This window comes from Pseudohalioglobus lutimaris (assembly GCF_002866825.1).
Classification (GTDB): Bacteria; Pseudomonadota; Gammaproteobacteria; order Pseudomonadales; family Halieaceae; genus Halioglobus; species Halioglobus lutimaris.
Genome location: NZ_PKUS01000007.1, coordinates 1 through 230686 on the forward strand (window position 1 = coordinate 1; position 230686 = coordinate 230686).

Here is a 230686-nt window from a genome sequence, read left to right on the forward strand (position 1 = left end):
GACTGAGGGGAACCCGGAGGGTCGAGGTGATCAAACGCTGAATTCAGGTGCTCTCCCGGCGACCTGGAACGTCACAGGGAGTATAGGTAGTGGATAGTGATATCGAAATGGAAGGAGGAGGCCACGAATGGGGTAAGCCTTCCGAGGGCGTGGAAGTTTGTTTTCAACCGAGGAAGGCTTACCCCATTCGTGGTGTCCGCTTTGTTTGAATGCCTCATCGTTTGAATGCCTCATTTCCCGCTAATGTGCGATGAACCAAAAAAAAGGGCCGCAATGTTCGGCCCAAGAGCAGTGTAGAAGTAGTCAGCTCGCTTGTAGCTTAAGGAACGGGTTGATCGGGCGGTACTTCCAATCGGTGAACTTGATGGGAGCGTCGAGTACGCCTATACAGATGCAGTCCCGGTCCCGAGTGGCAGTGGGCGAGTGTTGCTGCTGCGCATCACGCATTATGAAATCACCCACTTCGTAGTGACCCTCCTCATCGGAGAAGCCACCCTCCAGCACCAGTGTCAACTCTGTGCCCCTGTGGGTGTGCCGGGGGATGCTGGCGCCCGCATCAATTCGATACAGCGCAAACTCGTTGTCAACGTCGCCCGTTCGCAACCTGCTGATATGCACTTTCTTGCTGATACTCTTCCACTCAAGGTCCTCGTAGTCGCCTTGCATCAGGCGCTGTATGAGGGGTGGACAGTCGTCCTCGTTGGCAGCGGTTTTCTGGTATTGCAGAGGCTCCGGTTCCTCATCCAGGCGCGCCATCACGGTGCGCAGCAGTGAATCATCCACTTGCTGCGGTGACAGGTCCTCAAACAGAGCAGAGCCAAGTTGCTGCAGGCGCTGGTGGCTGCGGCGACACTGGTCGCAGTAGTTCAGGTGGAGTGACAGGCAGACCGATTGTGCCAGCGGCAGAGTGCCGGAGGAGTATTCATTCAGTAACCGTGTGTCGGGGTGATAATTAATCATAATATCGCTATCTTTCTACTGTTAACTGTAACTTCTTCATCGCCAGACGCACCCGGGATTTGACTGTCCCCAGAGGCAGGTCAAGCGCCTCGGCAACTTCGCTGTGCGATTTGCCTTCCATGTACACTTTCACCAGGATCTGTGCCTGCTCGTGTGGCAGTGTTTCCAGCATATCCTTGATGCGGGCCGCATCTCGTTTCTGTTGTACGGCAGCAAACAGCTCATCGGATTCCACATCAGGCCAAATATCTTCCGCGTTGATCGGCGTGTCGAACTTTTGCAGGCGTCGATACATGTCGGTCCTGCAGTTACGGGCAATCGTATAAATCCAGGTGCTCGCTGCGGCTTTCTGCGGGTTGTAGCCGCTGGCCTTCTGCCAGACCTTGATCATGACTTCCTGCACCAGTTCTTCTGCGTGTGCCGCCGCCATGGCTGAGCCGTTGAGGGCAAAAGCCTTGATAAGTGGAGCGAAGTGCTTGAATAGCCTGGCAAAAGCAGCCCGGTCGCTCTGCGCTACCTGCTGCAAGCACAAGCTCCATTCGTCGTCACGCCTGCCAGTGGCGTCGGTCCCCGCGTTACTAGCCATGGACACTCTGGCTCCTTTATAGGTCACGTTTTATTATCCAAAGTCTATCATTGTTGTCAGGGTATACGAGAAGTGAGGCCGGTCGGATCACTCTTGTGCACAATTGATCCGTGTTGGGTGCTGCAGCGTAGAAAGGGCATCATCACCCCAAAACAACGAGGTTTCGCTGTCTCATGAAAATCGCGATTATTGGTTCCGGGATTTCCGGTCTCGCTTGCGCCCATTACCTGCACAGGGATCATGATGTGCATGTGCTGGAGCGCGAGGGCCGGGTAGGGGGCCACACAGCGACCGTCGACGTGGCCATGGGCGGGAGACGATTCGCGATCGATACGGGCTTCATTGTCTTTAATGACTGGACCTATCCTAACTTCATCGCTTTGATGGACGAAATCGGTGTCCCCAGCAAAGCGACGGAAATGAGCTTCAGCCTGTCGGATCTGGAGTCAGGTCTCGAGTACGCCGGTTCCAACCTCAACACGCTGTTCAGTCAACGCTCCAACTTGCTGTCGCCGCGGTTTCTGCGGATGTTGCGGGATATTGTTCGATTTAACCGCCAGTCGGTGGAAGACCTGGAGCAGGGTTTGCTTCCGGAAGGGATGACACTGGGGGAGTATCTCCAGCGGGGCAAGTACAGTCCGGCGTTTGTGGACTATTACATTGTGCCCATGGGTTCGGCAATCTGGTCAGCCGATACGCCGGTGATGCTCGATTTCCCGCTGCAGTTTTTCCTGCGCTTTTTTCGCAACCACGGCCTGCTCAGCATACGCAACCGGCCCCAGTGGCGGGTAATAGAGGGTGGCTCCAGAGAGTATATCAAGCCCCTGTGTGCCGGCTTTGCCGATAACATTCGCACCGGAGTGAAAATCAGTGGCGTGCAGCGTCTGGAGCAGGGCGCAGTGGTGCGCTTCGATGACGGCAGTATAGAAGATTTCGACGCCGTGGTTTTCGCCTGCCACAGCGACCAGGCCCTGAACCTGCTCGACGATGCGAAGCCGTTGGAGCAAGAGATCCTGGGGGCAATCCCCTATCAGAATAATGACGTGGTGCTGCATACCGATACCCGGTTACTACCGCAAAACAGGCGGGCCTGGTCCAGCTGGAACTACCAGCGGCGCGCCGACACCCAGCGGCCCACACTCACTTACAATATGAATATCCTGCAAGGCCTGACCGCCTCGCAGACATTCTGCGTCACGCTCAACGACAGGGAACGCATCAACCCGCACAAGATCCTGGGTCAGTTTGAGTACGCACACCCGGTGTTTACGGTGCAGGGAATTGCCGCCCAGCAACGTTGGCAGGAGATCAACGGGGCCGCAACCTGGTTCTGCGGTGCCTACTGGCGAAACGGTTTCCATGAAGATGGAGTGCATTCCGCCCTGCAGGTGGCAAAGGCACTGGGGCAGGGCCAAGCCGGCGCGCGTGCAGCGCCCCGCAGTATGGGCAGTGCTGCGTGACCAGCGCCATATACAGTGGCTGGGTGCAGCATCGTCGCATGCAACCCCGCGAGCACAGCTTTCGCTATCGTGTGTTCATGCCTCTCCTGGACCTGGACGAAATGCCCGAGTTTCTCGACCGCGCCGCGGGCTGGTCAGCAAAGCGCTGGGCACTCGCCCGATTCCGCCGCGAGGACTTCTTCGGTGATCCCGCTGTGCCCCTGAAGCGGGCCATACTGGATGAGGTTGAGCGCCAGAGCGGCTTGCGTCCAGATGGCGCGGTGCGCATGCTGGCCAACCTACGCTATTTCGGTTTCCAGATTAACCCCATCAGCTGCTTCTACTGTTTCTCCAGCGACGACGTCCTGGAGTGTGTTGTGGCCCAGGTCACCAGCACCCCCTGGAACGAAAGCTGCCTTTACGTCTTGCCTGCCCAGGGGCGCAGCGGATGGCTGGAGACGGAGTTCGAAAAGGCCATGCATGTCTCGCCCTTTATGCCCATGGAGATGCACTACCGCTGGCGCAGCAATACACCCGACGAGAAGTTGGTGGTGCATCTGGCGAACCTGCGCGCCGGGGAAAAAGAGTTTGATGCCACGCTGCACCTGCAAAGAAGGGGAGATACGCCAGCCTGTTTCAGTCGTTATCTTGCCCTGTATCCCCTGATGACCCTGCGCGTTGCTGCCGGGATTTACTGGCAGGCGCTGCGCCTGTGGCTGAAGCGCATTCCTTTCATACCCCATCCAAAAAAAATACACAGCGAGATCTAGTTATGAATGATGCAAGTGTAAGTGTGATCACAGTACCCGGGTTGCTGGGTAACTGGCGCGGCGAGGGATTTGCCCGGAGCATGGTCAAGCGCTTGTTGTCGAGGCTTACCGGCGGTTCCCTGACCCTGCAGGACGGCGAGCACACCGAGCGCTACGGTGACTCGGCTACCGATGGCATTCACGCGGTCGTTAACGTCCATGACCACCAGGTATTCCAGCACGTGCTCACCGGCGGCGTGATCGGTGCCGGGGAGTCCTACATGCTGGGCCACTGGTCCTCACCGTGCCTGGTGGACGTCATCCGCTTGTTCTCGGCCAACATGGACACCATGCGTTCAATGGATGCGCGCTCCTCGCGATTACGCCAGTGGTTCCTCAAGGCGTTGCACTCGTTTAATAACAACAGTCTTACCGGGTCCAGACGCAACATCGGTGCGCATTACGATTTGGGCAACGAATTCTTCAAGCTGTTCCTTGATCCGACAATGATGTACTCGTCCGCTGTCTATCCGTCGGCAGAGGCCAGTCTCGAGGAGGCTTCCCTACACAAGCTGGATCTGCTCTGCCAGCAGCTGGAGTTGTGCGCCGAGGACCACTTGCTGGAAATTGGCACTGGTTGGGGTGGGATGGCTATCTATGCGGCACAGCATTACGGTTGCAGGGTGACAACGACGACCATTTCCCGGGAACAGTACAGTTATGCCAAACAGCGAGTCGCCGAGTTGGGCCTGGAGAACCAGGTTACTGTTCTGTGCGAGGACTACCGCAAGCTCACCGGGCAGTACGACAAGATTGTCTCTATCGAGATGCTCGAAGCAGTGGGTCACGAGTATTACGGCGAGTACTTCCGCCGCGGTAGTGAGCTGTTACGGCCCGGTGGCAAGTTCGCCATCCAGGTGATCACCGTGCAGGACCAGCGCTATGCCCAGGCCCGCGATTCGGTGGACTTTATCAAACGGTATATCTTCCCGGGTGGCTGTTTGCCATCGGTAGAGGTGATCTCGCGTCACGTGTCCCGTGACTCGGATATGCAGCTGGTCAACCTGCGGGACATCACCAGTGACTATGCGCGCACGCTGGAGGAGTGGCGCCTGCGCTTCCTGGCTGCCCTCGACACGGTACGTGAGCAGGGCTTCGATGAGCGCTTTGAGCGCATGTGGGAGTTCTACCTGTGTTACTGCGAGGGTGGTTTCCGCGAGCGCATCATCAGTACGGTGCAACTGACCCTGGCCAAGCCGGGCTATCGTTTTCCGGTGACAGCACAGTGAAACGCGCGCTCACTGCCCTGTTGCTGTGCGGCTGTGGCTGGTTCGCGCCGCCGGCGCTGGCGGCCCAGGTGATCGGTGAGGCACGCTCCACTGCCAGCGGGGAACTACGCTATACCGAGCACTACCAGTGCTCCAACGCCGGCGCCCGGTGCGAGGTGGAGTACCGGGACGCCGACGGTGAGGTATTTGCGCGCAAGCGCCTGGATTATTCGCGCTCGTGGCATGCCCCTTCACTGGTATTCGAGCATCTGCGCGACGGCAGTTCGGTGACGGTGCAGCGCGAGCTGGGCGAAGAGCTGGTGGTCGACGCCGGCTTCGACAACTATATTCGCACGCACTGGGAGACGCTGGATAAGGGCGAACGGGTGGAGTTTGAATTTCTTCCTGCAGGCAGGGACTCGCCGCTGAATATGCGCGCTGAACGGGACGCGGAAACGCTGTGCCCGGTGGAGCGGTTGTGCCTCAACGTGGCGCTGGACAATTGGCTGCTCGGGGCGCTGGTGCCGCCGATACTTTTGCAATACGACCGCCAGAACAAGCGTCTGCTGCGTTACCTTGGTATCAGTAATTTACGCGATGGCGAGGGCAAGCAACAGGAAGTGCAGATCGATTACCGTTACGTCGGTGGTGCCTGAGGGGCCGAAGAGCGATCATGGTATGCCTCAAGGGCCTGCGCTCTGGCCGTCGCATGATCGACCAGCGGATGGGGATAAGTTTCGCCCAACACCACGTCGGCTTCGGCCAGCAGCAGTGGCGCTAGCTCCCACGGGGCGTGCAGGGAACGATCGGGCAGGGCCGCGAGTTCCGGAACCCAGTGGCGCACGTAGGCACCCTCGGGATCAAACTTCTTGCCCTGCAGGACAGGATTGAAAATGCGAAACCAGGGTGAGGCGTCGGCGCCGCAGCCGGCTACCCATTGCCAGCCTCCGCTATTGTTCGCCAGGTCGGCATCCACCAGCGTCTCCCAGAACCAGCGTGCGCCCCATTGCCACGGCACCAGCAAGTGCTTGGTGAGGAAGGAGGCGCAAATCATCCTGACACGATTGTGCATGAAGCCCGTGGCCCTGAGTTCCCGCATTCCCGCGTCGACAATTGGATAACCCGTCAGTCCCGCTTTCCAGGCCTCGAAGGCGTCTGCGTCAGGCCGCCAGGGCATTGACTTGAAGTCGTCTTTGAAGGGTTGTTCGTCGATGTGCGGAAAGTGGAACAGCAGGTGCTGGTTGAATTCCCGCCAGCCCAGCTCTGCAAGAAACTTCTCCTGGTCGTCCTCTGTATCCCCGGGGGCATCTGTACGCAGGACCTGCGCTACGTGCCTGGGTGATATCTCCCCCCAGTGCAGGTGCGGCGACAGTCGTGATGTGCCGGCCACGGCGGGAATGTCGCGATCCTCCCGGTAGCCAGACAACGCCTCGTTCAGAAAGCGGTCCAGCGCTGACAATGCGCCATCGGCGCCAGGTGTCCAGCGCTCTCCCCAGTCCTCAACAGGCTGTAATGAAGAACTGGCCAGGGGCCAGGCCTCTGGGTCCTGTCCGGTGGGAACCTGCGCGGCGAATGCGCCAACCCCCGGGGCCGGCAACAAACGGCTCTCGGGCAGTTGAGAACGGCAGTGCCGCCAGAACGGGGTGAATACCTTGAACGGCAACCCAGCGCGGTTGAGCACGTCGCCGGGGGTGAAGATCAGGGAGCCGGGGAGGCAGTGCAAGGCAACGCCCAGGCGGCCCAGACGCGCGCCCAGTCGCTCTTCGAGCTCGCGATTCCAGGGTTCATAAGCCTGGCTGCAGTAAACGGCGTAGGCGCCGGTTTCCTCAATCAGTTCGCTGAGCACGTCCTCGCTGCACCCGCTGCGCACCAGCAGCGTTCCCTGGCGCTTCTCGATGGCTTTTGCCAGTGCGCCCAGGCTGCCGCGCAACCACCACCGACTGGCGTTGCCGGGTGCCCATTTTTGGGGCGCATCCTCATCAATAATAAAGCAGGGAATGACCGGTGCTCCGCTTTCCACTGCGGCATGCAGGGCGGGCAGGTCGTCCAGGCGCAGGTCTTGTCTGAACCAGTAGATTACCGGGGTTGGTTCTTCGCTCATCGGGATCAACTCGCCGCCGCCGTGGGAATCTCCACTGGCTCCGGCGCATAGTCTTGCAGGTAACGGAAAAGCTCGCGGCGGTCCTGGTCACTCTCGCGCGTGGACTTCATCAGGTATAGCGGCTGCGGCTGGCGGTCAAGAAACAGCTCGCCACTCACCTTGCCGGCCTCAGTGGCAGCGGCGAGCCAGACTATAGTGTCCGCACCCTCCGCCGGGCTGCGCAGGGCGAACCGGGTCAGCGAGTGAAATCGGGGCAGGGAGGTTTCCACACCGGGCGTGTCGGCCCAACCCGGGTGCATGGCATTGACGACAATGCCCTCGCGTTTCCAGTCCCCGGCCCAGCGCCGGGTGACGATCATCAGCGCACGCTTGGCCCTGGCGTAGGCAGCGCTACCAGAGAATCCCTCCGCGGAGGTCGCAACCAGGTTTTTCATCGACAGCTTTTGCGAATACATGCCGCCCGAGACGACGTTGATAACCCTGGCACCTCGTTTCGCGGCGACGAGTAGTGGCTTCAGGGCCAGCGTGAGGCGGTAGGGGCTTATTAGCAACAGGGCCACGGAGCGCTCTATCCCCTCTCCGGTTTTCTCCAGCGAGTTGAACAGCGCGCCGGCGTTGTTAATGAGTATATCGACTGCCTTGCCGGAGGCCAGCAGGCGATGTGCCAGTGCATCCACCTCTGCGAGCAGGCTCAGGTCGGCTATCTCAACCGTGATCTTACGATTACCGGTTTGCTCAATCAGTTCCTTGCGCACTTCGCGGGCTCGCGTGGGGTTGCGCATCACCAGAGTGAGTTCAGCACCGCGTCTTGCCAGGTCATGGGCGCAGGCATAGCCCAGGCCGGAAGATGTTCCCGTGATAACGGCATGCTTACCGCGCAGGTCTGCAGAGATGGGATTCCAGGATTTACTCGCGCGCCAGTATCCGTAGCGGGTGAAGTGGGCAAGGCGGGTCAGCCCCGGACCACCACTGCGACGGTCCTTCTCGTCGGGCGCAGGGAAATTATCATCCAGGGCCGCCTGCAGCCCGGCGACTGACTTGCGACCCATGCGTTCCAGGCCCGGCTTGATCAATCCCGTCAGCGGGTTCACCGCCGACGGGAAGGTGAATTCGGCCTGGTAGTCGATTTGTGTCTGGTCACCCTGCTCGGTGAAGGTAATGGTGTCTTCCACGTCAAAGAAGCGCCCCCTGCCTCTGAGCACGATGTGGCTGGGCGGTTGGAAGCGGGTGATGGTATAGCGAAGGTCGACAGATCCAATCGGCAGAGCGCAGCTCACGAGGAACCCGGTGCCCTTACCCGGCTTGCCGGGCGTCGTTTGCACGGCTTCCACGGCTGTGGAGTCCCACTCCGCTGTGGTAGTGAAATCGGCGACATAGGCAAACGCCTCATCAATGGGGCGCTTAACGCAGATCGTTTCCCTGAGGGTGGTCATAACGTGGTCTATACTCCTTCCTGGGCCTGGATAACAGACTGAACATACGCCTTAGGTACGCACGGTTGAGCGGTTTGGCTCAATGCGGCGGCCGATGGCCGGATGATACCGCTGGGAGTTCGTAAAATGTCAAGTCTGGTGGCTTTTTCCGGCGTACACTACGTGTTTGATTCACTCACTAATAATAGACGAGGCCGAACATGACTGCCGCACAAGAGACTATGCCCACTGAAGATGCTGCCATGCTGCGCACGCACTTTGACCTGCAGCGAGAAGCCTACCTTGCCGCGCCCGTCCCGGATTTTCAGCAACGCAAGCAGGACCTGCTCGCCCTGAAGCGCATGCTCACCGAGAACGCAGACGCCATCATGGAGGCGATCAGCGCCGACTACGGTAACCGGTCCCGTCACGAAAGCCAGTTTGCGGAGATAATCTCCGGCGCCGATGCGGTCAACGATACCCTCAAGCATTTGAAAAAGTGGATGAAGGTGCAGAAGCGCCGCGTCGACCAGACCCTGTTTCCGGGCGGTAAAAACCGGGTGATTCCGCAGCCGCTGGGCGTAGTGGGCATGATTGTTCCGTGGAATTTTCCGGTCAACCTGAGCTTTGTCCCGCTGGCTGCGGCTTTTGCTGCCGGTAACCGCGCCATGGTCAAGATGTCAGAAAATTCGATTAACCTGACACGCCTGCTGATGGAGCTTTCACCGAAGTATTTTCCTGAGGACAAACTGCGTTTCTTCGAAGAGACTGGTGGCGTGGGCATTGAGTTTTCCAAGATTCCCTTCGACCTGATCATCTTCACCGGCTCTGGCCAGACCGGCAGGGCCGTTATGGCCGCTGCCGCGCAAAACCTGACGCCTGTGGTGCTGGAACTGGGCGGCAAGGCGCCCGCGGTGATCGACCCCAACTACAACCTGAAGAAGGCGGTAGGCCGGATCATGTTTGTGAAGCAGTTCAACGCCGGGCAGATCTGTACCAACGTTGACTATGTTTTTGTGCACAAGTCACAGCGCGAGGAGTTCATCAAACTGGCACAGGAATACGTGGCGAAGCACTGTCCCGACATCGAGCACAAGGATTATACGTCGGTTATCGACGATCGTTCGGTCAAGCGGCTGGTAGACACCCTGGACGATGCCCGCGAGAAGGGCGCCACCATCGTCAATCTCAGTGGCGATCAACAGATCAACTACGAGACCCGCAAGTTTCCCCTGCACCTGGTTCTGGATACCACGGACGATATGATCATTCGTCATCGCGAAACCTTCGGGCCGCTGCTCAAGGTGATGATGTACGAGGATCATGAGGAGGTCGTAGCGCACATCAACAAGTACGACCGACCGCTGGCGCTGTATCCGTTTACCAATGACCGCAAGTTGCAGGATATGTATATCAATCGGGTTATGTCCGGCGGTGTCACGGTCAACGATGCGCTGTTCCATGTGGCCCAGCACGATATCCCGTTCGGTGGAGTGGGCCCCAGCGGCATGGGGCACTATCACGGCAAGGAAGGTTTCGATACCTTCAGTAAATTGCGCCCGGTCTATTACCAGCCCGGGTTCTCGCCCATGCAGTTCCTGCGCCCGCCCTACGGCAAATTCGCCACCCGCGTGTTCAACCTGCTGGTCAAGCAGAAGTCCTGAACCTGACTGTACATTGCGCCGGCCCGCTCGGGCCGGCGTCCCGTTAACTGCCAATGGGACCAGTGGGTTACCACCATGGTCGAATTGCCAGTACGGCGGGAAACAGGATAGGTTCATCTGGATAAGTGCAAAAGGGGGAAGGCACATGAGTAATACCGAACTCTGGCAGCAGGCGGCCGGGAATATCCATTGGTACGAGGCGCCGCAGACGGTGCTGGACAGCAGCAATCCGCCTTTCTATCGCTGGTTTCCCGACGGCACCACCAACGCCTGCTACAACGCCCTGGACCTGCATGTTGAAGCGGGCAGGGGAGACCAGGCGGCGCTGATTTTTGATAGCCCGGTCACGGATACCCGACGCCAGTACAGTTACGCGCAACTGCTTGATGAGGTGGCCCGTTTTGCCGGTGTGCTGGCTGGGCTGGGTGTTGAGAAGGGCGACCGGGTGATTGTGTATATGCCCATGGTGCCGGAGGCCCTGATCGCCATGCTGTCCTGTGCCCGGCTCGGAGCAGTGCACTCTGTGGTATTCGGTGGTTTTGCCAGTAACGAACTCGCAGTGCGTATAGACGACGCATCACCCAAAGTTATCGTATCTGCCAGCTGCGGCGTTGAACCCTCACGCATTGTGCCGTACAAGCCGCTACTGGATGCGGCCATCGATCTGGCCCAACACAAACCTTCGGGTTGCGTCATATTGCATCGCCCCATGCAGGATGCGACGCTGGTCGCCGGGCGCGACCTTGATTGGGAGGAGGCCATGGCCACCGCCCAGCCGGCGCCCTGCGTGCCGGTAGCAGCCAACGACCCGCTGTATATCCTCTATACATCAGGCACTACCGGCCAGCCCAAGGGTGTGGTGCGTGATACCGGTGGCAGCATAGTTGCCCTGAAGTGGACCATGAAAAATATATATAACGTCGACCCGGGAGATGTCTACTGGGCCGCTTCTGATGTGGGCTGGGTAGTAGGTCATTCCTATATCGTTTACGGACCGCTGTTTAATGGCAGTACTACCCTGATGTACGAGGGTAAACCGGTAGGGACGCCCGACCCCGGCGCCTTCTGGAGGGTGATTTCAGAATACAATGTGAAAGTGCTGTTCACTGCCCCCACCGCTTTTCGTGCGATTAAAAAGGAAGACCCAACGGGCAGCTATTTGCAGCAGTACGATCTCTCCTGCCTGGATTCCTTGTTTCTGGCCGGTGAGCGCTGCGACCCCAACACCCTGGAGTGGGCCCAGGACAAGCTCGGCGTCCCGGTGATTGATCACTGGTGGCAGACGGAAACCGGTTGGCCTATCTGCTCCAATTGTCTGGGCATTGAGTTGTTGCCAATTGTGCCTGGTTCTCCAGCTCGCGCCGTGCCCGGTTACGATGTGCAGGTGCTCGATGAAAATGGCGAGCAGGTGGCGGCGGGCGAGATAGGCGCGCTGGTGGTGAAACAGCCACTGCCCCCGGGGACGTTCACCACCCTGTGGAATGCCGAGGATCGATTCGTCAGCGCCTACTTCAGTCGTTACCCCGGCTACTATGAAACCGGCGACGCCGGTTATATTGATGAGAACGGCTATATCTTCGTGATGGCGCGCACTGATGATGTGATCAACGTCGCGGGCCACAGGCTGTCCACCGGGGCGATGGAAGAGGTGCTCGCAGAGCATCCGGACGTAGCGGAGTGCGCGGTGGTGGGCGTCGCGGACCAGATGAAAGGGCAGTTACCCCTGGGTTTGCTGGTGCTCAACGCAGGAGTAGACCGTCCCGCGGAGGACATCGTGGCCGAGAGTATTCAGCACATGCGTGACAAGATCGGCCCGGTGGCAGCGTTCAAACTCTGTGTGGTGGTGGAGCGGTTGCCGAAGACGCGCTCAGGCAAGATCCTGCGGGGAACCATGCGCAGCATCGCTGACGGCGAGCCCTGGAAAATGCCGGCCACCATCGATGACCCGGTCATTCTTGAAGAGATTACCGGGGCGCTCAAGACACTCGGGTATGCCGGTCAGGCCGATTAGTCTTACGATGCGGGCAACCCGCCTGTGTCCGCTACTGCTGTTGTGGGCGCTGTCGCTGCTCGCCGGTTGTGCCAGCCCCGTGCAACGGGCCGATACCGGCAGTGAGCCGGCCATGGCCAGGTCCTCCGACCTGTTCTGGCGTCACCTAGAAGAGGACCGGGAACGCGACTGGTTTTACCTGCTCAATGACGGTGGGGAGGCGATGCAGTGGCGGCTGCGCATGATTGACAGCGCCCACCAGGCGATCGACCTGGAAACCTTTCTGTGGAGCGGAGATGAGGGCGGCTTGCGGGTATTCAACCACCTGCTGGCAGCGGCAGACCGCGGAGTGAAGGTACGTCTGCTGATCGATGATTCCTTCACACCGCATGAAGATCTTGCCCTGTTGGGCATTGACGCCCACCCCAATATCGAACTGCGCGTATACAACCCCTATCGCCACCGGGCCGGAGGTATGACGGCCCGAACCCTGTTCAACCTGGAGGACTTCCAGCGCGTAAATCATCGTATGCATAACAAGACCCTGATCGTCGATGGCTGGGCAGTAGCCGTTGGTGGCCGCAATATGGCGGACGAATATTTTGGCTTTCATGAGGCATATAACTTCCGCGATATGGAGGTCCTGGCGATGGGCGACAGTGTAGCCACCGCCAGTGAACATTTTGCCAGCTTCTGGAATAGCGGCTGGTCGTTCCCGGCAGGCGATGTGTTCACCGGTCAACATGAGCTGCCGGACCTCCCTGCGCTGCGTGCCGATATCGCAGCGCGAGTGGGTGAAGCGAACGTTCACCCGGAGGCGGAACTGGCACAAAGCTGGCGCCAGCTGGCCGACGACGCGGTCGTTGGTCACGCCCGCTTCGTGGCTGACGCGCCCGCACACCAGGACCCGGCCCTGGCCGCTGAGCAGCCCACGCAGTTCGCAGATTACGTTTTCCAGAGCGTTGCCTCGGCCAGCGAGGAGGTGGTGCTGGTGAGCGCCTACCTGGTGCCAACCGAAAGGCTGACTACTGCCATCCGCGATGCTCTGCAGCGAGATGTCAAAGTACGTATCCTGACCAACTCTATGCGTTCCAATAACCATTTGCCTGCACATGCCGCATACCAGGGCTATGTGAGAGAACTGGTCGTTGCTGGCGTTGAACTCTATGAATTGCGTACTGACGCAAGGGATCGCAACCTGTACATGCGCGCGCCCACCGACGATAAAAAGCTGGGGCTGCACGCGAAATTTATGTTGCTCGACGGCGACAGGGTCATGATAGGGAGTAGCAACCTCGATCCGCGTTCGCTCAAACTCAATACGGAAGTCGGGCTGATGGTAACCAGTCCGCAGCTTAATCAACGGCTGCGTGAAGCGATTGCGGTCGATTTTCTGCCGCGCAATGCATGGGCCGTGCAGTTGGACGAAAACCAGGAACTGGTCTGGACCAGCGATAGCGAACGCCTCACCCATCCACCAGCGGACTCGCTATTCCAACAGCTGGAGGACTGGTTTATCGGGCTATTGCCGATCGATGCGGAGATGTAGCTCTGATGTCCCGGGGCCGGTGTTGAACTGGCATCATCCGGTCAGCCTCCTTCAATCGCTGCCAGCGCTAGCTCGCGCTATTCGCTGCTATCCACCTTGATCATCCCTATCCAGTCCTGCAGCGCACCCCGTCGCGTTCACGCGGCTGTGCAGGTATAAGCTCTTCAATTGCGGGACTGGCGAGGACGATGGAAGCCTGGCTGATATGCTGTTCACGTGAGTAGTGTAGACTTACTTGAAAAAGGCTTTGCTGGAACGGCAGGCGCTGTTCCTGGAATCAGGGAGACCAAAGAATGAGTATCAAGTTGCTGGTGATGACTGTAGCCGGTGTCGCGCATTTCCCCAGTGACGGGAGGTAGGCGTAAGTGAAGCAAACGTTTCATCCAGGCGCGGTGCCAGAGCCACCCCATCCCACGGACAGAAAGGAGCGCCTTCCCGGCGAGGTACCGGACCTCGATGCCAGCGACGATGCGCGCAATACCGCCAGAATCCTGCGCTCCAGTGCCTACGTGCCGGCAACCGAAGACGTAGAGTTCCTGCAGGGCAGCGATGCCCGTGGAGTAAGGCTGCAGCTCGATTACCTCAAACCGGAACTGGCCATGCGGGCACATGGTATAGAAAACACGATAGTGGTATTTGGTGGCACCAGAATTACCGAGCAGAAAGAGTCGCAGCACCGGGTCGACCGCTTGCAGCGCGAACTCGATGCCGACCCGGGCAATGCGGAACTGCTTAAAAAACTCGCGGTGGCGAGGCGTTTACTGCAAAAGTGCGAATACTACGAAGTGGCCAGGGAGTTTTCCAGGCTGGTCGCTGAATCCGGCGGGGGGCCAGAGGACCTGCGCCTGCTGGTGATGACAGGGGGTGGCCCGGGTATCATGGAAGCGGCCAATCGCGGTGCGAGCGAAGCCGGCGCCAAGACCATTGGTCTCAATATCACCCTCCCGCGCGAGCAATACCCCAATCCTTACCTGACGCCGGAGTTGTGTTTCCAGTTTAACTATTTCGCACTGCGTAAGTTACATTTTATGCTGCGTGCCAGGGCGCTGCTGGCCTTTCCCGGCGGCTATGGCACGCTGGATGAACTCTTTGAAACCCTGACCCTGATCCAGACGCGGAAAATCGAGCCATTGCCGGTGGTGCTGGTGGGAGAAACTTTCTGGCGCAAGGCAATCAATATCGACTTCCTGGTTGATGAGGGCGTTATTGACGAGGAGGACAGGAACTTGTTCTGGTACGCCGACACGGCAGAACAGATATGGAATGGCCTGCAGGAATGGTACCGGAAAGCCGGACGAGAGCTGGTGCCCGGTGGCAGCTGAGCACTGCGGACTGATCATGAGATGAAGCGTTAATGGAAAATTTGTCTGTACTGTTTGCCGGGATTACTGCCGTTGTCCTGTTTATTTTTGGTCTGGAGAACTTTTCCAAAGAGATAGAGAAGATTTCGGGCGAACAGTTCAGGCGCTCCCTGTCCCGTGCGACCAATATCCCGTTGGTGGGGGCGCTGATAGGCGCTGCTGTCACGGCGGTAATTCAATCAAGCTCCGCCACGTCTGTGATTACTATCAGCCTGGTAAATGCGGGTGTACTTTCGTTCAAGAATTCCGTCGGAATTGTTTTTGGCGCCAATGTAGGTACGACCGTCACGGCGCAGCTGGTGGCATTCAAATTGACCGCGTTTGCCCCTCTGCTGATTGTCGTAGGGTTTGCTATCAGTCTCTCCCGTTCGCGGGCGTCGATTTTTGGCAAATCGATATTTTACTTCGGCTTCGTGTTTTTCAGTCTGAACCTGATTTCGTCTGCCCTCCAGCCACTGCAGAACGATCCGGACATTGTCCGCTATCTCGCCAATCCGCAGAATCCACTTATCGCAATATTTATAGGCTTCGCGTTTACCGCGCTGGTGCAGTCCAGCTCTGTTACTACTGGCCTTGCGATCGTACTCACGCAGCAGGGATTGATCGGTCTTGAAAATGCCGTGCCCATCATCATGGGCGCCAATATCGGTACCACCACTACCGCGATGCTGGCCATGTTCAACATGGACCTCGCCGCTAAAAAGACCGCGTTTAGTCACTTCCTGTTCAACCTGGGTGGTGTGCTGTTGTTTCTGCCTGCATTCCTGCTCTATGGCCAGCGGCTGAATGAGATCAACATGGAACCCGCGGTTGCGCTGGCCACTATACACCTTATTTTCAACCTTACTGTCTGCCTCGTGTTTCTGCTCTTTATCAACCCCTTCACCCGCTTCGTGGACAAGGTAATCGGCGAGGGAAGAATGGATTTTGAGCGAATTGGCTTGCCAAAGTTCAGCGCCGATAAGACCTTTGACGAAGTGGAAGCCGAATTGCAGCGGGACATGGTGGCGCTGTGTAGTTTTCTGCAGGAGAACTACAACCTCGTTACGCTGAGCGTTGAGAGTAATTACAAGAGCGTTCATGAGGCAGCGGAGAAGCGCATTGCCTATATCGACTTTCTTGAACGGGAGTATATTCACTATTTCTCCCAGGTTGTTGCCAGTGTCACTGACCAGAACCAGTCAAAGCAGTTACTGGCGACGATTACTCGCTTCGACTACTTGTTTCAGATCCACGATTCGATAGAAGACCTGTTCAACGTGAAACGGGTATTGAGTAAACAATACATAGAGCTGCGTAGCGACGTGCTGCTGATGGTGCGTGAGTTGTCGAGTGCGACGCTGGGGATCTTTGACGAAATAAGCAGTGGTTCGGGACCCGCCAACAAGTCGGCAGTTGCTGAAAGAGCTCATGCGCTGCGCCAGTTGATGGAGAACGTTAACAGGCAACTGCTGGTGTTACTTGCCAGGCCGGATCGTAAGGATGTCGGCTCTATGATTAATTTTGTTACCTATTCAAGGCGCCTGGCGGACAAATTGCTGAACTTCGCCCATCTGAACGACAGTAAGGCAGGCCTGGACAGGGAGGAAAACGCATGAGTAGAGAAGGTGTAGGTCCGCTAGTTGAAAGCGTGCAGGAACTGAATCCTGTAGACGCCGCTTCACTGCTGGGTACACAGCCGCACGAGGCGATCAGAGAGGTGCTCTCCGCGCTTCCGGATGCGCAGGCGCTGTCGATTGCCTCGCACCTGCCCGGCAGTATATCGCCTGAAGGTGCGGATACGGTGGCACTGGTCAGTGAGCTAGACGTGCATGTCGGCGAGATAATGTCCCCGCCTATCGGCACAGTGTCGCCTGATACCACCGTGGCCGGTGCCATCGATAACCTTGTTCATCGGAAGTCGGTCACTGAAGTCACCTATTTTTACGTCGTCACGCAAAGCGGTGTGCTGCAGGGAACAGTGACGCTGCGTGACCTGTTGCTCAGCAAGCCGGGGCAAGTGCTGTCCGAAATTATGACAGTGGACCCGTTCTCTTTTTCACCTGAGACCCCTTTGTCCGAGGCCGTGCAAGCGGCGCTTGGTAAGCGCTATCGGCTCTACCCGGTAACTGACGAGGAGGGTGTTCTCCAGGGCATTGTCTACGGTTGGCAGTTGTTCGAGAGCGTGGCCGGTGAGATCAACGCCCAGACCGGTACCCTGGTGGGCCTTGATAAAGAAGAGCGCATCAGCACACCATTCCTGCAATCGTTCAGGATGCGGCACCCCTGGTTACAGGTGAACCTGCTCACGGCGTTCGCCGCTGCGTTCGTGGTCGGCGCATTCGAAAATACGATTGCGCAGATCGTGGCCCTCGCGGTCTTCCTGCCAGTGCTTGCCGGGCAGAGCGGCAACACCGGCTGCCAGGCGCTGGCCATTACCCTCAGGGGAATCACCCTTGGCGAACTCGGGGACTATCCAGTGCGGAAGCTGGTGTTCAAGGAACTGGCGCTGGGCGCGATGAACGGTTTTATCGTGGGGCTGGTTGCCGCCGCGGCCATGTGGATTTATGCGGCGAGTGACGGCACCGAAGCACCCGCATTGCTGGCTCTTGTGATTCTGGTTGCCATGACCGGGGCCTGCATGTGCAGTGGCCTCTTCGGTGTCATGGTTCCACTGACATTGCAGCGATGGGGCGCGGACCCGGCCATGGCCAGCAGTATTTTTCTGACCACCATGACGGATATCGTCGGTATGGGTTTAATGCTGGCCCTCGCAACCGCCATCGTGCTCTGAGGCGCGCTACGCCGTCACAGCCACTTGATCCGCCGAAACAGAATGAGCAGGGCAACAGCAAGGGTGGCCATAAACCCGACGACGCCAAAGTAGGCGTATTTGAAACCCAGTTCTGGCATGTATTCAAAGTTCATGCCGTAGATGCCGGCAATGAAAGTAAGCGGCACGAACAGGGCTGAGATGATAGTCAGTACCTTCATGGTCTGGTTCAGCTTATGTGAAGCCAGGGATATATGCCCTTCGACGAGGTCGGCGCAGATCTCATAATACATCTGGCAAAGGCTGTGCAAACGCTCACAGCGGTCGTAGACGTCACGGCGCACGTGTTGGTGTTGCTCGCCCAGAAAAGGAAAGTACTGATCGGGGAGTTTATACAGCAGCTCGGCGATATTGTTGTGGTAACTGAAAACTCGCCTCAGCTTGCGTAATTTTGACCGGTAGCTGACCAGTTCCTTCATCTCTTCTTCCGAGTGGTCGCTCACCAGTCCGTCCTCCAGGTCGGCCAGTCGCTGCTCAAAGTCGAGCATGGTCTCAAGGTAACGGCTACAGGCGTAGTGCAGTATTTTCATGGCCAGTACACCGGGGGAGTGCAGTTGCCCGCTGCTGGCCTCGTTCTCCCACATATGGGAGACGCTGATGGAGTTCTCACGATGATAGGTGATCAGGTAACGCTGTCCCGCCCACATGCCGATTTGCTGGTGGGCGATATCGAGTGTCCCGTCGACACTTGATAGCCCGCGGTACAGCAGGAAGGTGTTGTTGTCGAAGGCCTCAATCTTGGGCGGGTGGCGCAGCCTGAGGGCATCATTGATCGCCAGTGGATTGCAGTCCATCTCCTGCAGCAGGGAGCGGATGTCCTCCGAGGGTGCTGCTTCGATATCCAGCCAGATGCAGGCTTTTTCGCTGGCGCGCCAGCTCTCCACTTGCTCGACACCGCCGCAGGTATAGTTGCCATCACTGGCCAGTAACATGGTTCTGATCATATGCTGCCCCGGGTATGCTTTAATCGCGATAATGCATCAGTACGGTTGGCTCAAGAGTAACTCTTTTTTGATAAAAAGTGCCGAAAATCAGCTATTCTCATAAGCTGCGGGTTGTCACACACTCGCGCGCCCCGGGAACAGGTCGCTAGCGCGGTTTGTCCGGCACAATTTGAATAACAAGCAGGCTTTGGTCGTGGACAGAATCGAACAGATCTTGAATATCACACTGCTCAGCGTAGGGGAGAGTAGCCTCACCCTGGGTCAGTTGTTGTCGGTGGCGCTTTTTGTGGTGATAGGCACCTTTCTGGTTATTTGGACCAGTCGGCTGATTCGCAGGAAAATGACCGAAAACCGCGTCAACGCAGACGTCGTCCAGATGGTATCCAGGGCCTACCTGATCCTGGGCATGATTGTGCTGGTGGTGATGGCGCTGGAAATTCTGGGTATTCCCCTGGCGGCCTTCGCTTTCATTTCTGGCGCTATTGCTATTGGTGTGGGTTTCGGTGCCCAGAATATCATTAACAATTTCATCAGTGGCTGGATCCTCATGTGGGAACGCCCTATCCGTATAGGCGATTTCCTGGAAATGGGTGAGGTGCGGGGCACGGTGGAGTCGATCAATACCCGCTCCACCTATATTCGGCGTGTTGATGGCGTCCACCTGTTGGTGCCCAACAGCTACCTGCTGGAGAATACGGTGACCAACTGGACCCTGTTTGATCGACTGGTGCGCACCACCGTGAGACTGGGCGTTGCCTATGGCTCAGACGTGAAGCTGGTGACGGAGCTACTCAAGCAGGCTGCAGAAGAGCAGGAAGCGGTGCTGAAGGAGCCGGGATACGCAGTGTTGTTTGACGACTTTGGTGACAGCTCGTTGGTATTCGAATTGAGCGTCTGGGTCCACGCCACAGCCGAGCGCAGTCTGCGTGTGCTGAGAAGTGACCTGCGTTACCGTATTGATGAACTGCTCCGCGCCAATAACGTGGTGATCGCCTTTCCCCAGCGTGATATACACGTTGATGGTAAGCTGGTGGTGGAACAGGGAAAACGCTCCTGAATTCGCGTTTTTGCCAGGAGGCACTGACGGCGGAACACTTTCGGAACCGGTCTCAAGACCATATTTATCAGCACAGGGAATGACTCATGAAACTCGCTATTTTGTCCTGCAGCCCCAACGCATACAGCACGCGCCGCCTGAAAGAGGCCGCCGAGCAGCGCGGCCACCAGGCCAAAGTGCTCAATACGCTGAAGTTCGCCATCGACCTTGATCGTGGCAATCCGGATTTGTATTTTCGCCAGAAGCCCCTCAGCGTTTACGATGCTGTGCTGCCACGCATTGGTGCGTCTATCACTTATTTTGGCACGGCGGTAGTACGCCAGTTTCAGGAAATGGACGTATTCTGCGCCAATACTGCCCACGGTATTATCAATTCCCGCGACAAGTTGCGTAGCCTGCAAATTCTCAGTCGCCATCATATAGGCATTCCTCGAACGACCTTTGTTCGCGACAAGAAGGATGTGCTGCCCGCCATCGCACGAGTGGGCGGCGCTCCGGTGATCATCAAGCTTATCGAGGGTACGCAGGGTATAGGTGTGCTGCTGGCTGAGTCGGTCAAGCAGGCGGAGTCAATCATTGAACTGTTGCAGAGCCAGAAACAGAACGTGCTGATCCAGAAGTTTGTTGCCGAGAGCAAGGGCAAGGACGTTCGTGCCTTCGTCGTTGGCGATCGGGTTGTGGCGGCGATGCGACGGGTGGCACAGGGCCAGGAGTTTCGCAGTAATGTTCACCGTGGCGGCATTGCCGAGCCGATAGAACTGGACGAGCAGTATCGTGAGACTGCGGTTCGGTGCGCACAGATACTGGGCCTGCGTGTGGCCGGCGTGGACATGCTGGAGGGCAAGAACGGTCCTCAGGTGATGGAGGTGAACTCCTCGCCGGGCCTGGAAGGAATTGAAACCTGCACGGAGCTGGATATCGCCGGCGCGGTGATCGACTATATCGCCGCCCAGGTTGATTTCCCCGAAATTGACCTGCGTCAGCGACTCACGGTAAGCAAGGGCTATGGAGTGACGGAAATCTATATTCCGGAGGGCTCCGGTTTCAGCGGCCAGACTATTACACAGACCAAACTGGCAGAAAGCGATATCAACGTTCTTACGCTGTACCGGGGGGCCAAGGTGATACCCAATCCGCGGGGTGATCGTGTTCTGGAACCTGGCGACAAGCTGCTTTGCTTCGGCAAGCTGGAGTCCATGCGCGGCATGGTGCCTGCGCGTACGCGCCGCAAGCGCCAGCCTGTTGTGCAGGAACTGGACACGCAATTGCTCGATGAGCATTCTTCAGGAAGCAACGCATGAGTGAAAACAAGCTGGTGCTCGGCTGGAGAGAGTGGCTGGCTTTCCCGGAGTTGGGCATTGTGCAGATAAAGGCAAAAGTGGACACGGGTGCGCGCACCAGTTGCCTGCACGCCTATTTTGTAGAGCCTTTTGAACGCAGTGGCGAAGCGTGGGTGCGTTTCGGTATTCACCCACGCCAGGGCAATACCAAGGAGGAGATACACTGCGAGGCGCGGGTGAAGGACCGCCGATCGGTGCGGGACTCAGGCGGTCACGAGGAACTTCGCTACGTGATTGAAACCCCGGTGTCGATCGGCGACCAGCACACGCCGGTTGAGGTCACGCTGACTGACCGTGACACCATGAAGTTTCGTGTTTTATTGGGTCGTTCTGGTATCGGTGAGCAGTACGTTGTCGATCCGGCTCGCTCTTATGTCCAGGGCAAACGTAAGCGTCGATCCGCCCGTAAGGGGGCTCGATAATGCGCTACTGCCAGACCCGGTTGCCCGCAGGAGAACATCATGTCTGAATTAGTGATTGGCGGCGTTGCCGTTGTTCCCGGGCAGCAACTGACCATAGACGTGCCCGTTGCCCCCATGTATACCCACGACGACCTGTCGATCTCGGTCCAGGTGGTCAGGGGCAGGCGAGCAGGGCCGGTACTGTTCATAAGCGCGGCGATTCATGGAGATGAAATCAACGGTGTGGAAATTATACGGCGGGTGTTGCAGCATCGAGCGCTGAAAAACATCAGGGGTACTCTCATTGCGATCCCCATCGTTAATGTTTACGGGTTTCTCAACCATACGCGTTACCTGCCTGACGGGCGCGACCTGAATCGTTCTTTCCCGGGCTCTGCGAAGGGGTCGCTGACCGGCCGCGTGGCGCACACTTTCGTCAACGAGATTGTCAGCAAGTGCACCCACGGAGTCGACCTGCATACCGGTGCCCGTCACCGCAGTAACTTTCCACAGATTCGGGCAGACCTTGACGACGCCGAGGCTTTTTCCATGACCGAGGCCTTTGGTGTTCCGCTGGCAATTGACGCCAAAATACGTGACGGTTCCCTCAGGGCGTGTGCCGGGGATGCGGGTATCCCGGTGATACTTTACGAGGCGGGCGAGGCCCTGCGCTTTGAAGAGGTTTATATTCGAGCCGGCGTGAAAGGTATTATCAATGTGATGCGCAGTATTGGCATGTTACCCCCCTCGCGAAGTAAAAAGCCTCGCCCGGCACCGATAGTGAGCGACCAGACCAGTTGGTTGCGGGCGCCGGAAAGCGGGATCTTGCGCACCTTTGTTCCACTCGGGGCCAAAATAGAAAAAGGCCAGGTGATCGCCATGGTGGCCGACCCCCTGGGCACTTCTGAGACACCGATTGTGGCGCCTGGTAATGGTGTTGTGATAGGGCGTACCAATCTGCCACTGGTATACGAGGGCGATGCCACGTTTCATATTGCCCAGTACGGGCGCAAGGTCGGCAGAGTGGAAAAGCAGGTTGAGCAGTTCCATGAGGAGCATCAGCCTACTGATATCGCTGTCGAATCAACCGCCGACACCGAGTCACCTATCGCCTGACCCGGTGCGTGTCGCCTGACCTACTTTTTGGCAAGCGTCCTTAGAACATAGTGCAAGATGCCTCCATTGGCGTAGTAGCTGAATTCATTGGGTGTGTCGATACGCACTACTGTGGTGAAGCTTATCTCTTTGCCGTCAGCACGCAGGGCCTTGACCTCAACCTCTCCCTGACCGGCTGATATCGCGGGAATGCTGAAGTGCTCGGTGCCGTCGAGTGCCAGCTCATCTGCGCTGGCACCGGGCAAGTATTGCAGCGGCAATATGCCCATGCCAATAAGGTTTGAGCGGTGAATACGCTCATAGCTCTCGGCGATCACCGCGCGCACGCCCAGTAGAGCAGGTCCCTTGGCCGCCCAGTCGCGCGACGACCCGGTGCCGTATTCCTTGCCCGCTAATACCACCAATGGTATATCCGCGCTGCGATAGGTCTCGGCAGCAGAGTAGATGGAAACGACTTCATCCGAGGTAAAGCAGGTTGTCCAACTGCCTTCTGTGCCGGGTGCCAGTTCGTTGCGCAGGCGCACATTGGCGAAGGTGCCGCGCATCATCACCTCGTGATTACCACGCCGCGACCCGTATGAATTAAAGTCCTTGACCTCGACGCCGTTGGCCTGCAGGTATTCACCCGCTGGGCTGTCTATCGCGATAGCGCCGGCGGGGGAGATGTGGTCGGTGGTAACGCTATCACTCACCTTGACCAGACAGCGCGCCTGCTCGATGCTCCTGGTCGGCGCGGCCTCGGCGGGCATACCGTCAAAAAAGGTGGGTTTGCGAACGTAGGTAGAGTCAGGCCAGTCGAAACGTTCATTTTTGGAAACGGGTAATTCGTTCCATACCGCGTTACCAGTGTATACGTCGGCGTAGCGCTCCTTGAACATCGCAGGCTTGATATGGTCACTCACCAGTTTATTGATTTCGGCGCTGCTGGGCCAGACGTCTGCGAGGTATACCGTTTTGCCATCGGCCGTTTTCCCCAGGCCGTCTTTATACAGGTCGATATCCATGTTGCCGGCCAGTGCATAGGCTACCACCAGTGGCGGTGACGCCAGGTAGTTGGCGCGCACGTCCTGGTGGATACGGCCCTCGAAGTTGCGGTTGCCGGACAGCACCGAGGTGACTAGCAGGTCACCGGTGTGAATGGCATCGGTGATGTCATCGGCCAGGGGGCCTGAGTTGCCGATACATGTAGTGCAGCCATAGCCTACAAGGTAGAAACCAAGCGCTTCAAGGTCTTCCAGCAAACCCGTTTGTTGCAGGTACTCGGTAACAACCTTGGACCCCGGGGCAAGACTGGTTTTAACCCAGGGCCGGGTTGTCAGGCCGAGTTGGCGTGCCTTGCGGGCGAGTAAACCGGCGGCCACCAGTACCGCTGGATTTGAGGTATTGGTGCAACTGGTGATGGCGGCAATCACCACGGCGCCGTGCTCCAGGCGGAAGCTGTCCACTCCGCGAGTCACCGGTACTCCCGCCTCGGCCTCGGTGCCTGTCACCACCGGACCACCTTCTTCCACCCAGTCACTCTCCTGGGCGCTGACCAGGTGCAGGTCGCGGTAGTCCTGGAGCACCTTCGCAAACCCCTGTTTCGCCGCGGTTAGTGCGACGCGGTCCTGCGGTCGCTTGGGGCCGGCGATAGATGGCACTACGTCCTTGAGTTCCAGGGTCAATTCAGCGCTGTAGCGTGCCTCTGGCGTGTTTTCGTCATGCCACATGCCCATGGCCTTCATGTACTGCTCAACCAGGGCGAGTTGGCTCTCGTCCCTTCCGGTCAGGCGCAGGTAGTTGATGGTCTCATCATCCACCGGGAAGATGCCGCAGGTCGCGCCATACTCGGGTGCCATGTTAGCGATGGTAGCCCTGTCTGCGAGGCTGAGACTGGCCAGCCCTGGCCCGAAAAACTCCACGAACTTGCCGACCACGCCATGATTGCGCAGCGCCTCGGTGACTGTGAGTACCAGATCGGTAGCCGTTGCGCCCTCTGCCAGTGTGCCGGTAAGCCGGAAGCCCACCACCTGGGGTATCAGCATAGTGACGGGCTGGCCGAGCATGGCGGCTTCCGCCTCAATGCCACCCACGCCCCAGCCGAGCACACCCAGGCCATTGATCATGGTGGTGTGGGAGTCTGTCCCTACCAGCGTGTCGGGATAGGCCAGGCGCCTTCCGTCCTGCTCGCGGGTGAAGACACCGCGAGCCAGGTACTCCAGGTTGACCTGGTGAACAATGCCCGTGCCCGGCGGTACCACCTTGAAATTATCGAAGGCTTCCTGCCCCCAGCGCAGGAAACGATAGCGCTCAAGGTTGCGTTGAATTTCCACTTCCGTGTTGCGCTGCAGCGAGTCGGCGCTGCCGAAGTGATCTACCATGACCGAATGGTCAATCACCAGCTCTACCGGTGACAGGGGGTTGATGCGCCCTGGATCGCTGCCCAGGTCGACCATGGCGTCGCGCATGGCGGCCAGGTCGACGATGGCAGGCACGCCGGTAAAATCCTGCAGTAATACGCGGGCTGGCACAAAAGCAATCTCCTGTGCGGGTTCAGCGCCCGGGTCCCAGTTGGTCAGTGCGTCAACGTCGTCGTCGGTAACAAAGGGCTCCGTCCCGTGCCGCAAGAGGTTCTCCAGCAGGATTTTCAGGGAGAAGGGCAGTGTCGCGGCGGTTCCCAACTCATCGAATGGATAGATAGTGTATTCGCCCTGGTCTGTATTCAGGGTTTTCTCGCGGCTGTAACGCGTGCTCATTTGTGAAATCTCCAATTAGTCCTGCCGGGTCACAACAGGCTATGCTGACATTGAGTTATGTTCTAACCAGTTTTCACTCGGAAGCAAGTTTTTCCGTCATTCCCGTTCAGGTGGGAATGACAGCCGGTTAAACTATGAAGGTTACGGATCCTGATTAACTATAGCAGCGGGAGGCCAAAAGTGGGCTATCGAATCGAGCGAGACAGTATGGGCGACGTGAGGGTGCCGGAAACCGCGATATACGGCGCCCAGACCCAGCGCGCCGTAGACAATTTCGGCTTGCTGGAGCGCACCATGCCCCAGGCGTTTATTCATAGCCTGGCGATGATCAAGTCCGCCGCCGCCGCGGCTAACCTGGAATGCGGGGTGCTTGACGCAAGCATCGCTGTGGCCCTGCAGCACGCAGCGCGGCGGGTTGTAGAAGGGCACTTTGACGACCAGTTCCCGGTCTCGGTCTTCCAGACCGGCTCCGGGACCAGCACCAATATGAATATGAACGAGGTTCTGGCGCGACTTGCCAGCAGGGATGCCGGGCAGAAGGTGCATCCGAATGACGACGCCAACTGCAGCCAGAGCAGTAACGATGTAATTCCCGCGTGCATACAGGTGACCGCGATGCGCGCCCTGTGCAACACCCTCTTGCCCGCCCTGGATACGCTCATCGACAGCGTCGCCAGCCGCAGTGAACAACTGGGCAGCGTCACCAAGACTGGCAGAACCCACCTGATGGATGCCATGCCCCTGACGTTTGGACAGGAGCTGGGTGCCTGGGAGGCGCAGTTGAAGGAATGCAGGCAGCGCTTTGACGCACTGCAACAACGCCTGCGGCAGCTGCCGGTTGGTGGTTCGGCGGTGGGCACTGGTGTCAATGTGCCTGAGGGTTTTGCCGAGTTGCTGGTAAAGGACCTGGGCGCTTCAACCGGTCTGTTATTCGAGGTCGCGCCAAATCCTTTCTCTCGCATCGCGAGCCAGGATGTGGCGTTGGAGTGTTCTGCCTGCTTGCGCGCACTGGCAGTGAGCCTGACCAAGATCAACAATGACCTGCGCTGGATGTCGTCCGGACCGCTTTCGGGGCTGGGGGAGATCGAGCTAGAGGCGCTGCAGCCAGGGTCCTCGATCATGCCGGGCAAGGTCAACCCGGTGCTGCCGGAGGCGGTACTTATGGTCGCGGCAGAAGTTGTTGGTGACGACAGTACCATCAGCGTGGCAGCGCAATCGGGCAATTTCCAGCTCAACGTGATGTTACCGCTGATTGCCGACAAGCTCTGTAACGCTTTTGAATCGTTGTCCTGGGCCTGTGAGGCGACGGCTCGCACCGTGTCGAAGTTCGAGGTGAACCACCAGCGTATTGAACATTCCCTGGCCAGCAACCCGATATTGGTGACGGCACTTAACGCCGCGATTGGTTACGAGGCCGCAGCCGTTATTGCCAAGCGCAGCTACGCGGAGCAGCGTCCTGTGCTCGATGTGGCCGTGGAAGAAACCACGCTCTCTCGCGAGGCGCTGGAGCAGCTGCTGGATCCATTCCGATTGACCAATGCCCAGGGCGGTCGCGACTAAAGCGGCGATGTCTATACGGGTTGCTCCGTCGGTTTAATGCATCAGGGAAGTTGCTATACTCGGCGGAATCGTTGTTTCGTGTCAGTGCCGGACTTCAGTGGCACTCACGTACAACTAAACCCGGCCCCAAAAGGAGAGTTACATGTCTAACGAAGGCTATCATGAGCCGATTGGAGAGTTGTCAGATGAAACCCGCGATATGCACAGGGCAATTGTATCGCTGATGGAAGAGCTGGAGGCCGTGGATTGGTACAACCAGCGCATGGATGCCTGTAAGGATGACGAATTGCGCGCGATACTCAAGCATAACCGCGACGAGGAAAAGGAACACGCGGCTATGGTGCTGGAGTGGATCCGTCGGCGCGACCCGACCTTCGATAAGGAAATGAAGGACTATCTCTTCACCGAAAAGCCGATCGCACACAGCTGATGGCCTGCCAGCCGCCCATCAATGCCGGCGGTGAGTTTCGATCAACGCAATCCTGAACGCACCGCTTAATTGCGGTGCGGCCATTGTCAGAGCAAGCCCTGTGCGCCCAGGTCAGAAACCAGCGCGCTGATCACGTTATCGCGCACCTTTTTGGTGCTGCCGGACTGTATGGTGTCTGACACCGCCTGCCACAGATGCCCTTTGGTTTCAGTGATATACAAGTCTGAAACCAGGGTATGGGTGGTGTTGGTGGTCCACACAGGCTGCTCATAGGCGACTTCATAGGCCCGGCCGTAGTATCCCGGGAAACCTCCGTAGTAACCCGCTCCATAGGCTGGCGCCACACCATAGTAAATCGTACCCGGGTGATAGATCTCCTCGGAGGACGCGCCGATGTAGCGGGTGACCATAATGGTGTCCATACCCTGGCTTTGCGCCGCGGCGATGACTTCCTCTGCAGTGGGCTGCGCCTTGTCGAGAACGGTGTAGGCGGGCACCGCATTAACACCGTGTCGTGAGAGTGCGTCAGCGAAGGCCCGCTCAAAATCTTTTCGCGCACTGGCTTTCTGTGCCACAGCAACGACCAGCACGCCCTGGTAATCCAGTTTCTTCAACTCGGGGTCCACGTAGGAACGGCTGATGCTGGTGTTGTTACTGCAGGCTGCGACCATTGCTGCCAAGAGTGCTGTGATGATTATCCTGCCGGTATTTCCCAGATAGGGCATTCGCCTTGCTCCTGCGTAGTGGGTCTTGTTGTATCCCGCTCTGTTCTTTGCGCTGCTCCTTTCGGGAGTGCTGCGCAACACGGGACGTTGAGGTGTGGGCGAGTCTACCTGCTAAAGCAGGTGTAAATGAAGCAATAATTGCCAGCAGGTTCGGCGGGCGAAGGCGCTAAGGTTGCTTACTGCGGATGACGCTGTCCCAGATCTCGGCCGCATCCGGCAGAGTGGGGTCACACACCGTGTGCATGACGTCGTCCGGCACTTCATCTGCCATACCCAATTCCTGGTACAACTGGTCCAGATCGGTAATGGTCTCACAGGCGGCGTACAACTCATAACCGGTATCGGCGATGAGCACTCCGATACCAATAAAGGGTATGGCTTCAGCGGGGATCGCGGCGATACTCTTTGCTGCCACGCGTCGCGTTCTTGTGGCTAGTCTGCTGCCGAATCGACGTGTAGCGGCTTTGCGCCTGGTCTGCACGGCCGCCTGTTTCCTGATAGCCCTGTCCTGATTGGCGAGCTGCGTTTGCATCACACCGGAAACGGTACGGATGCCCAGTGCGGTGCCCAACAGGCCAGAGACAGCAGTGTTGAAGGCGGCACTGGTGAGGGTGAGGATGTTCGCCGTGATCAGCGCCAGGAAGCTGACCGTGAGCAGTAGTCTTTTTGTCCAGGTGAACATGCTGGTGGCACCGGTTTTTTCAGTAGCGCTATTGTACGCCCCGTCGAGTTGACTGCCAGTACATCAAAATATGAGTTCTGGTAGAGTGGTATCACCCGCATCGGTCAAGGTGAGTACCGTCCCAAACATGATAGTCCAGCGCATAGTGTATGGCGTTGCCCTGCTGGGGCTGACGCTCTCGGCCGTCCTGGTGCAGGCAGAAGCTGAGAGGACGCATCTCTCGCGTCAACCGGGTTGGTCGCTTTACTTTCCGGTGCACATGCCAGGGCTTGAGTTGTCTCAGGCGCTGGAGGGCGGCGGTGACATCAGTGTCGATGCTGACATGCTCGACCTGGCGAAGCACGCCAACAGTTTTTTTGCGCTGGGCGCCAGCTATCGATTTACCGCTTTAGAGCAGCCCATGTGGCTGGACATTAATGGCTGGTATGGCGGTTACGATATGGGAATGGATGATCTCACTGCCCATAGTGGTCTGGCGCCACCGCCTGTGCTCAGAGAGTTCCTCGATGTCAACGTCGATATGCGGCAGCGAATCATACAGGGTGAGCTGGGCATGTGGGTGGTGCAGGACTGGCACCAGATTGACCTGGGACTGCTCGCGGGAGTGCGGCAATATGACCAGACCATCAAGATCTTCGGTACGATACCGGTGTTCAATAGCGGCTGTGGCTTGATCGGCTGTTTTGAGGCGCAGCCGTTCAGGGAAAAAGAGGAAACCAGCTGGGCCGAGGCCATTTTCGGCCTCACCGCCAACTATCGTTGGCAGGATAGTAACGCGCTGCTCGCCTCGATTTCATGGGGACACGAGGAGTCCATTCGCTGGCAGATACATAACACATTGTTTTTCGGTGAAAGCTGGTTCGGCTCACTGGGCTGGAGGCGGGACGAGTTCGTCAACGACGGTGTGGAGATCGTCGAGAGTGGGCTGTACGTTGATGTGGGCAAGCAGTTTTAGATGAGGCCCCGCATGCTTGCCTGACTCAGCCTTGGCATGCGTTGTGCCTCCGCTGCCCTGCCAGCCCTGCATTGCTCTGCTGCGGATGAGGCATTTTTTCACAGGATCTTTCGGTAGACACGCTTGAAAAGCCGGCTCGCTTTCTGCAGGCTAAAGTCAGTGCAGGAAAAGCGCGCTGTGCAGGCCGCTCCTTTCTGCGCGATGAAAAGACATTAAGCCATAATATTTATAAAAACACTTGAGAGTCGCCTTATGAAAGCAAGAGTAAACCACACTACAAGTCCGTTTCGCACGCTGACCATGTCAGCGGCGGTTGCACTGGCCCTGGGCCTGGCAATCCCCGCGGCAAAGGTAGAAGCGCAGGAGCCCAGAGCCCGTGGCAGTGCCACCCTGCTGGAAGAGGTCATGGTGACCGCGCGTAAGCGCGAGGAGGGCGCGCAGGACGTGCCCATGTCTATCAGCGCGTTCAACGCCAACCAGATCGACGCCCTGAAGGTACGCGACCTTACCAACCTGGCGGTGGGAATGCCCAACGTTGCCCTGGACGATGTGGGCACCACGCGCGGTACAGCGAACTTTTCTATACGCGGCCTGGGTATCAATAGCTCCATCCCCTCCATTGATCCTACCGTAGGCGTATTCGTTAACGGTGTTTACCTCGGCGTGAACAACGGCATTATTTTTGACGTGTTTGACCTGGAGAGCATTGAGGTGCTGCGCGGGCCGCAGGGCATCCTGTTCGGCCGCAACGTGACCGGCGGCGCTATTCTGATGAACACCAGGAAGCCGGGCGAAGAACTGGACGCGACAGTGCGCGCGGCGGTGGATGGCGGCGGTGACGGCGGCATCAACAAATACCTGATGGGCGCCATTGGCGGCCCTGTCACGGATACCCTGGGTCTGCGACTGACCGGTTACTGGAACGATGATGATGGCTGGCATGAAAACCAGTTTGACGGTAGCGATGTGCAGGCGATAGAGCAGAAGATGGTGCGCGGTACTCTGGCCTGGACGCCTACCGATCGCGCTGAGCTGGTATTGCGCTATGAATACGTCGATATTGAGGGAGACGGCCCGGTTGCACAGTCCCATACCAACGGCTTGGGCATTCCCGGCGCTCCCTTCAACGCCAAGCGTGACAGCTTTGACGCGAATTACGACCTGGTCGGCGAACAGTCCAGTGAAACTGACTTCTTCAGCGCAGAATTCAACTACGACGTCGACTTTGGTGACGGCACCATCACCGCCCTTTACGGGTGGCGCGAAAGCGAAGGTAATACGGTTTCGGATATCGATGCCCAGCCCGCTGCCCTGTTCCATGCACCCGCGGACCTGATAGCCGAGCAGAACAGTTTTGAGTTGCGCTATAACGGCCAGTTTGGCAATGCCAATGTGACGACGGGTGTCTACTGGTTTGAAAATGACCTTGAGTACCACGAGCGCCGGGACTTGCTGGGCGCGGCGCTGCCGCCTTCTTTTGGCGGGCTTTCCTTCCAGATCCAGGACGGGGGTGGCCTCTACGACGTTGAAACGATGGCGTTCTTCGCGGCCGTCGACTATGACCTTACCGACAAGCTCTCGCTGACCGTTGGCGCGCGCTGGTCATCTGAGGACAAGAGTGCGGAAATTGCCACGCTGGCGCTCAATACCAACGTGTTGGATACAACCGCTACCGTGGTGACCGGACAACCGGTTTACGCTAACCCGCTCACCGGCACGGATACGCGTTGCAATATCGTTTATGGTCCCAGCTGTACCCTGGACTTCAAGGACGATGACTCCTGGGATACCTTTGCCCCCAAAATCGGTTTAGGTTACGACCTGAACGATTCGACCCAGTTGTATGCAAGCTGGAGTCGTGGTTTCCGCTCCGGCGGCTACAACCTGCGTAACACCAGCCCCACGGCAGCCCCGGGACCCTTTGACGAGGAGCAGGTGGACAACTATGAGATCGGTTACAAGTCGCTCAATGACTGGGGCCGCCTGAATGCAGCCGTTTTCTATACCGATATCGGCGATATGCAGCGGGAAGTGAACCTGGCCGATGCGACATCCGGTGTGGTGCAGATCATTGACAACACAGCCGATGCGACTATCTGGGGCCTGGAAGTGGATGGCACCTTCCGCCTCGGTGATAACCTGCTGTTGTTGGCCTCTGTGGGTTATATCGATGCCAGCTACGACACGGTCAGGTTTGACCTCAATGGCGACGGTGTGGTCGACAGCAAGGACAAGGACCTGGATGTGCCGCGTGCACCCGAGTGGACCTACAGTGTGGGCATGACCTACGACATGGATATCGGCTCCTGGGGTTATGCCACGGCGCGAATCAACTACGCTTACCGCGACGAGACGGCCTTCACCGATAACAATCGTGGATTTATCCTCGAGCAGGACATTCTTGATGCCGGCCTGGACTTCTACTCCAACAGTGGCCACTGGGTGTTCTCACTCTACGGCCGCAACCTGTTGGATGAGGTCAAGCACGGCGGCGACACTCAGCTGCCTTCTGCCCTCGGCCCTGTGCCGCTCGGTGGTACTTTCTCACCGTTGGCCAAGGGTCGAGTATATGGTGCGGAAGTTACCTATAACTTTTTCTAAAGCCTGATAGAAAAAGCACAGGAACCGGCGTCGCGCAAGCGCGCCGGTTTTTTTTTATTCCTGCGCGCGGTCACGACTTACAACTCCGCGGCTGGCAGCGGCATATCCGGGACCGGCTTCAGTTGGCGCTGGCCTGCGGTTGCCAGGCCTGTGAGTTGGCGTCCAGCTTGACGAAGCGCAGGTTCAAGGTGTCAATCAGGTTACCGGGCAGGCCCTCAAGTGAGGGCTGCGCCAGGCGTTTGCTTTTGTAGTTGTAAATCGGGATCAACTGGACTTCTTCGAGCAACAGGCGTTCTGCCTCCCGGTAAAGTGCCATCAGTCGTTTCGGGTCTGTGGTGGCGCGGGTGTCATGTAAAATGATCTCGTCGTAGCGGACGTTCGAGAACCCGGTGCGATTGGTGCCCCCCTCGGTGACCAGTGGGTCAAGAAAGGAACCCGGGTAGACATCCGCCACCCAGCCCATCCTGCCTATGTCATAGTCACCGGTATCCAGGGTGTCCAGGTAAACCTTCCACTCCTGGTTGGCCAGGGTGACCTCAATATTGAGTTCGTCTTTCCACATCTGCTGCACCGCGGATGTCACCGTGCGGTGGTTCTCACTGGTGTTGAAGACCAGCTCTATGTCCGGAAAGCCTCGCCCCCGGGGATAGCCGGCCTCGGCGAGTAACTGCCTCGCCCGCTCAGGCTGGTAGTCCAGCCCCTGCGGGTGATCGTAGCCCGGCATGCCCTGGGGAATGTAGTTGCTGGACGCAATCACCGTATCTTCCAGTACCGAATGGGCCAGCGTTTCCCGGTCAATGGACAGTGCCAGTGCGCGGCGCACGCGTACGTCGTCCAGTGGTGGACGCCGGGTATTGAGCATCAGGTAATACGTTCCCATAAAGGGGCTGTTGATCAAGGGTGAGTCTGCCGCATTGCGGTAGGCGGGTACCTTTGAGTTGGGAACGGTGCTTGTAGCGTGCAGTTGCCCGCTGCGAAACATTTTCTCTTCCGTTGATGCGCTTTCGACAGGGCGGAAGACGACGCCTTCCAACTGAACGTTCTCCGCATTCCAGTAATGAGGATTGCGTTTAACACGGAGATAGCGATGCATTTTCCATTCATCAAGTTCGAATGGACCACTGGAAACAAGGTTTCCGGGCTGAGTCCAGCGGGAAAAGCGCGAGGTCATGTCGCCATGAGCCAGAATGGCCTCTCGAGGCACGATAGCATTATAGATGTAAGTGAATTTGCGTAGGGCGTTGGCGTCGGGGTACTCAAGCTCTACCTCCACTGTCTGTGGGTCAATGGCGCGCACGCCTACCTGTGCCGGGTCATCAATGTGACCCCGGTGGTAGGCCTCGGCGTTGCGCACCGAGAACAGGAAGTCAGCCACCACATTGCCGGTTTTCGGGTTGAGGGCCCGGTGCCAGGACCAGACAACGTCGTCCGCGGTGATTTGCCTGCCATTGGAAAAGCGCGCCTGTGGATTGAGGTAGAAGGTAATCAGGTGACCGTCGTCACTGTATTCCCAGCGCTGGGCCACCCCGGGCAAAATTTCAAGCGTGTAGGGATTAACGGTCACCAGGCCCTCGAACAGGGCGTTTGCGATGCGTGCCTCCGGCGTTCCGGAAAGGATATGCGGGTCAATGGTTTGCGGCTCCGTGCCATTGCCCAGATAGAGTATGCCGTTGCGGTTGCCCTGGTTGACCAGTGAATCGCCTGCGCAGGCCCCAAGCAGAAGTACTACAATCAATACTGCGATACAGATAGGGCTACGTGTATTGAGCTGAGGGATAGCGATGCAGATCTCCCTGGTGCTTTTGTGCGTACCCTGAGTATAGATCCTATTTACTGGACGAGGTAAGACGTGTTTGGACTGTTAAAGAAATCCCCCGCCAAAAAACTGCAGGCTGAGTTCGAAAAGCTCTCCACACAGGCTTTTGAAGCGCAACGCAACGGCAATATCAGACTCTATTCCAGCCTTACGGCCGAGGCGGAGGAGGTACGCGAAAAGATCAGGGAACTGGAGGCGGCCGGCGGCGCTTAGGGCATTGGTCCTGGTCGTGTGCCTGCTATGGTTACGCAGGCACGTCTCCACCGAAGCGCGCTAGCGCACCGCGTCCAGGGCTTCCTCTATCAGCGGTATCATCTCTGTAATTACCCCGTTTGAACCCTGTGAGGCATTTACCGCGGTGTACTCCTCGAAGAGGACGATGCCGCCGTAGCCCCTGTCGACATCGATCCACGAGACAGAACCATACAGTCCCGGATCAACGTAGAGATAGATGCTGCCACCGTCGGCGGGCGGAATAATCCACCAACCCATTCCATAGCCCCATTCATCTTCTTCTGCGAGCGTGCGCTCCTCGCGCATAAATGCCAGTGCATCCGGCGTGAGCACGGCATTGTCGCCGCAGCTGCCGCCGTCGAGGTGAATCGCCACGAGTTGGGCATAGTCCTCGAGGTTGGTGATCAAGCCACCTTCGATCGAGGGGTTATCTATGCCCAGAAGTGAGTCCGGGTCGCCGGACCAGTCCGTGGGCGATGCCAACATGTTGCCATAGGTTGCCACGTTCAATCCGCAGGGCTGGGCTATGTACTGGTCCCAGAGCTGATTCCAGGTACCACCACCGACTATTTCTGCTACGCCGCCCGAGAGCTGCCACTGCGAGCCACCATAGTCAAACGCAGTGTCAGGAGGTGTGGTGGGCAGGTTGGGCAGGGGAGTGGTGTAAAGTGTTTCCACGCAGTCCAGCAGGTTGCCAACCGGGAAGAACTGGCAGCCGTGGACCAGGTAGTCCGCCTGCTGGGTGAACACGTATCCCAGGCCCGGCAGGCCTGAACGGTTTGAAACCAGGTTTTCCGTGGTAATGGCGGCGTCCCATACACCCTGCCATGGCAGATAGTTGGCGATGGGTGCCTGAATATCGAAGTCGACGTTGGCGTCGTCTTCATCCAGTGCCATCAATAGCATGACCGAGGGGACTTTGCTGGTTGACGCCAACAGTACCGCTGTATCCTCTGTATGGTCGCCAAAGGTGTTGCGGTGAATGACGCCGCTGCCCGCTTCGACTATGGCCACAGACGCGCCGTTGAACAGCGGCTGCTGGTCGACAAATTCCTGTAGCCAGGCGTCCGCAGCGCTAAAGTCCGGCGGCACCTCAGGTTTGTTACGGTTATCACTGCTGTCGCTACAGGCCGCCAGGGCCAGTGCGAGCAAAATCATGATAATTGAGCGGCTCATTCGTGGATCCTCGTTCTTATGGTGATGCCCTGGCCGTGCTGGCCTGTGGGATCGGGGGGGGCATGGCAGTAAGCGTTACCTGGTTGACCCCTCTATTGTTTTGCTGGCCGTTATACTGGAACGGGATCGTCAAAAGCGCAAGTGCTGCGTTGGGTCAGATGGCGTCGACGCTTACCGGATCGAGTTCTTCAATGATCCGGTCTGCTTCATCCTGGTCGCCCGCCTCGCTGGCCAGGGCGCCGGTACCCTCGCCTCTGTTTTGGCTGAGTACCAGTTCAGCGACCAGTGCAAAGTGGTCTGAACCAAAGGGCTCTGATCGTGCCAGTGAGACCAGCGAAAAGTGCTCAGTGCAAAATACATGGTCTAGAGGCCAGCGACACAGTGGAATAAGGGCATGAAAAGTAGAGAATAGTCCACGCCCGACGCGCGGGTCGGCCAACCCGCTGAGTTTGCGAAAGAGTCGAGTCGGTCGCGACCAGGGTACGTCGTTAAAGTCACCTATCACCAGGGTTGGTTGCTCCCGGCCACCGATGTCGCTGGCGACTTTGACCAGTTCAGCGTCGCGCTCGATGGATTGCTCGTTCTCTGTTGGACTGGGTGGTGCCGGGTGCACGCAGTGCAGCAGTACATTGTCGCCCGTCGGCCACTTCAGGTCAGCGATGATGGAGGGCACACCCGGCTGCACCCGGTAGCGAGTTTCCGCGTGGAACAAAGGCAGGCGGCTGTAGAGATGCATGCCGTACAGGTTGTCCTTTGCACAACGCACCACATGCGGATAGTCCTGCAAGCCGGTTTCCAGGGCTGCTTCCCACTCGCTGTCGCCCTCCAGAAACAGCACCAGGTCCGGGTCATTGATCTTTACCTGTCCCAACAATCTCGCATATTGGCGATTGGTCATCAGCACATTGGCGATCATGATGCGCACTGAAGGCCGCTCACTGTCGCGCGGTATAGACTCGACTTCCGGGCGCCCCAGGGGGCTGTAAGGGATGAGCCTCAGCCCGTGGTCCAGCGCACAGCCGATGCTGACCGCCAGTGCGGCGAATATCGGGGCGGCAGGTCCTCTGCCACCACTGAGGTAGAAAAGGTAGAGCGCGGCCAGGATTAGGGCCAGCAGCAGCAACTGTAGCCGCGGAAAATCCAGGCCGCGAATCCACCATTGGGGCCGCCGCGACAGGGAGGCAACGGTGAGCAGCAACAGCAGCAGGGTGAGGCAGTGCAGAAGAATCAGCATGGAATGCCAGTCCTGGGGAAACGGGGGGATTTACCTGGCATCATCTGGTGCTCGACAAACCCCGGGCCTGCTTTGTCCACACCAACATAGCGGTAACGGATCATCCGCTGAACCAAGCCGTTCTATCAGCGTTTCTTCACAGGCTCGAGCGGCTGCGGTGAACCATCGCTACCCACATTGACGAAGGTGATCTTGGTGCCAAACAGCGGCTCGTCTGTGCCGGCCAGTTTCTCACCCAGCACCTCGATTTCATAGGTGACCGACGTGTTTCCCTTGCGTATCAGTTGCACGTCGAAGCACAACAATTCACCCGGCTGGATGGGATGCTTGAAGTTCACCTCACTCAGCGACACGGTCACCAGCCGGTTGCCGGGAAACTCCAGGCTGGCGGTAATGTAGGCTGACTCATCCACCCACTTCAACAGGTTGCCGCCGAACAGGAAGCCCTGGTCGTTGAGAAATTCGGGAAGCACAAGTTTACGATGCTGCACTATTAATGCCTTCTGGTGATTTGTCTCGGTGGGTGAGTGTAACAGTAAAGTTTTTAGCTGTTACCTCGTCGTTAGCACTGGCTCACCCAGACCCCCACATCCAGTTCAGCGCCAGCGTTGCCAACGAAGGTGCCTTCAACGGGAGGCACTGACTCGGCAACCCGGGCGACGGCCACCGGAATATGGTCAGTTCCCACAATTGCCCCGATCGTGGGGTCGAAACCTTTCCATCCTGCGCCCGGAAGGTAGATTTCTGCCCAGGCATGCGTTGCCCCGGCATCGGTGGAGAGTGGCGCGTGTAGATACCCGGTAACAAACCGGGCCGCCAGCCCCAGCTGCCGTGCAGCGGCCATCAGCAGCATGGCGAAGTCGCGACAGGAGCCACTGGCGCGGGAGAGCGTGTCGTTAGCCGTCTGCACCCCGGGCTCTTCCCGCACCTTGTACGTCATTCGCTGATGTATGGCGTCGGTGATGCGTTGCAACAAGCCGTAGGTCTCTATTGCTTCCCCCTTATGCCAGATTGCCTCAATCCATTGTGCTAATTGCGGGTCGGCCGGGGTGCTTGACCCGGACAGGTAAGGCGCAAGTAGAACCAGGTCATCCTGCTGATACCTGAAAGGGTAGTTGACGGCGTAATCCGCCACCAGGAAGTCCAATGGTTTCTCCAGGTATTGCTGGATGATGACCTCGCTCTCTATGGCCAACTGCTGGGTAGGCTGGCTAAAGGATGCGATAGCAATCGAGTTGCTTTCCACATCTCTGTGCCACAGTACATTTGCCTCGGGGGATATCTTCAGGTCGAAAGCTTCAATGCGCAGTTCGTGGTCTTCACGTGGACGCAGCCGGAGTATGTGCGGCCCCAGGGTGACGGGATTGGAGAAATTGTAATAGGTACGGTGAAGTATTTTGTAGCGTTGCATCGTTTAACTCTTGTCTGCCAGAGCATGTGCATGGCCAGGGCGCTCTGTACCAGTATATCTGAGGTATACACCATCATGACACGCAAATATCCATGGTCAGGCCTGTTCCCGGCCTGGCCGCGCTTAAGCTTCGCGCAGCGCAGGCTGGCCAAACTGGTTAAACAGATTCACGATTGAGCAGCAACGCTATAGATGCCCTGGTATTCATCAGTTTGATGGTACGGGCGTCCAGCTGTTTTTCATCGGTTCCCTCCAGTATCAACCCGATCAGCTCTTTCACGGATAATTCCGGGGCCAGCGCCAGCAGTTTGGATGCCAGGTTCAAGACCTGGGGCGAGGACATGGAGGTTCCGCTAAACCTGAGGCGATCTCCCCCGGGCACATAGCTCTCGACCTCATGTCCGTTGGCGTATATGTCGACCTTTCCCAGGCTGGTAAAGCTGGTTTCGTCGCCAGCGATATCCACGGCGCCCACCGAAAGCAAATTGGAGTATTCATAGCTACTGGGGTAGAACTCATCGAATTTAACGTCATTGTCAGAGTTGCCAGCGCTGGTGATAAAGAGAATCTCCGGAGAACCGGCTATGACTTCCCGTAGTGCAGCATCACCTATAGCGTAGATCTTTCTTGCCAGGGCCTTGCGCTCTTCCGCAGTGCCACCGGCATTGTGCGCTTCCAGTGCGGACTCGATACTGCGCAGACTGCCGCCCCAGCTCATGTTCACTGCCCTGACCCCTTGTTCGCGAAAATAGCGGGCCGCGGCATGGAACATCTGCGCATCTTTCTGCGCGCGCTCGACGGTTGGTTTAATCGGCATGTGCTTGTGATTGTAGGTCATGCGCGCAACCAGCAGCCGGGCGAAAGGGTTGCCCTCCAGCGCGATGCCCGCCACGTGGGTACCGTGGGCATAGCCACTGTAGAGACTGATGGACTCCAGAAAACCCTCAACTTCCTCTTGTGGCAGCCCGGCGATTAACTGCCTTAGATTTGCTGCCTCAGGGCTGTCGATATTGGCATAGATATCGTCCATCCCCTTGGCGTGTACCTGCAGTTTTTTCGGATCCGCGTCGTAGTCCTGCTCTATCGGCTGCAGCAGTTCAGGAACGATGTTTGAGTTCACATCGTAGGCGAATCCGTGCAGGTCATCGACGAAACCGTTACCGTCGTCGTCGATGGCGTTGTCGGCTATCTCGTCGCGGTTAGTCCAGAGCTGGCCACTGGTCTTGAACAGGGAAACATCGACCCCACTGTCCCATACCGCCACGACCACGTCGCTGGCCTGCGTATCTGCAGCGAGGTCATACTTGCGCGCTTCCCAGATATCTTCTTTCTCAACTTCATTGGCCGCGATGTAACTGCTATAAACTTCCGCGGCAATGGGGGCGTTGGGAATATAGTGATCAACGGTAAAGGCCGAGCCCACCAGGGCCGACGCGATGTCGTGGCTGATCTTGCCCTGGGTATTGTCGATGGCGGTTTGATAGCGTGACTCCAGGCTCCCCAGGACCAGGGCAAGTGTCATTATTTCCGCACTGCCTTTGGCTCCCTTAACATTGTCCTGAACCGTTTTATACGGCAGCGACTGCACGCTACGGGTGAGCTCCGCTTTCAGGGCCGCTGCTTCGTCTTCAGCCCCGGAAAGTTTGACCCTGGCCACGGCTTCGCCGATCAGGCCCATGGTCAGGCGGTTGGCCTCCTTGCTCTCCAATTCACGGCGCTGCGCCAGGAAGTCCAGGTAGTCCTGCCAGCGTGACTCCAGCATGGCCACAGTGCCCAGAATGGCGTAATAATCCTGTACCGTGTTGTCATCGCGGATATCGTACTTCGCCAGGTCTGCTTCCGTATCAATTGCCAGCGCTCTTGCCAGCGTCAGCAGGGCCTTCCTGTTCCCGGGCGCATACAGCGCCACCACGGGAACGTCGAGTTGGTAGTGGTGCCTGGGTAAATCGTCCTTCCGTTCGATTATCGGCCTGGCGTCGGTGTTCGCGGGGGGCGTTGAGGCGTTGGCCAATGGTAATGAGAACAAGAGTGCCGCCATCAGGCAGCCGGGCAAAGGAAACAGGTTCACGGTGAGTCTCCGGATTCAGAAGCGGTCAGTATAGAGAACGCCGTCAGCCGGTCCAGTCTTTCTGCGCGAAGGCTCAAATGCCGCCCTGCGCCATGTCGGGCAGAGTAATGCGGCATTGAGGGTGTGCGAATGTACAGCTGGATCGCGACCGCCAGCCAAGAGGGGAGCATAGGTCCTGGATTGTCGTTTACGCTATCATAGGCTGCGCTCCTGTTTGGCGGGGGCGCGCACCCACCCACACATTTACAACGCAATACACGGTTGATCTGATTACAATGATTGATGCACTGAAAGCCCTGTTTGAAATGCCCCGGCAGGAGAGCGCGACAGAGCGCGAACACCGCTTGCACATGGCGGTGGCGGCCATGTTGATCGAAACCAGCAGAGCTGACTGCACGCAGAGTGCCGAGGAAGAACAGGCCATGGCAGAGTTGTTGCACGGCAGTCTCGGCCTGTCAGAAAATGAAGTTTACTCCCTGATAAAAACCGCCAGTGAGCGGGTAGATGTGGCAACCTCGCTGTACGAATTTACGCGCACAATCAACGATTACTACACGGCGGAACAGAAGGTAGAGATGATTGGCGCGATGTGGAAGGTCGCCTACGCTGACGGCGATCTCGACAAGTATGAGGAAGCACTGATCCGCCAGGTGGCAGACTTGACCTATGTGCCACATTCGGATTACATCCGCTGCAAGTTGGTAGCCCGGGATAGTGCCGGGAAGTGAGTGCGATTGCCGGCCTGGAATGCGGCGAAAGAGTAGCCGTGGGCAGCTGCATGTGCCGTATAGCTACGGATGTGGCTATCAATAGATAGTGCTCAAGGGGCGTGCTGCAGCAACTCATAGTTGAACCTTGGATAGTTGCCAGGCTGGTAGCTCACTTTTACGTGCTCGCCGCCAGTCAACGGTGCCAGATCGTGACACTTCATGGGCAGGGTAATCTCTGATTCATAGTCATCCAGGCAATAACCTTCGAAGACGACGATGTGCGTGAACAGGGCCGGGTCCAGTTGGGTGATGCCCTCCATGTGTGGAATCACCAGGGTGGTTGACCCCAGTTCCCACGTTTCTGTCACGGGGCGGTAGCTGGCGTTTTGCAGTTGATGGGCCGCAGTTTCAGGCGACAAACTGAGAACGGTAGCAATGTGGTAACGCCTCTGCAGGTTTTTCATATCATTTCTTCCGGCCTGTTGTGCCATCTTCCTTGCGTATTGCAGGTCGGCCAGGCCAAAAGTGATGTCTATCTTCTGTGGAATAAACACACCGCCGGGCAACAGTTGCGGTGCGAGGTTGGCGGTAACTGCAAATTGTGGCTCCTGCTCCAGAGACTTCTGCATGGTCTCGGCGATAACGAGGTGCAACTCGCGGGGGTGTTGATAGTCACAGGCGTCGGCCTGGATTCTGTGAACCGAGTGATCAGAAAAGTCCAGTTGCGCCAGTAGCCTTTCGACGCTGTCCAGAGAGCGCTGGTGAACGTCCAGCAGATGAATATTGAGTTCGCCTGCGCTGAATTTTACCAGCAGCGGCAGTAGCAGGGTGGCATAGGGGCCACACCCGGCGTAAAGAATTTCCAGGGGAGCATCACAGAAGCGTTGTTGCAGTTTGCCTATCGCTGCGTAGACGCCGCGTAGATAAGTGACACTGCGCTGGTAGTCCAGCACGCAATGCGCCGCAGCCTGTGGATTGATAGCGACTCCGCTTGCCAGCAGTGCGTCGTCGGCCCAGGCGTCAAAGCTGGGGTCAGGTCGCACACCGCCTATATCAGCGCAGAGCGAGGCAAAGCCATTCAGGGCCTTGCGCAATGCGTCGGGGGTACTTCCTTCATCCAGGATACAATCGCAAATAGCATCGATGTTCATGGCAGTGACGAGCTTGTTCCCAGACTTGGGTGTGGTGTTCACACTGGGTGCAACACCACAGGCAGCGACGTATAGCCCATCACGAAATTGGAGTGAACGCGCTCGGGTTCCCCAACGACCTCGATGCGTGCAAAGCGCTGCAGGATTTCCTCCCACAGAATACGAAGTTGCATTTCTGCCAGGCGATTGCCCATGCAGCGGTGGATGCCAAAGCCAAACGAAATGTGGTGGCGGGGATTGGCGCGGTCGATAATAAAGTCATCGGGATTGTCGATGGCCTTCTCATCCCGGTTGCCGGAGATGTACCACATCACCACCCGGTCTCCCTTTTTAATCAACTTTCCGCCCAGTTCCACATCTTGCGTGGCCTTGCGTCGCATATGACCCAGAGGCGTTTGCCAGCGAATCACCTCCGACACCATGCTGGTGATAAGAGAGGTGTCGGCCCTGAGTTTGGCAAATTGAGCCGGGTTCTCATGCAATGCCAGCACCGAGCCAGTGATTGAATTGCGGGTAGTATCGTTGCCGCCGACAATGAGTAGAATCAGGTTGCCCAGAAACTCAATAGGCTCCATGTCCCGGGTGGCGGGGTCGTGAGCCAGCATGGAGATAAAATCGAACTTTGGCGGCGCCTCTGCGCGTTCTTTCCACAGTCTGGAAAAGTACTCCAGGCACTCCATCAGAATCGCTTCTCGCTCCTGTTCAGAGATCATTCCGCCCACGTTGGGGCCAGACGTGGACACGTCAGACCAGTAGGTGAGCCTGGCGCGGTCTTCAAAGGGAAAGTCGAACAGGGTGGCCAGCATGCGCGTCGTCAGCTCTATCGACACTCTTTCAACCCAGTTGAACGGTTCACCTACCGGCAGGGAGTCCAGAATCTCCACCACCCGCGAGCGAATCAGCGATTCCATTTCCGCCAGCCGCTGCGGTGCGACAACAGGCTGGACTGCCTTGCGTTGCTCATCGTGTCGTGGCGGGTCCATGGCGATGAACATGGGGGGCTCGAAGTCTGTTTCCGGCACGCCTATGCCAATGGACGGATAGGAAGAAAACAGATCATGGTGGGTATCGACAAACACGATGTCATCGAAGCGGGTTACGCTCCAGTAGGGGCCAAACTCCCCACCCTCAACAAAGTGTACCGGGTCCTCTTCGCGCAGGCGTTTGAAGTATTCCCAGTGATACTGCTTGCGGAAAAGTTCGGGGATGGCGGGGTCTATATCCGCAAGTTGGAGGCTATAAGGGTCGGCTGGAACCTGTTGCTCATTGTCCACGATGCGTTGCTCTCCGTGATTGAAGCAGTGCCCTAATCATAGGCGGTTTTGCGTATACGTCCAGACGTGTGCTGCCAATCGCCGGGCTGGATCAGGCGACTCCTGATGCCTTGATACCCTTCAATAGTTTCCCGAGCACATCTGCACCGGTAATGATCCTGGGCTGGTCACCCCAGATCAAAACCGCGTCGTAATCGATGGCGCCGTCCTCTATCTCCGAACTGCTGGGAATCGATTTAAGGTAGCTGATAACTTCACCGATGGACTTGTCGGCGTCGCGGATGACCAGGGGGCGCCGGCAGTAGCTATAGATATCGTAAGGTTTGTCGAGATCGAGCAGGGCTGCTCGTAATGCAGCGTCCGCGTCCAGAAGTAGCTGCGGGTTACCCAGTTCGTCTGCGAGCACCACCCAGTGGTGTCCGCTGGCGTTTACCATTTGCAGGAACGGGTCTTCCACGTTGCGGTCAACCTCGGGAATCAGCGGCAGGTCCACCTTGGTTGGCAGGCGGATAATTGATTTGGCATCTACCAGCTCACCCTCTTCGGTAACCTTGATGTCATCGATGTTGAGAAAGTTAAGGGCACCCCTTCCTTCGATCTCGTCCAACTCCGACTCGTCGGCTTCCATATGCGCATGGATCATTGAGATCAGCTCTTTCTCATGCAGGTAGTCGATGCCTTCTTTTCCCAGCCATTTATCGAGGAACCATGCACAGGGCTTCGCCACCGGCGACAGAATGAACTGGTAGAAGCGCAAAACCGGGGCGAGTAGCGATGCCATGCGCAGCGCGTTACGTGAAAAATATGCCTGCGGGAGAATCTCGCCAAAAATCGTGATGAATACGGTCGAGAATATGAATGCCATGATGCCGGCGAGCGCGGAATCAGACAAAAGCGTCAACAGGACGTTGATACCCACATTGCCCCAGAGGATTGTGGTCAGCAGAAAGTTGGAATCATGGCGGACTTCAAGCACCTTGCCCGCGGCCTCGTTGCCTTGCTGCATTTCGACTTCGAGTTGCAGTCGGCTCAGTGAGAAGAAGGCGAGATTCAGCCCGGAAAACATCGCAGACTGGGAAATACAGAATACGATGCCGATCCACAGTAATGTGTTGGTATCAAGGCCGAAAAGGCTCATCAATGGATATCCTCAGAAAAATACTGGTGTGCAACACGCCAGGCAAAGTGCCGGGGCGTGTCGCGCTCACATCAGCAGAGTAGTCGCCAGGGCGAGCATAAGCCCCATGCCCAGGATGTCAGTGAAAGTGGTCAGGAAAATACTGCTGGCCATCGCGGGGTCGGCGCCAAATCGTCGCAGTGTGAGGGGAACAAGCACACCGAAGATGCCGCTGCCTATGCAAGCACCGATCATGGCGATAAGAATCACGGCGGCTAAAATGATCGGGTCGCCGGCGTCGCTCATACTCGCATAAAGGTACATGGCCAGCGCTGCAATCAGCCCAACAAAGAAACCGTTCAGGGCCCCGAGAATAATCTCCTTTCTCAGTAGTTTACCCACGGATATGTTTGCCAGTTCACCCAGTGTCATGCTTCTCAAGGTAATGGCCAGTGCCTGGCAGCCAGTGTTGCCACTCTGCCCGGCCAGAACAGGTAAAAAAGCGGCCAGCGCCACTATGCGTGTAATCGTATCTTCAAACATACCCACAACGAAGGCAGCCGCGAAGGCTGTCAACAGGTTCACCTGTAGCCAGGGGTGTCGCATAAGGAATGCCTTGAATATAGGCGTGGAGACACGTTCCTCGCGATCTACACCGACCATCGAACCAGCCTGTCCGCTGAGTTCAGTGGCAACATACTCAAAGAGCCTCCAGCCGTAGACCAGGCCGACCAGAATTCCGGCGTCATCTACCACCGGATACAGGCGGTGTCGCTTCGCCAGTGCCGCGGCAATGGCCTCTGGCATTTTGACAGCCGGCGTAAAGACAAAGGCCTCCCGCTCCATGATCTCTTCCATCGTCTGTCCGGGACGGGCTAGCAAAAGATCTCGCATGGCGACAACGCCCAGAAGTTTTCCTGACTCACCCGTAACGTAGATATACGTTACTGTGGTAACGGGGTGCATTTTTACAACGTAGTCCAGCGCCATGGCTACCGTGGTGTCCGCTGACAAGACAGCAAACGGTTCGATCATCAAATCGGCAACGGTTCCGCCTACGCTTTGTATAGCGTCAGCTGAATCGGGGGTTGCGAGTGAGTCAGGGGGGGCATCTTGAGAGTTGGTGTCAGAGGCCAGGTGAGAGGCGATTTTCAGGGCCGTAGCAGCGGGAAGCTGGCTTAGCATGTCCTCGATCTCTGCGGGCGTACCCCGCGCCAGCAGTGAGGCCGCAATCACCGGGTCCATTTTTGTATAAGCCTGAGCGTCACTGCTGATGGCGTTTTCTTCAGTATTCATATGATAAATACCCTCATCGTGTTGCGGATCTGAAGTGGCAGTATTTGAATGCCTACCAAGCGAGGGCAGAATGACTTGTTGCGCCCAGACAGCCGGGTGAGACGAGTACTGCCCACAGCTCGCGAGACGGCCAATATGGCTAGCTGCATATCGGTCTTTTTCATTGCTTACAATGGCCTTGCACACTATCAGTGAATGTAGTTGGTGCGCAATCTTTCTTACGCAGCCGGCCTGCGGGGTGAGCCCATGCCCGCACGCAGGTGCGCTGTAAATAGCCCCAGTGAGCCAATCTTCCAGAAGAACCCGGGGTTGTGAGGTCGCATATCTCCCCGTGGCAGGTTTGCGGGATCGGAGACTTCGACCGAGCAGGCATGCCGAATATCACGAGCAGGGAGGCGGTTTCCCTTTAGCAGAAATAAAACTTTCTTCAGGGTAGAATGCTTGCCGTTAACCCGTCTTGTCAGTCATCCAGTAGGTGTTTCTGTGTTCAAACTTGTTGTTATCCTGATCCTCATTGGCCTGTTTTTTGTCTTCTACCAATATACATCCGGCAATAAGAAGGCAGCGCTAGAGAACAAGCAAAAAGGAGTGGAATTTCTGGCCGCCAACAGGGGTTTGGACGGCGTGGAAACAACCGATTCCGGTTTGCAGTACAAAGTACTGCAGCAGGGTACTGGCCATCAGCACCCGAAAGCGAATGATACGGTCAAAGTGCATTACCACGGGACCTTGCTTGACGGCTCTGTCTTCGATAGCTCGGTGGAACGTGGCGAACCTATTGAGTTCAGCCTTCACCAGGTGATTCGAGGATGGACAGAAGGTTTACAGTTGATGGTAGTAGGGGAAAAGACCCGTTTGTTTATCCCCAGCGAGTTGGCCTATGGCGACCGTGCGGCAGGGTCTATCGGGCCGGGATCAACCTTGATCTTCGATGTGGAACTGCTGGAGATCAACCCGTAGGTGTTGTCTCCGCGTGACAACTTGTTGCGAACTAATCCGACAGGAATTTGATAAACGGGGAGAGGGTAAGAAACAGAACGGTCACCGCCAGTACGCTGTAAAAGATTACATTCAGTGGTGACTGCCTGAAGCGCTCACTAAACGTTTCAGGCGGGGCCTCGATCTTCAGCTCTTCAAAATAGCGCTGACGCTCAAGTTGGTAAGCGTCGATCAACTCGCGGGCACGGGCCTTGTCGTTCTCATTCACCAACCACAAGCCTGCGACTGAAACACCCCAGCGGCCTGCGGAGGTTTCATAGCTGTCCAGCGCATTGTCTGTTAACAAATTGCGAATATCCTGCGCCTCCTCGTCGGACACGCCATTCAAACGGAAGATCAGTACCGCCATTTTCTTGCTCCAGCTCCCCGGTAGTCGTCGCTCGGTGCGTTAGCTTAACCCAGGCGCAGTCGCATTGCCTCGATCAGCATCGGCATACCGATGTCCACCAGCGGCGTCTGCGCAGACATCATCAGCTCCTCCGCCATGTCGCGGTCGGCTGCACTTTCGCTGTTTACCAGTTGCTGGATGTAACTACCCATGAGTCCCACGCGAGTCTCGCCGTCCAGCGCCACGCTGGCGCGAATGGAGGCGGCACCGACCACCAGTTGGGTCATGGCCATGTAGGCCTGCAGGGTATCCCTGGGGGTGAATCCGGCATTGATCAGCTTGGTTTTGAAGGAGTCGGTGACGCGCAGCGCCTGCTCACCGTAGCGAATGCCGCCCAGTGCCGAAATCCAGTTCACTTCACCGGCCAGCGCCCGGTACATGCCCCTGGCGAGGCACTGTACCCACTCATCCCAGGGAAGCTCGTCCGCTGGGTAGACGTCTGAGCGAGCGATAAATGCATCCAGCGTGGCGGCCATGAGTTCGTCTTTGTTGGCAAAGTGCTTGTATACCGCCATGGGGCTCACCCCCATATGGGTCGCTACCTTGCGCATGGACAGTCTGGCGGGGCCCTCGCTGTGAATAAGTGCCAGGGCCGCGTCCAGGTATGCCTGTCGCGTCTTGTATTTCGGTTTGCTGGTCACGGCCTTGTTCATGGGCAGTGGGCTGCTGTCTTTCGGCAACTGTCAGGCACGAATGGTGAGTGCGGCGTAACCTCGCGCCCAGTGTGACAAACGCCATCGCGATTCGATGACCTCGTACTCGGGGTATTTTTGCAGCAGACGCGGAAAGAATGCTCGCGACTCCGCCCGGGCGATATGCTGCCCGATGCACTTGTGCAGGCCGAATCCCAGGGCGAGGTGATCCTTGTTGGCCCGTTCGATATCGAATGTTTCGGGGTCGGGATAATGATCCGGGTCGTGGTTGGCCGCTGCAAACACCAGGCTGATTTCCTCTCCCGCAGGGATTGTCGTGCCATGTAACTCGAGGTCCGCCGTAAGGCGTCGCGGCAGGCCCTGCGCGGGGGGTTCCATACGCAGCATCTCTTCGATGGCGCCGTCGATAAGCTGTGGATTCTCGATGAGCTTGCGCCGCTGTTCAGGGAACCGCGCCAGCAGGCCAGTGCCGTTGCCGAGCAGGTTGATGGTGGTATCCACCCCGGCAAAGCCCAGGCAGTTAGCGAAAATCGATACCTCTTCTGCGGTCAACACGCCTGCCTGTTCCCTCGCCACCAGCCAGCTTAAGTGATCGTTGCCTGGATGATTCCGTTTTTCCTCCAGCACGTGCTGGACCATGGCCGCGAAGTCATCCAGTACCTGCAGGGCTACCGTCGCGCTGGGCTGTGCGTCAGATGCCGGGTCGGCTCCCATCAGTATCTCGCCCAGCGCGTGCCAATGCCCCGCCTCGGACTCGGGGAAGCCGAGAAAACGGGTCATAAACAGCTGCGGCAGGCGCAATATCACATTGGAATACAGGTCGATATCGCCTGCTGCGGGCAGCTCATTGAACAGGTCGTCGGCGATTGATTGGATCATCGGCGTCAATTGCTCGGCCACGCCACGGTTGAACTCGCCGATAACCGCCTTGCGCACGGTGGCGTGGCGCTCACCGTCACTGGTCGCCAGGCTGGGGATATAGCTGTGCCCGGTCTCGCCGTTCAGGGTGCCCTCGGGATGACGCAACAGCCGGCGTACATCGTCGTAGCGCGTGATCATCCAGATATTGCGGCTGGCATCGAAATACACCGGGTGATCACGCCTCAGTACCTCATAACGGCTATAGAGATCGTTGTGATACTCGGGGGAAAGTACATCTACGATGGCACTCATTCGCTGGCCTCTCCTGTCCTGCGCTGGAAAGCTGTCAGCAGACTATAATTTCCATGGTGTACGCTGTAAACCTTTGTCTGCGGGTATAGGGGTAGGCAGACGGTTAATAGAGCGTGGGTTTACCTGCAGGTTCTGTTGTCTGGCCTTGCTGCGCCATCACCGTTTTCGAAGCTACTGCCTGGTGAACCGCCGCGGCGTCGGCTGCTTCCAGAATCCGTTTATCGATGCCTATACCGATGCCGTGGGGCAGTTCAGCCCTGGCACGCCGCAAGTGTTGAAGAGATTATGGCTGCGTTACAGTCGCGTTGTAGGGATCTACCTTAAGCTAGGGTGACGACGGCCCAGGCTGGTTGATTTTCTGCTAACATCATCAACCATGTCGCTGGGGTAGGCTCTGGTGCACGGCGTTGGTTTTAATTCTGGTTTGCATGCATCATGCTCCGATAATCGGGGAGGCCCCCTGGGTATCCACCAATGGACTATAAGTGGTAGATGAATCAACAGCTCGGCGATACTAAAGATAAACCCGGTTCAGCCCAACCTCCGCACTATGCCTTCGGCCACTGGCACTTCAATGCTGACTCCGGTGATGTAACGGATGGGGAAAAAACGACCCGCCTTGAGCCGCGGGTATCGAGGTTGTTGGCTTACTTCCTCTCGCATCAAGACAGGCTTATCACGCGCGATGAGTTGATGGCCGCTGTCTGGGAGAATCGCATCGTTTCGGACGATGCGATTAATCGTAGCGTTTCCATTTTAAGGCAGACGCTCTCGCCAGATGACAAGAGTGCCTATATAGAAACGGTGATTCGCAAAGGCTACGTCGCCCACTTTCCCGCGGCAACTGCCGCTGAGCCCGACTTGGAATCCAAACCCGGTCGCCGGGGGTTCCCCCTGCTGGCCGCTATCGCGGTGTTGGCTGGACTCCTGGCGATCGCCGTCTATGTGGCCACGGGCACCGACGATGACTCAAGTCCCGTCGTCGCGCAGACCAGCATAGCGGAGCCGCCCATGGTTGCGGTACTGCCGTTTACGACGGCCAGTCCAACGCGCGACAGTGCTTTCTTTGCTGACGGTGTGCACGATGACCTGCTCACCCAGTTGAGTAAACTGGATTCTGTGCGAGTGATCTCCAGCACGTCAATGAGAGCGTATCGGGACGTCAGCAGGAACCTGCGCGAGATAGGCGAAGAACTGGGGGCAGACATCATTCTGGAGGGCAGTGTACAAGCCGCAGCGGGACAGATTCGCATCAATGCGCAGCTGATTGACGCGCGCACGGACGAACACCTGTGGGCCGAAACCTACGATCGCCCGTTGACCACTGAAAGTCTCTTTGCTGTCCAGAGCGAGATCGCGCTCGCCATTACAGATGCGCTTGATACTACCTTGAGCCGCGAAAACAGCAGACAGCTGGCGATTCTACCAACTGATAATATGGCCGCTTACCGGGCCTACCATGAGGCGGTGCAGTTAAGGCATGCCTCTGGTGCAAACCTTTCGCGCCCGGTGTATTTGCAGGCGCTGGAGAGAGCTGTTGAGCTTGATCCGAACTTCAGTCGCGCCTGGGCTGAATTGGTGAGCACACTCGCCTATCTGAACTTCTCCGGTAACAATCCACAAATGACGCTGCGGGCGGAGCAGGCGCTGCAGCACCTGCAGGCTATAGCGCCGGGGTCGTCTGACCACCTGATCGGTCAGGCAGCTTATGTCTACTATGCCCTCAGGGACTATGACCAGGCCCATACACTTATTTACCAGGCGCTGGAGCTGGCGCCCAGTGACGTCAATGCTATCCAGCTGAAGTCCTGGATTGAGCGACGTCAGGGGGACTTCAGTGCGTCTGTCGATTCGCAGTACCAGGCACGCAGACTGGATCCCAGAAACCCGGCCTTGAATGATGCGCTGTTGATGCGCCTGTTTTTCAGTCACCGCTACGATGAGGCCTGGGCAGAGGCGCAAAATTCACCCGGGGAGACGTATACAAGCGGTTATCTTCTGGCGCTACAGCGCTTTAGGGAGAACAGGGATTTCGTACAATTGCTGGAATCGACCCGGCAACTGTGTCGATTCAGTGAAGAACCCGATTGCGGGTGGGGTGTCTACATCGCCAACCGGGATTACCCCCTGGCACTGGCCGCTCTGGAACCTGCCAACAACAGGGCAGGGACCCGGACCGACACTCAGCGGTTGTCCCAGGCCGGCCGGCGTCGCATATTTACGCTTTGGTTGATGCAGGATGACACATTACTCAGCGAGAGACTGCCGCAAAGGCAGAGTCAACTGGCGCTGCAGGAAGTGCTCAGTCAGTACCGCAGCGAAGATGACCTGATCAATGCGGCGCTACTCGCTGGTGTCGCCGGGAATACCGCTGACGCTGAAGCTCTGATCGAGCGCTGGGAACGGCAGACGCCAGCAGATTGGGCCGAACGCATGGCCTATCGGCATGAGGTTTGCCGCATGTTGGGGATGATGGCGGCAACTGAATCGGCTGTCAGCTGTCTCAGGAAAGGCTTCGCGGAGCCGAGTTGGGTCATGCCTTTTTGGGAGCCTTACCTGCCCTTTTACGACGCCATTCGAGAGCAACAGGCTTTTATCGATATGTTGCAGGAGATCGACTGAATCGGCTCGCCTGCGCCCGGGCGCAGTCTGACCTGCCCTCTTTACCGGAGACCCCCACGCACTTCAAGACGCGCGGTTTCGCACCCTCCTGGCCGCGTCCGGCCGGATTGCACCAGGACAGTGCATCCGTGGGCGTAAAACCACCTGAAGCACCAGGGTCGGCGAGACATCAGTAAGACATCAGCGCTTCGTAAGGCGCTCCCGACGGCTGCGCCGCATACTTTAAGCCGATAACCCGAGTTTGTCGGGCTATCGCCGCCAGGGTGCACTAGACCAGATAATAACGTACACCCTGGCGGCAGCACAGTCATCGAAACGACTATCGAGGTGAATCATGTACAAGAAACTAGCAGTGATAATGGCGGCCGCAGCAGCCTGGGCACTACCCTTCCAGGCCGCCCAGGCAGACAATCAGTCCATCCCTGAGGGCGCAGCCTTTGGCAAGCGCGTGCCTGCGCTCAATGGTGCACCCCCGGAAGGGTTTACCATCGGCGTGGGCAAGGCGGCATACAATGGCTCTGTCGACGGATCGATTTACAAGGTCAACCTGGCCAGCGGCGAAGGAGAGGTACTGGTACCCGCCGAGCCCGGCTTCGATTTGTTTGCCGGAGACTGTTTCAAACTGGGCATGCGGGTGGACCCGCGCACCAATTACCTTTTTGTAGCCGGTTGTCAGGTCGGCAATGCTTATGTCTATGATGCTCAAACCGGTGAAGAAATCACCCAGTATGAGCTGGCACCCTTTGGCACGGTCATCAACGACCTCGTCATCACCCGGCGCGCGGTGTATTTCACCGATTTCACCGGCCCTTTCCTGTACCAGTTGCCGCTGTCAGCCAATGGAGAGATACCCGGGCCCGGGGCATCCATGCCGATTCCACTGACCGGCAGCGACCCCGACGACCCCCTGGGAACGCCCCAGACCGCCAATGGCATTGTCGTGCTGGGTGACGGCAAGACACTGATCATAGGGGACTCCTCCAGCGCACAGATCTACCGGGTAGACCCAGGGACCGGGGTTTCGGACCGGATTATTCTGGATACACCGCTGCAGGGCTTCATCGACGGTATCGTGCGCGACAACGCACGCTTGTACATTCTGTCACCGGCCAATCCGGAAGACCCCGAGGATGTGGACCGGATCTACGTGGTGCGCCTCGATAAAGGCATGGCGACTGGAAAACTGATGGGCGTTATCACCGATGATGACCTGGATGGCGTTGCCAGCGGCGCAATCCTCGGCAACTCGCTGTACGTCAACAACGCGCGCTATACCACCTTCCCGGAAGCGGACACCGAGTACTGGCTGACCCGACTGAAAATCAAATCTACCCGTTGGCATCCGTAGCCGCATAGTGAAAGACGGCGCGCGTTGCAGCGCGCCATTCGGCAACCACGTTAGCGAAGTCTCAGCGTCTACAAGGTGTTCTTGTAGATCGTCCCATCCTTCATGATCAGCTTGAAATTGTTTTCCGGGTCGCCAACCAGGTCGAGATTTTCCAGCGGGTTGCCGTCCACCAGGATCATATCGGCATAGGCGCCTTCATCGATCACCCCCAGCGGGCCGTCGGGGTAGGGCGTCAGTTTACCCGAGAGCTTCAGCAGGTCGGCATTGTCGCAGGTTGCCATTTTCAGTGCTTCGAAGGGTGTGAACCATTTTTGCAGCTTCGTCAGTTGCGCGCCCTGGCGCTTGGCCAGGTCAGCGCTGAACAGCGTATCCGTGCCGAAGGCGATTTTGACCCCCAGTTTCTTGGCGTTGGTATAGACGAAATCCGTGCCGTTAATAACAGACATGTATTTCTCTTTCTGGAACTCGTTCAGTGCGGGTGCGTCCTCATCGTCCATAAAGGGCTGCATGCTGAGCCACACGCCTTCCTTTTTCATGCGTTTGAGGCTGTCCAATGTGGCCATATGGCCGTGTTCTATGCTTTTTACGCCGGCGTCGATGGAGTGGGCCACGGCCTCGTTATTGATCGCGTGGGTGAGTACGTAGGTCCCCCAATTGTCCGCCGCTTCGACAGCTGCCTTGAGTTCTTCCTGAGTGAACTGCTTGGTGTGAATCGGGTCGTAGGCAGAGGTCACGCCGCCTCCTGCCATCAGCTTGATTTGTGTTGCGCCTTGCATCAGGTTCTCGCGCACCCGCTTTAATACCTCGGGTACGCCGTCTGCGATATAGAACTGGTCAGCGGTCTCAAAGGGGTGAAGTTTGTCCGGCGTGGCAGGTACATCGCGTGTCATACGAAAATCCATATGGCCGGCGGTCTGGGAAATCGCGGGGCCAGAGGGGAACACCCTGGGGCCTACAATCATGCCCTGATCAGTAGCGGTGGCGATGTCAAACATGGGGCCGGCGGTATCGCGCACGGTGGTGAATCCGCGATAGAGCGTATCGCGCTGCGCCACCGACGTCTTCAGGTTCCAGTAGCCTTCATTGGTGGTCATCATCTCGCCGATTGTGGCGGTGGCGTACATGCCGTGCCAGTGCGCGTCGATCAGGCCCGGAATCAGCGTGTGCCCCTTGCCGTTGATCTCCACGGCACCCTCCGGGGCTTCCACGTCGGGCGCTATGCGCGCAATCATGTTCCCCGAGACCAGCACATCCGCATCCGCCAGCTGCTCTGAGCAGCCGCTGAAGACTTTTGCGTCGCGTATGACGACATGCGCATGCTTGACACCGTAACCGAAGGCGCCTTCCTGTGCATTCGCGCGACCCCCGGTCACAGCAACCAGAATGGCGGAGAAAATCGCCGTTGTTACAAACACCTGTTTCATAGTCTTTCCCTGGGTTGTGTGATTTCAGTGTGACGCCAGTGATTACCTGGCGGGCCCCGATAGCGCCGCCAGCAGTGCCACCAGCGGTGCCTTCAGCTTCCGTGACCGGGGCCTGTGAGCTAACCGCCGAATTGAACGCGAAAGCTCGATAGCCTAGAAAGCACGTAAAGTTTTAACACACTGCCATCTTTTTCACTTGTTCTAGGTGGACAAAAATATCTCATCAGTTTGTAGCAGCCTTGCTGCAATATCGGTCAGCTGCGGATAAGTTGCGAGGGCTGTGAGCGGAGATGTCGACCTGTTTCGAAGAAGAGACTTTCACCTTCTGCCTTTGGCCAACAAAACTCGCCTGGTTCAGGTGTTTCGCTCGCGATTCGATCATTGCTTAGTCTTCGTTACCCGTTCAGGTTTAATGGTGCGCTACTTTCACCGGTAGCGGCGCGCGTGCTGACTAAGAAGTAGTTCGCAGCGCCCCGTGGCTTTGCGAATGCGTTCGCGGATCGATGCTCCGCGGTTGGTTTCGGCCAGGAGCGGGCTGGAATGTGCTGCACAGAGATTTTCAGCATCGCCCCAGGCCTCAGCGATTTCCGCCGCCCACTCCCTGAACTCTGCTGCTGCCCCGTCGCGCTTTTCCAGCGCCATCGCAAGGGTAGGGTGAAAGCTGACCCGGTCGCGCAGGCCCACCAGGCTCAGCAGCCGAGGGAGGCGAATACACATCAGGGTGTCGTCTACGTGGATGGTGCCTGATGCGCGGTGATAGGCCAGTACAGATGCAAAGTGAACGTTTTCATTGGCGGAAATAAAGTCAACGCCGCGCGGGATAGAAAAATCGAGATCGTCGGAGTACCAGTCATGGAGTTCCTGGTCTTCGCTGCGCACTTCTTCCCAGGGCAGATCGGGGAATAGGTCCAGGTGCCGCTGGGTCCCATGAAGACGTGCCTCGGGGAACAATTCGTGCATGCGCTCCACGTGTATCGTGTGGAAGGGGTGCAAATTCAATATGGCTTCTATCTCGCCACCGTCCAGGATAGCGTCGATTTCGCTTGCGAGGGATTCACCGATTGCATAGGAATCCAGAAGCACGAAACTGCCGTTGTCCAGCCGGACGAGTGAGGCCTGAGTGCCAATGTCCACCACCCCACCGATGCGGAAGGAGCCCCGGATGTTCCAGAAGTTCTCCGCTACCTGAATAATTTTGTCGGCCATCTTTCACCTTCTATACGCTTGGAATCGGCACTGCGCCCCTGAGCAGCGAGCTATCTCCCTCAGTGTAGCGCACACCAGGCCAACAGGGGACAGACCACGGTTATGATAACGCGGTTGTCGATTTAACTAATGCTACAACGGTGGCGGTTCAAGCGGAGGGCTAGTGTGTGCCAGGCCGGCTCTGTCTGTAACGCTGCGGTGACAGTCCGGTCAGGCGGCGAAAAGCGCGAGTAAAATTCGAGGGATCACTGTATCCCAGCGATGCGGCGATCTCGGCAACGGGTGCATCGGAATCGATTAGCCAGTCTTTAGCGAGACCCGTTCTGGTTTCAGCCAATAACCCTGTAAAGGTATAGCCGGACCCGGCGAGGCGACGTTGCAGGGTGCGCGGACTCATACCTGCTATTTCCGCAGCGAGCTCTATGGTTGGGTTTTGGTCGCCCACCAGCGTGATGAGAAGCTGTTCGACGGAGGCCTTGAAACCAACAGGTATCGGTTCACCCGGAACAGGCGATGCGCGCCCGGTGTCTGCCACGTTGGTGCGGGTCTCAGGCTTTGAGCGTTGCAGGAGTGAACGGGGAAAGGTAAAGGAGGAGTAGGGCGCGCCTGTGACAATTTGTGCATTACCAAACATTCGTCGATCTCCGAACAGATCTTCGTTACCCGCCAGCAGGCGGACTTCGCCGGGGTTCCATGCTGCGTCGATAAACTGACGCAGCATGGATATGGTGATCACCAATGTGTAAACGTCAGCGAGACAGCGACCGAGACCCGGAGGACCCGGTAAATGCTGGTTGAGACGTACATTGTCGGCTTCTTCACTGATCCAGAACCGTTCGCCGCTGCTCAAGGCCCCAATCAGACGAATACCGGTGCGCAGATACTCACTTACTGTTGATGCGTTCTGCAGTGTTGCTCCGAAAGCACCCAGGTCAAATGCAGAGGTCTGCTCTCCGACAAGTGCACTGATATCCCGGATTTTTTCCTGCCGGGAGGCCAACTCGATAAATCGATAGATCGACAGCACCGGCAGCAGCGCCTCCGGGTCATCAAGTTGGCTACTGGAAATCTGCGCCTTGTTCAGCAAACGGGTCATTGGCGTGCCGATGCTTTGAAGAAAGTCGACAAAGGGTGCTACAGCGCTGGCACGTGCAAAGGGCACAAACGCTACAGGTTTCGTCCTGCAGCGAGTATAGAAAACCTGATCTTTATCAAGCATCTTCGTCATTCAGGGCCTTTGGCAATATAAGAGTCCGCTGTCGTGGCGTAAAATGACTATTCACAGCCTACTGACTGATATTGTTAATCAGTAGCCAGGCATAAACAAGCACGCGACTGGACTACGGAAGGGCTCGCCGAATGCTTTGCGCGGGTTCTGCGAAACGACGATCGTAGACGTTAGTTGGCGATAGCGCTTGGTCTATCACACCGATTAAAGGAAGGTGCAAATGTTTGCCCACATCAAAAATACCCTCTTGGATTATCGCGTAAAGGTGCTCGCTGCTTCTTTCCTTGCGCTGTTGGTACTACCGGTAAAGGGAGCAGAGCTTGAGACTCGAATTGGCCCACTGGCCTATGAGGCGGGCTACCCGGCGGCGGAGACCGTTGAAAAACTCTATGATGAGCTGGATTACCAGCGCGCCGTTCAGGCCTATCTGTGGGCGCTGCCTATGGCTTCTTACGGGGCCATGGCAGATGCGCATAAAGCCCTGGGTGCTAACAGTCACACGGTAGTTGTAGCGGACAAACTGGCGCAGCCAAAGCAGTTGGCGCTCACCGCGAACCAGGACACAGTCTACATGTCGGGTGTGCTGGACCTGCGCGAAGGCCCGATGGTAATGGAGCTTCCTCCTGGCCTGCTCGGCACGATGAACAATGTTTGGCAGCAACCGCTGGTCGATCTTGGTGGCCCGTTCTCCCCCGAGCAGAACCGCGGCGGAAAATTTCTGATTCTGCCGCCCGGGTACGATGGACCGCTGCCGCAGACCCATCACCACATCGCGCGCTCTGATACCAATATCGTAGTGTTTTACCTGAGGGCGGTGCCGAAAACGCGAGACGATATCCCCGAACTGGTTGAACTGATCCACACCTATCGCCAGTACAAGCTGGAGGACGCAGCCAACCCGCCTGAAACCAGGTTTGTATCTTTGTCAGGCAAGGAAGTCGATTTGCTGACCAACGAGGGTCTCGCCTATTTTGAGACCCTGGCACGCTACATCAACGAGAACCCGCCACGCGAGCAGGACATGGCGATGCTCGGTGTGCTGCAGACCCTGGGCATTGTTCACGGGGGCGAGTTCGAGCCGGACGAACGCATGAAGGCCATTCTCACCGAGGCAGCCACCGTCGGGCGGGCCATGGCAGAGGCGCTTGCCTTCGCGCCGAGAGTGCCCGCGGACATCGTGTATGCGTACCCGGGAGAGCGCCGCTGGAAGAAGATTTTCTTCGCTGACCCCACATTCCACGAATCGGAATACATGGCTATCGATCTTCGCAGCAAATATGCCTTCGAAGCGATTGGCACGGCGAAATCCATGGTGGTGTCTGTGCCCGGCCAGGGCTCCCAGTACATCGGCGCCTATCAGGATGCCAACGGCGATTGGTTGACTGGCGACCACACCTATCGGATTCGCCTGCCCCGGGATGTGCCGGCAAACATGTTCTGGTCGCTGACCGTCTATGACAACGACACCCGTTCCATGATCCAGAACGAACACGGACGGCCGCTCGTCGGCTCAGTGCATGGCGCTACTGCCAACGAAGACGGCACCTTCGATCTGTACTTTGGGCCAACACAGCCAGCAGGTGCCCGCGAAGAAAATTGGGTACAGACTAAGCCGGGGAAAGGGTGGTTTGTTTATCTGCGCCTGTACGGACCGGAAACCTCCTACTTTGAGAAAACCTGGATCCCCGGCGATGCGGAAAAGCTCCAATAGGCAATACGCGATACGTTCAACAGGAGAACACACATGAATCGATCATTCACCGTTGGCAAGACCTTGCTGGCAATGATGGGATTAATTGCTGCCTGTTCTGGCGCCGTCGCGCAGACGGTTGCAGTGACGCCGGAGGAGGCCGCGAGAGTCGCCCGTGATGGCTATATCTACGGTTTTCCAATGGTGATGAATTACAAGACCATGTGGAACTACGTCGTTGACGAGGATAGCCCGGAATACAAAGGGCCATTCAACCAGGTGTCATGTGACGCGAGGCTGTTCACCCCCCAGGACAAGGCAGTGGTAACGCCCAACGCCGACACGCCCTACTGCATGTTCTGGATCGACCTGCGAGCGGAGCCGATGATCCTGTCCGTGCCCGGGATAGAAGCCAGGCGGTATTACAGCTTTCAACTCATTGATCTTTACACCCATAATTTCGGCTATGTTGGAACGCTCAGTGCCGGCAACGAGGCGGGCCGCTATTTGATCTCCGGCCCGGGCTGGGATGGCAAAAAACCGGCGGGCGTTACTGATGTCCTTCGCAGCGAGACCAGCTTCATCTTCACGGTCGCGCGCACGCAACTGTTCGGCCCCGATGACCTGAACAGCGTCAAGGACATTCAGGGGCAGTACCAACTGCAGCCGCTGAGTGCTTTCTCAGGGCAGGCACCGCCCGCCGCGCCAGCCCGACCCGATTTCCCGACCTGGGACGAGGGCTCCCAGCTTGACCAGCGATTCTTCATTTACCTGGACTTCATGATGGATCTGCTCGGGCAACCGGGGCCGGGGGAGGAGGCGCTATGGCAGGATCTCGCACGCCTGGGTGTTGGCCCCGGCCAGAACTTCAAACTGGATGCGCTTTCCGCCGGGCAGCTAGAGGCGTTAAACGCGGGCGTCAAACAGGGGTTCACTGAGATGGAGGCCTTCATTGCCGAGCATTCGAACGACCCGCTGGCCAGCGGGAAATGGTTTGGCACGCGGGCATTCCTGGACGAAAGCGCCCGGTCCAATTACGGCCTCGATCAGCCCGACATGCTTCGCTCGGTTGCCGCCCATATGGGGCTCTACGGCAATTCGGCGGCCGAAGCGGTTTACCCAACGTACCTGACCGATGCCGAGGGTGCACCGCTGGACGGCTCTTCTCGCCGCTACACGATCAGTTTCGCAAGCGGGGCGCTGCCGCCGGTAAAAGCGTTCTGGTCCTTGACCATGTATGACGGAAAGACTCAGCTGTTTATCGAAAATCCGCTCGACCGATACCTGCTGAGCTCAGAGATGCTGGAGCAAATGAAACGTGAGGAGGACGGCTCTCTGGTGCTTTATGTGCAGAAAGATTCACCGGGGCCTGAACTGGAGTCCAACTGGCTTCCCGCGCCCGACGGGCCGTTCTACATGGTCTTACGGCTCTACGGCCCTGAAGAGACCGCCCTCCAGGGGCGCTGGACGCCCCCGGATGCAATAGGGGACAGACCACGTTAAAAACAGGGGTCTGTCCCCGTTAATACGCCGATTGAAAGAGCGAGATACCTCGTTTCAGGCCATCCGCGGCCGCCTTTATGCGCAAACTGCCGCCGGATTCTCTCGGCTGAAACCAACCGAGAAACGCCAGAGAATCCAACAACGGTCAGCCACTTGACCTTCCTCTTGGAGGAAGGTTTATCTTTTACCTGACTACACGGTTTGTGTGGGAAAAACCTGAGGCGACAACGTACCTGATTAGATACAAGGGGTTGTTGCCAGCGACGTACAACCAACCTGTAAGAAAATGGTATGCACGATCACCGACATGATCATATGAATTCCTCCTCCGATAGGATTGGTCGGGTATTCTTTCTCAACGTCGCCTTTACCGTCATCGAGTTTGTCGGCGGCTGGCTAACTAACAGCACAGCGATTATGGCGGACGCAGTGCATGATCTAGGGGATAGCCTGTCTATCGGACTCGCCTGGCTTCTTAGTAAGCTCAGCGGCAAGAGAGCCGATAGTATGTTCTCGTACGGATACCATCGGTTCTCTTTGTTGGGAGCGTTGATAAACGGATTCGTCCTGATTGCAGGCTCGCTCTGGGTCCTCAGCGAGGCAGTTCCCCGTTTGTCCGACCCTCAGAGCCCCAACGCACTCGGAATGCTCGGGCTGGCCATCCTGGGTGTAGGGGTCAATGGCTACGCCGCTTATAAGCTAAGCCGGGGGAAGACACTCAACGAACGCGTACTAAACTGGCATTTGCTGGAGGATGTGCTGGGGTGGCTGGCGGTCCTCGTCGTTTCTGTGACGCTGCTATTTGTGGATTGGCCCATACTGGACCCACTGTTGTCTATTGTGTTCACGCTCTTCATATTGGTGAATGTCATTCGCGTTATCGTAACGACTGGTTCGTTGCTCATGCAGGCCACGCCGGATAAGGCATTGTATGCAGACGTTATCGGCGTCTTTCTGGAGACGGAGCACGTGGCGCAGGCACATCATGTCCACCTTTGGTCGCTCGATGGAGAGCGTCACGTAATGACTGCGCATCTTCAGCTGGATGAATGCATTGGCTATGTCGAGCAGAGGAGCATTAAGGCTGATCTTAATAATCGCCTGAGCAAGTTCAACTTTATTCACACGACTATCGAACTTGAATTCCCGGATGAAGAGTGCAGGGATGAGAGCCAGGATTAGTATGCAAAGGCTTTGGCAATATGACTGAATCGATACTGATAATCGTCGTCCATCAGTTAGTGTTTCAGGGAATGTTCTTTGTGAAGAACTTTTCCTTGCGGCGCCGCCTGGGAAAACCAATCCGTGGAAGTAACATAGAGGCCAGTGTATTTATCGGTTTCTCTGTTATCTTTCTTGGTCTTACATTTGTTGAGGCTTTCCGGGGTGCCGGGGAAATGGGGCCGCTCTCAACATGGGATAGCGCCGCATTTTTGCTGGGCATAATCCTTATGTCTGCCAGCGTTGTTGTTGCCTGGGCTTCCCTGAGGGATCTGGGAGATTCATGGCGGGTAGGAGTAATCGAGGAGCAACAGACGACGTTGATCGAAACCGGTATTTATCGATTCACGCGAAACCCATACTTTGTCGCTTACCTTATTCTGTTCGCCGCCTACACTGTGTTCCTACAGAGCCTGCTGTTGCTGATTCTCTCAGCTGTTGGTTTTGGACTCATTCACATGCTGGTTCGTAAGGAAGAGACCTATCTGGCTACACAACACGGCGAAACGTACCTGAGATACAAAAACAATGTGCCTCGTTACTTATGACAGAAAAGGGGGACAGACCACAGTTTTCTGTGGCAATGTGGGACAGGCCACAGTTTTCTGCAGCCAGGTTGTGACCGGCCGGATCTGAATATTGAGTGAACTCGAATCCGCCGCCAGATTCAGTCGACCGCAGGAACTGTTCCGGTATTCTGCCAATTCTGATACTGATGTCATCATTCCCAGAAGAGCTCGAATGCCTGTTGCAGGTGTCCCCTGGCATATTGGCCAGCGTGTTGGCAATCGAAGTGCCTATTTATATCCGCGGATGATTACAGTCTTTACCTTAACCTGCTGAAGGAACAAGCTCGAAGATACGCTTGTTCCAGGCATGTCCATCCTCTGACGACAAATCATGTGCATATCCCGCTGACGCCGGAAACTGTAAACGGGGCCTCACTGACGATGAAGAACCTGGGGCGGCGCTATGTGTAATACGTTATCCGGGATTGCCAGCGCAGTGGTACATTGCGGGAGGGGGCGGTAGCCCACCTAGCACTCAGATGGAACAAATACCCGGGCGTCGTGTAGAGCCAGGCCGCCGGGGAGTCAAGGACTCAAAGAAGGCCGGTCGTAAGTGTTTAATCGTGGTCTGTCCCCGGTTTTTTCGCAGGCTTATGCGCTGCATGTTCTGTCGGTGCCGCTCTCTTCGCGCACATCCTCAAGATCTCCAATTACTTCCACCAACAGGACTCTTGCCTGGCCTACCGATGTCAGTTTGCTATCACGCTCCACCAGTTCGGGCAGCATCGCTTCCGCTGCGCTTTCACCGTCGGTCTCTGCAACGCTCATTACTTCTAACCAGTACCCGGAAAGAGCGTAGTCATAGTTTTTGTTCGTTTGGGCGGCCTCTGCATAGGCAACTGCAACCGAATGTTTGCACCGGGCCAGGGCTTCCAGGCCGCGATAGGCATCGTCTCCAATCTTGCTGCGCAACTTTTCCATCTCGGCGGCGACTCTACGGCTCTCAGCTTCGCGCGCACTCTCTCCTTTTTTGGCCCCGTGAATTCCGCCGGTTACCGCTCCTGTACTGCCGCCCCAAACTGCCCCACGGGCAGCTGCATCGCTTACGCTTCCGCCAAATACCAGCGCTGACACCATGCCGCCGATAGCCCCCACTGCTGCACCCCCGGCAGCGCCCTGCGCTGCACCGCGGGTCGATTCAGTAGAGCAGGCAGTGATGCCTACAGCCAGCGTCGCCGTCAAAAGCAGTCGTTGTAGGACCAGGTACATATGTGTTTCCCATTATTTTCTGGATGAATAGATATGCGTCAGTATAGACAACTGCTCAGGTTTCACATTACGGGCGCAGGAAACAGGCGTTCTGCAGCAGCTCATCTGATTCGCCAACAATAGCAGGCTGAAATTTCAGGGCAATACAATTGTTGTACTACGTTAGCCTGGTGCGAGGAGGGCCAGCGGAGAGGCTATACTAAGTGGCTTGGGGAGTGGCGGTACCTTCCGGTTAGTCCAGGGCCGCTCGCCATCCCTGTGTTTCGAAGTCCTTTCTGCTGCAGTGTCCTACCCTTGGAAGAAAGGGCTGCAGTTCTGGGTCATCGGTTTCTCCTAGGGCCAAAGCCTTCAGTCGCAGCAGTAGGGGGTTGGTACGCAGCAGCAAGCGGTAGGTGAGCTGGCCGTCCAGATAGGGACCCCAGTCCATCCAGTTCACATGCTGCTGCCGTGTTGCGTTACCGGGGCGATTCTGCTCGGTTGATACCACCACCGTGTAATACCCATCCGGGTCCAGTGTAAGATCCCTGTCGACCAATGCGTCGTTGCATATGCCCGCCCAAAAATTGTAATTGGTGATGGTGAAACCACGTATTTGCGCAGCAGCTGAGAACACAGGTTCGTTGGGGAAATCAGGTGTTCTAAATGGTTTTGCCCTGACGACCAGCAATTCGCCCAGGCGACTGCTGTATGGAGTACCCAGGTACAGAATGTCATCGCTCGCGAGTATGTCGTAGGGCAGACCCCAGTTGGACCGCGTGCTGAACTTTCCGGCCGCTACCTGGGCACGGTAATCCGGTATTGGGAGCGCCGCGAACCGGGTGGTTTCAATCGGATACTCATCTTTGGCGTAGGGGAGGCAACTCTCGTGATGCTCTACTATCGTGCCCTGCGCATCCATCAATGTCACAGAGGGTAGGGGTACGCCTGTGCTGTTGGGCGGGTTAGCTCCCAGTACAGAGTCGGTCGTGCGCAGCAGAAGGAATAGCGCGGGGTTGGGTCCGCCATTGCGCTTTTCCCCTGCATAGATGGTGTTCGCGGTCGGGCTCTCAGGCAGCGGCTCGAACAGGATCGTGATCGTAAAAAATTGCTCGTCCAGGGCAGTACATTCCTCGCGAAAAGGATTGCGACTGCCCGGGTCCGGATCGATATCCTTGTCCACCAGGGTTGGCAGCGTGTTGGTATCGAAGTCATTGGGGTGAAAGCCGAAGTAGCGGCAGCGCAGGTACTGGCCGCGAATTACAACGCTTCCCCCCTGTGGTACAGCGAAGAATCCTTCGGGTGCCCCGTCGCCATGCCAGAAGCGGTTACTGAAGTAATTGGACGCGGACGTATCCAAAAGGTAGGGAAAGCGGTTATTCGTCAGGGGGCTGCCAGCGCCTGGCCAGCCGGTTGATAGCGGTGCACCGGTGAGTTCGCCGGCCAAGTACTTGCCATCATCCAACCGCATGGCGCAATGCTCAGCGATAAAATCGGATATGCGCCCTTCTATAAGCGCGAGCTCAGGATCACACAGCCTGGGAAATACACCCAGCACCGCCATTCCCCGGGCATCGCGTGCCTCGGCCAGCAGATCGTACAGCGCCTGAAAATCTGCCTTGATGGGCTCCGGCGCGACATCCAGCAACTGCCTGACGGTATCGGCATGACCGATAAACTCGTTGTGGCCATGTTCAATATGTAGTTCGCCAGCTAGCAGGCTGCGCCAGGTATCCCTGAATGCTTCAATACTCAATTTGCAATCTCCTCCTGGGCAACCGGCGGTGAGCGCGGGTGCTCTGTATCCGGCGTGAACGTGGTCATTTTTTCATAGCCGAAAGCTTCAAAGGCAAAGCCCCAGTGCTTGTTAACCGTATTGATTAACTCATCGGGAAATTCGAACGCGTTTTTGCGGTAACTGCCCAGACTATCCAGATAGGATTGTAGCTGCGGGGCTACCTTTTCAAAGTCGCCCAGCTGCAACTGGCTATAGATTCTTCTCATGACGAGCATGGGTTCTCTGTCGAGTTCTTCGAAGCGTATTTCTACGAGATCTTCCGGCGGTATGAGCGAGCGCTGTTCCAGATACTTGTTCAACAGTTTGTCGTAGGCGTGCAGTATCCAATTGTCGATCATGTTCCATTCGAAATCCTGGAAGTTCTGCCCGGGCAGGATCATCCGGTACATGTTGCGCATCGACTGATACACCTGGTATGGGTTGCGCACGATAAATACATACTTGGCGCCCGGAAACATCGTGGTCAACAGGCCAACTCTGCCGGTATGGGCCGGTGTTTTCAGCACCAGCTGTTTACCCTCGTTTAGCAAAGTGGCCTTTTTCAGTACATCCATGTATGCAGACTGCCACTTTGCCAGTTCCTCGGGGTTTTGACCCAGTTCTGTGACGTAACGGTCGTATATATCGGGCAGCGAACGAGGGAAGCTGGCAAAGTGAAAGGCCGCATGTTCGGTGATGCTCACTAGCGCAAGTTCTTCCTCCTGTGGGGCATCCAGCGTAATGGCCACATTGTCCATTGGGCGTGTATCGGGCATGGATGCGGCGATACGTTTTTTTAACCAGCCGCGTCCTATCATGGCAACGGGATGCAAATTCGCCTGGTAATTGGTAACAAAGCCGAACTGTGGATCCTGCCAGAACAGGTAATGAAGATGCGTGGTGCCACTGCGGCCCATGCCCAGCAGGAAAACAGGAGGTGCGGCCAGTTCTGTTGCGTCTACCCGGCTGCCCCAGCGCAACTTCTCATACAGGCGAAATGGTTCCACAAACAAGCTGAACAGGAGGCGTTGGGCAACGTACCCCCAGTAACGGAAGTCCACTTTCCCTCGACGTAATAACCGAAGCAGTGCCGGCAGTTGGATAAACTGTGACATCGCCGAATTGCGTTCTTGGTCGCTCACAATTTAGTCGGGAAGGTCTGCAGACCACGGCACGCCATTGATATGACCTCCCCCGTCTGCGTGGATGGTGTTGCCGTTGACATAGCGTGCACCTTCGGAAGCGAGAAATACGGCCAATGGTCCGATGTCGCGTTCGCTGTCGCCAAGCCGCCCCATGGGGTTCAGGTTGAGAATGGCTTGCGCAGATTCCGGCTCCCATTCCATATACGCTTCCCAGGGCGCCGTAACGGCAGCGGGGCAGATGATATTACAGGTGATGCCGTGGCGACCCCACTCGGCGGCTGCTGTGCGTGTCAGTGCCCGCAGGGCTTCTTTGGAGCTGTTGTAGCCCACAGAGAAACGATGGGCGTTGATGCCGTTCAGAGAGCACATGCTGATTATCCTTCCCCAGCCGTTGGCCTTCATGCTGGGAAAGAGCTTCTGCATGGCCCATAGAGGAGCGTGATAGTTCACCTCAGCGAGCGCCCTGATGGCCCGCTCGTTGGTATATTCCATGCGAGTGGGCTGGCCATCCCCTGCGGTCGCATTGTTGACCAGTATATTGATGTCGCCGATGTCGGTGGCAACCTGGTCAATCTTCTCTTCAAGTTGTTTTCTATCGGTAATGTCAGTTTCCAGGAACAACGCTCGGCCCTGTGGGAAATCCCGATTGATGTTGTCTTGTGCCAGCGTGCCCACTTCAACATCGCGCGCCGCCAGAATCACGTTCGCGCCCTGTTCAGCGTAGGCCCTGGCGACTCCCAAACCGATACCCCGACTACCACCCGTGATGAATGCTGTTTTATTTTGTAGTTGCATCAGGGTCGGGCCCTCTTATCGCTGCAAAATTTAGTTAAGCATCGGTATCAAAGAAAGGCAAGGAGCTGCGGGAAAACGGGGGGAAAACGGGGACAGACCACGTTTTCGGCAGCCAGGTTCTAACAGATGGTTTCGTTTAACCGTGGTCTGTCCCCGGTTTTTGTGGCCCGCGAACCAGACGACCGGGCAGTGCACCCGTTGCGCGCCCGTTGCGCTGCACCACTTCTCCGTTGACCAGGGTGGCGGTATAACCGGTAGCGCTCTGGTGGACTCTGCGCCCATTGGCCGGCAGGTCATATTCAACCCGCGGGGGAAGCAGCGTAAGCGCGTCAAAATCGATGATGTTGATATCGGCGCGATAACCGGCACGCAGCAAGCCCCGGTCCTCCAGGCCAACCGCGACTGCGGTGTCGTGGGTCAGACCCTTGATGACCTCGGGGATCGTAAGCCGCTCACCTTTATCGCGGTCGCGAGCCCAGTAGGTCAATAAATGGGTGGGCAGGCTGGCGTCGCAAAGAAACCCAAGATGCGCACCGCCGTCTCCGAGCCCATAGAGGCTGTGAGGATGGCGCAGCATCGATAGTGCCGCATTCAGGGTGCCGTCGGCGATATTCACTACTGGCAGCATCAGTACCGCCTGGCCGTCCTGCTCCAGCATCAGGTCGTAGGCACAGGTTGCCGGGCTGACCCCCTGGCGAGCCGCAATTGCGCTGACCTTCTGCGTGGCGTCGGGCTCGTAATCGGGTTGCTCGCCCAGCGGATACATGAGGTCCCAGCTGCGCAGCAGCATGTCGCCGGGGAAGTCGGATGGCTCAGGGGTCTCCTCAATAATCTTTGCGCGCACGGCAGGATCTCGCAGTGCCTGGCGCCGCTCTGCGGGCGGCAGCGTGAGCAGTGATTTAAAGGTGGATGTGTAGCTGAAGGGATTGAAGCTCGTCTCAAAGCCCATCAGGATGCCAACGGGCCTGCCGCTGACCTGCGCCTTTACCTGCAGGCCGTCCCGCTGACAGTTCTCAATCCAGTCGAGCACCGTTCTCCACTTGTCCGGTGCGTCGTGCCACTGCATGACTGTCACAGACAGAGGGCGCTCTGTTTGCTCTGCAACACGACGCAGCATGGCGAGCTCTGAATCAATATCGGAAAAGTCTGACACCAGTTGCAGCACGCCACGCCCGCTGTCTCGCAATGCCCGCCCAATGGCGACAAGCTCCTCCTCGGCAGCATCCAGAGTGAAAATGGGTGTGCCATCACTCGCTCGATGGTTGATGGTGCGCGACGTAGCGAAGCCCAGGGCGCCAGCGTCAATGGCTTGCTTTGCCAGCTGCTCCATGCAGGCACGGTCCTCTGCAGTGGCCGGTTCGCGTGTTACGGCGCGCTCGCCCATGGCAAACACACGCAGCGCCGCATGAGGTATCTGGGTGGCGATGTCGGCATCGTACTCGCGCTGATCCAGCTGGTCCAGATACTCAGGGAAGCTCTCCCATGTCCAGGGCAGGCCGGTGGTCAGCACGATCTCGGGTAAATCCTCCACGCCTTCCATCAGAGACACCAGGCGCTGTCGGTCTGCGGGTTTGCACGGTGCGAAACCGACGCCACAATTGCCCATCAGAACGGTGGTAACACCGTGCTGGGAAGATGGTGTGACGCTGTTGCTCCAGGTAACCTGTCCGTCATAGTGGGTATGGATATCTACAAACCCGGGGGTGACCAGCTGCCCGGTGGCGTCCATTTCCTCGCGGCCCTGAAACGCGAGACCGGTGCCCAGCGCGATAATTCGACCGTCCTGAATTGCGATGTCAGCCTGAAACGCGGGTTTCCCACTGCCATCTACCACCTGTCCGTTGCGAATCACCAAGTCTGCTTGCTGTGTCACCGTAAACATCCCTCATCGTATTTGTGCTTTCGCGCATTGTAGCAGCCCCCGCACAGATCACGAGAGAAAAGGGAGAAAAGGGGACAGACCACGGTTTTCAGTATCCAGCTTGTGAGCGACCACATTTGATCATTGGGTACTCCCCAATCCACGACTACAATCAGTCGAAGGCAGAAGCTGTGCCGGCAGTCTGCCATGTCTGATATGGATGTCATCATGCCCAGGAGAGCTCGAATCGCGGTTGCAGGTATTCCCTGGCATATTATCCAGCGTGGTAATAATCGATCTGCCTGCTTCTACTCACCAGGCGATTACTCCCTGTACCTTCATCTGCTGGAAGAACAAGCCCGGAAATACGCTTGCGCTATACATGCCTACTGTCTGATGACGAATCATGTGCATATCCTGCTGACACCGGAAACCGCAAGCGGTCCCTCACTGATGATGAAGAACCTCGGGCAGCGCTACGTGCAATACATCAACCGGAAGTATCAGCGCAGCGGTACATTGTGGGAAGGGCGGTTCAGGTCGTGTCTCGCACAAAGTGAAAACTACCTGCTAGTTTGCTCTCGTTATATTGAACTGAATCCGGTGCGCGCTGCGATGGTGGATAGGCCCGGGCAGTATCACTGGTCCAGTTTTGCATGCAATGGAGAAGGGAGGTCTGACAAGTTGATCTCTCATCATCCACACTACATGTCTCTTGGCAACTCGGCGCAGGATAGATGTCGTGCATACAGAGACCTGCTCCGTGTGCACGATGACGGCAAGACAACCGAAGAAATCCGGCGTGCCACGCAAGGAAACTATGTTCTGGGCGACAGTCGGTTTAGCGCTGATATAGAACAGATACTTGGGCGCCGTGTAGTGCCGGGGAACTCGGGAAGGCCGGTAGGAAGTTGTTAACCGTGGTCTGTCCCCGGTTTTGTAGTTTTTTCATTCACAGCGTTTCCAGAAACCCAAGCACTGCTTCAGTGAAAATATCATTCCGGTCACCGGCCACCATGTGTCTGGCTTTCTCCACATCAACATAGCTCGCATGAGGAATGAGTTCCAAGAACTCCTGTACTTCGGCTTCGGTAACGACGTCTGAGGCGCGGCCACGAATCAGCAGCACCGGCAGAGTGATAGCGCGTGCAGCGGCGATCACTCTTGTGGGTTTCTCCGGGCTGTCCTCGCTTTGCGCAAAAAACTTGGGGTCCCAGTGCCAATAAAAGCGCCCATCTTTCTCACGCAGGTTTTTACGCATTCCGCTGGCGTCATCGCGTCGCGGACGGCCGGTGTATAGCGCTACAGCATCGGCGGCTTCTTCCAGGCTGCCAAATCCGCGTTCAATGTGCTCATTCATGAAGTCGAATATACGCTGCACACCGTCAAGGTTGAGACTGGGTGTCACATCCACCAATACGATCGCTTTGAACATTTCCTGATGGATTTCACCGGCGCCAAGCATCGCGGCAATGCCCCCTAATGATGCACCAACGATAACCGGTGGTTCATCAAAAGAGCGAGCCAGGCACGCCATATCCAGGGAAAAGTGTGCGAGGTCATACAGTCCCTCTTCGGACCATTCGCTCTCTCCGTGCCCTCGGTGATCATACGCAACTGCATACCAGCCGCGCGATGCGAGCTCGCTGGCGGTGCCGCCCCATGAATGGCGGGTTTGGCCTCCGCCATGCGAAAGAATGACAGGTGGGTTATTACGGTCACCGTAGGCGTCGGCTTTTAACGTAATGCCGTCTTCGCCGGTGAATTCAAAGCAGGTTGGTTGCATAGTCTTGGGCTGCTGTAGTTATTAAGCGATCCCATCCTAACTGTTTGCGACTATTTCGTGTAGGGATGGGCGGTGGACCGGCATCCTGGAGTCCCAGTCAGTTGGGCAAGCACCGCAGTTTTGGGTGGTAAAGCGTTACTCTACCATTCTACCGCCTTCAAGGATAAAACCCGGATCCTGTGTCGTTTGAAATTGAGCTACACTGACCGATTACGGAAAACGCAGATGTTGGCCGACGAAATGGCCACCACCAAACGTAGCAGGGAGACGCTGACCATGAGCGACAACAACGATAAAAATTCAGACGATAGCCAGGCAAACAAGGGCGGCAAAAAGACGTTTACTTTCACTAGTGGGTCTACAGAATTGGTCACTGAGGTAGTCGCCGACTGGATGCCACTGCATATCGACGAGAAACCGGCCGCTGATATGTTCTATACCGCCTATCTGGTGAAAGACGATAGCGAGCAGAGACCGATCACATTTTGTATTAACGGCGGTCCGGGCGGCAGTTCGGTTTTTCTGCAGTTTGGATGTGCCGGGCCGCGCATCGTAGCCTATGACGAAGAAGGCCACGAGGCAGCAGGAGCCAAAAGCCTGGTTGACAACCCATCCCACTGGCTGGGATTTACCGATCTCGTCTTTATCGATGCCATCGGCACCGGATATAGCCGGCTTCGAACCGAAAAAACAGCCGACCCTGATAAACCAGCAGAGAAAAAGGACAATCCCTACTGGGCGGTGAAGAAGGACCTTGCCAGCATTGCAGAGTTCATGCGCAAGTTTCTCACCGCGCATAACCGCTGGCAAAGCCCCCTGTTTTTCGCGGGCGAAAGCTACGGTGGATACCGGGCCGCGAGGCTGGTTAAACTCTTTTCCAAGGAGTTCCAACTGGTCGTCAATGGCCTGGTTGTTATCTCGCCAATCTGGCAGTTCCGCGATGCTTCTGACTCAGACTACAGCACCAGTCAGTGGGTCAATCAGCTGCCAGTATATGTAGGCATAGCGCATAAGCATGCTCTGTGCCGACATACAGAAGCCGGCACGCCGATGTCTGACGTTCTCGAAGCGGCGGAAAAATTCGCCATCTCCGATTATGCCCGTGCACTGGTCGCCGGGACGATGATGGACGATGGCGAGCGACACGCAATCTTCACCCGGGTGGCCGATATGATTGGGCTGGAGGCCTCGTTTGTTATCGAATCCGAAGGCCGCATCACCTTCGTCGACTTTGCCCGTCTGTTAAAGAAACAGGACCACCGGATTACCGATCTTTACGACGGTAGCCTCACCTCAGGCGACGCATTTCCCAATCGTACCAATAATGAAGCGGCGATAAATGAAGCCTTGTTCAATACGATGAACCTTTATGCCGCCGCCATTTACCAGTGGCAGCGCAGTGAGCTGGGCGTGTCGACGGACTTGGAATATACAGTGCTTAACCATGAAGCTCACAAGGCCTGGAAAAACGATGAAAAGGAGTTTGACCTGTTCCAATTGGCCGAGTCCATGGACGATTTTCGTGCCGGTGTGACCACTAATACGGCGATGAAAGTGCTGGTCGTTCACGGCCAGTACGATACCGTGACACCTTACTTTGCCAGCAAACGCCTGATGCACCAGAGCCGCATGACAGCCGAGGCCAGAGGGCGAGTCACGGAAAAGCTTTATGAGGGCGGCCACATGTTCTATTCATGGCACGAACAACGCAGGTTGTTCAGCGAAGATGTGAGGGAGCTGATTGAGTCCTTCGACTGATTGCCCTGCTTGTGTGTCTGAAGTTTCCCTGGCTTTCTAATGCGCGTTTTCATCTATGCCGACGCGACGGATTATGCGTCTTTAAGTTGTCGGAACGGTTCGTTTGACTCACATCAGCGCCGACCCATGGAGACCGGGGTATGGTGTAGGAATGTGGCAGCGTCGTACGTATTCGAACCGGAGGAGACTCACATGTCCAGGATGATGAAAGCGGCAATATTCGTTGAACCCAATCGGATCGTACTCGAGGATAAACCGATCCCCGATGTGGGTCCGCTTGATGCGCTGATCCGCATCACAACCACGACCATCTGCGGTACTGATGTTCATATCCTGAAGGGCGAGTACCCTGTCGAGCGTGGCCTGACCATAGGGCACGAGCCAGTGGGTGTGATCGAGAAGCTGGGTTCGGCTGTTCGCGGTTACGAAGAGGGCCAGCGCGTTATCGCCGGTGCGATCTGCCCCAGCGGCCACAGTAACGCGTCGCTTTGTGGCTGCCATTCCCAGGACGGTCCAGACAACCAACACGGCTTTGAGCCGCTGGGCGGCTGGCGTTTTGGCAACACCATCGACGGGGCACAGGCGGAGTATCTGCTGGTGCCCGATGCAATGGCAAACCTCGCTCCCATTCCTGAAGCCTTATCGGACGAGCAGGTACTGATGTGCCCCGACATCATGTCGACGGGCTTTTCCGGGGCGGAAAGCGGAAACATCCGCATCGGCGACACGGTTGCGGTCTTTGCTCAGGGGCCGATCGGCTTGTGCGCCCTGGCGGGTGCCCGCCTGATGGGTGCATCGACGATAATTGGCGTTGAAGCCGTGCCTGAGCGGATGAAAATCGCTCAGGTGATGGGCGCCGATTATGTCGTCGATTTCACCAAGACCGATCCGGTCGACGAAATTATGCGGCTGACGGGCGGTCGCGGGGTCGATGTGGCAATCGAAGCGCTGGGTCGGCAAGACACCTTTGAAGCTGCGCTGCGCGTGGTTCGCCCAGGTGGCACACTCTCTTCCCTCGGGGTTTATTCAAGCGATCTGAAAATTCCTCTCGACGCTTTCCTGGCGGGCCTCGGTGACCACAAGATCACCACGCTGTGTCCAGGCGGCAAGGAGCGTATGCGCCGGCTGATGGATACTATCGCCAGCGGCCGTCTCGATACCAGGCCGCTTGTCACCCACCGCTATAATCTCGCACAAATTGAGCAAGCCTACGACTTGTTTGCGAACCAGCGCGATGGGGTACTTAAGATCGCGATCACGACTTGAGGCGGAAGAAGCGTTACCTCCGTATAGGCTTGTGAATGTGTGGGTAGCAAGGCGGCCCTGGCGACGTTGTGTTCGGTTGCGCACCGTGCGGTTATACCGCTGGGTCCATTCACGGGCGCCCTGCTTGTAGGCATGGCTTCCAGTATCGTCTATATTCATTGCGATGAATTGCCGCAGCAATTCTTCGAGACAGGCAGGTCATCCTGCCGGGCAAGAGAGGCAAGCCGCTCATGAGTCAGTTCAGACAGCTCAACGCCACTGATACCATCTTTATCGCCAGTGAGAATGTCAGCACCTACAATCATACGGCGGGGTTGATGGTTCTTGATCCTGGGGATACAAAGCCCCTCAGCTTTGTTAAATTCCGCAAGCGTATGGCCGAAAGGGTAAAGCTCGTTCCCCAGTTTTTCTGGAAAATGCACGAGGTGCCCGTGGGTCTGGACCTGCCCTATTGGGTAGAGGATGAGGCATTCAGCATTGACCGCCATATCCGCCGCATTGCCCTTCCCGAGCCTGGAAATCGTGCCGCCCTCGGCGAACTGGCAGGGCTGCTCTACAGTCGTCACCTTGATCGTCGTCACCCGCTGTGGGAGATGTGGTACATCGAGGGGCTTGCCGACGGCAGAGTGGCAGTGATGATGATATTCCACCACTGCCTTATGGACGGCCAGAGTGCCATTCGTCTGCTCGATCTTCTCTCCGACGCAAAACCCAATGCGCGAGCGCGCAAGGCCGGCATCCAGCCCCCTGACATTCAGGCTGGCCGCGCCCCGTCACCTTACGAGCTGTCATTGCGTACAACGCTGCACCTGTTGCGTTCGTCGGGCAAGATGACCGAGAGTATCGCCACGATCCTGCTGCCGAAGCTGCTAGAGGGGGTGAGTTGGCGGCGTGCTGAAAGAAATGCCGCGCCGCCTTTTGTTCCCCATCCACTGTTGAACGCAGACATCGGTAATGCCCGCGGCTTTGTTTTCGGTTCCCTGCCAATGGCAGACATTCTGCGTATCAAGCAGCATTTCGCGGTTACCTTCAACGACGTTGTACTCGCACTGGTAGGTGGCGCCCTGCGCCAGTATCTCTCCGCTCGTGACGCACTGCCCAAACACCCGCTCCGTGCTGGCATGGCGATATCGTTGCGAGCGGAGGGTGACGAGGACATGTCGAACAAGGTGACGAATGCGCACGTCACACTGGCTACCGATGAGGCAGACCCTGTCCGCCGATTGCAGGCTATACACGCGGCATCGATGCAGGCCAAGACGGCCGCCCGCGGTGACGCCAAAGGCGCTATGGAGTTCGTGCAAAGCCTGCCGCCGCTGTTTCTCACAGCGATCATAGGGTCGGTGAATGCTGAACAAAGTGCCAATCTTATCGGCGCGCATCTTGCCGTCTCCACAATGCGCAATGATGGTGCCCCTCGCTATCTCGCCGGCGCAAAAATAGAAAGCACCTTTCCAATGTCCGTGATCGCGGCAGGCATCGCACTGAATGTGACCTGCATCAGTAGTGGTGACACCCTGGACATCGGGTTGACTGTGAACCTGGATTCATTGGACCAACCCTGGGCACTGGTAAAGCACCTGAAAGAAGAACTGCTGTTGTTGAAGAAGCTTGCTCGCAATTCCAAGCGTTCAGCTTAGATACGATATATATGAGCAACTGCCGGGATCAGTAGCCGCCACTGAACAGGGTTGCTATGCTCTGGCCGGACGTTTTATAGAATTTAAGGTAGTCGGAACTTGTTGAAACAGCTGTTGATCTTTCTCGGGGGAGTGGTACTGACCACTCTTTTTTTTGTGGGCCGCAGCTTTCTGGACAGTCCCCCTGATTCTACATTTGCAAGTGCTGAGGCAAGTAAGGCCGCAAATGAGATGCGCAGGCAGATGGCGCCGCACGTCGTCAAACTGGTGACCGGAGATATTGAAGACAGGCGCAAGCTACTTAATGATGTTTTCTTCACTCCGCGTATCGCCGAAGCACGAGAACTCTACCCGGTGCGTGAGACAGTCATGCCGATAGACTCTGTCTATACCGAAGTATTTGAGCCCGTTGATGGCGTGCTGAAAGACAATGCCAACCGGGTGCTGATCAATTTGCATGGTGGCGCCTTTATGTTCGGAGCCCGCACAGAAGGGCAGTTGGAGTCCATTCCGGTTGCCAATGTGGCTGGCATGAAGGTGGTAAGCGTAGATTATCGCCAGGGCCCGGAACACCGTTTTCCTGCTGCCAGTGAGGATGTAGCTACGGTCTATCGTCACCTGCTGAAGGATCACCAACCTGGACAAATCGGGATTTTCGGCTGCTCCGCAGGAGGAATCCTTACCGCGCAGTCCGTGGCCTGGTTCGACGCGCACAATCTGCCGCAGCCGGGCGCAGTCGGGATTTTCTGTGCTGGCGGAGGCGCCGTCTTTGGTGGCGATTCAGCGGTGATTTCAGCAGCGTTTGGTACCAACTTTGCCAGTGATAATGAGATGCCCTATTTTGAGGGTACCAGTCTGGATGACCCCCTGGTCAGCCCGTTTGAGCACCCCCGGGTCATGGCCCAGTTTCCGCCTACACTGGTCATTACCAGCACGCGCGACCTTACCATGAGTGCAGGTCTGGCCACACATCAGCGACTCCTGGAGGAGGGCGTACCGTCCGAGCTGCATGTATACGAGGGATTAAATCACTACTGGTATGCGGATACCGGGCTCCCGGAGTCCAGGCATGCCTTCAAGGTCATGGCGGATTTTTTCGACCGGCACCTGGCCCGCTGAGCTGCCGACTTAATAGGGACTTAATAGGGGACAGACCACGGTTACGGCGGTGAGATAGTGTTTCGCAGGGGTTGATCCCTGGGTACTCTGGAACTTGCTCTCGTTACGTTAAGCTCGACCCGGCTCTGGCTTCGAGGGAGGAAGTGCAGGGAAGGCTGCTCGAATGCGGTTAATCGTGGTCTGTCCCCATTTCCTCCCGTGCTTATGACGCCAGTTGCTATACACATCTTTACCGGACGTTGAGCTATTCGCCAGCTTGTAGCCGCGGTTCATTAGCTTGTCCTCGGCTTCGCCACCGCGCTGGCCGATCAAGTCTTTCAGGTCGTGTGGGGTGTTGCCGTCGTTGTGATGTGACGAATGATGACCGTCTCCCGAGTGTGAGCCCTTGAAGTGGACATGAATCGAGCGTTCCTCCCATTTGTAGACCTGGGTATCACCTTCGTTCTTGCGCTTAACCTTATGACCATCCTGGTCACGGAAGTGGTTTGCCTCGCCATGAGGCGAAAGGTTCCACTGCTTACCATTGGTAAGGCGGATATCCACATAGCCTTGACGCTGCGAGAATTGGCACGGGCCGCTGGCCCCTTTCTTCTTGTCGCCATGGTGATAGAACTCACAGGTAGCCTGAGTGGTATCAGCCATCACCTGGCTGGTGACTGCCGCGATCGATAAACAGCTCACCTGCAAGACTCTTAAGCACGTACTTTTCATGTGTCTTTCCCTCGTCTGGTGTTTGTTGCTACGAACTCTTACTTATTCTATACGGGGGCATTAAGCTAAAAGTTATGCTGGTGTAATGCAAGTTTCCAGTAAAGCAGACCAGCCGCAAAGCGGCACGTCTCAGGTGCTTCCAGAGCGTCAAATGCGGGGCCACCCGGGCTACCGCCTAATCCCTGGCTAATGTGAGGAAAACGCTGTCACCCGCCAACGACAAACGCGTCGGCTATCACGTAGGTTTCCGGCCCGAAGCGGATAACGCTGGTGTCTCCATCACGCGTGACCTTGAAGTCCCAGCCGGCGGAACCGTCTGCCTCCGCGCTGTCTGCGCCAATTGCCCGGTTTCCTTGAAAGAACAGCGCGCGCCTCATCCCATCCGGTTTGGAGACTTCGACCAGCGTTGTGCCGTCTTCAGACCAGTTGCGAATCACGCCGGCGGGGCAGCGCTGGCCTGCTATCTCGCCATCGATACTACAGGGCAGTTGAGCCGTTGCATGGTAGCGGGTGCCCGGCACAAGCGCATCCACCGGTTCAGGATTTGCTGGCGCCAGGCTGCTGGGCATACCCGTATTAGCGTCGCCCGTTGATATGGAAACCAGAGTTATGCCGGATAGCGTATCGACCTGTATGCCACCCAGAGTGCGGGCGAATGCCTCGTCGCTGCAACCCACCAGTATCGCGCTATCGTCAAGGTAATCGCGGGTCAGCGGGCTCTCTCCCAGGCGTCGGCAGGGCGTTCCTGCCCTGGGGTAGCCGTCACCAAATGGCGCGAGACTTGTTGGAATTCCCGCGGCGTCAGCCCCGATTACATCGGGGTCGACTGAGGGAACAGCTTGTGCCGTCTTGATGGAGACGCCCAGCGCAAGGCCGAGCGAAACAGCGACAGAAAGTGAAAGAAAATAGTGACGTCGATCCATGGTTTACCATCCGTTCTGTTGAGGCTGTGCGCTGAGTGAGACGAGTACTGTTTCGGACCTGTATCAGCGTGACTCCGCAGGTGTGCATCACCGGGGTTGCCATGCTGGCCTGTCGCCATTTTCGGCGATATGAACTGGTCTCGATCAGGCGACTACAGCCAGTGCCCGTTATGCCAATAGGCGGGCTGATACTTACCGCACTTGGGTTGGTATTTCTGAGCCGCAAATTATCGAGCTCGCGAACACCCTAGTGCGCAAGACGTTGCAATTCGGGCAGCAGGTAGTCATTTTCAAGCACCGCGGCTTCCGGTTCATAGAGCCGCATCACCAATATAAAGTTACCCGCTGGTACGGGTAGCCAGTTCGTATTGGGGTCGTCGGGCCTTTCATGTTGCAGCGTCAGTGTAAGCGAGCCGTCAGGGTTGTAGCGGAGGCCTTTGGTGCGGTCGCCAATGCTGTAGCGCTGGAGCTCATTTTCTTCCAACTGCTGGTCTGTAAGCCTGTACGCCGCCAATGACCAGAACCCATCCACCGGTGGCATTTCGTCGGCCGCAAAGTGAAGCTGATAAACCTGCCCCCCTTCCATAAGCTCACCGTCCGGGTCAAAAATCATCGCCGGGTATAGCGATTCTTCAGGTAGGTTGCCGTAGCCACCCAGTGCTACCGAGGCACGGTGCATATAGTCGAAGCCGTAACGGCCAATCTTCTTCGAGATCATCCATCCGTTATAGTCGGGAATGGTGCGTTGCGCGGCAGCTTTCACTATCTCTTCACCGTCCTCCACTGCCCTTGCCAGACCGCGGCGCGCTGCTTCACTCAGCGTCGCCGGGTCAAAGGGTTTGGAACGCGCCAACCCGATCGCCTCGAACTGTGCCATCAACGCGGCTTCAGCAGCGCGTGGAGGCAGCTTTTCAAGCTGTGCATGAAAAATACTGAAGAATTCAAGATTATTGATGACCTCCCTGGCTGACGCCTCTTCCTCTGGCGGCATCTTCGGCCGCTGGCCGGGTGTAAATTCCGACAACGAGGCCAGCCAGATATCGTTCACCAGTGCCATAGCAGCTTCGTAATCCTCTGGCCCCTCAACCAGCATGCGGCCCAGCAGCCAGCCTTGTTCGCTCTCTACAGGTACTTGTCTGACACCATCAGGCAGGGTTCCTGTCCAGTTGGGGCCCGTGAGTCCGAAGTACCCCTGCTCTGTGCCCGTCGTACGCCGACCTATGTGCTCCACCTCGCTGTAGAGATTAGTGACGGCAATGGTGTAGTAACGCCGCTGAGTATCAGGAGTATGGATAATCAGAGGCTCTTCGCTGACGTCGAACCAGCCACTGTAGTAGAGCGTGTCGTTATTGGGCGCTCGCAGGTTACCCCCGGTATCCGGACCCACGATTTCGGGGAATCGATACAAGCGGTTGACCGGCGCATACACTTGCTGATCGTCAGACACACGATGGGTTTCATTGTGCATTTGCTGCGTCATATCGACGATCGGGTAAGCGTAAAGGTACGCCAGCGTACCTATGTGGTAGGCCATGGACTCTTCGATCAGCGCATCGTTCTGTTGCTGCCGAGATGCCACGATACCAGCCAGGTTGGCATTGATGACCAGTGCACCGGCGACAATTGCCGCAAAGACCAGAGAAATAACCAGTGTCCGCTTCTTCATATGCGACTGACCCGTAAAGTGAGTTCCCGTTCATTGTATACACTATTCGCGGTCACGGGAGACGTGGCTTGCCTCCCCTGGGGCGATTACTTATCCTGAGGCCAGGACAAAAACGAGAGAGTAGGTGTCGACTGCATGAATTGGCTGACCTGGTTTGCCAACCTGGGCGCCGCGCAGGGATTGATTCTGGCACTTGCCATCGCCACCGTTCCCTATGGCAACCGGCTCGCCAATCGAATTCTGGCGGCATTTCTCCTGGCCCAATCCCTCCGGTTAATATCGCTGTCCTATTACTACTCGGGTGAGCTATTGATGCCCGGAATGCCGATCTACATGCTGCAACATCTGAGTCTCACATTTGGCCCCCTGCTGTACCTGTATGTGCACGCGTTGGTGGATAAAGGCTTTGCTTTAAGGCCGGCCTATTTCTGGCATTTCACGCCTATGCTGGTGGCCGTGATTATCTCCTTTTCAGGGCTGATGATTGGCGATTTGTTTGGCCAGTATGACAGCTACAGCGACGTTCCTCTGGAGCTTAAGTCAAGAATCTCCTTTGTCACCTTGCCGGTCGACGTTTCTCTGGCAATCTACTCTGCGGTGGCTCTGCGTTACATCCAGCGCCACCAGGTGACTATTCGGTCGGAGTTTTCCAATCTGGAGAATATAAACCTGCGCTGGCTCAGGTGGCTGCTCTGGTTGTGTTTGGCCAGTGCTGTTGTTGCAGGCATTTTTGAGTTGCTCCAGGGACTTCAAGTGCTGCACTTCGGTCGACGGGTGGTGGCCGCAGCAGTCGCCAGTGTGGCAACTATTTATTACATCGGCCTGATGGGGCTGCGCCAGCCTCGCATCTTCGATATTGCCTCTGAAGCCGCGACTTCTTCCGAGTCTGCCGCAGAGCCGGAAACGACGCATGCGCCAGAGAATGGAAGTGGCAAATACCTGAAATCCGGCTTGCGCGATGAAGAGGTGGAGCGCTTGTGGGAGAAGCTGACGACCGTGATGGAGAAAGATAAACCGTATGTTGAGCCCGGTCTCAAAATCGCAGACCTGGCCCACAGGGTGGGGAGCCGGTCAGACTACCTTAGCCAGGTGATCAACACCCAGTCGCGGATGAACTTCTACGAGTTTATTAACAAATTTCGCGTGGATGAGGCATGCCGCCTGCTGGAGGCGGATGTGAGCAGGCGTCAGAATATCGCCGATATCGCGCAGGACGCCGGGTTCAGCTCCATTAATGTTTTCAATCGGCACTTCAAACGTTTGCGAAATACGACGCCCAGTGCCTACCGCAAAAGCCTCTCTGCCTGACGCATAACCCGATCTTCTGCGAGAGCCCCTTCCTCCCCTTCAAAGCCAGTACAGCCTGGTGAATCATTCTTTGAAACACCAGTCTAGTAGGCCTTGGGCGTCTGCTTTTTGCCAATCTTTGTCTGAATACCAGCAAATCGTCAAAAATAAATATACATATAAATCAATGTGTTGTGTGAGTTTTTTCGGCATCCCTGTCGGCTGGCTGGCCTGCCGCTGTATGCGCTGGCCGGATCAGGAGTGGCAGTGCTTAACTGTGTGGGACCAGCAAATGGGTAGACATGGCAGTCAATGCTGGCAGCCGTGACGACAGAATAATCAGCGGTTCACGATAGAACCAGTTAACTCAGATGGGTTGGAAACGATATGACACGCACTGAGACCAGAATGGGTGGCTGAAGTGGCGTGTTAAACAATAACTAAGAGGCTTCACTCCATGTTGCTCAACACCAAGGCTACACCTGTTTTTCGAAAGACCATGCTGGCATCCGCGCTGTCTGCCGCTGCGATGTCCGCCCCTGCCAAAAATCTTGTGCTTGAAGAGGTGGTAGTGACTGCCCAGAAGCGCAGCGAAACTGTGCAGGATATTGCCGCGACTGTGAATGTGGTGAGCGGACAGGATCTGCAGAAATTCGCCGCCTTTGACTTTCGTGCCATAGAACAACAAACCGCAGGCCTTACGCTGTCATCGCCCAACGCGCGCAATTCGACGATTTCCCTGCGCGGGGTCAGTATTGATCCTGAATCGGGAGTGGCTGCAGCAGTTGATGTCTACTGGAACGATGCAGTGGTGCGGCCGGATGTTGCCTTTAGTCAGATGTACGACCTGGAGCGCATTGAAATTCTTCGCGGCCCCCAGGGAACACTGCAGGGTGCAACATCTCCCGGGGGCGCACTGAACATGATTACCAAACGCGCTGATGTGGATGAGGTCAGCGGGTATGTATCTGGCTCTGTGGCCGATAATAGCGGCCTTAATGCCCAGGTGGCATACGGTACTCCGCTGATCGTAGGCACGCTGGGTATTCGCGTCGCCGGTGTATATGACGCCAGCAGTGGCGCCGATGTTCAAAACCTGACTACCGGTTTTGATGATCAGGAACTGGAGGCATACTCAGGCCGAATCAGCACCATCTGGCTTCCTACCGATGCCTTTGAAGCGCAATTTATCTATCAGTACCTGGACCGCTCCGCAGATGACCCCAAAGCAATGGCTGGCATTGATACTCTGGGTGTACGGCCCGCACTACGGCCTGGCGACAATAAGGCGCTGGGTAAGACTGACAACTACGGTGATTTCGATTTCAATGTGGCGAACCTGATTATGGATTGGGAGGTGGCAGGTCTTCAGCTTACCGGTATCGTCGCATATCAGGATTCACACAAGAAATCTGCAACCGAGATTGATCGCGCTAATTCACTGCAGTTTACAGAAGTGGACGCGCCCACCTTTCAGCAGTCAACCACAGACGTGGAAAGCTGGGTGTATGAATTTCGAGTGGCCTCTATGGAGAATGAATTCTGGAATTACATGGTGGGCCTGTATCACAGAGACCAGGAAACCAGCACTGAAGCTCTAGCCAACACGGTTCGGTTGGGCGGCCCTATTGGCGCACTTGGCTTTGAGTCTCTTGCCACCTTGCCGTTAGACGCAAGTGAGTTTGCGGTTTTCACCTTCAATACCCTGGACCTTACCGATAAAGTGCAGTTGGAATTCGGATTGCGCTGGACAGACTACGACCGCTCCCGCAGGGCGGATGTGGAATTCGAAGGCCTCACTTATGTGCCACCTGCTTTCGAGCCGTTGACCGAGCTGATCAGTGCCCAGTTCAGTCAGGGATTCCCGATAATCGGCGTACCCAAAGACAAGCAGTCTGCCAGCGAGGATGCCTGGACAGGGTCTCTGGCAATGCGCTGGGATTGGCGCGATGACACCAATTTATATGCATCGTACAACCGCGGCTATCGGCCCACCGGCATTTCAATCGTCCCCAGCCCTACTATTGAGTTCTTACCCAATGGCGTTGACGACCTGCTTCACGATGAAGAAACCAGCGACGCTTTCGAGATCGGTTTCAAAAGCCGCTTGTGGGACGACCGCGCGAGCTTGAACGGCGCACTCTACTACCAGACCTTCGATGGCTATCTGGGCTTTGTGCGCGGGACTCAAGTGTTGGATGACACAGGCTCCCCGGTGGGTCTGCCCGGTGGTCTGATCTTTAACGGCGACGCCACTATCTGGGGAGTGGAGCTGGATGGTCGTGTGTTACTCACTGAGACCTGGGATTTTGGCGGTTCATTGAGCTACAACAAGGGCGAATGGGACGAAGTATCAGCGCCCTGTAACGATCGCGCGCCCGGCGAAGTGCTGGGTATGTGTGATCTGGGCGGCGAACCGCTTGGCGGTGAGCCGGAGTGGTCGATCTCACTTAACTCGGAGTACTTCATTCCGCTGGGCAACGACACCCAGGTGTATGTGCGCGGCTTGTTCAAATACACCGACGAACGCCAGAACACAGATGCATCAGCTGGCCTGGGGCAGGTGGCCCAGACGTTTGAATCCTACGAAGTGTTAGACGTCTTTCTCGGGTGGCGTAGCAGTGACTATAGCTGGGACGTTTCCCTGTGGGGAAAAAACGTCTTCGATGAGGATGCTGTCACCTTTGAACAGGGTCCCGACCAGTACGATGTTGCACTCAGCGGCGGGTCATACACCCAGACCAATATATTGCCAGAGCGTGTTGTGGGAGTAACCGCCCGCTACAGTTTCTGAAATGTTAAATCGCGTCTGTAAGAAGACCTGTAAAGGCTTCATGCACCAGATTGCAAGATTCATAGAGAGGTACTCAATATGCTCAAACTAACAGTTCTATTACGATCGACTCTTTTCAGCTTACTGGCACTTACAGCGGCTCCCGGAATAGCCGCTGAAGAAGTTGACCTCAACACAGAGGACGTCCGCGCGGGAGGCACACCGACTGGCAACCTCATTCGGCTGCCGGTTGAGCGTTTTCAGGTGACCGACAATATTTATTACGTATCGGGCCTTGCCAATTCCTATGTGGTGAATACCGCTGAGGGTGCCATCATTATCGACACGGGTTTTGCCCATCAGTCGCCGCGACAAATGGCGCTGTTGAAAGAGGTGATCACCGGCCCCGTCAAATACATATTCCTCCCTCAGGGCCAGCATGACGATATAGGCGGTATCGATCTCATCAGGGAGGACGATACCAAAATTATCATGACGCGTAATTCCATGGAGTACATGATCCATCGGAAGAAGGCGCAAGAATACCTGTCGCCCCGTTACGCCGCACTGTACAACTGGGCACCGGAACTGGACCAGAAAGGCAGTGAGAAAAAGAAAAAAGCGAAACCATTTCCATACGAGGTGATAACGCCTGACATTCTGGTTGAAGACGAAGCCGGCTACAAGTTTGAACTGGGAGGCGTGCAGTTTGAGGTGATTTCCTTGCCCGGTGCCGAAGGTATTAACTCGGCGGGACTTTGGTTGCCCAAAGAGAAGATTCTATTCGCGGGTGGCGGCTCGGTAGGCCCGGATTTTCCCATGTGGCCGAATCTGGGAACAGTACGTGCGGACCGCAACCGGATACTCACAGAGTACATTGACACCATCAACACAATCATTTCGCTGGAGCCGGAAATGCTACTGCCACAGCAGAACCAGATTCATACCAACAAAGAGGACATCATGGCATCACTGGTATTGATGCGTGACGCTGCCCAGTATGTACACGATGAGATTTGGGCGGGTTTGAGTGAAGGCAAAGACGTTTACGAACTGATGCGTGAAATCCAACTGCCCGAAAACCTGTCGCACCTCAGCCAGCAACACGGCCGTGTAGAGTGGACCGTGCGCGAAACAGTCAATCAGGCCGGTGGCTGGTTCCAGTATCGCTATACCAGCGAGCTATACCCCTTCAGGCCCCATGAGATTTACCCTGAGCTTGTGCGCATGGCAGGGGAAGAGAATGTCGTGAAAGAGGCCAGAGCCATGCTCGCTGCAGGCAAGTTTGAGCAGGCGATGATGATGGCCGAGGCAGCGCTGGCCGCTGATGAGGATAGCCAGGCGGCTCTGAAACTCCAGCTTGATGTATTGCACGCCTTACTCAAGCGCGCGCAGGAGGGTTACAACACCTTTAGTGAAGTGGCCTGGTTACAGTCGCAAATTACCAAAGTAAAAGCGAAGCTTGCCTGAGAGCAGCTTTGGGTTGCACCATTGTTGGCTGATGCATAGGGGTCACCTCATGTGCATTAGCCAGCGGCTCGTAGATTGGATGTCAGCCATATGAAGCGCGTACTGAAGGTTATTCTCTGCACCGCAGTTCTCTTTATTGCACTCGGTGCGATTACGCTTCGCGTCTTGCAGCCGCCCGCTGCTATGGCCATACCCGATCCGAATGCAGTTTTGCGGTCGGTTGTGCTGGTGGTTCCTGGAGAATCTCATTCTCAGCCCGTCGATCTGACGGTAGAGAACGGCTATATCAGCGATGTTCGTCCGGCGCGCGAGGCCGGCATAAACGGATACGTTCTGCCCGGTCTGGTTGATGCACATGTGCACGGGCCGATGCTGCCGCTGCCAGGTCAGAGTGAACTGTTTGCCTTTCTTTACCTCTACCACGGCGTCACAAGCGCCCGAATGGCCGCGGGCGATGCACAGATGCGCGATGCTATCACTGGGGGTGAGTATGTCGGCCCGCGCATACTGAGCTGTGGCTCTTTTTTGGATGGAGAGCCACCGCTGTGGCCCAGCTCTCTGGTCGTTACCGACAAGGCCAGCGCAGAAGCCGCAGTAGAGCAGGTGGCGGCAGAGGGTTACGACTGTATCAAGGTTTACAACGAGCTGACTGCAGGCGCCTCCCGCGAGATATATGAAGCGGCAAATGACAGGAGCCTGTCCGTTATCGGACACGTGCCCTGGCGGCAGGACTTCGGTGCAGTATATATCGACGATATCCAACACCTTGTGGGTTGGGCGCCCAGGTCCCCTGACGATGGCGCCACCGGGTATATTCATCGCCTGCTGAATCTCAAAAACCTGGATCAGCAGCGGGTGCAGGCGCTGATCGAGGCCTCTATTACGAGGGGATTTGCGCTCACCCCGACGCTGGTCACCCTGCAGCGGAAATTTGCGCTCAAGAACTCCACAGACCTGCAACAATCTGATGCAGCCGCATTACTGCCATCATACTATCGGAACAAGTTGTGGCATCCGCAACATGGGTTGGTTTCCGCGCGTCTATTGAGTGACGCACAGCATGACCAGTTTCGTGCGCTCTATCCGCAGGCGCAGGGGGCGGTTCGAGCACTGTATGAGGCCGGAGTGGAATTTCACAGCGGCACGGATTCTGCGGCAGAATTCATCGTACCCGGAGCCGGGCTGCTAGAAGAGCTGCAGCTGCTTGAGCAAACAGGTCTGAGCCCGGAGCAAGTGCTGGAGATTTCGTCCGTAGACACGGCGCGCTATCTGCACGGCCCGGCCTACGGCCGACTCAGTGTCGGTGCCCCGGCAGACTTCGTGGTTTATGCAAAGGACCCCACACGGGATCTCGGCAACCTCGGTACCCGCACAGCAGTGGTGCAGAATGGCGCTTACTATGATCGCGACGCGCTGGACGCACAAATGCGGCGGTACAAAGCGTGGTTCAACCACCCTGTGTATCGACTGATTACCGAGTCACTGGTTGGGGCAGGGCTGTTTATAGTGAGCGTGCTGAGTCGTTAGTTTAAGGAGTAAAAGAGTAAAAGGGGACAGACCACGGTTCTTCCGTTCAACTTGTGTTTCGCAGGGGTTGATCGTTGAGTGCTCTCGAACCTGCTCTCGCTGCTTTAATCTTGAGCCATCTCTCGCTGCCTTAAGCTCAGCCCGGCTTTAGCTTCGATGAAGGGAATACAGGTAAGTCCGGTCGAAACCGGCTAATCGTGGTCTGTCCCCAATTCCACCTATTGCCTCTAGATGTTATAAAGATACCACTCGGATTGGGAGGTAGATAATGGGCAGTAAAAAACACTGGACGCGACGCAATCTACTGGGTGCGGGCGGTACAGTGTCAGCAGCCCTGATGCTCAACCCGCTGCTGGCAACGGCAGTAGGTGAGGCAGCGCGCAAACGTCAAATCAAATGGGCCAACTGGGGAGGTAACCATAGAAGCCAACCCAGCCATATTGCCGCACCGCAGTCGGAAGAAGAAGTCGTTGATTTTATGCGTACTTTGGGCGGGCCTGTTCGCCCCGTGGGGTCCGGACATTCCTGGTCCGGTCTGGTGCCGACCGATCACAGCATGCTCACTCTGGATCGCCTCAAAGGGGTGGTCAGTCACGACGAAGAAACACTGCAGGCCGAGGTCTGGGCAGGCACAAAGTTGTTCGCCTATGGCCCAATGATGGAAGATCTCGGCCAGGCTATTGTCAATATGTCTGATGTCAACTACCAGACCATGGCGGGGGCCATCTCCACGTCCACTCATGGCACCGGCGCTGCGCTGGGCTCCATGTCATCCTATGTAATCGGTTTGCAACTTGTCACTCCACGCGGAGAAGTGCTTGAACTGCACGCTGATAACGAAAAAGAACTGTTCAATGCCGCCCGCACCGGCCTGGGTTCGCTGGGAGTTATCACACGCCTGCGATTCCAGAACCGGGAAAAACACCGCTTGCATCAGCAGGAATGGCTGGCAGATATTGACGAGGTGCTGGAAGACATTGAGCCGTTGATCAGAGATAACCAACAGTTTGAGCTTTTTCCCATACCTCACTCCAGGCGCACCATTGTGGTGGTAACCAATGAAGCTGAGGCCGGTGCTGCGGATAATATCGAAGACGACCCGGGAGCGTTGAATGACTTGCGTAAAGTATTTGATGTGACTCGCAAACTTCCCGCAGGCGAAGATTTTATCTACAACAATGTGCTGGATTATGCCTTTGGCGATACCAAGCACCGTATTGGGCCATCTTACAAAGTGCTGGCTCACCCCCGTACGGTGCGTTTTATGGAGATGGAATACACGGTGCCGGCTGATCAGGGCGTTGCCTGCCTTCGGGAAGTACTGGCTACTATTAAAGCGCATGCCCCCGAAGTGAGCTTTCCACTGGAGTATCGTTATATCAAGGGTGATGACACCATGATAGGGATGTTCAGCGAGCGCGACGGCTGTGCCATCTCTGTGCACCAGTTTGCCGATGAGCCCAGGTGGCGCGATTACTTTGCCCTCGTTGAGCCCGTATTCCACAAATACCAGGGACGGCCACACTGGGGAAAATGGCACAGCCTGAGAGACAAGGACCTGGCTGTGCTCTACCCTCGCTGGGAAGAATTCAAACAGATCCGTCGCGAGTTGGACCCAGAAGGCCGTATGCTCAACCCGTACCTCCGCGAAATCTTTGGCGAACCGTGATAAGCCTACAATGAAACGACGAACTTTTTTGCTCGGCACCGGGGCTGCAGCCATCGGTTCAGCCGCTTTACTCAGGCAACGCAATGAGGGTGGCCCTTACAGCCCCTATTTCGCGAGGCTGAACAATGCGCTAAAAAGTGAGAACATTGCCAGGCCGACCATGATAGTCGACCTGGATAGAATGGATGCCAATATTGACCAGGTGCGCTCATCAATCCAGTCCCCCAAGACTTATCGCATTGTTGTAAAGTCGCTACCCTCGCTCCCGCTTTTGCAGTACATCATGCGCAGAGCAAATACCCAGGCACTGATGGTGTTTCACCAGCCTTTCCTGAACACCATCACTGATAATTGCCCGGATGCAGATGTTTTGATGGGAAAGCCGCAGCCGATAGCGGCGGTCGCTACTTTTTATAGCAAGCTGAAGCCAACAGGGTTTGACCCTCAGAAGCAATTACAATGGCTCATCGACACGCCGGAGCGGCTCAGGCAGTACCATGAATTGGCCCGTTCCCTGGGTGTAAAAATGCGTGTCGCGCTAGAACTTGATATTGGCCTGCACCGTGGCGGTTTTTCTGAGCCGGAAGCGCTAAACGGGGCCCTGGATATCATTGCCGCTGACCCGGTACATCTGGAATTTTCCGGGTTTATGGGCTACGAAGCGCATATCGTCAAAATGCCCAGCCTGAATTCATCCTGGCGTAAGGCAGTTGAGCACTACCACCTTCTGTATGAGTCAGCGAGAGATCGTCAGCCGCAACTGTTTGACCATCCACTGACATTGAATATCGCGGGCAGCCAAACCTATCAGTTATATGGGGAAGATACCTTCTTCAATGACCTGTGTGCCGGGTCCGGTCTGGTGATGCCGACAGATTTTGATATTCCGACGCTGGAGAATCATCAACCCGCTGCGTTTATAGCCACTCCGGTGCTGAAGCATTATGATTCAGTACAGTTGGCAGGCCTGGAGTGGGCCTCAGGCGTTTTCGCCGCCTGGAATCCAAACCGCCAACAGGCCTTTTATATATATGGGGGCAACTGGCAGGCAGAGTATGAAAACCCGCCGGGCTTGAAGCGCAACAGCTTATGGGGGCACAGCTCTAACCAGGAAATGGTGAACGCATCAAACAAAGTACAACTGGGTGTTGACGACTTCGTTTTTCTGCGTCCCAAACAAAGCGAGTTTGTCTTCCTGCAGTTCGGTGACCTGGTCACTGTACGTGGTGCTGATATCGAGAATTTGTGGCCGGTATTTCAACAGACAGGGTAATCGTCGAATCACGTGTGAGTAGTTAAGGGATAGACTAAGATTGGGTGCCAGGTACGAGGCCAAAATGATGAAGAGAATACCGTTTGTGAAAGCATTTGCTTTCGCCTTGCCGCTGTCGCTGCTTGCAGCTTGTGACGGGGGCAATGACAGCACCGGCGCATCCCAGTCTGCAATGCCCGGAGTCGAGGTAGTCAGGCTGGATGCACGGCGGCAGGATATCTACGATACCAACTGTGCGGTCTGCCATGGCATGGCAGGCACAGGCGCGCCGCTAACCGGACAACTTTCTGATTGGCAGGACCGCTCAGCCAAGGGCATGGAGGTCTTGTTGAATAATTCAATGGATGGGTTTCAGGCAATGCCGGCAATGGGTGGGTGTTTCGATTGTACGGAAGAGGACTTTCGACCACTCATTACCTTCATGACCAGTGGTCTGGTAAAGAATAAATAAATGGGGACAGACCACGGTTTCACCATTCAGCTGGTGTTTCGCAGGGGTTGATCATTGGGTGTTTTCGAACTTGCTCTCGAACCTGCTCTCGTTCCATTAAACTCGCCCCGGCTTCCGCTTCGATGGAGTAAGTGCCGAGAAGGCCGGAAGAAAGCGGTTAATCGTGGTCTGTCCCCCATTTATTGAGGTGGCTTAATAGGGATTATCGGGATCCAGATTAAAGGTCTCAATCAGCCAATCGAAATACAAACCGCTGGAGAAGAAGTCCAGGTAAATTTCGTTTACCAGACTAACCAGCTTTCGGACGCTGTACTCCAGGTCGTCATCCAGCATTTGTAGTGTCAGTGCGATGTCACCGCCGCGGTTATAGGTTTTCAATCGTACTTTTTCCGCATCGCAGCGACGGTGATCCGGAAGGGCTGCATCCTGTCGGGTTGTTAGCCAGCGTTTGAATTCCTTGTACATCGACGATTTAGCAGGCACCTGGGGCAATACACAGCTAATGCGCAGCGTTTTCTTCACTCCGTCGTAGGTGATTTCAAACAATTGCCTGCGGTGCCACTGAACACGGTACAGGCCACGTTTTTGCCCCGCTTGCTGACGGCTAAAACCCTGGAATACGCCGCGTGCGGCGTATTCCTCCAGGATGTCCCCGACCAATGAAACATCGCTCATCAGTGCGCAACAGCGCCTGTTCCGGGCTCCGCATTGAGAGCAATACCCGGCGGATAATCACGCGGAGAGGTAAATTCCTTGATGGCCTGGCAGTTAATCAACGAAGAGACTTTCTCATCTCTTGCCAACTTGTAGGCTCTCGCCAGTGCCGCGCGGAACTCTTCCGGCGTGCGCACATATTCGCCGTTGGCCCCGAGGCCTTTCGCCATCAGATCGTAGCGCAGGTTCTCTTGGAATAAATACATATGCATAGACCTGGCGGAGCGAGCTGCATTGGGCCATACGCCCCAGGCGTTGTTGTTGTAGATCACGGTAATAGTCGGCAGCTTGTACTTGGCAGCAGTGTCCAGTTCAAACATGCTGTACGCCACACCGGCATCACTGGTGATACACAAGGTTGGCGCGCCTTCGTAGCCAGCTTGTGGGCCAACGCCGCGTTGAACGGCCGCACTAACACCCATCATCATGGACATGTCCGGGCCGATGGCGCCGTATTGATAGGGGGGCACAATCATATGCCCGGGGCGATTCGCTCTGAGGTACCGCCCTGCAAACAGCCCGGTTGTCCAGCCCCCGGCGCCGGTAACAACTGCCAGGCGATCTTCGATATCATTATCGATGAAGTGCTGGGCATCACGTGCAATTACCGCCGGGTGCAACATATTAGTTTGCTTGGAATACTTGAGACCCAGTTGATACACATCCTCTATCTGTGTCTCGTAAGCCTGCTTGGCTTTACCAATTTCCGATACCCAGTCCCCGCGTTTTTTGCGCCCAACAGCATCGGCCAAGGCCTCGAGGAATAATGTTTCATCGCTGACAACACCCAGATCAAGCGGCCAATTGCGCCCCAGGTCTTCCTGCACGGGGTGGACTCGAATGGCTTTTATTTCCGGGTTAAAGCGATACTCTCCCGGGCTGGGCATGCAGTACTGGCCAACAAAAATAACCAGGTCTGCACTCAATAGCGCATCGGGTGCTGCCATTACACACAACGGGTGCTCGTCCGGAAAAGTGCCACGAGTGGGACCTGATGTCGCTACAGCTATCTGGTTGCGCTCCGCAACACGCTTCAGAGCATCCCAACCCTTGCGTTGGAATACGCCCTGGCCGGCAACAATTAAGGGCCGTTTGGACTTGCTGATCAGGTTCACTACCTGCTTTATGTCACTGGGCGCCGGGTAGCAGCGCGATTCAGTGCGATACTTACTTTTATCGTAAAAATCCTTCAGTTCCGAGGGGTCCTTGAATTTTGCTCGAGCAACTTCAGCGGGAAAATCCAGATGAACGGGGCCGGGTACGCCCGACTTCAGCTGTCGAAAAGCGTAGCCACCGTACTCGTGTACCCGCGAGGGGTCGATAAGGCGTTTGCCGTATTTCTTGATGCCCTCGGTAGTTGGTTGCTGGTATCCCGTCTGAATAAAGGCCTCTCTATCGTCACCAGCCATCTGCATATTACTGGCCAACACCAGCAGCGGTGTGCGGGCCGCGCTCGCCGCCGCGATGTTCATGATCATGTTGGTAAAACCAGGCCCCTCGGTACCCGACGTGGCAGTAACTTCGCCGGTAGCGCGGGAAAAACCGTCTGCCATGGCACACATGGCACCCTCGGAACGCCCGCCGTAGCTGGGAATGCCCGCCGCCGCCAGGGCATTGATAACCGTGTAATTACCCGGACAACAAAACAACGCCGACAGATCTTCTGCCTTGCACAGATTGGCAAACACTTCTGCGCCGCTCATACCGCGACCCTCAAATTTTCCGGGCTTGGCATCCTGTGCGAGTGATTCAGTGAAGTCGGTGGGAATGGTGATGGACGGCAGTTTTACATTGGCAATATCTGTGCTCTCGGCGGCAAAACCCTGAGCAGCCGTTCCAGCGGCAACAGCAGCCCCCACGCCAGCCGCAGAACGACGTAAAAAGTCCCGGCGGGAGCTTGAGGTTTGAGTGTGCTCTTCCGGCTCGCCACCGGATTCATTATCACTGATTTCCAGATTTATTTTTTTCACTGTGTTCTCCATTTTTTACTGCGCTGAACGCTGTTCTTCAGTCCACAAACTGCGAATAAAATTAACCAGATGCCAAATATCCTGCTCATCACTTAACTGGGTTTTCCAGGGCGGCATGCCCACTCCAGCGCCATCGCTGATACTGCGATAAATGTCCTCCCGGGTGCTGCCATTGTAATAGACATCCGGGTCGGTGAGATCAGTCGCGTCGGAAATAACGTCCATTAATGCCCGGCCATCCTTGCCATGGCACTCGGTGCAGAAGTGCATATAGAGTTCGGATCCTTTGGCAATTGATTCATCGCTGTCGGGGGACGGTATTTCAGCCTGAATTGCGGTCGCACTGAAGAGAAGCAGCGATACCGTGAGTGGCCGTAAGCGTGTTGTGAAGCCCATATATATCCTCGCTAATATTTTTCATTTTTATTGCGAGGCTAGTTTAACGCAATTTATTAATGGGGTATCGCCGGGAGATAATAGGGGACAGACCACGGTTCTACCTGGCAGCCGCTGTTTCGCATAGGTCAAAAATTCGGTGCTCTCAAACCTGTCCGCGCTGTATTAAACTCGGCTCGAATCCATCTTCGATGGAGGATATGTTTAGAAGGTTGGTCGAAAGCGTCTAAATGGTGGTCTGTCCCCGGTTTCCCCAAACCGAACTGCGAACTTACTTCCGAGCCAGATTTATTCAGCTGTTGCTGACAAGCCTTAGATGCCAGTTGTGTTCCTGCTCGCCGGGCACCACTGCCACTCGTTCGCCAGTTGGGTCTGCGGCCAGTACTCGCTGAGCCGTATCGGTGTCCGTCGGTGCTGTACAGCACACAAAACGTTGGCCGGCGTCTGTCTCAGCCAGCACAATCGCGGTAGCAGGTGTACCCTTGTAGAAATTGACACAGTAGCTAATCACCACGCCAGTTTCCGGGTTGTTGGCCCTTTCACAACTCGTGGTAGCGTCGGGGCTGATCCGGGTCTCTACGGTTGCCCAGTCGATGGTGCTCGGCACGCAGGAAAAGATACCAGCCGCATGCTTGGTAAGAAAACCGCCATTGGCATGAACCAGACCGCGCTGTTCAGGTGCTTTCCGCAGTTGCCAGACCATCTCGGCTATACCGTGCATGCTGTAGTTGTTGCCAGGCCCGCCAAAAAACGGCAGTCCGCCAGTCAGGGTGAGGGGAACCGATCCATCCGCGGGTAGCCCCAGGTGGTCGCTGATTTCGCTGACCGCACAAGGAAAGCAGCTGTAGATGTCGATCAGGTCCATGTCGGCGGGCTTACAGCCAGCCATATCCATTGCTTTATCCAGCACGTTTCCAGCTACCACAGAGGTGCCAGGAGTGGGGCGAACACTAACGTCAACGTCTGTGCCCTGCGCCGCGCCGTGCATGAAGACCCAGCGATCTTCTGGTATGCCCAGTTCGCGCGCCTTGGCGACACTGGTCAGCAGCAGGGCAGCGCCCTGGTTGACGCTGTCCTGCGCGATCATGCGCTTGGTGTAGAGATGGGTGAGTGGCTCGGCGTCCCGGATCTGAGCGGCGGAGATGGCCCCAGGCCATTGGGCATAAGAATTGTTCGAGGCGATCTCGCTGAATGAGGCCATCAGCTTTGTAGTTTCATCCAGATAGGCTTCGCGGCTCATGCCGAGATCGTTGCGCCTGGCCTGTTCAATCAGGGTGTAGTAATGCAGGGGCATCACCATGCCGTTGGCAATCTCCTGTGGGTCGGGATAGATATTGCCTATCCCCCGATCTTCCAGCGGGGCTGTGAATTCTTCATTCCAGTCCAGATGCAACCCCTGCTGCTGGGCCTTGCGCTGGTTGCGCAGTGCTTCGGCACCCGCCAGCAGCACCATCTCTCTTTCACCCGCTGCGATATCGGAAAAAAACTCCATGAGAAGTGCCTGGGGCTCGTTGCCTCCGGCGTGAGAGTAGATCCGGTGACGCGGGCTGGCCCCGATCGCGGTCGCGATGGATTCAGGCGGGTTATTGCTGCGACCCAAATCCGACTGCCAGTTCGGCGCTGAGTCAGAAAACAACCTGATTGCACAGATCGTATCGATATTCTCTACGATGCCGGTGCCACCGCAGTCGGATACAGCCATCGCTGCTGCCCGGGTTGCCATGGCGAGGTGAGACGTTGTACCGACATCGCGTTCAACATGCTGTCCGGCACCCACGACGATGGGGGTGTTGGGCGCAAGTGAGGAAAAATCTACAGCCACAGATCAGGGTCCTTTCTCGAGGTTTTTGAAGTGAGCAAATATAAAGGGAGTCGGGCAGATGTTAAAGCGCGTTTTGGGTCTGCTCCTCTACTGCCCGGAAGGCCGCATCAAACGCCGCATCTATCAGTGCGGTAGCTTCAGATTCCGTATTGGCGATGGATATTCGCCCGAACTGGGCGCGGCCAATTCAATAAAAAGGGGACAGACCACGGTTGCACCATTCAGCTAGTGGTTCGCACAGGTCGACCATTGGGTGCTCTTTAGCCTGTTCATGCGGCATTAAGCTTGTACCGGCTTTAGCTTCGATGAGGGAAATAAGAAGCAGGCAGGTCGAAAGCGGCTAATCGTGGTCTGTCCCTAATTCCCCCTAATTCCCTTTGAGGGAGGACCTCAGATGGCTTGGAATGAGTGTAAACCTTTGGATGAGCGTTTCAGGTTTGTTGCCAGCCTTTTCAGGCCATTGCAAAGGCCTTCGTAAAATTTTTCGGATGTTGATGAAACCGTATATGGCCAGGTGAGTTTAGCTTTCGCTGATCTTCTGGGAATGGAGGCGTGATATAGCCCCAGTCGCCTTGCCTGGAGAAAAAGACGACATAATCGATAGCAGATTTACTCCATTTGTTGTCGACGACAAAACATTCATCATTTGTGTCCACTGATTTGATTTGGATACGATAGAAGTTGTTGCCATCCGCAATGATCAAGTCAGTTTTCATTCCATGATCGACTAGGGGTAGGTAAGTTTCCCAGCCATCGTTGAGAAGCCAGCTGGCTGCAAGTGTTTCGTAGGAGATGCTTTTGTAGTGACTAGCAGTTGTATCTTTAGGAGGTAAGTTTTTCACAGGCATAATGATACCAATAATTGATGTCACCGGGCGGTAAGAGGCTGTCCGTCCTGTGACCCGGGCCAGCCTTATGGCTATCCCCCAATTATCTATCACTACACCGCCAATGACGGGTGTCGAGTAGCATGGACTGCCAAGTCCTGCCTCAGGCTCTCATGAGTCTCCGAAGCACTAAGCTACTTACAAGCATCGCGCCTGTGATAAAACGAGAGGGTATTTTATTCCTGACTTTGTGCGAGTTCAAGGTGTTGCCTTGGCGATGTGATACACCCACCGGCTAGAGAAGGCAGCACTTGCTATAAAATCGGCAGGTGCAGCCTCTGTAAGGTCATGAATCCATAGGAAATGGTCCGCCTGGCAGAATTCGAATCTGCGACCTGCCGCTTAGGAGGCGGCTGCTCTATCCAGCTGAGCTACAGGCGGTTGAAGTGAGTGGCGCATTATTCCTATTCGGTCAGTCGAAGGCAAGTGATGGGGGGTATTGACCTGGATCATGCGGCGGATGAATTCTGATTTTTGCACCTTGAAAACCCGCTGTATCGACACTATTCATGGGGTTAAGGCAGGACCAACTACACGCAAAGGAGGTGTCTTATGTCTTTAGTCCCACGTAGCAGTGTGTTTGATATTGATCGCTTTTTTGGTGATAACTGGCAGCGCTCTGCTGATCGCGAAATGGGTGACTTTTTTGCCCCCAGGGTGGATATCAAGGATGCGGATGATCACTTTGAGATTACCGCTGAGTTGCCGGGTGTTGCCCGGGAGGATATTCACGTCCACGTAAACGAAGGTGTTCTTACCCTGGAGGCCGAGAGCACACAGGAAGACAAGGAAGAGAAGGAAGGCAAAATCATCCGTCAGGAGCGGCGTTACGGCAAGTTCATGCGTAGCTTCAATCTGGGCGGTGATGTCCAGGAGGAGGATATCAAGGCCTCATTCAAAGACGGCGTGCTGACGCTAAAAGCACCTAAACTGGCGGAGAAAGCGCCGGTCAGGCGTCGTATCGAGATCGATTGACGGCACTGCCCCTGCCTGGCCCCTTCGCGGGGGCAGGCAGTAGTCCCGCCCCGCGGTCGGCCGCAGCCCGGCTGCCCCGGGGCTTTTTACCTGCGGGGTAGTGCCGGGCTTATCCCGGGACTGACGACTACAGTCAGCCTATTCCGCACCCTGAGGTGATTCTGGATCATGCCGTTGTCAACGATCCGGCGGTCGGCCTGATGTTCCGGGCCGGTATTCCCAACCGGTGCTTGCATTCGTCTCTGCCTCGTATCAATCTACCCCCCACAGGCGCCATCATCCCGACAGCGCCAGGGCAACAGCATTAGCTGAGGATGGGTTGTTTTGCGGTTTCAGGCCAGTCTTGCGGTCTACGCCTTCTTTCTTTCTTGCGGGCTTCAAGCGGCGGCCAGCGCCGGTTTGGCGGAGGGTTATTCCAGCTCTCGCGATGACTATTCCGCCGCCGTCAGGGCGATCGACCGCGGCCAATGGACCGAATACCAGAAGCTGCGTCCGGGGCTGGACGAGTATCCACTGGCGGTCTATCTCGACTACCAACAACTCAGTCGCCAGGTCAGCAAGGTGCGCCCGGCCGATGCGCGGCGCTTTATCAGCGCGAGTGAAGATACGCCATTACCCAATCGTTTCCTCGTCAACTATTTGCGACAGGCGGGCAAGGAGCGGCGGTGGAAAGACTTCCTCGCGGTGATGCCCGATGAACCCAACAGCGTGGATCTCAAGTGCTATTACTTTCGCGCCACTCTGGCCCAGGGCGATAAACTCGCGGCCTGGGAGGGCGCCGAGCGACTCTGGGTTCATGGGCAATCGCGCCCCAAGCCGTGTGACCCCTTGTTTGCCGCCTGGCTCAAAGCTGACCAGCTCAGTGATGACGTGGTGTGGGCGCGACTGCTGAAGGCCTTCGATGCACGCGAGCGCTCGCTGATGTCCTATGTTGCGCGCAAGGGCAGCGATGCGCTGCGGCCCTGGTCTGAACGTTTACTGGCCGTTTACCGCAAGCCCGCCAGTTTGCGCGACCAGGCCTTGCCTGCGAACAGTGAATACTCGGCGGATATCGCCACGCATGGCCTGGCCTATCTCGCGCGCTATAACCCTGCTCAGGCGCGGGATTTCTGGCAGCGCTTCAGCAACGAGCAAGCCTTTACCGAAGCACAGCAGCGCAAAGTGGAATACGCGATAGCCCAGCAGAGCCTGTTTTCGCGCACAGAGGCGAATCTTGATTGGCTGCCGGCGGCGCTCAAGCGCCTGCAGGACGACAAACTGGTAGAAATTCGCCTGCGCTGGGCGCTGCGGGAACAGGACTGGGACGCCTTGTCGACCACGCTACCCCTGCTGTCTGCGCAGGGCCGGGAAAAAGCGGTGTGGCGCTATTGGTATTCCCGTTACCTCTCGCAGATCGGCGAAGACGCCAGGGCCAGGGAGCTGCTGCAGGTTTTGGCCGGAGAGCGCGACTATTATGGTTTCCTGGCTGCAGACCGCCTGGGCAAGAGCTACTCCTTCAATAACCGCCCACTGGTGCTGCAGTCGGCCAGCACCGACAACGTGCGGCAACTACCCGCGGTGCAGCGTATCGGCGAGCTCAACTATCATAGTGCTGAGCGCGATGCGCACTCGGAGTGGTTCAAGGTGCTGCAGGATACGGAAGATACCGACCAGCACCACGCCCTGGCCGCACTGGCAGTGGAGCAGGGTTGGCACCGGATGGCGATTGACGCGGCGAGCCGTGCCCGGGCCTGGGACGCCCTGGATGTGCGTTTTCCCACTCCCTACCAGGACACCTTCCAGCATTACGCCAGCCTGCAGAAAGTCCCCGCTACCGAGTTGATGGCCATTGCCCGCAGGGAGAGCGCCTTTTTCCCGGAGGCGCGTTCGCCGGTAGGCGCACGGGGATTGATGCAGGTGATGCCTGCCACCGGCAAGCAGGTGGCATCAAGTCTGGGCAGGCCGCATACCCGTGAAGAGTTGTACCTGGTTGAGCACAACGTCCTGCTGGGCAGCGCCTACTACCGGCAGTTGCTTGACCGCTTCCAGGGCAACCGGGTATTTGCCCTGGCCGCGTACAATGCAGGCCCCCATCGTGTCGACCGCTGGCGCAACAAGCAGGGTAAACGTCTGCCGGTGGAGCTGTGGATAGAAACCATTCCCTATCGTGAAACGCGCAACTATGTGCAGGCAGTGTTGTCGTATAACGTGGTGTTCCAGTATCGGCTGGGCGATACCAGCAGTTTGCTCAGCACCGGAGAGCGCCGCGCGCTCTATTAATCAAGTCGCATAAGGAAACGGAACATGCAGGACACGCGTCCGCTGTTGCTGGAGACTGATTTTCCGCCTCTCACACGCCTGGGTGTAGACACCCTGCAGGTCAACCTCGGGTATTTGTGTAACCTCAGCTGTGTGCACTGTCACGTCAACGCCGGTCCCACGCGTACTGAGTTGATGGACGCTGCCACGGTGGACCTGTTGCTGGAGGCGGCGGACAAGCTGGCTATCGGCACCCTGGACCTCACCGGCGGCGCGCCCGAGATGAACCCTGAATTCCGCCGCCTGGTGGTCGCTGCTCGCAAGCGCGGGTACCGTGTTATCGACCGCTGCAATCTCACCATCTTGCTGGAGCCTGAACAGGCGGGGCTCGCCGCGTTCCTGGCGGAGCAGGGCGTAGAGGTGACGGCGTCGCTGCCCTGTTACCTTGAAGAGAACGTCAAGCAGCAACGTGGCGAGGGTGTCTACGACGACAGTATCCGCGCCATTCGTTTGCTCAACGACCTGGGCTACGGACATGATCCGGCGCTGCAGCTTAACCTTGTCTACAACCCTGTGGGTCCGGTGCTGCCGCCGCCGCAGCAGGGCCTGCAGGCAGACTACAAGCGTGAGCTGGGTGAGCGCTTCGGTATCAGCTTCAACGAACTCTTTACCATTACCAATATGCCGATCAGCCGCTTCGGGGCGGTGTTGCTGGCCCAGGGGCAGTACACCGAATATATGAGCTTGTTGCGCAACAACTTCGCCGAGGACAACCTCGCGGGGCTGATGTGCCGCACCCTGATCAGTGTCGACTGGCGCGGTTATCTGTACGACTGTGATTTCAACCAGATGCTGGACCTCCCGGTGCTGGCCAGCGAAGGCCGCCCGCACCTGCGTGACCTGATGCTTGCGCCCGACATCAGCGGCGCCCCGGTGTTGACCGGAGAGCATTGCTACGGCTGCGCCGCAGGGCAGGGCAGTAGTTGTGGCGGCGCGCTGTAGCGTTGCCGACACCACGCTACAGTTTTGTTATTCCTGTGCTCAATGAGGCCGGGCATATCGCGGGTCTGCTGACAACACTGCGCCAGCGTTTTCCGTCCGCAGAGCTGGTGGTGGTGGATGGCGGCAGCGATGATCTCACCGTGCAGCGGGCGACCCCGTTGTGCGACCGCCTGCTGCACAGCCCCCCGGGGCGTGCCCTGCAAATGAATCGGGGTGCCCGTGAAGCCGCGGGAGAGTACCTGTTCTTCCTGCATGCGGACAGCATTCCGGGGGTAGATGCGACGCGCTTGGCTGCCTATCTCGAGCGCAAGCCGCTGTGGGGATTCTGCCGGGTGCAGCTGAGTGGCGACTCATGGGCGTTTCGCGTTATCAGCAATTGTATCAACTGGCGTTCCCGTCTCACCCGCGTGTCGACTGGAGACCAGATGCAATTCGTCAGCAGGAAATGCCTGCGATGCTTTGGTGGCTTTGACGAAATACCGCTGATGGAAGACGTGGCCCTGAGTAAGCGACTGCGCAGGGAGTTATCGCCGCTGATCATTGCGGAACCGGTACTCACTTCCAGCCGCCGCTGGCAGGAAAAAGGGGTGGTGAAGACTGTCCTGCAGATGTGGGCACTGCGGTTGGGCTTCGCCCTGGGTGTGTCTCCCGCAAGGTTGCGGCGCATTTACTATGACGGCCGCTGAGTTGCAGGACGTTTTGTTTCTGCAATTCGCCCGCGAACCTGTTCCCGGGCAGGTCAAAACACGTATGCAGCCTGTGCTGGGTCCCGATGAAGCCTGCCAGCTGCATCGCGAACTGGTTTTATGGACGGCTCAGCGGCTTACTTCAGCCCGGTTGGGCCGGGTCGAGTTGGCTGTTACCGGCAGGATTGATGATCCGCTGTTCCAGCAGTGCGAGGCTGAGGGGGTCGCCGCCGTACGCGGGCAAACCGGCGAAGACCTGGGACAGCGCATGTACAACGCATTGCATGCGGGGCTGCAGCGTTTCTCCAGAGTGGTTTTGGTAGGCAGTGATTGCCCGCAACTGGACAGCAATTACCTGGCCCGTGCGCTGGCGGCGCTGGAGTCAGCCGAGGTTGTTCTCGGTCCAGCAGTGGACGGGGGCTATGTGCTGATCGGGGCGCGTGCCCTGGATGCGAGCTGGTTCGAGGGTATCAAATGGGGTTCAGGCTCGGTCTACCGCGAAACGGTCGCCAGGTTTGCGGCGAGTAAGACGTGCTGGCAGGGTTTGCCGCCTTTGCAGGATATCGACCGGCCCGAAGACCTGCCATTGTGGCAGCAACTGGCGCACGCTGCTGAAATCCGGTGAGGCCGGGGCCTCCCGTATTCAGGCCAGTGCCATTTCTCCGGTGCGCTCGGCGACTGTCTCTTTCGCCAGGCCAGCGCGCTGGTAGAGCAACCATGCAATTGCAGTGCAATAGCTCAGGTTGGTCTGCAGTTCGCCGTCCGGGTCACTGAGAAATGCCCGCTGGCTGGCAAGTCCCCGCACCCGGCTCGCCATGTCCGGGTTGAAGGCCAGATACCGGTCCCACAGATCGCGGTGTTGTGCCGCGGTGATGTGGAACAGGCCCATACCGTCGTTGCGTGCGGAGAAGAGCCCCAGGTCAGGGGCATCAATTGCGGCGTCGAGAAGAAAGCTCTCACATGCCGGTGTCCATTTTCCCAGATATTTGAGAGTAGGTCGGATGACCTGGTCTCTCAGGTGTTCTGCGGTAACGTACATTGTCCACTACCTCGCAGGGATATCAAATCCGTCAGATACTGCTGTTTCACTTATGGTTTTGGTGTGGCCGGATTATTCTTGCGAGAACTATCCCGTTTCGACGCATTTCCGTGCTCACAGGGTACTTTTTACCACAGGGAAAAATAAAATCCAATAAAAATAACGTGTTGCGGGGTTTAATTAATAAATATTTCGGGAAAGGGTCGTAACTAGAGTAAAGAGTGGTTGTGCGGGCATAAAAAAAGCGACGCATCTTCCGATAACGTCGCTTTTAAAACCACCAAAAAGCAGCTAACTTCTTTTAAATGTCAGCCTCCGGCAAGTTTTACGGTATATCCTCGGCTTTCCAGCTCTGTTTTGATCAGGGTACGTTGATCACCCTGTATCTCGATATCGTCGTTTTTCAGTGCGCCACCCACGCCGCATTTTTGCTTCAGCTCCCGTGCCAGCGCCTTCAAATCCTTGCCGGCGAGGGGCAGCCCCCGTACCACGGTTACGGCTTTGCCGCCGCGGCCCTTGGTCTCCCGGTGCAGGCGCACAATGCCGTCGCCGGTTGCGGCAGGCCGGTCCTTGCCGCAAACGCAGTCTGCGACCGGGCGATGGCACTGGGGGCACAGTCGGCCACCATCGGTACTGTATACCAACCGCTGCGCTGAATTTTTTCGCTTGCTCATGCGTCTGCCGTGTCAATCCGTGAAGCGGGCAAGTATATTATCGCGCTGCGTTCTGGCAAACCCACTTGGCATGCAACATGAAAGATGAAGAGCAACTGCAACAACAGTTGGTAGACCTGCAAAGCCAGATGGCTTTCCAGGACGACGCGGTGGCTGCACTCAACGAGGCCGTCGCCAATCAGCAGCAGGAGATCATCCTGTTGCGTCAGCAGTTGACGCTGCTCAAGCAGAGGCAGGACGAGCAAAGCGCCCGGCTGGACCGGGAGGGCCCCGGTGAAATGGTGTCGCTGGAAGATGAGAAGCCCCCGCATTACTGATCCCCCGGCATTGCCCGCGCAATATAAAAGCAAGTGATCGCAACCAAGGAGTCATTGTATGGCAGATGAACAGAGTAAAGACACGCCCGAACAGGCCGCATTCAGGCAAAAAGCAAAAGCATGGATAGCCGATAACCAGCCCGCCGAGCCGCCGGTGCGTCTGCCCCTGACACCCCTGGAAATCATGACCGAGGAGCAGTTGGCCTACCTGCAGGCCTGGCAAAAAGCGGCTTACGACGCCGGTCTGGTGGGCTGCGACTACCCCGTGGAAGTCGGTGGTGGTGGCATGACGGACTGCCAGCGCGTCGCCAATGAAGAGATGATGCGCGCGCGCACGCCTTATATGCCCAACGTCATCGGTCTGGGCATGGCGGCCCCGACGGTCTTCTACCACGGGCAGGAGGAGCTCAAACAACGGCTGTTACCGCGCCTGTTCTCCGGCGAGGACATCTGGTGCCAGGGGTTCAGTGAACCCGGCGCAGGCTCTGATCTTGCCAGCGTACAGACATTTGCCGAGCGCAAGGGTGACAAGTGGGTTATCAACGGGCACAAGGTGTGGACGTCGCTGGCCCACTTTGCCGAGTGGATGATTATCCTCCTGCGCACTGACCGGTCGGTCAAGCATGACGGGCTCTCATACTTCGTAGTGCCCATCCGTTCGGCACTGGGCAAAGGGGTCACGGTGCGCCCGCTGATCAAGATCACGGGCGAAACAGGCTTCAACGAAGTGATCTTCGAGGACCTGGAAGTGGATGACACTTTTCGACTCGATGAGTTGGGTAAGGGCTGGCAGGTGGCGATGACCACGCTGCTGCACGAACGCGGTGCCGGGGAACTGGTAACGCCGCGTTCAGGCGGTATGAGTAACAAGTCCTCGCATAACACCAGTGCTGCTGCACTGATCAAGCTGGCGCGCGCCACGGCGCGTAATGGTGCCACAGCTGCTGACGACCCGTTGCTGCGCGACCGCATCATGCAGCAGGTGATACGCGAGGCGGGTATGGCGGGGAACCAGCGCCGCTCGCGCGTGACCGCACTACAGGACAACCCCATGCGACTGCCTTTGCAGAATAAACTGCTGATGAGTGAAATCGCCCAGGACACCGCGGGGCTGGCGATGGATATCGAGGGCGCTGCAAGCTCCCTTTATCTGGCAGACCCCAATGCACCTGACGGTGGCCAATGGCCCATGGCGTACATGAACTCCTTCGGCTTCACTATTGCTGCCGGCACCAGCGAAGTGCAGCGTAATATTCTCGGCGAGCGTGTGCTCGGCATGGCCAAATCCAAGTAGGGAGAAAGAACATGTCACAACCGGATGATTTTGGTTTTACCGAAGAAGCGGCGCTGCTGAAGAGCTCTGCGCAGAAATTCTTCAGCGAGCACTTTACCGCAGACAAACTGCACGCCCTGGTTGCAGCGGACCCTTCACCCGACCGCGCCCCCACGGTGCAATGGGACCAGGCGCTCTGGCAGCAGATGGTTGACCTGGGTTGGAGCCTGTTGGCGGTGCCCGAGGAGCAGGGCGGGGTGGGCATGCCCCTGGTTGGCGTTGCCGGGCTGGTAGAGGAACTGGGCAAAGCCGGTTTTCCCTGTCCATTGTTGGCCACGCTTTCCGCCAGTTACGTGCTGGCTGCCTGTGGCGATGCGGGGCACAGTGCTCTGGAGGATATCGCCGCCGGAGAGACCGCGACACTGGCGCTGACCAACGCCTCAGGTTCCTGGTCGCCCGCCGACACCGGGGTTACCGCTAGCGATGGCCGGCTGGATGGCACCGCCTACTTTGTGCAGGACGCGGGCAAAGTCAGCCGCCTGCTGGTATGCGCACGGTCGCAGCAGGGGTTGGACCTGTACTGGGTGGCTGCGAATGCACCCGGACTGGAGGTGCACCAGGACGCCATCGTCGACCTGACGCGAGACCAGGCCCATGTAGTGTTCAAGGGCGTGGAGGCGCAGTGGGTGGGCGGTGCGGCTGAAAGCGTCATGGACGCGGCGTTTCCCGCCATCTGGACGCTGCATGCGGCCGATATGGTGGGTGCCGGCGAATGGCAGTTGCAGACCACTGTCGAGTACGCCAATCAGCGCCAGCAATTCGATCATCCCCTGGGTTTCTTCCAGGCGGTGAAACACCCCCTGGTTAACGTGATGATCGCTATAGACCAGGCCAAGTCGCTGGTTTACAACGCTGCCTGCGCGGTTGATTGCGAACCGGGGAAAGCCGCACAGGCCGCGCACATGGCGCAGGCCTCGGCCAGCGACATGGCGGCGTTCGCCAGCAGCCGGTCGGTGCAGTGTCACGGTGGTATAGGCTTTACCTGGGAGTGCTTTGTGCACCTGTTTTTCAAGCGCCAGAAGCATAGCGAGATGTTATGGGGTGATGCCGCCTGGCACCGCGCTCGACTTGCTGAAATATTGATAGACGCAGCGGCTTGATAACGGGCCCGGAGAAAGAGCATGAACTGGAAAGCAGCTACGTTGGTCCTGGTCGCCCTACTGGGTGGCCTCACCGTATTGTTCAAGATCGCCACGCGGGTGCCGCAGCCTCCCGAACACCAGGTGTTTATCAATGGTGAAGTACTGACAATGGATGCGCAGAACCGTGTCGTCGAGGCAGTCGCCGTGCGCGGCGACCGTATCGAGGCAGTGGGCAGCACTGACGAGATAATGGCGCTGGTTGAAGACCATACAGAAGTCAACGACCTGCGTGGGCGAACACTGATGCCGGGCTTTGTCGATGCGCACGGGCACTTCCCCGGGTCGGGGATGAGTGTTGTGTCTGCGGACCTGACCAGCCCGCCGGTGGGTGGGAAATTGCGGATGGCCGATGTGCTGGAGGCGCTGCGCGAGCGAGCTGCGGTCACTGAACCCGGCGAAATGGTCAGCGGCTTCGGCTACGACGACACGCTGCTGGAGGAGAAACGCCATCCTACCCGGGAGGAGCTGGACAGTGTTTCAACAGAGCATCCGGTGGTCGCTACCCATGTGTCAGGGCATATGCTGGTGGCCAATAGCCGCGCCCTCGCGCTGGTGGGAATCACCGCGGAGACAGAGGACCCCGTAGGCGGGGTTATCGCGCGTCATCCCGGTTCCCGTGAGCCCAATGGCCTGCTGGAAGAGACTGCACGCCTGGAACTGATGATGTACATGCAGGACATGGGGCTGCGCGAGGTATACGCAATGATCAAGGCGGCCTCGATAGAGTACGCCCAGGTGGGTGTTACCACCGCGCAGTCCGGGGGGACCTCACCGGCGCTGGCCAGGGGGTTGGTGTGGTTCAGCAAACTGGGGGTGATTCCCCTGCGCGTGGTCATGTTCGCATTTGACACTGAATTTGCCGACGCGCTGGACCGCGACGAGTTCGACCCGCAGGCCTACAGTACCGATCGGGTGACCATGCAGACGGTCAAGCTGGTGGCCGACGGCAGTATCCAGGGATATACGGGCTATCTCAGCCATCCCTACCATGTGCCGAGAGATCCGCACGACGCGAAGTATCGGGGCTACCCGGCGATTCCCCGCGATGAACTCTTCAAACGGGTCGAGAAGTTACACACGGCCGGTTTTCAGCTTGCTATCCACGGCAATGGCGACGAATCCATCGAGGACATACTCGATGCCTTCGAGGCGGCGCAGCGTGCCTACCCGGTAGAGGACCCGAGAATGATCCTGATTCACTCGCAGATGGCGCGTGAGGACCAGGTGGCGCGTATGAAGGCGCTGGGGGTCACCCCCAGTTTCTTTTCTGCCCATACCTTTTACTGGGGAGACCGGCACCGGGATATCTTTATGGGCCCGCAGCGGGCGGCGGCAATGAGTCCGGCGCGCTGGGCGCAGGAACAGGATTTGCGCTTCAGTTCACATATGGACACCCCGGTGACGCCCATGCTGCCACTGCAGGCAGTGTGGAGCCAGGTTCACCGCCTTAGCTCTGGTGGTGATGTAATCGGCCCGGCGCAGCGCATCGATGTGATGTCTGCCCTGCGTGCGGTGACCATTGACGCGGCCTGGCAAGTTTTCCAGGACGATCGCATTGGCTCCCTGGAGCCGGGTAAACTGGCGGATATCATTGTGCTCTCCGGTAGTCCGCTCACCGAGACCCTGGCGATGCGCGAGTTGAAAGTGGAGAGAACCCTGGTGGGTGGGGCAACGATTTTCCAGCGTTTTTGACCATCTGGCCGCGCGGAACCGGTACTTGCGCCGCGCAATTTCATTTCGGCCGTTGCCAGCGGCCGGGCATTCCTATATAAATATACAAACGGCACAAGCGATCGCAGTGCTTATGCTGTTTGTATCCCAAAAGAGGACCCAGACAGTAGCCTATGTACCGTTACAGCGTTGACAGAGCCGTCACCTATACCTCGGAAGATATGGTCCTGTTCAGGGAGAGTCCCTTCGCATCCTGGATGGAGCGGCTCACCCTGGAAAACCCTGAACACGGCATCGCCCCGGACGCCTATTCCCCGCCACCTGTAGGGTATGTGCAGCGCCAGGACGAGTTGGCCGCGACCCTGCGCGATGAGGGTAAACATGTCGCCCTGATTGACTGGGACGCAGAGGAGCCAGTCCGCCGTGCGGCCACCCTGGACGCAATGCGTCGGGGGACCGACTACATCGTCAACGGACAACTGGCGCTGGGCTCACTATCGGGGTCCGTCAATCTACTGATGCGCACCAGTGGCTATTCGCAACTGGGTAACTATCTTTATATTCCCTGTGATACCCAGGCGAAAACGACGCTCAATTCGGCGTTCAGGCTCTGTTTCGTGGCGGATCTGCTGCATAGCCTGCAGGGGCAGTTGCCCCCGCAAATGCTGGTGATCCGCGGCGACGCCGATCTGCTCCAGTTGCACACTGAAGACCACATCTACCACTATCGCGCGGTGAAGCAGCGCTTCATGGCGGCAATGCGCGATTTCAGCAAGCAGCAGATGCCCGAGCCCGCCGAGTCATCACACTTCGGCCGCTGGTCAGCGTTTGCCCATGAAACATTAAAGCAGCGCGTGTTGCGTGAGGAGCACGAACTGGCGGTGCAGGCGGGCGTGGAAACGGACTCGCCGGCGTTGGACCTGGTCACCACAGCGGCGATTACGGCACCTGAGAGCAGTAACGCACAACCGCAGCCAAGAATTGCCGCCCGCGGCATTCCCGTCGGCGATACGCTCGCCGCCCAGGCCAGGCAGTTGCAGAAAAAAGCAAGCTACAGCGACCTTGACGATGACGCGATTGGCGCGCCGCCGCCAAAGGTAGGGCTGGATGCCGCCCTGGAAAACCTGGAGTTTATCGGCAGCAGCGGGCGCACCCCGAGGATAGGCGAGGGCAACTCAGCGCGGGCGCCGGCCGGCAGCGAGGGTTCGCCGGCGGCCGCCTCGGCCGTTGTTGAATCACCGACACCGCCTGCTCAATTGAGGCGCAAGACCACGGTGGCGCGCAGTCGGCCTGCAGCAGAACCGGCGCGCGACTTCAGCGACAGTGCGGTCCAGGAACCGGTGCCTGCGCCCAGGCTGAATACGCACAGTCGGGAGTTTGAGGTGGACTGTATCGACGATTCTGACTACCAGCTACCCGCTGCGGCAATAGACGCCGCGCCCGCTCACACCGCGTCTGCCGACGCCGTGTCTGCCCCACAGGCCAGAGTCCCTGTGTACTCATCCTCACCGGGAGAGACGCTGAAGACCACGCGGCCGTTCTCCAGCAGCCTGAATACCAGTAATTTTCCTGAAGAGCCGCGTTAAGCGCTAGCGCAGCTGGCGAAAGCAGTTGCGTACCTCAGCGATAAACATTTCCGGTTGCTCAAACGCAGCGAAGTGCCCGCCGCGGTCCAGTTCATTCCAGTGAATAATGTTGGCATAGCGCTTTTCAGCCCAGCGTCGACTCGCGCGGAAGATCTCCCGTGGGAACACGGAGCAGCCTAACGGCATCTCAATGGGTGCAAGCTCAGGGGTCCTGAAACTCTCCCAGTAAAGTCGCCCGGAACTCGCGGCGCAGTTGTTCAGCCAATAGAGCATGACGTTGTCGAGCATTTCATCTTTGCTCAGCGCATTCTCTGGGTGCTTGACGCCATTCTTCTCGCAGTCTGTCCACGCATAGAACTTCTCTACTATCCACGCCATTTGCCCCACGGGTGAATCTGCCAGGCCGTAACCGAGAGTCTGCGGCCGGGTAGACTGTTGTTTGGCGTATGCGGAGTCCCATTCATTGTAAAAGGCCATGTCTTCCAGAGCGGACTGTTCCGTTGGTGTGAGTTGGTCCATGGTCTCGGGGTCCGGGGCGACAATGGGCATATTGATGTGAATGCCCAGGCAGTGTGCGGCCTCGCTCTCGGCAATGCACTGGGTGACCATGGAGCCCCAGTCACCGCCCTGGGCGACCCATTTCTCGTAGCCAAGCCGGGCCATGAGCTTGCCCCACACTGTGGCGATGTTCTGTACGGACATGCCGGTGCTTGCGGGTTTACTGGAAAAGCCGTAACCAGGCAGTGAAGGTGCGACCACGTGGAACGCATCAGCCGCGTCACCGCCGTATTTTTCCGGCTCCGCGAGTGCGTCGATTATCTTGTGGAACTCGATGACGGATCCAGGCCAGCCGTGGGTAATGATCAGGGGGAGGGCGTGGCTGTGCGGGCTGCGGCGATGGATAAAGTGTATGTTCAGGCCGTCCAGTTCGGCGGTGAACTGTGGCCAGCTGTTGAGCGTGGCCTCGCAGCGTCGCCAGTCGTATTTCTCCAGCCAGTACGCGGCCATCTCCCGGGCGTAGTCCAGTGGCATGCCCTGTTCCCAGCCCTCGCAGGTTTGTGCGTCTGGCCAGCGTGTGGCGTTCAACCTTTGGCGCAGATCGTCCAACTGTGCGTCGTCAACGGCAATACTGAAAGGTTTGATAGTGTCGGTCATTGTGCGTCTCCTGATGTAGCCGCCAGGGCCACCGTGCCGGCGGGTAAATAGTTGGTGGCAGAATAACCCGAGGTCTGGTTAAAATGGGCCTTATAACTAAATAAATTGTGCACTAGCACTTTCGCCATAACCTACTAGAATGGTCAACATTGTATCGCGCTTGACTGAAGCGTTTCACGGTGGGGAAGATAATGGACACTTCACTGCAAACAAGGAAGCTAGCGACTAACCTATGTCGTTGAATCTGCATCCACTGGTCGTTCGTTCAGGCGAGTTGCTCAGCTATATTGCTGGCATTGCGCTCACCGGCTTTTTCGCTGTGCAGCTTGCACAGGGTGAAGTGGAGCGTCAGGGGGCGATCTCCGCATTTGAAGACCAGGTACTGCTTGCGTCCAGTGCGGTGTCGATGGACGTTGAAATCGAAGCCAGTAACCCTGCCACAACGCCCGCTGTCGGTTTCAGTGTGGATGACGCGCCCGATACCTCTCTCTGGGCACCTGGCCGCATCGCCGATTACAAAAAAAGCCTGACCGCCGACCTGCCGCCAATCCTTGGCGTGTTGGAAGTGCCAGCTGTAGGTCTTGAAGTGCCCGTTTACCAGACATCGTCCGAACTGGTGATGGATAGAGCAGCCGGTGTGATCAACGGTATGGCCTATCCCCACGAAGGCGGCAATATTGGAATCTCAGGCCACCGGGATGGCTACTTTCGCGCGCTGAAGGATGTGCAGGTTGGCGACCAGATCCTTCTGCAGACCCTCGAGGGTGAGAAGCGCTTTACCATCGAGTCCACCACCGTCGTCGACAAGACAGATACCCATCTGCTCAAGGACACCCGAGAGCAGACCGTGACCCTGGTCACTTGTTACCCGTTTTATTTTGTTGGGCAAGCGCCTCAACGATTTATCGTTACCGCGTCGCTCGACACCACTGATGTCAACCAAAACTAAGGAGGTTTTGACATGCAAAAGAAGATGGCACTAGCAGTAGGTATGGCCCTGTCACTGTCAGCGGGTTCACTGATGGCACAGGATAAGGCTGAAAGCGCAACGGTAACCTGCGCCGATTTGAATTGGGCTGCAGAAGTTCTCGCTGCTAATCCTGACATCGCAGAAAGCTGTCAGGCAGTGTTCGAGAAAGCCGGCAAGCTCTATGCCAAAACAACAGTCGAAGTGGTACGTGTCCGCGGCAACCGCATGACATTCCGTCCGCTGCACACTGATGGCACTATGGGTGACAGCCGTTCTGTCCAGCTTGACAGCGCCTGGCGCGCTGAAATCGGTGGCCGCAGCTACCGTGCAAGTGACCTGATGCGCGGTCAGCAGCTGAATGTATACATCCCCGAAGACCGTTTCGCTATGGCGATTCACGACGCGGATGGTCCCGACGAGGCAGATCTGATCGTAATCGAGGAAGAAGTTGTCGAAATGCCGACTACCGCTTCTCCACTGTTCCTGATCGGTGCGGCCGGCGGTGCCCTGCTGGCGCTGGGTGGTATACTGACCGGTATTCGTCGCCGCTTCTCCTGAAGCTCGACCTGAATAACGCAAGGGGCCGAAAGGCCCTTTTTTTTGGTTCATCGCACATTAGCGGGAAATGAGGCATTCAAGCGATGAGGCATTCAAACAAAGCGGACACCACGAATGGGGTAAGCCTTCCGCGGTTGAAAACAAACGTCCACGCCCTTGGAAGGCTTGCCCCATTCGTGGTGGCCGCTCAGCTGGAAAGTGTCTATCAACTAAGCAACCCCGCTAATCTGCGAAGAGCCTTTTTTATCGGTTGAGGCGCGCTGTCGTTGTCTGGCGGGGGCCAGCCAATTTGCATCATTCTTCTACCCAGACTTTTCGTAAAGGCTCACCGAAATCATCGTAGATGACCTTGCGTCTGCGCTGGGGAAGGCGGGAACGTTTAGGCGCAGGGGTGCGGCGCTTGAGCTTTGCCTGCCGTCTGGCCTCAATGGCGGCCACCACATCCGGCACCAACGTGCGCTGGGTCTTGGGTTCTACAAACAGAGTGCGATTAAGGAACAGGGGCGGGTCGCTGGGATCTTTTCCACTGGTGCCCTGTGGGATGCTCTCAACCTCGCCACCGCCATTCAAAAAGCGTTGCATCTCGCGTTCCAGCTGGGCTCTGATCTCTGCTTTCGATACGGTTTTTTTCACGGCGCCGGGTAATCCCTGCTGCCTTCACAGCATATTGGCAAACCACCAGTATAACCGGCGGGTGGAAGAATTAAAGCGCGGTGGATTGCAGAAATTGGCGGCGGCGCTGCGCCGCTTTTCCCGTGGACTGCAACACCACCTTTCCATTGGCAATGGTAATCCCCAGTTCTGCCAACAGGGGCTCAAAATCCGGCAGGCGCGTTGAGTTGCGCATGCTCTGGTACAGTTCAGCGAAAACGGGTTGCTGGTCACCCGAGTCCATCACCTTGATCATCTCTGCCACTGAAAGTGCGTCGCGGGCGCAGCAATCGTTGAGCCTGAGCAGGACATTGTCGAGACCGAAGGCGCCATTACTGCGCGCCCGTAAGCGAATGTCGACAGCGAGAAAATACCAGGCGCCACTCCAGTAGACGCGCATATAGCCGCCACTGCTGCGCATCTGTCGGTTGACCTCGATGAGGGACTTGCCGTCGAATCGTGAGTCCTCCCTGCCGCGCATGAAACCCGCATACAAACGCTGCCACATTTCCTGTTCACTGATCAGGCCAGCCCTGGCCTGCAACAGGTTCTGGTAATAAGTAGCCAGCCCCTCGCTGAACCAGGTGTCCCCCCAGCCGCGGTAGGGCAACAGCAGGTGGGCTATTTCATGATAGCCGGTCCACTCCGAAAGCAGGTCTTTGGCGCTGGTGTTGTCCACCACGTAGAATTTGACCGTGTCTACACCGCCGCGCTTGATCTGGGCCCAGGGGATAGGGTCATCGGCGCTGCCCGAGGTCGCCTCCACTTCTATGATCCAGCGCTCACGCGGCCAGTGTCCGTAGACCAGGGTAAGACTCCCGGCTAACTTTTCTGTCCAACTGATGACCTCCTCGCGCGACTGTGGTGAGAATTGCGGAGCGATTTCCACGTCCAGCCTGCGACCCTCTGCGTCGTAGAGGGCATGACTCGCTGTGGCGGGCGCAACTGCCAGCATCGTGCACAGCAGAGCCAGTGCGATACGGCAGGGTGCAGTCAAATTACCTGGGTAATTCATACCCGGCCAGCGTCGCCATGCGCGCGAACAGTTCGAAAATGTCGGTCGCGTTTTGTTCGCCGGAGAACTCACGATAGAGGCTGTCGACATTGACGGCGATGCGTTCCGGGTCAGACCACGATGCGTACTCACTCAGTTCGATGTCCCGGGCTGCCTCGAACGCATCCAGCCCTGCGTCGTAACGCTGGCGCGCCTGGTCTCTCACGTACTCAAGATATTGTCGTACCTGGCGTACACCCTCCTTGTCGGTGATCGGGCCGTGTCCGGGAACGATATGCTCCACATCCATTTCCTCGATGAGGCGGCAGGCCTTTATCCAGTTGGCCACGGGACCCTGCCACATGATGGGCGTGCCCTCGATAAACAGGATGTCGCCGGTGAATACCGTGCGGTCCACGGGGGAGTGGACCAGCACATCTCCGCGGGTGTGCGCAGGTCCCACTTCCAGCAGTTGCACAGGTTTGTCGCCAACCTTGATGTCCAGTTGGCCGTCGAAGGTCCGGGTTGGTGGTGTATGCACAATGCCATCGAACTTGAACTGGCCGAAACAGGCGAGGAAATACTGTCCCACAGGGCCCATTTCGGCTGCGGAGGCAACGATAGCGGCCATGGCCTCGGGAGGTAGTTCGGTCATTTCCGCCGCAGAAGCGGTTGAGGCGATGATCTCAGCGCCGCGGACCAGCTCATTGCCGTGGCAGTGATCCCCGTTGGCATGGGTGTTCACCAGGGTATCGATTTGCCGGGCCAGTGGCTCTGCGGCACGCATCTTCCTGAGCATTTGGTCGGTCAGCTGCAGGTCATACAGGGTGTCGACCAGTAATGATTCCTCGCCGTCCGTGATCAGCCCCGCGTTGCTCCAGCCCCAGCTGTTACTGTGCGCCAACCAGGCCCAGGTGCCATTACCCAGGTTGTTGATTCCCTCTGTCATCGGGGCATCCTTGTTGAATAAGACGGTACAATGGTAACGCCGCTGTCACGCCAGGGCTAAGAAATGTTTGGTTTTCAGCAGGGCGCTGCTCTGGTTTAATGCACAGCTTGTGATTTCCGGGGACCCCGATGAACGCTATTCGTTCTCTGCTTGTTTTTATCTGGCTGGTGCTGACACTGATTCCTTTCGGGCTCGCCCTGGTGTTTTGCTCCTTGTTCCTGGATGACAAGAAGCTGTGGTGGTGGTTTGCGGTGCCCTGGCTCAAGGGCGTGATTGGCGCGGCGCGGATTGTCGGTGGCGTAAAATATCGCCTGCATGGGGAGGAACACCTGCCTCGAGAGGAAGATATGCGCCGGGTAGTGCTTTGTTCCAAGCACCAGTCAACCTGGGAAACGTTCTTTTTCCCCAGTATGACCTCGCATCCCCTGGCCTACGTATTCAAGAAAGAATTACTGCGCATCCCGGTATTTGGCTGGTGTATCGGGCGCCTGCGCATGGTTCACATCGACAGGACCAAACGCTCAGAGGCCTGGAACAAGGTGGCGGAGCAGGGCAAGGTGCTGATGGATGAAGGCAAGTGGATCATCATGTTCCCGGAGGGCACGCGAACCGAGCGCGGCAGCAAGGGGTCTTACAAGACCGGTGCCAGCCGTCTCGCCATTACCAGTGGCGCCTGTATCATTCCGATTGCCGTGACCTCAGGGCGCTGCTGGCCAAGACGTTCATTTTCTTTCCTTCCGGGCACTATCGATGTCTCCATCGGTGAGCCGGTGTACACCGAGGGCCGGGAGCAGGTTGAACTTATGGACGAGATTGAGCGGTGGATAGAGGCGGAAATGCGCCGCCTCGACCCGGAAGCATATCAATAACAACGAGGAAGCGAGTTATGTCAGCTACGAAAATGGCAATTCTGGTCGGCTATGTCGTTCTCGGCGCGATGGGCGTGATCTACGCGGGAAGCGCTGTGGGGGATTGGTCGCTGCGCATACTGTTATTGCTGGCGGTGGCGCACGTGGTCGAAATGGCGGTCTTTTACAAGCGCTGCCAACAGGCCGGTGGTTCCATGGCCTTGCACCTGTTCAACGTATTTTTATTCGGCGTATTCCATGTCCGCGAGCTGGAACAGCCAGGCTCAATGCAAGGTCAGTAGAGGGCTTTCTCAAGGGTCCTGCACAGGGTCTTGATGATATGGATGCGAGCGTAGAGCTTGTCATTCCCGGGCACGATATGCCATGGCGCAAGGGGCGTGTGGGTTTGCGCTATCATCTGGTTTATCGCGCCCTCGTAGGCGGGCCACTTTTCCCGGTTGCGCCAGTCCTCTTCAGTGATCTTATGCCGCTTGTGCGGTTGTGCCTCACGGGCCTGAAAGCGCGCCAGCTGTTCATCCTGGCTGATGTGAATGAAGAACTTGGCGACAATGGTGCCGTGGCTGGTTAGCTCCGATTCCAGTTCGTTGATTTCCCTGAAGGCGCGCGTCCACTCCTCCTCACTGGCCAGCCCCTCAACGCGTTCGACCATCACCCGGCCATACCAGGAGCGGTCGAATAAAGTCGTGCGTCCGTCTCGTTGCAATTTACGCCAGAAGCGCCATAGATAGTGCTGCGCCAGTTCTTCATCGCTGGGGGCAGCGATCTGGATCAACTTGTAAAGACGCGGGTCAATGGCACTGGTTACACGGCGAATTGCTGAACCCTTTCCCGCGCCGTCCCACCCTTCAAACACGGTGACCAGAGAGCGTCGCTGGCGATAGGCCTCCCAGGCGAGGTCCTGTAATCTGGACTGATGCTTGCGGAGTTTGCGCTTGTACTCAGACCTGTCCAGGCATTTATCAAGATTAACGCAGGCGAGCGCATCAGCAGCCTCGGGCAATAAGGTCGCGGGCTCCTCGTCGTTCGCGAACTGCAAGCGGCGGTTGATGCTGTCGAGAATCACTTCCCCGGCTTTGACCTCCCGGAAACGGCGGTCCTCGGCATCGATGATATGCCAGGGGCATTGCAGCGTCTGGGTGCCGCGAACAAGTTCTTCCGAGACCGCCAGTGCGCGCTGGTACTTGCCACGCAGCTCATAGGGGTTATCGGTCACCCTGGGGTTTTGTTGACGTTTTGGCGCATGCTCCTCCAATTGGCGACGCTGGGTCTCTTCGGATACGTGAAGCCACAGCTTGATAATAATGGCGCCATCGTCCGAAAGCTGGCGCTCGAAGATATTGATGCGTTCGCAGGCGCCAGCGAAGGCCTCTTGGCTCAGGCGGCCATCAACGTGTGCCTGGGCGGGGTGGGTGTACCAGGAGCCAAGAAAAATGCCGATTTGTCCGCGCGGGGGCAGTTTGTTCCAGTAGCGCCAGAGGAAGGGGCGGTCTTCTTCCTCGTCGGAATGCTCCCAATAGGTGTTGGTTTCGATGCCCTTGGGGTCCATCCACTCGTTGAGCCGGTGCACCAGTACGCCTTTGCCCGCCCCGGCCAGTCCCGCCACCACAATGATCAGCGGGTGGTTTGTTTTCTCGATACCGAACTGCGCTTCTAGCAGCCGTTGTCGTAAAGGCAGCGCGCGCTGTTCAAATTCTGTCTTGGACAACGGCGTGTTGGCTTCAAACTGGTCAAACATCAGGTGTCCATTGTAGAGAGGCTCAAAGGATTACTTTAGCGTATTTTTGCCGCGGTGAACCGACTATAATCCGGATGTGTTATACCGGAGCCAACCATGGGATTCTACGAAAAGCATATACTTCCGCATTTTATCAATTGCGCCTGTGGCTCAAAGCCAATGATGAAGCAGCGTGAGAAAGTGGTCCCACATGCACGGGGCACCGTTCTGGAGATTGGCATTGGCACCGGTCTGAATCTACCTTACTACCAGGCATCACAAGTGGAGCGCCTGATTGGTCTGGACCCCTCGGAGGAGTCCTGGGTGCTGGCGGGCGAACGCGCCGCTCACGTTGATTTTGATGTGGAATTTATCGGCCTGCCAGGCGAAGAAATCCCGCTGGATGAGAACTCAGTGGATACGGTGCTGGTGACATTCTCCCTGTGTACCATTCCCGACCCCGTGGCCGCACTGCGCGGCATGCGCAGGGTGTTGCGCCCTGAGGGGGAGCTGCTGTTTTGCGAGCACGGCCTGGCGCCTGACAGTGGTGTGGTGAAATGGCAGAACCGCATCAATGGTATCTGGGGAAAAATTGCGGGAGGGTGTCACATTAACCGTGATATTCCTGCGCTTTTAGACGCTGGCGGCTTCACTGTCACCAATCTGGAGCAGCAATATATACCGGGTACGCCGCGTATCGCCGGCTACAACTACTGGGGTGGTGCCCGCTCAGCTTGATTCAGCAGTGGCGAAAATGGAGTAGCCTGGCGCTATTGCTGTCGGGCCTCTGGCATGCTCCCCTGGTCTGGGCAGAATTGCTGTCGGTCGAGTTGACAGGTGTCGAGGACGACCTGCGCAAAAATGTGCTTGCCTGGTTGGGTAATGCGCCAGAGACACCACAGTCACGCTCCAATTACCTCCACTCGGCACGGAGCAAGGTAGAGCAGAGTCTTAAGGCGCTGGGTTATTACCGGGCGGAGATAGATATGGACCTGAACCGCCAGGTCACTCCCTGGTCGCTGCACATCAGCGTCCAGCCCGGTGAGCCGGTGCGCCTGCGGAATATCGACATAAAGATGGTGGGAGAGGGCAGTACTGACTCCGCACTCACCGACCTGGTGGCGTCGACAACTCTGCGCCCGGGAACCGTACTCAATCACAGCGATTATGAGCGCACGCGCCGCGGTATCGCGACGCTGGCACAACAGCGCGGCTATTTCGACGGTGTGTTTGAAGCCGCCCGGGTTGAGGTCGAGCCAGTGGGCGGTACGGCCGATGTTGTACTGCATTTCGCCAGTGGACCGCGCTATGCATTTGGACAATTGCTTTATGACCAGGACATCATTCGTCAGGAGTTGTTGCAGCCGTTGATCAAGGTGCAGGAGGGCGAGCCTTACGAGCAGCGTAAGCTAAGTGAGACCCAGGCCCAGCTCCAGCGCACCGGCTACTTCTCCACGGTGATCCTGAGGCCGGACCTGGGCAGGGCTGAGAACGGCCAGGTGCCCATGGACATGACGCTGTATCCTGCCAAGCGACACAGCTTTGACCTCGGTATAGGGTTCAGTACGGACACCCGGGAAAGGTTATCCGTGACCTGGCGGACCCCGAAACTGAATCGACTGGGGCACAGTCAGGAAACTAGACTGCAGTACTCCTCTATCAATCCCAGCGGGCACTTCACCTATCAGGTTCCCCTTTCCCACCCGCTGAACGACGTACTGCAGTTCTGGGCACGGCTGGAGGATAACGAGTTTGGTGATCTGGACAGTAACCAGAAGGAACTGGGTATCAGGCGCGAGCTACGCAGTGGTCCGTGGGTTTACAGCTATTCCCTGCGCGGCCTGGATGAAGCCTGGGATGCACAGGGGCTGGATCAGGAAAGCGACTATTTGCTACCCGGACTGTCATTCTCCCAGCGCCAGCGCAAAGGCTCGCTGGTCAACCCCAGCTCCGGGTTCAGTCAGTGGTACCAGGTGGAGGCGGCGCACGGCGACTTCGGCTCAGATGTGGACCTGCTGCGGTTGAGCGCCAGGTTTGGGTATATCCAGTCGCTGGGTGCGAAGCATCGCCTGGTGTTGGGTAGTGATCTGGGCGCGGCGTTTGTCAGCGACAGTGATCGCGACCAGTTGGCTCCATCACTGAACTTTTTCGCCGGGGGCAGCCAGACGATTCGAGGATACAGCTACCAGTCGATCGGTAATGAAGTGACGGTGACAGGTGACAGCGGTGATCCCGTGCGCCTGGTCGTGGGTGGCGAGCGTCTGGTGACGGCAAGCGTGGAATACCAGTACAGCGTGACGGACAGCTGGCGCGGTGCCGTGTTTGTCGATGCCGGGGACGCTTTTGACGAGGGCGAATTCAATCTTAATGTGGGTGCGGGGGTGGGGTTGCACTATGTGACTCAGGTGGGTGCCATTCGTGTTGAGCTGGCTAATCCGGTGACCGATGATAATCCTTCCTGGCGCCTGCATGTCGCGATAGGAGCGGAGTTTTGAAGGCGCTGAGCTACGCCGCCGCCGTTCTGCTGCTGCTGTTCGCCCTGCTGTGTGCATTGCCTTTCACTGCATCGGGCACCCGGCTGCTTCTGCAGCTGGTCGAGCGCAGCGGTATCGTACAGGCGCAGTATCTTGCGGGCAGTCTGTTTGGTGAGCTGCGGTTGGCGCAGCTCGATATCGATGTGGGCAACGTCTCATTGCGACTCGAACAGGTGGAGTCGCGCCTGGATCTGGGCTGTTTCTGGGTCAGCACTTTTTGTTTCGAGAAACTGAGTGCCCGGTCCCTGTCCCTGGACGTCAGCGATGACCCCCAGGCTGACGACGTTGTCGATGGCGGGGCCGACGAGGGTGCGCGCCAGCTTCTTTCTATTCCCTATGCCTATGCGTTGCCTGACGTTTATCTGCAGCGCGTGAATGTCCGTTGGCCGGGTGGGCACTGGCAGCAGCAGGAGCTGCGGGCGCAAGTGGAGATTGCGGGGAGTCGCATCACGATTATTCGTGCCGAGGCCGAATCACCTGAGCTTGGCCTGACGCAGGACGCACAACCGGAACCCTCCTATGCGGGTTTTCAACCGTCACAACTATTCCTGCCGCTGGATCTGCGGGTAGAACACCTGCTCATGCAGCAACCTCGAGTGCTGCTGGGTGAAACGCAACACAGCCTGCAGTCTCTCGAGCTGGCGGGGTCGTGGCGAGGGGATGGTCTGGAGCTCAAGCAGCTGTCCATCGCGGCCGATGACATCGGGACAGTGGTGGCCAGCGGTTCTCTGACGTTCAAGAAGCAGTGGCCGCTGCAGTTGATGGCCGATATTTCGCTGGACGAAAACATGGAACCACCCCAGCTCGGCGGCAGAAGCGTCCAGCTACACTTGTCCGGGGGCCTGGATGATCTTCAGGTCAAGCTGGAATCCGCCGGTCTCCCTGAGGTCAGCCTTGACGGGTATGCCAACCTGGTTGCACCGGGACTGCCCTTCAAGGGGGAGACCAGCGTGCAATGGCCAGGGAAACCCCGCCTGGTTGAAATCACAGGGATCAGCGGCCCGCTCGCTGGGTTGCAGCTTTTGTCACCCGTGAAGGCGCGGGTCAGTGGCACACTGGACGCGCAGGACGTTGACGTTTCCGGCGAGTTCAGCGGGCAGGGTTACGCAGCGCTTGCCCTGACGCTGCGTGCCCGACTGCAGTCCTCGCGACTGTATGTTGAATCCCTTGAATTGCAGGACGCCGCCTCTGACAGTCACCTCGCGGCGACTGGTGAACTGGTGCTGGGGCCCTCCTGGTCGCTGGTTGCTGATGCCAGTAGCGATGGCATCTACCTGCCTCCGTTGCTGGCCCGTGAGCCCGGCCGATTAGCGGGAAAAGTGAGTTTACGTGCCAGTGGCGATGACAACGGCTGGCGCCTGCAATTGCCCGCGGTAAACCTGCAGGGAACGGTGAATGGCCTGCCCGCGCAGGTCGAGGGATATGCGGGGCTGACTTCCTCTCTGCGCTTGCTGCCGGGGAAACTGCAGGCGCAAGTCAACGGTGCGGAGCTGTCTATTGATACCGCCCGGGAACCGGGGAGTGACGCACAATTGAGCCTGCAACTGGATGATCTCGGTCGCTGGTTCGTCGGCGCCCGTGGTAGCCTGGCATTGCGCGGCACCGGCGGCCTGGATCGACAGGTGATGTCGATAAACGGGGTGGCCAGTGATATCACGCTGGCGGGTATGGAGATACCCGAGGCGACATTGCGGCTGGACTATGCCGGCGCTGACCAGGACATAGAGCTGCTGTTGCAGGCCCCGGCTATCCGCCGTGACAGCTACCACCTGAACGCGGTCACGCTCTCAGTGCTTGGGCGTGCTGCAAGTCACCGCCTCCTGCTGTCTTCACAGGGGAGTATAGACGGGCAACTGCAGGTTGACGGTGCCATGGACAACGACCAGTGGCAGGGAACACTGCAGCCCACTGAACTGGGGACCTCCGCAGGGCCCTGGGTACTGGATACGCCGGTGCTTCTGGGCTGGGACGCCCAGCTGGGTACACTGCGGATTGACGGCCACTGTTGGCGGCATCCGGATTTCGAACTCTGCGGCCAGCAACTGCTGGTTGGCAACACCGGTGATATCGATGTTCGGCTAACTGGCGATGTCAGCGCATTTAACGGCGTGCTTCCAATCGGCCTGCGGGTGCGTGGTGGATTGCATTCGGAGCTGAAGCTGGCCTGGGCAGAAAACAGTGCGCCGACCCTGGAAGGTGTGGCGCGCGTTCGCGACTTGCAGGTCGAACGACTCTACGGCATGGGAGAGAAGGTTAGTATTACCTGGGAGTCGATGAACCTTGAGGCCTCCCGCCAGGGCGAGTCGCTGGCGCTGAGCGGCGACGTGGTGCGTGAGGGCAGGCGAGTGCTGGTCGTCGACGCCCTGTTGCCGCGGGCCGCAGACCAGCAGATCAGTGGAAAATTGACGCTCGACGCGCTGCAACTCGCGGTTTTCTCTCCCTGGGTTACCGAGCTATCTACCTTGCAGGGGGCCCTCAGCGGTGTGCTGCAGTTGCAGGGTACAGCGGCTAAGCCGCAGGCCATCGGCAATCTCAGCCTGCGCGAGGGCAAGCTTGTCGTCGTCGGCAATCCCACTGAACTGACTGCGCTCAATCTGGACTTGCAGCTCGACGGCGCAACTGGCCAGTTGCAGGGTCGCGGGCTGCTCGGCGGCGGTGAGGTAAGCCTCCGTGGCAATATACTTGCGCATCCGCAGCTGAGCCTGGAACTGGCGATCAGCGGAGAACGCCACCAGATACTGCTTCCGCCGAGTTCGGAAATGCTGGTTTCCGAGGAGCTTTCGCTGCTGCTGACCAATAACCTGCTTGATGTGGGTGGCGATATCCACGTGCACGAAGGCGTGTTGCGCCACGAAGAGCTGCCGGAAGGGAGCGTTGGGATATCTCGCGATGTGGTGGAAGTAGATCTGCGCGGTAACGTAATTGGCGAGGACCGGCCCTTCGATGTGCGGGCGGATATCCGGTTGCATTTACGCGAGCATTTTCGGGTAGAGGGCGAGACTATCAGCGCCACCCTGGGTGGGGAGCTCCAGCTGCGTCAGGAGCCGGGCAAGGCGCTGCAGGTGTTCGGCAACCTGAACCTGCAAGGGGGAGAGCTGTTCGTTTTCCGCCAGCACCTGCAGGTGCAACGCGGTACCATTGCTTTTTCGGGCCCGCCGGAAAACCCGGAACTGAATATCGCCGCAGAGCGCGAAATCCGCAGCGATGGAGTGACCGTCGGCGCCCGTTTGACTGGCGCGTTGGATGAGCCGCTGCTGGAGGTGTATTCCGAACCGGTCATGTCGCAGGGTGAGGCCATGTCCTACCTGGTTCGCGGGCGTGCGCTGGATTCGGGGGCCGGGGCCGACGGGACAGCTCTGGCACTGTCTCTGGGCGCGGACGTCGTCAACCGCAGCGGCATCGTTTCAGGGCTTAATCGATTGCCACTGATCAGTAATATCGCTTTTGGCGCCACTGGCGAACAGGATGACACCGCCGCGACGGTCAGTGGGTACATCGGGAACCGTATCTACGTGTCCTACGGCATTGGGCTGTATGAGCCGATCAATGTGCTCACAGCGCGACTCTACCTGCAGAGTCGCCTGTGGCTGGAAGTAATGAGTCGCCTGGAAAACTCGGTCGATCTCTATTACTCCTTTGACATCCGCTGACACACCGCTCGCGGAGTTCAGCTCGTCTTCGGCAGGATGTACAGCTCTACCCTGCGGTTTGTGGCCCGCCCCTGTTCGCTACTGTTGTCGGCGATAGGCTGGTCGAAGCCGGCGCCTACAGTCAACATGCGGTCCCGGGCGACCTGTCTGGTGACGAGGTAATCGGCTACGCTGGCGGCGCGACGCTCCGACAGGTTCTGGTTGTACTGGCGGCTGCCGGTATTGTCGGTGTGGCCGGTGACGCGCAGGGTGGTGTCGGCATATTTGGCCAGTACCTGGCCTACGGAATTGAGTGCCGGGTAAAAGCTGCCCCGAAGGTTGTAGGAATCCGTTTCGAAGGTGATATGGCCGGGCATGATAAGGCGGATGTTGTCGCCTTCGCGCGCGACCTGTACACCGGTACCCTGCAGTTGCTCACGCAGTTTGGTTTCCTGTACATCCATATAGGCGCCGACGCCCGCGCCGACAATGCCGCAACCCAGCGCAGCGTTGCGCGCGTGCTTGCTCGAGTCGATAGCGCCTATCAGCCCGCACACCGCCGCGGCACCGCCGCCATAGGTCGCGGCCTTACTGGCCTGTTGCTCACCGGTGTAGGGGTTGGTTGTGCAGGCGGCGAGCGTGACAATGGCGCTGGCAGCGGCGAGGGTTCTGATTGTTGGCATAGATGTTCTCCTGTTGGTCTCGCCAGGTTCGACTGCATTATTCGGCTGGCGTTCTGTAAAAAAGTGTAAAAATAATACCCAAGGTAAGGTGGTGGGAGGGAAGTGATTTCTGTAACTTTGTGGCCTTTACGTTTGTCATGAGGCTGTCATGGACCCGATGACCCAGGGCGTGCTGGGCGCTGCGCTGCCCCAGTCCACCAGTAATCCCCGGTTGGTTGCCAGTGCGGGGCTGCTGGGGTTCCTCGCCGGCATGGCGGCTGATCTCGACGTGCTGATCCGTTCCAGCGAAGACCCCCTGCTGTTTCTGGAGTATCACCGCCAGTTTACCCATGCCCTGGTGTTCATTCCCATCGGTGGTGCCATCTGTGCACTGGTGTTGCATCAGTTACTGGGGCGCAGGCGCGGGCTCAGCCCGGCGCAGAGCTGGTTGTTCTGTACGCTTGGCTACGCTACGCATGCGCTGTTGGACAGCTGTACGACCTATGGCACCATGCTGCTGTGGCCATTCAGCGAACAGCGCTTTGCCTGGAATACCATCTCGATCATCGATCCACTGTTTACCCTGCCGCTGCTGTTGGCGGTGGTGCTGGCCGCCCGCCTCGGGCGCCCGGCACTGGCTCGCCTGGGCCTGGCCTGGGCTATCGCGTACCTGGGCCTGGGGCTGGTGCAGCGCGACGCTGCGCAGGACATGGGACTGGCGCTGGCTGCCGAGCGTGGCCATACACCGCTGCGGCTGGAAGCCAAACCCAGTTTTGCCAATATACTGGTGTGGAAGGTTGTCTACGAAACGGGTGATCGCTATTACGTTGACGCGGTTCGCGCTTCCCTGTGGCCGCGGGTCTACCCGGGCGATTCAGTGGCCAAGCTGGTGATTGATCGCGACCTGCCCTGGCTGGACCCGGCGTCGCAGCAGGCCAGGGACGTAGAGCGGTTCCGCTGGTTCAGTAATGGCTATATCGCCAGGGACCCAATCTACGCCAACCGCATCATGGATATCCGCTACTCCCTGCTACCCAATGAAATTACGCCACTGTGGAGTATCGAGCTACAGCCAGACGCCGATGGCCGGGATCATGTCCACTATCGTACCCATCGCGGGTCTGGTTCAGACAGCGTCTCGCTGCTCTGGGACATGCTGATCAGGCGCTGAACACAGCACTCGCCGCGTCCAGGGCAGCTCCCTTCTTTATGCTCGCACCCTGCCGGCTGAGCACGGCTTCCAATGCGGTAAGGCAGTAAACCACGTTGCGTTCGGTACTGGCGGAGCCCATAAGACCGATGCGCCATGTCTTGCCCGCAAGGGCACCCAGCCCGGCACCGATTTCCAGGTCATAGTCGTTGAGCAGTGCAGCGCGCACAGCACCGTCATCCACGCCGGCCGGGATATTGACGGCATTGAGCTGCGGCAGGCGATGTTCGGCAGCCACCGCCATGCTCAGGCCCATGGCTTCCAGTCCGGCCACGAGGGCGCGATGGTTACGCAGGTGACGGGCGAAGGCTGCTTCCAGGCCTTCTTCCTGCAGCATCACCAGTGACTCATGCAGCGCATACAGGTCATTCACCGGGGCGGTATGATGATAAGCGCGTTTGGCGCTGCCTCCCCAGTAGCCCATCACCAACTGCATGTCGAGGAACCAGCTCTGCACCTTGTGACTGCGGTTCTGGATGCGCTCCACTGCTCGCTGGCTGAAGGTGACGGGTGAAATGCCGGGGATGCAGGACAGGCACTTCTGGGTTCCTGAATAGACCGCGTCCGCGCCCCATGCATCCACCTTCACTTCGATACCCGCCAGAGAGGTGACTGCATCAACGATCGACAGCGCGCCGTTTTCCCGGGCCAGGGCGCAAAGGGCCTGGGCGTCGGAGCGAACCCCGGTGGATGTTTCCGCGTGCACGAAAGCCAGCAGGCTTGCCTGTGGGTGCTCCGCAAACGCAGCGCGCACCTTGTCAGTGCTCACCGGTTCGCCCCAGGCGTCCTCGACCATGACTGCGGTGCCGCCGCAGCGCTCCACGTTTTCTTTCATGCGTCCACCGAAAACCCCGTTCTGGCAGACAATAACGGTGTCACCCGGAGAGACCAGGTTGACGAAGCAGGCTTCCATTCCAGCGGACCCTGGCGCGGATATCGGCAGGGTCAGCGCATTTTCTGTCTGGAATGCGTACTGCAGCAGCTCCTTGATTTCGTCCATCAGTTGTACGAACAGGGGATCGAGGTGGCCGATGGTAGGGCGGGAGAGGGCGCCGAGGACCCGGGGTGAGACATCGGAGGGGCCTGGCCCCATCAGGGTGCGTTGCGGGGGGAAGAAACTGCTGGTCATGATCGATATCCGGGGGCTGGAAAATACAAGGCGCGAATGTATCAGGTTTTACGGCCGGGCTTAAGTCCGACGGATAAATACCGTTCATTGATCAGGTCTATGTGGCATTGCGAGCGGGGTAGTTGAGCCCGGGCAGAATCCATGGTTCACTTCCCGGTCGTAGTATATTAATTAAATAAGGATACGACCGTGAATCGACCTGGAATTGAACCGAATTTCGCCGGTGTGATGTTGCGCCGTGCGGCCCTCAACCCCGAGCGCACAGCGCTGGTGTTTGAGGAGCGCGAACTGCTCTATAGCGAATTTGCCGATCGCGTGCGCAGACAGGCCCAGTTGCTGCGTGAGGCCGGCGTCTGCGTCGGGGACCGTGTAGGTTATCTGGGGTTTAATCATCCTGCACTGCTGGAGACGCTGTTTGCGGCACAGACACTTGGGGCCATTTTCGTCCCCTTGAACTTCCGCCTGACCGCGGAGGAACTGACTTTCATTATCAACGATGCCGGTATCCATTCGCTGTTTGTCGACGATACCCTGCGTCCGGTGTTGGAGCCGGCGCGCGACAATCTTTGCTGCCGGGAGTTCTTCGCCTCCGAGAGCGAGGCCGACGGCTGGCGCCACCTGGACAGTGAGCGCGATGCGGCCCAGCCCATCACCAGCGTTGTATCCGTTGACCAACACGATATAGCGGTAATCATGTATACCTCAGGCACCACCGGGCTGCCCAAGGGCGCCATGTTGACCCACGGGAACCTGATGTGGAACAACATCAATGCGAGTATGGCGTTCGGCGGCACCCGGGATAATGTCATTCTTACCGCAGCGCCGCTGTTTCACATTGGCGGCCTCAACGTGATGACCCTGCATTCTTTCCACCTCGGCTCCAAGCTGGTATTGCTGCGTAACTTCGATGCAGTTCAGGCGCTGGAGAATTTCGAGCGCTACCAGGTGACGCATATGTTCGGTGCCCCGGCGATGTACCTGTTTATGTCCCAGCAGCCGCAGTTTGCCGATACTGACCTGAGCTCAGTGGAAACCCTTATTTGCGGGGCTGCGCCCGTTCCCGAGTCGTTGATTGAGCTCTACGGGGCTCGCGGCGTATCGTTCTGCCAGGGCTATGGCCTTACCGAGACGGCACCCTTCTCCGCATTCCTCACACCCGAGTTTGCAGTGAGTAAACTGGGTTCCGCTGGCCAGGCGCCTATTTTCAGCGACACCCGCATCGTCGATCCCGATAACCAACCCTTGCCTGCAGGGGAAAAGGGTGAGATCTGCCTCGCCGGCCCCAATATTATGAAGGGCTATTGGAACCGTCCCGACGCCACCGCTTCGGCGATCGACAGCGAGGGCTGGTTCCATTCCGGGGATATCGGCTACCTGGACGAAGACGGCTTCCTGTTTATCTGCGACCGCCTTAAGGACATGGTGATCTCAGGCGGAGAGAATGTGTACCCGGCCGAGGTCGAGGGCGTGCTCTACAAACACGACGCTATCGCCGAGGTGGCGGTGATTGGTATGCCGGATGAAAAGTGGGGAGAGGCGGTCACCGCAGTTGTCGCCCTGCACGAGGGTCGTTCGCTGACGCTTGAGGAATTGCGTGCATTTGCCGACCCGCACCTGGCACGTTACAAGCTGCCGCTGCGCCTGGAAATAGTCGATGCCCTGCCGCGTAACCCCGCCGGCAAGGTGCTCAAATTTGTGCTCAAGGAAGATATGTCCGGCTGAGGCATTGGTTTGGCGAGGCGCGTTGCCGCGCCCCGTCAACGTCCGGCCCGTTGCGGGTCAATCGTCCTTGCTCGCCTCCACGTGGGCCTGCGCCGCCGCAATGCGGGCGATAGGCACACGGAAGGGGCTACAGGATACGTAGTCCAGCCCGAGGTTGTGACAGAAGCGGATGGAGCGCGGGTCGCCGCCGTGTTCGCCACAAATCCCGTACTTGATTCCTTTTTTGACCCTGCGGCTTTCGGTGATTGCCATTTCCATAAGACGGCCTACCGCACGCTGGTCCAGGGTGACAAACGGATCCGCGTCCACCAGTTTTTTCTCGATATAGCTGGTGATGAACTTTCCCGCATCGTCACGTGAGAAACCGTAGGTCATCTGTGTGAGGTCGTTGGTACCAAAACTCATGAACTCCACCTCGGGTGCCAGGCGATCTGCCCCCAGCGTGGCCCGCGGCGTCTCCATCATCGTGCCCACCTTATAAGGCACTGACACCAGTCTCTCGCGCAGTACTGCCTGTACCCCCCGGTCTATGATCTCGCTGATCAGGCGTATTTCGCGCACATTGACCACCAGTGGAATCATGATTTCCGGCTTGGGTTTGAAGCCCTGTTCCACTGCATCGGCCGCTGCACTCATAATCGCCCGCACCTGCATTTCGGTGATCTCCGGGTAGACGATGGACAGCCGGCAGCCGCGGAAGCCAAGCATGGGGTTGACCTCGGCCAGGTCCTCGGCGATTGCGCGGACTGTTTCCACGGGCTTGCCAACCGACTTTGCCAGGGCCCGCATATCCTCCTCATCGTGGGGCAGGAATTCGTGCAGCGGTGGGTCGAGCAGGCGGATGGTCACCGGCAGGCCGTCCATCACCTTGAATAACTCGAACATGTCGGCGCGCTGGAACTCGAGCAGCGCATCCAGGTACTTCTGCCGCTCTTCGCTGGATTCAGCGAGAATCATGGCGCGCATCTTCTCAATGCGGCTGGCTTCAAAGAACATGTGTTCTGTGCGGCACAGGCCGATGCCCTCGGCGCCCAGTTCCCTGGCCTTCGCCGCGTCTTCCGGTGTCTCGGCATTGGCGCGAACTTTCAGGCGGCGGTGTTTGTCTGCCCAGGACAGCAGGGTCTGGAAGTCGTCGGATGAAGACGCTTCGGTTTTGGGTATGTCGCCAAGCATGACTTCGCCAGAGGTGCCGTCGATGGTAATGGTGTCACCGCGGCGCATTACCACGCCTTCGTCAGTTTGCGCGGTGCCTTCTGCGTAATTGATGGTGAGGGTGCCGCAGGCGGTGATGGCGCAAACACCCATGCCGCGGGCAACCACGGCAGCGTGAGACGTCATGCCTCCCAGTTCGGTGAGTATGCCCGCCGCGACCTTCATGCCGTGTATATCTTCGGGAGTGGTCTCCCTGCGCACCAGGATAACGGAGCGGCCTTTGGCGGCAACCTCTTCTGCTTCCTCTGCGGAAAAGACGATTTCACCGGTTGCACCGCCGGGGCTGGCGGGCAGGCCCGTGGCCACGATGTCTTTTTTGGCAGTGGGGTCAACGGTGGGATGCAGGAAGGCTTCAACGTGCTCGGGCGACACCCGCATCAGCGCTTCACTCTCGGTGATCATACCCTCACCAACCATCTCCACGGCGATCTTCACTGCTGCCCGACCGGTGCGCTTGCCGCTGCGTGTCTGCAGCATATAGAAGCGGCCTTCCTGTACCGTGAACTCCAGGTCCTGCATGTCACGATAGTGTTTTTCCAGTAGCGCCTGGGTTTTATATAATTCCTCGTACACTTCCGGCTGGCGCTCGCGCAAGGCTTCTACCTCCAATGGCGTGCGTATGCCTGCTACCACGTCCTCGCCCGCAGCGTTGAACAGAAATTCACCGAAGAATTGCTTCTCTCCCGTAGAGGGGTTGCGGGTGAAGGCGACGCCGGAACCGGAGTCCTCGCCGAAATTGCCGAATACCATGGCCTGTACGCTGACAGCTGTGCCCAGGGTGTCGGGGATGTTGTTCATCTCCCGGTAGATGATCGCCCTGGGGGTGTGCCAGGATTGGAACACGGCCTCCACGGCCATCTTCAACTGCTGGAACGGGTCCTCGGGAAAGTCGACCAGGGTCTTGTAAATAGCGATGATGGCCTGCCAGTCCTCGGCGCTCATCTCCACGTCCTGAACCTTGCCGTGGGTTGCCTTGTATTGTTCTATTTCATGCTCAAACTTTTCTCCGGGGATACCCATCACCACGTCGGCGAACATGGAAATGAACCGGCGGTAGCAGTCGTAGGCAAACCTTGGATTGTTGGTTTTCGCTGCCAGGCCCGCAGCGATCTCATCGTTCAGGCCGAGGTTGAGTATGGTGTTCATCATGCCGGGCATGGACACCGGCGCACCTGAACGCACCGAGAACAGTAGCGGGTTTTCCGGGTCCCCAAAGCGGGCATCCATTTGCTTTTCAACCATATCCAGAGCGACGCGGTATTCCTGCTCCAGCAGCCGGGGCAGTTTGTTGCCGGTCTGGAAATATTCCCTACAGGTGTCGGTGGTAATAATGAAACCAAATGGAACCGGTAGTCCCAGGGAGGTCATTTCACAGAGGTTGGCGCCCTTACCGCCCAGGAGTTCACGGTCATCCCTGTTGCCCTCGTTGAAAAGGTAGACTCTTTTAGCCATGTCATTGTCTCGCGGTGCTAGTGTGTTGTTTTGGTTGGTGGCGCAGTATACGTTACTTCAACGCCTGGCGAAGAGCTTGTCGTGGGCGCAGCTTCAGCCTCTGGTTTCCAGCAGTTCGGCCAGCCTGTGAATTTCCGCCAGTTCGGCGGTGGCGGGGACCAGGAATACCTCCTCGCATCCGGCGGCCTCGGCGTTGTCCAGGCCTTGCAGCAGTGCGTCTGCTGAGCTGCGGTGCACGCTCTCTGCCATCATTTTAGCAATCTCCGGTCCGGCAATAGCCAGGTATTCGTAGACGTAGTCGTAGAGCTTGCTCTGGCCGTCGTCTGCGAGGGTGTACCAGAAGCCGCCCAGCCGATAGGGAGCAGTATCACGGTCGGCCCGGGCCCAGGCGGCATCGGCCATGTCAAAGCTGCGCTGCAGTTCCTCGCGCTCGCCGTTGCCTGACCAGGCGTACAGGCCGTCTGCCCACTGGGCGCAGCGCTCAATGCTCTTGGGCCCCATGGCACCAGCCAGCAAAGCAGGCGCCTTTGGCCAGGTCGGAGTGGGGCCGATAGGGCCACCTCCGACAACAATTTCTTCTCCATTCCACACCTGGTGCATTTGTGCCACCTGCTTGTCCATACGGCCATAGCGACCGACGAAGCGCGCGCCCACTGCTGCATAATCCAGTTCCCTGCCACCATAGCCCACGACGACCTTGTTGACCCTGCCACCGGAAAGAATGTCCAGTGTCGCGATCTCCTTGGCCACGCGGGTCGCGTTATGCATCGGCAGCACATAAAGCGTTGGGGTAAGTTCCACACGCTGTGTGGCCATAGCCGCCGCAGAAAGAACAACGCGCATGTCATAGGTGGGCCCGTGTACCCGTTCCCCACAGGAAATAGCGTGAAAGGGGCCTTCATCTACTGCCTTGAACCAGGCCAGGTAGTCTTCCCGGTTGAGTCCGGCCTTCATATAGGGAAGGCACACGCCAATCTTCATGAATTTTGTCCCCGCGCTGTGTCGTTGATCAGGTCTTACCAGTTTAACTCAGAATGAACCCTGCACCCGGCCTCACTGGACGATGCTTAGTGGAATGTGAAGTTTTGTAAGTGCGCACGCAACAGGACCTGTGTGGGGTAAACTATCGCCACTATGTTGCGCATCCTACCTAATCCGTCGTCATTATATACGCTGTTCTGCCTTCTTTTACTCGCTGGTTGTACCTCAGGGTCCCCGCCACCGCAATCCGTTGTCCGCAGCGTGCAGGCTGTCGATTTTTCCGGTGCGTGGGAGGTGGATTACAGCCAGAGTGAGAATGTGCGCGAGGCTTTCGACGTACTGATTCGCGAGCTGCAGCGCCAGGCAGAGCGCCAGGCCCGCAGTATGTCACAGGGCGGGGGTACCCTGTCGACCAGTGGGGTAGGGATCGGCAATGGTGCCAGCATCTACGCGCTTGCGCGCATGGCGGAGATTGTCACTGAACCGCAGTTGCTGGATATCGAGCAGAGCGAGCACCATATCAGCGTAAAACGTGACGGCAGCTTTGCCCTGAGTTGTGAATTCCACAATGGTGGATTTGATAGCCGGGAGTCAGTCCTGGGTAATGAGATCTGCGGCTGGGACGGCCATCAGCTTCTATTCCAGGTTTACCTGCCCGACGGCCTGACGATATACCACCGTTTCACCCTGGGACCAGACGGCGAACGGATCAATATTGCCACCACACTGCGCTCGGATCAGGTCGCGTCGCCATTCGCGCTGGATCGCGTGTATCGGCGCTATGACCCCAATGCCAGTGGAATACGCTGCAAGCAGACCCTGAGTAAGGGTCGCGTCTGCACGACGGAGCGTCCGCGATGAGTTGGAGATTACTGGCCGGTGCAATCACCCTGAGTCTGCTGCTGGTGCACCCGGTACTGGCTCAGGACGCAGCGCTACTGGATGTCGGGGTGGTAATTTTCGATCCGGGTGTGGCGGAGGATGTCGCCGTTCCTGCAGCCGCGGGCGTGTTTCCCGAGATTCGTCGAGCGGAGTCCCGCTATCTCCCGGTGAGTCTGCGACGCCTGCTGGAGGACACCGGGGAGTGGGGTGTGGTGCGCGTCCTGCCCCACGGCGGTAGTCTCTCTGAAGTGTTGGTCGAGGCCCGTATCCTGGAGTCCACCGGCCAGAGCCAGCGGCTTGATGTTGTCGTCACCGATGCCACCGGGCGCGTCTGGCTGCAGCGCGAGTACCAGGACCAGGCGCAGGCCTCGGACTATCCAGTGCCGGCGGGGTCGCATCCCTTTATCGATCTCTATCGCGAGCTTGCCGCTGACCTGCTTGCTGCCCGACAGGGACTGACAGCGCAGCGCCTGCGGGACATCCGCCGGGTGGCGCTTATGCGTTATGCCGCGGATCTTTCGCCCGAGGCATTCGCCAGCTATCTTTCGGCCGGTGGTGCCCAGCCCTACCAGCTACAACGCCTGCCCGCTCGAGACGACCCGATGATCGAACGCGTCATGCGCATTCGTAACCAGGAGTACCTGTTCATCGACAACGTGGACGAGCAGTACGGCCGCCTGCACGATGAGATGGCGCCGACCTACGCGCTCTGGCTTCAGTATGACCGGGAGCAGTCGTTGTTCACCTCGGACTATACGCAACGCGCAGCCGGCCGGGAGAAGCAGGGGAAGCGCGGTAGTTTCGCGGCAATGCAGCAGAACTACTATGCTTATCGCAGCTATCGCTTGCAGCAGCAGGGTCTTGAGGAGTTGGCGACCGGGTTTAATAATGAAACGGCACCTACGCTGTTAGAAACGCAGGGCAGGGTATTTCGCCTGACTGGCACTCTGGATAATCAGTATGCCGAGTGGCGGGGCATCCTGCGTGAAATTTTTGCCCTGGAAATGGGGCTGCCGGCAGCCGGGGAGTCAATCAATGACTTCGCGACACCGCCACAATAGGCTATCCTAACGTTATGGCTAAAGACGATACTGATCATGATTCGCTGCTTCACTCCCTGCGCCGGCTGACGGGCCAGGTGGCGGGCAGTACCTTTGAACTGGCGCGCAACACTGCCGCCATGACGGCGATGTTCGGGGAAACCTGGCTGCGCACCACAGTACTCAATCAACTGGAACCAGAGCGCATGGAGGCAATGGCCGAGGCCGGGCACTTCCTGCGCGACGCCAGGGAAACAGCCGGCCTGTCCATCAAGGAACTCGCGGAGAGCCTGGGTGTTTCGGACAATACGGTGCTGGAGGATATCGAGCGGGGGCAGACCATTATGCCCCTGGAGACGATGTTGCGCGCCGCATCCTTGCTGGCACGTCACGATCCCATTCCCTTTCTGATCAAGTTCATGCGCACCTACAATCCGGCACTGGAGCAGACACTGGAACAGCTGGGTGTGCTTACCATTCCCAAGCACTACGAGCGTGAACGGCGTTTTGTGAATCTCTACCGGCAGCACGATGTTTTGCGGTCGTTCACTGACGATGAATACGCGCGTTTCATCAAGTACATGGAGAGTTCGTGTAACCTGGTGCTCGATGTAATGGCCAAGGAAAAAGCGGCTAATGAGCCCCGCCGCTCGGCGGCACGCAGTACTGCCGGCAGCAAAAAAACCACCTCGGGCCGTAAACCCGCTGCGAAAAAGACCGCAGCCGCCGCAAAGAAACCCGCTCCCAAGCGCAAGCGCGCTCCCACCGGCAAGCGTAAGAAGGTTTGAACTCCGGGTCAGACCCTGCGGGCCAGTGGTTTGCTGCCTGCCCCAGGGGTATTGAAGGGCTACTCTCTGCTGAACTCCTCACTCTGGGCGCTGGCTCCACGCGGGAAACCGTCGCGGGGGTTTATTTCGAGGGGCCCCGTGCCATGGGCTATCGAGCCTGCCTCTGGTCACGACTAGCCAACCGTATCCTGCGTCCTGTGATCACCGTAGACGCGGCCGATGGCGATCAGATGTATGCCCAGCTCAAAGCGTTTGACTGGTCGACACTGTTTACCCGGCGGCAGAGCTTCGCAATTGATTTTTCCGGCGAGAGCCGCAGCATACGCAATACGCAATACGGGGCACAGCGCTGTAAAGACGCTATCGTCGACTGGTTTGTTGATCACGCCGGCGAACGCCCGGACGTCGAGCGTCGAAGCCCGGATATCCGTCTCAATGTGCGCCTGAGCAAGGGGCGCGCGGTGGTCTCTGTGGATTACTCCGGTGGCTCATTACACCAGCGCGGCTATCGACAGAAAGCCGGTGCTGCACCGCTGAAGGAAAACCTCGCCGCAGCCATCCTGCTGCGCGCCGACTGGCCGGGCATGGCCGCGCGCGGCGGTGGTCTCATCGACCCGATGTGCGGCTCGGCAACGCTCCTGGTTGAGGGCGCAATGATGTCCGCCGATATTGCCCCGGGCCTGGGCCGCCGGCGGGTTGGTTTTGAACGTCTGGGCGATTTTAATGAGCCCCAGTGGCAGGCGATCCTCGCCGACGCCCGGGGCAGGGCCGAGCGCGGGCGGGCAAGCCAGTTGCCAGAGATTCGAGGCTATGACGCTGACCCGCGGGTTGTGAGCAGGGCGCAGGAGAACATCGCGGCGGCGGGACTGGAAAAAACGGTGCGCGTCAGCTGCAAGCCGTTGGCGGAGCTGAAAAAGCCCACACATCGCCCAATGCCCCGTGGTTTGTTGGTCTGTAACCCGCCTTACGGCGAACGTTTGGGAGAAAAGCGCAGCCTGATGTTCCTCTATCGCCAACTGGGCGAGGTGATGGCTCGTGAGTTTCCGGACTGGGACGCGGCGATATTTACCTCGGACCTGGAACTGGGTAAGGCGACAGGGCTGCGCAGCCATAAGCGTTACCGGCTGTTCAATGGCGCCCTGGAAGCACAGCTGTTGTTGTTCCATATGCAGGGCAACACACTCAGCGAAGCCAAACCTGCGGCGGGGGATCCTGGCGCAGCGCAAGCAGGTGGGGAGTTGAGCGATGGTGCGAGAATGTTCGCCAATCGTATTCGCAAGAACCGCAAGCGGCTTGCCTCCTGGGTAAGGCGCGAGCACATAGAGTGTTACCGGCTCTATGACGCGGATATGCCGGAATACGCTGTAGCAGTTGATCTGTACGGTGAGTGGGCGCACGTGGCTGAATACCAGGCGCCCAAGGGCGTGGATCCGGACGCGGCAGAGCGGCGCATGAACGAGGTGCGCATGGCATTGCCTGAAGCCCTGGGGATTTCGCCGGAGCGCATTGTCTACAAACAGAGGCAGCGTCAGCGCGGCACTACCCAGTATGAAAAGCAGGACAGCAGGCAGGATTTTTTCAGTGTGAGCGAAGGCAGCGCGCGTCTGCTGGTCAATCTACACGACTACCTGGATACCGGCCTTTTCCTTGACCATAGGCCGCTGCGTTTGCGGATTGCCGAGCAGGCCCGGGGTAAGGATTTTCTCAACCTTTTTTGCTATACCGGCGCGGCTACGATCCACGCCGCGCTGGGTGGTGCCCGCTCTACCACCAGCGTCGATATGTCCAATACCTACCTTGAGTGGCTGCGCAAAAACCTGGCGCACAATGGCCTGGGGGAGAGCCAGCATCAGCGTGTGCGAGCCAACTGCATGCAGTGGTTGAGTGAGCACAATGGTGAGTATGACCTTATCCTGCTGGATCCCCCGTCATTTTCCAACTCCAAGAGTATGGATAGCAGTTTTGATGTGCAGCGCGACCACTCGCAACTGCTGCGCAGCGCCATGGCCCGGTTACGTGAAGGAGGGGTGCTGTACTTTTCCAATAATCGGCGAGGTTTCAAACTCGACCCGGCTCTGGAGGAGGAGTTTGCGTGTGAGGACATTACGGCGAAGACCCTGGACCCGGATTTCCAGCGTAACCGGCGTATCCACTGTTGCTGGCAAATCACTGGCCGCTGAACGCGAAACAGTGCCTTGCCGGAGTAGAAAAAATTATGAAACTCGCCAACGATAGGGTCTCAGGCGTGAGTGATCGCAAACGTTGACCCGGGAATAATATCCACACTCAGAAAGATATGCCTATTTTCATAGTATTTTTTTCTTTGCGCTTGAATAAAACACTATAAAAAATTCGTAAGTCATTGATTTATTAATTTAAAGGCCGCCTTGCGCTGCGCCGCTACAGACCGGCGCCGCGACGCAAACACCCACCACCCGGCTACCTGCGCTGTGCTCTATCCCCATAGTTATCCACAGTTCGGCCTGTGGATAACTACTGCGGGTCGGCCAGTTTAAGCATCTGCTTCCCCTGGTTGCGGCCATCGAAGAGGCGCTGCAGGGTGGCGGGGATATTCTCAAAGCCCTCCTGAATGTCTTCTCGCCAGGCGATGTCTCCGCCCATGACCCAGTTGGCGAGATCGGCGAAGGCCTCCTCGGCGCGATCCAGGTAATCAATGACGATGAAGCCCTGCATGCGGATGCGCCTGGCGACCAGGATCATCAGGTTATTCGGCCCCGGCTGCGGTGTTTCTTCATTGTACTGGCTGATCGCCCCGCAGAGCACAATACGACCGAAATCCGCCATGTGACTGATGCCGGCTTCCAGGGTGTCGCCGCCGACATTATCAAAGAATACGTCCACGTCGTCGGGGCAGAGCTCGGTCAGGCGTGCATCGATATTCTCGCTTTTGTAATCAATCACTCCGTCCAGCTTGCAGGTGTCGGTCAGCCAGGCACACTTTTCTGCGCCTCCGGCGATGCCGATTACCCGGCAGCCCTTGAGTCGGGCGATCTGGGCCACCACGGAACCGGTGGCGCCCGCCGCGCCGGAAACCAGGACGGTATCGCCGGACTTTGGCTGGCCGACGTCCAGCAGGCCGAAGTAGGCGGTGAGGCTGGTTGTGCCGAACACGCTGAGTGCGATGCCAGGGGTAACACCCTCCGGCAGAATGCGCGGGGGAATCATCCCTGCCGGGTCGCCAATGGAATACGCCTGCCAGTTAAGCAAGCCCTGCACCAGTGCGCCTTCGGGTAGTGCGGCGTTGCGCGACGCAATGACCTGGCCTACGCCGCTGGCGCGCATGGGCTCGCCGATGGCCACCGGAGGCAGGTAGCTGCGTACGTCTTCCAGCCAGCCGCGCATGGCGGGGTCGAAGCCCAGCATGAGGGTTTTGATCAATACCTGGCCGGCGTCCAGGTCGGGGGAGGGCATGGGGCTCTGGACCAGCTCGAAATTGTCCGGACTCACCATGCCCACAGGGCGCTGCTTCAGCAGCCATTGTTTGTTGAGTTGCGTCATCGACCCGCTCCGCGATTTAAAGGGCGCCCATTACACCAGAAAGCACAAAGCGACAGCAATCGCCGTGGCGCTGCACCGCCGGTTATGTTCCAATTTGCGCAACCATTGGGGGAGCCGGGGGCGATGCCGTCGTTATTGATCGTCTATCACACGCAGAGCGGTAGCTGCGCACAGCTGGCCAGGGCCGCATTGCGAGGTGCCAGTAGTGAGCCGGGTGTGGGCGCTCGCGCGCTCCGCGCTTGCGATACGGGTGTGAGTGACCTCGCTGCCGCCAGTGGACTGTTACTGGTGACGGCTGAAAACAGTGGGTCGCTCAGTGGTGGCACCAAGGACTTCCTCGACCGGATATTTTACCCGGCAATAGAGCGTGGCCTGGTTTTGCCCTACGCGCTGTTGGTCAGCGCCGGTAATGATGGGCGCGGTGCCGTGCGGCAGGCGGAGCGCATACTCTCGGGGATTCCCTTCACCCAGGCGACCGAAGCGACGATACTGCGCGGCGAAGTGAACGCTGAGCATTTGCTCAGTGCCGCAGACCTCGGCCAGGCACTGGCTGCCGGTCTGGCGATGGGTATTTTTTAGAACTGACACAATCAAGGATGTAGCATGAGCGATTCAACTGTCGCGGCAGTACCCGATGGCTTTGAGCAGTTGCCGATGGGCTATGGTTTTACCGATACACTCAGCCCACTGTATCGCAAAGTAGCGGACAAGGATTTGCGCCTGGGTATGATCGTGGGCCCGCAGCACAGCAATACCATGGGTATCTGTCACGGTGGAGCGCTGATGACGCTGGCCGATATCGCCGGCGCTTCCTGGGGGAATATGGCGCGGGGTAAGGTTGCCGGAGCGCCTACCATCAACCTTAGTATCGATTTTATTTCATCGGCGAAGCGCGGCGAGTGGGTGGAGGCGCGCCAGGAGGGGGTGGAACTCAAGCGCCTGTTTGGCTTCGTGCGCGGCGTTATTTGTAACCAGAAAGGCGTGGTGGCACGGTTCAATGCCAGCTTCTACTTCCCGGATCATCCCGGGCTATCCCAGGACGGACTGGTCAAACCGGTGACCACGCACGGACTGATCAACGACGACGGCGGCTAGTCCGGGTCGTTCGCCTGGTCGCCCGCGGCCAACACGGCTTCGACAAACGCCTGTGCGGCGCGCGACAGGCTGCGACCCCGGTGGTAAACCAGCCCCAGGGTCCGCTCTGGCGCAACATTCTCGATTTCGATGGCAGTGAGTGAACTGTCGCGCATGCTGCGCGGCAGGATAGTCCAGCCAAGCCCCACGGAAGCCATCATACGAATCGTTTCCAGGTAATTGGTGGCCAGTGTGACCTGCAGGCTGAGCTGGTGCTGGTCAAACAGGCGCTTGATGATCTGTCCCGTATAGGTATTGAGGCCGGGGAGTATGGCGGGGTGGCGGCTCAGTGCTTTCAGGTCGGGTGGATGCGGCCCGCGCAGTAACTCGTGGTCCCGGGCGATCATGAATTCCAGCGGGTCTTGCCAGACGGGAGTAGTGAGCAAACTGCTTTCCTCCTCAGGCGCCAGCGTTACCACCGCCAGCTCTGCCTTACCCTGGTTGATTAGCTCGTAGGCCTGCTCGGAATCCATAAAATCGATGTCGATATGCACGGCGGGGTAGTCGCGACTGAAGTGGCTCAGTACCGGGGGCAGGCGGTGCAGGCCGATGTGGTGGCTGGTTGCCAGACGCAGTTGTCCACCCACTTCCCCTGAAAGGTCGCGCACTGAACGCTCTGCCCTGGCCAGTTCGCGCTGTACGGATTTGGCGTGCGGCAACAGCGCGTTGCCAGCCTCCGTCAGGCTTACCACCCGGCCGATACGGTCGAACAGCTCTGCCCCCAGTTGCTCCTCCAGCAGCGCAACGCGCTTACTGACCGCGGGTTGGGTGAGATGCAGCTTCTCTGCCGCCTCGGAAAAGGAACCTGTTTCGGCCACAAGAACGAAAGCGCGCAGATTATTGATGTCCATGGTATTCCTTGTGGGAATTCATTGAATAAAAATAATAAATTTGAGTAATTCCTAATGCAAGCCCATAATTCTCGCCTCGATGAAAACAAACAAGCAGGAGGTCCCTGATGGCCGGGCAGACCCTTTACGACAAGTTGTGGCAGAACCATCTGGTGGAGCAGCGCGACGACGGTAGTGCCCTCATCTACATAGACCGCCAGTTGATACACGAAGTGACCTCTCCGCAGGCCTTCGAGGGATTGCGCCTCGCCGGTCGCAAGCCCTGGCGCCGCGATGCGAATCTGGCGGTGCCAGACCATAACGTGCCGACGGAGTTGCGCGAGCGCGCCGGTGGCGTGGCCGCAATCGAGGACCCGGTATCCCGCCTGCAAGTGCAGACTCTGGATGACAACTGCGACGACTTCGACCTGGTCAAATTTGACATCAATGACGTGCGCCAGGGCATTGTTCACGTGGTGGGCCCCGAGCAGGGTGCAACCCTGCCCGGCATGACGGTCGTCTGCGGTGACTCCCATACCTCTACCCACGGTGCCCTGGGCGCGCTGGCCCACGGTATTGGTACTTCCGAGGTGGAGCATGTGCTGGCCACCCAGACTCTCATCCAGCAGAAGATGAAGAACATGTTGGTCCGCGTGGACGGAAAGTTGCAGCAAGGGGTGACCGCCAAAGATGTGGCCCTGGCCATTATTGGCAAGATCGGCACGGCCGGCGGTACGGGGTATGCCATTGAGTTCGGTGGCGAGGTAGTGCGTGAGCTCTCCATGGAAGGCCGTATGACACTGTGCAACATGTCTATTGAGGCGGGCGCGCGTATGGGCATGATCGCAGTGGATGATACGACCCTGGATTACGTGAAAGGCCGGCCCTACGCGCCGGCGGGTGAAATGTGGGACCTCGCCGTTGCCGCCTGGCGTGAGCTGCACTCGGATGACGATGCGGTGTTCGACGCCGTTGTCACCCTGCAGGGCGCGGACATCAAACCGCAGGTTACCTGGGGCACCTCGCCGGAAATGGTGCTGCCCGTGGATGGGCAATTGCCTGACCCGGCGGCCATCGACGACGCAACAAGCAAGGCGGCGGTGACCCGTGCGCTGGCATATATGGGGCTGGATGCCAGCTCGCAAATCACTGACATCAAACTCGACCGCGTATTTATCGGGTCCTGCACCAACTCGCGCATCGAGGACCTGCGCGCCGCTGCGGCGGTAGTGAAGGGTCGGAAGGTGGCCAGCAGTATCAAGCAGGCGCTGGTAGTGCCCGGTTCCGGCCAGGTGAAAAAACAGGCGGAGGAAGAGGGGCTGGACCGAATCTTCCTCGATGCGGGTATGGAGTGGCGCGAGCCCGGCTGTTCAATGTGCCTGGCAATGAACGCTGACAAGCTCGGTGCAGGCGAGCACTGTGCGTCCACTTCCAACCGTAATTTCGAAGGCCGCCAGGGTTTCGGTGGGCGCACCCACCTGGTGAGCCCGGCTATGGCGGCAGCGGCTGCAGTGGCGGGACATTTTGTCGATGTACGGCAATGGCAGGAGGCAGGGTAATGAGAGCATTTACTGTACACAGCGGGCTGGTGGCGCCTATGGATCGCGCCAACGTGGACACGGACCTGATCATTCCCAAGCAGTTCCTGAAGTCGATCAAGCGTTCCGGTTTCGGCCCCAATCTGTTCGATGAGTTGCGCTACCTGGACGAGGGCCAGCCCGGAGAGGACTGCAGCAAGCGACCGCTGAACGAGGAGTTCCCGCTCAATTTCCCGCGCTACCAGGGCGCCTCTGTGCTCCTGGCCAGGGAGAACTTCGGCTGCGGATCCAGCCGTGAGCACGCCCCCTGGGCACTGGAGGATTATGGGTTTCGTGCCATTATCGCGCCCAGCTTTGCTGATATTTTCTATAACAACTGCTTCAAGAACGGGGTGCTGCCGATTGCCATAGACGAGGCCACGGTGGATCGCCTGTTCGATGAAATGTATGCAGATGAGGGGTATCAGCTCACCATTGACCTTGAGCGTCAGCTGGTGATCACGCCCACGGGGGAAGAAATACCCTTCGACGTCGACGCCTTCCGTCGACAGTGTCTGCTGGAGGGGCTGGATGACATTGGCCTTACACTGCAGCGCGCTGAAGCGATTCGTGCCTACGAGGCCAGCGCAAGGCAGAAGTCACCCTGGTTGTTTGATGTGATCAGGTAGTGTGCCCGGCGAGACTGTGACGGGCCTGCGACGACTGAGCGATGCCTACTGCTCCTTTGGATAAACGGAAATAAAATATGAGTAAGAAAGTACTGGTGCTTCCCGGAGATTACATTGGCCCGGAAATCATGGCCGAGGCGGTGAAAGTCCTGGAAGCCGTCAACCGGCGGTTTGACCTGGGTATAGAGCTGGAGCATGGCCTGCTGGGCGGCGCCGCCATCGACGCCCACGGCGTGCCTCTGCCTGATGCAACGCTGGCCCTGGCGCGCGAGGCTGACGCCATTTTACTGGGTGCGGTGGGCGGCCCCAAGTGGGACAACGTGGAGCGCCACCTGCGGCCGGAGAAAGGGTTGCTGGCAATTCGCTCTGAACTGCAGCTGTTTGGCAATCTGCGCCCGGCCATACTCTATCCGCAGCTGGCGGATGCTTCCAGCCTGAAGCCGGAGCTGGTTGCTGGCCTGGATATTCTCATCGTTCGCGAACTGACGGGCGGCATTTACTTCGGCGAGCCCCGTGGTATCCGTACGCTGGAGAACGGTGAGCGCGAGGGCTATAACACCTACAAGTACAATGAGTCCGAGATTCGTCGCATCGGTCACCTGGCGTTCGAGCTTGCCCGCAAGCGCGACAAGCGTGTCTGCAGTGTGGACAAGTCCAATGTACTGGAAGCGACCATTCTGTGGCGTGAGGTCATGGAGGAGGTGGGTAAAGACTACCCGGACGTGGAACTGAGCCATATTTATGTGGATAACGCTGCCATGCAACTGGTGATGCGGCCCAAGCAGTTCGATGTGATGGTAACCGGCAATATGTTCGGTGACATCCTTTCTGATGCCGCTGCCATGCTCACCGGTTCTATCGGGATGCTGCCTTCTGCGTCTCTCGATCAGAATGGGCGAGGGATGTACGAACCCTGCCATGGCAGTGCGCCTGATATTGCCGGTGAAGGCAAGGCGAACCCGCTGGCCACTATTCTCTCGGTAGCGATGATGTTGCGTTACACACTGGGAAGTGCCGAGGCCGCCGAGGTTATTGAGCGAGCCGTGAGTGATGTGCTCGACCAGGGTTTACGCACGCCGGATATTTACAGCGAGGGCACCAGACAGGTGACCACGGTAGAAATGGGCGAAGCCGTGCTGGCTGCGGTACAAGCATGAGACGGGACTGGGCAGGAGTATTGAGATGACTGATTTATATGATGTAGCTGTAGTGGGTGCCACCGGAGCGGTTGGCGAAGCGATGATTTCCATTCTGGAGGAGCGCGATTTTCCCGTTGGCAATCTCTACCCTCTGGCCAGCAGCCGGTCCGCCGGCAAGACTATCATGTTCAAGGGGAGTACCGTGAAAGTCACTGATCTGGCTGAGTTCGATTTCAGCCGGGCACGCATTGGCCTGTTTTCTGCCGGGGGTAGCATTTCCGAGAAGTATGCCCCCATTGCCGCTGAGGCGGGCTGCGTGGTGATCGACAACACCTCGCATTTCCGGCGTGAAGAGGATATTCCCCTGGTTGTGCCCGAAGTGAATGTCGAGGCATTGTCGGGTTATATGACACGCGGCATTATCGCCAATCCCAACTGCTCTACCATTCAGATGCTGGTGGCACTGAAGCCGATCTACGACGCAGTGGGTATCGAGCGTATCAATGTCTGTACCTACCAGGCGGTGTCCGGCACCGGCAAGGAGGCGATTGAGGAGTTGGCAGGCCAGACCGCTCGTTTGCTAAATGGCCAGGAAGCGGAATGTGAGGTTTACCCCCGGCAGATTGCATTCAACGTCCTGCCCCATATTGATACTTTTCAGGAAAATGGCTACACCCGTGAAGAGATGAAAATGGTCTGGGAAACCCAGAAAATATTTGACGATCCCAGCATTCAGGTAAACCCGACCTGTGTGCGAGTGCCGGTGTTTTTCGGGCACTCTGAAGCGGTGCATATCGAGACCGTGGACAAAATCACCGCCGAACAGGCCAGGGAACTGCTGCGCAATGCGCCCGGCGTGCAGGTGATGGATGAGCAGGGCGATGGTGGCTATCCCACTGCGGTCAGCGACAGCGCGGGAACGGATCCGGTGTTTGTTGGCAGGATTCGCGAGGACATTTCACATCCCCGCGGGCTGGATATGTGGGTGGTGGCGGATAATGTGCGTAAGGGCGCAGCCCTCAATAGTGTGCAAATTGCCGAGGCATTGATAACAACTTACCTTGATTAAAGTTGGTAAATTATTGATACTTTTAGTAGAAAAGGGCTAGTTGCCAGTGCACGGAAGCATGTCGTTTAGTCGAGAAAAGTAAAGAAAGTGCTTTCAGGGTAGAGCGTTTAGGCGCACCATATCGGGTAACCAGTTAGGGGGGTCGCGCCAGGGGAGGCCGGCCTGGTTTTATGTGGTTAATATAATAAGGCGTCGGAGTATGGCTCGTAAGTTTGCTGCTGCTGTTTTCTCTCTGGGGTGTATTCACGCGAGTTCAAGTTTCGCGCTGGGTCTGGGTGAAATCAAACTGGACTCGTTTCTCAACGAGCCGCTGAAAGCGAAGGTTGATCTGCTCAACACCGAGAGTTTGCACTCCGACGAGATTCGAATCCGCCTGGCCACCCGAGAAGATTTTGAGCGCATGGGCGTCGAGCGCGCCTACTTCCTGACCAGTATTACCTTCGAAGTGAGCGTTGATGCCGGCGGTAAAGGCTCGATCAGTATCACCTCCGAAGACCCTGTCCTCGAGCCTTATCTGGATTTCATCGTAGAAGCACGTTGGCCCTCCGGTCGGCTGTTGCGTGAATACACCGTATTGGTTGATCCACCGCTGTTCGATACCAGTACTCCGGTGGTTTCGGCGACACAGCGTGTTGCCGAAGTGGAGGGGACTCCGCTGCCAGATGCAGGCGGAAAAAAGTCGACTGACCCGGCTGCGAGCAGTGGCACCCGGGTTGATATGCTCAAGTCGGATCTCGCCCCGGGGGCCATGCCGCAGCGGGATTTCAATGCCGAGACATCGACCGCGCCGCGTTCAGGCAGCCGGTACATGATTCACCGGGACGATACCCTGTGGGCGATTGCCGCGTCGGCGAAGCCCGCGGGCACTTCCGTGCACCAGACCATGCTGGATATCCAGCGCATGAACCCCGATGCCTTTATCGACGGTAATATCAACCGTATCAAGGCCGGATATATTATCTACCTTCCCACCGAAGACGATATCAGCTCCCGGGATATGGCCGCGGCCCTGGCAGAGGTAAAGCAACAGAATGAAGACTGGCAGGCCGGTCGTGCCAGTGCGCCTGTATCCAGGGGGCCAAAACTGCGCATCTCTGCCGACCCGGCTGAAGACGGCAGCGATACGGGTGCAGAGGCCGGTGATTATGCAGCGGGCGGGACAGCGGCTGAAGCCGATCGTGCCAGCCTCGAGCAGGCAGAGATCGCAGAAGAGCTGGCCTCGGTACAGCAGCAGGTCGAGACCCTGCAGCGTATCGTCAACCTGAAAGACGACCAGATCGCCGCGTTGCAAAACGCGCTGGCAGAGCAGGGTGGGTCTGTTGAATCAATAAGCGATGCTGCAGGCGACCAGGGTGCCACGCCGGCGGACATGGATGCAATGCTCGACACAGAGAGTGCGTACCAGGATCCGGACACCGATGACGCTGTAGGTGCCGGTGATGATGAGTACGATGTCGCAGATGCAGATAGCACGGCCGGCGAAGAAGATACCGAACAGGCAGTTGCAGACGGTTCTGCTGCGATAGAACAGGATACAGTTGAAACTGCGCCAGCCGCCACCGCGCCGGCCGCGGCCCAGCCTGCGCAAGAGCCGGCTGAAGAAGGCGGCATGATGAGCAAAGTGCTCTACGCTGTGGGCGCGCTGGTACTGGCACTGCTTGCGTTTTTCTTTGTGCGTCGACGCAACGAAGATAACGAAGAAGAGCAGTCCATTGTTGAGGACGCTTTCGCCGATGTGCAGCTCAAGGAGGAGCAGGTAGAACTGGTTCCGGAAGACCTGGGTCGGGAAGATGTTGCTGAAGAGTTGGAAAGTGGCCCTGCGGAGGAACGGGAAGAACCGGCCTCCGATATGGATAGCCGGGGTTATGGAGAGCACAAGCACGACGAGTATGCATCGGATACCGATGCCAGCGACGCGCTGGCGGAAGCTGATATCTATATCGCCTATGGGCGTTACCCGCAAGCCAAGGACCTGCTGCAGAGCGCGCTGACCAGCGAGCCCCGCAATGCCGCATACCGACTCAAATTGCTGGAAACTGAACTGCAGATGGGCGAGACGTCTGCAGCAGAGGAGCAGCTGCGCGAACTCGAAGCGATTGGTGATGCAGGCAGTATCGCCCGGGGTAGAGAGTTGCTGGGGGACGGTGGGGCCTTTGACAAGCCCCCCGCCGGCCTGGGTGCGGAAATCGAGAATCTCGAAGAGTCCGACTTTGCCGGGCTGGAAATTGAAGGCGCCGACGACGACGAAATGCTTGATGATGACCTGGATCTGTCAGCCGATTTTGCCGACGACGCGCTTGGCGACGACGGCGAGGAAGAGGACCTGGTGATTGCGGCTGAGGCCAATGGCATGTCGACCAAGCTTGATCTGGCGCGCGCCTACATGGATATGGGTGACGAGAACGGTGCCCGGCAGATCCTCGAGGAAGTTGTTGCCGAGGGCTCCGAAGAACAGAAAGCAGAAGCTGGAGCATTACTGGATCGCATTGGCTGATTCATTTCCCCGCCTGAGTGCCGACCCGCTCCCTGCGGGCGGCCGTATCGCCTGTAGAATTGAATACAACGGCTCCGGCTATAACGGCTGGCAGATACAACCCCATCCCGGCTCCCGCACCGTGCAGCAGGAATTGGAATCCGCGCTCGGTAGCGTGGCCGATTGCTCCCTCCGCGTGCACTGCGCCGGGCGCACCGATACGGGCGTGCATGGGCACTGCCAGATAATTCATTTCGATGCGCCGGCAGCCCGCTCGCCCAAAGCCTGGGTTGTGGGTACAAACGCCAGCCTGCCCGAGGATGTGCGCGTGCACTGGGCTGTGCCGGTGCCGGACACTTTCCACGCCCGTTTCAGCGCCCTGTCTCGTCGCTATCGCTACCTGATTGCCAACACTCCGGTGCGTCCCCCCTTGTTCTGCAAGCAGTTAACCTGGCACCGTTTTCCCCTGGATGCTGAGCTGATGCACGCCGAGGCCCAGTGCTTGCCAGGTGAACAGGACTTCTCTGCATTTCGCGCCGCATCCTGTCAGTCCTCCACCCCGATGCGCAACGTGTATGCGGTAGAGGTATTTCGGCAGGGTGAACTGGTGGTGGTTGATATCCAGGCCAATGCCTTCCTTCACCACATGGTTCGCAATATTGTCGGTTCCCTGATCGCTGTTGGTGCCGGGCGCCAGCCAGCTGGCTGGACTGCCGCGGTATTGCGGGGGCGCGACAGGACACTCGCCGCTGACACCGCGCCACCGCATGGTCTCTATCTGGCAGACGTGGCTTACCCTGGTGACTATCGGCTGCCGCCCACACCCTATGGCCCTTTGTTTTTACGTGCCCGGAGACACTGACTGTAAAGACAGCCGCTGGTGCTTCTGCTATGCTTCGCGCCGTGTTTTTTCGCTGTGATCAGGTCTGAAAGTGACGCGTACGCGTATTAAAATCTGTGGCATTACCAGACCTGAGGACGCGCTCTGTGCCGTTCACAGTGGCGCAGACGCTATCGGCCTGGTGTTTTACCCTCCCAGTCCGCGCGCGGTCAGCATTGAACAGGCGCGAGAGGTTGCCTCCGTGGTGCCTCCCCTGGTGACCCTTGTGGCGTTGTTTGTGGATGCGACAGCGCAGGAGATAGCGCGGGTACTGGAGTCCGTCCCGGTGGGCCTTATCCAGTTCCATGGCAACGAAGATGCCGCTTTTTGCGGTCAGTTCCACAGGCCATGGATCAAGGCGATAAGGATCAAGGACGACCTGGATGTCGCAGCCGCTTGCGGTGCCTATGACGCGGCCAGCGGTGTACTGCTGGATGCCTGGCAAGAGGGCGTGCCTGGCGGTACCGGCAAGACCTTCGAATGGTCGCGCGCCGAGGGCAGGACCAGCCTGCCGGTGGTGTTGGCCGGTGGCCTCAATAGCAGTAACGTGGGCTCGGCAATCAAGACCCTTGGCCCCTGGGCAGTAGATGTCAGCGGCGGTGTTGAAGTCAGCCCCGGCATAAAGGACGCTGGGAAAATCGAACAGTTTATCGCGGCGGTGCGCGTCGCGGATCAGCAGCGAGCGGAAGAGTAGATGAACAGTGAAGTGAAAAAGACGGATTTTTCAGCGGTACCGGATGCGCAGGGGCGTTTTGGCGTCTACGGCGGAAAATTCGTTGCCGAGACCCTGATGTCCGCATTGGATGACCTCGAGAGTCTTTACAATCGGCTCAAAGATGATGAAAGCTTCCAGCGTGAACTGGACGAGGACCTGGCGCGCTACGTAGGTCGTCCCTCTCCTCTGTATGAGGCCCGGCGCTGGAGCGAGCGCGTGGGCGGTGCGCGCATTTTGCTCAAGCGCGAGGACCTCAACCACACGGGTGCCCACAAGGTTAACAACACCGTTGGTCAGGCCCTGCTGGCCAAGCACATGGGTAAAAAACGGGTTATTGCGGAGACCGGTGCCGGGCAGCACGGCGTTGCCACTGCGACAATCGCAGCCCGCCTCGGCCTGGAGTGCCAGGTTTTCATGGGTGAAGAAGACGTGCGTCGTCAGGCGCTGAACGTGTATCGCATGAAGCTGCTTGGCGCTGATGTGATCTCGGTAAAGTCCGGCTCTCGAACGTTGAAAGACGCCATGAATGAAGCCATGCGTGACTGGGTGACCCATGTGGATGAGACGTTCTACATTATTGGCACCGTTGCCGGCCCCCACCCCTATCCTATGCTGGTCAGGGACTTCCAGTGTGTGATTGGCAGGGAGGCCCGCGCGCAGTCACTGGATTATCTGGGCAAACTACCCGATGCACTGGTGGCCTGTGTAGGGGGTGGCTCCAATGCCATAGGGTTGTTCCACCCGTTCCTGGAGGATGAGTCCGTCGCCATGTACGGCGTCGAGGCCGGTGGCCACGGCGTGTCCACTAATCAGCATGCGGCGCCTTTGACCGCTGGTACGCCAGGTGTATTGCATGGCAACCGCACTTACCTGATGCAGGACGCCAATGGGCAGATTATGCACACGCACTCGGTTTCGGCCGGCCTGGACTACCCGGGAGTGGGCCCCGAGCACAGTTGGTTGCACGATATCGGTCGGGTGAATTATGTCGTCGCCAATGATGACGAGGCGCTGGCCGCTTTTCATACGCTGACGCGGGTGGAGGGCATTATGCCCGCGCTGGAATCCAGTCATGCATTAGCTTACGCAGAGAAGCTGGCGGCGAGCATGACGCCGGAACAAAGCATAGTCGTCAATCTCTCCGGGCGTGGGGACAAGGATATTCACACCGTTGCGCAGATCGACGGCATTGATTTTTAGGGGAGTAGGCAATTGAGTCGTATAGCGGGGCGTTTTCAGGAACTGGCTGCACAGGGGCGTAAAGCGCTGATCCCCTATATCGTGGTGGGTGACCCGGCGCCGGAGGTTACCGTGCCGTTGATGCATGCCCTGGTCGCAAACGGAGCGGACATCATCGAACTGGGGGTGCCTTTTTCTGATCCCATGTCGGAGGGCCCCGTCATTCAGCTGGCCCATGAGCGGGCACTCGCCAGCGGTACCAGTTTGCGTGATGCGCTGGCCGCAGTGCGCCAGTTCCGTGAGTCGGATACGACGACGCCTGTACTGTTAATGGGCTATGCCAATCCCGTGGAGCATATGGGGCATGCTGCTTTTGCTGACGCCGCCGCGGAAGCCGGCCTGGATGCGTTGCTGACGGTGGATATCCCCCCCGAGGAAGTGACGGGCATCAATGCTGAATTGCGCCGGGTGGGGCTGGACAATATTTTTCTGGTCGCGCCCACTACACCGGATGCGCGCATCGGCCGTATCGTCGATCAGGCCAGCGGGTTTATTTACTATGTTTCGCTCAAGGGTGTGACCGGCGCGGGCCACCTCGATGTCGACGACGTTGCAGCCCATGTGGCACGTATTCGCGACCGCTCAGACCTGCCGGTCGCGGTGGGCTTTGGCATCAAGGATGCGCAGTCGGCAGCATCGGTTGCCGGCATTGCGGACGGGATTGTCGTCGGTAGCGCCCTGATTCGCGCCATGGCCGATAAATTGGAGGCCGGAGGCGACCACCAGGCGGCTCAGCAGGCCGCCGTTGAACTTCTGAAGGAAATCCGCAGCGGAGTGGACAGCACCGCTTCCTAGTCAGGCCGGCTGGCGTTTATAATGATGCCTCCATCGGTGGGGGAACTACATGAGCTGGATAGACAAGATTCTACCTTCTGGCGTGAGCAAGGGAGAAGGCGACAAGCGCTCCAATGTGCCTGAGGGTTTGTGGAAGAAGTGCGTCAAGTGCGAGGCTGTACTCTATCGCCCTGACCTTGAGCGCAACGACGATGTTTGTCCCAAGTGCGATCACCATATGCGTATCGGCGCCCGGCGGCGACTCGATACCTTTCTCGACAAGGAGGGCCGTGAGGAGATCCTTGTTGATATAGAGCCCGTTGATCGGCTCAAATTCAAGGACAAGAAACGCTACCGGGATCGTCTTACCGCGGCGCAAAAATCGACCGGTGAAAAAGATGCCCTGGTCGCCATGCGCGGTACGCTCAGGGGTATGCCGTTGGTTACCGTGGCCTTTGAGTTTGATTTCCATGGCGGTTCCATGGGATACGCGGTAGGGGAAAAATTCACTCGTGCCGCGCAGCTCGCGCTGGAAGAAAACATCCCGCTGGTGTGCTTTGCTGCCTCGGGTGGCGCGCGTATGCAGGAGGCCCTGATTTCCCTGATGCAGATGGCCAAGACCAGTGCCGTACTCGAGCGTATGAAACAGGCAGCCGTCCCTTATATCTCGGTTATGACCGATCCCATTTACGGTGGCGTTTCCGCGTCGCTGGCGTTACTGGGCGATATAAATGTGGCCGAGCCAGATGCGAGGGCGGGTTTCGCCGGTCCCAATATCATTGAGCAAACCATTCGCCAGAAGCTTCCCAAAGGCTTTCAGCGCAGTGAATTCCTGTTGGAACATGGCGCAATCGACATGATTGTGCACCGGACCGAAATGCGTGACACGCTGGCCCGGTTGCTGGCCAAGCTGGGCCACCTCGAACTGCAGCCGACCGAGGAGTTGAACGAGGAGCCTGCGGGGGACAGCATAGAGCCTGAGGTCAGTGACGAAGTGGAGATTCCCCTAAAAACGGAAGGGGATGATTAATCAACCGCTTGCCCAGTGGCTACAGCATCTAGAGACACTGCACCCCCGGGAGATGGATCTCGGGCTTGAGCGTGTCACCCAGGTAGCGCAAACCCTGGGTCTGCTGCCGGTGGCGGTCCCCGTGGTGACCATCGCCGGTACAAACGGTAAAGGCTCCACGGTAGGCGTGCTGGAATCACTGCTGGCGGAATGCGGTCGCAGTGTCGGTGCTTTTACCTCGCCACATTTCCTGCGCTTCAACGAACGTATTCGTGTCGATCTTGAAGAAGCTCATGATGAGGAGATCGTTGCCGCTTTCAGCGCAATTGAGCAGGCTCGTGGTGATACGTCGCTGACCTACTTCGAGTTCGCCTGTTTGGCGGCCCTGTGGATATTTCGTGCACGAGAAGTAGATTTTGTGGTGCTTGAGGTGGGGCTGGGAGGGCGGCTGGACGCTGCCAACATTGTCGACGCCGATGTGGCGGTGATTACCAGTATCGATCTGGATCATCGGGATTGGCTGGGCGACACGCGTGAGGACATCGCCGGGGAGAAGGCGGGAATCATGCGCGAGGCCCGACCCGTGGTAATCGCCGAGCCGAATCCGCCGCAGTCGCTGTTGCAGTATGCCGGGCGCGTGGGCGCGCTGCCTGTGTTGTGCCTGGGGAGCGATTTTGGTTACGAGATAGTAGAGGGTGGCTGGCAGGGGCGCTTATGGACTAGCGCCGCGGAGTCCAGGGTTTTGCCGACAAAGCAGCGGGATGCGCTGTTACCGGGGAATATTTGCGCCGCTGCACAGGCCGCGTTGCTTCTCGGTGTACAGTTCGGTGACCTGGAGTTGGAGAACGCGCTGGCCGGGGCATATCACCCGGGGCGTTGCCAGCGCCTGGAGATGGCCGGGAAGCACTACCTGCTGGACGTCGCTCACAACCCGGCGGCAATTAATAAGCTGCTGGAGTTTATTGACGCAACTCCTTGTAAAGGAAAGATTATTGCTTTATTTTCCGCAATGAAAGACAAGCCGGTTGCGGAGATGCTGGCGCAATGTGGCGATCGCTTTGATGCCTGGTTTCTGGGCGAGCAGCCGGGGAATCCCCGTGCCATGGGCGCCGGCGAAATCGCCGAGCTCCTGCATGAGCAGGGGTGTAACATGGTCAGTGTGAGCAAGAACCTGCGGCAGGCGTTTCGCCGGGCGCAGAGCGTGACCGGCGAAGACGATTTGCTGGTGATATTTGGCTCCTTTTTTACTGTCGCTGCCGTTCTACCGCAACTGGAAAAGGACCGAAGGAAAACCGGGACCGATGAATGATGTTTTAAAACAACGCCTCGTGGGGGCGCTTATCCTGGTAGCGCTGGGGGTAGTTTTCTGGCCCATTATATTTGTGGAACCGGGTGAACAGGGCGCGGCCGGCGAGGCCCGGATCCCGCCACGCCCGGAAGTCGTGTCGACACCGATAGAGCCACCGGACATAGCGGGCCTGCGCCCCTCGCGTGAATTCAAAAAAGAGACTGAACCTGAGGTCAGCGAGCAGATCGCGCCCGCACAGCCCACACCTGCTGCTGCCCCCGCCGTTGCTGAAGAGCAGCCTGTGGCGGCGTCGCCTCCTCCGGTAAAACCGGCGCCGGCAAAGAAGACGCGAAGTGAACCGCCCGTTAAACCAGCGCTGGATGCAGACGGTATCCCGGTAACGTGGATTTTGCGTGTGGCCAGCGTCAGCAGTGCCGACAAGTCGGACCAGTTGCGCAAGGAACTGTTGGCCATGGGGCATAAAGCATACGTGCAAAAGGTGAACAGCGGAGGGCGCACGCTCTACCGCGTGTATATCGGGCCGAAGGTTGAAAAAGCCAGGCTGGAGAAAATTCGTGGCGATATCGATGCGCGATTCGGCGTGACGTCGATGATTACCCGGTACTATCCCTGATGAGCCTGGGTGTAATTTCTCTGCACGGGCCCCGCTCTGTTAGAATTCCCCGTGCGGGAGAATACGCTTGATCGACCTTTCCCAATTCAATGCCGTCGACTGGATAATCATCGTGGTAATCAGCGTGTCGGTTCTGCTGAGCCTGTGGCGCGGGTTTGTGCGCGAAGCACTGTCCTTGTTGGGTTGGGTGGCGGCCTTTGTGGTGGCCCACGTTTTTGTCGATCGACTGGCGATAGAGCTCGCGGGTGTCATTGCCAATGTAACGGGGCGCTATATTGCGGCTTACGCGCTGTTGTTCGTCTCCACACTGGTAGTGTTTACGCTGGTCGTAAAAGTGGCTTCGGGACTGGTGCGTGCCGCGGGACTTAGCGTACTGGACAGGCTGCTGGGTACGATTTTCGGCTTTGCCCGCGGTGTGATTATTATTCTGGTGGCAGCATATGTAATCAGGCAACTGGTCCCACCTGAGGATCAACAGTGGATGTATCAGTCGGTATTGATGCCCCACCTGAATATGTTGGCCGATTGGGTCCAGACCGTATTTTCCAACACCGTCCCTGGAGGCGGTATCTCAACCTGAGAGAAGAGGTGAAGCAGGATGTGTGGCCTGGTGGGAATGGTGGCAAGCAACAATGTGGCCCCGGATATATACGACGCACTGACGGTGTTACAGCATCGCGGTCAGGACGCGGCAGGGATTATGACCTGCGAGGGCGGTCGTTTCAGCCTGCGCAAGAGCGAGGGTCTGGTGCGTGATGTGTTTCGTCAACAGCACATGCAGCGCCTGGAGGGCAGCATTGGTATCGGCCATGTCCGCTACCCTACTGCGGGCAGCTCCGGCCCGGCTCTGGCGCAGCCGTTCTATGTGAATTCTCCCTATGGCATTGCGCTGGCGCACAACGGCAACCTGACCAACGCAGAGCAACTTGGTCGCGAGCTGTTTCAGGACGACCTGCGTCATCTCAATACCGACTCCGATTCAGAAGTGTTGCTGAACATCTTCGCCCACGAGCTGCAGATACAGGGCAAGCTGTCCCCTGTGGCAGATGATATTTTCAAGGCGGTAGAGGCCGTCCATCGGCGCTGCAGCGGCGGCTATGCCGCCGTTGGCCTGATCGTCAATTACGGTGTGGTGGGTTTTCGCGACCCTATGGGCATACGTCCTCTGGTTGTGGGCGAGCGAGTAGGACCTGGCGGCAAGAAGGACTACATGATTGCCTCAGAGAGTGTTGCCCTGGACGTACTGGGCTTCAGCATGCTCGGCGACGTGGCTCCCGGTGAAGCCGTTTTCATCGATATGCAGGGTAAATTGCATCGCCGCCAGTGCGCGGAAGCGCCGATGTTGCGGCCGTGCATCTTCGAGCATGTATATTTCGCCCGTCCCGATTCGCTTATGGACAGTATCTCGGTGTACAAGACGCGGATGCGCCAGGGCGCCACACTGGCCAACAAGATCCGCCGCGAACGTCCTGACCTGAATATTGACGTCGTGATACCCATCCCGGATACAAGTCGCATTGCCGCTCAGTCCATGGCGTATGAGCTGGATATCAAGTTTCGCGAAGGCTTCATGAAGAATCGCTACATAGGCCGCACGTTTATTATGCCCGGCCAGAGTGAGCGCAAGAAGTCGGTGCGCCAGAAACTGAATCCCGTGCCCCTGGAATTTGAAGGCAAGGATGTGATGCTGGTGGACGACTCCATCGTACGCGGTACAACTTGCCGGCAGATTATCCAGATGGCTCGCGACGCCGGCGCCCGCAACGTTTATTTTGCCTCAGCTGCGCCGCCGGTGCGCTTTCCCAACGTCTATGGAATCGACATGCCCTCAGCCTCGGAGTTGATAGCTCACGGTCGTACCGTCGACGAGGTGTGCAAGAAAATCGGCGCCGACTGGCTGGTTTACCAGGACCTGGATGACCTCATCCGCTGTTCCGCTGACGGCAATGACGACATCGAAGGCTTTGACTGCTCGGTTTTCAGCGGCGAGTACATCACCGGTGATGTCGACCAGCAGTACCTGGATCATATTGAAAATCAGCGCAACGACGAAGCGCAGAGCATGAAGCGCGCAGCGCAACAGGAGGAGGGCGCCGTTGTGGGAATCCACAATAATGCCTGAGCACAGATGAACGATAATAACGACGATCCCCTGCAGGGTGCAGGCCTGGATACACTTGCGGTGCGTGCCGGTATCGCACGTACGGCAGAGGGCGAACACTCCGAGCCCATTTTTGCGACCTCCAGTTACGTGTTCGACTCGGCAGCCGAGGCCGCCGCCCGATTTGGCGGAGAGTCACAGGGTAATGTTTACTCACGGTATACCAACCCCACTGTGCGAACGTTCGAGCAACGTATGGCCGCCCTTGAAGGGGGCGAGGCGGCAGTGGGAACGGCCTCGGGTATGGCTGCGATCCTGTCTACAGCCATGGCCCTGCTGAAAGCGGGCGACCACGTGGTCTGCTCCCGGGATGTCTTTGGCACTACCACCAACCTTTTTGCCCGGTACATGGCGAAGTTTGGTGTGGACGTCACCTTTGTACCGCTGCTGGACCTGGAAGCCTGGGAGCGCGCGATCACACCGCAAACCGTTATGCTGTTTCTGGAGACGCCCAGTAACCCGCTTTCCGAGGTCGCCGACCTGGCTTCGCTTTCAGCTCTGGCACGTGCCAGCAACTGCCTGCTGGTAGTCGACAACTGCCTTTGCACACCGGCGCTGCAGACGCCGCTGGCCCTGGGCGCGGATATTGTTATCCACTCGGCGACCAAATACCTCGACGGGCAGGGGCGCTGCGTGGGCGGCGCGGTAGTTGGAAGTCAGCAACACATGGCCGAGGTAGAGACCTTCCTGCGCACTTGTGGGCCGACCATGAGCGCCTTCAACGCCTGGGTTTTCCTCAAGGGCCTGGAGACGCTGCGCCTGCGGATGGACGCGCATAGCACCGCAGCCCTGGAACTGGCCAACTGGTTGGTACAGCAGCCCGCTGTCGAGAAGGTCTACTATGCCGGATTGGAAAGCCATCCAGGGCATGACCTGGCGAAGCGACAGCAGCGAGCCTATGGCGGTGTTCTCTCGTTTCAGGTTAGAGGGGGTCAGGCCGAGGCCTGGCAGGTGATCGACGCCACCCGCATTATGTCGCTCACCGCCAACCTGGGTGATGCCAAGACCACAATCGTGCATCCGGCCACCACCACACATGGTCGTCTCAGTGACGAGCAGCGTGAACTAGCGGGCATCGGTCGTAACCTGATTCGTGTTTCCGTGGGGCTGGAGAGCATAGAGGATCTCAAGGCCGACCTGCAGCGAGGGTTCGCTGCGCTGGGCTGAGTGTAAGAAACCGGGGCAACAGCATGCAGTTACAGGAAACGATTGACGCCGCCGTGGCTGAGGTGGGTACGGTATTGCTGGGTAAGGAACCGCAAATACGTCTCGCCCTTTGCTGCCTGTTTGCCCGTGGTCATCTGCTGATTGAAGATCTTCCCGGTATGGGTAAAACCACGCTGTCTCATGCCCTGGCGGATGTATTGGGCCTGTCCTGGAATCGTGTTCAGTTTACCAGTGACCTGCTGCCAGCCGATATTCTGGGTGTGTCGGTGTACAACCGCAATGATGCCACCTTCAGTTTTCACCCCGGCCCTGTGTTTACGCAACTGCTGCTCGCTGACGAGATCAATCGCACCACTCCGCGCACCCAGAGCGCACTGCTGGAAGCCATGGGGGAGGGTCAGGTCACCGTGGAGGGAGAAACTCGACCGCTGCCCGATCCCTTTTTTGTGGTTGCCACCCAGAACCCGGTTCATCAGTCCGGCACCTATCCGCTGCCCGAGTCACAGCTCGATCGCTTTCTGATGCGCCTTGAGTTGGGCTACCCTCATCCGCAGGCCGAGCGTGAAATGTTCCTGCGAGAACGCAGTAATCGCGGCGAGCGCAAACCACTGCGGCAGATCATCAGTCAGGACCAGCTTCTGCGGATTCGTGAGGCGGTGATGCAGGTTCATGCCTCCGACAACTTAGTGGACTATTTGCAGAGGTTGGTTGCCTATACGCGGAACAGTCCCGAGTTTGAGGTTGGCCTTTCTCCGCGAGGGGGCCTGGCACTGCTGGACTGCGCGCGCACCTGGGCGGTTATGAACAGTCGTGGCCACATTGTTCCCGAGGACCTGCAAATGGTGCTGCCAGCAGTGGCGGGGCATCGACTCGTTCCCAGCGGTGATTACGCGGGCGACGGTGCAGCGCTGGTGACCCTGCTGCAACGCAACGTAGACGTGATTCGTCCCTGAGTCTCTGGCATTGAACACGGTGGCGGGATCGGCAACGGCATCGACTATAGGGTTGCGGGTCAGGCGTCGCTTTCGCGCCTGGATCAATAGACGGATTCCCCCGTCACGGGTGACCACGCTTAACCAGCGACGCATCTTTATTTTCCCCAGTAAGGCTGGCCTGTTCTACGCGCTGTGTATGTTGGTCATGCTGCTGGCGGCCATCAACTTCCAGAACAATTTGAGCTATGGCCTGACGTTTCTGCTGTTTACCTTGTTTATCGTCGCCATACTGCACACCTACGCCAATCTCTCTGGCCTGACTATTCGGGCAGTACATGCGCGGCCGGCATTCCCCGGCCAGCGCTCCGAATTTGAATTGCAGTTGGAGCGCAGTCGCCGCGGGGAGCATGTGGGCCTGCGCTTGCAATGGCCGGGCGGATCTCCGGTCTCCGCCAGCCTGGTGGATAGTGACTCACTGCGCCTGCAGATGCATTTGCAGGTGGGGCAGCAGCGGGGTTGGTACAGCCCGGGACGCCTGCTTATAGAGTCCTCTTATCCCCTGGGACTGCTGCGCTGCTGGAGCTGGATTGATCTCGACCTGCATGCACTGGTCTATCCCCGTCCACTTGCATCAGCGGAACTGCCGGGACTGGCTGCAGAGACGCCCGATGGCGCGGCAGTGCTGATAGAGGGTAGCGATGATTTCTTTGGCTTTCGTGACTATCGACAGGGAGATTCGCTGAGGCAGATATACTGGAAGGGTCTGGCGCGTGGTCAAAACGTACAGGTAAAACAGTACGTGGCCTATGCTGATCGCAGCGTTTGGCTGGACTGGGAGATGTTCACCGGACTGGGTACTGAGCAGCGCCTGTCTCATCTGTGCTACTGGGTGCTGCAGTTTGATGCACAGGGTGATGAGTACGGCATGCGTTTGCCGGGGGTGACTATCGCACCCGACTGCGGTGAGCGTCACCGGGAGAGCGTGCTGCGTGCTTTGGCGTTGCACGGCACAGGGGAGCCCTCGCCGTGAAGGTGGAGCAGCAGATTCCGCGCAATGCCCTGGTGTGGATAATCATCAGCCTGTTTACGCTGGTGTTACCGCACATCGAGCGCGTTCCCCACTGGGTGTTATCAGTTTACGTTCTCTCCGCCATCTGGCGGGTGATGGTTTACCGCGGGCGCTGGTCGTTTCCGCGCTGGCCGATCAAGCTGGGGCTGATCTTCGCCGCGTTTGCCGGCATTCTGTTCAGTTATCGCAGCCTGATTGGCCTGGAGCCCACGGTGGCTCTGCTACTCGCGGCGTTTGCCTTCAAGCTGCTTGAGTTGAAGGAACGAAAGGATGCCTACGTACTCCTGTTCCTGGGCTACTTCGTCATACTCACCGAATTCCTGTTCAGTCAGGACCTGCTGATAGTCCTGCTCTGCGTGGTCAATGTGGTTTTGGTGACGACGGCCCTGGTGGCATTGCACCGCCCCGGGGTGGATAGTTTCAGCACCAGGCCGCTGACCAAAGCGTCTTTGATGGTACTGCAGGCAATGCCCCTGATGCTGGTGCTTTTCTTTCTGTTCCCGCGCATCGGCCCGCTGTGGACTGTACCCATAAAGAGTCAGCAGGCGACCACGGGTATGAGTGAGTTCATGACGCCGGGTGATGTTTCACAACTCAGCCGCTCCAGCGAAGTGGCGTTTCGGGTGGAGTTCGATGGTGCGATACCTCCCCGGTCAACGCTCTACTGGCGTGGGCTGGTAATGAGCCGTCTGCGTGAAAATACCTGGAGCGCACTGGATTACTACGAAGTACCTGCCCGCGAGAGGCGGCCCCAGGAGCCGCAGTTCACAGGTGTACCCTTACGCTACTCGGTGATCATGGCGCCTACCCAGCAGCGCTGGCTATACAGTTTGCGCTATGCCCGCAGCACGGACGCGGGGATTCTTAATGCGGCGGATTACCGATTGTTCCGTCCGGTGATCATAGAGGATGACCTGCTTTACCGCGTAACGTCCTGGCCCGCGGCGCAACTGGAAGAGAGGCTTTCAGATTGGCGTAGGCGCACTGAGTTGGCCCTGCCGCCTCAGGCTAATCCGCGAGTACGACAGTTAGCGCAATCCATCGCGGCAGATGCGCATGACAGCCAGGAAATCGTCGACGCGGTACTGACGCTGTTCCGTGAGCAGCCCTTCGTGTACACCTTGCAGCCGCCGCTGTTGCCTCAGCAAGATCCCATGGACGCATTCCTGTTCGATACACGGCGTGGCTTTTGTGAGCATTATGCTTCTGTATTTGTCATTATGATGCGTGCTGCCGGTGTGCCGGCACGTGTTGTCGCCGGCTATCAGGGAGGAGAGGTCAATCCGGTCAATCGCACGGTCATTGTGCACCAGTTCGATGCCCACGCTTGGGCGGAAGTGTGGATACAGGGGCAGGGCTGGGTACGTGTGGACCCGACTGCCGCTGTTTCTCCCGAGCGTATCGAATTGGGCCTGGAAGAGGCACTGGCCGGGGAGGGCAGTTTTCTTGCTGATTCGCCACTGTCGCCGCTGCGCTATCGTCGAATTGACATTATCAACAAGCTGCGCCTGCGCTACGACGCCCTGACTTATCGTTGGCAGAGCTGGGTGGTTGGTTTCAACGCCGATACGCAGTTGCAGCTTCTGCAACGTTGGTTCGGTGAGTTCAGCGCCCGCACGTTTGCCGTGGTGATCCTCGGCAGCTGGGCGTTGGTACTGATCCCCGTGGGCCTGGTGCTGTTACTGCGCCGTAAAGTGCACAAGCTGAGCAAGCTTGACCGGCTTTACCTGCGTTTCTGCGACAAGTTGGAGAAGCGGGGAGTGACGCGTGAGGCAGGAGAATCGCCGTCGGCATTTGCCTCGCGAGCACAGCATCAACTGCCGCTTATGGCCCGGAGTATCGCCGATGTTACACAGCGCTATCAGCGCCTGGCCTATGCCGGAACGGATGACAGCGACCGCGAGCTCGATGAACTTGCCAGAGCGGTAAGGAAGTTGAACTGATGATCAGAACCGTGCGCAGTTCCGATATCCCCGTCCTTCTTGAGATATACAATCATTACATTCTGCATTCGCCTGCGACATTCGAAGAAGAGACAATCGATGGGGAAAACATGGGCGAGCGTATCCATACGGTGCATGGACTGGGGCTGCCCTGGCTGGTTGCAGAGGAGGGAGGGCAAACAGTTGGTTATGCCTACGCCAACCGGTGGCGCGAGCGAAGTGCCTACCGGCATAGCGTCGAAGTCACCGTTTACATTGCGCCGGAGCATATAGGGGAAGGATGGGGCCGGCGCTTGTATCAGGCGCTGTTCGATAGCCTGCGGCAAAACAATATTCATGTTGCGCTCGCGGGTATTACTTTGCCCAACGCGGCGAGTGTGGCCCTGCACGAGAAGATGGGTATGCGCAAGGTCGCCCACCTGGAAGAGGTGGGCTTCAAACAGGGGCAGTGGCTGGACGTGGGCTACTGGCAGATCAATTTCCAAGGGGAGCATGAGAAGTGACGCAGGGCACGACATTCAAGATTGATGGACCATTTTATTCCACACTGGATACGGCCGCCGCCGGCGCCGCCGAACTTGCAGGTATAGGATACGACGGCCTATACACGCTGGAGGGCGCGCACGATCCCTTTTATCCGCTGGTTATCGCGGCAGAACACGCCCCCGGGATTGATATCGCCACGTCCATTGCCGTCTCATTTCCGCGCAATCCCCTACACCTTGCCTACCAGGCGCTGGATCTGCAGAACTTTTCCAAGGGGCATTTCTATCTGGGCCTGGGGTCGCAGATTAAACCGCATATCGAGAAGCGCTTCGGTACCGAATTCTCGCCGGTAGCGGCGCGCATGCGCGAGCAGATTCTAGCGATCAAGGCGATCTTTGCCTGCTTCCAGCATAACGAGCCGCTCAATTTCCAGGGCAATTACTACCGCCATACCCTGATGACGCCCATGTTTAATCCCGGGCCCTGTGAATATGGTTTGCCGCCCATACTCACCGGTGGCTTTGGCCCGAAGATGTGCCAGATGGCTGGGGAGGTGGCTGACGGGCTGATTGTTCACCCGTTTCATACCTTGCCCTATATCGACCAGTGCGTGCTGCCCAATGTTCGCCAGGGGCAGGCTTTGCGCGCAGATCCGGCCGAGGCTTTCCTGCTGTCCTTCTCAGCGATGGTGATTACCGGCAGCAGTGAACGGAACCTTGAGAACGCATATAACGGTGTGCGTAGCCTGATCGCTTTTTACGGTTCCACACCATCCTACTTGCCTGCGCTGGACGCCGTGGGCTTCGGTGACCTGCAGCCCAGGCTGAATCGCCTGTCCAAGGAAAACAACGTAAAGGAAATGGAGGCGTTGATTCCACGGGAGCTGGTTGAGCAGATTGCCGTCATCGGCGAACCTCACGAAATTGCACAGAAGCTGGTGGAGAAGTACGGCGGTATGGCCTCGCGAATCGGCATTTATGCACCGTACTTTGCCGAGCCCGGGGTGTGGCAAGGCATTATCGCTGATATCAAAAGGCTGCAGGGACGTGAGGACTGAATCATTGCCACGTCACCCGTTTAACGGAGCATAAAAAAACCCGCCTGGGCGGGTTCTTTTATGGCGCAGTGTCAGCGTTGATCAGGCGCTTAACTCCTGTATCTCCACCGCAGCGATACGCGCGCCTTCTTCTGCGCTCTTCTGGAACTCCACAATCTGGTCGAAGTTCATGTAGCGGTAGATTTCATCGGACATCGCATCCAGGTCCTTGGCGAAGGACATATATTCCTCCGGCGTGGGTAGCTTGCCGAGGATGGCGCCTACGGAGGCCAGCTCAGCACTGGTGAGATAGACATTGGCACCATCACCGAGTCGGTTGGGGAAGTTTCGTGTGGAGGTGGACAGTACCGTGGAGTTGGCGGCCACTCGCGCCTGGTTGCCCATGCACAGCGAACAGCCGGGCATTTCGGTGCGTGCTCCGGCTGCGCCGAAGATGTTGTAGTAGCCCTCCTGCATCAGCAGGTGCTCGTCCATGCGCGTGGGCGGCACAATCCACATGCGGGTGGAAATACCACCCTTGTGTTGCTCCAGCAGTTTGCCGGCCGCGCGGAAGTGACCGATGTTGGTCATGCAACTGCCAATAAAGACTTCGTCAACCTTGTCGCCGGCTACAGAGGAGAGCAGACGGGCATCGTCCGGGTCGTTGGGGCAGCAGACGATTGGCTCGGTCACGTCTGCGAGGTCAATTTCAATGACGGCGGCGTATTCAGCGTCCGCGTCGGCCTTCATCAGGCTGGGATTGGCCAGCCACTCTTCCATCTTGCGCGCGCGGCGTTCCAGGGTGCGCGAATCGCCATAGCCTTCAGCGATCATGGAGCGCAGCAGTACGATGTTGGAGCGCAGGTACTCGGCGACAGTGTCCTCGTCGAGGTCGATGGTGCAGCCGGCCGCGGAGCGTTCTGCCGATGCATCGGAGAGCTCAAACGCCTGCTCTACGGTGAGGTTCTTCAGGCCTTCGATTTCCAGTATGTTGCCGGAGAAGATGTTTTTCTTGCCTTTCTTTTCCACGGTCAACAGGCCTTGCTTGATCGCATAGTAGGGAATGGCGTGCACCAGGTCGCGCAGTGTAATGCCCGGCTGCATGTCGCCCTTGAAGCGCACCAGCACCGACTCTGGCATATCCAGCGGCATCACACCGGTGGCGGCCGCAAACGCCACCAGGCCCGATCCGGCCGGGAAGGAAATACCCATGGGGAAGCGGGTGTGGGAGTCTCCGCCGGTCCCTACAGTGTCGGGCAGCAGCATGCGGTTCAACCAGGAGTGGATGATGCCATCGCCGGGGCGCAGGGAAACACCACCGCGGGTCATGATGAAATCGGGCAATGAGTGCTGCGTGTCAATGTCCACGGGCTTGGGGTAGGCCGCGGTGTGACAGAAAGACTGCATGGTCAGGTCTGCAGAGAAGCCCAGGCACGCCAGGTCTTTCAGTTCGTCGCGGGTCATCGGGCCGGTAGTGTCCTGTGAGCCCACGGTGGTCATAAGCGGCTCACAATATGTACCGGGGCGAATACCGTCCGTACCGCAGGCCTTGCCCACCATCTTCTGTGCCAGGGTGAAGCCCTTGCCGGTATCAACAGGCTGCTCGGGCGTGCGGAACAGGTCTGTTGCGCCCAGGCCCAGAGCCTCGCGCGCACGGGTAGTCAGACCGCGGCCAATGATCAGGTTGATGCGGCCACCGGCGCGCACCTCGTCCAGCAGTACGTCGGACTTCAGTTCAAACTCAGAAATCACCTCGCCAGACTCAGAGAGAATCTTGCCGTCGTAGGGACGGATCTCGATCACGTCGCCCATGCCCAGGTTGTCTACCGGTGCCTCGAATACCAGCGCGCCGGCGTCTTCCATGGTGTTGTAGAAAATCGGGGCAACTTTACCGCCGATGCAGATGCCGCCGCCTTTCTTGTTAGGCACGCCGTCGATTTCGTCGCCGAAGAACCACAGCACGGAGTTGGTGGCAGACTTGCGCGACGAGCCGGTGCCGACCACGTCGCCAACGAACGCAACGGGGAGGCCCTTGTCCTGAATGTCCTGTATCTGCTGCATTGGGCCGGTGACACCGTGTTCTGCCGGCTCCAGGCCATCGCGGGTCATCTTGTACATGGCCAGCGCGTGCAGTGGAATGTCCGGACGCGACCAGGCATCGGGCGCGGGGGAGAGGTCGTCAGTGTTGGTTTCGCCGGTGACCTTGAATACGGAAACCTTGATTGATTCGGGTACAGCGTCCTGGTTGGTGAACCATTCGCCATCCGCCCAGGACTGCATGACACCCTTGGCATTCTCATTGCCGTTGGTGGCGAGCTCGGCCACATCATGGAAGGCGTCAAACATCAGCAGTGTGTGCTTGAGTTCCTCGGCGGCCTGTGTGCCGAGATCCGCGTCTGTCAGTAAACCGACCAGCGTTTCGATGTTGTAACCACCGTGCATATTGCCCAGCAGTTTGACCGCTGCCAGGCGATCGATCAGCGGGCTCTCAGCCTCGCCTTTGACGATAGCAGAAAGGAAGCCGGCCTTGACGTAGGCGGCCTCATCCACGCCGGGGGGGACGCGTGTGGTGATCAGGTCCAACAGGTAGTCTTCCTCGCCCGCAGGCGGGTTCTTCAACAGCTCTACCAGGTCGGCAACCTGCTCTGCGCTCAGGGGTTTGGGAGGAATATTCTGTGCGGCGCGTTCGGCCACGTGTTCGCGATATGCTTCTAGCACGGTAGAGCTCCTTTGACTGTGAAGAAGTCCTCCGGCAGAGGGTAGCGCCGGTGGCTCCTGTAGAGAAAAATTCGGGCAAAAGTATAGCTCACGAGCAAAATAAGATAAATGAATTGCCCCCTATATCGTGCATTCATCAGGGTGATATTCTAAACTCGCGCCCTGGCCGCGGTGGCGTTTGGAAATGCTCGATCATACTGTAAAAACTCCGTGTATTGGCGTCTGCTCAACGGGCATTGGCGACAGTGTCTGCCGCGGTTGCAAGCGTTTCAGTCATGAGGTGATCGACTGGAACAGTTATACGCCCGAGCAGAAGCGGATTGTCGACAGGCGTCTCTCCGGGTTTCTCTCCCAGTGTGTCAGCAACAAGCTGCGAGTGACTGATGCGGCGTTATTGAAGTGGCAGCTGCAGACACAGAATGTGCGTTTTGTGGCGCATCATGATGAATACTGCTGGTTATTCAGTTTATTGAAAGCCGGTGCTGGCCAGATAGAGCATCCTGGGGACTTCGGTTTTGAAGTGGACCTGCCCTTCAGGGAAATGCCGCTTACCGACCTGCGCGAGCTGATAGACAACGAGTTCCTGTTGCTATCCCAGGCCCATTACGATCGATATATAGCCATGCCCGACCTGTTTAGCGGAAACCCTGAATGAGCAAAGCCGTCGACATTTCCCCGATACTGGAGTTCCTCGCCTGTCCCACCCCGCGGGCATGGGTGGACTGGGCCTTGCAAAATCAGGACATACTCCTTATTGATCATGCCAACTGCGAAAAGAAAGCAGCCTCTACCGCGCTGAACCTGATGTATCGCTATGTCGAGCATCATGAGCTGCTCAACAAGCTTTCCCGGCTGGCCCGCGAGGAGTTGCGTCATTTTGAGCAGGTGATTGCCATCATGAACCAGCGTGGTGTGGACTACCCGCAGCTGGGCGCCGCGCGCTATGCCGGCAGCCTGCGCAAAGAGGTGCGTACACAGGAACCCGCGCGACTGGTGGACACATTGCTGATCGGTGCCATCATTGAAGCCCGCTCCTGTGAGCGTTTCGCGGCCCTCGCACCCGAGCTGGACGACGAACTGCAGCGCTTCTACCTGTCGTTACTGAAGTCGGAGTCCAGGCATTTTCGGGACTACCTGAAGTTGGCGGAGGAGGCCAGTTCTGCCGGTGAAGTTGAATCACGGCTGAGCGTGTTGCTGGAGCGGGAGCGGGAGCTGGTCGAGTCGCCCGATACCGAGTTCCGGTTTCACAGCGGGGTTCCGTCAGGTTAGGTTGTTTTGGTGTGAGCACGCCCACAGGGTTGTCTGTCCTCCCTGAGCCGTTGGTCAGGCCTGGATTGGAACGGTCAAGCTTGCAGAGGCCCGGAGTGCCGCCTCATCGCGTAATGTTTTTATTGAAGTAGTTGCGCTAACCTATTGTTAAATAGGGAAATCGAGAAGCTCGAAGCTGCTGGAAGTAGCCTCGATGCACCATCCCCTGGAATCCCAGTCACCGAGCACAATGCGCTCGCCTTGCGCGGACCTGTGTCGCGCGGGCCGGTGAGTATGGCCGTGAATCAGCCTGCTGACACCCGCCTCGACCATCACCCGGTCGACCTCCGACGGGGTAACATCCATGATGTCCTCCGCCTTGTTCGAGCTGGCCTCCTTGCTCGCCGAGCGCAAGTGCGCGGCGAAGGCGCGGCGCTCCGCCAGGGGCTTTGCCAGCAGGTCTGCCTGCCATTGGGCATCGCGGGCGGTGGCGCGAAATGCCATATACTCGCTATCGCCGGTGCACAGACTGTCGCCGTGCATTAGCAGAGTGGGAGTGCCATAGAGGTCGATGACGCTGGGATCAGCTAGAAGCGTTGCCCCTACCGATGTGCAGAATGCCTCGCCAAGGAGGAAATCACGGTTGCCCTGCATCAGCTTCAGTGCAGGGCCCGCAGCGGTGAAGCTGCGGAACAGGTCCGCTATTTGCGCCGCAAAAGACGAATCATCATCGTCACCCACCCATACCTCGAACAGGTCGCCGAGGACATAGAGGGTATCGCAGTCGTTATTGTTCTGCAGGAATGCCGCCAGGGCCCCGGTGATGTCGGGCCTGGCGGTATCCAGGTGAAGATCGGAAATGAAGAGCGTGCGCGACACCTAGTCTTCGACGATAGTGACTGACTCAATAATGACCGGGTCAGCGGGCACGTCCTGATGACCGCCTGTGGAGGTGGTGGGTACGGCGCGGATCTTGTCCAGCACCTCTTCACCGCCTGTCAGCTTGCCAAATACCGTGTAACCCCAGCCCTGCATGTTTTTGCCAGAGTGGTTAAGGAAGTCATTGTCCTTCACGTTGATGAAAAACTGCGCGGTGGCGGAGTGGGGGTCCATGGTGCGCGCCATGGCGACGGTACCGAAGTCATTCTTCAGGCCGTTGTCAGCCTCGTTTTCGACGGGCTCACCGGTAGGCTTCTGCTGCATGTCAGTGTCGAAACCGCCACCCTGGATCATGAAATTGTCGATTACGCGATGGAAAATGGTGCCATCGTAAAAGCCGTCCCGCGCGTATGCGAGGAAGTTTTCTACTGTTTTGGGCGCTTTCTCTGCATCCAGTTCCAGCTTGATTTCACCGAATGTGGTGCGAATGATAACCATGGTACTCGTCCCTGTGGGTTAGATTCTTGTGAGGGGGGCAATAATACGGGCTTTTCCAGCACAGGAAAACAGGATCGGAGATGAAAGCCGGGTTAATTGCCCCCGGAGATGAGAAAGAGGTAGCAATTGGCTTAAAGCCACCGGCTTTCGTGGCTATAATACGCGCCCTTTGAAATACCCGGGCCATCAGAATCCATGGAAAACACCCCCGCCAGTAACTTTTTGCAGAATATTGTCCGCGACGACCTCGCCGCAGGCAGGGTCACCGAGGTGGTGACCCGGTTTCCGCCCGAGCCCAACGGTTACCTGCATATTGGTCACGCGAAATCCATCTGTGTGAATTTTGGCCTGGCAGAGGCCAATGGTGGTCGCTGCAACCTGCGCTTCGATGACACCAATCCCGAGAAAGAGAGCCAGGAGTTCATTGATTCCATATTGGAGGATGTGCGCTGGCTGGGTTTTTCCTGGGATGGGGAAGTGCGCTTCGCCTCCGCCTACTTCCAGCAACTCTATGACTGGGCCGTGTACCTGGTGGAACAGGGCAAGGCCTATGTTTGTGATCTTAATGCCGAGCAGGCCCGCGAATACCGGGGAACACTGACTGAGGCGGGCCGCAACAGCCCCTATCGGGATCGCTCTGTGGAGGAGAATCTTGACCTGCTGGAACGGATGAAAGCGGGAGAATTTGCCGAGGGTGAGAGGGTACTGCGCGCTAAAATCGATATGGCTTCGCCCAATATGAACATGCGTGACCCGATTTTGTACCGCATTCGCAAGGTCCAGCACCACCAGACCGGGAAGGATTGGGTGATTTACCCCACCTACGACTTCGCGCACGGCCAGGAGGACGCGATTGAGGGCATAACGCACTCTGTATGCACGCTGGAGTTTGAGGACCACCGCCCCCTGTATGACTGGTTTATCAATAACCTGCCGGTACCCAGTAAGCCGAAACAGTATGAATTCGGCCGCCTCAACCCGAGCTACACTGTCACCAGCAAGCGCAAACTCAAGCAACTGGTTGATGAAGGTGTGGTAAGCGGCTGGGATGACCCACGCATGCCCACTGTGTCGGGCATGCGCCGGCGCGGTTATACGCCAGCGGCTATTCGAAAATTTTGCGAGATGATCGGCACCACCCGTTCAGACGGGGTAGTGGACGTGGCGATGCTGGAATTTGCTATACGCGAGGACCTGAATGAGAACGCGCCACGAGCGATGGCGGTCCTGAATCCTCTGAAAATCATATTGACAGATTATCCCGAGGACAAGGTGGAACTGCTGAGCGCGCCTGCTCATCCAACGCGCGAGGAGCTGGGAGAGCGCGAACTGCCTTTCACGCGTGAGGTCTATATCGACGCTGAAGACTTCCGGGAAGAGGCCAACAAGAAGTACAAGCGCCTGGTGCTGGGCAAGAGGGTGCGCTTGCGCAATGCCTATGTGATCGAGGCTGACTCGGTGGTACGTGACGAGCAGGGTAACATCACCGAGGTTCACGCGCATACGATTCCCAACACCATCGGGGAAAACCCCGAGGACGGCGTCAAGCCCAAGGGTGTCATTCAGTGGGTGTCTGCCAGTCATGGCAAGCAGGCGGAAGTGCGGCTGTATGATCGCTTGTTCAACCATGAGGCCCCTGACCGGGGAGACAATGACTTCATGGCACACATCAATCCTGACTCACTGCAAGTGGTGGAGCAGGCCTGGATAGAACCCTCCCTGGCTGATGCAAAGCCGGAGCAGGGCTTTCAGTTCGAGCGCGAGGGCTACTTCGTTGCCGATCGTGACGAGCACAGCGCGCAACATCCGGTGTTCAATAAAACCATCGGCCTGCGCGATACCTGGCAGGGGTAAGCGGACGCTGCTGGCATTCTCGCCCTGGCGGGAAACCAGCGGTGATGCAGCCGCGCGCTGGAAAAAGTTAGGCGAGAATAGGGAAGAGATTATGCCACTAAGACTTTACAACACACTCGGTGGTGCCAAAGAGGTGTTTGAGCCGCTGGTGCCGGATGCAGTGACCATGTATGTGTGCGGCCCCACGGTTTACAACCTGGCGCACATTGGCAATGCTCGCCCCGTGGTGGTGTTTGATGTCCTGTTTCGCCTGCTGCAGACGCAGTACGGCACCGTGACCTACGCCCGGAATATCACCGACGTGGATGACAAGATTATCGCTGCGGCAAAACAGGGAGATCGCAGCATTGAGTCGGTGACCGAGGAGTATACGGCCAAGTACCGCGAGGATATGGCCGCTCTCAACGCGCTGCCACCCACACTGGAACCTCACGCAACACATCACATCGACGCCATGATCGAGCTCACCTTGACGCTGATTGAGAAGGGGCATGCCTACGAATCTGACGGACATGTACTGTTCGCGGTGGAGTCCATGGAGGACTACGGTAAGCTGTCGGGGCGCTCCCTGGACGATATGCTTGCCGGTGCCCGTGTGGAAGTCGCTGACTATAAACGCTACCCGGGAGACTTCGTGCTGTGGAAGCCGGCGGCTGCAGCAGACCCGGGATGGGATAGCCCCTGGGGCCGCGGACGCCCCGGCTGGCACCTTGAGTGTTCGGCAATGATCCGGGCACTCCTGGGTGAAACCATCGACATTCACGGTGGCGGCCGCGACCTGATTTTTCCCCATCACGAAAACGAAATTGCCCAGAGTCGCTGTGCCCATGGCGGTGACTACGTGCGCTACTGGATGCACAACGCCTACCTCGATATAGACGGCGAAAAGATGAGCAAGTCGCTGGATAACTTCCGCACGGTGCGTGACCTGTTGCAGAGCTATCGCGGTGAGGTGTTGCGTTTCGCCTTGCTGTCGGCACATTACCGTTCGCCCCTGAACTTTTCTGCCGAGCTGCTGGATCAGGCACAGTCAACCCTGGATAGCTTGTACAGTACGTTACGATCAGTAGAGGACGTTGCCTTGGATATGGACGTCAGTCTGGATGGAGAGCCGTTTTACGCTGCGCTTAATGACGATCTCAACACCCCGGAGGCCATTGCCGCGATTCACGCCCTGTCGCACCAGTTGCACAAAGCGACCGAGGATGAAAAGCCGGGTCTGAAAGCCCGTATGCTGGCGGCCGGCAACTTGTTGGGTATTCTCGGGGAAGACCCCCAGGAGTGGCTGCAGGGCACAACCGCTGATGACGCCATCGGCGCCGAGCAGATCGAGGAATTGATACAGGCGAGGCAGGATGCAAAGGCGGCCAGGGACTTCGCCCGTGCCGATGAGATTCGCGACCAGTTAATCGATAGCGGCGTGGTATTGGAAGATTCCCGTGAGGGAACCACCTGGAAGCGGGGCTGACACCCCGCCTTCCTTCCAGGGCAGTAATCAGCCCAGGCTTTTCTCGCCCGACTGCACACTCTGCTGAATCAGCGTATTGATGGTCATGGGGCCCACTCCTCCGGGTACGGGCGTGTAGGCAGAGGCTTTGTCAGTCAACGCCGACAGTTCAATGTCGCCGACGCCACCCGGGTGATAACCGGCATCGACAACCACAGCGCCTTCCTTGACCCAGTCCGCCTTGATGAACTCCGGCTTACCCACCGCGCCCACGAGGATGTCGGCCTGGGCGATGATTCCGGGCAGGTCTTTGGTGCGCGAATGGCAGATCGTCACCGTCGCATTTTTCTGCAGCAACATCATGGCCATCGGCTTGCCGAGAATGGGGGAGCGGCCGACCACGACAGCGTGTTTACCCTCTATCTCCACCCCATAGTGCTCGAGTATGCGCATTATGCCCTGGGGAGTGGCGCAGCCGTAGGCATCCTCGCCCATGGCCATGCGGCCAAAGCCGAGACAGGTGACGCCGTCCACGTCCTTGCTCAGGGCAATCGCGTCAAAGCAGGCGCGTTCATCTATTTGCGAGGGTACCGGGTGCTGCAGCAATATCCCGTGTACGTCCGGATTAGCGTTGAGTTCTTCAATCTTTGCCAGCAATTCATCAGTGTTGGTGGAAGAGGGCATTTCCACGGCCATTGAGTCCATGCCTACCCTGCGGCAGGCGTTGCCTTTCATTTTTACGTAGGTTGCTGACGCCGGGTCGTCGCCGACCAGGATGGTGGCCAGGATAGGGGTTTTACCGCCCGATTTTGCTTTCAGTTTTTCAACGCGGGCCAATAATTCGGCTTCGGTTTGTGCCGCCAGCGTCTTGCCATCCAATACCAATGCGGACATGGGTGTAAATCCTCTCGATGTGTCGAAAAAGGTGGGCCGGCCAGCCCTCCCCGAAAAGGCGCCTATTCTCCCACGAGCGGGCGGTAAAGTGGAAGAGCGGGGGGCAAAAACGCCGGCTAAATCACCGGTATTGGCGTTGACGCTCCCTCCCGGGATGAGTATTATGCGCCCTCCTGAAAAGGGGGCCATCAGGCCTTTCATGGAATCATCGGGGTATAGCGCAGTCTGGTAGCGCGCCTGCTTTGGGAGCAGGATGTCGGGAGTTCGAATCTCTCTACCCCGACCAACTTTCCAGCCTTAGAACGGTGAGTACGGTGATTCAGTCAGGAATGCGATGGTGGCCGTAGCTCATCAGGTAGAGCACCGGATTGTGACTCCGGAGGTGGCGGGTTCGAGACCCGTCGGCCACCCCAGTATTCGATGACATCTGCCGATGCCGCATCGAACCTCGACGGGGGTATAGCTCAGTTGGATAGAGCAACGGCCTTCTAAGCTGTTTAATTAGAATCTCTGAAACCCGCGTCACCACTGGCTTTCAAGCCATAATCCCCATAAAAGCCTGTTAAATAAGGGCTTTCAGGCTTCCCCTTTGTCTCTACATGGCTATATAATTTCTCCAGAGGATTACCCGCAGTTACGGTAATTTGCCCTCAAAATTACCCACAAGAGGCAAATGATGGAGTTCACCCACAAGACAATTCAGGCGTTGTCAGTCACCAAGCGGGACGAGTTGGCAGATGAGTCCTATCGGCATGGAAAGCGCAGAAGGGGTCTGATGGTTCAGGCCAATGTAAGCGGGAATCACCGCTTCCTGTATCAGCGAATGGTGGGCGGTAAGAAATACAAATTCACGTTGGGCCGCTTCCCTGAGTTAGGCCTCGCTGAAGCCAGAGAGATGGTGGATGCCATTAATGATTATGACGGGACTCCCAAGGAGGCTTGGGATGCACTCAAGCCCAAGGATGAGGATAAGAACGGCGATGTTCTAACCGTTGAGAAGTTGATTAACCAATACGTCGAAGAGTGTGAAGTCATTCGAAAGAATCGCGACTGGAAGGGCCAAGAGCGGGTGCTGAAAAAGGAACTTAAGCCCTACCTGCATATGCCTGCTGAAGACCTGACCAAAGTGCATGTCCTTGCCGTGGTCAACGCCTGCATTGACCGAGGAAGCGAGAGAACCGCCCATGAGGCGCTGAAGCAGATCAAGGGGATGTATGCCCGCGCCATGAACCAACACCGCAAGCGGAACAAGAAGGTCGAGAAGGGTGCGGTGGTCGCGACCATAGTGGACAAGTGGCTGGATATTTCAATGAATCCCGCTGCAGGGGTCGAGGTGCTCAAATACAAACCCAAGAGTCACCATTTTGATACCAAGGCACTCAAAGTCTTCCCCAGCAAGCTGCAGTCCAGTGATATTCGGGGGGATGTGAAGGACATCCTGCTGATTCAACTGCAGACATTTTGCCGAGTCGGTGAGGTGGCGGGTATGTCATGGAAAGAGCTAGATCTGAAGAAGGGCGAATGGGTGATTCCTGGTGAGCGTTATAAAACAGGTGATCCCCATACTGTGATGCTCAGCAAGCAGACCATAAAGCGCCTGAAGGAAATCAAAAAGAAGACTGAATCTGAATATGTGTTCCCGATGCCGCGATTCCCTGAGAAGGCAATGACCTCCGCAGAGGTGGCGCACCGCATTAACTATGTCCGTGATTCCCTGAAGGTGGATGAGGATTTCTCCAGTCACAGCCTGAGGCGCAGCGGTTCTACTTGGCTTGCCGCACAGAACCCCCCCTGTCCGTATGAGGTGAAGGAGCGCCTATTGGGTCACAAGATCGACACGGAGGGTGATATGGCCGAGCGTTACAACAAATACAAATACATGGATGAGCGCAAGGAGTGGACTCAGAAGTGGTGTGATTACCTGGAGGGCAAATTATGAGCTGGCAGGACTTCCATGAGGATTACGAATTACCTGGCGAGGCTGATGAGTTTGCACGGGATGTAACCTGGGTGAGGGAAGCAGTCTGTGCAAAGCGCACCCCAGATGATCCAGTAGGGGTGCGTGAGTTCCCATCAAAATGGCCTGCGATCGACGAGATATTGGAAACGTTTTATGGTCTAGATGGACGAATGGCTCATCAACTCGACAAACGCCATCAAATGCTAACTGGTAGGGATGAAACATTCTTCGCCTACTTACAAAAGGTTCTTGAAGAGCCGATTCCTGTGGATGGTTTGGCTAAGGATGAGGAAGCCTGCCTGTCATTCATCGGTAATCTCTGTGACCGTTGGGGCATAGATATCGAATCAGGAAGGAACACCTGCTTCTTTAACTTCATGCAAATTTTCATGGAGGGACTGGAATACAACTGGGACATGTACAAGCTGCCAGAACGCATCCAGAAACTGTACACCCCGCCATCCTGAGTAGCGTTTGCCGCGACTGTTTTCTCAGAGCAGTCGTCGCAAATGGCAAATAATCTTTGTGCTCTTATATGCATATACAAGCATATGGAGACACAAAATGACCAACCAAAGACCAGCCAAACCTGCCTATGAGGGCGATCACATTCTCTGGGTTCCTGACATTCAGGAACGCGCGAACTGTTCCGCTCAAGTTGTTTATAAGTGGTTATCTGAAGGCACACTGCCGAGCGTAAAACTTGGTGGCCGAAGAGGTTGCTGGGAATCAGATTTCCTGGAGACTACCCAACCTAAATCCGCATAGGGATAACCCACTCTGGAGAAGCAGTGGGAGCCCTATTCGGTGAAGATTTGAATCGCTTGGAGAAGCTGCTCAAATTCTAACCACTATGTAGGCTTTTCTCAACTGCTCTCCCACATGGAGAACAGTATGAACAACATTGTCGAATTCCCGTTGCGCCCCGGCATGCCGCTGTATCAACGCGCTCTGGCGCAAGCGTTGCGCGAGTATATGGCGCAGAGCGAACCCCAGCCCAGAACCCACGGTTCAGCACCCCCCGTTACGCCGGAAACCATTGCCAGGTTGAGGGGGAAGTAATGAACCTGTCAGCGGAACAGATCTGCAACGCGCTCCCGAAAGGTCGGCGTATCCGTGGCGACCAGTACAAGGCTTGCTGCCCCGCGCACGATGACAACTCCCCATCACTGAGCATTACCCAGAAGTCCGACAGGGTGTTGCTGAAGTGCTGGTCGGGTTGTTCGCAGGAGGAAGTGCTGGGTGCGCTGCAGGGTAGGGGGCTGTGGCCCAAACCCAGAGAGAAGTCTGGCTCAGCGGCCCCGTTCTATACCAAGGATGAGTTGGATTGGGCGCATCTCTGGTGCCTGACCTACCGCGACAACGTGAAGAAAGGCTACAAGCCCAGCCCTGAGGAAGATGCCAAGTTCAGGAAATACTCTGATCTTTGCTATCGGGAGGGTGTGGCCTATGTCAGCTAATCCAGATAAGTCGCTGGATGAGAAGCTGTTTGTTTTTGGTGAGATCACCGATGACCAGTTGGCTGCGGCAATGGGTGCTGGTGCGATCCGTCAGCGGAAGATACCACCAGAAGACTATCTGTTTACCAATGAGCAGGGTGGAGGCATCTTCAGTACCGTTGATTTCTGCCAGATCGTCGGTGGGACTGGGGCAGGGAAGACGCTATTTACCATACCCCTCGCTGTCGCCGTGGCCGCTGGCAGGGACTTCCTTGGCTGGAAGTGTACCCGTGCAAGGCGGGTGATTTACTTCGATGGTGAACTCGCTGAGATAACAATTCAGGAGCGACTGGAATTGGCGGTCAGTCAGTTGACTGAAGTAGAGCAGGCACTGGTCAGTAAAAACCTGTTCGTCTTTAACCGTGAATCCATGCTCACCGATCTTGGTATAGAGCTTGAGCCTTTGGACAGCGTTAAGGGTCGGGAGCAGGTTGAGTACCTGGTGGATGCCTTTGGCGCAGAGGCGGCGATGTTTGATTCAAGATTCTGTCTGCTCGCAGCGGATATGAAGGAATCAGGCTCCATGCCAACGGCCCTCATTCTGTCTCTACGGAGTCGGAAGGTATTTGATATGTGGCTGCATCATCATGGCAAGGATGCCACCAAAGGTGGTTACGGTGACAAGACAGCCGAGTTCCTGATGGACACCAATATCGAACTGTCCACTATTGATGGCGATCACCGTTTGGAGTTGAAGTTCCAGAAGAAGCGCAAGCAAAAGCCTATCAGTGAATCGCTGTATGCGGATATTGCGATTGAGCATAGCGCGGGTGAGTGGTTCAAGGCAGGCGAGGTGCCGAAAGACCGCAAGGGCACAGCCACTCACAGCAATGAGTCTCTGGTGATGAAGGCAATGGTGGCGCTCAACATACGCCGCCAGGACATTACCGACGATCTGGGAATGCACTACATCCCCCGCGAAGCTGTCAGGGAGTACCTGATGGATAACGGGTTTTTTGAGCGCACTCCTACGGGTGTCATGGAGAAGCCAGACCGCACGGCGATAAATAAAGCGATCAGGAACCTTCTGGGCGAGAAGCTGGAAGGCGACAGCAAACAACTGAGGATCTTAAAGAAATGAAGGAGAAAAACATGATCGACAAAGACCTTGAAGAGGTGAAAGAGGTAGTCGAAACCCTGACGGAGATACCGTTCAAACACCTAACTGACTGTGACAGGCTGCGGGTGAAGTTCTTCCTGCGGCTACACCAGGCGGTGAAGGAGGGCACTGCCGGGACACCATCGGCAGACCCAGCGGATAGCTCAGCGGAGACGCGGCTACTCAAGCGATACCTACTGACGGGGCCAACGGGCTACAACCCCAAGGGTTATAAAGACATTCACTGAGGATAACTCAGGCCTCTCTTATGCCCGATCCAGTGCGAGTGATCCAGTGATCCACCCCCTAGGGGGGGGGGTGAATCGCATCACTGTGGAATCATTGGAGAATCACTAACCGCATCACTCCCAAACCCAATAGCAGCAAGGGATTGAGCCTGATCCATGATCGCAGCGAATCACTACCGAATCACTCTACCGAATCACAGTGCCGAATCACTAACCGAATCACTCTAAAACCAATACCGTTATTCATTTAATCAATGCGTATAGACACCGTCATTGATTTGGTGAATGATACAGGCAAGTGTATTAACTGTGATGAATATGACTGACAAGACCAACGTTTTTGCGATGAAGACGCGATCTTCCCGAAAGCCTGGCCCCAAGCCTGGTACCCGCCATAGTGGAATGTTCCGCAGAGGCGAGGACCCTAGAAGGCACGTTCCCGACCAATCCCGATCCAGAGTGAGGAAGCAAGTGGAAGAGCTATGCAAAGAACACGCAGAAGACGCTGTAGAGTTCCTCAGCGGCCTCCTGGGCGACGATACGGCACCGATGAAGGAAAGGGTAGAGGCTGCACGGCAGCTCCTTGATAGAGGCTTTGGTCAGCCAGTGAGCAGGGTTCTGATGGCTAGTGTAGGCGAGGGCAACCAGTCCCCGTCAGAGATGAGCCTTGACCAGTTAATGCAGAAGGCTGGTGCCCTGCTCGAGCATCAGGGGGACATCGTCGATGAGCAATAGATGTGTAGGCCGATGTTGTTGCCCGCTATTGCTGGGCTCAGAGGTAATTGAGGGTAATACTGGAGGTAAACGGTGATGATGCCTAGCCTGACAGTGGCAGATCCCTCACACCGGGGAAGAGGGAAAGCAACGGAACCAAGAAGACACCCCCGGCATCGACTTGAGATTGATTGCTCATTGCAGTGCAAGACCACCCCCCAAATTTCTACAAATTCAGGAAATTGCCTAAACACCCCCTTTGAACCCCTCAATCCACAGCGTAAAGCCACCGATGAGACTCTAGATTCAACGATAAGGACTAACCCTTTGTCCGTGGATGGTATGAGTCTAGCGTCCCTTAGAGTGGGTTTCTGGCTGCTTCTTGCCACGATTGCTGGTTCGCGGCGTGAAGCTGTCTATGATGCTTTGCCTCTATTTCTGAGCGCGGTTTGTCGGGGTGCTATGGCGCGGAGTGCCCGATGAGCGAGATGAATACATCCGACCCGCAGGGTCTCCTTCAGGAACTGAAGCGCAGAAAGGATGCGCTGGATAGCCTGGCGGGTTTTAGGGAGTTCATGCACCCCTCGGGTCATGTGGACTTCCAGTTTCCCCACGCCGAGCACCATGAAATCATGGCTGCAGCGTTTGAGCGTGTAATGCGGGGCGAAACCCTGCGCTTAATGCTCATGTTGCCGTTTGCCAGTGCTAAATCCACGTTGCTTATACAGTTTGCGCTCTGGTGGCTGGCGAGAAACCCCTATCACCATATTTTGCGCGTATCAGCCACTCAAAGTCTGTCGGAACGGTTTGCGAGGCGCTGTAGAGCTGCAATACAGGAAAAAGAGTTCAACATGCTCTCCGGCACCACCTTGTCCAGCGATGTGCAGAGTGTGGCTAACTTCGCCACGACTGCCGGTGGTGGTATCACCTCTGCGGGTGTTGGCACTTCAATCATCGGACTTCGTTCTAACCTGAACCTATTGGATGACCCTGTAGCGAGTTGGGAACAGGCTCACAGTGAATCCCAGAGACAGGCACAGATAGATTGGTACTTCAGCGAAATGCGCTCCCGCCTTGTCCCCGGCGCACCGGAAATCATTGTTTCAACCCGCTGGCACCATGACGACTTGATGGGGCATATCCTCCGCTCTGAGGAAGCTGACACTTGGACAATTCTTCGTATTCCTATGGAATGTGATGACCCCGCAACGGACCCATTAGGTAGAGCGTTCGGAGAACGGATGTGGCCTGAGTGGTATACCGAGCAAATGGTGATGGAAGCCAAACGCGACCCCGAAAGGTGGAGTGGTTCTTTTCAACAAACCCCATTGCGGACGGAAGGTGATTTCCTCAATCCTGACGACTTTGAAATCATCGAGGAAGCACCGGAAAACATGGGCCGATACGGTGCCCTTGATTTAGCAATGACGGAAAAACAGTCTGCAGACGCTACGGTGATCGGCTGCGCGGGTATGGATGCTGATGGGAACCTGATTATTCTGGATATGCAGTGGGACCGCTGCTCACCGGAAAAAACACTGGAAAACCTCATCCAAGCGCATGAGAAGTGGAAGTTTTCCGAATGCTTGGTCGAGGACTCACCTGCCGAGAAGGTTTTCAGGGATTTAGCGCATAAATACTTCCGCATGAACGGCAAAATCATCCCCCTGATGAAAATGCCGACCCGTGGACGCGACAAGATGCAACGGGCGCAGTCTTTCAGGGGTTTGGCGAAGATGGGCACCGTCAAACTGCTCAGAGGCCCATGGAATGCTGACTTTATCCGTGAATGTACCGAATTCCCCTATGGCAAGCACGATGACGCCGTAGACGTTGCCGCTTTGTTCGGTCAACGGGCTGCAAAGATGTCCACCCACACCAGCGTTAAACCCATGAAGCGCCCCATGCGGTTTGCAACCCAATTGGGTGAAGACGGAAGGGCGTATACGACACAAACCCTTGATGAACTCTGGGAAGAGAATGATGACGTCAGTTGGCGTGAAAAATTAGTGAGGATATGAATATGCAAAATGAGGAAGAGATACTCCGCGAGATACAAGTCACTGCACAACGGCTGTACCCCGGTCGAGGCTGGGACCAGCTCAGCCCTCAAGAGCAGGAGGCTGTCTATCGAAGTTATTCCGGCGAGCGCGATGTTGCGGGAAACATGATTGCTCAAGGGCAGAGGACGATGAACAACGCCGGTAAGACGGTCGGTCCCTCACGGATCTACGTCAACAACCCGTGGGAAAGTTTGGCAGGTGGTTTGCAGGCTGGAATTGGAATCAGCATGGCGAACCGAGCCAACAAACAAGAGTCGTTAGGACGAAAAGCGAATGCCGATATGCTGACCCGCCGTGACGCACTGGATCGGGAAGACCGGCAGTCAGAGGCAAGGCGAGAGGAAGAGCGCCGCAGAGAGTGGCTCAGCGCCATTCTGGGAGGTCGACAGTGAACACTCAGAATCTGATTCAAGAGTACAGCTATTTGCTCGCAAGCATTGAGCGCCAGGCAGCAATGGGCAAGGAGGCACCGCCGCAAGTCCTGAGCAGGATGAACGCACTCTATTCTCGGGCAGCGGCAATGCTTTCCCCTGCAGAACAGCAGCAGGCACTGCAGGCAGTGGAGTCACTGAAGGCAGAACACCATGCCGCCTTTAACGCGCAAGAATCTCAAGCGGCGGCAAAGCAACAGGGCTATTACGCCAACAAGCTCGCGCAGGACACGGTAGGACTGGACTGGCACCAAGTCGAAGCAGCCGCCAAGGGCAAGGCGTTTCCCCGCAAGGGTGCAGGCACCGGCAAGATTCAAGCCTATGAGAGAACCGTCAAACAAGCCACCCAGATGCTCGGCAAGCCCAACATGACCCGCAAGCAGTTTGAGAATACCGTTGCGCGTTATGACGAGTTAAATCAGGCGCGGGGTGAGAAACAAGCTGACGATTACCTGGCGAAGCAGTTTGGCGAACGCGCACAACACGCAAAGCAGATTATTACCGATTACGAGAAGTCCGGTATTGGCCTGAAGGTCGGCTTGGCAGAGCGTAGAGGCATGGATACGGATCACTACGTTGAACCCTCTGAAGACCTGCAGATGCGAGCGCAAATTGCTACCGCTGCCGCAGAGACTGCCCTGCAGGACGAAGGAACACGCAGCTACCTGACTTCATCGGACAGCATTGACCCCGATTATCTGGAGTCTGAACACATGACCGGGGATATTGCCCGAGCCATGCAAGCGCATGAAATGGCAGCGGAGCAGCAGGAAATCGAAAACCATTCTGAGGCCGAATACGACATAGAGGATGAGGAAGATGTCCGAATACAATCTTACTGAACGCGAAAGACAGGCCAGAGCCAACGCCGACAGATTAAACGCAATACTCTCCCAGTCCAGCATTTCCGAGGGCAGTAGAGCCGCAGAGATCCGCGCCAGGGAGCAGGCAGCCGCCAGACTCCAGGCACAACGTACAGCAGCCGACCAGGCTGAATTCGACGCCGCGCTGGCAATGAAATATGGCGGCGGCCCATTCCGCGGTGCATCCATGGAAGCCCAGACGCTTAATGCTCTCTGGAAACAGGCCGAGGCACAGGGCATGAGCCGGGAGCAGTTCCAGGCGGAGATCGCCCAGCAGCGCGCCCAGCGACCGACAAGCGTCAGCACACCCCAGGGCACCTATACCAACCCCGGGTTGGACTTGTCCTTTATGGGCGTCACTCCCAAGGGGAGCACCCCGGAAGGTTTCACCCCGAAGAACCCGACCGAGGGCGCCAAGCGCGGCCAGTACACGGTGGGCACTATGGAAGCCCTGGATGCCCAGGCACCGGACTACACCCCCGGGCCAGTGGAGTCGCTCGCCAATGAATACCTGCCGGATTCTCTGAAGGGTTTCATGCAGTCGGGCGAGTACCGCGAAGCCAACGCTACTGCGGATGAATGGGCAAGGACGTTGGTATTCCTGCGTTCCGGCGCTACCGCTCGCCAGGAAGAGGTGGACGCTGCCAAGCAGAACTACTGGCCGCAACCAGGTGATGACGATGCGGATGTGACCAGGAAAAAACGACTACGCACGGAAGCCATGCTGTCAGCGCGAAAGGCCTACATCGACAAGCAGCAAGTCCCTGAGGGCGTCGATTTTATCTTTAACGCTGCTACCGGGAAACTGGAGCCAGTAAAATGAGAATTTACGTTGATGGAAAAGTCGTCGAATTCCCCGACGGCACACCCCAGGAAGAAATCGAAAAAGCCCTGGTCAGTTTCCGCAGGCCTGACGACGGCACTGCCTGGATGGAAGACTACAGCGCCGCGAATGAAGTAGGTGCTAAAGAGGCGGCATTGATTGGTGCTGGCCGGACGGTGGACAAATTCGCCACGGGCGTCACTGACTTGTTTGCCGGTGATGCCGAGCAGGCCCAGACCGCGAATGAGCAGGCCCAGGCCGACCAGGCCTATGCACAACTGCAGGACAAGCATCCCGTCGCCACTACGGTGGGCGAGATTGCAGGCTATGCGCCCTCTGGCATGATTCCCGGCGGTGCTGCCGTCCAGGTGGCTGTCGGCGGCCTGACAGGTGCCGCCATGTACAACAACCCGGAGGATCGCACCAAACAAGGCGTCATTGACGCGGCTATCAGCGCCGTCCCTTATGGTGCTGGCCGATTACTGAAAAAGAGCATGGGCGCCAATACTGGACGCTTGGCGAGCCGCGCTGATGACCTGGGCTGGCAACTCACCCCAGCGGAGAAGCTCAACGCCAGCGCACTGCGTCGCCTTGAAGCCAGCATGGAGTCCTTCCCCCCGACGGCTGGCCCCATCCGTAAAATGAAACAGCCCCGCCAGGCAGCAATGAACCGCGTTGCACTGGAGGCCATTGGCGAGAGCGGCGACGACTTCGCCGACGATGCGCTACTGGCAGCCCGGGCAAGACTGGGCGAGGTATTCGATACCACTATCAGGGGCAATACATTTGAGATCGACAACGCTTTCCTGAAGTCGCTCGCTGAAACAGAGGGCGCAGCAAAGTCCGGTCTGCTGGGCGGCGGCAATACGAGCAAGATTGTCGATAACATCCTGGACGTTGCCGCAAAGGGTGATGGCAAGGTCGCTGGCGATACCCTGCAGCAATGGCGCACGACACTGCAAACGGCGGCCCATAAAGCCTACCGCTCCGACACCGCGACCAAGGAATATGCCGACGCACTCGACGCAATGGTGAACTCCATCGACGACCTGGTGGAGCGCACCCTGCCTGGTGACGACCTCAAGGCCTGGAAGCTGGCCCGTAAACAATGGACGGCAGTGAAAAAGCTGGAGAAATCCAAAGCGATCCACGAATCCGGCGATGTCTCCGGGCGCAAGCTGGCAAACAGCCTGATGTCCCAGGACACCCAGGGCTATTACCGTGGCGCGAACAAGTCTGACCTTTACGACGCCGCGAGACTGAGTAAAGCCTATCCCCCCATGCCGGACTCTGGCACCGCGTCCCGGGCATCCATTCCCATGATGATGATGACGCCACCGGCCTACCTGGCTGGGGGTAATCTGGCCGCCAGGGCTTACGCCAACCCAAAGGCTGCAGCGCATTGGGGCGCTGTGGCTGGCCGCGCTGCCACACAGTCGGAACCGGCACCCAACAGTCCCCAGGCGTTTATGCAGGCCGCAACAGGCGGCGGCACAGCCCAGGCCTTATCCAGGGACAACCGTCAGCGGCAGATGCTGGAATTAATGAATGGTTCACTGAATCCCACGACAAACCTGTATGCACAGATGCTGAATCAATTCCGACGCGAGGAAGAAAAATGAACCCAAGCCCCGAGCAACTGGAAGTGATTAAGGCAGAGGTGAATGACTTCGTGCAAAACCACCCCAGCCTGACGGCATCTGAAAGGTTCTTTATGGCACACGCCATTGAGGTCGCAACTTACAGGGGCGTGACCTTCACACTGGCCGATGCCTTCGGTGTATTGCTCGACGTTATCGGGGAGGTTAACGCCGACTCAACCCTGCATTGACCTGTCTTATTTGAGGGTGTCGGCTTTCACCTTAGGGAGGTCATATCTTGCCGCTGCTTTCTCTGCACTTGCCGCTGCCCTCGCTTTTCAGATTGGCTATATCGACTTCCGAGCGATAGTCGAAGCGGTGTGAGTAACGGTCAATAAGCAGGCTGGATTCCCCATCGTGAAGAATGTAAGCGCTATCCAAAATAGAGAGTTCACGGTCAGTGCTTTTATTTTCGGGCCTGTATACCCCAAAAATATCACCGCTAACTTGGGCATTGATAACTTTCCCCCAAACGTTTTCCTCAATCCTCACTGTAAAGTTTTTAGAAACATACTCAGGCTTAGGGCTTAAGTCCGATGTCAATGCCACGGTTCCGCTACACACGAGTACGGTGTCAGCCTGCGTGCATCCGCCAATCATTAGTACAGTTAATCCTGAAATAATTCGTTTCATAGCGCCACTTTCCCATTTCACCTCAAGAGGGTTCCCTGCGCTGCTGTGGCAAGTCCGTACCAATGTTTTCCCATGTCGTGCGGAAAGCCTCCATTTCAAAGGACAAAACGAAGAGATGTTTGTAGAGCACACTACCCACACCAATCATTACCCCTGGTAGCGGTTCGCTTATTAATAGCCAAGAAACTATGCCCCAAAGAGCGCCACTCCCTAGCACGGTCCCGAAGCAAATTAGACTTAAAATCCATTTCTTTCCGACTTCAGCCCTGAAAACGCCAGGCTCATGCTGCACAAAACTAACAGCGTTGCCAATTAGCCACTCTGTACGCTCGCTCATTGAAACTATCTCCTTGTAAGAAAACTTTTAACGAGAATAGACGCAGTGTCTGAGAATAGGCGAAAGCAGAACTTCTCGCTGGCCGATGCTCACAGCGTATTGCTCGGATTGCATTTGAGAGAGCTTCAATACCACTCTCGTACCTACTTCATTTCGCAGCTACCGTAGTACTGCGACCCCCTCAACTTACCCATGAAAACAGTATTTCGACTATGAACCGCTGGTCCACTAATGACCCATGTTGTAGTCATGACATTCCCACTCGTGGTCACCTCAATGAACGTAACTTGTCCCTCTGAAGGAATCACAGTCACTTCTGAAGTCCCTTGGTTGCCCATTAGATAGCCTTTCCCCGATTCGTCGTCGACAAGGTAGCTCAGCTTGAAATCCTCTTCGCCAGTCTTTCCGTCCATCGAATAGCGATCAAAATGACAGTCAAAACCCATGGTCTCTGCATTCGCTTGTGATGTGTTTAGAAAAAAAATGGCGAGAAATATCGTTAGTCTCATGCTTACCCCTTAATGATCTTCCGGCTTTATCTCTCTGGCCAGACGCATATCCACAGCCTTCTCCAGGTACCGGAACCAAGGCTCCTTCCGACAGTTGGGATCGAGTTCTTCCAGCCTGTCCAGGGCCACGTAAATTGCTGAGAGGAGGTCGCCCTCTACCCAGCCTTCGTATTCGTCATCCATGATTGAAGCATAGACGGAAAACGAGCCGGCATCCTCCCATCTGACCCCGTGGGGCGCATAGGGGGCTACCTTTTAGACTGAGCGGCCCTCGCTGCTTCACGGGTTATCTTCTATATATGCCCACGATGCTTTATTATCCGCACCTTCCGCGCCAGTAGCTCAGTTGGATAGAGCATGCGCCTTCTAAGCGCACGGTCGAGGGTTCGAATCCTTCCTGGCGCGCCAATTACCCACAGAATTACCCACAATATCGCCAAAACCTCGCACTATATGGTCTAAATATGGCCTTCTAAGCCGTGGGTCGAGGGTTCGAATCCTTCTACCCCCGCCATATATACATGGCTCTTCCCCATTAAGGGGGGATGCACCGATATTCACTAAACCCGGTTAATGATACCGTCCCACCCGCAATGGGTTAAGACGCGCAATCGGTAGTTCTCAAAATTCCTGAACCCATAGGCCCTGCGGGTCATCATCTCCATCTTATTGTGGAAGCCCTCGGACGAAATGTGGGATGACTCCCCGGAAGTGCGACCCGGGTGGGGTATCCCCGTCATCGCGGTGGCTTTTATGGGCCTTCTGGTTTCCGGTTTCAGTGCATTGACACCTGATAATCACAATGGAGTATGTGTGGATCTCCTGGCCAGGTGTTTTTGCGGGCTTATAAGCTGTTATATTGACGACTTTTCGATGTTGATTGCTGTAGAACGAGCACAGAAGTGACATGGCTCAATGTTACGTCTACAAGCAACGCCACAAACTGCACTTCCCGCATCGCATGCCCATCATTGAGGAACCTACATGGAGCCGCTAACAAGTCTTGATGCTTCGTTCATTCTGGCAGAGTCGCCAGGAACGCCCATGCATATTTCCAGCATCTCTATCTATGACCCCTCAACCGCCCTGGAGGACAGCGCAGCGGATACGCCCATGCGCTTTAAGGAAATCATGTACCGCTTTGAACAGGCCATCTACGAGGTGCCGATGCTGCGGCGCCGGTTGGTGGAAGTTCCGGCAAATATGGACTTTCCCTACTGGATAGAGGACCCGAACTTCGATATCGAGTTTCATGTGCGCCATATTGCGTTGCCTGAGCCGGGTGACTGGCGTCAGTTCTTCATTCAGTTGGCACGTCTGCATGCAAGGCAGCTGGACATGGACCGGCCGCTTTGGGAAATCTATGTCATAGAGGGGCTGGATCATCTCGATGGCATACCCCCGGGCTCTTTTGCCGTGGTGCAGAAAGTCCACCACGCTGCCATGGATGGCATTTCAGTGAAGAAGATGTTCATGGCGCTGCACGACACGCAGCCCATACGGCGCGAACGGGCACGGCATACCGAACCGCTGTTGCGGGAACAGCGGCCAGGCACACTCTCGATGATGGTCAGGGCCACCGGGCAGGCGGCGAAGCGCCCGTTACGCCTGGGCAGGACTGCGGTGAGGGTGATAGAGAGTTTACGGCGGGTTGATAGAGCGGAGAAGCAGGGTGAGATTGATGCAGAGATCGTGCCGCCCCGTTGCCGTTTCAGTGGTGAGACCTCCCCTTACAGGGTGGTCACTGGAGCCAGCTTTGATCGCGAAGAGTTCATGCAACTCAGGCGCCTGTTGCCAGGCATCACGTTGAATGATCTTGCGCTGAGCGTCTGTGGCGGAGCCCTGCGTCACTACCTTCAAGAACGGGGCGAGCTGCCGGATGCACCGCTGGTAGCGCAGGTGCCGGTAGATATACGCGCCGTTGCAGAGCAACAGGGTGGCGGCAACCAGATCAGTACTCTCAATGCATCCTGCGGCTCTGATATCGAAGATCCTGTGGCGCGGCTGCAGGCAGTAAGCAAGTCTACCAGCGCAGGCAAAAAACGGCTGCAGGCGATGGGCGCATCGCTCATACCCGAGGCGATTGAGGCCATGGGGCCGCAGATCACCAAGGCCCTGTACAACCTTATCTACAATTCGGCCTCGGCCGGCCTGTTGGGTAAAATCATGCCCGAAAGTCCAAACCTGGTGTTCAGCAACATGCCTGGCCCCGTGGATCCTGTTTATTTTTGTGGTGCCGAACTGATCTGGGGCACCGGTCTGGGGCCAATCATGCCCAATAACGGCCTTTTCATCGCCGTCAGTTCGATTCGCGATAAAATGATTTACGGAGTCACGGCTTGCCGGGAGATGCTGCCTGATCCGGAACGCTTCCAGCACTGCCTGGAGAAATCCTATGAGGAAACCAGGCAGGCGTTGAGGCAACATGCAACACAAGAGAAAACCAGGGGCAGGCGTGGTCGGCGCAAAACCCAGGGGCCTGCTGGCAAATGAGAATTAGGCAGAACTTTCTAGATTTTCTATGTAACTTCAAAAAAGACATGATGTGTCGCATGAACATTGAAGCCGGTAGGGGGCGCGTGAAATCATGATAATGGAAAGGTTCAACACCAGATCCAGAGCGTTGAAAAAAATTGAACAGGATTTGCACAACGCCGACAGTTACGAGCAGTGGTACACGCTGGCCGAAGCCCACGATATGGAAACAGGTGGTATTGACTGGCGGGAGAATGATGCATCCAACCACTATGATCACCTCAATATCAAGGCTCGCCTCCGGCGGCTGCGGAGACTGCGCAAGAAAGGGGACGACCACGCATTACTGTTTGTGCTCAACGAAGGGATTCACGGCAATATGGCCGGTATGGGCAAGTCCGCTCTGTACCAGCGCGCCAAGTGTGGGACCAAAGTACTGATCGACGAGTACATCAGTGAAATTTGTGAGTCATTGCTGCAATTGTCGCCCAGGCATCTGGATAGCGTCCCCTGGGCCGAGCGGATCGACTTTTTTCAGCGAGCCAGTCACTGCTACGGGCGCTCAGCCCTGATGTTAAGTGGTGGCGGTACCCTGGGTTATTTCCATTTTGGCGTTCTCAAGGCGCTGATTGAGCAGGGCTTGTGTCCTGTGGTTATTTCCGGCGCCAGCGCGGGTTCGTTCGTGGCGGCTGTCGTTGGCACGCATACTGACGAGGAGTTTCTGGCGCTGTTCGAGAACAACCAGTTGGCCCGTGAACTGACCTCCAACAACGAGGATATAAAGATTGGCATCGGTATGACCAACGGTGTCGATATGAAGGCCATCAAGCGTGAAATGGCGCGTATGATCCCGGATCTGACATTTCAGGAGGCCTACGAGAAAACCGGACGCAGCATCAATATCACCATCTCTCCAGCCGGTCCGCGCCAGACCTCCCGCCTGCTCAACCACATCGCCTCGCCGAATGTCACCATCCGCTCGGCAGTGGTAGCCAGTTCAGCTATACCCGGCATATTTCCTGCTGCCCAGCTTGAGGCGCGCGACGTGTACGGCAAGGTGAAACCCTACCTGCCCTCCCGGCGCTGGATCGATGGGTCTTTTTCCCAGGATCTGCCGGCGAAGCGCCTGGCCAGGATGTACGGAGTGAACCACTTTATCGTCAGCCAGGTGCTGCCTGGACTGGGGCGCGAGCCGACCCTGAGGCCAGGTATCAGAAAGATCATTTCCGATGCGTCGGTAGCCGCGACCAAGCAGCTGGTGCGCGGCTCGCTTGACTTCGTCCAGCACCGCACGAAAGTCGGCCCGAGGCTGGCCACTGCCATGGAGGCCATGAATGCCGTAATCGATCAGCAGTTCACTGCCGATATCAATATCGTCCCCAACTTTGGTGACACCAGGCTGATGGACGTGCTGAGGCTGCTCAACGAGCAGCAAATGGTGGAACTGCTCGCCGCTGGGGAGCGCGCTACCTGGCCCAAGATTCCCGCGATCAGTACGACCACCCGTATCGGCCGCACCCTGGACCAGATCCTGCACGAATTCGAGGTTGATGAAGCCCATTGGCTGAGATCGGCGCCGCAGACCGATGCCGCCTTAAAAGAAGACTCGGCCATACGTAAGTCACGCCGTGGCAAGAAGCCTGCCGTTACGCGGCGCAGTAAACGGGCGAGCAGGGCGATTGAGATAAAAGCGGCGTCGCGCTAGCCATCATTTCGGGCAGGCGGCGGGTCTATGATGTAGGTGGATTTCCGCCCTCGCGAAAACCAGTAGTGCGCGAAATGCTGGTGCTTGCCAATGCCTACCCGCTCGATGGCCAGGCCTGAATTGCGACATTCCCGATATGTTGACACCTTCTCTGCACACTTTCGCCATGTTTTGTTGCAGTTTCGGTTCGTGTGGTGGAATATCCCGTGGTCGTTAGTTTTTGTTGTGCCCCGTTACAGGGAAAGGCATAAAAAGGGGCGGTATAATTTTGGAAAGACCCGGTATAAGAGAATCCTTGTCGCGTAAGCTGGTATTGATCTTCCTGATCATTGCTGCGGCATTGGCGTTGGCTGCTGTCGCTGTCACCTATTTCCTTGTCCTGCCCGCCTTCGTCAACTTTGAGAAAGAACAGAGCCTGGCAAGCCTCAACCGTGTTGAAACTGTTCTTCACGCACAGTTGGATACGCTGACTGGTGCCAGCCTCGAATATTCCGCCTGGGACGACATATATGAGCATGTTCAGAGTCCAGGTGAAGCGCCGGATTACTTCGATTTCCTCACAGAGGGTGACTATTGGTCTGATATCAATATCGAGATCATGATGTTCCTGGATCGTGAGGGTCGCCTGGTCTGGGGAAGAATGATTGATCCTGAGCAATCCACTGATCTCCCTCTACAAGAACACGTTCCACAGCAGCCAGAACCGGATCATCCGCTGCTGGCTCACGCGAGCACCGACAGCCGCATCAAGGGCTTCATCAATACCCCCAGGGGTATACTGATGATGGGGTCGACCCCGATACTGCGATCAGATAGAACGGGCCCCATCATGGGGACTGTGGTGATCGGTCGACTGTTGACAGCAGAGCGCATAGCGGACATAGAACAGGCCGTTTCGGTGGATGTTTCTGCTCATCTTATTCCCGACGCCGGTCTGTCCGATGCAGCGCGGCTTGACTATGAAAGCCTGGTGTCTTCAGGTGTTCCAATCGCCACCGAGCGCGGTGAAACGCACACGTTCAGTCGCAAGGTTGTCCGCGACCTGTATGGCGCTCCCTTGATGCTGATTGAAACCAGCCAGCCCAACCAGATATCAACAATCGGTTCAAACTCTGTAAATACCGCCCTCTGCTTCCTGCTTGTGGTGATTCTCCTGTTCACATTCAGTGGCTGGTGGATACTGCGTCGCCTGGTTATCAGCCCGTTGCTGGTACTGGGTGACCACATTGCAAGTGTTCGCGAAAGTGGTGACCTGTCCGTCCGTTTTGGAAGTGACCGCAAGGACGAACTCGGTCACCTGGCGTCTGAGTTCGACGCATTGACCCAGGAATTGAGTGAAACGCAACGGCAACGAGACGATGCTGAGAGCGTCTCCAGGGCAAAGAGCCAATTTTTGATGTCCATCAGTCATGAGATTCGAACGCCTATGAATGGGGTCATTGGTATGACTGATGCCCTGTTGCGAATGGATTTGCCAGAAAATTCCCTGCGACTGCTCAGCCAGGTCAAATCCTCGGGGCGGATACTGCTCAATATCATTGATGACATCCTGGACTTTTCCACGGTGAGTGCGGGGCAGGCCATAGTGGAGAAGGAACGGTTCAGCCTTCGGCAGATGGTCTCCGATGTCAATTCTGCCGTTGCAGATTCGGCGCAGCGCAAGGGGGTCGAGTACCTATGCCGATTCGATTCCAGTCTGCCGGAGAGTGCCCTGGGCGACCAGCAGAAGATCAAGCAGGTGCTGATCAATCTTATTGGCAATGCCATCAAGTTTACTCACGCGGGAGAGGTTGCCCTCGCGGTCAGTAGTGAGGTGGAGACGGTGCAGGGTAGAGACGGCGTAACGGTGCTTAACTTCACCGTGTCCGATACCGGGATAGGTATACCGGCGCCCTCATTAAGCGCAATCTTTGAATCTTTTTCCCAGGTCGACAATGGTCCGGGCAGGGAGTACGGCGGCACCGGCCTGGGTTTGTCCATCAGCAAAGCCCTGGTCGAGGCGATGGGTGGTGAGATACAGGTCAGTAGTGAGTATGGCGTTGGTTCAACGTTTCAATTCACTGTGCCTGTCAGCGAAACAATCGCAGCTGTTGACGATGGGGAACGGGCTTCAGTCTGTGCCGGGTTGCGGGCACTGATAGTGGATGGCTATCCGGGTACCCGTGATCTCGTTGCCTCCTTACTGGCCGAACTGGGCGCGGTTGCTGACACCGTCGCCAGCACTGCCGAGGCAATAGTCGCTCTGGAGGCCGCGTCCCATGAGGGGAGGCAGTACGACCTGCTGCTGGTAGACAATCAACAGAGTAATCCTGACAGCGCTGCATTCACAGCGGCACTGCCTGATGGTTCTCTTGCAGCAGGGGCGGCCGTTATCCTGCTGTGTAATGTCACGGATGAATGCCAGGTTGAAACTCAAGTCGGCCGTATCGATGCATGCCTTCCGAAACCCATTTTGCGAGACGATTTGTTAGACGCGATCATCACCGGCCGCAACAGTGACGGTGCTGCTGCCAAGCCTGGCGAGAACAGGGCGGGGCAAAGACCGCAATTGCTAATCGATGTGCTGGTCGCGGAAGATAATGAAGTCAACCAGGAACTCATCACATTTGAATTGTCGGAAATCGGTGCTCGTTACGTACTGGTAAGCAATGGCATTGAAGCGCTGAATGAACTGGCTAAAGGGGCGTTTGATATTATCCTGATGGATTGCCATATGCCGGGAATGGATGGATTTGCCGCGACCAAAAGAATACGCGCGATGAAAATCACCGATAAGCGCGGCTCTCCCGTGCCCATTGTGGCGATGACTGCAAGTGCGGGTGAAGATGACCAGAAGCACTGCATCGCGGTGGGTATGGATGCCTATATCAGCAAGCCCTACGAATTTGAGAACCTGCTGGGTACGATCAGCAGGCTTTTGCATGATACCGGCCAGTTTGACTCGGTGCTTGATGCTGCGCCTCTGGCGTCTATGCGTGAGCTTAGTAGTGACCGCGTGGATGTGCTGGGGCGTCTGATAGACGTTTATCTGGAAAGCTCGCCACCCCTGGTCAGCCAGATAGGTGAGGCGATAGCGGCGGGCGACGCCGAGGCGGTGCGGATGGGTGCCCATAAGCTCAAGTCCAGTAGCGCCACTCTCGGCGCAAGTATGGTCGCATCACTTGCGCGGGACCTTGAGTACCTGGGGCGTGACAACCAGATCGAGGAATGCGCGGATGTGTTCTCGTCGCTGGCCAGGGCTATCGAGGCAGCCTATTCGGCACTGGAGAAGGAAAAGTCCCGCAGCGCGACGCCAGCGTAGTCCGAACCGGACACCGCGCAGTTATAAGGCGTACCGGCAGGTCACAGAGCCCTGCGTTGCGCATCGCCTGTTCGCCGTTCAGCCATTCCCGGTCGCCAACAGCCCGGCCAGCTCGCTTTGTAGCGTCAGTTGTTGGGCGATGTGCTTCGCATCCAGAGGGTTCAGTGCAAAAATCTTGCCGTGCAGTGGAGCGAGAGTGATATAGCCCAGTAGCATGCTGTGGAAGGCCATGATGACGCTGGTCATCGCGCCGGTCTGCTCGAGAATCCCGGTAAAGAAGGGGCGATACCAGTCGTCCACCAGCTTGTCCAGGTGTTCGCCTGAGGTCAGCGTGGCCTGCTGAATGATGCGGGAGATGTTGGGGTGGTCTATGTGATGCTTGACCAGTTTTTCCAGCAGCTCAGAAGATTGGTCCTGGGCCAATGGATTGCGGGCAGTCATAAAATCCTTCATCGGCGCAAACAGCCTGTCGACCACGGCGTCGTAGACTTCTGCCTTACAGGCATAGTGTTTGTAAATCGCTGGTCCACGTATCCCTACCGCGTCCGCGATGTCGACGATCGAGGTCGCCTCGTATCCCTTATTCGCAAACAGGGCTTCGGCGGCATCAAGTATTCGGGTTTTAGCGGGACTGGTCATTTTGTGGTCCTGAGCCTGTCTGGTTCGCGATGTTGGTCTGCAGCGGTTGACGTCCTTTGCTTGATTGTTTAGGTTACAGGTTACTAACCTGTAACTCCAGCGCCATGTTGCTGGCAAATCGATCATTGCCTGTTCCGCAAAGTGCGAGGGCAGAGAGAGGGCCCCGATGGCGATCCGACCTGGAAGTGCTTTATGAAGGAATTTGAGAACAAGACCGCTGTGGTCACCGGTGCTGCCAACGGCATCGGCCTGGAACTGGCGAAGGTGTTCGCGGAGCGGGGCATGCATGTGGTGCTGGCGGATATCGAGCAGGACAAGTTGGTTGAAGCTGTTGATACGGTGACGGAGTTGGGGGCGGAAGCGATTGGAGTGGTCACCGATGTGGGCAGTGACTCGTCCGTGGCAGCGCTGTGCAAAGCAAGTGTTGACCGTTTTGGCAGCGTTCAGGTGTTGTGCAACAACGCAGGGGTCTATACCGGCGGATTGCTCTGGGAACAGACGGTAGATGACTACGAGTGGTTGATGCGGGTTAATCAATGGGGCGTTATTCACGGGCTTCGACACTTTGTGCCGCAGATGATTGCGCAGGGTGACGAGTGCAATATTGTAAATACGGCCTCCATGGCGTCACTGTGTACCCTGCCATTTGCCGGTATCTACCATATGACCAAGCACGCAGTGCTTTCGCTGAGTGAATGCCTGTTTCATGAACTGGCGATGACCGCTCCCCAGATTAGTGTGTCCTGTCTTTGCCCGGAACTGGTCAATACCGGTATCGCCACCTCGGCAAGGAACCGACCTGCCGATCTGGCAGAGCAAAATGTCACCGACATGCAGAAGATGTCGATGACTGCGATCACTGACGCCACGGCAGGATCGCTCCCGCCTCGCGTGTTGGCAGAGCGAGTGTTGCAGGGAATCAAAGACAACACGTTCTACCTCTTGCCGCCGGGAGATAACCCATGGAGGGATACTGCCCATTCCAGATTGGAAGATATCCGCCTGGTACGCAATCCCACCTTCGCCCCCCCGGCCATTTGACCAGGCGGCGATAACAGCAATTCCCGGGAGAATTATGTCGTCAACCAAACGCTATGCGATACACGAGGACTTCGCCAAATTTCCGGCGATGAGCGTTCGCTTCACCTCGCTGGTCATAGGCTTCCTGAATCTGTTGATCCGTTTGTCACGCCTGCGCCGAAAACACTCCGCTGCCGTCACTGTTGTGCGTCAAAAAATTTCCGGCGACGGGGGGCACCGAATTGAGCTGCGGGTCATTACCCCGAAGAACCTGAAGCCCGGGGCACCGGCGTTGGTCTACTATCATGGCGGCGCTTTTGCGATGACGTTCGGCGGTATGCACCTGGAAAACGCGGAGCGCTACGCAGAATCTACAGGGTGTATAACGATTTTCGTGTGTTACCGACTGGCCATCAGGAACCCCTTCCCCGATGGCTTTAACGATGCCTATGCGGCACTAAAATGGGCGGTGGATAATGCTGGCCAGTTAGGTATTGATGTTGGGCGTATCGCCGTGGGTGGCGACAGTGCGGGCGGCGCGCTGGCGGCAGGTGTCGCGCAGCGCGCCAGGGACGAGGGTCTGGTCAGCCTGTGCGGACAAATGCTCATATATCCGGTACTGGACAGCCGCTGCAATACCTCATCTGCCGTGGAGTTTGTCGATGTGCCGTTGTGGACGGCGACATCTAACAAGCGCATGTGGTCTATGTATTTACGCAACTATGCTGAGGACGCCACGCCGCCCTATGCCGCCCCCGGTCTCGGCGCACTGCAAGATCTCCCCTCCGCCTATATTGAAACGGCAGAATTTGACCCGCTGCGTGATGAAGGGCTGAGCTATGCCAGGGAACTGGCTGATTGCGGATGCGCTGTGGTCCTTAATGAAACACGCGGCACCATTCATGGCTATGACGCCTCTGCGGATAATGAAACTGCGGTTGCCTCAATGCGCAAGCGACTGGATTTCCTGAAGTCAGTTTTTACGCCGGTGGAATGAAATGGCGCTGAGGCTGGCCAGCAGCAGAGGAACATGATGATGAAGGGAAGGTTAAGCAACAAGGTGGCTCTGGTAACGGGCGCGGGCTCAGGTATCGGCTTGGCCTGCGCTAAACGCTTTGCAGAAGAGGGCGCGGCAGTGGTGGGTTCAGACGCGTCATCCTTTGTCACCGGGCATGGCCACTGCAGCGTAGAAATGATGGGGCTTACCTGAGTCCCCCCGATTGTTTTCTATTCGTTCTTAATATGGACACGTTTTAATGACCGCTTCTATCTCGATCGATTCCTCGCCCGGTTCCGGAGCCAAACCGCGTATCTGCATCGTGGGTGCTGGCATGTCCGGTATCCTCATGGCGGTGAAATTGCTGGAAAAAGGCATTGATAACTTTGTTGTCTATGAACGGTCAGAGGCGGTCTCCGGGACCTGGCGGCAAAACCGCTACCCGGGGGTGGCCTGTGACGTCGCCTCGTTTACGTACAGCTATAGTTTTGAGCCCAATCCGGACTGGACGCACCGTTTCTCCCCCGGCCCCGAAATCAGAGCCTATTTCGAGCGGGTGGTCGATAAGTATGGAGTACGCCGGTTTATCCGTTTCAACACCGAGGTGACGGCAGCCTGCTTTGAAGGCGCACAGTGGCGCGTAACGACCAATGACGGCAGCGAAGAACTGTTTGACGTCTATGTCGCCGCCACCGGTCCACTCAATAACCTGCATTATCCCGATATCAAGGGGCTGCAGGATTTTGCCGGTGCCTGTTTTCACACCGCGGACTGGGATGACGACTACGATTACACCGGCAAGCGAATTGGTATCATCGGCACCGGTTCTTCGTCAGTGCAGTCCGTCGATCCACTCTCTGCAAAAGCAGAACACCTGACGATTTTCCAGCGCACACCGCAATGGGTTATCAAGACGGATAATCCAGAGTATTCGCCAGTAGCGATCAAGCTAAAGCACTCATTCCCTATACTGGGGAGGCTCACAAGGTGGTTTTACAGCTGGATAGGTGAGCAGTTTGGCCTTGCGGCCCTGAAGGACGGCTTCCGGCGCAAGTTTGTATTCAAGGCGTGCCAGAGTGCCCTGGACTCGGTAAAGGACCCGGTGCTACGGGAAAAGTTAACCCCGGATTATCTCCCCATGTGCCGACGCATGATCATGTCCGGTACTTTTCACGAGGCGGTTCAGCGAGCCAATGTCGCCGTGGAAACGACAGCCATCGACTGTATTACAGCTGATGGCATACGCACGGTCGATGGAAAGGAGCATAAGCTGGACCTGCTGATCCTTGCCACCGGGTTCTTCTTCAATGCACAGAACGTAAAGCAAGTGACGGGCCTCAACGGGTTGTCTCTGGCGGACTACTGGCAGGACGGTATCAAGACCTACCGCTCCATTACTGTACCCGGCTTTCCCAACTATTTTATGTTGGTTGGTCCCAATAGCCCGATAACCAATTTGTCACTGATTGAGATTGCGGAGATCGGGGTGAACTACGTGATGCAATGTGTCGATAAGATTCGCAATGGCGAAATCACCGCCATTGCGCCCAAACCCGAGGTGACCACGGCCTACATGCAAAACCTGCGCAATGCGTTTGGTGACACGATCTGGACCTCTGGTTGCTCCAGTTGGTATCTCGATGATGAGGGTATCCCGGCCACCTTTCCCGGACCACCGTCGGAGTATCGGAAGGAATTGAACGAGCCGATTCTGCATGAGTATGAGTTGATCAGTGCGTGACTTGATTGCGCTGCCCGGGAGCGGCTAAACCCGCTTGAATCGTTTTACAGGACCGTCAGGACATGAAAACAAACAAGCAACTGCGCGTCGCCATTATCGGTGCCGGTCCGGCGGGCATCGCCGCGGGCAGGGAACTGCTGCAGAAAGGTTTCAAGGAGTTCACCATTTTTGATGCGCTGGACGCGCCCGGTGGCACCTGGCGATTGCACAGCTATCCGGGCCTGGCCTGTGATGTGTGGGCGCATTCCTACAGCTTCTCCTACACCCCAAACCCGGACTGGAGTGCGAACTTCGTCGACCAGCCGGAGATTCAGGCTTACCTCGCGCGATGCGCCACTGAGTTTGGGCTGGATCCGCATATTACGCTCAATACGCGTATCGACCGTGCACATTACCAACCGGGCGGGAGCTGGAAACTGCTAACCAGCACGGGTGCGTGTTACGAGTTCGACGTGGTTATCAACGCCATGGGTAATCAACACACGCCGCTCTACCCGGACGTGCCCGGAATAGATCTTTTTGCAGGTGAGAGCTGGCATGGTACGCGCTGGAATCACCAAGTAGACCTGGTTGGCAAGCGGGTGGTGATCGTTGGCTCCGCGGCCAGTGCGGTACAAATAGTACCGGAACTGGCAGAGCTTGCAGGTCACCTTACCGTGCTACAGCGCTCAGCAAACTGGATCATGCCTCGAGGAAAAAAAACCTATTCTGCCAGACGCAAGCAGCTTATGAGGCGCTTCCCGTCACTGATAGCGGCCACTCGCAAGTGGCAGCAGACGGTGATGGGCCAGGTGGAATATGCCGTCACTCTGGGCCACAAGCGAATGGGCCAGTTTGAGAACGTTGTAAAGCGGTATATCAAGCGCACGGTGACTGACCCTGAAACGCAAGAGGCGCTGCTACCCGATTCACATTACGGCTGTAAACGCGGTCTGGTTTCCGACGACTTTTACCCCGCGCTGAATCGCGATAATGTGGAACTGATCGCCTCTGGATTGCGTGAAGTGACGCCCACCGGGTTAATTACAGAGGATGGGCTCAGTATCGAGGCCGACATCATCGTGTACTGCACGGGTTACCGCATCCTTGATTTTGACCGCATTGACGTCGTCGGTGCCAGTGGCAGGTCTTTGGCCGACACCATGGCGGATGACCCCCGGGCCCATAAGGGCATTTCGGTACCGGACTTTCCCAACTATTTCTTCGCCGTTGGTCCTAATGGATTAGTGCTTAACGTGTCCTACTTCATGAGTGCAGAAAAGAATGTAGAGACTATTGTGCGACTTCTGGGGGAGATGCAGTCAGCCGGGGCCGCTAGCATAGAAGTCAGCCGCAAGGCGTTCAAGGAATACAACCAGTGGATGGACACACGCTTTGAACGCTTTTCCTGGGGTTCGAGTGACTGCAGCAGTTACTACCGCAATGCGGCGGGTCATGCGCCTTTTCTGTTCCCCGGGAACTTCAAGGAATACCGCGGTCTGCACGAAAAAACTGGTGTGGATGAATATGAGTTGGCCTGAAGTCATGTGCGCAGGTGCGTCCGTTTGAGAGTTGAGATTCTCAGCCTGGACCAGGTCAGGGATGAGTCCTCAGGCGGCAAGGCGTATGGTCTGTCCCGTTTACAGATCATGGGGTTACCAGTGCCGCCGGCGTTTGTTATTCGTAATGCGCAGGCGGGAATCTATCCGCAAGAGCTCGACGAGCACTACCAGGCCCTTGATTGCGATCGTGTTGCGGTGCGATCTTCTGCACAGGGAGAAGATGGTGCCGATGCATCCTTTGCAGGTCAGTACGACACCGTGCTCAACGTGGAGAACGGCATCCAGCTGCGAGAGGCTATTGATTGCTGCGTGGCCTCGTCACAGGCTGATCGCGCCCGTCAGTATCAGGTGGAGCAGGCCGGCACAAATGCGGCAGCGATGAATATTGTGGTGCAGCGTATGGTCGATGCGCGTGCCGCTGGCGTTGTTTTCACAGCGGATCCCGTTAGCGCCCGCCGCGACTTGTTGATCGTCGATGCGGTGTCTGGACTGGGCGAGGCGCTGGTGAGCGGTGAGGCAACCCCCGACCATTATGCGGTTAACACGGCGGGCGAAATCGTACGCAGGCAACTGGTTGGCGATGACGCTCTGCTTAGCGACCTGGAGATTATGCAGATTGCGGTTCAGGCACGGGCGGCTGCCGCACACGAGGGTCATCCACTCGATCTGGAATGGGCGATTGATCAAAGTGGTGAACTGTTCTGGCTGCAAGCAAGGCCCATTACCACGCTGCCTGCAGACCTCAATGAATTTGATACCCGCCTGCCGCGCCCGGACGATGTGCTGACCATCAGCAACGTCAGCGAGATGATGCCTGGAGCGGTCTGCCCGCTGACCAGCTCGTTTACTGGCTGGGGAATCGATTATGGTCTGCAGCATATGCAGGTGACCGTGGGTGCGCGTGAGCGTATCGAGAGCGACTGGCAGGTCACCGCCTCTGCCTATGGCCACTTGTTTCTCAACATGACCGGCAACCTGGTGATGTCTGCCGGTGTATTGGGTTCCAGTGCAGAACAGGCCGCACAAACGCTTTGTGGTCGTGCCGTACCTGAACTCAGGGAACTCCCGCCATTGCCCCGCTGGCGCAGGGTGATTAATACCGTGAAACTGCTGCGTTATTGCCTCGCTGCTCCAGGCGTAGTGCAGCGCTTCGGCGTCGAGCTGGATCAGTTCAGGATTCATGAGCGGGAAGGTAGCGCTGCGATGTGGGATGAAATTGCCGGTAAATCCTGGTTTTTCAATCACGCCATGGCTGTGCATATACAGTCCTCTGCGCTTTCGGGTTTTCTGAGCGCCATTGTAGAAAACATGGTTTCGGGTAACTCGAATGCGAGCACTATTGCTGAACAGGCAGAGGCGGTGCGGTTGCTCGCCGGGGCCAGCGACGTCGAGAGCGCAGTGATGCTTGAGCAGCTCGACGAGTTGCTCGATGAACTGGCACTGCACCCCGAGGCGGAGAGCGCGTTTCAGCGGGCTACGGTTGAAGATGCGGTGCAATGGTTGCAGGACGCTCCTCATCTGTCTCAGCGTTTTACAGCTTTTCTCAATAGCCACGGGCATCGCGGCTACCGTGAATTGTGTATGCGTGATCCCGCATGGGGTGATGACCTTACCCCGCTTGTGCAGAGCATGCAGGCGGCGGTGCATGCTCGGCTGCTCACTGGTGGGCACAGGGAACTGCATACGCCGGATATCGACGTCCCAGCGTTGAGTCGCGGCCTGCGCTGGATCCTGCCCAGGGCACACAATGCGATTCGTCGTCGTGAACTGACCAAATCACAGCTGGTCGAGCTGGCGCACCGTTTCAAGCTTGCGTTTCGTAACCTGGGGCAGCAGATGGCGGGGGAGGGGATTATTCCTGACGCTGATCTCGTGTTTTTCTTCAGTACCGATGAACTACGCGGCTTCATCGCAGCACCGGACATGACTGCGGTGGAGCTCGCCCTTGCCCGGCGTGGTGCGCTGGACCACCAGCAACAACTGGAGTTTCCTGAAATCTCTGTGGGCATGCCGCAGCCCCTGGAGCCGCAGGCGGTAGACATCACTGATGGCGTGCTGCAGGGGCGGCCCGCTTCAAGAGGTGTGGTGGAAGGCATCGTGCGCGTGGCGCATACCCTCGCCGAGGCCGCGGCGCTGGAACCTGGAGAGATTCTGGTGACGCCCATCACAGACATCGGCTGGACGCCTTATTTCAGCCTGATAGGAGGCCTGGTTACTGATCTGGGAAGCTCAGTCTCCCATGGTGCTGTGATCGCCAGAGAATATGGGCTGCCCTGTGTGGTCAATACTCGACAGGCGACACGTTTTCTGAAGACCGGGCATAAAGTACGTCTGGACGGAGATACAGGCAGTGTTACGCTGTTGACACTGTAGCGCGCCAGGTCGGCATCCATACACCCTGTCAGCGTCGTTCAGGCCTTCCCTTCGACACCATCCAGAAAGGTGTTTGCGCTGCTGCTCAGCAGCGTTGCGACATCGGTCTCAGGCAAGAATAGCGCTAGCTGGCCGTTAATATTCAACACGGATAAACCGTGAGCCATGGCCCAGAGCTTGACCGAAAGCTCTAGCGGGTCACTGTCGGTAATTGCGTTGTGCTGGCACCAGGCTTCTACCGCACCCACAAAATTATAAAAGCCGGGCCTGCGTTCAGCCTCGCTTCCGTTAAGTGGCCCATGGCCACCTTCGTTCCAGATCAGGTTATAGAACTCGGGGCGTTGGGAAACGTAGCTGAGATAGGTGTTCCCCAGCGCCAAAATGGACTCCCTTGACCCCGTTGGGAAGGCCTCGCGGGTTGCTTGTGTTGCCTCGGCAAGGCCCATGAAATAGAGGTCGGCCACGGCTGCCAGTAAGGCTTCCTTGTCTTTGAAGTGCCGGTAGGGTGCGGCGGGGCTGACGCCTACCACCTTGGCTGCCTCGGAGATCGCGAAATCGGGTGAGCCGCGCTCTTCGATCAGCTCTGCTGCCGCGACAATCAGGGCATTGCGCAGGTTTCCATGATGATAGGAACCGCACTTGTTCATGCGCGCCTTTCCCCCATTTTAAACAGGGGCCTTCGCGGAAGCCGCAGCCGGTTTGCCAGCATGAACATCGGCGGTACCAGAAAGAAAGAGATAATAGTGGAGAGCAGCACACCTCCGGCTATGGCCATGGCAAAAGGCGGCCAGAACTGGTTGCCCTCTAGAATCAGCGGCAGAAAGCCGCCGAAGGTCGTAACCGTGGTAGAGACGATGTGGCGACTGGAATCCATGACCACGGTGCGAATGGAGTAGGGGCTGCCGCGCATTGCACCGGGACTCGCCTGCAGCGCGGTCATGATGATGATTGCCGCGTTGATGGACACGCCAATCGAACCGATCACCCCTATCATCGACATGATGCCAAACGGATATTGAAAGATGGCCAAGGACAAGAGCGACAGCCCCATGGAGCAGGCGCAGACCAGTACAGCGACGGCTGAGAGTCGCCAGGAGTTGAACGTGAGCACAATGGTGGCCAGTAGCGCAGACAAAATCAGGCCCATGGGTGCCATGATATTTTCCACGACTTCTGCCCGTTCGTCTGTGTCACCGCCGTACACCAGTTTATATCCCGGCGGGAGCTCGATCGGGTTGCTCTCCAGGTCGGCTTTTAACAGTTTCAGTGCTTCCTCAGGCAGCACACCGCGGGTGATAAAACCCTGTACTGTATTGATACGCACGCCATCCAGCCGGGTGATAGGACTCTGCGATGGTTCCAGTGCGGGGCGGCCCAGCGCGCTGAGCGGTAGCCCTGCGACGGTGCCTGAGGGGGAGGAGAGCGGCAGCCTTATGTCGGCGATCTGGTCCGGTGTGCCCCAGTCCGTTTCGCTAAGGCGGACACGTACCGGCAGGCGCTCAGTGCCCTCAAGAATTTCTCCGCCTACGCGGCCGCGCAATGCGTCATTGAGCGCTGTTGCTGCGTCCACCAGTTGCAGGTTAGCCAGGCGCAGGCGCTCCTCGTCCAGATGAAAAACCACCTTGGGCGCACCACCAATGAGATCAGTGGCAGTATGGATAACGTGGGGAGTGTTATCCATACGCTGCCGTAATTGATCTCCCAACTGCTGTAGCACGGCGAGGTTCGGCCCGTGAATCTCGATTTCCAGCGGCGCACTGACAGGCGGCCCCTGATAGATTCCCTTGACCACGATACGGGCCTCGGGGTGTGATCTGTCCAGTTCGATTTGCAGTGACCTGATCAGGTCGTCCGTTTGCTGCGCATCCCGGGTCATTACCAGGGCTTCGGCCCAGGAGGGTATGCCTTCCCGGGATCGATACATGTTGTAGTAGAAGGGTGGGGCGCTTTCGCCAAGTGTCCAGTCGACGCGCTGAATCAGCGCATCCGAGCGCAGGCGCTGGTCCAGTTTTGTAACCAGTTCCAGAGTGTCGTCAATGGAGCGACCGTCGGCGAGTTTGACCTGTATATACATCTGGTCGCGATCTGTCCCGGGAAAGAACTGTGCGGTCAGCGTGGAGAATGAAAGAAAGCCGGTAATGGGAAGGCTCAGCGACAAGGCGATCGCCGCCGCGGGGTGGTGCAGGCTCCAGTCCAAAGCGGTGGACAGCGCTTTGCCTGCCCTGCCGCTGTTGATACCGCCGGTATACCAGTGGCGGCTGGCCTCGGCGGTGCGCGGCAGTAGCCACGCCGCCAGCACAGGCGTTACCGCCAGTGCCAGCAGGGTTGAAGCGATCAGCATGATGATGACTGACTGGGCGACGGCACCGATAAAGTCGCCGCCTGGGCCTGGCATGATGGCCATGGGCATGAATGCCAGAATGGTGGTGACGGCCGAAGAGAGAAGGGGGACGCGCAGGCGCTTCACCGAGTCAGCTATGGCCTCGTATGGGCTTTGGCCCTCCAGCAGCCGCTTGCGCACTTCATCGGTCATGACAATGGAACCGTCCACCAGCAGTCCCAGTGCAACGATCAGGCCACAGATAGACATCTGGTGCAGTGCCATGTCTGCCCGCTCCATAACCACGATGGAAATCAAACCGCAGAGGGGAAGAATGATGGCCACGACAATGGCCGCTCGCCATCCCAGCGTGAACAGCAATACCAGTAGTACCAGCGTTATGCCGATGGCCAGGTTCTGGGAGACTTCGGCGAGACGGCTGCGCGCGTAAGTGCTTTGATCAAAGGTTTTCTCGATCATCACGCTGGCCGGGGCGCTTTCGGTAAAATCGTCAAGCATGACCTGGAACTGCGCCGCCCAGCGATCGACCTGGCGCCCGTCTTCCATGGCGACGCCGATCAGCATGCCTGGTTTGCCCTCAATCAGCACCATGGAGGGAGGGGGTGTAACCTCAGTCTTATAAACGCGGCCCAGGTCCGAGATGCGCGTGGCGCTGCCATTTGCGGAGGTATTGACGATGACCTCGCGAATGCGGGTCAGGGAGTCAAAGTCGCCGGCCAACTCGATCAGCATGTCCATTCCGGCGCCGGTGGAGCGCCCCGAGGCAATCTTGGCATCGGCAGCCTGCAGTGCAGCAGCGACCTGCTGCAGACTCAATCCCCGGGAGATCATTGCGTCTTCATCCACGGCCACGCGGATCTCCTCGACCGGCTCACCAAATACCTCGGCGAACTTTGTCCCGGGCAAATTGCGCGCCTGATCGGCAAAGTCCTCAGCCAGCCTGCCCAGCAGTGAGCGCGGTATTTCTGCCCCGGCTGTGCCTGATATCGCCACGATGGCGGTGAAGGACTGCAGTCGATCGTTGTCGAAGGAGGGCGCACCGGCACCGGGTGGAAATCGGGTGGCCGCGTCTGTCATCGCGTCCCGGATCTCTGACCAGACCCGCTCCAGTTCCGCATCTGGCAGGACGTCGTTCAGCCTGATATTGAGAAAGGAAACGCCGGTGCTGGAGGTGGACTGGAGTGTGTTCAGCTCGGAGATTTTGCGCAGTTCATCTTCCAATGGTTTGGTGACCAGCGCCTCTACGCGATCGGGAGTGGCGCCCGGATAGAAGGTGGTAATTGTGCCCGCGAAGTTGGTGAGGGTGGGTTCCTCCTGGCGCGGGATATTGCTGAAGCTGTTCAGGCCGACCGCGAAGACGCAGATAATGAGCAGCGCGAAGTATCTTGAGTGGTGGAACAGCAGTTGTGCGAGCATGTCAGCGCCCCCCTGCAACTACCACGGGTGTGCCCGGGGTGATGCGATGCACACCGCTGGCCACGACAAGGCTGCCCGCGGGAAGGGTGCCGTGCACATAGGCCTGGTCGCCCCTTAGTTCAATGACCTCTACGGCCTCGCGGACGCTAACGGTTTTTCCATCGCGCTGTTCCAGGCGTAATACCGTCCACAATCCACGGTTCCCTTCCAGCAAGGCGGACAGCGGCAACCACCCTCCCTGTAATGGAACCTGTTCGCTGAGGATGAGGCTGACAGGCTCGCCGTCTACGGCCGTTACCTCAGCCGGTATTGAAAATACCGCCGTGGTCACCCTGGTGACCGGGTCCACATCGGGTCGCACGCTGAGTAACTTGCTTGAAAATGACTTACCGCGTAACGAAAGCGTGTAGTGGTTTCCGGGTATTAACGTAGAGGTCCGCGACACTGAAACACCGATATTGGCTTCTCTTCCCGCTGTTTCGATAAAGTGCACCACGGGTGTTCCAGGATTGGCCACGGCGCCTTCATGCACAAAACGGTCGGCAATCACACCGGAGTAGGGCGCGCGAAGCTGTGTCTTTTCGATGTTGATCTCAATGCTCTGTAGCTGCGCGGTGACGGCGTCAACGCGCGAGGCCAGTGCCTGCGCCCGCAGTCGGGTCTCATCAAAAGCCTCTCGCGACACCGCGCCGGTCTCTCGCAGTTCCCGCTGGCGCCTGGCTTTAAGCTGTGCCAGTTCCAGCTCTGATTCTGCCTGGGCAAGTTCCGCCCGGGTGGCCCGGGAGCGGGCCTGCAGCGCTGCGTCATCGAGGCGGGCGATCACCTCTCCCTTTGCCACGTGACTGCCCTCGCGCCAGGGCAGTGCGGAAACCGTCCCTGCTATTTCAAAGCCCAATGTGGATTTGCGACCAGCGCTTATCAGTCCAAGGTAGGAGTCCGCGCGCTTATAACTGTCCTGCAGTTGGTAGGTGACGCCCTCGACAGTCAGCGGAGCCCGCGACTGTGGCTTCTCTCCCATGGCGAAGCGGGCTTGCAGAACGGACGTCAGCCCCAGTACAACCAGCGCTGCTACAGCTATGCCTGCCAAACTGGTATAGCGGCTGGCTGTAGTGCCCTCACTGTGTTTATTCATAGATCAATGCCGCGAATGTTAAAGCAATTAACATGTATGTTAAGGATATTAACATCTGCGTCAAGCGCCCATTCTCCGCATCACTTGCAGCGCTGGTTGGTTTCACGCACAATACGCGCCCTCTGCAGGCCTCTGCAGACGCTATGGTGGTCCAGGCGGTCCCCTCGCAACGATAGGTAGTGAACCCGGTCAGACCTGGAAGGGAGCAGCCGTAGTTACCGACTCGTGTGCCGGGGTGTGGCTGTCTGGGTCACCTCCATTTGGAAGACTCATTTCTCTAGCCCAGGCTAGTTCTGGTTCCGGTCAATACGCCTCTGGTGTATCCTTTCCTTCTTTATTTAAAACAAGGCACAGGGCGAATGTCTTACCAGGTTCTCGCGCGTAAGTGGCGGCCAAAAAGCTTCAGGGAAATGGTTGGCCAGGAGCACGTTCTGCAGGCTCTGGTCAACGCCCTGGACCACGACCGACTGCACCATGCCTACCTGTTTACTGGTACTCGCGGCGTTGGCAAAACCACTATTGCCCGTATCCTTGCCAAGTGCCTCAACTGCGAGGAAGGTGTCAGCTCCGAGCCCTGCGGTAAGTGCGGCTCCTGCCTGGAGATCGCCGAGGGCCGCAGCGTCGATTTGCTGGAGGTGGATGCCGCCTCGCGAACCAAGGTCGAGGATACGCGCGAACTGCTGGAGAACGTGCAATATGCTCCCACGCGTTCGCGCTATAAGGTGTACCTGATCGACGAGGTGCACATGCTCTCAACGAGCAGCTTCAATGCCCTGCTCAAGACCCTCGAGGAACCGCCGCCGCATGTGAAGTTCCTGCTGGCGACCACGGATCCGCAGAAGCTGCCGGCGACCGTGTTGTCGCGATGCCTGCAGTTTAACCTCAAGAACATGCCTCCTGAGCAGATCGTCGGTCATCTGGCCAATGTACTGGAGCAGGAGATGGTGAGTTTCGAGGAGCCTGCACTGTGGCTTCTGGGGCGTGCAGCCTCAGGCAGCATGCGGGACGCACTGAGTCTGACAGACCAGGCTATTGCCTTCGGTTCCGGCAAGATAACAGAAGCTGATGTTCGCAGTATGCTCGGCAGCGTTGACCTGAGTTTTGTATACCTGTTGCTGGAAGGTGTAGCCGCCGGGGATCCCGCTGAGCTTCTGGCTGTAGTCGCACGCATGGCAGAGCACGCCCCGGACTTCGAGGGCAGCTGCGATGAGTTGATTTCACTGACACACCGTGTGGCAATTGCCCAGGCAGTGCCTGATGCCGTCGACAATAGTTGGGGGGACGCCGAGCGTGTTGCCGCGCTGGCCGGGGCCATCACCGCAGAAGATGCGCAACTGTTCTACCAGATCGCGATCAACGGCAAACGGGATATGGCAATGTCGCCTGATCCGCGCAGCGGCTTCGAGATGCTACTGTTGCGGATGCTGGCTTTCCGGCCTGCTGCCGTCATTGACGAGTCCTTGGATGCAACCCAGTTGCAGGATGTCACACCGACGCCTGTAGCGGACAATGCCGCCCTGGAGGTCGGTGACAGCGCAAAAAAGCCCCGTGAGCCCGCCGGGGAGGTGGCACCTCCTGTCCCGTCCGTCGCACGAGTCGCTGCGCCTGTGGCAGAGGCAAGTGAGCCACTGCAAGCGCCTGGTGCAGCGGCAAATCCTGCCGCCAACCCGGTCAGTGCCGGTGCGGCCGCCGGCGAAGCCCCAGGTGTTGTCAGTGATCCGCGGCCTGAACAGTGGCCACAACTGCTGGAACAACTTGGCCTGAAGGGGATGGTGCAGAACATTGCCGCCAATATGGAACTGCAAAGCGTCAGCGGTAACGAACTGACCTTCGTGCTGGATGAACAGAACGCGTCCCTGTTTAACGACAGTCATCGCGGCAAGATTCTCCTCGCTCTGCAGAACTACCTGGGTCGGGAGCTGTCTGTTGTCATAACGCCGGGACAGCCCACCGGCGAAACACCGGCCATGCGCCATGCGCGTGCCGTCCGCGAACGCCAACAACAGGCAGTGGCGGAAATAGAGGGTGACCAGCGCCTGCAGGCGTTGATAAACCGGTTTGACGGAGAACTGGACAAACAGTCTATTGCTCCACTGGATTCCTGAGGAACACAACATGAAAAATATTTCTGACCTGATGCAACAGGCGCAGAAGATGCAAGCTGATATGCAACAAGCGCAGGAAGAGCTCGCCAAAGCTGAAGTGCAAGGTGAGTCCGGCGCGGGTCTGGTCACCGTGACCATGACAGGCCGGCACGACGTGAAACGTGTCAGCATTGACCCGTCAGTGCTGTCTGAAGACAAAGAGGTGTTGGAGGACCTGTTGGCGGCCGCGGTGAACGACGCGGTGCGCAAGGTGGAGGCGCACAATCGGGATGCCATGTCAGGTCTCGCTTCCGGCCTGGATTTGCCAGGCGGTTTCAAGATGCCGTTTTAGGCCGGGGCACGATATAACAATGAAATTCAGTCCCGCTCTGCAGGAATTGATGGAAGCGCTACGTTGCCTGCCGGGCGTGGGCCCAAAGTCTGCCCAGCGCATGACCCTGTACTTACTGGAACGTGACCGTGAGGGGGCTACGGTGCTGTCCCGCGCGCTTCAGGCAGCCGTGGAGCGAGTGGACCACTGCTCACGCTGTCGAAATTTTACCGAACTGGATATTTGCGAGATATGCGAGGACCCACGTCGTGACGCGTCTACTGTCTGCGTAGTGGAAACCCCCGCCGACGTGCTTGCGGTGGAGCAGAGCGGCAGTTACCGCGGTTTGTATTTTGTGCTGATGGGACACCTGTCTCCCATAGACGGCATTGGCCCCGCTGAAATCGGTCTGGACAAGTTTCACCGGCGGGTTATCGATGAGGGAATTGATGAAGTTATTCTCGCTACCAACCCCACCGTGGAAGGCGAAGCAACGGCATACTACTTGTCTGATGTGCTGCATAACGAAGGCGTGAAAGTGTCGCGTATCGCTCACGGTGTCCCTCTGGGGGGCGAACTAGAATATGTGGATGGCAGCACGCTGGCACATGCATTTTCCGGCCGCAGGCCGGTGGAGTAACAGGTGGACTGGCAACTTATAGAATCCGACGAAGCACTGGGCGAGCTACTGGAAAAGTCGGCGGGCTGCTCTGCGGTCATGGTGGACACGGAGTTCATGCGTCGCAACACATTCTATCCCCAGGTCGCCCTGGTGCAGCTGTGTTTTGATCAGGGCGCCGCCGCAGGTACTGCCTGGCTTGTCGATCCGCTTACCCTTAGCGATCCGTCACCGCTGGCGCGCTTACTTGCCGACCCGAAAGTGATCAAGGTGCTTCACTCCGCCAGCGAGGACCTGGAGGTATTTCAACGGTGGCTGGGCGTGTTGCCGTTACCGCTGTTGGATACGCAGAAAGCCGCGGCGTTGGTGGGGCTGGATTTTGGGCTGGGGTATCGCGGCATGGTGTTGCAGTTATGTGGCGAGGATCTTCCCAAAGGTGAAACCCGGTCAGACTGGTTACAGCGGCCCTTGACCGGTTCACAGTGTCACTATGCTGCACAGGATGTGATCTGGCTGCTGGATGTTTATCACCAGATTGGCCGCCGGTGTCGTGAATATGGGCGTTTTGAGTGGGTGCTTGAAGATGGCCAGGCTGCCTGCGACGGTCTCGCATCAAACACCGGAAACTATTTCAAGCGCATTAAAGGGGCCTGGAAACTGCAGCCTGAGCAACTGGCGACTCTTATAGCCATATGCGATTGGCGTGAGGAGACAGCGAGGGCAAAAGACAAGCCCCGTAGCTGGATTATTGATGACAAGGCCTGCCTGCAACTGGCGCAGGCCTCACCCGCGAATATGGCTGAGTTGCGTGCCAGGGTTGAGATGCACCCATCCACCCTGCGGCGCTACGGTGAAAGCCTGCTCGACCTGTTGTCGGCAGACGCTGGCAAAGCGCCGCAAGGGCTTCCGCAGCGTCTACCCGGCCCCTTGACTGCCTCCCAGCGGGAGCAAGTCAAGGCACTCAAGCAACGCGCAGAGGGCATCGCCGCGGAACTGGGTGTGGCGCCGCAGATACTTGCGTCGGGCAAGGATTTTGAAGCCATGGTGCGCGGCGAAGAACCGGAACCAGTGATCTGGCAGGGCTGGCGCCGACAACAGGTGATCGAGCCTCTCAAGAGCCTGGTGAGAGGGGAAGCGGTATGAGTACGAAGTTGCCGGCAAGGTTGATAGAAGTGTTTAGCAGCTCGCGCAAAGAAGAAATGTACCTCTATGTCGACAAGGCGGCGGGAATGGAAGCGGTGCCGGAAGTGCTGATGAAGCAGTTTGGTGAGCCGCGCAGTGTTATGACCCTGCTCCTTGAGCCCGAGCGCAAACTGGCGCGCGTCGATACGCGGGAAGTTATGGCGGCGATTGAAGACCAGGGGTTCTTCTTGCAGATGCCGCCCACACCGGCGCAGCTGCTGCGCAGGAACGCCTGCAGTGAGTGACTGGTGGCATCAGTTGCCACTGTCGGAGCTGGACGGTGAGCAGTGGGAAGCACTCTGCGATGGCTGCGCCAAGTGCTGCCTGCACAAGCTTGAAGACGAGGATACCGGCGAGGTGTTCTACACCCGCGTGCGCTGCCAGTATTTACAGGAGGAGAGCTGCCGCTGCAGCGACTATCCGCGGCGCTCTGTAATGGTGCCAAACTGCATTCGCCTGGACAGGGAGACCGTCAGCACACTGGACTGGCTGCCTGTGACCTGCGCATACCGGCTCAGGGCAAATAACCGGCCCTTGCCGGACTGGCACTACCTTGTCTCGGGAAGCCGCGAGTCCGTGCATGCGGCGGGGGTCTCGATAAGGGGCAGGGCGGTTTCCGATGAATTTGTGCATCCGGACGGTTACGATGAACACATCGTGACCTGGGTGGAGTAGGAGGCAACGTGCTGAGCGACAGTTCTTATATGACAGCGTTATACGCCTATTGTGGCGCTGCCGTGCTGTTTGTGCTTTGTTTGGTCTGGTGGGTAGGGCGTCGCTGGCGCTCCGGATGGTCAGCGTTGCTGGTGTTGTTGGCAGCGGCGCTGCTGCTGACGCCGGCCTATCCGCGTGAAGGTGTCGATACTGTCGCACCGGCATTGATTGTGGCTGGGTTCCAGCTGGCGACTGAGGGAGTTGAGGCCGCTGAGCACGCTATACGGCCCCTGATGTTTACATCTGCCCTGGCGGCTGTGCTGGCGTTGCTGCTGGGCTTTACCCTGTTGCGCAAACGTAAGTCCGCGAGTGAGGCGACTGCCAGGCCGTCGGTATCGCCGCCCGCGGAGCCGCTCTGAATGCCTCGTATCTTACTGCTTCCGGCGCTGCTGCTGGCACTCTGTTTTAGTTCCTTGGCCTTTGCCGATACGGCAGGCGTGGGCTTGAAGCCAGACTTGCGCCTGTTGATTGACATCTCAGGCAGCATGAAGGAGTCAGACCCGGATAACCTGCGGGCCCCGGCGATGGAATTAATCATTCGCCTGCTGCCCGAAGATGCAAAAGCCGGCGTCTGGCTTTTTGGCGAGGACGTGCGCGAACTTGTGCCCCATGGGGTCGTGGATGAGGAGTGGCGGCGGCAAGCGCAGGCCGCAATGGCCCTGATCGATAATTCCGGGCAGAGAACCAATATCCCCGCCGCCCTGGCGGCGGCCACTTACGATTTCGAGCGTCTGGATCCAGGGTTTCGAACCAGCATTGTATTGCTGACCGATGGCAAGGTTGATATAGCCGAGTCTCCCATGGTCAATGCCGGCTCGGCGCGAAAGCTGCTGACGGAACTGGCGCCGGAGCTGGGCGCAACCGGTATTCCCGTGCATACGATTGCCTTGTCCGGTGAGGCAGACTGGCTTTTCCTGCGCTCGCTGGCGCGGGGCACGGGAGGTATTGCTGAACAGGCCCAGTCTGCGGAGGCGCTAAGTGGCATCTTCCTGCAGGCCCTGGAGATGGCGGCGCCTACTGCACGTGTGCCGCTGAATGGAAGTCGCTTCGCCATTGACGACAGCGTGCGTGAGTTCACTTTACTGGTGTTTTTCGACGGAGAAAAGAGTCACCGCCTGACACTGCGTGATCCCGGCGGAACAGAGTATGAAAGAACGCAGTCAGATGGGGATGTGGACTGGTTCCAGAACTCACAGTTTGCCCTGATTACCATAACTGAACCTGCCGCGGGGGCCTGGCGTGTCGAGGCGCCAGAGGGTGCCCGGGTCCGGGTGACCGTGATTTCCGACTTGCAGCTGGAAGTGGATCCCCCACCCAACAGCCTGCCTGCGGGGCGTATATCGGAACTGGGCCTGCGTCTCACCGAGCAGGGAGTCGTACTGACCGACCCGCAGGTGCTCGGTGCCTTCAATATAGCAATAGAGTTGATCGATCCGGATGGCGCCAGGAAGCTGATACCGGTAAGTGGCGCATACCCCGTGCCGGCCGACGGAGAGTATCGCGTTGTGCTCCCGGCAATGGAGGTTCCAGGCCGCTATCAACTGGTTGCGTGGCTTCAGGCACAAACCGTGGAGCGCGAACTGCCCATGTACCTGGAGGTGGTCGCGCCACCGGAAAAGGCAACACTGGTCACCCGTGGCCAGGAGCCGCCGGCAGATGACTTTCAAGCGCCGTTAATGTGGATGCTGGGGACTATCGGCCTGGTGTTGCTGGTGGTCTGGATGCTTTTGCGCAGGCGCAAGCGACGCAAACTGGAACTCTGGCAGAAGCGGGCCCGGCAGGCCTCGTCGATCACCGAGTCCGGCCTGGTGAGCGGTGTGGTCGCTGATCAACAGGAAGATCGTAGCGGCCTTGATTAGTCTATGACCAATGGGTAGTCTGACCAGCTTTGTAAATCGAAGGGATAGAAACGCAAATGAAATTTGAAGGAACTGAGCGCTATGTAGCGACGGATGACTTGCGCATGGCCGTCAACGCGGCGGTGTCCCTGGAGCGTCCGCTGCTGATCAAGGGTGAGCCCGGTACCGGCAAGACCATGCTTGCCGAGGAAGTTGCACAAGGTCTGGGTAAGCGCCTTATCCAGTGGCATATCAAATCCACGACCAAAGCACAGCAGGGACTGTACGAATATGATGCGGTTTCACGACTGCGCGATTCTCAGCTGGGCGATGAAAAGGTGCAGGATATAGGCAACTATATCAAGCGCGGCAAGCTCTGGGAGGCATTTGATGCCGACGAGCAGGTCGTGCTGCTGATCGATGAAATCGACAAGGCCGACATCGAGTTTCCCAACGACCTGCTGGTCGAATTGGATCGGATGGAGTTTTTCGTCTACGAGACGGGTGAAACCATCAAGGCCAGGCACCGTCCTATTATCATCATCACGTCGAACAATGAGAAAGAGCTCCCCGACGCTTTCCTGCGTCGCTGCTTCTTCCACTTCATCAACTTCCCCGACCGCGACACCATGCGCGAAATCGTAGCGGTGCATTATCCGGAGATTTCCAAACAACTGGTCAAAGAGGCCATGGAAGTCTTTTTTGACCTGCGCGCAATTCCCGGCCTGAAAAAGAAGCCGTCCACTTCCGAATTGATCGACTGGCTCAAGTTGCTGATGGCTGACGATATTCCCGACGAGATACTCAAGGACCGCGACCAGAGCAAGGCGATTCCTCCCCTGTATGGCGCGCTGATGAAAAATGAACAGGACGTGCACCTGCTCGAACGACTGGCATTTATGCACCGCCGTGAGACGCGATAGCGCAGGGCAACTGGCATGCTGATCAACTTCTTTCAAGGGCTGCGGGACGCGGGTGTGCCGGTGACCACCCGGGAACTCCTGGATCTTCTGGAGGGTATGAAGCGCCAGGTCGTTTTCGGCTCGGTGGACGATTTCTATTACTTCAGCCGCACCTGCATGGTCAAGGATGAGAAGTATTTTGACCGCTTTGACCGGGCTTTCGGCTTGCACTTCAAGGACCTTGAGGCTCTCGACGACGTTATCGAGGCGCTGATTCCCGATGACTGGTTGCGCTCGGAGTTCATGAAGAACCTCACCGAGGAAGAAAAGGCGCAGATCGAGTCACTGGGCGGCCTGGAGAAACTTATCGAGGAGTTCAAGAAACGCCTTGAGGAGCAGGAGAAGCGTCACGAGGGCGGTAACAAGTGGATCGGCACCGGTGGGACCTCTCCGTTTGGCCAGGAAGGGTATCACCCGGAAGGCATTCGCGTAGGCCCCAATGGCCGTAACAAGAAAGCCGTAAAAGTCTGGGAAAAACGCGACTTCAAGAACCTGGATGACAGCGTTGAGCTGGGCACGCGCAATATCAAGGTGGCCATGCGTCGCTTGCGCAAATTCGCTCGAACTGGTGCAGCCGATGAACTGGACCTGGACGATACCATCAGCTCGACGGCGCGCAATGCCGGGCTGCTGGATATTAAAATGGTTCCGGAGCGTCACAATGCGGTGAAGGTACTGCTGTTCTTTGACGTTGGCGGCTCCATGGATCCTCATGTGCGGGTATGCGAGGAACTGTTCTCTGCAGCGCGCACAGAGTTCAAGCACATGGAGTACTTTTACTTCCACAATTTCCTCTACGAGAGTGTTTGGAAGAATAATGTACGCCGACACAACGAGCGCATACCCCTGCTTGATGTTTTGCACAAGTACAGCCATGACTACAAGGTTATCTTTGTCGGCGACGCGTCCATGTCTCCCTACGAAATCCTGCAACCCGGCGGATCGGTGGAACACTGGAACGAAGAGTCCGGCGAGGTTTGGTTGCGCCGTTTGCGGGAAGTTTACGACAAGGTCATCTGGATCAACCCTGTTCCTGAGGAGGAATGGCAGTACACCCAGTCAGTGAGCATCACTCACAAGCTCATGGAAGGTAAAATGTATCCGCTGACGCTCAAGGGGCTGGAAGAGGGCATGGGCTTCCTCTCCAAATAGGCCGCGCGCTCTAGCGCCCCGCCTGAAAATGCTGCGCGAAAGCAATGAGGCTGGCCGTGACCGCCACGTTGAGTGACTCAACAGCGTTGTTCATCGGGATGCATAGCCCGGTGGTTGCCAGCGCATTGACCTCCGACGACACGCCATCTGTTTCATTACCCAGTACATAGGCTACATGGCTCTGCGGCTGATGGTCGAACAGGCTCTGCGACGCATCTGCGCGCAGGCTGCAGATATCCACCCCTGACTGCCTTAGCTGTTGCAGGGCAGCAGCGAGTGAGTCACAGGTGACCAGTGGAGCGCGGTAAAGTGTACCCGCGCTGGCCTTGGTAACCAGGGGGCCCAGTGCTGCGTTACCCTTACGCGACCATAACACTGCGTCGATGTTACCTGCGGTCGCGGAACGTAGCAGCATGCCGAGGTTCTGTGGATTGCTGATGCCATCAAGGGCGAGAATCCGTTGCTGGCGAAGCGTCGGGAGTTCCTCGAGGTATGTCTGCAGCGAGCGAAAAGCAGGGCAAAGAATGTCCAGGGCCACTCCCTGGTCTTGCTTGCCGTTCCTGGAGATTCGCGACAGCGCTTGCCGGTTGTGGAATTGCACGGGTATGCCCCGCTCATTAGCGGCGCGAGTCAGTTCGGCGATGATGCCGCCGCTGCGATTGCTTTCAGCAAGATGCAGGGTCTGGCATTGCAGCTTGCTATCGCGCAGGGCCTCCAGTGCCGGTTTGCGCCCATAGATTGTAAGAGTGCGCTCAAAGAATGCTTTTTTGCGGGTGTATTCGGCACTGTCGCTAGGCATTTCGAGTATTGTCCTGCTGCTTTAACTGGAGACGGTACTGCCCGGGCGAGATCCCCGTCCATTTCTTGAACGAGCGGTAGAAAGCAGAATTATCCTGAAACCCCATCACTGCAGCAATGGCGTCGATAGACAGTTCTTCCCTGTGCATATAGTGGACTGCCAGTTCGCGGCGAAACGTGTCCTTCAATTGCTGAAAACTGGTGTCCTCGGCAGTGAGCTTCCTGTGCAGTGTGCGCGCTGACATATTCAGCAGTGAGGCGACTTCACTGGCGGTGGGCAGTTTCTGTGGCCCCCCCGCCGCCAGTAGCTCCTCAATCTTGCGCGACAAGGTCTTCAGTTCGCCAGGCGGGTCACCCTTTACCAGCGGGTAGGGTGCAAGACGCAGGAACTCCCGCAGCGTCTCCTCATTCTGCGCCACGGGGTGCTGCAGCAGTTGACGCGTCAGTACTAACCCGGATGCCGGCATCGCAAATCGCACAGGGCAGCCAAACAGGCTCTCGTAGTGCCTGGAATCGGGTGGCTGGGGCGCGCGCATGTGAACTTCCTCCAGTGGCAGGTCACGACCGATCAACCAACTGTAGAAACGGTACATCATCAGCAAAACGTTGGCGTGGCCGATGCGTTCCTGGTCCAACGCCAGGGAGGCGTGCCCCTGAAATACACACAACACGCGCTCGCCCGGTGGTAGTGGTACCAGTGCCGCCGGTGAATCTGTGTGAGACACGTCACGGTACTGGTCACAGTATTCATGAAACTCGCGTGCCCGCAGCAGAGCCTGTTCCAGTGTCGGGCAGTGGATGATGAACAGGCACATCATGCGGAACGTCCCGGGGGGCGCATAGTACTGTTGCCCGAGACCGAAAGCCTCGTCCTGCAGAATCTCCATCAGCAGGCTGTATAACTTGCTGTAGCAACTGGTAGCGACCTGGGTGGTCTCGACAGAGGCATGCTGCAGTGGGTTATAGTCAAGACCGATCTGGGTAAGTGCGCTCTCTAGTGGATAACCCTGTTCGACGACAACCCGCAACAATGTGTTGAGGGTCTTCAATGGCATGGTATTCATGGTGTCAGGCTAGGGAGGGGCATCGTTGGCGCGATAATCCTGCAGGTGGCTATCAGTCAGGTCCGCCTTCGGCAATATTGCTCAGCCGGTCCGAGGACTCCTTCATGCGCGCTGCTATCTCCTCTATTCTCGCACCGGTAACCGGGCCGCCCAGGGAGCCCGCGACAAAACACAATACTGGTAGTTTATTGTCGACGAAGACGGGTACGGAGATTGTGCTCACGTCGTAGCGTGCCTTGGGGTCTACGCGGTCAAGATGGAAGTACTCGTCGCACAGGTCGTGCTGGTAACGGTTGGCCGCTTCTTCCAGCTCGGTGAGGCTCCAGGAAGAGTGGATTCGTGTCAGTTCCCTGGTCAACTCTGCCTCTGCTTTGGTCTTCAAGGTGACTTCGTAGCCGCGCGCGCGAATGGAGATCAACGCCACGCGCAGCTTTTGGTCGAGTTTTTCATCGTAGCCGCCGCGGGATTCGTGTGCTCGCGAGAGCCAGGCTTCCAGGTGCTTGGCGGGCGAAAAGGCTGTGAAACAGGCACCCACGGGACCGGTATTGGGCAGGCGCAGACCGAGTTGGAACGAATCAATCAACGGTTGCGCCTTGCCGTAGAGGGCCAACAACACCATGTGTTGTTTGGAGCGACCGGTAACAGCAAAGCCCACGTCCAGGTCGCTCTGCAATGCTTCCAGTTCAGGGCGCGCGTACTCCAGAACGGGGAATTGTGCAAAAGCGGCGTTGCCCGCTGCAATGATGGATGGCCCGAGGCGGTACGCCTTGGTTTTTGGGTGCTGTACCAGGAACCCATAGTTTGCCATGGTGGTGAGGATGGCGTGACAAGTAGCCTTGTTGAGGTTGAGCCTGCGTGTCATCTCAGTCAGGCCGAACGCCTGGTGCGGGTTGGCCATCAACAGGTCCAGAATCGCCAGGGCGCGCGCGGTAGGTTGTGAGAAAAGGGCCAAGGAACTACTCCTGTATCCTCACCGGGTCAGCGGTGACTGCAAATTTGGTATAGAATATTGTACTTGCTGCGCTATGCTAACGTTGCATGGCCGCTAATATCAAGCCCGCTGGCGGGCCGAAAGTATATAGGGCGCGCTGCTACAGTCACAGCCCTGGAGTTCTGTTAATGAAGTTGACTCTCTACGGCACCAGTGCATGCCACCTGTGCGAGCTTGCTGCCGCCATGTTGTCCAGCTCCGGTGCAGCATTCCGTGAGGTGGATATCAGCGACTCCGACACGCTGTTCCAGCGCTATGGCCTGGTTATTCCCGTGCTCAGGAAAGAACACGGGAGTGAGCTTCACTGGCCATTCAACGAGGACACATTGCAGGCCTTCCTGGACGAGGGTTAATTCTGCTTTCCTACGCGTACCGCAAGCACGTCACACTTTGCGCCGTGGAGCACGCCGTTAGCGGTGGAGCCCATCAGTAGCGATAGGCCGTGGCGGCCATGGCTGCCCAGGACAATCAAGTCAGCGCCGACTTCCTCGGCCATGGCGTGAATTTCCACTTCTGCGCGCCCCAGCACGATATGCTGGTGATCGGCGTCAATGCCGTTTTGCTCCGCAAAGCGTTGTAGCTGTTCCGTCGCCTGGCTCTGGATTTCATCCTGCAGGCCTGAGAAGTCCATTGGAATGTCAACTCCATAGGCAAAGCTCAGCGGTTCGATAACGTGAATCACGTGCAGCTCACAGCCACCGGCACGAGCGATCGCCTGTGCCCGCAGGGCCACCTGTCCGGATTCATCACTGAGATCTATCGCGACCAGCACCGTTTTATACTGCGACATGGCAAACTCCATTCATTCACTGTTAGAAAGCCATAACATATAGCATAGAATGCGCTGCGGGCAATGGCGTCTGCAAGCGGTTATTGATCTGTATCAGGGAGCGTGCGTTTGTTGAAGTACCTGCTAATTGTATTCATCCTCGGCCTGGCAGTGGCGCCGTTGACACACTTTCTGCCCAGTAAGCGCCAACGGCAGTTAGCGAGAATGCGGGAGTACGCGGCAGTGCATGGTCTGTTCGTTGAGTTTCGCGACCTGCCGGCGGCAGCAGGTCACTCCGCACAGGCGGCACGTACCAGGCAGGTGATCTATTACGGGAAGCGGTTGGTAGCGTCCCGCGGAGAGCCGCGCCAGCGCCGCGCCTGGCTGCGTGAGGATGACGGCTGGCGCGGCCTGCAGAGGCGCTGGGAGGAGCCGGTCTCGGCAGCGGTAATGCCCGCGAGTGTTATGGCATTAGGGGTCGATGAGGGGTCCTGCGGCGCCTACTGGATGGAGGACGGCGAGGAGAGTGATGTCGAGGTGATCGTCGAAGCGCTGCAGCTCTGGGCAGGGGCGCTTTCCGGCAAAGAATCAGCCCGAATTTCCTGATACTGGCCGACGCGGCCGCACGATTTTCCTTGACCGCGAGCACTGGCCGACATATATATGCCCCTTTTTGACGCCGGTCGCCCGCTCCATTTCAGACCAAAATGACTTCCAGATAGCAGGAACCAATGGGTAAATCACTAGTTATTGTCGAATCACCTGCCAAGGCCAAGACCATCAACAAGTATCTGGGTCCGGATTTTGTGGTCAAGTCCAGTGTTGGTCATATTCGCGATCTGCCAACGGCAGGCAGCGCATCGGGCAGTGTGGATCCGAAAGAACGTGCAGCCCAGGCGGCGATTACCCGGAAGATGGCCCCAGAAGAAAAAGCTGCCCATAAAAAGAAGAAAGCAAAGCAGCAACTGATCCGCCGTATGGGTATTGATCCCGAGCAGGGCTGGGAAGCCAATTATCAGGTGCTGCCGGGGAAGGAAAAGGTTGTTAATGAGCTGAAAAAGCTGGCTGCCGACTCAGACGCCATCTACCTCGCGACCGACCTCGACCGCGAGGGAGAGGCCATTGCCTGGCACCTGAGGGAGGCTATCGGCGGTGACGAAGACCGGTATCAGCGAGTTGTCTTCAACGAAATCACCAAGAAGGCCATCAAGGAAGCCTTTGATCGTCCATCCCAATTGGATCAGGACCGTGTCAACGCCCAGCAGGCGCGACGCTTTCTCGACCGCGTCGTGGGCTACATGGTATCGCCGCTGCTCTGGGCGAAAGTGGCTCGAGGTCTGTCTGCAGGGCGGGTCCAGTCCGTGGCCGTGCGCCTCATTGTCGAACGTGAACGTGAGATTCATGCCTTCATTCCCGAGGAGTACTGGGAGATTCATGCGGACCTGGCCACGGTGGCAGAGGAGAACCTGCGCTTTCAGGTACGCAAGCACAAAGGCAAAAACTTCCGACCGGGTGATGAAGAGACAACCGCCACGGCCACCGCTGAACTTGAAAGCCTGCCCTTCCAGGTCAGTGGCCGCGAGGACAAGCCCACCCGCTCCAAGGCCCCGGCGCCGTTTATCACCTCTACGTTACAGCAGGCAGCCAGCACTCGTCTGGGCTTCAGTGTCAAGAAGACCATGATGTTGGCCCAGCGCCTCTACGAAGCCGGCTACATCACCTACATGCGCACGGATTCGACTAATTTGAGTGCCGAAGCCGTCGCTGCCTGTCGTGACTACATTGCCGATAACTTCCCCGCGCGGTATCTACCGGAGAGCCCCAACCTGTACTCGTCCAAGGAGGGCGCACAAGAGGCTCACGAGGCCATTCGCCCCTCCGACGTTAATGTGGCGCAGACCGCGCTCAAGGGTATGGAGCGCGACGCAGAACGCCTTTATGAACTGATCTGGCGGCAGTTTGTCGCCGGACAGATGCCTGCTGCGGAGTACACCGCGACCACGGTTACCGTCACTGCCGGCGACTACGAACTCAACGCCAAGGGACGAATCATCCGCTTTGATGGCTATACCCGGGTACAGCCTCCAGCCGGACGCAAGGGTGATGACAGCGTTCTGCCCGACGTGAAAGAGGGCGATGCACTGACCCTGAAGAAGCTGGATCCGGCCCAGCACTTCACCAAGCCCTCGCCCCGATACGGCGAAGCCAGCCTGGTCAGGGAGTTGGAGAAGCGCGGTATTGGGCGTCCTTCCACGTACGCTTCCATCATTTCGACAATTCAGGACCGCGGCTATGTACGCCTGGAAAACAAGCGTTTTTATGCCGAGAAGATGGGTGATATCGTCACCCAGCGCTTGCAGGGGAGCTTCCCGGACCTGCTCGATTATGGCTTTACTGCGAGTATGGAAGAGCGCCTGGACGAGGTTGCCGGCGGCAACAGGGACTGGCGTGACCTGCTCGACGCCTTCTATTTAGAGTTTCGTGGTCTGTTGGAGAAGGCAGAAGAGCCAGAGCCAGCCGGCATGCAGCCCAATGAACCGACGATGACCGATATCGCCTGCTCCAAGTGCGGGCGCCCGATGCAGATTCGAACCGCCAGCACGGGTGTATTTCTCGGGTGTTCAGGCTATGCGCTGCCGCCCAAGGAACGCTGTAAAAATACGATTAACCTTACCTCAGGTGACGAGGCGATCCGTGAGGATGCAGATGATGAAGCGGAATCTCGTCAACTGCTGGAGAGGCACCGTTGCAAAAAATGCAACGCTGCCATGGACAGCTACCTCATAGACGAAGACCGCAAGCTCCACGTCTGCGGAAATAACCCGGACTGTGACGGCTTCGAAGTCGAGCTCGGGAAGTTCAAGATCAAGGGCTATGACGGTCCTGTCCTTGAGTGCGATAAATGTGGTGCGCAGATGCAGCTGAAGAACGGCCGTTTTGGCAAGTACTTCGGATGCACCAGTGAGACCTGCAAGAATACCCGCAAATTGTTACGCAACGGGGAGGCCGCGCCGCCGAAGATGGACCCTGTACCCATGCCGGAACTGATCTGTGAGAAAGTCGAGGACCACTATGTGCTGCGCGATGGCGCTGCCGGCATGTTCCTCGCTGCCAGTCAGTTCCCGCGCAACCGGGAAACCCGCGCCCCCTTTGTCGATGAACTGCTGCCGCACAAGGCGGAGATCGACCCGAAATACAAGTTCCTGTTCACCGCCCCCACCGAGGATGACGACGGCAATCGCGCGCAGATACGCTACAGCCGCAAGGCCAAAGAGCAATATGTCATGACCGAGAAGGACGGCAAAGCAACAGGCTGGAAAGCGTTCTACCGCGGCGGTAAGTGGCAGGAAGAGCAGAGCAAGGGAAGGGCACGCAAGTAGCATGAGTTCCGCGCGAGGTAGAGCGAACCAATGTCTTTATCTGGCGCGGATCCTGACAGCAGCCTGGCAGCGTGACCTCGCCGCCGAGACTATCCCCGCATCGGTTCTGGCACAGGCTTACCTGCCCTGTGTTCGCAGCCATTTGCGCGACGCCTATGGCTGGTTTCTGGTAGAAGTTACCCGCCCGGGAGTGCTGCCTGACTTACCGCCAACGTGTATTGCGGAATTGCCGGAGGTCGCCCAGGGAAAAGCGGTGCCGCCCGAGGTGCGTGAATTCCATCTGCTGGAAGGGTCGGGTTGGATCGCGGAAATGCTGGCGGCGGATGCTGACTCTGCCACCTCGGCTTCATCAATGGGCAATCTGGCCACCGCAGTGACTGCAGCCGATCCCCAGCGGGCCTCGCAATGGGCTGACCTGCTGCAGGCACTCTTTGACCGCATGGGCGACTCTCTCGACGAGTGCTAAGGTGCAACGGCCTGCCCGGTGACTGTTGATGCACAGAGCATTCCCCGAACAACAGTCGTTATCGGTCCCGGCTTGAAAAGCTCGCTTCAGCGATCAGTGCATTAACGGTGCCGCCCATGGATTGGCGAAATATAGTGCTGTCAGGGCGCGACACCTGCTGTTAGACTTATTTTGCAGTTTTCGCAATATGAGGTTTTTTGAGTGTCTGCATCCTTACTGGAGATAGTGGATCTGGGAGATGGGGAAATCGTACTGCAGCGTGCAGACGATGATTCCGAACCCCTGGTGGTCATACAATTCTCCGAAGAATCGCGCGTTTACATGATGGAGAACAGTCTGGAAGTCGCCAAGGCGATGATACAGGCGGGTATACAGGCAGTGGCCGTTATGGCCGAGCAGGGCGAGGCCGAGGCTGAGTCCGGTGCCGAGGGTCCCCGCGTCCTCCACTAGTTGGCAGGCGAGCAAGCAAACGCCGGAACGGCAGTGCTACCGGTGACTCTGAGGGGCAGCCGATGCTCTTACCGAGCCTGCGACGGCGTAAAGTATTCCTCACTAAAGCTCGCGCCCTAGGTTCCGCGGCGCAATACTCCAACACTCAGTCCTTCGATGGCAAAGGCCTGCTCCCGCAAATCAACCTTGATGGGTTGGTAGTCCGGGTTTTCCGGCAGTAGTTCCAACAGGTGTTTGTCGCTGCCGCGTTGCAAACGTTTCACCGTGACCTCGTCTTCAATGCGTGCGACGACCACATCGCCGTTATTTGCCACCGGAGTGCTGTGTACAGCCAGCAGGTCGCCATCAAAGATGCCAATCTCGACCATACTGTCGCCGGTTACCCGCAGGAAATAGTCAGCCCGGGGTTTGAAAAACTCGGCAGGCAAGTTGCAGTAGTCCTCGATGTTCTCTTCCGCCAGTACCGGGTTACCGGCGGCGACCCTCCCGACGATTGGAATGCCCGCGGTATTGGGCAGCTTGATACCCCTTGAAGCACCGGGGATTATTTCGATGGCGCCTTTGCGAGCCAGCGCTTTCAAATGCTCCTCCGCTGCGTTGGCAGATTTAAACCCCAGTTCCCTGGCGATATCCGCGCGTGTGGGTGGGTATCCGGTCTGGTCTATGTGCTGGCGGACAATATCCAGAACCTGTTGCTGGCGCGCGGTGAGCTTTTCCATAAACATCTCGTCTGTTTATCTATACAGTACATGTGATTATATACAGGTATTCGGCGAGATGACAATGGCGTGAAATATTCTGAGCCGGGTACCGGTCGCCTGTGCGATAAATGCATTCAGGGGCGCCAGGTTGCGCAGTCCGGGGGTGGTAGGGTGCTACAGGGAATAGGGTAAGCCAGGCCGATAGGGCAGTTACAGAACCATCTCCATCAGTTTGCGCAACAAATCAGCCGCATAAGGGGGGGCACTCGCCCTGGCCGGGTTGATTAGCTAAAGGTCTTCCACACCGTACATGGTGTCTGGCTCGATGGAATTTAACGGACTGTTCCAGTCCTCCGGATGCATCGGCAGGTCGGGGTCCAGCAGGTCTTCATCGTCCAGCTCAAAAGCAGTGCGCCAGTCTTCCGGGGCTTCAGCGTGCTGCAGTCGCATCTCGCGCCAGGCGTCCAGGTCATATTCAGAGACTTCGCCGTCAAGGTACTGGGTTTCAATCGTCAGCGTAGTCGGGTCCCAGTCTATCACCTCGAACAGGGCATTGGATTGCAGGTCTTTGTACCACCCTCCAATAACCGGGCTAAGCATTTTCATTGGCCTATACTCCAGGGTTTTGGTGTTACGACAACCAACATATCACGCTGCTTTCGCGTGTCCATTATGTGAAAATGCTATAACCAACTGGCTACAAATTACGTTTGATAGGGTCGTATTTCTTTTCAAAACAGATCAAGCGCTTGCGTTACACTTCAAGAGTTGACTTCAATCCATGCGCGATTTTATATACCCGCCTGGAGATAAGCTGAGCGTCTAACATGAAAAAATTGTCTAAAAACCACGCGAAACCGCGCTGGGAGAATCCGCAGTGAAGGACCTTGGAGCGCGCCTGGAGTCACTTGCGGTGACGGCCGGATTGCCGTCGGAGACCCTGGCACTGCTGTTCCTGGTAAGTGCCGCGGTGATAGCACACCTTGTCTTAGGCTACCTGGTGCGGCGCTTGCACGATGCCGTGCAGACCAACAGCTACAACTGGGACGATGTTGTTGTCACGGCGCTGGCCCGCCCGCTGCGCGTTGTGCTCTGGGTGGTGGTGGCTTATGTCGCAATCAACCTCTACGTTGTCGGTGATAGCTGGCAGACGTACCTGTCCACCACCTACGATACGTTGCTGGTGATGGTTTTGGCGTGGATCCTGCACCGACTTATCGGTGGGGCAGAGCAGGAACTGCTCAGCTCGCGTTATGGCGATAGCGGTTCAAATGACAAGGCCACTGTGCACGCGGTGGCGCAGCTTCTGCGTGTGGCCATGTGGGTGATTGCCGGCCTGATGATCCTGCAGAGTGTCGGCGTGTCGGTCTCCGGCTTGCTGGCCTTTGGCGGTATAGGTGGTATTGCCGTCGGTTTCGCCGCCAAGGATCTGCTGGCCAACTTTTTTGGCGGGCTGAGTATTTATCTGGATCGACCGTTTACCGCGGGCGACTGGATCCGCTCACCCGACAAGCAGATCGAGGGCACGGTTGAAGACATAGGCTGGCGACTCACCCGTATCCGCACGTTCGACCAGCGGCCATTGTATGTACCCAATGCCGTGTTCAGCCAGATTGCGGTGGAAAACCCGTCGCGCATGTTCAACCGGCGAATATACGAGACCATCGGCATCCGCTACGAAGACGCCGATAAAATGGGGCCCATTGTAGAGCAGGTCAAGGCCATGCTGCTTGCCCATGAGGAGATCGACCCGTCGCGCACGCTCATCGTGAACTTCGTCTCGTTTGGTCCCTCTTCCCTGGACTTTTTCGTCTATACGTTCACCCGCACTACAGATTGGGTACGTTTCCACGCTATCAAGCAGGATGTTTTATTGAAAATTCTTGAGATTATTCATGCCAATGGCGCAGATGTCGCCTTTCCGACACAAACATTGAAAATGCAGCAGGTGGTGCAAACCGGACCGGAGGCGTCGGCATGAGGATACTGGGAATCATCGGCGGCACCGGCATCGATCAGCTGGACGGCCTGGAGATTGTCGAATTGCATGAGCAGGAAACACCCTTCGGAGCGCCGTCTCGCGCCGTGCAGGAAGGGCGGCTGGGTCGGCAGCGATTATTTTTCCTGCAGCGCCACGGCAGTCCCAGGGCGATTCCCCCGCACCTGGTCAACTACCGGGCCAACCTCTGGGCCTTGCAGTCCCTGGGAGTCACGGATGTCGTGGCGATCAACGCAGTCGGCGGCATCAGTGCCGACATGCGACCGGGGAGGCTGGTGATTCCCGATCAGATAGTCGACTACACCTGGGGGCGTGAGCACACTTTCGATACCGGCGCCGACGATACCCTGATGCATATCGACTTTACCTACCCCTATGACCGCGGATTGCGTGAAGCCCTGCTGGAGACAGCGCTTCATGAACAAATTCCACATCGGGGTGATGGGGTACACGGCGTGATGCAGGGGCCTCGCCTGGAGACGGCAGCGGAGATTCGTCGTATGGCCAGTGACGGTTGCGACCTGGTGGGTATGACGGGTATGCCCGAGGCTGCGCTCGCCCGCGAGCTCGGCATCGCCTATGCCAGTGTATGCATGGTGGTTAACGCGGCGGCGGGGCTGGACGACAAACCCCTGACCCTGGACATGATGCGCGAGACATTGCAGCGGGAAGCCGCAGTGGTGGGGCGTCTGCTGGGCGCGCTGGCCGCCTGCGGGCGTTTCTGACTCCCGGGCCCCGGTTGGAGGTGTGTTCGCTGGTGTGTCGGTGGGTGGCGCAGAACAGCAGTCAATCCTTGCTGCGAGTCCTGCTCAGTTCAATGCGGTCGCGCCGGCGAGCTCGGTGTCGGCCATAGCCTTCAGTTGATCCTCGTCCAGGGGCGTGAAACGGATCACTACGCCCAGCAGGGGATGATCGATGTAATGCACTTCGTTGCTGCGCATACGCCTCTTTTGCTGCAGTAGCACTGCATGTCGCCAGGGGTAAACCGGACCGGTATCTTCCACTTCAGCGATGGGTTCATTCGGGTCCGGTGTGTCCAGTGTGCCTGGCTGCGCAGGTGCCGAGACAAAATAGGGCTCCTCTTCGGGCACCGGCTCCGCTTCCTCCACTATCACCGCGGGTGGCCCCAGTGGCGGCGCGGGCATCCGCCACGCATTGTTGGGGAAATACTCCCCCCGGGTGTTAAGCCAGAGGTTGGTCTCCAGGTGCAGGTAACGGGAAATATGAATCTTGACGCTGCCCTGCAGCAGGGGCCAGTCGCCACTATCCCCTGAGCGGTCGATTACCAGCGGTATGGCGCTGTCCTTGCCCAGGACGGGCTGCACCCAGCGTTCGTGGAACAGGGTGCGATATCCGCCACTGCGCTGCATATACGCTGCCTTGCCATAGAATTCACTCTCACCCAGTGGCAGGGCGACAAATGGGGTGGGCTGCATGGCTGATGAGGCCGCTGCCGCGTTTGCCGGCTCAACGGTAACGCGGCTGTCGGCAGCGGTCGGCAATGCCTCGGCTTCCATGATCGCCCCATCATTATTCTGCTCAGCCCTTAACCAGAGGCGTCCGAATTCGTCTAGTTCACTGATCCCCGGGTGTTCCGCCCGACGCGCCGCCACCTGTTCGGGGTAGATCAAAAACCGCGCTGTTCCCGGATAGGCCAGCTGTGGCAGCGCGTCCCATTGCTCACCAGTGTCAGCCTCGGGCTGGCTGAAAATTAACAGTTCTACCTGATACCAGCGCTGTTCCTGTTCCTGTTCCTGTGCCTGGGTGTGGATAGCCAGTAGTGAAAGCAGGGCGATGATGGAAACAAAAGGAAAGGGATTCGAGTGCATCAGGCAGCGTTTTCCGTGGCGTCATTGGCAAATCGGTCGAGAAGCGTTTCCACATACTGCACGCGCTGGGCCTTGTCATCCAGATCTTGCTCAAAACGCAGGCGGGTGGCGCCGGCCAACTTGTATGAGCGGGGATCTGACTGCACCAGGTTTACCAGGGACATTGGATTGACGCGGGTGTTCTCCTTGAAGTCGATACTACCACCACTGGCGCCGGCTTCAATGGCGCGAATGCCCAGGGACTCCGCCCGCAGACGCAGCCTGGAAACCAGGAAAAGGTTGCTCACCTGTTCCGGAAGCAGCCCGAAGCGGTCAATCATTTCCACCTGCAGTTCTCGTAGTTGGTCATCATCGGCGGCGGCTGCGATACGTTTATACAGCACCAGCCGTGTGTTGATGTCGGGAAGGTAGTCGCCGGGTATCAGGGCAGGGACGTGGAGGTTAACTTCCGTGCCGGCGTCAAGGGGGGCGTCCACGTCGGGAATCTCCCCGCGTTTGAGTGCGGCCACGGCGCGTTCCAGCATGTCCATGTAAAGGGAAAAGCCCACAGAATGTATCTGCCCGCTCTGCTCGTCGCCCAGTAGTTCGCCCGCGCCGCGAATCTCCAGGTCATGGGTGGCCAGCATGTAGCCTGCGCCCAGATCTCCGGCGGCCTCGATAGCCTCCAGGCGCTTGCCGGCGTCAGCGGTGATTGCGGATCGTGGCGGCGTCAGCAGATAGGCGTATGCCTGGTGGTGAGAGCGGCCCACGCGACCGCGCAGCTGATGCAACTGCGCCAGGCCAAATTTGTCTGCGCGCTCGATAATGATTGTGTTGGCGTTAGGAATGTCGATACCGGTTTCGATGATCGTAGTGCACAACAGAATGTGATGGCGCTGGTGGTAGAAGGCGGACATAACCTGTTCCAGCTCGGTTTCGCGCATCTGCCCGTGTGCGACCCCAACCGTCAACTCCGGGACCAGTTCACGCAGCTTGCGCGCGCTTTCCTCTATCGACTTCACCTCGTTATGCAGGTAATACACCTGGCCACCGCGCAGGGTTTCACGCAGTACCGCTTCCTTGATCAGCGCAACGTTATGCTCGCGCACAAACGTTTTGATTGAAAGGCGACGTGCAGGCGGCGTGGCGATGATGGACAGGTCGCGCATGCCGCCCAGCGCCATATTCAGCGTGCGTGGTATAGGCGTGGCGGTCAGGGTGAGAATGTCGACTTCCGAGCGCAGCGCTTTGATCGCCTCTTTTTGCTTCACGCCGAAACGATGCTCCTCGTCGATGATCAGCAAACCCAGGTCGTCGAAGTGGAAGTCACTTTGCAGCAGTTTGTGCGTGCCCACCAGTATGTCGATTTTACCCTCGGCAATGCGCTTGCTGACCTCGCGCATCTGGGCCGCGGACTTGAAACGGGAAACCACTTCCACGTTCACCGGCCAATCGGCAAAGCGGTCGCTGAAGGAGCTGAAATGTTGTTGTGCCAGCAGTGTGGTTGGTACCAGCACCGCGACTTGTTTGCGGTTTTGGGTGGCGACGAAGGCCGCGCGCATCGCAACCTCGGTTTTGCCGAAGCCCACATCGCCACATACCAGTCGATCCATCACCCGGGGATTGCGCATGTCGTCGATGACCGCCTTGATGGTCACTTCCTGGTCGGGTGTCTCCTCGAAAGGGAATGCGGCGGAGAACTGGTCATAGGTGATGGGGTCAACCTCGAAAGCAAAACCCTTCCTGGCCTCTCGTCGCGCATAGACTTCCAGCAATTGTGCTGCGATGTCATTGGCTTTCTCGCTGGCTTTACGCCGCGCCTTGTCCCACTGCTCCGAGCCCAGCGTATGCAGTGGCGCCAGGTCCGGGTCGGAACCGGCATAGCGGCTGATCAGGTGCAGCGAGGCAACGGGCACATAGAGCGTCGAGCCGCGGGCGTACTCCAGGGTGAGAAATTCTGTTTCCTGTTCATCCACAGTCAGCGATTGCAGGCCCACGTAGCGGCCGACGCCATGTTCCAGGTGCACCACGGGCACACCTTCACGTAACTCATTGATGTCCCGGAAGACATTGGCATTGGTGGCCTCGGCGCTGGCCCGTCGGCGCCGCCGCTGTGCCACCCGGTTGCCGAACAGCTGCGCCTCGCAAACCAGCGTTGGTTTGCCCGGCCCGAAGTAAAGGCCGCGATCCAGCGGAGCAGTGGCTATCGCGAAGGGCTCGCCCGACGCCAGGAAACTGTGCCAGTTACTGGTGGTGGGAGGCGTCAGGCCGTGCTCTCGCAGTGACTGCAGCAGGATTTCCCGGCGCCCTGCAGTTTCCGCACAAAGCAGGACAGGCCCGCCATGCTCGTTGATGAATCCGGCCAGGTTGGCGGCTGCCGAGCTGACGGTCTGGTCGGTGGCCAGGTCCGGAGGGGGTAAAACAGCGGTTTTCTGGTGGACGGGTGCCTCCGCCGTGTGCCGCAGTTCCAGCACCGGAAACTTGCCCAGCAAATGGTAGAACTCTTCCACAGGGGTAAACCCCTGCCTGGGCGGCAATAGCGGTCGCCGCGGGTCGATACCATATTCTTCGAAGCGGCTGCCCACTTCATGCCAGAAGTGCTCTGCCGCATGGTGATGGTCGCCAGTGACAATAAGCGCTGTATTGTCAGGGAAGTAATCGAACAAGGTCGCGCAGTGCTCGAAGAACAGGGGCAGGTAGTACTCGCAACCACCCGGGCTGCGGCCTGCGCTGACCTCGCTATAGGTGGGGCAGCTGTCGTGGTCTACATCAAAGGTTTCCCACCAGTTCATCTGGAAACGGGTGATTGCACGGCTGTCCAGCGGGTATTCGCGCGCCGGTAACAGGTTAATGGCGCTGACCTTGTCCACGGTGAGCTGGTTTTCTGGGTCAAAGGTGCGCAGCGTATCGACCTCGTCGTCCAGCAAGTCGATGCGGAAGGGCAGCGAGGAGCCCATGGGGTAGATGTCAAACAGCGATCCGCGCAGCGCAAATTCGCCATGTTCGAAGACGGTGTCTACATTGCGATAGCCATTGCGTTCCAGGTCCCGGCGAAAACTGTCCAGGTCTATACTTTGTCCTTCTTCCAGAACCAGGCTAGACCCGGCCACGTAATGCGTGGGCGGCAGGCGGTGCATTAGCGTCGGTACCGGCACCACCAGGATGCCGCCACGACAGTGGGGAAGTCGATGCAACGTGCTCAGGCGTTCCGAGATGATGTCCTGATGGGGTGAAAAGTTATCGTAGGGCAGGGTCTCCCAGTCAGGGAAAGCCAGAATTTCAAGGTCGCCGTCCAGGTAAAACGGCAGCTCCCGCTCCAGCGCGAGCGCTGAACTGGTGTCTGCTGTGATCACCACCAGTAGCTGCCCCGGGCTGGCGAGTTCGGCAATACAGCGCGCGTCGCTGCCCCCGTAAAACGGCCCCACGGCTGTTCGGGTCCCGGGCTTTTCAGGCCAGGGCGTATCCTGGATCAGGGCGGTAAACATGAATCTCGGTCTGTTGTCAGCTTGCGGGGGCGCATTGTATCGCGCTCGCGGCCGGGGTCTCCAGTGGCGTGACCGGATAGATTGTAAAAATGCCGGGGGCAGGTTGCGCCCGCCCAGCCATCGGACGATAATACGCGCCCCCTTCGATGCCATTACCCAGGATTGAGAGCCGTGAACGACCGCAAGAGAAAACGCCCAGACGATTATTTCAAGGATTGGAAGCAGCGCGAGGCCCTGGCTGAGGGGATGATTCCCATCGTTGGCAGCCTGTCGCGGGAACGCAACGTCAAGTGCTACATCTACGGCAAGTCACTGGTAAACCGTTCGGTTACCGAAATAATGAAAGACCACCGTTACGTGCGCCAGTTGGAAGCGAACGAGTTGTCGGAATTCGAGACCTTTCCGGTCCTCTCCGAACTCGCCAAGCTTGACCTGGGGCCTGCGCATATCGATGTTGGCCGCATTGCCGTTAATTATTACGACAAGGGCAAGGGAGAGGGACTCTCCGTGGAAGAGTTCGTGCGCCAGGAAGTGGCCGAGGACATTGGCTCCCAGTCCAAGCCGTTGGAAAAGCCCCAGGACGTGGTGCTCTACGGATTCGGTCGTATTGGCCGGCTGATGGCGCGCATCCTGATAGACAAGACGGACGGAGGCGACGGATTGCGCCTGCGCGCCGTGGTCGTGCGCAAAGGCAAGGCCCCCAATGACCTGGTCAAGCGGGCCAGCCTGCTGCGTCGCGACTCAGTCCACGGTGCATTTGATGGCACCATCCGCGTGGATGAGGAACGTCAGTCCTTCGTCGCCAATGGTAACGAGGTGAAGGTGATCTATGCCGATGGCCCGGACACCATAGATTACACCCAGTATGGTATCGACAATGCCATCGTCGTTGACAATACCGGCGTTTGGCGTGATGAAGCCGGCCTTTCCCTGCACCTCAAGAGCAAGGGTGTTGCCAAGGTCGTGCTAACGGCACCGGGCAAAGGCGACCTGAAAAATGTCGTACACGGCATCAATCACGAAATGATCGAGCCAACCGATAGTATTATTTCGGCCGCCTCCTGCACCACTAACGCCATCGCGCCGCCGCTCAAGGCCATGGATGATGAGTTCGGGATTCTTGCCGGTCATGTGGAAACGGTGCACGCTTTCACCAATGACCAGAACCTGATCGACAACTACCACAAGGCATCGCGTCGCGGTCGCGCCGCGCCACTGAATATGGTGATCACCGAGACCGGCGCCGCTACGGCGGTGGGCAAGGTGTTGCCGCAGCTGCTTGGCAAGCTGACAGGCAATGCGATTCGTGTGCCCACACCCAATGTGTCAATGGCAATCCTCAACCTTACCCTGGGCAAGGAAACGACAGCGGAAGAGGTGAACGAGTACATGCGCAGCCAGGCGTTGCACTCGTCGTTGCGCAACCAGATCGACTTCTCCAACTCTCCTGAAGTGGTCTCCACCGACTTCGTGGGCTCGCGTCACGCCTGCATCTTTGATGCCCAGGCCACCATCGTCAATGGCAATCAGGCGGTGTTGTATCTCTGGTACGACAATGAGTTCGGT

General features: G+C 57.5%; 199 protein-coding genes, 4 tRNA genes, 1 other RNA gene and 2 pseudogenes (1 of these 206 cut by a window edge). 133 read left to right on the forward strand and 73 right to left on the reverse strand.

Annotation, left to right across the window (positions count from 1 at the left end):
• Positions 1-303: 303 nt before the first annotated feature.
• Positions 304-960, reverse strand: coding sequence for a ChrR family anti-sigma-E factor (locus C0039_RS07185; protein ID WP_101517689.1), 657 nt, complete (start codon positions 958-960; stop codon positions 304-306).
• 7 nt (positions 961-967) lie between these two features.
• Positions 968-1546 carry a sigma-70 family RNA polymerase sigma factor gene (locus tag C0039_RS07190; RefSeq protein WP_076000874.1) on the reverse strand — a complete coding sequence of 193 codons (579 nt, stop codon included), beginning with the start codon at positions 1544-1546 and terminating at the stop codon, positions 968-970.
• Positions 1547-1719: 173 nt separating this feature from the next.
• Between C0039_RS07190 and C0039_RS07195 the strand changes: the two genes are divergently transcribed.
• Genes C0039_RS07195 through C0039_RS07210 form a run of 4 tightly spaced genes read left to right on the forward strand, consistent with a single transcriptional unit; the run spans position 1720 to position 5658 of the window.
• Positions 1720-3006: an NAD(P)/FAD-dependent oxidoreductase gene (locus tag C0039_RS07195; protein WP_076000875.1), complete on the forward strand. Its 1287-nt coding sequence runs from the start codon at positions 1720-1722 to the stop codon at positions 3004-3006.
• Positions 3003-3755, forward strand: a complete 753-nt coding sequence (locus tag C0039_RS07200; RefSeq protein ID WP_076000876.1) for a DUF1365 domain-containing protein — start codon at positions 3003-3005, stop codon at positions 3753-3755. The genes C0039_RS07195 and C0039_RS07200 overlap by 4 nt, the downstream gene beginning before the upstream one ends.
• Before the next feature lie 2 nt (positions 3756-3757).
• Positions 3758-5023 carry an SAM-dependent methyltransferase gene (locus C0039_RS07205; RefSeq protein WP_101517690.1) on the forward strand — a complete coding sequence of 422 codons (1266 nt, stop codon included), beginning with the start codon at positions 3758-3760 and terminating at the stop codon, positions 5021-5023.
• Positions 5020-5658, forward strand: a complete 639-nt coding sequence (locus tag C0039_RS07210; protein WP_101517691.1) for a hypothetical protein — start codon at positions 5020-5022, stop codon at positions 5656-5658. The genes C0039_RS07205 and C0039_RS07210 overlap by 4 nt, the downstream gene beginning before the upstream one ends.
• Here the strand turns inward: C0039_RS07210 and C0039_RS07215 are convergent.
• Both C0039_RS07215 and C0039_RS07220 read right to left on the reverse strand, forming a co-directional pair.
• A complete protein-coding gene (locus C0039_RS07215) occupies positions 5640-7103 on the reverse strand; it encodes a cryptochrome/photolyase family protein (protein ID WP_101517692.1) in 1464 nt (487 codons plus the stop codon). The two genes, C0039_RS07210 and C0039_RS07215, sit on opposite strands and share 19 nt — an antisense overlap.
• A gap of 5 nt (positions 7104-7108) precedes the next feature.
• Positions 7109-8536, reverse strand: a complete 1428-nt coding sequence (locus C0039_RS07220; RefSeq protein WP_076000880.1) for an SDR family NAD(P)-dependent oxidoreductase — start codon at positions 8534-8536, stop codon at positions 7109-7111.
• 200 nt (positions 8537-8736) lie between these two features.
• On the opposite strand from C0039_RS07220, the gene C0039_RS07225 reads away from it, so the two are divergent.
• The 6 genes from C0039_RS07225 to C0039_RS07250 all read left to right on the forward strand — a co-directional run bounded on the left by C0039_RS07225 (position 8737) and on the right by C0039_RS07250 (position 17852).
• A complete protein-coding gene (locus C0039_RS07225; RefSeq protein ID WP_076000881.1) occupies positions 8737-10179 on the forward strand; it encodes a coniferyl aldehyde dehydrogenase in 1443 nt (480 codons plus the stop codon).
• A 145-nt stretch (positions 10180-10324) separates the two neighbouring features.
• A complete protein-coding gene (locus tag C0039_RS07230; protein WP_076000882.1) occupies positions 10325-12190 on the forward strand; it encodes a propionyl-CoA synthetase in 1866 nt (621 codons plus the stop codon).
• Positions 12171-13718, forward strand: coding sequence for a phospholipase D-like domain-containing protein (locus tag C0039_RS07235; RefSeq protein ID WP_165787058.1), 1548 nt, complete (start codon positions 12171-12173; stop codon positions 13716-13718). The genes C0039_RS07230 and C0039_RS07235 overlap by 20 nt, the downstream gene beginning before the upstream one ends.
• A 365-nt stretch (positions 13719-14083) precedes the next feature.
• A complete protein-coding gene (locus tag C0039_RS07240; RefSeq protein WP_101517694.1) occupies positions 14084-15040 on the forward strand; it encodes an LOG family protein in 957 nt (318 codons plus the stop codon).
• A gap of 32 nt (positions 15041-15072) precedes the next feature.
• Positions 15073-16677 (forward strand): Na/Pi cotransporter family protein, encoded by a 1605-nt coding sequence (locus tag C0039_RS07245; protein WP_101517695.1) that lies wholly within the window; start codon positions 15073-15075, stop codon positions 16675-16677.
• Complete coding sequence (locus tag C0039_RS07250) at positions 16674-17852, forward strand: magnesium transporter (RefSeq protein WP_076000884.1); 1179 nt, start codon at positions 16674-16676, stop codon at positions 17850-17852. Before C0039_RS07245 ends, C0039_RS07250 begins: the two co-directional genes overlap by 4 nt.
• A gap of 14 nt (positions 17853-17866) precedes the next feature.
• Here the strand turns inward: C0039_RS07250 and C0039_RS07255 are convergent, their stop codons facing one another.
• Positions 17867-18835 (reverse strand): magnesium transporter CorA family protein, encoded by a 969-nt coding sequence (locus C0039_RS07255; RefSeq protein ID WP_101517696.1) that lies wholly within the window; start codon positions 18833-18835, stop codon positions 17867-17869.
• Between the two features lie 193 nt (positions 18836-19028).
• Between C0039_RS07255 and C0039_RS07260 the strand changes: the two genes are divergently transcribed.
• From C0039_RS07260 to C0039_RS07275, 5 genes and pseudogenes are all read left to right on the forward strand, one after another.
• On the forward strand, positions 19029-19892 hold the full coding sequence (locus tag C0039_RS07260; protein ID WP_207796396.1) for a mechanosensitive ion channel family protein: 864 nt from the start codon (positions 19029-19031) through the stop codon (positions 19890-19892).
• Between the two features lie 86 nt (positions 19893-19978).
• Positions 19979-20902, forward strand: a pseudogene (locus C0039_RS07265) (ATP-grasp domain-containing protein); the annotation flags it as partial.
• Positions 20903-21193 (forward strand): cation:proton antiporter regulatory subunit, encoded by a 291-nt coding sequence (locus tag C0039_RS21335; protein WP_232334991.1) that lies wholly within the window; start codon positions 20903-20905, stop codon positions 21191-21193.
• Complete coding sequence (locus C0039_RS07270; protein ID WP_076000887.1) at positions 21190-21654, forward strand: ATP-dependent zinc protease family protein; 465 nt, start codon at positions 21190-21192, stop codon at positions 21652-21654. Before C0039_RS21335 ends, C0039_RS07270 begins: the two co-directional genes overlap by 4 nt.
• A gap of 39 nt (positions 21655-21693) precedes the next feature.
• Entirely contained in the window at positions 21694-22749 is a 1056-nt protein-coding gene (locus tag C0039_RS07275) for a succinylglutamate desuccinylase/aspartoacylase family protein (RefSeq protein WP_076000888.1), read from the forward strand.
• Positions 22750-22769: 20 nt separating this feature from the next.
• Here C0039_RS07275 and acnA read toward each other — a convergent pair whose 3' ends face one another.
• Complete coding sequence (gene acnA / locus C0039_RS07280) at positions 22770-25484, reverse strand: aconitate hydratase AcnA (protein ID WP_101517697.1); 2715 nt, start codon at positions 25482-25484, stop codon at positions 22770-22772.
• Between the two features lie 207 nt (positions 25485-25691).
• On the opposite strand from acnA, the gene C0039_RS07285 reads away from it, so the two are divergent.
• Both C0039_RS07285 and C0039_RS07290 read left to right on the forward strand, forming a co-directional pair.
• Complete coding sequence (locus tag C0039_RS07285; protein WP_207796403.1) at positions 25692-27044, forward strand: class II fumarate hydratase; 1353 nt, start codon at positions 25692-25694, stop codon at positions 27042-27044.
• Positions 27045-27186: 142 nt separating this feature from the next.
• The gene (locus tag C0039_RS07290) at positions 27187-27474 is read left to right on the forward strand and encodes an encapsulin-associated ferritin-like protein (RefSeq protein WP_076000890.1); all 288 of its coding nucleotides are present in this window, start codon (positions 27187-27189) and stop codon (positions 27472-27474) included.
• A gap of 86 nt (positions 27475-27560) precedes the next feature.
• Here the strand turns inward: C0039_RS07290 and C0039_RS07295 are convergent, their stop codons facing one another.
• Together C0039_RS07295 and C0039_RS07300 are read right to left on the reverse strand one after the other, a co-directional pair.
• Positions 27561-28199: a hypothetical protein gene (locus tag C0039_RS07295; RefSeq protein ID WP_101517699.1), complete on the reverse strand. Its 639-nt coding sequence runs from the start codon at positions 28197-28199 to the stop codon at positions 27561-27563.
• A 166-nt stretch (positions 28200-28365) separates the two neighbouring features.
• Entirely contained in the window at positions 28366-28881 is a 516-nt protein-coding gene (locus tag C0039_RS07300; RefSeq protein ID WP_076000892.1) for a hypothetical protein, read from the reverse strand.
• Positions 28882-28951: 70 nt separating this feature from the next.
• Here C0039_RS07300 and C0039_RS07305 point away from each other — a divergent pair, with 70 nt between their 5' ends.
• Together C0039_RS07305 and C0039_RS07310 are read left to right on the forward strand one after the other, a co-directional pair.
• Positions 28952-29836 (forward strand): hypothetical protein, encoded by an 885-nt coding sequence (locus tag C0039_RS07305; protein ID WP_133125959.1) that lies wholly within the window; start codon positions 28952-28954, stop codon positions 29834-29836.
• Between the two features lie 252 nt (positions 29837-30088).
• On the forward strand, positions 30089-32437 hold the full coding sequence (locus C0039_RS07310) for a TonB-dependent receptor (RefSeq protein ID WP_101517701.1): 2349 nt from the start codon (positions 30089-30091) through the stop codon (positions 32435-32437).
• Positions 32438-32555: 118 nt separating this feature from the next.
• On the opposite strand, the gene C0039_RS07315 is transcribed toward C0039_RS07310, so the two are convergent.
• The gene (locus tag C0039_RS07315; RefSeq protein ID WP_243391572.1) at positions 32556-34172 is read right to left on the reverse strand and encodes a peptide ABC transporter substrate-binding protein; all 1617 of its coding nucleotides are present in this window, start codon (positions 34170-34172) and stop codon (positions 32556-32558) included.
• A 114-nt stretch (positions 34173-34286) separates the two neighbouring features.
• Here C0039_RS07315 and C0039_RS07320 point away from each other — a divergent pair, with 114 nt between their 5' ends.
• On the forward strand, positions 34287-34466 hold the full coding sequence (locus C0039_RS07320) for a DUF6435 family protein (protein WP_076000896.1): 180 nt from the start codon (positions 34287-34289) through the stop codon (positions 34464-34466).
• Between the two features lie 60 nt (positions 34467-34526).
• Here C0039_RS07320 and C0039_RS07325 read toward each other — a convergent pair whose 3' ends face one another.
• From C0039_RS07325 to C0039_RS07345, 5 genes are all read right to left on the reverse strand, one after another.
• The gene (locus C0039_RS07325) at positions 34527-35663 is read right to left on the reverse strand and encodes a serine hydrolase domain-containing protein (protein ID WP_076000897.1); all 1137 of its coding nucleotides are present in this window, start codon (positions 35661-35663) and stop codon (positions 34527-34529) included.
• Positions 35664-35817: 154 nt separating this feature from the next.
• Positions 35818-36897, reverse strand: coding sequence for an endonuclease/exonuclease/phosphatase family protein (locus C0039_RS07330; RefSeq protein ID WP_101517703.1), 1080 nt, complete (start codon positions 36895-36897; stop codon positions 35818-35820).
• Positions 36898-37022: 125 nt separating this feature from the next.
• Entirely contained in the window at positions 37023-37388 is a 366-nt protein-coding gene (locus tag C0039_RS07335; RefSeq protein ID WP_101517704.1) for an acyl-CoA thioesterase, read from the reverse strand.
• Positions 37389-37459: 71 nt separating this feature from the next.
• Complete coding sequence (locus C0039_RS07340; RefSeq protein ID WP_076000900.1) at positions 37460-38308, reverse strand: transglutaminase family protein; 849 nt, start codon at positions 38306-38308, stop codon at positions 37460-37462.
• Positions 38309-38465: 157 nt separating this feature from the next.
• On the reverse strand, positions 38466-40376 hold the full coding sequence (locus tag C0039_RS07345; protein WP_101517705.1) for a S8 family serine peptidase: 1911 nt from the start codon (positions 40374-40376) through the stop codon (positions 38466-38468).
• Positions 40377-40651: 275 nt separating this feature from the next.
• Between C0039_RS07345 and C0039_RS07350 the strand changes: the two genes are divergently transcribed.
• On the forward strand, positions 40652-41104 hold the full coding sequence (locus C0039_RS07350) for a tellurite resistance TerB family protein (RefSeq protein ID WP_101517706.1): 453 nt from the start codon (positions 40652-40654) through the stop codon (positions 41102-41104).
• Positions 41105-41196: 92 nt separating this feature from the next.
• On the opposite strand, the gene C0039_RS07355 is transcribed toward C0039_RS07350, so the two are convergent.
• The 4 genes from C0039_RS07355 to C0039_RS07370 form a co-directional block, all read right to left on the reverse strand.
• A complete protein-coding gene (locus C0039_RS07355) occupies positions 41197-42279 on the reverse strand; it encodes an SAM-dependent methyltransferase (protein ID WP_243391573.1) in 1083 nt (360 codons plus the stop codon).
• Positions 42276-43511 carry a cytochrome P450 gene (locus C0039_RS07360; RefSeq protein WP_243391574.1) on the reverse strand — a complete coding sequence of 412 codons (1236 nt, stop codon included), beginning with the start codon at positions 43509-43511 and terminating at the stop codon, positions 42276-42278. Before C0039_RS07360 ends, C0039_RS07355 begins: the two co-directional genes overlap by 4 nt.
• Before the next feature lie 91 nt (positions 43512-43602).
• Complete coding sequence (locus C0039_RS07365) at positions 43603-44649, reverse strand: DUF21 domain-containing protein (RefSeq protein ID WP_076000905.1); 1047 nt, start codon at positions 44647-44649, stop codon at positions 43603-43605.
• A 66-nt stretch (positions 44650-44715) separates the two neighbouring features.
• The gene (locus tag C0039_RS07370; protein ID WP_243391575.1) at positions 44716-45924 is read right to left on the reverse strand and encodes a magnesium transporter; all 1209 of its coding nucleotides are present in this window, start codon (positions 45922-45924) and stop codon (positions 44716-44718) included.
• Between the two features lie 483 nt (positions 45925-46407).
• Between C0039_RS07370 and bamJ the strand changes: the two genes are divergently transcribed.
• Positions 46408-46884, forward strand: a complete 477-nt coding sequence (bamJ, locus tag C0039_RS07375; protein ID WP_076000908.1) for a BamJ family beta-barrel-assembly machinery protein — start codon at positions 46408-46410, stop codon at positions 46882-46884.
• 31 nt (positions 46885-46915) lie between these two features.
• On the opposite strand, the gene C0039_RS07380 is transcribed toward bamJ, so the two are convergent.
• The 3 genes from C0039_RS07380 to C0039_RS07390 are packed head-to-tail and all read right to left on the reverse strand — an operon-like array spanning position 46916 to position 49137.
• A complete protein-coding gene (locus tag C0039_RS07380; protein WP_076000909.1) occupies positions 46916-47272 on the reverse strand; it encodes a DUF6164 family protein in 357 nt (118 codons plus the stop codon).
• A 44-nt stretch (positions 47273-47316) separates the two neighbouring features.
• The gene (locus C0039_RS07385) at positions 47317-47964 is read right to left on the reverse strand and encodes a TetR/AcrR family transcriptional regulator (protein ID WP_101517709.1); all 648 of its coding nucleotides are present in this window, start codon (positions 47962-47964) and stop codon (positions 47317-47319) included.
• Positions 47965-47994: 30 nt separating this feature from the next.
• A complete protein-coding gene (locus tag C0039_RS07390; protein ID WP_101517710.1) occupies positions 47995-49137 on the reverse strand; it encodes a cytochrome P450 in 1143 nt (380 codons plus the stop codon).
• 492 nt (positions 49138-49629) lie between these two features.
• Between C0039_RS07390 and C0039_RS07395 the strand changes: the two genes are divergently transcribed.
• Together C0039_RS07395 and C0039_RS07400 are read left to right on the forward strand one after the other, a co-directional pair.
• Positions 49630-51759, forward strand: a complete 2130-nt coding sequence (locus C0039_RS07395) for a winged helix-turn-helix domain-containing protein (RefSeq protein ID WP_101517711.1) — start codon at positions 49630-49632, stop codon at positions 51757-51759.
• A gap of 334 nt (positions 51760-52093) precedes the next feature.
• Entirely contained in the window at positions 52094-53107 is a 1014-nt protein-coding gene (locus C0039_RS07400; protein WP_101517712.1) for an SMP-30/gluconolactonase/LRE family protein, read from the forward strand.
• A 68-nt stretch (positions 53108-53175) separates the two neighbouring features.
• Here C0039_RS07400 and C0039_RS07405 read toward each other — a convergent pair whose 3' ends face one another.
• From C0039_RS07405 to C0039_RS07415, 3 genes are all read right to left on the reverse strand, one after another.
• Positions 53176-54531: a metal-dependent hydrolase family protein gene (locus C0039_RS07405; RefSeq protein ID WP_101517713.1), complete on the reverse strand. Its 1356-nt coding sequence runs from the start codon at positions 54529-54531 to the stop codon at positions 53176-53178.
• Positions 54532-54957: 426 nt separating this feature from the next.
• Positions 54958-55737 (reverse strand): hypothetical protein, encoded by a 780-nt coding sequence (locus C0039_RS07410; protein ID WP_076000916.1) that lies wholly within the window; start codon positions 55735-55737, stop codon positions 54958-54960.
• A 160-nt stretch (positions 55738-55897) separates the two neighbouring features.
• Positions 55898-56956 carry an AraC family transcriptional regulator gene (locus C0039_RS07415; RefSeq protein WP_165787059.1) on the reverse strand — a complete coding sequence of 353 codons (1059 nt, stop codon included), beginning with the start codon at positions 56954-56956 and terminating at the stop codon, positions 55898-55900.
• A gap of 229 nt (positions 56957-57185) precedes the next feature.
• On the opposite strand from C0039_RS07415, the gene C0039_RS07420 reads away from it, so the two are divergent.
• From C0039_RS07420 to C0039_RS07435, 4 genes are all read left to right on the forward strand, one after another.
• On the forward strand, positions 57186-58676 hold the full coding sequence (locus C0039_RS07420) for a DUF1254 domain-containing protein (RefSeq protein ID WP_101517715.1): 1491 nt from the start codon (positions 57186-57188) through the stop codon (positions 58674-58676).
• Positions 58677-58709: 33 nt separating this feature from the next.
• Complete coding sequence (locus C0039_RS07425; RefSeq protein ID WP_101517716.1) at positions 58710-60158, forward strand: DUF1254 domain-containing protein; 1449 nt, start codon at positions 58710-58712, stop codon at positions 60156-60158.
• Positions 60159-60449: 291 nt separating this feature from the next.
• Positions 60450-61340, forward strand: coding sequence for a cation diffusion facilitator family transporter (locus C0039_RS07430; RefSeq protein WP_101517717.1), 891 nt, complete (start codon positions 60450-60452; stop codon positions 61338-61340).
• Positions 61341-61360: 20 nt separating this feature from the next.
• Positions 61361-61927, forward strand: a complete 567-nt coding sequence (locus C0039_RS07435; RefSeq protein WP_076000920.1) for a methyltransferase family protein — start codon at positions 61361-61363, stop codon at positions 61925-61927.
• A 612-nt stretch (positions 61928-62539) separates the two neighbouring features.
• Here the strand turns inward: C0039_RS07435 and C0039_RS07440 are convergent.
• From C0039_RS07440 to C0039_RS07460, 5 genes are all read right to left on the reverse strand, one after another.
• Positions 62540-63157: a hypothetical protein gene (locus C0039_RS07440; RefSeq protein ID WP_076000921.1), complete on the reverse strand. Its 618-nt coding sequence runs from the start codon at positions 63155-63157 to the stop codon at positions 62540-62542.
• Between the two features lie 232 nt (positions 63158-63389).
• Complete coding sequence (locus C0039_RS07445) at positions 63390-64889, reverse strand: hypothetical protein (RefSeq protein ID WP_101517718.1); 1500 nt, start codon at positions 64887-64889, stop codon at positions 63390-63392.
• Positions 64886-66025 (reverse strand): sulfotransferase family protein, encoded by a 1140-nt coding sequence (locus tag C0039_RS07450; protein WP_076000923.1) that lies wholly within the window; start codon positions 66023-66025, stop codon positions 64886-64888. The genes C0039_RS07445 and C0039_RS07450 overlap by 4 nt, the downstream gene beginning before the upstream one ends.
• Positions 66026-66055: 30 nt before the next feature.
• A complete protein-coding gene (locus tag C0039_RS07455; RefSeq protein ID WP_101517719.1) occupies positions 66056-66850 on the reverse strand; it encodes an SDR family NAD(P)-dependent oxidoreductase in 795 nt (264 codons plus the stop codon).
• Positions 66851-66986: 136 nt separating this feature from the next.
• Complete coding sequence (locus C0039_RS07460; protein WP_207796397.1) at positions 66987-68723, reverse strand: N-acyl-D-amino-acid deacylase family protein; 1737 nt, start codon at positions 68721-68723, stop codon at positions 66987-66989.
• 195 nt (positions 68724-68918) lie between these two features.
• On the opposite strand from C0039_RS07460, the gene C0039_RS07465 reads away from it, so the two are divergent.
• Positions 68919-69629: a transposase gene (locus C0039_RS07465; protein WP_207796398.1), complete on the forward strand. Its 711-nt coding sequence runs from the start codon at positions 68919-68921 to the stop codon at positions 69627-69629.
• Positions 69630-69663: 34 nt separating this feature from the next.
• Here C0039_RS07465 and C0039_RS07470 read toward each other — a convergent pair whose 3' ends face one another.
• Positions 69664-70497 carry an alpha/beta fold hydrolase gene (locus C0039_RS07470; RefSeq protein WP_101517721.1) on the reverse strand — a complete coding sequence of 278 codons (834 nt, stop codon included), beginning with the start codon at positions 70495-70497 and terminating at the stop codon, positions 69664-69666.
• Between the two features lie 225 nt (positions 70498-70722).
• Between C0039_RS07470 and C0039_RS07475 the strand changes: the two genes are divergently transcribed.
• The 4 genes from C0039_RS07475 to C0039_RS07490 all read left to right on the forward strand — a co-directional run bounded on the left by C0039_RS07475 (position 70723) and on the right by C0039_RS07490 (position 76280).
• Complete coding sequence (locus C0039_RS07475) at positions 70723-72255, forward strand: S10 family serine carboxypeptidase-like protein (protein WP_101517722.1); 1533 nt, start codon at positions 70723-70725, stop codon at positions 72253-72255.
• 192 nt (positions 72256-72447) lie between these two features.
• The gene (locus C0039_RS07480; RefSeq protein WP_101517723.1) at positions 72448-73521 is read left to right on the forward strand and encodes an NAD(P)-dependent alcohol dehydrogenase; all 1074 of its coding nucleotides are present in this window, start codon (positions 72448-72450) and stop codon (positions 73519-73521) included.
• Between the two features lie 230 nt (positions 73522-73751).
• A complete protein-coding gene (locus tag C0039_RS07485) occupies positions 73752-75161 on the forward strand; it encodes a wax ester/triacylglycerol synthase family O-acyltransferase (protein WP_101517724.1) in 1410 nt (469 codons plus the stop codon).
• A 99-nt stretch (positions 75162-75260) separates the two neighbouring features.
• Entirely contained in the window at positions 75261-76280 is a 1020-nt protein-coding gene (locus tag C0039_RS07490) for an alpha/beta hydrolase fold domain-containing protein (protein ID WP_101517725.1), read from the forward strand.
• Positions 76281-76388: 108 nt separating this feature from the next.
• Here C0039_RS07490 and C0039_RS07495 read toward each other — a convergent pair whose 3' ends face one another.
• The 3 genes from C0039_RS07495 to C0039_RS07505 all read right to left on the reverse strand — a co-directional run bounded on the left by C0039_RS07495 (position 76389) and on the right by C0039_RS07505 (position 79580).
• Positions 76389-76991: a hypothetical protein gene (locus C0039_RS07495; RefSeq protein ID WP_101517726.1), complete on the reverse strand. Its 603-nt coding sequence runs from the start codon at positions 76989-76991 to the stop codon at positions 76389-76391.
• A 206-nt stretch (positions 76992-77197) separates the two neighbouring features.
• Complete coding sequence (locus tag C0039_RS07500) at positions 77198-77914, reverse strand: hypothetical protein (protein ID WP_198171629.1); 717 nt, start codon at positions 77912-77914, stop codon at positions 77198-77200.
• Positions 77915-78161: 247 nt separating this feature from the next.
• Entirely contained in the window at positions 78162-79580 is a 1419-nt protein-coding gene (locus C0039_RS07505; protein ID WP_101517727.1) for a DUF1254 domain-containing protein, read from the reverse strand.
• Positions 79581-79715: 135 nt separating this feature from the next.
• On the opposite strand from C0039_RS07505, the gene C0039_RS07510 reads away from it, so the two are divergent.
• The 7 genes from C0039_RS07510 to C0039_RS07540 all read left to right on the forward strand — a co-directional run bounded on the left by C0039_RS07510 (position 79716) and on the right by C0039_RS07540 (position 90030).
• A complete protein-coding gene (locus tag C0039_RS07510) occupies positions 79716-80888 on the forward strand; it encodes a helix-turn-helix domain-containing protein (protein ID WP_101517728.1) in 1173 nt (390 codons plus the stop codon).
• 436 nt (positions 80889-81324) lie between these two features.
• A complete protein-coding gene (locus C0039_RS07515; RefSeq protein WP_243391576.1) occupies positions 81325-83661 on the forward strand; it encodes a TonB-dependent receptor in 2337 nt (778 codons plus the stop codon).
• 78 nt (positions 83662-83739) lie between these two features.
• The gene (locus C0039_RS07520; protein ID WP_101517729.1) at positions 83740-85110 is read left to right on the forward strand and encodes an alkyl sulfatase dimerization domain-containing protein; all 1371 of its coding nucleotides are present in this window, start codon (positions 83740-83742) and stop codon (positions 85108-85110) included.
• 90 nt (positions 85111-85200) lie between these two features.
• Complete coding sequence (locus tag C0039_RS07525; protein WP_101517730.1) at positions 85201-86637, forward strand: amidohydrolase family protein; 1437 nt, start codon at positions 85201-85203, stop codon at positions 86635-86637.
• A gap of 268 nt (positions 86638-86905) precedes the next feature.
• Complete coding sequence (locus C0039_RS07530) at positions 86906-88306, forward strand: D-arabinono-1,4-lactone oxidase (RefSeq protein ID WP_101517731.1); 1401 nt, start codon at positions 86906-86908, stop codon at positions 88304-88306.
• A gap of 10 nt (positions 88307-88316) precedes the next feature.
• Positions 88317-89579, forward strand: coding sequence for a DSD1 family PLP-dependent enzyme (locus C0039_RS07535; protein ID WP_101517732.1), 1263 nt, complete (start codon positions 88317-88319; stop codon positions 89577-89579).
• A 64-nt stretch (positions 89580-89643) separates the two neighbouring features.
• Positions 89644-90030 (forward strand): c-type cytochrome, encoded by a 387-nt coding sequence (locus C0039_RS07540; protein WP_076000941.1) that lies wholly within the window; start codon positions 89644-89646, stop codon positions 90028-90030.
• Positions 90031-90222: 192 nt separating this feature from the next.
• Here C0039_RS07540 and C0039_RS07545 read toward each other — a convergent pair whose 3' ends face one another.
• From C0039_RS07545 to C0039_RS07570, 6 genes are all read right to left on the reverse strand, one after another.
• A complete protein-coding gene (locus C0039_RS07545; protein WP_101517733.1) occupies positions 90223-90705 on the reverse strand; it encodes a hypothetical protein in 483 nt (160 codons plus the stop codon).
• Positions 90705-92714, reverse strand: coding sequence for a thiamine pyrophosphate-binding protein (locus C0039_RS07550; RefSeq protein ID WP_165787060.1), 2010 nt, complete (start codon positions 92712-92714; stop codon positions 90705-90707). Before C0039_RS07550 ends, C0039_RS07545 begins: the two co-directional genes overlap by 1 nt.
• 15 nt (positions 92715-92729) lie before the next feature.
• Positions 92730-93110 (reverse strand): c-type cytochrome, encoded by a 381-nt coding sequence (locus tag C0039_RS07555; RefSeq protein ID WP_101517735.1) that lies wholly within the window; start codon positions 93108-93110, stop codon positions 92730-92732.
• Positions 93111-93402: 292 nt separating this feature from the next.
• Positions 93403-94932 (reverse strand): thiolase C-terminal domain-containing protein, encoded by a 1530-nt coding sequence (locus C0039_RS07560; protein WP_101517736.1) that lies wholly within the window; start codon positions 94930-94932, stop codon positions 93403-93405.
• Between the two features lie 452 nt (positions 94933-95384).
• On the reverse strand, positions 95385-95873 hold the full coding sequence (locus tag C0039_RS07565; protein ID WP_207796399.1) for a PDDEXK-like family protein: 489 nt from the start codon (positions 95871-95873) through the stop codon (positions 95385-95387).
• 250 nt (positions 95874-96123) lie between these two features.
• Positions 96124-96200: transfer RNA gene (locus C0039_RS07570), tRNA-Arg, on the reverse strand.
• Positions 96201-96371: 171 nt separating this feature from the next.
• Here C0039_RS07570 and C0039_RS07575 point away from each other — a divergent pair.
• From C0039_RS07575 to C0039_RS07595, 5 genes are all read left to right on the forward strand, one after another.
• Positions 96372-96794, forward strand: coding sequence for an Hsp20/alpha crystallin family protein (locus C0039_RS07575; RefSeq protein WP_101517737.1), 423 nt, complete (start codon positions 96372-96374; stop codon positions 96792-96794).
• Between the two features lie 324 nt (positions 96795-97118).
• Positions 97119-99053 (forward strand): transglycosylase SLT domain-containing protein, encoded by a 1935-nt coding sequence (locus tag C0039_RS07580; RefSeq protein WP_084179756.1) that lies wholly within the window; start codon positions 97119-97121, stop codon positions 99051-99053.
• Positions 99054-99077: 24 nt separating this feature from the next.
• A complete protein-coding gene (gene arsS, locus C0039_RS07585; RefSeq protein ID WP_076000947.1) occupies positions 99078-100034 on the forward strand; it encodes an arsenosugar biosynthesis radical SAM (seleno)protein ArsS in 957 nt (318 codons plus the stop codon).
• 2 nt (positions 100035-100036) lie between these two features.
• On the forward strand, positions 100037-100720 hold the full coding sequence (locus tag C0039_RS07590) for a TIGR04283 family arsenosugar biosynthesis glycosyltransferase (RefSeq protein WP_243391577.1): 684 nt from the start codon (positions 100037-100039) through the stop codon (positions 100718-100720).
• Positions 100707-101345 (forward strand): TIGR04282 family arsenosugar biosynthesis glycosyltransferase, encoded by a 639-nt coding sequence (locus C0039_RS07595; protein WP_101517739.1) that lies wholly within the window; start codon positions 100707-100709, stop codon positions 101343-101345. The genes C0039_RS07590 and C0039_RS07595 overlap by 14 nt, the downstream gene beginning before the upstream one ends.
• Positions 101346-101363: 18 nt before the next feature.
• Here C0039_RS07595 and C0039_RS07600 read toward each other — a convergent pair whose 3' ends face one another.
• Both C0039_RS07600 and C0039_RS07605 read right to left on the reverse strand, forming a co-directional pair.
• Entirely contained in the window at positions 101364-101759 is a 396-nt protein-coding gene (locus C0039_RS07600; RefSeq protein WP_076000949.1) for a hypothetical protein, read from the reverse strand.
• A 308-nt stretch (positions 101760-102067) separates the two neighbouring features.
• Positions 102068-102433 carry a translation initiation factor Sui1 gene (locus C0039_RS07605; protein ID WP_101517740.1) on the reverse strand — a complete coding sequence of 122 codons (366 nt, stop codon included), beginning with the start codon at positions 102431-102433 and terminating at the stop codon, positions 102068-102070.
• 77 nt (positions 102434-102510) lie between these two features.
• Between C0039_RS07605 and C0039_RS07610 the strand changes: the two genes are divergently transcribed.
• The 5 genes from C0039_RS07610 to C0039_RS07630 all read left to right on the forward strand — a co-directional run bounded on the left by C0039_RS07610 (position 102511) and on the right by C0039_RS07630 (position 108482).
• Complete coding sequence (locus tag C0039_RS07610) at positions 102511-102750, forward strand: SlyX family protein (RefSeq protein ID WP_076000951.1); 240 nt, start codon at positions 102511-102513, stop codon at positions 102748-102750.
• A 58-nt stretch (positions 102751-102808) separates the two neighbouring features.
• Positions 102809-104044: an acyl-CoA dehydrogenase family protein gene (locus C0039_RS07615; protein WP_101517741.1), complete on the forward strand. Its 1236-nt coding sequence runs from the start codon at positions 102809-102811 to the stop codon at positions 104042-104044.
• 11 nt (positions 104045-104055) lie between these two features.
• On the forward strand, positions 104056-105183 hold the full coding sequence (locus C0039_RS07620; RefSeq protein ID WP_101517742.1) for an acyl-CoA dehydrogenase family protein: 1128 nt from the start codon (positions 104056-104058) through the stop codon (positions 105181-105183).
• A 21-nt stretch (positions 105184-105204) separates the two neighbouring features.
• Entirely contained in the window at positions 105205-106917 is a 1713-nt protein-coding gene (locus tag C0039_RS07625) for an amidohydrolase (RefSeq protein WP_101517743.1), read from the forward strand.
• A gap of 152 nt (positions 106918-107069) precedes the next feature.
• Positions 107070-108482 carry a hypothetical protein gene (locus C0039_RS07630; protein ID WP_101517744.1) on the forward strand — a complete coding sequence of 471 codons (1413 nt, stop codon included), beginning with the start codon at positions 107070-107072 and terminating at the stop codon, positions 108480-108482.
• Positions 108483-108485: 3 nt separating this feature from the next.
• On the opposite strand, the gene C0039_RS07635 is transcribed toward C0039_RS07630, so the two are convergent.
• Entirely contained in the window at positions 108486-109637 is a 1152-nt protein-coding gene (locus C0039_RS07635) for an epoxide hydrolase family protein (RefSeq protein ID WP_076000955.1), read from the reverse strand.
• 232 nt (positions 109638-109869) lie between these two features.
• Between C0039_RS07635 and C0039_RS07640 the strand changes: the two genes are divergently transcribed.
• Both C0039_RS07640 and C0039_RS07645 read left to right on the forward strand, forming a co-directional pair.
• Positions 109870-110586 carry a class D sortase gene (locus C0039_RS07640; protein ID WP_101517745.1) on the forward strand — a complete coding sequence of 239 codons (717 nt, stop codon included), beginning with the start codon at positions 109870-109872 and terminating at the stop codon, positions 110584-110586.
• A 12-nt stretch (positions 110587-110598) separates the two neighbouring features.
• A complete protein-coding gene (locus tag C0039_RS07645) occupies positions 110599-111165 on the forward strand; it encodes a hypothetical protein (RefSeq protein WP_101517746.1) in 567 nt (188 codons plus the stop codon).
• Positions 111166-111459: 294 nt separating this feature from the next.
• Here the strand turns inward: C0039_RS07645 and C0039_RS07650 are convergent, their stop codons facing one another.
• The 3 genes from C0039_RS07650 to C0039_RS07660 form a co-directional block, all read right to left on the reverse strand.
• A complete protein-coding gene (locus C0039_RS07650) occupies positions 111460-111798 on the reverse strand; it encodes a hypothetical protein (protein WP_076000957.1) in 339 nt (112 codons plus the stop codon).
• Positions 111799-111868: 70 nt separating this feature from the next.
• The gene (locus C0039_RS07655) at positions 111869-112831 is read right to left on the reverse strand and encodes a M61 family metallopeptidase (RefSeq protein WP_165787061.1); all 963 of its coding nucleotides are present in this window, start codon (positions 112829-112831) and stop codon (positions 111869-111871) included.
• A complete protein-coding gene (locus C0039_RS07660; RefSeq protein WP_101517747.1) occupies positions 112815-113759 on the reverse strand; it encodes an MBL fold metallo-hydrolase in 945 nt (314 codons plus the stop codon). Before C0039_RS07660 ends, C0039_RS07655 begins: the two co-directional genes overlap by 17 nt.
• A gap of 128 nt (positions 113760-113887) precedes the next feature.
• On the opposite strand from C0039_RS07660, the gene C0039_RS07665 reads away from it, so the two are divergent.
• Both C0039_RS07665 and C0039_RS07670 read left to right on the forward strand, forming a co-directional pair.
• Positions 113888-114628 (forward strand): lysophospholipid acyltransferase family protein, encoded by a 741-nt coding sequence (locus C0039_RS07665; protein ID WP_076000960.1) that lies wholly within the window; start codon positions 113888-113890, stop codon positions 114626-114628.
• Between the two features lie 17 nt (positions 114629-114645).
• A complete protein-coding gene (locus C0039_RS07670) occupies positions 114646-114909 on the forward strand; it encodes a hypothetical protein (protein ID WP_076000961.1) in 264 nt (87 codons plus the stop codon).
• Here the strand turns inward: C0039_RS07670 and pap are convergent.
• Complete coding sequence (gene pap, locus C0039_RS07675; RefSeq protein ID WP_076000962.1) at positions 114903-116363, reverse strand: polyphosphate:AMP phosphotransferase; 1461 nt, start codon at positions 116361-116363, stop codon at positions 114903-114905. The genes C0039_RS07670 and pap overlap by 7 nt on opposite strands.
• A 96-nt stretch (positions 116364-116459) precedes the next feature.
• On the opposite strand from pap, the gene C0039_RS07680 reads away from it, so the two are divergent.
• The 3 genes from C0039_RS07680 to C0039_RS07690 are packed head-to-tail and all read left to right on the forward strand — an operon-like array spanning position 116460 to position 122526.
• Positions 116460-117080, forward strand: coding sequence for a class I SAM-dependent methyltransferase (locus C0039_RS07680; RefSeq protein ID WP_076000963.1), 621 nt, complete (start codon positions 116460-116462; stop codon positions 117078-117080).
• The gene (locus C0039_RS07685; RefSeq protein ID WP_133125960.1) at positions 117077-118837 is read left to right on the forward strand and encodes an autotransporter assembly complex protein TamA; all 1761 of its coding nucleotides are present in this window, start codon (positions 117077-117079) and stop codon (positions 118835-118837) included. Before C0039_RS07680 ends, C0039_RS07685 begins: the two co-directional genes overlap by 4 nt.
• Entirely contained in the window at positions 118834-122526 is a 3693-nt protein-coding gene (locus C0039_RS07690) for a translocation/assembly module TamB domain-containing protein (protein ID WP_101517749.1), read from the forward strand. The genes C0039_RS07685 and C0039_RS07690 overlap by 4 nt, the downstream gene beginning before the upstream one ends.
• Positions 122527-122543: 17 nt before the next feature.
• Here C0039_RS07690 and C0039_RS07695 read toward each other — a convergent pair whose 3' ends face one another.
• Positions 122544-123188: a YiaD family glycine zipper/OmpA-like lipoprotein gene (locus tag C0039_RS07695; RefSeq protein ID WP_076000966.1), complete on the reverse strand. Its 645-nt coding sequence runs from the start codon at positions 123186-123188 to the stop codon at positions 122544-122546.
• Between the two features lie 148 nt (positions 123189-123336).
• Between C0039_RS07695 and C0039_RS07700 the strand changes: the two genes are divergently transcribed.
• Positions 123337-124338: a metal-dependent hydrolase gene (locus tag C0039_RS07700; protein ID WP_076000967.1), complete on the forward strand. Its 1002-nt coding sequence runs from the start codon at positions 123337-123339 to the stop codon at positions 124336-124338.
• On the opposite strand, the gene C0039_RS07705 is transcribed toward C0039_RS07700, so the two are convergent.
• The gene (locus tag C0039_RS07705) at positions 124328-125506 is read right to left on the reverse strand and encodes a pyridoxal-phosphate-dependent aminotransferase family protein (protein ID WP_084179766.1); all 1179 of its coding nucleotides are present in this window, start codon (positions 125504-125506) and stop codon (positions 124328-124330) included. The genes C0039_RS07700 and C0039_RS07705 overlap by 11 nt on opposite strands.
• Positions 125507-125695: 189 nt before the next feature.
• Here C0039_RS07705 and C0039_RS07710 point away from each other — a divergent pair, with 189 nt between their 5' ends.
• Positions 125696-127228 (forward strand): acyl-CoA synthetase, encoded by a 1533-nt coding sequence (locus C0039_RS07710; RefSeq protein WP_207796400.1) that lies wholly within the window; start codon positions 125696-125698, stop codon positions 127226-127228.
• Between the two features lie 57 nt (positions 127229-127285).
• On the opposite strand, the gene ppdK is transcribed toward C0039_RS07710, so the two are convergent.
• Together ppdK and C0039_RS07720 are read right to left on the reverse strand one after the other, a co-directional pair.
• On the reverse strand, positions 127286-129892 hold the full coding sequence (ppdK, locus tag C0039_RS07715; RefSeq protein ID WP_101517752.1) for a pyruvate, phosphate dikinase: 2607 nt from the start codon (positions 129890-129892) through the stop codon (positions 127286-127288).
• 93 nt (positions 129893-129985) lie between these two features.
• Positions 129986-130873 carry an LLM class flavin-dependent oxidoreductase gene (locus C0039_RS07720; protein ID WP_101517753.1) on the reverse strand — a complete coding sequence of 296 codons (888 nt, stop codon included), beginning with the start codon at positions 130871-130873 and terminating at the stop codon, positions 129986-129988.
• A gap of 294 nt (positions 130874-131167) precedes the next feature.
• Between C0039_RS07720 and C0039_RS07725 the strand changes: the two genes are divergently transcribed.
• From C0039_RS07725 to rlmKL, 4 genes are read left to right on the forward strand one after another with little or no spacing between them, the layout of a single operon-like run.
• The gene (locus tag C0039_RS07725) at positions 131168-131734 is read left to right on the forward strand and encodes a hypothetical protein (RefSeq protein ID WP_133125961.1); all 567 of its coding nucleotides are present in this window, start codon (positions 131168-131170) and stop codon (positions 131732-131734) included.
• Positions 131731-132816 (forward strand): hypothetical protein, encoded by a 1086-nt coding sequence (locus C0039_RS07730; protein WP_076000970.1) that lies wholly within the window; start codon positions 131731-131733, stop codon positions 132814-132816. The genes C0039_RS07725 and C0039_RS07730 overlap by 4 nt, the downstream gene beginning before the upstream one ends.
• Before the next feature lie 14 nt (positions 132817-132830).
• Entirely contained in the window at positions 132831-133583 is a 753-nt protein-coding gene (locus tag C0039_RS07735) for a helix-turn-helix domain-containing protein (protein ID WP_076000971.1), read from the forward strand.
• Positions 133580-135763: a bifunctional 23S rRNA (guanine(2069)-N(7))-methyltransferase RlmK/23S rRNA (guanine(2445)-N(2))-methyltransferase RlmL gene (gene rlmKL, locus C0039_RS07740; RefSeq protein WP_101517755.1), complete on the forward strand. Its 2184-nt coding sequence runs from the start codon at positions 133580-133582 to the stop codon at positions 135761-135763. Before C0039_RS07735 ends, rlmKL begins: the two co-directional genes overlap by 4 nt.
• A gap of 313 nt (positions 135764-136076) precedes the next feature.
• Here the strand turns inward: rlmKL and C0039_RS07745 are convergent, their stop codons facing one another.
• Positions 136077-137102 carry an NADP-dependent oxidoreductase gene (locus C0039_RS07745; protein ID WP_101517756.1) on the reverse strand — a complete coding sequence of 342 codons (1026 nt, stop codon included), beginning with the start codon at positions 137100-137102 and terminating at the stop codon, positions 136077-136079.
• Positions 137103-137225: 123 nt separating this feature from the next.
• Between C0039_RS07745 and C0039_RS07750 the strand changes: the two genes are divergently transcribed.
• A complete protein-coding gene (locus C0039_RS07750) occupies positions 137226-137681 on the forward strand; it encodes a flavodoxin family protein (RefSeq protein WP_101517820.1) in 456 nt (151 codons plus the stop codon).
• Between the two features lie 24 nt (positions 137682-137705).
• Positions 137706-138197, forward strand: a complete 492-nt coding sequence (locus C0039_RS07755) for a PaaI family thioesterase (protein ID WP_076000974.1) — start codon at positions 137706-137708, stop codon at positions 138195-138197.
• Here C0039_RS07755 and C0039_RS07760 read toward each other — a convergent pair.
• Entirely contained in the window at positions 138194-139087 is an 894-nt protein-coding gene (locus C0039_RS07760; protein ID WP_076000975.1) for a LysR family transcriptional regulator, read from the reverse strand. The two genes, C0039_RS07755 and C0039_RS07760, sit on opposite strands and share 4 nt — an antisense overlap.
• Before the next feature lie 107 nt (positions 139088-139194).
• Here C0039_RS07760 and leuC point away from each other — a divergent pair, with 107 nt between their 5' ends.
• The 20 genes from leuC to C0039_RS07860 all read left to right on the forward strand — a co-directional run bounded on the left by leuC (position 139195) and on the right by C0039_RS07860 (position 161310).
• Positions 139195-140625: a 3-isopropylmalate dehydratase large subunit gene (leuC, locus tag C0039_RS07765; protein ID WP_076000976.1), complete on the forward strand. Its 1431-nt coding sequence runs from the start codon at positions 139195-139197 to the stop codon at positions 140623-140625.
• Complete coding sequence (leuD, locus tag C0039_RS07770; RefSeq protein WP_101517757.1) at positions 140625-141272, forward strand: 3-isopropylmalate dehydratase small subunit; 648 nt, start codon at positions 140625-140627, stop codon at positions 141270-141272. The genes leuC and leuD overlap by 1 nt, the downstream gene beginning before the upstream one ends.
• A 77-nt stretch (positions 141273-141349) precedes the next feature.
• Positions 141350-142429 (forward strand): 3-isopropylmalate dehydrogenase, encoded by a 1080-nt coding sequence (gene leuB, locus C0039_RS07775; RefSeq protein WP_076000978.1) that lies wholly within the window; start codon positions 141350-141352, stop codon positions 142427-142429.
• A gap of 25 nt (positions 142430-142454) precedes the next feature.
• Positions 142455-143480 carry an aspartate-semialdehyde dehydrogenase gene (locus tag C0039_RS07780; protein WP_076000979.1) on the forward strand — a complete coding sequence of 342 codons (1026 nt, stop codon included), beginning with the start codon at positions 142455-142457 and terminating at the stop codon, positions 143478-143480.
• Positions 143481-143679: 199 nt separating this feature from the next.
• The gene (locus tag C0039_RS07785) at positions 143680-145974 is read left to right on the forward strand and encodes a FimV/HubP family polar landmark protein (protein WP_101517758.1); all 2295 of its coding nucleotides are present in this window, start codon (positions 143680-143682) and stop codon (positions 145972-145974) included.
• Complete coding sequence (truA, locus tag C0039_RS07790) at positions 145967-146815, forward strand: tRNA pseudouridine(38-40) synthase TruA (RefSeq protein WP_243391578.1); 849 nt, start codon at positions 145967-145969, stop codon at positions 146813-146815. The genes C0039_RS07785 and truA overlap by 8 nt, the downstream gene beginning before the upstream one ends.
• 70 nt (positions 146816-146885) lie before the next feature.
• Complete coding sequence (locus C0039_RS07795; protein ID WP_101517759.1) at positions 146886-147527, forward strand: phosphoribosylanthranilate isomerase; 642 nt, start codon at positions 146886-146888, stop codon at positions 147525-147527.
• Positions 147528-148748 carry a tryptophan synthase subunit beta gene (trpB, locus tag C0039_RS07800; protein WP_076000982.1) on the forward strand — a complete coding sequence of 407 codons (1221 nt, stop codon included), beginning with the start codon at positions 147528-147530 and terminating at the stop codon, positions 148746-148748.
• 12 nt (positions 148749-148760) lie between these two features.
• Positions 148761-149582 (forward strand): tryptophan synthase subunit alpha, encoded by an 822-nt coding sequence (trpA, locus tag C0039_RS07805; protein ID WP_101517760.1) that lies wholly within the window; start codon positions 148761-148763, stop codon positions 149580-149582.
• Between the two features lie 49 nt (positions 149583-149631).
• Positions 149632-150591 (forward strand): acetyl-CoA carboxylase, carboxyltransferase subunit beta, encoded by a 960-nt coding sequence (accD, locus tag C0039_RS07810; protein ID WP_084179770.1) that lies wholly within the window; start codon positions 149632-149634, stop codon positions 150589-150591.
• Positions 150584-151879 carry a bifunctional tetrahydrofolate synthase/dihydrofolate synthase gene (folC, locus tag C0039_RS07815; protein WP_101517761.1) on the forward strand — a complete coding sequence of 432 codons (1296 nt, stop codon included), beginning with the start codon at positions 150584-150586 and terminating at the stop codon, positions 151877-151879. The genes accD and folC overlap by 8 nt, the downstream gene beginning before the upstream one ends.
• Positions 151872-152492: an SPOR domain-containing protein gene (locus C0039_RS07820; protein ID WP_076000983.1), complete on the forward strand. Its 621-nt coding sequence runs from the start codon at positions 151872-151874 to the stop codon at positions 152490-152492. The genes folC and C0039_RS07820 overlap by 8 nt, the downstream gene beginning before the upstream one ends.
• Positions 152493-152559: 67 nt before the next feature.
• Positions 152560-153072, forward strand: a complete 513-nt coding sequence (locus tag C0039_RS07825) for a CvpA family protein (RefSeq protein WP_076000984.1) — start codon at positions 152560-152562, stop codon at positions 153070-153072.
• An 18-nt stretch (positions 153073-153090) separates the two neighbouring features.
• Positions 153091-154614, forward strand: coding sequence for an amidophosphoribosyltransferase (purF, locus tag C0039_RS07830; RefSeq protein WP_076000985.1), 1524 nt, complete (start codon positions 153091-153093; stop codon positions 154612-154614).
• A 6-nt stretch (positions 154615-154620) separates the two neighbouring features.
• Positions 154621-155820 (forward strand): O-succinylhomoserine sulfhydrylase, encoded by a 1200-nt coding sequence (locus C0039_RS07835; RefSeq protein WP_101517762.1) that lies wholly within the window; start codon positions 154621-154623, stop codon positions 155818-155820.
• Between the two features lie 23 nt (positions 155821-155843).
• Positions 155844-156773, forward strand: coding sequence for an AAA family ATPase (locus C0039_RS07840; RefSeq protein ID WP_076000987.1), 930 nt, complete (start codon positions 155844-155846; stop codon positions 156771-156773).
• Between the two features lie 19 nt (positions 156774-156792).
• Positions 156793-157785 carry a DUF58 domain-containing protein gene (locus tag C0039_RS07845; RefSeq protein ID WP_243391580.1) on the forward strand — a complete coding sequence of 331 codons (993 nt, stop codon included), beginning with the start codon at positions 156793-156795 and terminating at the stop codon, positions 157783-157785.
• The gene (locus C0039_RS07850; RefSeq protein WP_101517763.1) at positions 157782-159767 is read left to right on the forward strand and encodes a transglutaminase TgpA family protein; all 1986 of its coding nucleotides are present in this window, start codon (positions 157782-157784) and stop codon (positions 159765-159767) included. Before C0039_RS07845 ends, C0039_RS07850 begins: the two co-directional genes overlap by 4 nt.
• Positions 159767-160270, forward strand: a complete 504-nt coding sequence (locus C0039_RS07855) for a GNAT family N-acetyltransferase (protein WP_076000989.1) — start codon at positions 159767-159769, stop codon at positions 160268-160270. Before C0039_RS07850 ends, C0039_RS07855 begins: the two co-directional genes overlap by 1 nt.
• On the forward strand, positions 160267-161310 hold the full coding sequence (locus C0039_RS07860) for a TIGR03617 family F420-dependent LLM class oxidoreductase (protein ID WP_084179774.1): 1044 nt from the start codon (positions 160267-160269) through the stop codon (positions 161308-161310). Before C0039_RS07855 ends, C0039_RS07860 begins: the two co-directional genes overlap by 4 nt.
• A gap of 81 nt (positions 161311-161391) precedes the next feature.
• Here the strand turns inward: C0039_RS07860 and acnB are convergent, their stop codons facing one another.
• Entirely contained in the window at positions 161392-164007 is a 2616-nt protein-coding gene (gene acnB / locus C0039_RS07865) for a bifunctional aconitate hydratase 2/2-methylisocitrate dehydratase (protein ID WP_101517764.1), read from the reverse strand.
• Positions 164008-164191: 184 nt separating this feature from the next.
• Between acnB and C0039_RS07870 the strand changes: the two genes are divergently transcribed.
• Together C0039_RS07870 and C0039_RS07875 are read left to right on the forward strand one after the other, a co-directional pair.
• Positions 164192-164662, forward strand: a complete 471-nt coding sequence (locus C0039_RS07870; protein ID WP_076000990.1) for a DUF1289 domain-containing protein — start codon at positions 164192-164194, stop codon at positions 164660-164662.
• Complete coding sequence (locus C0039_RS07875) at positions 164659-165276, forward strand: MiaE family protein (RefSeq protein ID WP_101517765.1); 618 nt, start codon at positions 164659-164661, stop codon at positions 165274-165276. The genes C0039_RS07870 and C0039_RS07875 overlap by 4 nt, the downstream gene beginning before the upstream one ends.
• A gap of 147 nt (positions 165277-165423) precedes the next feature.
• Here the strand turns inward: C0039_RS07875 and C0039_RS07880 are convergent, their stop codons facing one another.
• Complete coding sequence (locus tag C0039_RS07880; protein WP_101517766.1) at positions 165424-166134, reverse strand: UDP-2,3-diacylglucosamine diphosphatase; 711 nt, start codon at positions 166132-166134, stop codon at positions 165424-165426.
• Entirely contained in the window at positions 166135-166632 is a 498-nt protein-coding gene (locus C0039_RS07885; protein WP_076000993.1) for a peptidylprolyl isomerase, read from the reverse strand.
• 195 nt (positions 166633-166827) lie between these two features.
• Here C0039_RS07885 and C0039_RS07890 point away from each other — a divergent pair, with 195 nt between their 5' ends.
• The gene (locus C0039_RS07890; protein WP_101517767.1) at positions 166828-168486 is read left to right on the forward strand and encodes a glutamine--tRNA ligase/YqeY domain fusion protein; all 1659 of its coding nucleotides are present in this window, start codon (positions 166828-166830) and stop codon (positions 168484-168486) included.
• A gap of 91 nt (positions 168487-168577) precedes the next feature.
• Entirely contained in the window at positions 168578-169954 is a 1377-nt protein-coding gene (cysS, locus tag C0039_RS07895) for a cysteine--tRNA ligase (protein ID WP_101517768.1), read from the forward strand.
• 27 nt (positions 169955-169981) lie between these two features.
• Here cysS and folD read toward each other — a convergent pair whose 3' ends face one another.
• Positions 169982-170827 (reverse strand): bifunctional methylenetetrahydrofolate dehydrogenase/methenyltetrahydrofolate cyclohydrolase FolD, encoded by an 846-nt coding sequence (gene folD, locus C0039_RS07900; protein ID WP_076000996.1) that lies wholly within the window; start codon positions 170825-170827, stop codon positions 169982-169984.
• Positions 170828-171036: 209 nt separating this feature from the next.
• Between folD and C0039_RS07905 the strand changes: the two genes are divergently transcribed.
• From C0039_RS07905 to C0039_RS07975, 15 genes are all read left to right on the forward strand, one after another.
• Positions 171037-171113, forward strand: a tRNA-Pro gene (locus tag C0039_RS07905).
• Between the two features lie 51 nt (positions 171114-171164).
• Positions 171165-171240: transfer RNA gene (locus C0039_RS07910), tRNA-His, on the forward strand.
• 260 nt (positions 171241-171500) lie between these two features.
• Positions 171501-172766 carry a tyrosine-type recombinase/integrase gene (locus tag C0039_RS07920; RefSeq protein WP_101517769.1) on the forward strand — a complete coding sequence of 422 codons (1266 nt, stop codon included), beginning with the start codon at positions 171501-171503 and terminating at the stop codon, positions 172764-172766.
• Positions 172763-173254 (forward strand): hypothetical protein, encoded by a 492-nt coding sequence (locus C0039_RS07925; protein ID WP_101517770.1) that lies wholly within the window; start codon positions 172763-172765, stop codon positions 173252-173254. The genes C0039_RS07920 and C0039_RS07925 overlap by 4 nt, the downstream gene beginning before the upstream one ends.
• Before the next feature lie 427 nt (positions 173255-173681).
• Complete coding sequence (locus C0039_RS21040) at positions 173682-173849, forward strand: hypothetical protein (protein WP_165787062.1); 168 nt, start codon at positions 173682-173684, stop codon at positions 173847-173849.
• The gene (locus C0039_RS07930; protein ID WP_101517771.1) at positions 173849-174247 is read left to right on the forward strand and encodes a CHC2 zinc finger domain-containing protein; all 399 of its coding nucleotides are present in this window, start codon (positions 173849-173851) and stop codon (positions 174245-174247) included. The genes C0039_RS21040 and C0039_RS07930 overlap by 1 nt, the downstream gene beginning before the upstream one ends.
• Positions 174237-175367, forward strand: a complete 1131-nt coding sequence (locus C0039_RS07935; RefSeq protein ID WP_165787063.1) for an AAA family ATPase — start codon at positions 174237-174239, stop codon at positions 175365-175367. The genes C0039_RS07930 and C0039_RS07935 overlap by 11 nt, the downstream gene beginning before the upstream one ends.
• Before the next feature lie 11 nt (positions 175368-175378).
• Positions 175379-175633, forward strand: coding sequence for a hypothetical protein (locus C0039_RS07940; protein WP_133125962.1), 255 nt, complete (start codon positions 175379-175381; stop codon positions 175631-175633).
• Between the two features lie 471 nt (positions 175634-176104).
• Complete coding sequence (locus C0039_RS20905) at positions 176105-176368, forward strand: hypothetical protein (protein WP_133125963.1); 264 nt, start codon at positions 176105-176107, stop codon at positions 176366-176368.
• Positions 176369-176826: 458 nt separating this feature from the next.
• Positions 176827-178368: a phage terminase large subunit gene (gene terL / locus C0039_RS07950; protein ID WP_101517775.1), complete on the forward strand. Its 1542-nt coding sequence runs from the start codon at positions 176827-176829 to the stop codon at positions 178366-178368.
• A 2-nt stretch (positions 178369-178370) separates the two neighbouring features.
• A complete protein-coding gene (locus C0039_RS07955) occupies positions 178371-178802 on the forward strand; it encodes a hypothetical protein (protein WP_101517776.1) in 432 nt (143 codons plus the stop codon).
• A complete protein-coding gene (locus C0039_RS07960) occupies positions 178799-179683 on the forward strand; it encodes a hypothetical protein (protein ID WP_101517777.1) in 885 nt (294 codons plus the stop codon). Before C0039_RS07955 ends, C0039_RS07960 begins: the two co-directional genes overlap by 4 nt.
• Positions 179661-180527, forward strand: a complete 867-nt coding sequence (locus C0039_RS07965; RefSeq protein ID WP_101517778.1) for a hypothetical protein — start codon at positions 179661-179663, stop codon at positions 180525-180527. The genes C0039_RS07960 and C0039_RS07965 overlap by 23 nt, the downstream gene beginning before the upstream one ends.
• Positions 180524-182149, forward strand: coding sequence for a hypothetical protein (locus C0039_RS07970; RefSeq protein WP_101517779.1), 1626 nt, complete (start codon positions 180524-180526; stop codon positions 182147-182149). The genes C0039_RS07965 and C0039_RS07970 overlap by 4 nt, the downstream gene beginning before the upstream one ends.
• Positions 182146-182358 carry a hypothetical protein gene (locus C0039_RS07975; protein WP_101517780.1) on the forward strand — a complete coding sequence of 71 codons (213 nt, stop codon included), beginning with the start codon at positions 182146-182148 and terminating at the stop codon, positions 182356-182358. The genes C0039_RS07970 and C0039_RS07975 overlap by 4 nt, the downstream gene beginning before the upstream one ends.
• Before the next feature lie 40 nt (positions 182359-182398).
• On the opposite strand, the gene C0039_RS07980 is transcribed toward C0039_RS07975, so the two are convergent.
• From C0039_RS07980 to C0039_RS21045, 4 genes are all read right to left on the reverse strand, one after another.
• A complete protein-coding gene (locus C0039_RS07980) occupies positions 182399-182800 on the reverse strand; it encodes a hypothetical protein (protein ID WP_133125964.1) in 402 nt (133 codons plus the stop codon).
• Between the two features lie 22 nt (positions 182801-182822).
• On the reverse strand, positions 182823-183137 hold the full coding sequence (locus C0039_RS07985) for a hypothetical protein (protein ID WP_101517782.1): 315 nt from the start codon (positions 183135-183137) through the stop codon (positions 182823-182825).
• 143 nt (positions 183138-183280) lie between these two features.
• Positions 183281-183646 (reverse strand): hypothetical protein, encoded by a 366-nt coding sequence (locus tag C0039_RS07990; protein ID WP_101517783.1) that lies wholly within the window; start codon positions 183644-183646, stop codon positions 183281-183283.
• Between the two features lie 9 nt (positions 183647-183655).
• On the reverse strand, positions 183656-183829 hold the full coding sequence (locus C0039_RS21045; RefSeq protein ID WP_165787064.1) for a hypothetical protein: 174 nt from the start codon (positions 183827-183829) through the stop codon (positions 183656-183658).
• Positions 183830-183977: 148 nt separating this feature from the next.
• On the opposite strand from C0039_RS21045, the gene C0039_RS07995 reads away from it, so the two are divergent.
• A tRNA-Arg gene (locus C0039_RS07995) sits at positions 183978-184054 on the forward strand.
• Positions 184055-184206: 152 nt separating this feature from the next.
• Here the strand turns inward: C0039_RS07995 and C0039_RS08000 are convergent.
• A pseudogene (locus tag C0039_RS08000) lies at positions 184207-184332 on the reverse strand (transposase); the annotation flags it as partial.
• Positions 184333-184630: 298 nt separating this feature from the next.
• On the opposite strand from C0039_RS08000, the gene C0039_RS08005 reads away from it, so the two are divergent.
• The 3 genes from C0039_RS08005 (at position 184631) to C0039_RS08015 (ending at position 191127) form a co-directional block, all read left to right on the forward strand.
• Positions 184631-186139 carry a wax ester/triacylglycerol synthase family O-acyltransferase gene (locus tag C0039_RS08005; protein WP_101517784.1) on the forward strand — a complete coding sequence of 503 codons (1509 nt, stop codon included), beginning with the start codon at positions 184631-184633 and terminating at the stop codon, positions 186137-186139.
• 130 nt (positions 186140-186269) lie between these two features.
• A complete protein-coding gene (locus tag C0039_RS08010; protein ID WP_165787065.1) occupies positions 186270-187826 on the forward strand; it encodes a DUF3336 domain-containing protein in 1557 nt (518 codons plus the stop codon).
• 295 nt (positions 187827-188121) lie between these two features.
• Entirely contained in the window at positions 188122-191127 is a 3006-nt protein-coding gene (locus C0039_RS08015) for an ATP-binding protein (protein ID WP_165787066.1), read from the forward strand.
• 78 nt (positions 191128-191205) lie between these two features.
• Here C0039_RS08015 and C0039_RS08020 read toward each other — a convergent pair whose 3' ends face one another.
• Complete coding sequence (locus C0039_RS08020; protein WP_165787067.1) at positions 191206-191766, reverse strand: TetR/AcrR family transcriptional regulator; 561 nt, start codon at positions 191764-191766, stop codon at positions 191206-191208.
• Between the two features lie 192 nt (positions 191767-191958).
• On the opposite strand from C0039_RS08020, the gene C0039_RS08025 reads away from it, so the two are divergent.
• From C0039_RS08025 to C0039_RS08050, 6 genes are all read left to right on the forward strand, one after another.
• Complete coding sequence (locus C0039_RS08025; protein WP_101517787.1) at positions 191959-192807, forward strand: SDR family NAD(P)-dependent oxidoreductase; 849 nt, start codon at positions 191959-191961, stop codon at positions 192805-192807.
• A 34-nt stretch (positions 192808-192841) separates the two neighbouring features.
• Entirely contained in the window at positions 192842-193783 is a 942-nt protein-coding gene (locus C0039_RS08030) for an alpha/beta hydrolase (protein WP_101517788.1), read from the forward strand.
• A gap of 33 nt (positions 193784-193816) precedes the next feature.
• Complete coding sequence (locus C0039_RS08035) at positions 193817-193996, forward strand: SDR family NAD(P)-dependent oxidoreductase (protein WP_423810682.1); 180 nt, start codon at positions 193817-193819, stop codon at positions 193994-193996.
• Positions 193997-194042: 46 nt separating this feature from the next.
• On the forward strand, positions 194043-195524 hold the full coding sequence (locus tag C0039_RS08040) for a flavin-containing monooxygenase (protein WP_101517789.1): 1482 nt from the start codon (positions 194043-194045) through the stop codon (positions 195522-195524).
• 62 nt (positions 195525-195586) lie between these two features.
• A complete protein-coding gene (locus tag C0039_RS08045) occupies positions 195587-197044 on the forward strand; it encodes a flavin-containing monooxygenase (RefSeq protein WP_101517790.1) in 1458 nt (485 codons plus the stop codon).
• Positions 197045-197068: 24 nt separating this feature from the next.
• Positions 197069-199438 carry a PEP/pyruvate-binding domain-containing protein gene (locus C0039_RS08050; protein ID WP_076001004.1) on the forward strand — a complete coding sequence of 790 codons (2370 nt, stop codon included), beginning with the start codon at positions 197069-197071 and terminating at the stop codon, positions 199436-199438.
• 38 nt (positions 199439-199476) lie between these two features.
• Here the strand turns inward: C0039_RS08050 and C0039_RS08055 are convergent, their stop codons facing one another.
• Genes C0039_RS08055 through C0039_RS08065 form a run of 3 tightly spaced genes read right to left on the reverse strand, consistent with a single transcriptional unit; the run spans position 199477 to position 204327 of the window.
• The gene (locus C0039_RS08055; protein WP_101517791.1) at positions 199477-200085 is read right to left on the reverse strand and encodes a TetR/AcrR family transcriptional regulator; all 609 of its coding nucleotides are present in this window, start codon (positions 200083-200085) and stop codon (positions 199477-199479) included.
• The gene (locus tag C0039_RS08060) at positions 200082-203195 is read right to left on the reverse strand and encodes an efflux RND transporter permease subunit (protein WP_101517792.1); all 3114 of its coding nucleotides are present in this window, start codon (positions 203193-203195) and stop codon (positions 200082-200084) included. The genes C0039_RS08055 and C0039_RS08060 overlap by 4 nt, the downstream gene beginning before the upstream one ends.
• Before the next feature lies 1 nt (position 203196).
• On the reverse strand, positions 203197-204327 hold the full coding sequence (locus C0039_RS08065; protein ID WP_101517793.1) for an efflux RND transporter periplasmic adaptor subunit: 1131 nt from the start codon (positions 204325-204327) through the stop codon (positions 203197-203199).
• 153 nt (positions 204328-204480) lie between these two features.
• On the opposite strand from C0039_RS08065, the gene ffs reads away from it, so the two are divergent.
• From ffs to C0039_RS08120, 11 genes are all read left to right on the forward strand, one after another.
• Positions 204481-204577: signal recognition particle sRNA small type (gene ffs / locus C0039_RS08070), an RNA gene on the forward strand.
• Between the two features lie 109 nt (positions 204578-204686).
• Entirely contained in the window at positions 204687-206432 is a 1746-nt protein-coding gene (gene dnaX, locus C0039_RS08075; RefSeq protein ID WP_101517794.1) for a DNA polymerase III subunit gamma/tau, read from the forward strand.
• A 10-nt stretch (positions 206433-206442) separates the two neighbouring features.
• Positions 206443-206763 carry a YbaB/EbfC family nucleoid-associated protein gene (locus C0039_RS08080; protein ID WP_076001009.1) on the forward strand — a complete coding sequence of 107 codons (321 nt, stop codon included), beginning with the start codon at positions 206443-206445 and terminating at the stop codon, positions 206761-206763.
• A 19-nt stretch (positions 206764-206782) separates the two neighbouring features.
• A complete protein-coding gene (gene recR / locus C0039_RS08085; protein WP_076001010.1) occupies positions 206783-207382 on the forward strand; it encodes a recombination mediator RecR in 600 nt (199 codons plus the stop codon).
• A 3-nt stretch (positions 207383-207385) separates the two neighbouring features.
• Positions 207386-208504, forward strand: coding sequence for a ribonuclease D (gene rnd / locus C0039_RS08090; RefSeq protein WP_076001011.1), 1119 nt, complete (start codon positions 207386-207388; stop codon positions 208502-208504).
• Positions 208501-208788: a YcgL domain-containing protein gene (locus C0039_RS08095; protein WP_076001012.1), complete on the forward strand. Its 288-nt coding sequence runs from the start codon at positions 208501-208503 to the stop codon at positions 208786-208788. The genes rnd and C0039_RS08095 overlap by 4 nt, the downstream gene beginning before the upstream one ends.
• Positions 208781-209218 (forward strand): YcgN family cysteine cluster protein, encoded by a 438-nt coding sequence (locus C0039_RS08100; RefSeq protein WP_101517795.1) that lies wholly within the window; start codon positions 208781-208783, stop codon positions 209216-209218. Before C0039_RS08095 ends, C0039_RS08100 begins: the two co-directional genes overlap by 8 nt.
• An 8-nt stretch (positions 209219-209226) precedes the next feature.
• Positions 209227-209616 carry a hypothetical protein gene (locus C0039_RS08105; RefSeq protein ID WP_101517796.1) on the forward strand — a complete coding sequence of 130 codons (390 nt, stop codon included), beginning with the start codon at positions 209227-209229 and terminating at the stop codon, positions 209614-209616.
• Positions 209617-211116, forward strand: coding sequence for a vWA domain-containing protein (locus C0039_RS08110; RefSeq protein WP_076001015.1), 1500 nt, complete (start codon positions 209617-209619; stop codon positions 211114-211116).
• Between the two features lie 56 nt (positions 211117-211172).
• Entirely contained in the window at positions 211173-212018 is an 846-nt protein-coding gene (locus tag C0039_RS08115) for an AAA family ATPase (RefSeq protein ID WP_101517797.1), read from the forward strand.
• A gap of 15 nt (positions 212019-212033) precedes the next feature.
• The gene (locus C0039_RS08120) at positions 212034-213209 is read left to right on the forward strand and encodes a vWA domain-containing protein (protein WP_076001017.1); all 1176 of its coding nucleotides are present in this window, start codon (positions 212034-212036) and stop codon (positions 213207-213209) included.
• A 10-nt stretch (positions 213210-213219) separates the two neighbouring features.
• On the opposite strand, the gene C0039_RS08125 is transcribed toward C0039_RS08120, so the two are convergent.
• The 3 genes from C0039_RS08125 to C0039_RS08135 all read right to left on the reverse strand — a co-directional run bounded on the left by C0039_RS08125 (position 213220) and on the right by C0039_RS08135 (position 216023).
• Positions 213220-214008: a TrmH family RNA methyltransferase gene (locus tag C0039_RS08125; RefSeq protein WP_076001018.1), complete on the reverse strand. Its 789-nt coding sequence runs from the start codon at positions 214006-214008 to the stop codon at positions 213220-213222.
• Positions 214001-215062: an AraC family transcriptional regulator gene (locus tag C0039_RS08130; protein WP_165787068.1), complete on the reverse strand. Its 1062-nt coding sequence runs from the start codon at positions 215060-215062 to the stop codon at positions 214001-214003. The genes C0039_RS08125 and C0039_RS08130 overlap by 8 nt, the downstream gene beginning before the upstream one ends.
• 61 nt (positions 215063-215123) lie before the next feature.
• On the reverse strand, positions 215124-216023 hold the full coding sequence (locus tag C0039_RS08135; protein ID WP_076001021.1) for an IclR family transcriptional regulator: 900 nt from the start codon (positions 216021-216023) through the stop codon (positions 215124-215126).
• Between the two features lie 167 nt (positions 216024-216190).
• Between C0039_RS08135 and C0039_RS08140 the strand changes: the two genes are divergently transcribed.
• Positions 216191-216415: a glutaredoxin family protein gene (locus tag C0039_RS08140; RefSeq protein WP_101517799.1), complete on the forward strand. Its 225-nt coding sequence runs from the start codon at positions 216191-216193 to the stop codon at positions 216413-216415.
• Here the strand turns inward: C0039_RS08140 and C0039_RS08145 are convergent.
• Positions 216412-216852 (reverse strand): universal stress protein, encoded by a 441-nt coding sequence (locus C0039_RS08145; RefSeq protein WP_076001023.1) that lies wholly within the window; start codon positions 216850-216852, stop codon positions 216412-216414. The two genes, C0039_RS08140 and C0039_RS08145, sit on opposite strands and share 4 nt — an antisense overlap.
• Before the next feature lie 111 nt (positions 216853-216963).
• Here C0039_RS08145 and C0039_RS08150 point away from each other — a divergent pair, with 111 nt between their 5' ends.
• The 4 genes from C0039_RS08150 (at position 216964) to C0039_RS08165 (ending at position 221127) form a co-directional block, all read left to right on the forward strand.
• Positions 216964-217437, forward strand: a complete 474-nt coding sequence (locus C0039_RS08150) for a hypothetical protein (RefSeq protein WP_207796401.1) — start codon at positions 216964-216966, stop codon at positions 217435-217437.
• Between the two features lie 125 nt (positions 217438-217562).
• The gene (topA, locus tag C0039_RS08155; RefSeq protein ID WP_076001025.1) at positions 217563-220211 is read left to right on the forward strand and encodes a type I DNA topoisomerase; all 2649 of its coding nucleotides are present in this window, start codon (positions 217563-217565) and stop codon (positions 220209-220211) included.
• A gap of 1 nt (position 220212) precedes the next feature.
• Positions 220213-220677 carry a hypothetical protein gene (locus C0039_RS08160; protein ID WP_101517800.1) on the forward strand — a complete coding sequence of 155 codons (465 nt, stop codon included), beginning with the start codon at positions 220213-220215 and terminating at the stop codon, positions 220675-220677.
• 201 nt (positions 220678-220878) lie between these two features.
• A complete protein-coding gene (locus tag C0039_RS08165; protein ID WP_076001026.1) occupies positions 220879-221127 on the forward strand; it encodes a hypothetical protein in 249 nt (82 codons plus the stop codon).
• A gap of 116 nt (positions 221128-221243) precedes the next feature.
• Here the strand turns inward: C0039_RS08165 and lexA are convergent, their stop codons facing one another.
• Entirely contained in the window at positions 221244-221846 is a 603-nt protein-coding gene (gene lexA, locus C0039_RS08170; protein ID WP_076001027.1) for a transcriptional repressor LexA, read from the reverse strand.
• A gap of 270 nt (positions 221847-222116) precedes the next feature.
• Positions 222117-222434, reverse strand: a complete 318-nt coding sequence (locus tag C0039_RS08175; protein WP_101517801.1) for a DUF6763 family protein — start codon at positions 222432-222434, stop codon at positions 222117-222119.
• Positions 222435-222705: 271 nt separating this feature from the next.
• Between C0039_RS08175 and C0039_RS08180 the strand changes: the two genes are divergently transcribed.
• Both C0039_RS08180 and C0039_RS08185 read left to right on the forward strand, forming a co-directional pair.
• Positions 222706-223809 carry a mechanosensitive ion channel family protein gene (locus tag C0039_RS08180; RefSeq protein ID WP_101517802.1) on the forward strand — a complete coding sequence of 368 codons (1104 nt, stop codon included), beginning with the start codon at positions 222706-222708 and terminating at the stop codon, positions 223807-223809.
• Entirely contained in the window at positions 223806-224552 is a 747-nt protein-coding gene (locus C0039_RS08185) for an S-methyl-5'-thioinosine phosphorylase (protein WP_101517803.1), read from the forward strand. The genes C0039_RS08180 and C0039_RS08185 overlap by 4 nt, the downstream gene beginning before the upstream one ends.
• Before the next feature lie 84 nt (positions 224553-224636).
• Here C0039_RS08185 and C0039_RS08190 read toward each other — a convergent pair whose 3' ends face one another.
• Both C0039_RS08190 and mfd read right to left on the reverse strand, forming a co-directional pair.
• Complete coding sequence (locus tag C0039_RS08190) at positions 224637-225656, reverse strand: CsiV family protein (RefSeq protein WP_101517804.1); 1020 nt, start codon at positions 225654-225656, stop codon at positions 224637-224639.
• Positions 225656-229120 (reverse strand): transcription-repair coupling factor, encoded by a 3465-nt coding sequence (mfd, locus tag C0039_RS08195; protein WP_084179788.1) that lies wholly within the window; start codon positions 229118-229120, stop codon positions 225656-225658. The genes C0039_RS08190 and mfd overlap by 1 nt, the downstream gene beginning before the upstream one ends.
• A gap of 171 nt (positions 229121-229291) precedes the next feature.
• On the opposite strand from mfd, the gene C0039_RS08200 reads away from it, so the two are divergent.
• On the forward strand, positions 229292-230686 hold the 5' portion of the coding sequence (locus C0039_RS08200) for a glyceraldehyde-3-phosphate dehydrogenase (RefSeq protein ID WP_076001032.1). 75 nt of this gene lie beyond the right edge of the window; only the first 1395 of its 1470 coding nucleotides appear in the window; it begins with the start codon at positions 229292-229294; its stop codon lies off the right edge, out of view.

Bases quoted from the DNA above. Each gene is read 5' to 3' on its own strand.
- C0039_RS07305 (WP_133125959.1), top strand. From the start codon at position 28,952: ATGAGTTCTGGTAGAGTGGTATCACCCGCATCGGTCAAGGTGAGTACC.
- leuC (WP_076000976.1), top strand. From the start codon at position 139,195: ATGGCCGGGCAGACCCTTTACGACAAGTTGTGGCAGAACCATCTGGTG.
- C0039_RS07735 (WP_076000971.1), top strand. From the start codon at position 132,831: ATGGCTAAAGACGATACTGATCATGATTCGCTGCTTCACTCCCTGCGC.
- C0039_RS07215 (WP_101517692.1), bottom strand. From the start codon at position 7,103: ATGAGCGAAGAACCAACCCCGGTAATCTACTGGTTCAGACAAGACCTG.
- C0039_RS07270 (WP_076000887.1), top strand. From the start codon at position 21,190: ATGAGTGAAAACAAGCTGGTGCTCGGCTGGAGAGAGTGGCTGGCTTTC.
- C0039_RS07465 (WP_207796398.1), top strand. From the start codon at position 68,919: ATGTCTGATATGGATGTCATCATGCCCAGGAGAGCTCGAATCGCGGTT.
- C0039_RS07530 (WP_101517731.1), top strand. From the start codon at position 86,906: ATGGGCAGTAAAAAACACTGGACGCGACGCAATCTACTGGGTGCGGGC.
- C0039_RS07515 (WP_243391576.1), top strand. From the start codon at position 81,325: ATGTTGCTCAACACCAAGGCTACACCTGTTTTTCGAAAGACCATGCTG.
- C0039_RS08120 (WP_076001017.1), top strand. From the start codon at position 212,034: ATGCTGATCAACTTCTTTCAAGGGCTGCGGGACGCGGGTGTGCCGGTG.
- C0039_RS07370 (WP_243391575.1), bottom strand. From the start codon at position 45,924: ATGAATACTGAAGAAAACGCCATCAGCAGTGACGCTCAGGCTTATACA.
- C0039_RS07285 (WP_207796403.1), top strand. From the start codon at position 25,692: ATGGGCGACGTGAGGGTGCCGGAAACCGCGATATACGGCGCCCAGACC.
- C0039_RS07250 (WP_076000884.1), top strand. From the start codon at position 16,674: ATGAGTAGAGAAGGTGTAGGTCCGCTAGTTGAAAGCGTGCAGGAACTG.
- C0039_RS08160 (WP_101517800.1), top strand. From the start codon at position 220,213: ATGAGTTCCGCGCGAGGTAGAGCGAACCAATGTCTTTATCTGGCGCGG.
- C0039_RS07720 (WP_101517753.1), bottom strand. From the start codon at position 130,873: ATGAAGATTGGCGTGTGCCTTCCCTATATGAAGGCCGGACTCAACCGG.
- C0039_RS07875 (WP_101517765.1), top strand. From the start codon at position 164,659: ATGAGCAAAGCCGTCGACATTTCCCCGATACTGGAGTTCCTCGCCTGT.
- C0039_RS07705 (WP_084179766.1), bottom strand. From the start codon at position 125,506: ATGACCAGCAGTTTCTTCCCCCCGCAACGCACCCTGATGGGGCCAGGC.
- C0039_RS07385 (WP_101517709.1), bottom strand. From the start codon at position 47,964: ATGAACAAGGCCGTGACCAGCAAACCGAAATACAAGACGCGACAGGCA.
- C0039_RS08190 (WP_101517804.1), bottom strand. From the start codon at position 225,656: ATGCACTCGAATCCCTTTCCTTTTGTTTCCATCATCGCCCTGCTTTCA.
- mfd (WP_084179788.1), bottom strand. From the start codon at position 229,120: ATGTTTACCGCCCTGATCCAGGATACGCCCTGGCCTGAAAAGCCCGGG.
- C0039_RS08175 (WP_101517801.1), bottom strand. From the start codon at position 222,434: ATGAAAATGCTTAGCCCGGTTATTGGAGGGTGGTACAAAGACCTGCAA.
- C0039_RS07390 (WP_101517710.1), bottom strand. From the start codon at position 49,137: ATGAGTGCCATCGTAGATGTACTTTCCCCCGAGTATCACAACGATCTC.
- C0039_RS07535 (WP_101517732.1), top strand. From the start codon at position 88,317: ATGAAACGACGAACTTTTTTGCTCGGCACCGGGGCTGCAGCCATCGGT.
- C0039_RS07575 (WP_101517737.1), top strand. From the start codon at position 96,372: ATGTCTTTAGTCCCACGTAGCAGTGTGTTTGATATTGATCGCTTTTTT.
- C0039_RS07785 (WP_101517758.1), top strand. From the start codon at position 143,680: ATGGCTCGTAAGTTTGCTGCTGCTGTTTTCTCTCTGGGGTGTATTCAC.
- C0039_RS07470 (WP_101517721.1), bottom strand. From the start codon at position 70,497: ATGCAACCAACCTGCTTTGAATTCACCGGCGAAGACGGCATTACGTTA.
- lexA (WP_076001027.1), bottom strand. From the start codon at position 221,846: ATGGAAAAGCTCACCGCGCGCCAGCAACAGGTTCTGGATATTGTCCGC.
- C0039_RS07525 (WP_101517730.1), top strand. From the start codon at position 85,201: ATGAAGCGCGTACTGAAGGTTATTCTCTGCACCGCAGTTCTCTTTATT.
- C0039_RS07615 (WP_101517741.1), top strand. From the start codon at position 102,809: ATGGCAGATGAACAGAGTAAAGACACGCCCGAACAGGCCGCATTCAGG.
- C0039_RS07255 (WP_101517696.1), bottom strand. From the start codon at position 18,835: ATGATCAGAACCATGTTACTGGCCAGTGATGGCAACTATACCTGCGGC.
- C0039_RS08185 (WP_101517803.1), top strand. From the start codon at position 223,806: ATGAGGATACTGGGAATCATCGGCGGCACCGGCATCGATCAGCTGGAC.
- C0039_RS08005 (WP_101517784.1), top strand. From the start codon at position 184,631: ATGGAGCCGCTAACAAGTCTTGATGCTTCGTTCATTCTGGCAGAGTCG.
- C0039_RS21045 (WP_165787064.1), bottom strand. From the start codon at position 183,829: ATGGATGACGAATACGAAGGCTGGGTAGAGGGCGACCTCCTCTCAGCA.
- C0039_RS07595 (WP_101517739.1), top strand. From the start codon at position 100,707: ATGACGGCCGCTGAGTTGCAGGACGTTTTGTTTCTGCAATTCGCCCGC.
- C0039_RS07455 (WP_101517719.1), bottom strand. From the start codon at position 66,850: ATGCAACTACAAAATAAAACAGCATTCATCACGGGTGGTAGTCGGGGT.
- C0039_RS07920 (WP_101517769.1), top strand. From the start codon at position 171,501: ATGATGGAGTTCACCCACAAGACAATTCAGGCGTTGTCAGTCACCAAG.
- C0039_RS07440 (WP_076000921.1), bottom strand. From the start codon at position 63,157: ATGTACCTGGTCCTACAACGACTGCTTTTGACGGCGACGCTGGCTGTA.
- C0039_RS08065 (WP_101517793.1), bottom strand. From the start codon at position 204,327: ATGAATAAACACAGTGAGGGCACTACAGCCAGCCGCTATACCAGTTTG.
- cysS (WP_101517768.1), top strand. From the start codon at position 168,578: ATGCCACTAAGACTTTACAACACACTCGGTGGTGCCAAAGAGGTGTTT.
- dnaX (WP_101517794.1), top strand. From the start codon at position 204,687: ATGTCTTACCAGGTTCTCGCGCGTAAGTGGCGGCCAAAAAGCTTCAGG.
- C0039_RS08035 (WP_423810682.1), top strand. From the start codon at position 193,817: ATGATGATGAAGGGAAGGTTAAGCAACAAGGTGGCTCTGGTAACGGGC.
- C0039_RS07990 (WP_101517783.1), bottom strand. From the start codon at position 183,646: ATGAGACTAACGATATTTCTCGCCATTTTTTTTCTAAACACATCACAA.
- C0039_RS07935 (WP_165787063.1), top strand. From the start codon at position 174,237: ATGTCAGCTAATCCAGATAAGTCGCTGGATGAGAAGCTGTTTGTTTTT.
- C0039_RS07185 (WP_101517689.1), bottom strand. From the start codon at position 960: ATGATTAATTATCACCCCGACACACGGTTACTGAATGAATACTCCTCC.
- C0039_RS07885 (WP_076000993.1), bottom strand. From the start codon at position 166,632: ATGGTTATCATTCGCACCACATTCGGTGAAATCAAGCTGGAACTGGAT.
- C0039_RS07970 (WP_101517779.1), top strand. From the start codon at position 180,524: ATGAGAATTTACGTTGATGGAAAAGTCGTCGAATTCCCCGACGGCACA.
- leuB (WP_076000978.1), top strand. From the start codon at position 141,350: ATGAGTAAGAAAGTACTGGTGCTTCCCGGAGATTACATTGGCCCGGAA.
- C0039_RS08055 (WP_101517791.1), bottom strand. From the start codon at position 200,085: ATGAACAAGTGCGGTTCCTATCATCATGGAAACCTGCGCAATGCCCTG.
- C0039_RS07235 (WP_165787058.1), top strand. From the start codon at position 12,171: ATGCCGGTCAGGCCGATTAGTCTTACGATGCGGGCAACCCGCCTGTGT.
- C0039_RS07220 (WP_076000880.1), bottom strand. From the start codon at position 8,536: ATGACCACCCTCAGGGAAACGATCTGCGTTAAGCGCCCCATTGATGAG.
- C0039_RS07495 (WP_101517726.1), bottom strand. From the start codon at position 76,991: ATGAAAAGTACGTGCTTAAGAGTCTTGCAGGTGAGCTGTTTATCGATC.
- C0039_RS08045 (WP_101517790.1), top strand. From the start codon at position 195,587: ATGAAAACAAACAAGCAACTGCGCGTCGCCATTATCGGTGCCGGTCCG.
- C0039_RS07600 (WP_076000949.1), bottom strand. From the start codon at position 101,759: ATGTACGTTACCGCAGAACACCTGAGAGACCAGGTCATCCGACCTACT.
- acnA (WP_101517697.1), bottom strand. From the start codon at position 25,484: ATGAGCACGCGTTACAGCCGCGAGAAAACCCTGAATACAGACCAGGGC.
- folD (WP_076000996.1), bottom strand. From the start codon at position 170,827: ATGTCCGCATTGGTATTGGATGGCAAGACGCTGGCGGCACAAACCGAA.
- C0039_RS08140 (WP_101517799.1), top strand. From the start codon at position 216,191: ATGAAGTTGACTCTCTACGGCACCAGTGCATGCCACCTGTGCGAGCTT.
- C0039_RS21040 (WP_165787062.1), top strand. From the start codon at position 173,682: ATGAACAACATTGTCGAATTCCCGTTGCGCCCCGGCATGCCGCTGTAT.
- C0039_RS08030 (WP_101517788.1), top strand. From the start codon at position 192,842: ATGTCGTCAACCAAACGCTATGCGATACACGAGGACTTCGCCAAATTT.
- C0039_RS07855 (WP_076000989.1), top strand. From the start codon at position 159,767: ATGATCAGAACCGTGCGCAGTTCCGATATCCCCGTCCTTCTTGAGATA.
- C0039_RS07340 (WP_076000900.1), bottom strand. From the start codon at position 38,308: ATGCAACGCTACAAAATACTTCACCGTACCTATTACAATTTCTCCAAT.
- pap (WP_076000962.1), bottom strand. From the start codon at position 116,363: ATGTTTGACCAGTTTGAAGCCAACACGCCGTTGTCCAAGACAGAATTT.
- C0039_RS07700 (WP_076000967.1), top strand. From the start codon at position 123,337: ATGGACCCGATGACCCAGGGCGTGCTGGGCGCTGCGCTGCCCCAGTCC.
- C0039_RS07485 (WP_101517724.1), top strand. From the start codon at position 73,752: ATGAGTCAGTTCAGACAGCTCAACGCCACTGATACCATCTTTATCGCC.
- C0039_RS07400 (WP_101517712.1), top strand. From the start codon at position 52,094: ATGTACAAGAAACTAGCAGTGATAATGGCGGCCGCAGCAGCCTGGGCA.
- terL (WP_101517775.1), top strand. From the start codon at position 176,827: ATGAGCGAGATGAATACATCCGACCCGCAGGGTCTCCTTCAGGAACTG.
- recR (WP_076001010.1), top strand. From the start codon at position 206,783: ATGAAATTCAGTCCCGCTCTGCAGGAATTGATGGAAGCGCTACGTTGC.
- C0039_RS07295 (WP_101517699.1), bottom strand. From the start codon at position 28,199: ATGCCCTATCTGGGAAATACCGGCAGGATAATCATCACAGCACTCTTG.
- C0039_RS08125 (WP_076001018.1), bottom strand. From the start codon at position 214,008: ATGCCTAGCGACAGTGCCGAATACACCCGCAAAAAAGCATTCTTTGAG.
- C0039_RS08115 (WP_101517797.1), top strand. From the start codon at position 211,173: ATGAAATTTGAAGGAACTGAGCGCTATGTAGCGACGGATGACTTGCGC.
- C0039_RS07695 (WP_076000966.1), bottom strand. From the start codon at position 123,188: ATGCCAACAATCAGAACCCTCGCCGCTGCCAGCGCCATTGTCACGCTC.
- C0039_RS07410 (WP_076000916.1), bottom strand. From the start codon at position 55,737: ATGGCCGACAAAATTATTCAGGTAGCGGAGAACTTCTGGAACATCCGG.
- C0039_RS07480 (WP_101517723.1), top strand. From the start codon at position 72,448: ATGTCCAGGATGATGAAAGCGGCAATATTCGTTGAACCCAATCGGATC.
- C0039_RS07555 (WP_101517735.1), bottom strand. From the start codon at position 93,110: ATGGGCTTCACAACACGCTTACGGCCACTCACGGTATCGCTGCTTCTC.
- C0039_RS07190 (WP_076000874.1), bottom strand. From the start codon at position 1,546: ATGGCTAGTAACGCGGGGACCGACGCCACTGGCAGGCGTGACGACGAA.
- C0039_RS07475 (WP_101517722.1), top strand. From the start codon at position 70,723: ATGTTGGCCGACGAAATGGCCACCACCAAACGTAGCAGGGAGACGCTG.
- C0039_RS07890 (WP_101517767.1), top strand. From the start codon at position 166,828: ATGGAAAACACCCCCGCCAGTAACTTTTTGCAGAATATTGTCCGCGAC.
- C0039_RS07420 (WP_101517715.1), top strand. From the start codon at position 57,186: ATGTTTGCCCACATCAAAAATACCCTCTTGGATTATCGCGTAAAGGTG.
- C0039_RS08025 (WP_101517787.1), top strand. From the start codon at position 191,959: ATGAAGGAATTTGAGAACAAGACCGCTGTGGTCACCGGTGCTGCCAAC.
- C0039_RS07625 (WP_101517743.1), top strand. From the start codon at position 105,205: ATGAACTGGAAAGCAGCTACGTTGGTCCTGGTCGCCCTACTGGGTGGC.
- C0039_RS07965 (WP_101517778.1), top strand. From the start codon at position 179,661: ATGTCCGAATACAATCTTACTGAACGCGAAAGACAGGCCAGAGCCAAC.
- trpB (WP_076000982.1), top strand. From the start codon at position 147,528: ATGAACAGTGAAGTGAAAAAGACGGATTTTTCAGCGGTACCGGATGCG.
- C0039_RS07395 (WP_101517711.1), top strand. From the start codon at position 49,630: ATGAATCAACAGCTCGGCGATACTAAAGATAAACCCGGTTCAGCCCAA.
- leuD (WP_101517757.1), top strand. From the start codon at position 140,625: ATGAGAGCATTTACTGTACACAGCGGGCTGGTGGCGCCTATGGATCGC.
- purF (WP_076000985.1), top strand. From the start codon at position 153,091: ATGTGTGGCCTGGTGGGAATGGTGGCAAGCAACAATGTGGCCCCGGAT.
- C0039_RS08110 (WP_076001015.1), top strand. From the start codon at position 209,617: ATGCCTCGTATCTTACTGCTTCCGGCGCTGCTGCTGGCACTCTGTTTT.
- C0039_RS07365 (WP_076000905.1), bottom strand. From the start codon at position 44,649: ATGAGCCTTTTCGGCCTTGATACCAACACATTACTGTGGATCGGCATC.
- C0039_RS07245 (WP_101517695.1), top strand. From the start codon at position 15,073: ATGGAAAATTTGTCTGTACTGTTTGCCGGGATTACTGCCGTTGTCCTG.
- C0039_RS07660 (WP_101517747.1), bottom strand. From the start codon at position 113,759: ATGACAGAGGGAATCAACAACCTGGGTAATGGCACCTGGGCCTGGTTG.
- C0039_RS07755 (WP_076000974.1), top strand. From the start codon at position 137,706: ATGAGCGATTCAACTGTCGCGGCAGTACCCGATGGCTTTGAGCAGTTG.
- C0039_RS07610 (WP_076000951.1), top strand. From the start codon at position 102,511: ATGAAAGATGAAGAGCAACTGCAACAACAGTTGGTAGACCTGCAAAGC.
- C0039_RS08145 (WP_076001023.1), bottom strand. From the start codon at position 216,852: ATGTCGCAGTATAAAACGGTGCTGGTCGCGATAGATCTCAGTGATGAA.
- C0039_RS07505 (WP_101517727.1), bottom strand. From the start codon at position 79,580: ATGAAGAAGCGGACACTGGTTATTTCTCTGGTCTTTGCGGCAATTGTC.
- C0039_RS07870 (WP_076000990.1), top strand. From the start codon at position 164,192: ATGCTCGATCATACTGTAAAAACTCCGTGTATTGGCGTCTGCTCAACG.
- C0039_RS07630 (WP_101517744.1), top strand. From the start codon at position 107,070: ATGTACCGTTACAGCGTTGACAGAGCCGTCACCTATACCTCGGAAGAT.
- C0039_RS07415 (WP_165787059.1), bottom strand. From the start codon at position 56,956: ATGCTTGATAAAGATCAGGTTTTCTATACTCGCTGCAGGACGAAACCT.
- C0039_RS08130 (WP_165787068.1), bottom strand. From the start codon at position 215,062: ATGCCATTGAAGACCCTCAACACATTGTTGCGGGTTGTCGTCGAACAG.
- C0039_RS07380 (WP_076000909.1), bottom strand. From the start codon at position 47,272: ATGGCGGTACTGATCTTCCGTTTGAATGGCGTGTCCGACGAGGAGGCG.
- C0039_RS08020 (WP_165787067.1), bottom strand. From the start codon at position 191,766: ATGACCAGTCCCGCTAAAACCCGAATACTTGATGCCGCCGAAGCCCTG.
- C0039_RS07430 (WP_101517717.1), top strand. From the start codon at position 60,450: ATGCACGATCACCGACATGATCATATGAATTCCTCCTCCGATAGGATT.
- C0039_RS07225 (WP_076000881.1), top strand. From the start codon at position 8,737: ATGACTGCCGCACAAGAGACTATGCCCACTGAAGATGCTGCCATGCTG.
- C0039_RS07205 (WP_101517690.1), top strand. From the start codon at position 3,758: ATGAATGATGCAAGTGTAAGTGTGATCACAGTACCCGGGTTGCTGGGT.
- C0039_RS07760 (WP_076000975.1), bottom strand. From the start codon at position 139,087: ATGGACATCAATAATCTGCGCGCTTTCGTTCTTGTGGCCGAAACAGGT.
- C0039_RS07975 (WP_101517780.1), top strand. From the start codon at position 182,146: ATGAACCCAAGCCCCGAGCAACTGGAAGTGATTAAGGCAGAGGTGAAT.
- C0039_RS07545 (WP_101517733.1), bottom strand. From the start codon at position 90,705: ATGAGCGATGTTTCATTGGTCGGGGACATCCTGGAGGAATACGCCGCA.
- C0039_RS07540 (WP_076000941.1), top strand. From the start codon at position 89,644: ATGATGAAGAGAATACCGTTTGTGAAAGCATTTGCTTTCGCCTTGCCG.
- ppdK (WP_101517752.1), bottom strand. From the start codon at position 129,892: ATGGCTAAAAGAGTCTACCTTTTCAACGAGGGCAACAGGGATGACCGT.
- C0039_RS07745 (WP_101517756.1), bottom strand. From the start codon at position 137,102: ATGACGCAACTCAACAAACAATGGCTGCTGAAGCAGCGCCCTGTGGGC.
- C0039_RS07510 (WP_101517728.1), top strand. From the start codon at position 79,716: ATGAATTGGCTGACCTGGTTTGCCAACCTGGGCGCCGCGCAGGGATTG.
- C0039_RS07820 (WP_076000983.1), top strand. From the start codon at position 151,872: ATGAATGATGTTTTAAAACAACGCCTCGTGGGGGCGCTTATCCTGGTA.
- C0039_RS07680 (WP_076000963.1), top strand. From the start codon at position 116,460: ATGGGATTCTACGAAAAGCATATACTTCCGCATTTTATCAATTGCGCC.
- C0039_RS07325 (WP_076000897.1), bottom strand. From the start codon at position 35,663: ATGAGCCGCTCAATTATCATGATTTTGCTCGCACTGGCCCTGGCGGCC.
- C0039_RS07620 (WP_101517742.1), top strand. From the start codon at position 104,056: ATGTCACAACCGGATGATTTTGGTTTTACCGAAGAAGCGGCGCTGCTG.
- C0039_RS07780 (WP_076000979.1), top strand. From the start codon at position 142,455: ATGACTGATTTATATGATGTAGCTGTAGTGGGTGCCACCGGAGCGGTT.
- C0039_RS07290 (WP_076000890.1), top strand. From the start codon at position 27,187: ATGTCTAACGAAGGCTATCATGAGCCGATTGGAGAGTTGTCAGATGAA.
- C0039_RS07350 (WP_101517706.1), top strand. From the start codon at position 40,652: ATGATTGATGCACTGAAAGCCCTGTTTGAAATGCCCCGGCAGGAGAGC.
- C0039_RS07655 (WP_165787061.1), bottom strand. From the start codon at position 112,831: ATGAATTACCCAGGTAATTTGACTGCACCCTGCCGTATCGCACTGGCT.
- C0039_RS07670 (WP_076000961.1), top strand. From the start codon at position 114,646: ATGTCAGCTACGAAAATGGCAATTCTGGTCGGCTATGTCGTTCTCGGC.
- C0039_RS07500 (WP_198171629.1), bottom strand. From the start codon at position 77,914: ATGGATCGACGTCACTATTTTCTTTCACTTTCTGTCGCTGTTTCGCTC.
- C0039_RS07940 (WP_133125962.1), top strand. From the start codon at position 175,379: ATGATCGACAAAGACCTTGAAGAGGTGAAAGAGGTAGTCGAAACCCTG.
- C0039_RS07450 (WP_076000923.1), bottom strand. From the start codon at position 66,025: ATGTCACAGTTTATCCAACTGCCGGCACTGCTTCGGTTATTACGTCGA.
- C0039_RS07300 (WP_076000892.1), bottom strand. From the start codon at position 28,881: ATGTTCACCTGGACAAAAAGACTACTGCTCACGGTCAGCTTCCTGGCG.
- folC (WP_101517761.1), top strand. From the start codon at position 150,584: ATGATTAATCAACCGCTTGCCCAGTGGCTACAGCATCTAGAGACACTG.
- C0039_RS07405 (WP_101517713.1), bottom strand. From the start codon at position 54,531: ATGAAACAGGTGTTTGTAACAACGGCGATTTTCTCCGCCATTCTGGTT.
- C0039_RS07520 (WP_101517729.1), top strand. From the start codon at position 83,740: ATGCTCAAACTAACAGTTCTATTACGATCGACTCTTTTCAGCTTACTG.
- C0039_RS07605 (WP_101517740.1), bottom strand. From the start codon at position 102,433: ATGAGCAAGCGAAAAAATTCAGCGCAGCGGTTGGTATACAGTACCGAT.
- accD (WP_084179770.1), top strand. From the start codon at position 149,632: ATGAGCTGGATAGACAAGATTCTACCTTCTGGCGTGAGCAAGGGAGAA.
- C0039_RS07730 (WP_076000970.1), top strand. From the start codon at position 131,731: ATGAGTTGGAGATTACTGGCCGGTGCAATCACCCTGAGTCTGCTGCTG.
- C0039_RS07955 (WP_101517776.1), top strand. From the start codon at position 178,371: ATGCAAAATGAGGAAGAGATACTCCGCGAGATACAAGTCACTGCACAA.
- C0039_RS07330 (WP_101517703.1), bottom strand. From the start codon at position 36,897: ATGCTGATTCTTCTGCACTGCCTCACCCTGCTGCTGTTGCTGCTCACC.
- C0039_RS07985 (WP_101517782.1), bottom strand. From the start codon at position 183,137: ATGAGCGAGCGTACAGAGTGGCTAATTGGCAACGCTGTTAGTTTTGTG.
- C0039_RS07425 (WP_101517716.1), top strand. From the start codon at position 58,710: ATGAATCGATCATTCACCGTTGGCAAGACCTTGCTGGCAATGATGGGA.
- C0039_RS08095 (WP_076001012.1), top strand. From the start codon at position 208,501: ATGAGTACGAAGTTGCCGGCAAGGTTGATAGAAGTGTTTAGCAGCTCG.
- C0039_RS07230 (WP_076000882.1), top strand. From the start codon at position 10,325: ATGAGTAATACCGAACTCTGGCAGCAGGCGGCCGGGAATATCCATTGG.
- arsS (WP_076000947.1), top strand. From the start codon at position 99,078: ATGCAGGACACGCGTCCGCTGTTGCTGGAGACTGATTTTCCGCCTCTC.
- C0039_RS07980 (WP_133125964.1), bottom strand. From the start codon at position 182,800: ATGAAACGAATTATTTCAGGATTAACTGTACTAATGATTGGCGGATGC.
- C0039_RS07840 (WP_076000987.1), top strand. From the start codon at position 155,844: ATGCAGTTACAGGAAACGATTGACGCCGCCGTGGCTGAGGTGGGTACG.
- C0039_RS07195 (WP_076000875.1), top strand. From the start codon at position 1,720: ATGAAAATCGCGATTATTGGTTCCGGGATTTCCGGTCTCGCTTGCGCC.
- C0039_RS07835 (WP_101517762.1), top strand. From the start codon at position 154,621: ATGAACGATAATAACGACGATCCCCTGCAGGGTGCAGGCCTGGATACA.
- C0039_RS07635 (WP_076000955.1), bottom strand. From the start codon at position 109,637: ATGACCGACACTATCAAACCTTTCAGTATTGCCGTTGACGACGCACAG.
- C0039_RS07750 (WP_101517820.1), top strand. From the start codon at position 137,226: ATGCCGTCGTTATTGATCGTCTATCACACGCAGAGCGGTAGCTGCGCA.
- C0039_RS07925 (WP_101517770.1), top strand. From the start codon at position 172,763: ATGAGCTGGCAGGACTTCCATGAGGATTACGAATTACCTGGCGAGGCT.
- C0039_RS07930 (WP_101517771.1), top strand. From the start codon at position 173,849: ATGAACCTGTCAGCGGAACAGATCTGCAACGCGCTCCCGAAAGGTCGG.
- C0039_RS07275 (WP_076000888.1), top strand. From the start codon at position 21,694: ATGTCTGAATTAGTGATTGGCGGCGTTGCCGTTGTTCCCGGGCAGCAA.
- C0039_RS08040 (WP_101517789.1), top strand. From the start codon at position 194,043: ATGACCGCTTCTATCTCGATCGATTCCTCGCCCGGTTCCGGAGCCAAA.
- C0039_RS07640 (WP_101517745.1), top strand. From the start codon at position 109,870: ATGTCGTTGAATCTGCATCCACTGGTCGTTCGTTCAGGCGAGTTGCTC.
- C0039_RS07435 (WP_076000920.1), top strand. From the start codon at position 61,361: ATGACTGAATCGATACTGATAATCGTCGTCCATCAGTTAGTGTTTCAG.
- C0039_RS08060 (WP_101517792.1), bottom strand. From the start codon at position 203,195: ATGCTCGCACAACTGCTGTTCCACCACTCAAGATACTTCGCGCTGCTC.
- C0039_RS07645 (WP_101517746.1), top strand. From the start codon at position 110,599: ATGCAAAAGAAGATGGCACTAGCAGTAGGTATGGCCCTGTCACTGTCA.
- C0039_RS07310 (WP_101517701.1), top strand. From the start codon at position 30,089: ATGAAAGCAAGAGTAAACCACACTACAAGTCCGTTTCGCACGCTGACC.
- topA (WP_076001025.1), top strand. From the start codon at position 217,563: ATGGGTAAATCACTAGTTATTGTCGAATCACCTGCCAAGGCCAAGACC.
- C0039_RS07665 (WP_076000960.1), top strand. From the start codon at position 113,888: ATGAACGCTATTCGTTCTCTGCTTGTTTTTATCTGGCTGGTGCTGACA.
- C0039_RS08080 (WP_076001009.1), top strand. From the start codon at position 206,443: ATGAAAAATATTTCTGACCTGATGCAACAGGCGCAGAAGATGCAAGCT.